This window comes from Arthrobacter sp. TJ-263 (genome assembly GCF_058269155.1).
Genome location: NZ_JBZCNE010000001.1, coordinates 229,943 through 458,503 on the forward strand (window position 1 = coordinate 229,943; position 228,561 = coordinate 458,503).

At 68.6% G+C, this 228,561-nt stretch carries 211 protein-coding genes, 1 tRNA gene, 2 pseudogenes and 1 riboswitch (2 of these 215 only partly in view); of the genes and pseudogenes, 132 read left to right on the forward strand and 82 right to left on the reverse strand.

All coding sequences use genetic code 11. The features are described 5' to 3' along the window. Nucleotides 1-217 carry the 5' portion of a GAF and ANTAR domain-containing protein gene (locus AC4D2F_RS01070; RefSeq protein ID WP_490909172.1) on the reverse strand. The gene continues 533 nt to the left of window position 1, outside the view, so 217 of the gene's 750 nt are visible here — the first part of the coding sequence; the start codon lies at nt 215-217; its stop codon lies beyond the left edge, outside the window. Nucleotides 218-692: 475 nt separating this feature from the next. Next, nucleotides 693-1,421, reverse strand: coding sequence for an ANTAR domain-containing protein (locus AC4D2F_RS01075; protein WP_490909173.1), 729 nt, complete (start codon nt 1,419-1,421; stop codon nt 693-695). A gap of 364 nt (nt 1,422-1,785) precedes the next feature. On the opposite strand from AC4D2F_RS01075, the gene AC4D2F_RS01080 reads away from it, so the two are divergent. The 3 genes from AC4D2F_RS01080 to AC4D2F_RS01090 all read left to right on the forward strand — a co-directional run bounded on the left by AC4D2F_RS01080 (nt 1,786) and on the right by AC4D2F_RS01090 (nt 3,720). Then, a complete protein-coding gene (locus tag AC4D2F_RS01080; RefSeq protein ID WP_490909174.1) occupies nt 1,786-2,469 on the forward strand; it encodes a GAF and ANTAR domain-containing protein in 684 nt (227 codons plus the stop codon). Nucleotides 2,470-2,492: 23 nt separating this feature from the next. After that, nucleotides 2,493-3,206 carry a GAF and ANTAR domain-containing protein gene (locus AC4D2F_RS01085; RefSeq protein ID WP_490909175.1) on the forward strand — a complete coding sequence of 238 codons (714 nt, stop codon included), beginning with the start codon at nt 2,493-2,495 and terminating at the stop codon, nt 3,204-3,206. Nucleotides 3,207-3,480: 274 nt separating this feature from the next. After that, nucleotides 3,481-3,720, forward strand: coding sequence for a hypothetical protein (locus AC4D2F_RS01090; RefSeq protein ID WP_490909176.1), 240 nt, complete (start codon nt 3,481-3,483; stop codon nt 3,718-3,720). A 183-nt stretch (nt 3,721-3,903) separates the two neighbouring features. Here AC4D2F_RS01090 and AC4D2F_RS01095 read toward each other — a convergent pair whose 3' ends face one another. The 6 genes and pseudogenes from AC4D2F_RS01095 to AC4D2F_RS01120 all read right to left on the reverse strand — a co-directional run bounded on the left by AC4D2F_RS01095 (nt 3,904) and on the right by AC4D2F_RS01120 (nt 8,346). Continuing rightward, nucleotides 3,904-4,029, reverse strand: coding sequence for a hypothetical protein (locus AC4D2F_RS01095; RefSeq protein WP_490909177.1), 126 nt, complete (start codon nt 4,027-4,029; stop codon nt 3,904-3,906). Between the two features lie 354 nt (nt 4,030-4,383). After that, the gene (locus AC4D2F_RS01100) at nt 4,384-4,725 is read right to left on the reverse strand and encodes a hypothetical protein (RefSeq protein WP_490909178.1); all 342 of its coding nucleotides are present in this window, start codon (nt 4,723-4,725) and stop codon (nt 4,384-4,386) included. A gap of 71 nt (nt 4,726-4,796) precedes the next feature. Then, nucleotides 4,797-5,498: pseudogene (locus tag AC4D2F_RS01105) on the reverse strand (DNA/RNA non-specific endonuclease); the annotation flags it as partial. Nucleotides 5,499-5,720: 222 nt separating this feature from the next. After that, nucleotides 5,721-6,128, reverse strand: coding sequence for a RidA family protein (locus AC4D2F_RS01110; RefSeq protein ID WP_490909179.1), 408 nt, complete (start codon nt 6,126-6,128; stop codon nt 5,721-5,723). Nucleotides 6,129-6,721: 593 nt separating this feature from the next. Continuing rightward, on the reverse strand, nt 6,722-6,976 hold the full coding sequence (locus tag AC4D2F_RS01115) for a hypothetical protein (protein WP_490909180.1): 255 nt from the start codon (nt 6,974-6,976) through the stop codon (nt 6,722-6,724). 596 nt (nt 6,977-7,572) lie between these two features. Beyond that, nucleotides 7,573-8,346: a hypothetical protein gene (locus AC4D2F_RS01120; protein WP_490909181.1), complete on the reverse strand. Its 774-nt coding sequence runs from the start codon at nt 8,344-8,346 to the stop codon at nt 7,573-7,575. Nucleotides 8,347-9,428: 1,082 nt separating this feature from the next. On the opposite strand from AC4D2F_RS01120, the gene AC4D2F_RS01125 reads away from it, so the two are divergent. Together AC4D2F_RS01125 and AC4D2F_RS01130 are read left to right on the forward strand one after the other, a co-directional pair. Beyond that, the gene (locus AC4D2F_RS01125) at nt 9,429-9,758 is read left to right on the forward strand and encodes a hypothetical protein (protein WP_490909182.1); all 330 of its coding nucleotides are present in this window, start codon (nt 9,429-9,431) and stop codon (nt 9,756-9,758) included. Between the two features lie 522 nt (nt 9,759-10,280). Continuing rightward, a complete protein-coding gene (locus AC4D2F_RS01130; RefSeq protein ID WP_490909183.1) occupies nt 10,281-11,042 on the forward strand; it encodes a DUF6994 family protein in 762 nt (253 codons plus the stop codon). Nucleotides 11,043-11,438: 396 nt separating this feature from the next. Here AC4D2F_RS01130 and AC4D2F_RS01135 read toward each other — a convergent pair whose 3' ends face one another. Further along, nucleotides 11,439-11,969, reverse strand: coding sequence for a hypothetical protein (locus AC4D2F_RS01135; RefSeq protein WP_490909184.1), 531 nt, complete (start codon nt 11,967-11,969; stop codon nt 11,439-11,441). Between the two features lie 649 nt (nt 11,970-12,618). Between AC4D2F_RS01135 and AC4D2F_RS01140 the strand changes: the two genes are divergently transcribed. The 9 genes from AC4D2F_RS01140 to AC4D2F_RS01180 all read left to right on the forward strand — a co-directional run bounded on the left by AC4D2F_RS01140 (nt 12,619) and on the right by AC4D2F_RS01180 (nt 22,629). After that, nucleotides 12,619-13,245: a TnsA-like heteromeric transposase endonuclease subunit gene (locus AC4D2F_RS01140; protein WP_490909185.1), complete on the forward strand. Its 627-nt coding sequence runs from the start codon at nt 12,619-12,621 to the stop codon at nt 13,243-13,245. Next, nucleotides 13,245-15,266: a TnsB C-terminal domain-containing protein gene (locus tag AC4D2F_RS01145; RefSeq protein ID WP_490909186.1), complete on the forward strand. Its 2,022-nt coding sequence runs from the start codon at nt 13,245-13,247 to the stop codon at nt 15,264-15,266. The genes AC4D2F_RS01140 and AC4D2F_RS01145 overlap by 1 nt, the downstream gene beginning before the upstream one ends. Continuing rightward, nucleotides 15,263-16,348: an ATP-binding protein gene (locus AC4D2F_RS01150; protein ID WP_490909187.1), complete on the forward strand. Its 1,086-nt coding sequence runs from the start codon at nt 15,263-15,265 to the stop codon at nt 16,346-16,348. Before AC4D2F_RS01145 ends, AC4D2F_RS01150 begins: the two co-directional genes overlap by 4 nt. An 838-nt stretch (nt 16,349-17,186) precedes the next feature. Further along, nucleotides 17,187-18,278 carry a zinc-ribbon domain-containing protein gene (locus AC4D2F_RS01155; protein ID WP_490910498.1) on the forward strand — a complete coding sequence of 364 codons (1,092 nt, stop codon included), beginning with the start codon at nt 17,187-17,189 and terminating at the stop codon, nt 18,276-18,278. Nucleotides 18,279-18,421: 143 nt separating this feature from the next. After that, entirely contained in the window at nt 18,422-18,622 is a 201-nt protein-coding gene (locus tag AC4D2F_RS01160) for a hypothetical protein (protein WP_490909188.1), read from the forward strand. Between the two features lie 99 nt (nt 18,623-18,721). Further along, nucleotides 18,722-19,057 carry a hypothetical protein gene (locus tag AC4D2F_RS01165; RefSeq protein ID WP_490909189.1) on the forward strand — a complete coding sequence of 112 codons (336 nt, stop codon included), beginning with the start codon at nt 18,722-18,724 and terminating at the stop codon, nt 19,055-19,057. A 1,252-nt stretch (nt 19,058-20,309) separates the two neighbouring features. Further along, a complete protein-coding gene (locus AC4D2F_RS01170; protein WP_490909190.1) occupies nt 20,310-20,534 on the forward strand; it encodes a YegP family protein in 225 nt (74 codons plus the stop codon). A 31-nt stretch (nt 20,535-20,565) separates the two neighbouring features. Further along, the gene (locus AC4D2F_RS01175) at nt 20,566-21,048 is read left to right on the forward strand and encodes a hypothetical protein (RefSeq protein WP_490909191.1); all 483 of its coding nucleotides are present in this window, start codon (nt 20,566-20,568) and stop codon (nt 21,046-21,048) included. A 471-nt stretch (nt 21,049-21,519) separates the two neighbouring features. Next, nucleotides 21,520-22,629, forward strand: coding sequence for an AfsR/SARP family transcriptional regulator (locus AC4D2F_RS01180; protein WP_490909192.1), 1,110 nt, complete (start codon nt 21,520-21,522; stop codon nt 22,627-22,629). A 17-nt stretch (nt 22,630-22,646) separates the two neighbouring features. On the opposite strand, the gene dacB is transcribed toward AC4D2F_RS01180, so the two are convergent. The 3 genes from dacB to AC4D2F_RS01195 all read right to left on the reverse strand — a co-directional run bounded on the left by dacB (nt 22,647) and on the right by AC4D2F_RS01195 (nt 26,703). Further along, entirely contained in the window at nt 22,647-24,227 is a 1,581-nt protein-coding gene (gene dacB / locus AC4D2F_RS01185; RefSeq protein WP_490909193.1) for a D-alanyl-D-alanine carboxypeptidase/D-alanyl-D-alanine endopeptidase, read from the reverse strand. Beyond that, entirely contained in the window at nt 24,224-25,486 is a 1,263-nt protein-coding gene (locus AC4D2F_RS01190; protein ID WP_490909194.1) for a serine hydrolase domain-containing protein, read from the reverse strand. The genes dacB and AC4D2F_RS01190 overlap by 4 nt, the downstream gene beginning before the upstream one ends. Nucleotides 25,487-25,656: 170 nt before the next feature. Beyond that, nucleotides 25,657-26,703 (reverse strand): AAA family ATPase, encoded by a 1,047-nt coding sequence (locus AC4D2F_RS01195; protein WP_490909195.1) that lies wholly within the window; start codon nt 26,701-26,703, stop codon nt 25,657-25,659. A gap of 237 nt (nt 26,704-26,940) precedes the next feature. On the opposite strand from AC4D2F_RS01195, the gene AC4D2F_RS01200 reads away from it, so the two are divergent. The 5 genes from AC4D2F_RS01200 to AC4D2F_RS01220 all read left to right on the forward strand — a co-directional run bounded on the left by AC4D2F_RS01200 (nt 26,941) and on the right by AC4D2F_RS01220 (nt 33,575). Then, nucleotides 26,941-27,771 (forward strand): SRPBCC family protein, encoded by an 831-nt coding sequence (locus AC4D2F_RS01200; protein WP_490909196.1) that lies wholly within the window; start codon nt 26,941-26,943, stop codon nt 27,769-27,771. A 151-nt stretch (nt 27,772-27,922) separates the two neighbouring features. After that, nucleotides 27,923-28,981: an ion channel gene (locus AC4D2F_RS01205; RefSeq protein ID WP_490909197.1), complete on the forward strand. Its 1,059-nt coding sequence runs from the start codon at nt 27,923-27,925 to the stop codon at nt 28,979-28,981. Between the two features lie 114 nt (nt 28,982-29,095). Continuing rightward, nucleotides 29,096-30,112: a DUF808 domain-containing protein gene (locus tag AC4D2F_RS01210; RefSeq protein WP_104164510.1), complete on the forward strand. Its 1,017-nt coding sequence runs from the start codon at nt 29,096-29,098 to the stop codon at nt 30,110-30,112. 749 nt (nt 30,113-30,861) lie between these two features. Continuing rightward, nucleotides 30,862-31,635, forward strand: coding sequence for a hypothetical protein (locus AC4D2F_RS01215; RefSeq protein ID WP_490909198.1), 774 nt, complete (start codon nt 30,862-30,864; stop codon nt 31,633-31,635). A gap of 206 nt (nt 31,636-31,841) precedes the next feature. Further along, the gene (locus AC4D2F_RS01220; RefSeq protein WP_490909199.1) at nt 31,842-33,575 is read left to right on the forward strand and encodes an ABC-F family ATP-binding cassette domain-containing protein; all 1,734 of its coding nucleotides are present in this window, start codon (nt 31,842-31,844) and stop codon (nt 33,573-33,575) included. Nucleotides 33,576-33,587: 12 nt separating this feature from the next. Here AC4D2F_RS01220 and AC4D2F_RS01225 read toward each other — a convergent pair whose 3' ends face one another. Genes AC4D2F_RS01225 through AC4D2F_RS01235 form a run of 3 tightly spaced genes read right to left on the reverse strand, consistent with a single transcriptional unit; the run spans nt 33,588 to nt 36,377 of the window. Then, entirely contained in the window at nt 33,588-34,469 is an 882-nt protein-coding gene (locus tag AC4D2F_RS01225) for a ribonuclease Z (protein ID WP_490909200.1), read from the reverse strand. Nucleotides 34,470-34,511: 42 nt separating this feature from the next. Further along, nucleotides 34,512-35,177, reverse strand: coding sequence for a GAP family protein (locus tag AC4D2F_RS01230; protein ID WP_490909201.1), 666 nt, complete (start codon nt 35,175-35,177; stop codon nt 34,512-34,514). A gap of 39 nt (nt 35,178-35,216) precedes the next feature. Then, nucleotides 35,217-36,377: an AI-2E family transporter gene (locus AC4D2F_RS01235; RefSeq protein WP_490909202.1), complete on the reverse strand. Its 1,161-nt coding sequence runs from the start codon at nt 36,375-36,377 to the stop codon at nt 35,217-35,219. A 303-nt stretch (nt 36,378-36,680) separates the two neighbouring features. Here AC4D2F_RS01235 and AC4D2F_RS01240 point away from each other — a divergent pair, with 303 nt between their 5' ends. Next, nucleotides 36,681-37,508, forward strand: a complete 828-nt coding sequence (locus tag AC4D2F_RS01240; protein ID WP_490910499.1) for a CPBP family intramembrane glutamic endopeptidase — start codon at nt 36,681-36,683, stop codon at nt 37,506-37,508. Here the strand turns inward: AC4D2F_RS01240 and AC4D2F_RS01245 are convergent. Beyond that, nucleotides 37,502-38,461, reverse strand: a complete 960-nt coding sequence (locus AC4D2F_RS01245) for a formylglycine-generating enzyme family protein (RefSeq protein WP_490909203.1) — start codon at nt 38,459-38,461, stop codon at nt 37,502-37,504. The genes AC4D2F_RS01240 and AC4D2F_RS01245 overlap by 7 nt on opposite strands. 228 nt (nt 38,462-38,689) lie before the next feature. Here AC4D2F_RS01245 and AC4D2F_RS01250 point away from each other — a divergent pair, with 228 nt between their 5' ends. The 7 genes from AC4D2F_RS01250 (at nt 38,690) to AC4D2F_RS01280 (ending at nt 45,555) form a co-directional block, all read left to right on the forward strand. Beyond that, nucleotides 38,690-41,050, forward strand: coding sequence for a sulfatase-like hydrolase/transferase (locus tag AC4D2F_RS01250; protein WP_490909204.1), 2,361 nt, complete (start codon nt 38,690-38,692; stop codon nt 41,048-41,050). 62 nt (nt 41,051-41,112) lie between these two features. Then, on the forward strand, nt 41,113-41,403 hold the full coding sequence (locus tag AC4D2F_RS01255) for an FmdB family zinc ribbon protein (protein WP_490909205.1): 291 nt from the start codon (nt 41,113-41,115) through the stop codon (nt 41,401-41,403). Nucleotides 41,404-41,439: 36 nt separating this feature from the next. Then, nucleotides 41,440-42,696 (forward strand): formamidase, encoded by a 1,257-nt coding sequence (gene fmdA / locus AC4D2F_RS01260; protein ID WP_490909206.1) that lies wholly within the window; start codon nt 41,440-41,442, stop codon nt 42,694-42,696. A gap of 189 nt (nt 42,697-42,885) precedes the next feature. After that, a complete protein-coding gene (locus AC4D2F_RS01265; RefSeq protein WP_490909207.1) occupies nt 42,886-43,254 on the forward strand; it encodes a GntR family transcriptional regulator in 369 nt (122 codons plus the stop codon). Between the two features lie 23 nt (nt 43,255-43,277). After that, complete coding sequence (locus tag AC4D2F_RS01270) at nt 43,278-44,198, forward strand: ABC transporter ATP-binding protein (protein ID WP_104164528.1); 921 nt, start codon at nt 43,278-43,280, stop codon at nt 44,196-44,198. Beyond that, nucleotides 44,195-44,935 (forward strand): hypothetical protein, encoded by a 741-nt coding sequence (locus tag AC4D2F_RS01275; RefSeq protein ID WP_104164530.1) that lies wholly within the window; start codon nt 44,195-44,197, stop codon nt 44,933-44,935. The genes AC4D2F_RS01270 and AC4D2F_RS01275 overlap by 4 nt, the downstream gene beginning before the upstream one ends. Further along, nucleotides 44,935-45,555, forward strand: a complete 621-nt coding sequence (locus tag AC4D2F_RS01280; RefSeq protein WP_490909208.1) for a DNA alkylation repair protein — start codon at nt 44,935-44,937, stop codon at nt 45,553-45,555. The genes AC4D2F_RS01275 and AC4D2F_RS01280 overlap by 1 nt, the downstream gene beginning before the upstream one ends. A gap of 12 nt (nt 45,556-45,567) precedes the next feature. On the opposite strand, the gene AC4D2F_RS01285 is transcribed toward AC4D2F_RS01280, so the two are convergent. The 3 genes from AC4D2F_RS01285 to AC4D2F_RS01295 form a co-directional block, all read right to left on the reverse strand. Beyond that, complete coding sequence (locus tag AC4D2F_RS01285) at nt 45,568-46,461, reverse strand: glycosyltransferase family 2 protein (RefSeq protein WP_490909209.1); 894 nt, start codon at nt 46,459-46,461, stop codon at nt 45,568-45,570. Between the two features lie 63 nt (nt 46,462-46,524). Then, the gene (locus AC4D2F_RS01290; RefSeq protein WP_490909210.1) at nt 46,525-47,313 is read right to left on the reverse strand and encodes an SGNH/GDSL hydrolase family protein; all 789 of its coding nucleotides are present in this window, start codon (nt 47,311-47,313) and stop codon (nt 46,525-46,527) included. Between the two features lie 110 nt (nt 47,314-47,423). Then, nucleotides 47,424-48,959 (reverse strand): MDR family MFS transporter, encoded by a 1,536-nt coding sequence (locus AC4D2F_RS01295; RefSeq protein ID WP_490909211.1) that lies wholly within the window; start codon nt 48,957-48,959, stop codon nt 47,424-47,426. A gap of 103 nt (nt 48,960-49,062) precedes the next feature. On the opposite strand from AC4D2F_RS01295, the gene AC4D2F_RS01300 reads away from it, so the two are divergent. From AC4D2F_RS01300 to AC4D2F_RS01310, 3 genes are all read left to right on the forward strand, one after another. Further along, a complete protein-coding gene (locus tag AC4D2F_RS01300) occupies nt 49,063-49,845 on the forward strand; it encodes a thioesterase family protein (protein ID WP_490909212.1) in 783 nt (260 codons plus the stop codon). Between the two features lie 115 nt (nt 49,846-49,960). Continuing rightward, nucleotides 49,961-50,992, forward strand: a complete 1,032-nt coding sequence (locus tag AC4D2F_RS01305; RefSeq protein ID WP_490909213.1) for an aldo/keto reductase — start codon at nt 49,961-49,963, stop codon at nt 50,990-50,992. Between the two features lie 51 nt (nt 50,993-51,043). Then, nucleotides 51,044-51,844: a lipoate--protein ligase family protein gene (locus AC4D2F_RS01310; RefSeq protein WP_490909214.1), complete on the forward strand. Its 801-nt coding sequence runs from the start codon at nt 51,044-51,046 to the stop codon at nt 51,842-51,844. Nucleotides 51,845-51,862: 18 nt separating this feature from the next. On the opposite strand, the gene AC4D2F_RS01315 is transcribed toward AC4D2F_RS01310, so the two are convergent. The 3 genes from AC4D2F_RS01315 to AC4D2F_RS01325 all read right to left on the reverse strand — a co-directional run bounded on the left by AC4D2F_RS01315 (nt 51,863) and on the right by AC4D2F_RS01325 (nt 53,930). Next, nucleotides 51,863-52,492 (reverse strand): MBL fold metallo-hydrolase, encoded by a 630-nt coding sequence (locus AC4D2F_RS01315; RefSeq protein ID WP_104164546.1) that lies wholly within the window; start codon nt 52,490-52,492, stop codon nt 51,863-51,865. Then, the gene (locus tag AC4D2F_RS01320) at nt 52,492-53,577 is read right to left on the reverse strand and encodes an S-(hydroxymethyl)mycothiol dehydrogenase (RefSeq protein WP_104164548.1); all 1,086 of its coding nucleotides are present in this window, start codon (nt 53,575-53,577) and stop codon (nt 52,492-52,494) included. Before AC4D2F_RS01320 ends, AC4D2F_RS01315 begins: the two co-directional genes overlap by 1 nt. A 95-nt stretch (nt 53,578-53,672) precedes the next feature. Next, nucleotides 53,673-53,930, reverse strand: coding sequence for a mycoredoxin (locus AC4D2F_RS01325; RefSeq protein WP_104164550.1), 258 nt, complete (start codon nt 53,928-53,930; stop codon nt 53,673-53,675). Between the two features lie 176 nt (nt 53,931-54,106). Here AC4D2F_RS01325 and AC4D2F_RS01330 point away from each other — a divergent pair, with 176 nt between their 5' ends. The 4 genes from AC4D2F_RS01330 (at nt 54,107) to pgsA (ending at nt 57,822) form a co-directional block, all read left to right on the forward strand. Continuing rightward, the gene (locus AC4D2F_RS01330) at nt 54,107-54,409 is read left to right on the forward strand and encodes a chorismate mutase (protein WP_104164552.1); all 303 of its coding nucleotides are present in this window, start codon (nt 54,107-54,109) and stop codon (nt 54,407-54,409) included. A 172-nt stretch (nt 54,410-54,581) separates the two neighbouring features. Next, nucleotides 54,582-56,576, forward strand: a complete 1,995-nt coding sequence (gene thrS / locus AC4D2F_RS01335; RefSeq protein WP_490910500.1) for a threonine--tRNA ligase — start codon at nt 54,582-54,584, stop codon at nt 56,574-56,576. Next, nucleotides 56,576-57,202: an HIT family protein gene (locus AC4D2F_RS01340; RefSeq protein WP_490909215.1), complete on the forward strand. Its 627-nt coding sequence runs from the start codon at nt 56,576-56,578 to the stop codon at nt 57,200-57,202. The genes thrS and AC4D2F_RS01340 overlap by 1 nt, the downstream gene beginning before the upstream one ends. Continuing rightward, nucleotides 57,202-57,822: a phosphatidylinositol phosphate synthase gene (pgsA, locus tag AC4D2F_RS01345; protein ID WP_490910501.1), complete on the forward strand. Its 621-nt coding sequence runs from the start codon at nt 57,202-57,204 to the stop codon at nt 57,820-57,822. Before AC4D2F_RS01340 ends, pgsA begins: the two co-directional genes overlap by 1 nt. A gap of 131 nt (nt 57,823-57,953) precedes the next feature. Here pgsA and AC4D2F_RS01350 read toward each other — a convergent pair whose 3' ends face one another. Continuing rightward, a complete protein-coding gene (locus AC4D2F_RS01350; RefSeq protein ID WP_490909216.1) occupies nt 57,954-58,778 on the reverse strand; it encodes a sigma-70 family RNA polymerase sigma factor in 825 nt (274 codons plus the stop codon). 255 nt (nt 58,779-59,033) lie between these two features. Between AC4D2F_RS01350 and AC4D2F_RS01355 the strand changes: the two genes are divergently transcribed. After that, the gene (locus AC4D2F_RS01355) at nt 59,034-59,261 is read left to right on the forward strand and encodes a hypothetical protein (RefSeq protein WP_104164560.1); all 228 of its coding nucleotides are present in this window, start codon (nt 59,034-59,036) and stop codon (nt 59,259-59,261) included. A 35-nt stretch (nt 59,262-59,296) separates the two neighbouring features. Further along, entirely contained in the window at nt 59,297-60,211 is a 915-nt protein-coding gene (pdxS, locus tag AC4D2F_RS01360) for a pyridoxal 5'-phosphate synthase lyase subunit PdxS (protein ID WP_104164562.1), read from the forward strand. Nucleotides 60,212-60,288: 77 nt separating this feature from the next. On the opposite strand, the gene AC4D2F_RS01365 is transcribed toward pdxS, so the two are convergent. From AC4D2F_RS01365 to AC4D2F_RS01385, 5 genes are all read right to left on the reverse strand, one after another. Then, on the reverse strand, nt 60,289-61,077 hold the full coding sequence (locus AC4D2F_RS01365; protein ID WP_490909217.1) for a GNAT family N-acetyltransferase: 789 nt from the start codon (nt 61,075-61,077) through the stop codon (nt 60,289-60,291). Further along, nucleotides 61,031-63,040 (reverse strand): M3 family metallopeptidase, encoded by a 2,010-nt coding sequence (locus tag AC4D2F_RS01370; protein WP_490909218.1) that lies wholly within the window; start codon nt 63,038-63,040, stop codon nt 61,031-61,033. Before AC4D2F_RS01370 ends, AC4D2F_RS01365 begins: the two co-directional genes overlap by 47 nt. 138 nt (nt 63,041-63,178) lie before the next feature. Beyond that, a complete protein-coding gene (locus tag AC4D2F_RS01375; protein ID WP_104164566.1) occupies nt 63,179-63,541 on the reverse strand; it encodes a VOC family protein in 363 nt (120 codons plus the stop codon). Between the two features lie 140 nt (nt 63,542-63,681). Further along, the gene (locus AC4D2F_RS01380; protein ID WP_104164568.1) at nt 63,682-64,452 is read right to left on the reverse strand and encodes a type 1 glutamine amidotransferase; all 771 of its coding nucleotides are present in this window, start codon (nt 64,450-64,452) and stop codon (nt 63,682-63,684) included. Beyond that, a complete protein-coding gene (locus AC4D2F_RS01385; protein ID WP_490909219.1) occupies nt 64,452-65,723 on the reverse strand; it encodes a MurT ligase domain-containing protein in 1,272 nt (423 codons plus the stop codon). Before AC4D2F_RS01385 ends, AC4D2F_RS01380 begins: the two co-directional genes overlap by 1 nt. A 101-nt stretch (nt 65,724-65,824) precedes the next feature. On the opposite strand from AC4D2F_RS01385, the gene pdxT reads away from it, so the two are divergent. Genes pdxT through ruvC form a run of 3 tightly spaced genes read left to right on the forward strand, consistent with a single transcriptional unit; the run spans nt 65,825 to nt 67,920 of the window. Continuing rightward, nucleotides 65,825-66,553, forward strand: a complete 729-nt coding sequence (gene pdxT, locus AC4D2F_RS01390; RefSeq protein ID WP_490909220.1) for a pyridoxal 5'-phosphate synthase glutaminase subunit PdxT — start codon at nt 65,825-65,827, stop codon at nt 66,551-66,553. Nucleotides 66,554-66,555: 2 nt separating this feature from the next. Then, complete coding sequence (locus AC4D2F_RS01395; protein ID WP_490909221.1) at nt 66,556-67,314, forward strand: YebC/PmpR family DNA-binding transcriptional regulator; 759 nt, start codon at nt 66,556-66,558, stop codon at nt 67,312-67,314. Between the two features lie 36 nt (nt 67,315-67,350). Further along, entirely contained in the window at nt 67,351-67,920 is a 570-nt protein-coding gene (gene ruvC, locus AC4D2F_RS01400) for a crossover junction endodeoxyribonuclease RuvC (protein ID WP_104164576.1), read from the forward strand. 91 nt (nt 67,921-68,011) lie between these two features. Here the strand turns inward: ruvC and AC4D2F_RS01405 are convergent, their stop codons facing one another. After that, the gene (locus tag AC4D2F_RS01405) at nt 68,012-68,587 is read right to left on the reverse strand and encodes a TetR/AcrR family transcriptional regulator (protein ID WP_490909222.1); all 576 of its coding nucleotides are present in this window, start codon (nt 68,585-68,587) and stop codon (nt 68,012-68,014) included. 51 nt (nt 68,588-68,638) lie between these two features. Between AC4D2F_RS01405 and AC4D2F_RS01410 the strand changes: the two genes are divergently transcribed. The 7 genes from AC4D2F_RS01410 (at nt 68,639) to AC4D2F_RS01440 (ending at nt 77,744) form a co-directional block, all read left to right on the forward strand. After that, a complete protein-coding gene (locus AC4D2F_RS01410) occupies nt 68,639-69,628 on the forward strand; it encodes an SDR family NAD(P)-dependent oxidoreductase (RefSeq protein ID WP_490909223.1) in 990 nt (329 codons plus the stop codon). A 302-nt stretch (nt 69,629-69,930) separates the two neighbouring features. After that, nucleotides 69,931-70,560 carry a Holliday junction branch migration protein RuvA gene (ruvA, locus tag AC4D2F_RS01415; protein ID WP_490909224.1) on the forward strand — a complete coding sequence of 210 codons (630 nt, stop codon included), beginning with the start codon at nt 69,931-69,933 and terminating at the stop codon, nt 70,558-70,560. Beyond that, a complete protein-coding gene (ruvB, locus tag AC4D2F_RS01420) occupies nt 70,557-71,672 on the forward strand; it encodes a Holliday junction branch migration DNA helicase RuvB (protein ID WP_104164583.1) in 1,116 nt (371 codons plus the stop codon). The genes ruvA and ruvB overlap by 4 nt, the downstream gene beginning before the upstream one ends. A gap of 99 nt (nt 71,673-71,771) precedes the next feature. After that, entirely contained in the window at nt 71,772-72,344 is a 573-nt protein-coding gene (gene yajC, locus AC4D2F_RS01425; protein WP_490909225.1) for a preprotein translocase subunit YajC, read from the forward strand. Nucleotides 72,345-72,429: 85 nt separating this feature from the next. Further along, nucleotides 72,430-74,175 carry a protein translocase subunit SecD gene (secD, locus tag AC4D2F_RS01430; protein WP_104164587.1) on the forward strand — a complete coding sequence of 582 codons (1,746 nt, stop codon included), beginning with the start codon at nt 72,430-72,432 and terminating at the stop codon, nt 74,173-74,175. Then, nucleotides 74,172-75,170, forward strand: a complete 999-nt coding sequence (gene secF, locus AC4D2F_RS01435; RefSeq protein WP_104164589.1) for a protein translocase subunit SecF — start codon at nt 74,172-74,174, stop codon at nt 75,168-75,170. Before secD ends, secF begins: the two co-directional genes overlap by 4 nt. A gap of 156 nt (nt 75,171-75,326) precedes the next feature. Beyond that, complete coding sequence (locus AC4D2F_RS01440) at nt 75,327-77,744, forward strand: RelA/SpoT family protein (RefSeq protein WP_258069646.1); 2,418 nt, start codon at nt 75,327-75,329, stop codon at nt 77,742-77,744. A 79-nt stretch (nt 77,745-77,823) separates the two neighbouring features. Here AC4D2F_RS01440 and AC4D2F_RS01445 read toward each other — a convergent pair whose 3' ends face one another. Beyond that, the gene (locus AC4D2F_RS01445; RefSeq protein WP_490909226.1) at nt 77,824-78,477 is read right to left on the reverse strand and encodes a type IV toxin-antitoxin system AbiEi family antitoxin; all 654 of its coding nucleotides are present in this window, start codon (nt 78,475-78,477) and stop codon (nt 77,824-77,826) included. A 93-nt stretch (nt 78,478-78,570) separates the two neighbouring features. Next, complete coding sequence (locus AC4D2F_RS01450) at nt 78,571-80,307, reverse strand: DUF349 domain-containing protein (protein ID WP_490909227.1); 1,737 nt, start codon at nt 80,305-80,307, stop codon at nt 78,571-78,573. Between the two features lie 356 nt (nt 80,308-80,663). Between AC4D2F_RS01450 and hisS the strand changes: the two genes are divergently transcribed. After that, nucleotides 80,664-81,992 (forward strand): histidine--tRNA ligase, encoded by a 1,329-nt coding sequence (gene hisS / locus AC4D2F_RS01455; protein ID WP_490909228.1) that lies wholly within the window; start codon nt 80,664-80,666, stop codon nt 81,990-81,992. An 80-nt stretch (nt 81,993-82,072) separates the two neighbouring features. Here hisS and AC4D2F_RS01460 read toward each other — a convergent pair whose 3' ends face one another. Further along, entirely contained in the window at nt 82,073-83,338 is a 1,266-nt protein-coding gene (locus AC4D2F_RS01460) for an APC family permease (protein WP_490909229.1), read from the reverse strand. Between the two features lie 183 nt (nt 83,339-83,521). Here AC4D2F_RS01460 and aspS point away from each other — a divergent pair, with 183 nt between their 5' ends. The 9 genes from aspS to hisF all read left to right on the forward strand — a co-directional run bounded on the left by aspS (nt 83,522) and on the right by hisF (nt 91,356). Further along, nucleotides 83,522-85,294 carry an aspartate--tRNA ligase gene (aspS, locus tag AC4D2F_RS01465; protein WP_490909230.1) on the forward strand — a complete coding sequence of 591 codons (1,773 nt, stop codon included), beginning with the start codon at nt 83,522-83,524 and terminating at the stop codon, nt 85,292-85,294. Nucleotides 85,295-85,407: 113 nt separating this feature from the next. Then, nucleotides 85,408-85,549: riboswitch (FMN riboswitch) on the forward strand. 120 nt (nt 85,550-85,669) lie between these two features. Beyond that, complete coding sequence (gene pnuC, locus AC4D2F_RS01470) at nt 85,670-86,353, forward strand: nicotinamide riboside transporter PnuC (protein WP_490909231.1); 684 nt, start codon at nt 85,670-85,672, stop codon at nt 86,351-86,353. Continuing rightward, entirely contained in the window at nt 86,350-87,438 is a 1,089-nt protein-coding gene (gene ribD, locus AC4D2F_RS01475; protein ID WP_490909232.1) for a bifunctional diaminohydroxyphosphoribosylaminopyrimidine deaminase/5-amino-6-(5-phosphoribosylamino)uracil reductase RibD, read from the forward strand. Before pnuC ends, ribD begins: the two co-directional genes overlap by 4 nt. Nucleotides 87,439-87,472: 34 nt before the next feature. Then, the gene (locus AC4D2F_RS01480; RefSeq protein ID WP_104164605.1) at nt 87,473-88,126 is read left to right on the forward strand and encodes a riboflavin synthase; all 654 of its coding nucleotides are present in this window, start codon (nt 87,473-87,475) and stop codon (nt 88,124-88,126) included. Beyond that, nucleotides 88,123-88,770 carry a 3,4-dihydroxy-2-butanone-4-phosphate synthase gene (gene ribB / locus AC4D2F_RS01485; RefSeq protein ID WP_490909233.1) on the forward strand — a complete coding sequence of 216 codons (648 nt, stop codon included), beginning with the start codon at nt 88,123-88,125 and terminating at the stop codon, nt 88,768-88,770. Before AC4D2F_RS01480 ends, ribB begins: the two co-directional genes overlap by 4 nt. Before the next feature lie 60 nt (nt 88,771-88,830). Beyond that, nucleotides 88,831-89,316 (forward strand): 6,7-dimethyl-8-ribityllumazine synthase, encoded by a 486-nt coding sequence (ribH, locus tag AC4D2F_RS01490; protein WP_490909234.1) that lies wholly within the window; start codon nt 88,831-88,833, stop codon nt 89,314-89,316. 71 nt (nt 89,317-89,387) lie between these two features. Beyond that, the gene (locus tag AC4D2F_RS01495) at nt 89,388-89,651 is read left to right on the forward strand and encodes a phosphoribosyl-ATP diphosphatase (protein WP_104164611.1); all 264 of its coding nucleotides are present in this window, start codon (nt 89,388-89,390) and stop codon (nt 89,649-89,651) included. A gap of 75 nt (nt 89,652-89,726) precedes the next feature. Beyond that, nucleotides 89,727-90,572: an ATP phosphoribosyltransferase gene (hisG, locus tag AC4D2F_RS01500; RefSeq protein WP_490909235.1), complete on the forward strand. Its 846-nt coding sequence runs from the start codon at nt 89,727-89,729 to the stop codon at nt 90,570-90,572. A gap of 13 nt (nt 90,573-90,585) precedes the next feature. Further along, complete coding sequence (gene hisF / locus AC4D2F_RS01505; RefSeq protein WP_104164615.1) at nt 90,586-91,356, forward strand: imidazole glycerol phosphate synthase subunit HisF; 771 nt, start codon at nt 90,586-90,588, stop codon at nt 91,354-91,356. Nucleotides 91,357-91,402: 46 nt separating this feature from the next. Here hisF and AC4D2F_RS01510 read toward each other — a convergent pair whose 3' ends face one another. Next, nucleotides 91,403-92,044: a TIGR03085 family metal-binding protein gene (locus AC4D2F_RS01510; RefSeq protein ID WP_490909236.1), complete on the reverse strand. Its 642-nt coding sequence runs from the start codon at nt 92,042-92,044 to the stop codon at nt 91,403-91,405. A gap of 83 nt (nt 92,045-92,127) precedes the next feature. Here AC4D2F_RS01510 and hisI point away from each other — a divergent pair, with 83 nt between their 5' ends. From hisI to pyk, 11 genes are all read left to right on the forward strand, one after another. Next, complete coding sequence (gene hisI / locus AC4D2F_RS01515) at nt 92,128-92,568, forward strand: phosphoribosyl-AMP cyclohydrolase (protein WP_490909237.1); 441 nt, start codon at nt 92,128-92,130, stop codon at nt 92,566-92,568. Between the two features lie 3 nt (nt 92,569-92,571). After that, entirely contained in the window at nt 92,572-94,125 is a 1,554-nt protein-coding gene (locus tag AC4D2F_RS01520) for an anthranilate synthase component I (RefSeq protein WP_490909238.1), read from the forward strand. Further along, nucleotides 94,122-94,967, forward strand: a complete 846-nt coding sequence (locus tag AC4D2F_RS01525) for a Trp biosynthesis-associated membrane protein (protein ID WP_490909239.1) — start codon at nt 94,122-94,124, stop codon at nt 94,965-94,967. Before AC4D2F_RS01520 ends, AC4D2F_RS01525 begins: the two co-directional genes overlap by 4 nt. A 164-nt stretch (nt 94,968-95,131) precedes the next feature. After that, nucleotides 95,132-95,380: an HGxxPAAW family protein gene (locus AC4D2F_RS01530; protein WP_490910502.1), complete on the forward strand. Its 249-nt coding sequence runs from the start codon at nt 95,132-95,134 to the stop codon at nt 95,378-95,380. After that, nucleotides 95,381-96,208 carry an indole-3-glycerol phosphate synthase TrpC gene (gene trpC, locus AC4D2F_RS01535; protein ID WP_490909240.1) on the forward strand — a complete coding sequence of 276 codons (828 nt, stop codon included), beginning with the start codon at nt 95,381-95,383 and terminating at the stop codon, nt 96,206-96,208. It abuts the gene before it with no gap. A gap of 129 nt (nt 96,209-96,337) precedes the next feature. Further along, on the forward strand, nt 96,338-97,693 hold the full coding sequence (gene trpB / locus AC4D2F_RS01540) for a tryptophan synthase subunit beta (protein WP_490910503.1): 1,356 nt from the start codon (nt 96,338-96,340) through the stop codon (nt 97,691-97,693). Next, nucleotides 97,690-98,526, forward strand: a complete 837-nt coding sequence (gene trpA, locus AC4D2F_RS01545) for a tryptophan synthase subunit alpha (RefSeq protein WP_490909241.1) — start codon at nt 97,690-97,692, stop codon at nt 98,524-98,526. Before trpB ends, trpA begins: the two co-directional genes overlap by 4 nt. Next, nucleotides 98,523-99,629: a prolipoprotein diacylglyceryl transferase gene (gene lgt, locus AC4D2F_RS01550; protein WP_490909242.1), complete on the forward strand. Its 1,107-nt coding sequence runs from the start codon at nt 98,523-98,525 to the stop codon at nt 99,627-99,629. The genes trpA and lgt overlap by 4 nt, the downstream gene beginning before the upstream one ends. A gap of 334 nt (nt 99,630-99,963) precedes the next feature. Then, nucleotides 99,964-104,598 carry a glutamate synthase large subunit gene (gene gltB / locus AC4D2F_RS01555; RefSeq protein ID WP_490909243.1) on the forward strand — a complete coding sequence of 1,545 codons (4,635 nt, stop codon included), beginning with the start codon at nt 99,964-99,966 and terminating at the stop codon, nt 104,596-104,598. Beyond that, on the forward strand, nt 104,591-106,048 hold the full coding sequence (locus tag AC4D2F_RS01560) for a glutamate synthase subunit beta (RefSeq protein ID WP_490909244.1): 1,458 nt from the start codon (nt 104,591-104,593) through the stop codon (nt 106,046-106,048). Before gltB ends, AC4D2F_RS01560 begins: the two co-directional genes overlap by 8 nt. 47 nt (nt 106,049-106,095) lie before the next feature. Beyond that, nucleotides 106,096-107,586: a pyruvate kinase gene (pyk, locus tag AC4D2F_RS01565; RefSeq protein ID WP_104164636.1), complete on the forward strand. Its 1,491-nt coding sequence runs from the start codon at nt 106,096-106,098 to the stop codon at nt 107,584-107,586. Nucleotides 107,587-107,665: 79 nt separating this feature from the next. Here the strand turns inward: pyk and AC4D2F_RS01570 are convergent, their stop codons facing one another. Then, nucleotides 107,666-108,268, reverse strand: a complete 603-nt coding sequence (locus AC4D2F_RS01570; protein ID WP_043445123.1) for an ANTAR domain-containing response regulator — start codon at nt 108,266-108,268, stop codon at nt 107,666-107,668. Nucleotides 108,269-108,409: 141 nt separating this feature from the next. Between AC4D2F_RS01570 and AC4D2F_RS01575 the strand changes: the two genes are divergently transcribed. From AC4D2F_RS01575 to AC4D2F_RS01590, 4 genes are all read left to right on the forward strand, one after another. Next, a tRNA-Leu gene (locus AC4D2F_RS01575) sits at nt 108,410-108,491 on the forward strand. 306 nt (nt 108,492-108,797) lie between these two features. Continuing rightward, the gene (locus tag AC4D2F_RS01580) at nt 108,798-109,241 is read left to right on the forward strand and encodes a hypothetical protein (protein WP_490909245.1); all 444 of its coding nucleotides are present in this window, start codon (nt 108,798-108,800) and stop codon (nt 109,239-109,241) included. 235 nt (nt 109,242-109,476) lie between these two features. Next, entirely contained in the window at nt 109,477-110,499 is a 1,023-nt protein-coding gene (gene ligD / locus AC4D2F_RS01585; protein WP_104164772.1) for a non-homologous end-joining DNA ligase, read from the forward strand. Between the two features lie 85 nt (nt 110,500-110,584). Further along, nucleotides 110,585-110,968, forward strand: a complete 384-nt coding sequence (locus AC4D2F_RS01590; protein ID WP_104164774.1) for a response regulator transcription factor — start codon at nt 110,585-110,587, stop codon at nt 110,966-110,968. Between the two features lie 16 nt (nt 110,969-110,984). Here the strand turns inward: AC4D2F_RS01590 and AC4D2F_RS01595 are convergent, their stop codons facing one another. Further along, nucleotides 110,985-111,473, reverse strand: a complete 489-nt coding sequence (locus AC4D2F_RS01595; protein WP_490909246.1) for a hypothetical protein — start codon at nt 111,471-111,473, stop codon at nt 110,985-110,987. Nucleotides 111,474-111,721: 248 nt separating this feature from the next. Then, nucleotides 111,722-112,210 carry a hotdog fold thioesterase gene (locus AC4D2F_RS01600; protein WP_490909247.1) on the reverse strand — a complete coding sequence of 163 codons (489 nt, stop codon included), beginning with the start codon at nt 112,208-112,210 and terminating at the stop codon, nt 111,722-111,724. A gap of 181 nt (nt 112,211-112,391) precedes the next feature. Here AC4D2F_RS01600 and polA point away from each other — a divergent pair, with 181 nt between their 5' ends. From polA to rpsA, 3 genes are all read left to right on the forward strand, one after another. Continuing rightward, the gene (gene polA / locus AC4D2F_RS01605) at nt 112,392-115,040 is read left to right on the forward strand and encodes a DNA polymerase I (RefSeq protein WP_490910504.1); all 2,649 of its coding nucleotides are present in this window, start codon (nt 112,392-112,394) and stop codon (nt 115,038-115,040) included. 85 nt (nt 115,041-115,125) lie between these two features. Further along, nucleotides 115,126-116,442 (forward strand): GNAT family N-acetyltransferase, encoded by a 1,317-nt coding sequence (locus AC4D2F_RS01610; protein WP_490909248.1) that lies wholly within the window; start codon nt 115,126-115,128, stop codon nt 116,440-116,442. Between the two features lie 286 nt (nt 116,443-116,728). Then, nucleotides 116,729-118,207, forward strand: a complete 1,479-nt coding sequence (gene rpsA / locus AC4D2F_RS01615; RefSeq protein ID WP_104164781.1) for a 30S ribosomal protein S1 — start codon at nt 116,729-116,731, stop codon at nt 118,205-118,207. Nucleotides 118,208-118,385: 178 nt separating this feature from the next. On the opposite strand, the gene AC4D2F_RS01620 is transcribed toward rpsA, so the two are convergent. Together AC4D2F_RS01620 and AC4D2F_RS01625 are read right to left on the reverse strand one after the other, a co-directional pair. Then, nucleotides 118,386-119,531, reverse strand: a complete 1,146-nt coding sequence (locus AC4D2F_RS01620; protein WP_490909249.1) for a class I SAM-dependent methyltransferase — start codon at nt 119,529-119,531, stop codon at nt 118,386-118,388. A 67-nt stretch (nt 119,532-119,598) separates the two neighbouring features. After that, entirely contained in the window at nt 119,599-121,266 is a 1,668-nt protein-coding gene (locus AC4D2F_RS01625) for a RecQ family ATP-dependent DNA helicase (RefSeq protein WP_490909250.1), read from the reverse strand. A 123-nt stretch (nt 121,267-121,389) separates the two neighbouring features. Between AC4D2F_RS01625 and coaE the strand changes: the two genes are divergently transcribed. The 6 genes from coaE (at nt 121,390) to AC4D2F_RS01655 (ending at nt 127,426) form a co-directional block, all read left to right on the forward strand. Then, entirely contained in the window at nt 121,390-122,364 is a 975-nt protein-coding gene (coaE, locus tag AC4D2F_RS01630) for a dephospho-CoA kinase (protein ID WP_490909251.1), read from the forward strand. 82 nt (nt 122,365-122,446) lie between these two features. After that, on the forward strand, nt 122,447-124,522 hold the full coding sequence (uvrB, locus tag AC4D2F_RS01635; protein ID WP_490909252.1) for an excinuclease ABC subunit UvrB: 2,076 nt from the start codon (nt 122,447-122,449) through the stop codon (nt 124,520-124,522). 257 nt (nt 124,523-124,779) lie between these two features. Beyond that, nucleotides 124,780-125,868: a TerC family protein gene (locus tag AC4D2F_RS01640; protein WP_490909253.1), complete on the forward strand. Its 1,089-nt coding sequence runs from the start codon at nt 124,780-124,782 to the stop codon at nt 125,866-125,868. Between the two features lie 160 nt (nt 125,869-126,028). Further along, entirely contained in the window at nt 126,029-126,229 is a 201-nt protein-coding gene (locus AC4D2F_RS01645; protein ID WP_490909254.1) for a hypothetical protein, read from the forward strand. A gap of 9 nt (nt 126,230-126,238) precedes the next feature. Continuing rightward, a complete protein-coding gene (locus AC4D2F_RS01650; RefSeq protein WP_490909255.1) occupies nt 126,239-127,123 on the forward strand; it encodes a YhjD/YihY/BrkB family envelope integrity protein in 885 nt (294 codons plus the stop codon). A 27-nt stretch (nt 127,124-127,150) separates the two neighbouring features. Next, entirely contained in the window at nt 127,151-127,426 is a 276-nt protein-coding gene (locus AC4D2F_RS01655) for a hypothetical protein (protein ID WP_490909256.1), read from the forward strand. A 77-nt stretch (nt 127,427-127,503) separates the two neighbouring features. On the opposite strand, the gene AC4D2F_RS01660 is transcribed toward AC4D2F_RS01655, so the two are convergent. From AC4D2F_RS01660 to AC4D2F_RS01670, 3 genes are all read right to left on the reverse strand, one after another. After that, entirely contained in the window at nt 127,504-128,769 is a 1,266-nt protein-coding gene (locus AC4D2F_RS01660; RefSeq protein ID WP_490910505.1) for an alpha/beta fold hydrolase, read from the reverse strand. An 83-nt stretch (nt 128,770-128,852) separates the two neighbouring features. Continuing rightward, complete coding sequence (locus AC4D2F_RS01665; protein WP_490909257.1) at nt 128,853-129,329, reverse strand: GNAT family N-acetyltransferase; 477 nt, start codon at nt 129,327-129,329, stop codon at nt 128,853-128,855. Between the two features lie 57 nt (nt 129,330-129,386). Then, nucleotides 129,387-131,930, reverse strand: coding sequence for a DEAD/DEAH box helicase (locus AC4D2F_RS01670; RefSeq protein ID WP_104164799.1), 2,544 nt, complete (start codon nt 131,928-131,930; stop codon nt 129,387-129,389). A gap of 49 nt (nt 131,931-131,979) precedes the next feature. Here AC4D2F_RS01670 and AC4D2F_RS01675 point away from each other — a divergent pair, with 49 nt between their 5' ends. After that, nucleotides 131,980-132,753: a trans-aconitate 2-methyltransferase gene (locus AC4D2F_RS01675; protein WP_490909258.1), complete on the forward strand. Its 774-nt coding sequence runs from the start codon at nt 131,980-131,982 to the stop codon at nt 132,751-132,753. Between the two features lie 13 nt (nt 132,754-132,766). Here the strand turns inward: AC4D2F_RS01675 and AC4D2F_RS01680 are convergent, their stop codons facing one another. Then, a complete protein-coding gene (locus AC4D2F_RS01680; protein WP_490909259.1) occupies nt 132,767-133,417 on the reverse strand; it encodes an MBL fold metallo-hydrolase in 651 nt (216 codons plus the stop codon). Between the two features lie 127 nt (nt 133,418-133,544). On the opposite strand from AC4D2F_RS01680, the gene AC4D2F_RS01685 reads away from it, so the two are divergent. The 13 genes from AC4D2F_RS01685 to secG all read left to right on the forward strand — a co-directional run bounded on the left by AC4D2F_RS01685 (nt 133,545) and on the right by secG (nt 148,035). Continuing rightward, the gene (locus AC4D2F_RS01685; protein ID WP_490909260.1) at nt 133,545-133,922 is read left to right on the forward strand and encodes a GntR family transcriptional regulator; all 378 of its coding nucleotides are present in this window, start codon (nt 133,545-133,547) and stop codon (nt 133,920-133,922) included. Nucleotides 133,923-134,007: 85 nt separating this feature from the next. Beyond that, on the forward strand, nt 134,008-136,920 hold the full coding sequence (gene uvrA, locus AC4D2F_RS01690) for an excinuclease ABC subunit UvrA (RefSeq protein ID WP_104164803.1): 2,913 nt from the start codon (nt 134,008-134,010) through the stop codon (nt 136,918-136,920). 75 nt (nt 136,921-136,995) lie between these two features. Then, entirely contained in the window at nt 136,996-137,670 is a 675-nt protein-coding gene (locus tag AC4D2F_RS01695; protein WP_490909261.1) for an HAD hydrolase-like protein, read from the forward strand. Continuing rightward, nucleotides 137,657-138,325 (forward strand): lysophospholipid acyltransferase family protein, encoded by a 669-nt coding sequence (locus tag AC4D2F_RS01700; protein WP_490909262.1) that lies wholly within the window; start codon nt 137,657-137,659, stop codon nt 138,323-138,325. The genes AC4D2F_RS01695 and AC4D2F_RS01700 overlap by 14 nt, the downstream gene beginning before the upstream one ends. A 93-nt stretch (nt 138,326-138,418) precedes the next feature. Further along, entirely contained in the window at nt 138,419-140,467 is a 2,049-nt protein-coding gene (gene uvrC, locus AC4D2F_RS01705) for an excinuclease ABC subunit UvrC (RefSeq protein WP_490909263.1), read from the forward strand. Nucleotides 140,468-140,575: 108 nt separating this feature from the next. Next, on the forward strand, nt 140,576-141,475 hold the full coding sequence (gene rapZ / locus AC4D2F_RS01710) for an RNase adapter RapZ (RefSeq protein ID WP_104164807.1): 900 nt from the start codon (nt 140,576-140,578) through the stop codon (nt 141,473-141,475). Then, nucleotides 141,475-142,500 carry a gluconeogenesis factor YvcK family protein gene (locus tag AC4D2F_RS01715; protein WP_490909264.1) on the forward strand — a complete coding sequence of 342 codons (1,026 nt, stop codon included), beginning with the start codon at nt 141,475-141,477 and terminating at the stop codon, nt 142,498-142,500. The genes rapZ and AC4D2F_RS01715 overlap by 1 nt, the downstream gene beginning before the upstream one ends. 10 nt (nt 142,501-142,510) lie before the next feature. Beyond that, nucleotides 142,511-143,491, forward strand: coding sequence for a DNA-binding protein WhiA (gene whiA / locus AC4D2F_RS01720; protein WP_104164811.1), 981 nt, complete (start codon nt 142,511-142,513; stop codon nt 143,489-143,491). A gap of 114 nt (nt 143,492-143,605) precedes the next feature. Further along, complete coding sequence (locus AC4D2F_RS01725; RefSeq protein ID WP_104120802.1) at nt 143,606-144,235, forward strand: superoxide dismutase; 630 nt, start codon at nt 143,606-143,608, stop codon at nt 144,233-144,235. A gap of 273 nt (nt 144,236-144,508) precedes the next feature. Beyond that, a complete protein-coding gene (gene gap, locus AC4D2F_RS01730; RefSeq protein WP_104164813.1) occupies nt 144,509-145,519 on the forward strand; it encodes a type I glyceraldehyde-3-phosphate dehydrogenase in 1,011 nt (336 codons plus the stop codon). 12 nt (nt 145,520-145,531) lie between these two features. Continuing rightward, a complete protein-coding gene (locus AC4D2F_RS01735) occupies nt 145,532-146,782 on the forward strand; it encodes a phosphoglycerate kinase (protein ID WP_490909265.1) in 1,251 nt (416 codons plus the stop codon). A gap of 132 nt (nt 146,783-146,914) precedes the next feature. Next, a complete protein-coding gene (gene tpiA / locus AC4D2F_RS01740; protein WP_104164818.1) occupies nt 146,915-147,730 on the forward strand; it encodes a triose-phosphate isomerase in 816 nt (271 codons plus the stop codon). Between the two features lie 53 nt (nt 147,731-147,783). Further along, a complete protein-coding gene (gene secG, locus AC4D2F_RS01745) occupies nt 147,784-148,035 on the forward strand; it encodes a preprotein translocase subunit SecG (RefSeq protein WP_043445180.1) in 252 nt (83 codons plus the stop codon). A 92-nt stretch (nt 148,036-148,127) separates the two neighbouring features. On the opposite strand, the gene pgl is transcribed toward secG, so the two are convergent. The 6 genes from pgl to tkt form a co-directional block, all read right to left on the reverse strand. Continuing rightward, nucleotides 148,128-148,946, reverse strand: a complete 819-nt coding sequence (pgl, locus tag AC4D2F_RS01750; protein WP_104164820.1) for a 6-phosphogluconolactonase — start codon at nt 148,944-148,946, stop codon at nt 148,128-148,130. Then, the gene (locus tag AC4D2F_RS01755) at nt 148,936-149,880 is read right to left on the reverse strand and encodes a glucose-6-phosphate dehydrogenase assembly protein OpcA (RefSeq protein WP_490909266.1); all 945 of its coding nucleotides are present in this window, start codon (nt 149,878-149,880) and stop codon (nt 148,936-148,938) included. Before AC4D2F_RS01755 ends, pgl begins: the two co-directional genes overlap by 11 nt. Continuing rightward, nucleotides 149,877-151,421, reverse strand: coding sequence for a glucose-6-phosphate dehydrogenase (gene zwf, locus AC4D2F_RS01760; protein ID WP_490909267.1), 1,545 nt, complete (start codon nt 151,419-151,421; stop codon nt 149,877-149,879). The genes AC4D2F_RS01755 and zwf overlap by 4 nt, the downstream gene beginning before the upstream one ends. Before the next feature lie 2 nt (nt 151,422-151,423). Continuing rightward, nucleotides 151,424-153,073 (reverse strand): phosphoglucose isomerase-related protein, encoded by a 1,650-nt coding sequence (locus AC4D2F_RS01765; RefSeq protein ID WP_490909268.1) that lies wholly within the window; start codon nt 153,071-153,073, stop codon nt 151,424-151,426. Nucleotides 153,074-153,078: 5 nt separating this feature from the next. After that, nucleotides 153,079-154,188: a transaldolase gene (tal, locus tag AC4D2F_RS01770; RefSeq protein WP_490909269.1), complete on the reverse strand. Its 1,110-nt coding sequence runs from the start codon at nt 154,186-154,188 to the stop codon at nt 153,079-153,081. A gap of 64 nt (nt 154,189-154,252) precedes the next feature. Continuing rightward, nucleotides 154,253-156,439, reverse strand: a complete 2,187-nt coding sequence (gene tkt, locus AC4D2F_RS01775) for a transketolase (RefSeq protein WP_490909270.1) — start codon at nt 156,437-156,439, stop codon at nt 154,253-154,255. A 341-nt stretch (nt 156,440-156,780) separates the two neighbouring features. Here tkt and AC4D2F_RS01780 point away from each other — a divergent pair, with 341 nt between their 5' ends. After that, nucleotides 156,781-157,725: a heme o synthase gene (locus tag AC4D2F_RS01780; RefSeq protein ID WP_104164833.1), complete on the forward strand. Its 945-nt coding sequence runs from the start codon at nt 156,781-156,783 to the stop codon at nt 157,723-157,725. 92 nt (nt 157,726-157,817) lie between these two features. After that, nucleotides 157,818-158,717 carry a dihydrodipicolinate synthase family protein gene (locus AC4D2F_RS01785; RefSeq protein ID WP_490909271.1) on the forward strand — a complete coding sequence of 300 codons (900 nt, stop codon included), beginning with the start codon at nt 157,818-157,820 and terminating at the stop codon, nt 158,715-158,717. Nucleotides 158,718-158,743: 26 nt separating this feature from the next. Here AC4D2F_RS01785 and AC4D2F_RS01790 read toward each other — a convergent pair whose 3' ends face one another. Genes AC4D2F_RS01790 through AC4D2F_RS01800 form a run of 3 tightly spaced genes read right to left on the reverse strand, consistent with a single transcriptional unit; the run spans nt 158,744 to nt 161,446 of the window. Beyond that, complete coding sequence (locus AC4D2F_RS01790) at nt 158,744-159,715, reverse strand: COX15/CtaA family protein (protein ID WP_490909272.1); 972 nt, start codon at nt 159,713-159,715, stop codon at nt 158,744-158,746. 4 nt (nt 159,716-159,719) lie between these two features. Then, entirely contained in the window at nt 159,720-160,505 is a 786-nt protein-coding gene (locus AC4D2F_RS01795; protein ID WP_490909273.1) for an ABC transporter permease, read from the reverse strand. Further along, entirely contained in the window at nt 160,502-161,446 is a 945-nt protein-coding gene (locus AC4D2F_RS01800; RefSeq protein ID WP_490909274.1) for an ABC transporter ATP-binding protein, read from the reverse strand. Before AC4D2F_RS01800 ends, AC4D2F_RS01795 begins: the two co-directional genes overlap by 4 nt. A gap of 128 nt (nt 161,447-161,574) precedes the next feature. Between AC4D2F_RS01800 and AC4D2F_RS01805 the strand changes: the two genes are divergently transcribed. The 6 genes from AC4D2F_RS01805 (at nt 161,575) to AC4D2F_RS01830 (ending at nt 166,869) form a co-directional block, all read left to right on the forward strand. Further along, entirely contained in the window at nt 161,575-162,471 is an 897-nt protein-coding gene (locus AC4D2F_RS01805; protein WP_490909275.1) for a helix-turn-helix transcriptional regulator, read from the forward strand. Further along, nucleotides 162,471-163,943 (forward strand): Fe-S cluster assembly protein SufB, encoded by a 1,473-nt coding sequence (gene sufB, locus AC4D2F_RS01810; protein WP_104164841.1) that lies wholly within the window; start codon nt 162,471-162,473, stop codon nt 163,941-163,943. The genes AC4D2F_RS01805 and sufB overlap by 1 nt, the downstream gene beginning before the upstream one ends. A gap of 2 nt (nt 163,944-163,945) precedes the next feature. Next, complete coding sequence (sufD, locus tag AC4D2F_RS01815) at nt 163,946-165,283, forward strand: Fe-S cluster assembly protein SufD (protein WP_490909276.1); 1,338 nt, start codon at nt 163,946-163,948, stop codon at nt 165,281-165,283. Next, nucleotides 165,283-165,642: a non-heme iron oxygenase ferredoxin subunit gene (locus tag AC4D2F_RS01820; protein WP_104164845.1), complete on the forward strand. Its 360-nt coding sequence runs from the start codon at nt 165,283-165,285 to the stop codon at nt 165,640-165,642. The genes sufD and AC4D2F_RS01820 overlap by 1 nt, the downstream gene beginning before the upstream one ends. Nucleotides 165,643-165,710: 68 nt before the next feature. After that, nucleotides 165,711-166,472: a Fe-S cluster assembly ATPase SufC gene (gene sufC / locus AC4D2F_RS01825; RefSeq protein ID WP_104164847.1), complete on the forward strand. Its 762-nt coding sequence runs from the start codon at nt 165,711-165,713 to the stop codon at nt 166,470-166,472. A 67-nt stretch (nt 166,473-166,539) separates the two neighbouring features. Next, the gene (locus tag AC4D2F_RS01830; protein WP_104120512.1) at nt 166,540-166,869 is read left to right on the forward strand and encodes a metal-sulfur cluster assembly factor; all 330 of its coding nucleotides are present in this window, start codon (nt 166,540-166,542) and stop codon (nt 166,867-166,869) included. Between the two features lie 158 nt (nt 166,870-167,027). Here the strand turns inward: AC4D2F_RS01830 and AC4D2F_RS01835 are convergent, their stop codons facing one another. From AC4D2F_RS01835 to AC4D2F_RS01845, 3 genes are read right to left on the reverse strand one after another with little or no spacing between them, the layout of a single operon-like run. Further along, nucleotides 167,028-167,720 carry an energy-coupling factor transporter transmembrane component T family protein gene (locus AC4D2F_RS01835; RefSeq protein ID WP_490909277.1) on the reverse strand — a complete coding sequence of 231 codons (693 nt, stop codon included), beginning with the start codon at nt 167,718-167,720 and terminating at the stop codon, nt 167,028-167,030. Then, nucleotides 167,717-168,409, reverse strand: a complete 693-nt coding sequence (locus AC4D2F_RS01840; RefSeq protein WP_490909278.1) for an energy-coupling factor ABC transporter ATP-binding protein — start codon at nt 168,407-168,409, stop codon at nt 167,717-167,719. The genes AC4D2F_RS01835 and AC4D2F_RS01840 overlap by 4 nt, the downstream gene beginning before the upstream one ends. Continuing rightward, a complete protein-coding gene (locus AC4D2F_RS01845) occupies nt 168,402-169,043 on the reverse strand; it encodes a biotin transporter BioY (protein ID WP_490909279.1) in 642 nt (213 codons plus the stop codon). The genes AC4D2F_RS01840 and AC4D2F_RS01845 overlap by 8 nt, the downstream gene beginning before the upstream one ends. 167 nt (nt 169,044-169,210) lie before the next feature. Here AC4D2F_RS01845 and AC4D2F_RS01850 point away from each other — a divergent pair, with 167 nt between their 5' ends. From AC4D2F_RS01850 to AC4D2F_RS01875, 6 genes are all read left to right on the forward strand, one after another. Beyond that, nucleotides 169,211-170,809, forward strand: a complete 1,599-nt coding sequence (locus AC4D2F_RS01850) for an ABC-F family ATP-binding cassette domain-containing protein (RefSeq protein WP_104164855.1) — start codon at nt 169,211-169,213, stop codon at nt 170,807-170,809. 774 nt (nt 170,810-171,583) lie between these two features. Next, entirely contained in the window at nt 171,584-172,126 is a 543-nt protein-coding gene (locus tag AC4D2F_RS01855; protein WP_490909280.1) for a hypothetical protein, read from the forward strand. A gap of 2 nt (nt 172,127-172,128) precedes the next feature. Continuing rightward, nucleotides 172,129-173,469, forward strand: a complete 1,341-nt coding sequence (locus tag AC4D2F_RS01860; RefSeq protein ID WP_104164859.1) for a glycosyltransferase family 2 protein — start codon at nt 172,129-172,131, stop codon at nt 173,467-173,469. Further along, nucleotides 173,459-175,333, forward strand: coding sequence for a polysaccharide deacetylase family protein (locus AC4D2F_RS01865; protein WP_490909281.1), 1,875 nt, complete (start codon nt 173,459-173,461; stop codon nt 175,331-175,333). The genes AC4D2F_RS01860 and AC4D2F_RS01865 overlap by 11 nt, the downstream gene beginning before the upstream one ends. An 80-nt stretch (nt 175,334-175,413) precedes the next feature. Beyond that, complete coding sequence (locus tag AC4D2F_RS01870) at nt 175,414-177,180, forward strand: polysaccharide deacetylase family protein (RefSeq protein WP_490909282.1); 1,767 nt, start codon at nt 175,414-175,416, stop codon at nt 177,178-177,180. Next, entirely contained in the window at nt 177,168-178,871 is a 1,704-nt protein-coding gene (locus tag AC4D2F_RS01875; RefSeq protein ID WP_490909283.1) for an endo-1,4-beta-xylanase, read from the forward strand. Before AC4D2F_RS01870 ends, AC4D2F_RS01875 begins: the two co-directional genes overlap by 13 nt. Nucleotides 178,872-178,949: 78 nt before the next feature. Here the strand turns inward: AC4D2F_RS01875 and AC4D2F_RS01880 are convergent, their stop codons facing one another. The 4 genes from AC4D2F_RS01880 to AC4D2F_RS01895 all read right to left on the reverse strand — a co-directional run bounded on the left by AC4D2F_RS01880 (nt 178,950) and on the right by AC4D2F_RS01895 (nt 181,818). Beyond that, nucleotides 178,950-179,963 (reverse strand): NAD-dependent epimerase/dehydratase family protein, encoded by a 1,014-nt coding sequence (locus AC4D2F_RS01880; RefSeq protein ID WP_490909284.1) that lies wholly within the window; start codon nt 179,961-179,963, stop codon nt 178,950-178,952. A gap of 309 nt (nt 179,964-180,272) precedes the next feature. Then, a complete protein-coding gene (locus AC4D2F_RS01885) occupies nt 180,273-181,100 on the reverse strand; it encodes an SURF1 family cytochrome oxidase biogenesis protein (protein ID WP_490909285.1) in 828 nt (275 codons plus the stop codon). After that, nucleotides 181,101-181,340, reverse strand: a complete 240-nt coding sequence (locus AC4D2F_RS01890; RefSeq protein WP_490910506.1) for a hypothetical protein — start codon at nt 181,338-181,340, stop codon at nt 181,101-181,103. It lies immediately after the preceding gene. Nucleotides 181,341-181,392: 52 nt separating this feature from the next. After that, nucleotides 181,393-181,818 carry a DUF3099 domain-containing protein gene (locus tag AC4D2F_RS01895; RefSeq protein WP_490909286.1) on the reverse strand — a complete coding sequence of 142 codons (426 nt, stop codon included), beginning with the start codon at nt 181,816-181,818 and terminating at the stop codon, nt 181,393-181,395. 167 nt (nt 181,819-181,985) lie between these two features. Here AC4D2F_RS01895 and AC4D2F_RS01900 point away from each other — a divergent pair, with 167 nt between their 5' ends. Continuing rightward, nucleotides 181,986-182,762, forward strand: coding sequence for a beta-ketoacyl-ACP reductase (locus AC4D2F_RS01900; RefSeq protein ID WP_490909287.1), 777 nt, complete (start codon nt 181,986-181,988; stop codon nt 182,760-182,762). A gap of 42 nt (nt 182,763-182,804) precedes the next feature. Then, nucleotides 182,805-183,554 (forward strand): SDR family oxidoreductase, encoded by a 750-nt coding sequence (locus AC4D2F_RS01905; protein ID WP_490909288.1) that lies wholly within the window; start codon nt 182,805-182,807, stop codon nt 183,552-183,554. 25 nt (nt 183,555-183,579) lie between these two features. Here AC4D2F_RS01905 and serB read toward each other — a convergent pair whose 3' ends face one another. Beyond that, a complete protein-coding gene (serB, locus tag AC4D2F_RS01910; RefSeq protein WP_490909289.1) occupies nt 183,580-184,464 on the reverse strand; it encodes a phosphoserine phosphatase SerB in 885 nt (294 codons plus the stop codon). 202 nt (nt 184,465-184,666) lie between these two features. On the opposite strand from serB, the gene AC4D2F_RS01915 reads away from it, so the two are divergent. The 4 genes from AC4D2F_RS01915 (at nt 184,667) to lplAB (ending at nt 187,863) form a co-directional block, all read left to right on the forward strand. Then, nucleotides 184,667-185,452: an ABC transporter ATP-binding protein gene (locus AC4D2F_RS01915; protein WP_490909290.1), complete on the forward strand. Its 786-nt coding sequence runs from the start codon at nt 184,667-184,669 to the stop codon at nt 185,450-185,452. Between the two features lie 37 nt (nt 185,453-185,489). Further along, nucleotides 185,490-186,320, forward strand: a complete 831-nt coding sequence (locus tag AC4D2F_RS01920) for a TrmH family RNA methyltransferase (protein WP_490909291.1) — start codon at nt 185,490-185,492, stop codon at nt 186,318-186,320. Nucleotides 186,321-186,421: 101 nt separating this feature from the next. Beyond that, nucleotides 186,422-186,679: a type B 50S ribosomal protein L31 gene (locus tag AC4D2F_RS01925; RefSeq protein ID WP_104164883.1), complete on the forward strand. Its 258-nt coding sequence runs from the start codon at nt 186,422-186,424 to the stop codon at nt 186,677-186,679. 95 nt (nt 186,680-186,774) lie between these two features. Further along, entirely contained in the window at nt 186,775-187,863 is a 1,089-nt protein-coding gene (lplAB, locus tag AC4D2F_RS01930; RefSeq protein ID WP_490909292.1) for a lipoate-protein ligase LplAB, read from the forward strand. On the opposite strand, the gene pepN is transcribed toward lplAB, so the two are convergent. Continuing rightward, nucleotides 187,848-190,460 (reverse strand): aminopeptidase N, encoded by a 2,613-nt coding sequence (gene pepN / locus AC4D2F_RS01935; protein ID WP_490909293.1) that lies wholly within the window; start codon nt 190,458-190,460, stop codon nt 187,848-187,850. The genes lplAB and pepN overlap by 16 nt on opposite strands. Before the next feature lie 139 nt (nt 190,461-190,599). Further along, the gene (gene glgC, locus AC4D2F_RS01940) at nt 190,600-191,844 is read right to left on the reverse strand and encodes a glucose-1-phosphate adenylyltransferase (protein ID WP_104164889.1); all 1,245 of its coding nucleotides are present in this window, start codon (nt 191,842-191,844) and stop codon (nt 190,600-190,602) included. Between the two features lie 134 nt (nt 191,845-191,978). On the opposite strand from glgC, the gene glgA reads away from it, so the two are divergent. Next, nucleotides 191,979-193,172, forward strand: a complete 1,194-nt coding sequence (gene glgA / locus AC4D2F_RS01945; RefSeq protein ID WP_490909294.1) for a glycogen synthase — start codon at nt 191,979-191,981, stop codon at nt 193,170-193,172. 523 nt (nt 193,173-193,695) lie between these two features. On the opposite strand, the gene AC4D2F_RS01950 is transcribed toward glgA, so the two are convergent. Beyond that, a complete protein-coding gene (locus AC4D2F_RS01950; protein ID WP_490909295.1) occupies nt 193,696-194,442 on the reverse strand; it encodes a hypothetical protein in 747 nt (248 codons plus the stop codon). Nucleotides 194,443-194,838: 396 nt separating this feature from the next. Here AC4D2F_RS01950 and AC4D2F_RS01955 point away from each other — a divergent pair, with 396 nt between their 5' ends. Next, nucleotides 194,839-195,051 carry a hypothetical protein gene (locus AC4D2F_RS01955; RefSeq protein ID WP_490909296.1) on the forward strand — a complete coding sequence of 71 codons (213 nt, stop codon included), beginning with the start codon at nt 194,839-194,841 and terminating at the stop codon, nt 195,049-195,051. Between the two features lie 26 nt (nt 195,052-195,077). On the opposite strand, the gene AC4D2F_RS01960 is transcribed toward AC4D2F_RS01955, so the two are convergent. From AC4D2F_RS01960 to AC4D2F_RS01975, 4 genes are all read right to left on the reverse strand, one after another. Continuing rightward, on the reverse strand, nt 195,078-195,353 hold the full coding sequence (locus AC4D2F_RS01960) for a hypothetical protein (RefSeq protein ID WP_490909297.1): 276 nt from the start codon (nt 195,351-195,353) through the stop codon (nt 195,078-195,080). 227 nt (nt 195,354-195,580) lie between these two features. Beyond that, nucleotides 195,581-195,961: a hypothetical protein gene (locus tag AC4D2F_RS01965; RefSeq protein WP_490909298.1), complete on the reverse strand. Its 381-nt coding sequence runs from the start codon at nt 195,959-195,961 to the stop codon at nt 195,581-195,583. A 519-nt stretch (nt 195,962-196,480) separates the two neighbouring features. Further along, complete coding sequence (locus AC4D2F_RS01970; RefSeq protein WP_490909299.1) at nt 196,481-196,660, reverse strand: hypothetical protein; 180 nt, start codon at nt 196,658-196,660, stop codon at nt 196,481-196,483. Between the two features lie 73 nt (nt 196,661-196,733). Beyond that, nucleotides 196,734-197,576, reverse strand: a complete 843-nt coding sequence (locus tag AC4D2F_RS01975; protein WP_490909300.1) for a GAF and ANTAR domain-containing protein — start codon at nt 197,574-197,576, stop codon at nt 196,734-196,736. A 999-nt stretch (nt 197,577-198,575) separates the two neighbouring features. Here AC4D2F_RS01975 and AC4D2F_RS01980 point away from each other — a divergent pair. Both AC4D2F_RS01980 and AC4D2F_RS01985 read left to right on the forward strand, forming a co-directional pair. Beyond that, nucleotides 198,576-199,766: a carboxylate-amine ligase gene (locus AC4D2F_RS01980; RefSeq protein ID WP_490909301.1), complete on the forward strand. Its 1,191-nt coding sequence runs from the start codon at nt 198,576-198,578 to the stop codon at nt 199,764-199,766. A gap of 288 nt (nt 199,767-200,054) precedes the next feature. Then, nucleotides 200,055-201,170, forward strand: coding sequence for a M20/M25/M40 family metallo-hydrolase (locus AC4D2F_RS01985; RefSeq protein WP_490909302.1), 1,116 nt, complete (start codon nt 200,055-200,057; stop codon nt 201,168-201,170). Between the two features lie 396 nt (nt 201,171-201,566). Here the strand turns inward: AC4D2F_RS01985 and AC4D2F_RS01990 are convergent, their stop codons facing one another. After that, complete coding sequence (locus AC4D2F_RS01990) at nt 201,567-201,818, reverse strand: hypothetical protein (RefSeq protein ID WP_490909303.1); 252 nt, start codon at nt 201,816-201,818, stop codon at nt 201,567-201,569. A 358-nt stretch (nt 201,819-202,176) separates the two neighbouring features. Here AC4D2F_RS01990 and AC4D2F_RS01995 point away from each other — a divergent pair, with 358 nt between their 5' ends. Then, nucleotides 202,177-203,502 (forward strand): ATP-grasp domain-containing protein, encoded by a 1,326-nt coding sequence (locus AC4D2F_RS01995; protein WP_490909304.1) that lies wholly within the window; start codon nt 202,177-202,179, stop codon nt 203,500-203,502. A 231-nt stretch (nt 203,503-203,733) separates the two neighbouring features. On the opposite strand, the gene AC4D2F_RS02000 is transcribed toward AC4D2F_RS01995, so the two are convergent. From AC4D2F_RS02000 to AC4D2F_RS02020, 5 genes are all read right to left on the reverse strand, one after another. Next, nucleotides 203,734-203,955 carry a winged helix DNA-binding protein gene (locus AC4D2F_RS02000; protein WP_490910507.1) on the reverse strand — a complete coding sequence of 74 codons (222 nt, stop codon included), beginning with the start codon at nt 203,953-203,955 and terminating at the stop codon, nt 203,734-203,736. 198 nt (nt 203,956-204,153) lie between these two features. Beyond that, nucleotides 204,154-205,077 carry a DUF1963 domain-containing protein gene (locus tag AC4D2F_RS02005; protein ID WP_490909305.1) on the reverse strand — a complete coding sequence of 308 codons (924 nt, stop codon included), beginning with the start codon at nt 205,075-205,077 and terminating at the stop codon, nt 204,154-204,156. Nucleotides 205,078-205,490: 413 nt separating this feature from the next. Then, a complete protein-coding gene (locus AC4D2F_RS02010) occupies nt 205,491-206,537 on the reverse strand; it encodes an SRPBCC family protein (RefSeq protein ID WP_490909306.1) in 1,047 nt (348 codons plus the stop codon). After that, a complete protein-coding gene (locus AC4D2F_RS02015; protein ID WP_490909307.1) occupies nt 206,534-206,779 on the reverse strand; it encodes a hypothetical protein in 246 nt (81 codons plus the stop codon). Before AC4D2F_RS02015 ends, AC4D2F_RS02010 begins: the two co-directional genes overlap by 4 nt. A gap of 155 nt (nt 206,780-206,934) precedes the next feature. Beyond that, complete coding sequence (locus AC4D2F_RS02020; RefSeq protein ID WP_490909308.1) at nt 206,935-207,219, reverse strand: hypothetical protein; 285 nt, start codon at nt 207,217-207,219, stop codon at nt 206,935-206,937. Between the two features lie 153 nt (nt 207,220-207,372). On the opposite strand from AC4D2F_RS02020, the gene AC4D2F_RS02025 reads away from it, so the two are divergent. The 3 genes and pseudogenes from AC4D2F_RS02025 to AC4D2F_RS02035 form a co-directional block, all read left to right on the forward strand. Further along, nucleotides 207,373-207,573, forward strand: coding sequence for a hypothetical protein (locus AC4D2F_RS02025; protein ID WP_146067361.1), 201 nt, complete (start codon nt 207,373-207,375; stop codon nt 207,571-207,573). A gap of 694 nt (nt 207,574-208,267) precedes the next feature. After that, the gene (locus AC4D2F_RS02030; RefSeq protein WP_490909309.1) at nt 208,268-209,020 is read left to right on the forward strand and encodes a DUF72 domain-containing protein; all 753 of its coding nucleotides are present in this window, start codon (nt 208,268-208,270) and stop codon (nt 209,018-209,020) included. A 482-nt stretch (nt 209,021-209,502) separates the two neighbouring features. Continuing rightward, nucleotides 209,503-209,718: pseudogene (locus tag AC4D2F_RS02035) on the forward strand (RidA family protein); the annotation flags it as partial. Between the two features lie 361 nt (nt 209,719-210,079). Here AC4D2F_RS02035 and AC4D2F_RS02040 read toward each other — a convergent pair. Continuing rightward, a complete protein-coding gene (locus tag AC4D2F_RS02040; RefSeq protein WP_490909310.1) occupies nt 210,080-211,309 on the reverse strand; it encodes a GGDEF domain-containing protein in 1,230 nt (409 codons plus the stop codon). Nucleotides 211,310-211,688: 379 nt separating this feature from the next. Between AC4D2F_RS02040 and AC4D2F_RS02045 the strand changes: the two genes are divergently transcribed. The 5 genes from AC4D2F_RS02045 (at nt 211,689) to AC4D2F_RS02065 (ending at nt 214,053) form a co-directional block, all read left to right on the forward strand. Further along, a complete protein-coding gene (locus tag AC4D2F_RS02045; protein ID WP_490909311.1) occupies nt 211,689-212,060 on the forward strand; it encodes a DUF6226 family protein in 372 nt (123 codons plus the stop codon). A gap of 85 nt (nt 212,061-212,145) precedes the next feature. Further along, nucleotides 212,146-212,523, forward strand: a complete 378-nt coding sequence (locus tag AC4D2F_RS02050; protein ID WP_490909312.1) for a hypothetical protein — start codon at nt 212,146-212,148, stop codon at nt 212,521-212,523. A 342-nt stretch (nt 212,524-212,865) separates the two neighbouring features. Beyond that, nucleotides 212,866-212,994, forward strand: coding sequence for a hypothetical protein (locus AC4D2F_RS02055; protein WP_258069807.1), 129 nt, complete (start codon nt 212,866-212,868; stop codon nt 212,992-212,994). After that, the gene (locus AC4D2F_RS02060) at nt 212,945-213,700 is read left to right on the forward strand and encodes a GAF and ANTAR domain-containing protein (RefSeq protein WP_490909313.1); all 756 of its coding nucleotides are present in this window, start codon (nt 212,945-212,947) and stop codon (nt 213,698-213,700) included. Before AC4D2F_RS02055 ends, AC4D2F_RS02060 begins: the two co-directional genes overlap by 50 nt. Nucleotides 213,701-213,768: 68 nt before the next feature. Further along, on the forward strand, nt 213,769-214,053 hold the full coding sequence (locus tag AC4D2F_RS02065) for a hypothetical protein (protein ID WP_490909314.1): 285 nt from the start codon (nt 213,769-213,771) through the stop codon (nt 214,051-214,053). A 363-nt stretch (nt 214,054-214,416) separates the two neighbouring features. On the opposite strand, the gene AC4D2F_RS02070 is transcribed toward AC4D2F_RS02065, so the two are convergent. The 4 genes from AC4D2F_RS02070 to AC4D2F_RS02085 are packed head-to-tail and all read right to left on the reverse strand — an operon-like array spanning nt 214,417 to nt 218,328. After that, nucleotides 214,417-215,181, reverse strand: a complete 765-nt coding sequence (locus AC4D2F_RS02070; protein WP_104164926.1) for an SDR family NAD(P)-dependent oxidoreductase — start codon at nt 215,179-215,181, stop codon at nt 214,417-214,419. Beyond that, entirely contained in the window at nt 215,165-215,899 is a 735-nt protein-coding gene (locus tag AC4D2F_RS02075) for a FadR/GntR family transcriptional regulator (RefSeq protein WP_490909315.1), read from the reverse strand. Before AC4D2F_RS02075 ends, AC4D2F_RS02070 begins: the two co-directional genes overlap by 17 nt. Further along, entirely contained in the window at nt 215,877-216,857 is a 981-nt protein-coding gene (locus tag AC4D2F_RS02080; protein ID WP_490910508.1) for an NAD(P)-dependent oxidoreductase, read from the reverse strand. Before AC4D2F_RS02080 ends, AC4D2F_RS02075 begins: the two co-directional genes overlap by 23 nt. Next, nucleotides 216,850-218,328: a four-carbon acid sugar kinase family protein gene (locus tag AC4D2F_RS02085; RefSeq protein ID WP_490909316.1), complete on the reverse strand. Its 1,479-nt coding sequence runs from the start codon at nt 218,326-218,328 to the stop codon at nt 216,850-216,852. The genes AC4D2F_RS02080 and AC4D2F_RS02085 overlap by 8 nt, the downstream gene beginning before the upstream one ends. Before the next feature lie 147 nt (nt 218,329-218,475). Here AC4D2F_RS02085 and AC4D2F_RS02090 point away from each other — a divergent pair, with 147 nt between their 5' ends. Further along, on the forward strand, nt 218,476-219,981 hold the full coding sequence (locus AC4D2F_RS02090) for a GntP family permease (protein WP_490909317.1): 1,506 nt from the start codon (nt 218,476-218,478) through the stop codon (nt 219,979-219,981). A 406-nt stretch (nt 219,982-220,387) separates the two neighbouring features. On the opposite strand, the gene AC4D2F_RS02095 is transcribed toward AC4D2F_RS02090, so the two are convergent. Beyond that, on the reverse strand, nt 220,388-220,726 hold the full coding sequence (locus AC4D2F_RS02095; protein ID WP_104164933.1) for a histone-like nucleoid-structuring protein Lsr2: 339 nt from the start codon (nt 220,724-220,726) through the stop codon (nt 220,388-220,390). Between the two features lie 405 nt (nt 220,727-221,131). Between AC4D2F_RS02095 and AC4D2F_RS02100 the strand changes: the two genes are divergently transcribed. Further along, a complete protein-coding gene (locus AC4D2F_RS02100) occupies nt 221,132-221,527 on the forward strand; it encodes a phage holin family protein (protein ID WP_490909318.1) in 396 nt (131 codons plus the stop codon). Nucleotides 221,528-221,572: 45 nt separating this feature from the next. Beyond that, nucleotides 221,573-222,673 carry a hypothetical protein gene (locus tag AC4D2F_RS02105; RefSeq protein ID WP_490909319.1) on the forward strand — a complete coding sequence of 367 codons (1,101 nt, stop codon included), beginning with the start codon at nt 221,573-221,575 and terminating at the stop codon, nt 222,671-222,673. Between the two features lie 174 nt (nt 222,674-222,847). On the opposite strand, the gene AC4D2F_RS02110 is transcribed toward AC4D2F_RS02105, so the two are convergent. Further along, nucleotides 222,848-223,576, reverse strand: a complete 729-nt coding sequence (locus AC4D2F_RS02110) for a hypothetical protein (protein WP_490909320.1) — start codon at nt 223,574-223,576, stop codon at nt 222,848-222,850. Between the two features lie 883 nt (nt 223,577-224,459). Between AC4D2F_RS02110 and AC4D2F_RS02115 the strand changes: the two genes are divergently transcribed. Beyond that, a complete protein-coding gene (locus AC4D2F_RS02115) occupies nt 224,460-225,938 on the forward strand; it encodes a glutamine synthetase beta-grasp domain-containing protein (protein ID WP_490909321.1) in 1,479 nt (492 codons plus the stop codon). A 156-nt stretch (nt 225,939-226,094) separates the two neighbouring features. Here the strand turns inward: AC4D2F_RS02115 and AC4D2F_RS02120 are convergent, their stop codons facing one another. Both AC4D2F_RS02120 and AC4D2F_RS02125 read right to left on the reverse strand, forming a co-directional pair. After that, entirely contained in the window at nt 226,095-226,382 is a 288-nt protein-coding gene (locus AC4D2F_RS02120; protein ID WP_490909322.1) for a hypothetical protein, read from the reverse strand. Nucleotides 226,383-226,786: 404 nt separating this feature from the next. Next, nucleotides 226,787-227,335 carry a TetR/AcrR family transcriptional regulator gene (locus AC4D2F_RS02125; protein ID WP_490909323.1) on the reverse strand — a complete coding sequence of 183 codons (549 nt, stop codon included), beginning with the start codon at nt 227,333-227,335 and terminating at the stop codon, nt 226,787-226,789. Between the two features lie 57 nt (nt 227,336-227,392). Between AC4D2F_RS02125 and AC4D2F_RS02130 the strand changes: the two genes are divergently transcribed. Further along, the gene (locus tag AC4D2F_RS02130; protein ID WP_490909324.1) at nt 227,393-228,244 is read left to right on the forward strand and encodes an SDR family NAD(P)-dependent oxidoreductase; all 852 of its coding nucleotides are present in this window, start codon (nt 227,393-227,395) and stop codon (nt 228,242-228,244) included. Here AC4D2F_RS02130 and AC4D2F_RS02135 read toward each other — a convergent pair. Beyond that, on the reverse strand, nt 228,223-228,561 hold the 3' portion of the coding sequence (locus AC4D2F_RS02135; RefSeq protein ID WP_490909325.1) for a response regulator. Its footprint extends 309 nt past the window's final position; the window shows 339 of its 648 coding nt (coding positions 310-648); the start codon falls outside the window, past its right edge; it ends in the stop codon at nt 228,223-228,225. The genes AC4D2F_RS02130 and AC4D2F_RS02135 overlap by 22 nt on opposite strands.

Genomic DNA, 228,561 nt, shown 5'->3' on the forward strand with positions numbered 1-228,561 from the left:
TCTTCCGCCCGGTGACGACGCTCACGGAGCCTTCGTCGACCCCTGGGATCAGGTCGATCGCCGCGTGGACGAACCCGGCGACGACCAAATCCGAGTCCGGTTTCTGCTGCAGCGACCGGGCGAGCTCGGCCAGTTCCGTGGCGAGATCACGGACCCGTTCACGACCGCCGTGGTGCGACGACGGCATACCCCTGCCCACCCCGGATCCCTCGCTCATCATGCACGCCTTTCGGAAGTAGGATCACGGTGTGTTCGAGCCGCGGTGCGCCCACCGTAGGGTTCGTCATCGCGCACTAAGACCCGCAGAAGCACGCGACGGAACGGGTGAAGGCACCAGAATTACAGCGTTTACATTAAAGCATCGTTGCCCAGAGGCAACTCTCATCGGAGGCAACTTTCACCAGGCGCGACGTGCGGCCGAACGGCGTAGGCACGTGCTCAAAGAGACGCGGTAGCTCACCGACATTTGCTACTCCGCCACACGATGGTTACCGCCGATCTCGGCGTCGGCGTTCGGGCGGGATTGGGTGCGGTCAGCGCGGACGGTGTCGCCCTAGAGGGCGTCTCGGCGGGTGATGACCGTCGAACATGAAGGCCTGCGCACCACTCGTCCCGGTGGCGGGCGATCCCGTGGGTCCGTCCGTTTTCCGTCCCGGGTCCCTTCAGGGTGGACGGTGTCAGAAGGTTTCTAGTTACTTCGTGTAGGCGGCCTCTTCGCCTGAGTAGATCAGGTCGTGGGCGACGTCCACGAGCTTGCGGTGGCTGAGGCTGCTTTTCTCTCGCAGCATCACGAAAGCGGCGTCCGCGCTAATCTTGTGCCTTTCCATGAGGATGCCCTTGGCCTGTCCGATGGTGTCGCGACTGCCGACCGCCTGATGGAGCTGCCGCACGGTGTCGCGTTCCTGGTCCAGTTGCGCGCGTGTAGCTGCCAGTTCGAGAGAGAAGGAGGCAACCGGGGCAAGGTCCTCATCGTGGGCCTGGGAGGCTTCGGCGGCATCGAGGGCCACCAACGAGTTCAACGGGTCGTCGCCCCCGGTGAACCCGAGAGACTCAGGGAACTCTGGGGATCTAGTGGACTCGGAGGTTTCGGGCTGGTCGGATCGTGCAGCTAACAGAGTCCTCTCGTAGTGCGCTGCGATGACCTCGTAGGTCAGGTCTTCAACACGTGAGAGGCGCAGGGTGCGTATCGCCTGATGCAGGTGACCCTCCACTGTTCGCAGCGGAAGCCGCAACTCACCCGCGATGTCCCGACAGGTCACCCCCTTCGTGATCATGACCGCGATAACAACCTGGCGATCACTGAGTCCACGCGCCCCGGGCGGGTAAGGCACTTTCGTCTGCCCAACACGATCACCATGAGCATCGGTACGAGACTCGCTCTGGCGAGTGCTGCGGACGAGGTGATGGATCGTCTGCGTCATGGTGGCCCCTAGTCAGCACGGCAATGGATACACGATGCCGGGGTCCGGGGCAATAACCTAAGCCTGCTGCCGTTCTGGAGAAGTGTCAAGAGTGCCGGACCGCCTGAGGCGGTCAGTGCCGCCCCCGGGCCCGAGCCTCGCGATCTGCGCTCGTGCGAACCGGGCAAAGGAACGGTGATCCTGTGGTCCTTGGCCCCTGTCATTATGCTGATGGGGACCTAAACTTGGGGCAGTACGCTGGCGAACCCAAACACCGGAAAGCGGCGTAGCTCATAAGACGACTGAGCGCGTTGCTCCATAAAAGGGTGAGGGAGATGCTGCACCGGTCCGACTTTCCTGTTCCCCCTCTTCGGGTGGTGTCCTGATGAGCAAGGGCGAGGTATCCGGTCTGGATGAGTTGTGCTCGCGTCTTTGCGCATCGTTCATCGACGCGCTGCCGGTGACGGGTGCGGCATTGTCGGCGTTCAGCGGCTCCTCCCGGGAGACCACGCTGTGCGCGAGCGACGATCTTGCGGCGAGGTTAGATGAGTTGCAGTTCGACCTCGGCGAAGGCCCCCGGTGGGAAGCCGCCCGATCGCGCCGTCCCGTCCTTCTCCCGTATGTGCGCTCGATGGAACACGAGACGTGGCCGGTCTTCGGCAAAGCCCTCCTCGACACAGACGCCGAAGCCCTCTTCGTCTTCCCGCTGGTCGTTGGTGCCATGGATATTGGCGTCGCGGAGCTCTACAGCCTGACCCCGGGATCCTTGAGCGACGCCGACCTGGTGACCGCCCGCGCCCTGGCGGACGGGACTGCGTGGAGCTTGCTACGGCGCATCCTCGTCCCGGAATCCGAGCAGGATTCTCACGGGTCTGGCTTGTCCCCGTCCCGCCGGGAGATCCATCAGGCAACCGGCATGGTGATCGCCCAGACCGGAGAAACCGCCGCGGACGCACTGCTCTTGCTGCGGGGTCATGCCTTCGCCAACGGGCAATCGGTGCACGAAACCTCCACCGAGGTGCTGGAGCGGCGGCTGGACTTTACCTCTCGGCAGACCGATGAACGATGAGGGAGGGCTCTACAGTGGGATCCATGGAAGCCATCACCCGGGCAAGCCGGGTCAGTGCAGCATTCGTGAGAATCGCGGACACGCTCGTCGATGACTACGACGTCCTGGACCTGCTGCACACCCTCGTGGAGGAAAGCGTCGGCTTGCTCGACGCGACCGCGGCTGGGCTGATGCTGGCCGACCCGGACGGCGCCCTGCAGGTGCTGGCGTCCACCAGTGAGGAAAGCCACCTGATCGAAGTCCTGCAGCAGGAGACCGGGGCGGGTCCCTGCGTCGAGTGCTACGTCACCGGTGCCCCCCTGACGATCCGCGACATCGCCGGCACCGAGGACCGTTGGCCCCAGTTCAAGGACGCGGCCGCCGCGCAGGGATTCCGGTCCGTGCACGCCTTCCCGATGCGTGTCCGTGGCAGGACCATCGGCGCGATGAACCTCTTCCGCACCGACACGGGTGAGCTGAGCGAAGAGGACATCGCGATCGGGCAAGCCCTGGCGGACGTTGCAACGATCAGCATCATGCAGGAACGCACCCTCCGCGAATCAGCTGTCGTCAACGAACAGCTGCAGTACGCCCTGAACAGCCGGATCCTCATCGAGCAGGCCAAGGGCGTCATCTCCCATGTTTCGAAGGTCGACGTCAACGAGGCCTTCCAGCGGCTCCGCGCCTACGCCCGATCCCACAACACCAGCTTGAGCGACACCGCAGAAGCCGTCCTCAACCGCACCCTCACCCTCTGAACCCCGAAGGGTTCGCTTCACGAGGTGAAGACGATCAACTCGCTGCAGGCTGCGTTTGCGGGTCCCGCGTTTACTGACACGGCCACCGTCGCCTGCACCGTGGTCCTGATCCACTCGTACGACTGCCTATTCGTGGTGCCCGCAGATTCTCCTTGAGGACAGCAAGTGCCTGCCAGGGCCTAGGCGGCAGAAACGATCATTGCGTCCTACTGTTAGCTCGTGTGTTCTGCGCTTCGGCAGGGCGCTGAAGCCTCAAAACGGAAGAGACTGATTCATGGACGATGACCTGCGCCGTATTCGCGTAGCTGCTGCCGACAAGGAGTCCGTCGAGTTCGAACTCGACAGCGCCGCGCTCGTGCTGGAGGAAGCCATCACCGAAGCCGTCGACCACGGCCAGGACATCACCGACATCGCGGCCGTGGCCGAGCTGCCCATCGAAGAAGTCATCGACATCGTCGAACACTCCGCCTCATCAGCAGAAACGATAGCGGAGCGGTTCACCACGGGCGGGTAATGGATTCTCGACGGTCCGCCGACCCACGAGAGGTCACCGCTGCCGAGAGTCTTCCCGCTAAGCCTTAACCCCGTGAACCGCCTTCGCTCCAGCGGGGGAGCTAAGACTCAGTGACGAGCGGCAAGAGGAGCACACGAGGAGGCCGGTCAGTGAAGCACTGACCGGCCTCTTCCGTGTGGCGGTTTACTTCTGATCCCCGTCTTTGCCACCGAGAGTGTCCTTGGCCTTGTCTTTGGCCTGATCCACCTTGTCCGGGTTGTCCTGTGCTGCGTCCTTGGCCTTATCGGCCATGCCGCCAAGATCTGCCATGAAGTGCACTCCTTGCGTTAACAAGCTCCACGGCGGGGAGGCCGCCGTTCTGACCCCACCATCGTGCATCCTGCCTCCCCACGATGGCCAGCAGCAGGCAACCCAGGAAACTGACTGGACAGCTTCCTGCCGATGATCGATGCAAAGGATCCTCACACAGGCCTGCTTTGCAAGTCCTCACGGACGCTACGAGGGAACCGCGGACTGGCCCTGCGTGGACGTGACCGAAGCTTTGCCACTAAGCGCGTGAAACTCCGCCATTACGTGAGAACCTCACATGCTTGAGAGCCCGAAGCGGTGGCATAAGGCGTGCGGAACCGCACCAGGGGATTCGGGGCGCTGGCACGGGTGCCTCTAGTTCTTGAGGTCGAAGTCCAGGTCGAGGCTCTCTCGGCTGGTGAGTTCCCGCCACGTCGAGGTGATCCGGGCGGCGGGAAGTGCTGCGGTCGGCATTCGGTCGACGGCGATCAGCTGGGCCATATCCAGGCCGGTGAGCGTCGCGATGTCCCGGATGGGGACCTGGAAGGTGCGGAACGGGCCGAGCGGGGGAGCGTCCCCGTCCTCCACGGCTCCCGGCCGCGGCACGACGGGGAGGTCCTGCAGCTGTGGGGTCTGGTCCACCACGTAGCCTGTCGCGGCCAGTGCCCCGCTTTCGAGGAACACCGCGACCTTGAAGAAGCGCAGCGGGATCTCCACCCCCGGTACACGGGGTCGACGTCGCTGAAGACGGGTCCGGTGAACACGATCAGGCGCCGGCCATTGTCCGCAGCGTTCTCCAGCAAATACGTCTCCAGACCCAGCCATAACTCGAGGCCCTGGTTGAATTTCGCCGCCTGCGGTGCGGCGTTCGTGTAGTGGAAGGTGTCCTCGTTCGCCTGCGCTGCCTCGGCCCGGGTGTCACCCCAGACAGCGGATGCCCGGCGCACGAGGTGCCCGCGGTCAATGTCGTTGCGGGCGTACACCCGCTCCCCGGTCTGCTGGTCCTCCGGCAGGCGCGGATCCAGCCGCCAAGCGATGCCGGACCGGTCGAGGTCCATGAGCTTCGCCCCGTCGATCCCGAGCGCCGTGATGGCCGCCAAGCGCTTATCCGGGCGCATCAGGATGGAGAAGTGTGTGTAGGGCAGCAGGACCGTGTCGACATCGTCCAGGGACGGGATCGGCACGGTCCGACAAGCCCCCGATCGTTGCAGCGGTAGCGCTAACGGCAGCTGCAGTGGTGATGTTGCGAGGTTCGGGCACGGCGGCATCCATCGGCCGACGATACCAGCGGCAAGGGACAAGTGGATCAACGGGCCCTCCGGGTCCATGCCGATGCTCGACGGGCGCCATCTCCGACCAAGGCGCGTCACTGCTCGGGGGATCGCTCCGCATGGCCTGATGCCACAGGGGATCGAGGCCCACGTAGCACCTCGATGCCGGCCAGGGGGACTGAGCAATGTCGCCGTCCCCCTTGACGTTCCCCTCCCCATCCATGATCAACTAGTCAGTAGGCTTACTAGTTGGTCAAGAAGCCGGCCAAAGCCTAAGCCTCTCGGGCAGGAGTCGGGATCGTTGGAGTATCAGTCCGACTCCTGCCCCCGCTCCTCGCCCCCGACCCTTCCCGCCGGCGGGCCGGATCGACCGATCGTGCGGGTGCGTCGGTATCTTCCCCTGGAGCGAAAGCAGATCCGTAGACGAAACGCCGCTGTGCGTCAGTCGCGGACAGCAGCGACAGCCTCGATTTCCACGAGCTGGTTCTCGTAACCAAGAACCGTCACCCCTACCAGGGTGCTGGGCACGTCATGGGCACCGAACACTGCCCGCACAACATCCCACGCCCTTACGAGGTCAGCCCGATCGGTGGACGCCACCAGGACACGCGTACCGATCACGTCCTCCAGGGTCGCGCCCGCGTCATCGAGCGCGACCAGCATGTTGTCGAGGCACTGCGCCGCCTGCACCGCATAGTCGCCCACACCCACCGTGGCTCCAGCCTCGTCAAGGGGACACGATCCTGCGAGGAACACCAGCCGCGCATCGGCCGGCGCAGTCGCCGCATAGGCGTACTGCACCGTGTCAGGAAGAGCGGGAGAGCGGATCAGAGTTACAGCGGAAGCCATCGAGCTCACTTTCTCGTGGTGATAAGCCCCAAGTCTCCCACTTCGTCCCGGGTCATCGACTGGCTACGTGGGGGCCCGGCCGGCGGGTGTTCGGTGATGGTTGCCCGGTACCAGTAGATGGTGAAGCCGCTGCCGGTGAGGTCGACGCGCGGTGTGGTCGACGCGCTGCCCCCGGTAGTCGTGGATCCCGTGCGTCTCAACGCCCCACACCTCCACCCCGAGGACGTACTCGGTCCCCTGGAGATGTTCCTGTTGCACTTCGCGCTGAGCGGCGCGCAACATGTCCGCGGCTTCAAGGTAGCCGGCGTTGGATCGACGGAGGAAAGGAACCATTTCGTGCCGGGGATAGGTCCTCATGGCAGGAGGATACGGCCTGACGATGCCGACCCGCAGCCCAGCTTTTCGCCCGAAGGAGGCATCAGTTTGGGTCGGAGGAGTGGTGCCGTGGATGCCCGGAAAGGGTTGCCGACTGGATGGCCCGAAGGCCGCCACACATGCCCTTGAGCGGATCAGCGCGAGGTGCTGCTCGTGCGGTGAAGGCCGGCCACCGAGAATTCGTTGGCGGCCCGGATCGCAATCGATGGCTGGTCTGCTCAGAGCGCTTGCGCTCTGGTCCTCCCGCGCAGGTACTCCAGAACGGGCCGCAATTCGCTTTGGCGCAAGTCTCGGAGCGATGCCACCGGCCGGCCGGCGCATGCGGTAATGACCTCGCGTCGTTCCTCAGGAGTGAGGACGTTGGCGTTGTGCAGACCTTGCCGCACCATCAGAATCTGTCGTTCCCGCAGCGGGGCCTGTGCCGATTCAACAGCCAACGCGTGTACTTTCTCCAGACCCGTACTGATCGTCATGGGCCGATCGTAGCCAGCAAGCCTGTCCCTGCGGTGTAGTGAAAGTGACAGCGGTATGAACGGCAACGCTTAGGACAGTTCCTCGATCCGGGATGGGTGCGGATGGGACCGGTGTGACCGAGTGCGGTGAGGATTCCCGCAGCAAGGTCTTGAGCTCCGTGTTCACGCATCCGATGCTCGCCGCCGGATCCCGATGGCCAAGTCGATCACGGTAGCCCATCGTCGTCTGACGGTTGCGGGCTTCCTCGCCGAGCTTGGTGATGCGAACGGCAAGGCGCAGCGACGTGTGGCATCACGCGCGAAACCTTCAGCGACCGCGATGCCCTTATCGTCGACGATGTGCGGCTCGGCGGAATAGAAGTCACCTCCGGCGCTAGCTCCTGCAGCGAGCTTGGTGCCGGTGTTGGTGTCGGCTAGGAGTGAGCAGCCGGTGAGGAGTCACAGAGCGACCGCCGCGGATACCAGGTGGTGGTGTCTGCGGCGGTCGCTGGGGTGAGCTGATCTTAAGGTGTCTTCCGTGGTCCGATCAGTTCGTACTGCTGGCACTGTTGTTATGTGCTGCTATCCATCACGGGGCCGATGGATGGTGCTGGTGGTTAGGCGTTGTTGCGGCGGACCATGTAGGTACCGCCGGCTGCTGCGGCCAGGACGAGGCCGCCACCGAGGGCGAGGACGCCGGTATTGGAGCCGGTCTCCTGGGCAACGCCGGTGTCGGCGCCACCGTCAGGCATGGCGCCCATCTGGGTTTCTACCAGGGTGCCGCAGAGTGCGGGCGAGGTCGCGCCGAGGGGGAGATCGGGGGCGATCTCCGAGGGGCTGCCGAAGACCTCTTCGGAGACGCCGGCCGTCGCGGGGTCCAGGCCGTGCACGACGACGACGGCGGTGCCGGCTTCCAGGGAGGCCTTGGTTGCGGCGTCGAGGGTGATCTCACGCTCAACAGAGTAGGTGCCACCCTGGCCGCCGAGGGCGAGGTTCAGGCCCTCGGCCGGGGTGGTGGCGCCCGAGGTGGTGAGGGTGGTGAGAATGTCGCCGTATCCGGGGGCGCCCTCCGCCACGTTGACGATCCCGTTGCCGTCAGCGTCGTCGGCCGTCGTCGGGCAGACGCCCTTGGCTCCACCGTGGATGTGCTGGACGTGGGGGTACGGGGCGTCCATGAAGGTCTCGGCGAGGCCCGACACCTGCAGGTTGACCATGGCCTTGTCACCCTTGACGTCGAGGGTGATGGAGCCGGAGCCGGTGGTGCCATTGAGCTGGCCGAGGGTCGAGGAGTAGGAGTGATCTCCATCGTGCGCCATAGCGGGAGAGCCTGCCATCGTGACGGCGCCGAGGGCGAGGGCCGGTACCGCGAGAAGACGCATCTTCTTATTCATGGGATCAATATCCTTCACTGTGCGATGAGAGCGGGTCCGGATCCGGACCCGCACTGACTGTGATTCGGAGCACTGCGCCGCTTGGATTGCTTCCCCCACAGAACCGGCACTTACCGAAATGTTCGGCGCGTCGTTGTGCTTTCCACCAACCGCAAACCGAAATCACCCTAGAGAGCGAACCACAAGGCTTCCCTCTTCTCGCGGGAGTGACCCGACGCAGGTTGGCGTTCACACGGCTAGGGCCAATAGGCGCTGACTATGTCACCCCCAATCACGCCATGCTGGATAGGAGGGCATGTGGGCCCTCCTGGGATTGGAGAAATCATGAGCACAAGCTCGGGTTTCGCCGGGATCGTGGCCGTCATTGCGGTGGGTGGCAGTGATCTTCGCGTGGTTGCTGGTGGGGGGATTTTGAACCTCGCAGTTGAGAGCAGTGTCTGCTACAGCTCACAGCTGCTGGGATAGCTCGCAAGGGGACGTGAGCGGAGGGCACCGGGCGTCTCTTTGGATCCGCGCGAACAACTCCACTCCCGACTCCATCCAGACCTACTCTCCGCTGAATCACGAAGTAGGGCCAGACATAACCGTCCTACCCGGGCCATCCAAACCTGTCGCAGTCACGCCTAACCACCCTGTCGCAAGGGCTTCTGTCAGATGGCTTTCCTCACTGGCGGACGCCAGGACCTGCAAGACACTGTCTGGCCCGGCCAGCATCAGGCCGGCCACGGTCGCGTCGACCGCCTCACCTGTTGACGGGACCCGTCCTGACGTTTGGCAATATCGACCCGAATCCGGTTCGGTGCATGGTAGCCGCCAGCCCGAGCCACCCGTCGTTGTCATTCGCGTCTTCCGCACCGGGACTTACATGAGCGAAGCTGACCCCAATTGCCCGCCTGTTCCATCCTGCCGGTGCTGCCTAGGTCACTGCCGATAGGCCGGCCCCGACACGGGGCCGAGTCGGGCCGTCGATCTTCATCTTCCTGTCCCCAGCGCCAGCCCGTCACGGCTGATTGCCTGAATCTACATCGTGGTCAGGGCCATTCTCATCGTCGATACTGCCACCTCCCGGTAGGCTGCGGGGCATGAGCCGCCTCTCCGACCTGCTCAACGACTCGAATACCGAGCAGCTCTCCGCCCGCCGCATTCAGGCCGTCGCCGAGGTGCGGGGTGTGAAGGTCACCAATACCTCCATCTCGAAGTACCTGCGTGGGGAGCCGGAGACCCCGTCGGAAAAGGTGCTGTACGCGTTCTCGCTCGCCCTGAACATTCCCATGACCCGGCTCCGGGTGGCGGCCGGGGTGCCCGCCGGCGAGCACGCACCGTTCGTGCTGCCCGAGAGCGCAAACCGGCTCACCGCCCGCCAGCGCGAGCTGGTCCTTCACACCATCCGGGTCCTCCTCAACGAGGAGTAGGCGACGCTGCGCGGGTCTTCCGGATGAGCAGCTTCATCGAACCAGGTCGGCACGGCTGAAGCCGCGGGAGCGCATGTCCTCGAGGATGGCGTCCGGGTCGATCAGCCCGCCCTGCCGCAGGCCGGCGAGGACCTTACGGACCCGGGCTTCGGAGTCGTCGTCACGCTAGCCGCGCTGGCCTAGGTTTTCTATCAGATCGAGTTCGCGCTGCGATGAAGCCATTCCTCCAATGTATCCGGGCCCTTCAGCGGCGGTTTGGAGGAGCCCGGCGCGGCCGCACACTTGTGGCGGGAAAGGGATGAGGTGACCGCGCCATGGGCGGGTCCTGTGGGGCTACCCATCCGGGGGCGGGTAGACGGAGGATGACGACTCAGGAAACCCGGAGTGCTAAGGGCCTCGGGGCGGTGGCCGAGGTGGATGGCCGGAATGACAGGATAACGCCAAGGACCCAGCTTCAGCGCGTTCTCGGGGTTATCACGCGCGCCGTCGGCCTGCTCGCTGACCTGCGCATACAGTTCCCCCATGCGAGTCTTCGACACCTCATTCGACTACAAGTCCGACAATCCCGGCCGGGCCAACTTCGACGCTGACAGGGACAGCGAGCTGCTCAAGTCGGATCATGAGCTGCTGTGGACGAAGGAACTGCCGTCGGGCGTCCTGTTCGAACCGAGAGCACCCACTGAGCCGGGAAAACGCAGGAACAACTACCTGCTATTCGATGGAGGTTCCCTGGGACGGCATGTGTACGGCAGCGACGCCATCACGAACTCCTACTCCGACTGGGTGATACCGCATGCGCTGGCCGGCGCCATTGCCTTGCTGGACGAGGACGAGAAGTCTCGCTTCCTGCGTCAGCCGTACACCATTGGCAGCGCGATGATCTGGCCCGTCCGGAAAGCGCACCCACACACTATGAACAGGGCGCGGAGAAGCAACGTCGGTGACCGCATGGACCTCACCTTGGAGTGCATCCGGCGTCACTATGTAGGAGAACAAGGGAACCCCCTCGCCAAGGTCACCGACGCGTACGCAGACTTCTTCGACCTGTTCGAGGACTTTCCAAACTTCGTGGACTTCTTCCACTTTCAAGACCTGGCGACGGCCGACTACAAGGAGGTCCGGTTTTTCCTGCCGCTGGACAACTTTGATCGCTCCGCGACCCCAGCCACCAAAGAGGAATACGTGGAGTACCGAGAGAACGTGCTCGCGTTCATCCAAAGCCGGAACCGCCGGATGGCCGACTGGGTCACGAAGCACCACCCCGATATTGAGGTCCGCGCGTAGCGCCTGAAGGATCCGTCGACGGGCCCGTCTGGCTCAGATACCCATGTCGTCGTGGACTCCGACGGTGGCGAACATGACCCTGCCGTCGGCGCCGGGCCAGAAGTGCATCCGCCGGGCCGCCGCCGCCCCAATCTGCAGGGCTACCCGCCGGGCGGTGCCGTATTCGGTGTGTTCGATTAGGCCAGTACCCCTTTGGGTTTACCGCGGATCCGGTGCATGTCCCGGCCGGAAGAAGTGTCAGCGATGCCGGTGAGGACCTCCACGGCGACCGCGACAATCTTGGACCTGTCCACTCCCTGGATTTTCTCGGCGCTGGTCAACAAACCTTCGATGAAGCCTAACCCGCCAGAAATATCTCCGCCTTGAGGCTGCCGGGATGCGGGTCGCCCACTCCAGTTAGATCTCGTGGCGGAACTGTGCGGCGGGATCGGTGAACAGGAGACCGGTATCGGCGGCCGCGGTGATCTCCCGGGAGAGCTGACGGGCGCGGGCAGCACGGGTTTGCTCGGTATGGACACTCTCGCGTAGGCGTTCGTTCTCATGGGCCAAGGCGGTGTTCTCAGCAGCCAGAGAGTCCGCATCACCAAGCGCCCGGGTCAGGTCGCCAACGAGTTCAATCCGCTCCCGGGTCAGCAGGGCAACCTGCCGCTGAACCTGATCCAGGGCGGCGCCACCGGCGCCGCGGGAGGGCCCGGGGATGGCCGGCTTCTGGTTTGAAACCGTCAGACGCAACCCGGTGGCCTCGGCCTCAAGTCGGCGGTTCGTTTCGCTGAGATCGTCCAGCGTCGTCCGGATCAACTCCAGGGCGGAGGCAACATCGGTATGCGCAGCAGCGGAGGGCGCAGATGCAGACCGCGGCTGGTGCGTTGTCTTGACTTGGGGCAGAATCTTCCCCTGCTGGACCTGGTTGCGGATCTGCAGGCTCAAGGGACTCGGCGGTCTCCACAGGCTGTGCGGGCCGAGAGCTCCAGACGATCCAGGGTTCGGCGCCGATGCAGAACGGCAGAGCCGGTGTGATTGACCCCAGTTCACAGTCCTCTGCGGTGGAGAACTGCCGCTGCGTGGTGACTCCATCCTCGCCCGTCACCGGCCGACAGTCTATGTTGTCCGAACTTCTAGAAGGCCGGCGCTTCCTGCGGTTTGTGGAGGCGTCACATTCGGCACAAGGCGCTTAATATCTTCCAAAGGCGCCGAGGACAACCGACAAGTATCACAGTCCGCCCATAAATGAGCAGACCGAAGCCGGTAAGAATCGGACTTCGCTGGCAGGGCAACTCTGTTCATAGGTGGCCAGCTTTCCTCGTTTGTACCCAAACATGGATGGTTGACCGGTCCACGGTTCGGACCGTGGGGTTCGCTCCGTACCGACGCCAGGGCCCTAGACACCGCCATGCTGCGGAGGCATCCTGCAACAGACTCGTGTGGCTGGTCTGGAAGGTACGCGGTGAAGCAACGCATACGCGACTCGAATCCGTTCCGAGGTGCTGTCTGTGCGCCGGGCGGTGTACATGTGCTGTGGACGGACGCGTCCGGCATCAATAGGGACCACGTACTAACCGGGCCGACAGATCTTGGCTTGGAACACGCACAGATAAGCCGCAAGGGATACCAGTACCAACACCGACGGAATTACGAGGGGGAGTACTACTGCGCCGGGTCCGACCAGATGATCTGGTTTGAGTCCATGACGGAGTACTCGGCGCTGCTTCACCTGGACCACACAAACAGCCTTGCCGCGGTGTCTGCCCAGCCGTGCTGTCTGGTTTTCGACGACAACACTCGGCACTATCCCGACTTCTATATGGTGACACGGGAGGGGGCAAGGAGTCTCCTTGATGTGCGGCCCGTGAACCGGATCCGAGACGAAGACCGCCAAGTGTTTGCCCGTACCGGCCGAATGTGCGAACTGGCCGGCTGGGGCTACGAGGTGCTGCATGGGGTCACCGGATGGGAACTGCAGAACTTGGAGTTCTTGTCCGCATACCGGATCGGGCCCGCGGCCCCGACGCAGGAGACGCGAGACCGCATGCATTCCCTCCTCAGGGATGGCCCCGAACCCTTGGGGGAATTCTGTCGCAACCTTGACTGCTATGAGCCGTGGAAGTTCCTTCCTGCCACCTATCACCTCATGTTCATACGTGATTTGTCGTATGACGAGTCACGCCCGTTCACCATGGCAACTCGCGTCTGGTGGGACCAGTGATGGACTGGGAGTTCAAGGTCGGCAGCACCATTTCCTTGGACGACGGGGCCTACATCTTCGTCGGTGTGCATGGTGGCATCTTGCTGCTCAGAAGCAGCGCGGACGGCAGCCTGCTGAACCTGCACGTCTCCGAAGTCCACCGCCGGATGGCCGAACCGGTCCCACGACTTGGCGAAGGTTTGGCGACCCACCAACACCTCACGGACCTCTCCCAGGAACAGCGCAAAGAGGTCCAAACAAGGCTCAGGCACGTGCAGGAGGTCATCAACGGAAAAAGCGATGACGCCACCGGCTACCGGCCGGGCTTCGACCCATCCATTACTACCCAGACGCAGCGGCTGGAGCACAAGGTGGAGGAGTTGGCAGCCGCCGGCATCGGTGTTCCGAAGGCCACCCTGAGGAACTGGATGTTTTCCTACAAGAAGGACGGTGTTGTCGCCCTCGTGGACAAACGCTGGCTGCGCCGGTCGGCGGCACTGCCCCACGTTGACCCGAGGGTCTTCGAGGCGGCTGTCTCCGTCATCGCCGCGGCGGCCGGCCCGTCATCAGTGACGGGTTCGGCGCTACTGATCAAAATCAGGGAGCACGTGAAACGGAACCATCCGGGCCAAGAGGTCGCGATGCCCGGGGACAGAACCCTTCGGGACCTGGTTAAGGGACTGTCAGCAGGGAGATTTACGACCGGCAGTGCTAAGAACCGCCGGACTGCCGCGAACGCGCCGCAACGAATGTTTGATCCGCGTCCGGCGTGGTTCCCTGGCCAGGAGGTCCAGATGGACACATCTCCCTTTGACGTGCGGGTCCGCGGCTCGGACGGGATGCCAACGACGGTGAAACTTGCCATCGCTGTCGATAAGGCGACGCGCAGCATCGTTGCCAACACTGTCGGATACAACATTGACGGCGAGGTACTCGCGTACATGCTGGCGGAGATGTCCACGCCCCGTTCCTCACGTGCCGGTTCGGCCCTTGCATTCAACGAACTGGAACTCGATCAGTTGGAATTTGCGCGCGGTTTGAAAATCGACACCGCTTTGGCGGCCGCCCAAGTGCGACCGATGATCAGGCCGGTGCGGATCATCACCGACAACGGTACCGACTACCTATCGGAAACGGTGCGGAACGCTTGCCACCGATTGGGGATTTCCGTCGTGCGCGCGGCCGTTTTCACGCCGACCGACAAGGCCATCGTGGAACGTGACTTCAAAACCATCAAGACGATGTTCGTTCACCATCTGCCCGGGAACACCGGGGGATCCGTCGAGAACCGCGGCCGCGACATCGATTCCGAGGACCTCATCGGTGTCGAGACTCTGGCGCTGCTCTTCGACCGGTGGGTGGATGTGGTGTGGCAGAACCTGCCGACCGAGGCGCTGCGCGACCCGGAGTTCCCGCAGGTCCTACACAGCCCAAATTCGATGTACGAGTCTATGTTCCGATTCATCGGGACGGTTCCGGTTCCCTTAGATGAGACGGACTACATATCGTTGCTACCGTCCGTGCTGCTGACCATCCAACGAGACGGCATCACGTTCAATCGCCGGCGCTACGATTCCCCGGCTCTCAACCCGTTCCGCAAACGCGATAGCACGCGGAAGGCACCGCAATACCGCGTTCACTACCGGCGCCATCACCCGAACCAGTTGTGGGTGTTTATTCCGGAAACAGGCGAGCATATTCCCTGTCCCTGGCGGAATCAGGACGCCTTCGCTCACCCGTACTCGCGGGCGATCAGGGAGATGGCTGTAGCGACGGACGCCGGTGCTGTGAGCACTTCGGATGACCGGCACGCCACCTCTGCCGCCCTCATAAAGGGCGTCCTAGCCGCGGCGCAGCGTGAGGAAAAGAAGGACAGGGCCGATGCTGACGAGCGGCAACTAGCGGACGCCCAAGGCCGGAAACCGCGCAATCGAGCCACGGCCTTGAGCAGTCCACCCCAACGTGCGCCACGGCAGCTGCCGAACACGGTCGCTGATAAATACTTCCCGACTATCGGCTCGGCAACGGAGGAGGACCGGTGAGATTCACCGACCCGGACCGCAAAATGCCCACCCGTTGGGACGGACTGTGCCAGCGAATGGAGAGCCAGCACAACGCCTTTGAGCGGATCGACTTGAACGACTACCTCGCGCTCGGGGCGGAGGACCGCCAAGCCTACGACCATGCCCGTATCGATTTCATCTCCGGGGGAATCGTCCTTCGTATCCCGACCATCGATAATGCAATCAAAGCGGTGAAGGTTGCCATGGACCAGAACTCGTCGTCTGGGCGTGACGATCATCTGGGCGTGATCATCAGTGCCCCGGGTTCCCACGGAAAAACGACAGCGTGCATGGTGCTGTTGGGACACGTGTACGACGCTTACAAGGCCCGCTTCGGCAGTATTCCCCGCGGTGTAGTGCCGGTCGCATTCGTCTCCGTCCCCGCTGTGGCGACCCAGAAGAGCCTGGTCATGGCCCTGGCTGACTTTTATGGGTTGCCCTACGCGGGGCGCATTTCCCAACCACAACTGGCCCGGATGGTGTGCGAGGCGATCCATCAGAGCCACACCCAGCTCATCGTATTGGACGAGCTACAGAACATAGCCGGCATCGGGCCACACAAATCAGAATCGCTGGCGACCCTGAAGCAATTTTCGAACCAAGTGGCGGCTACCTTCGTGTATTCCGGTGTTGATCTGCTGGGAACCAACATGCTGGCCGGCACGGCAGGAGCCCAGCTTACCCGTCGCGCCTCACTTGTGGAGGTCACGACCTTTGAGAAGACAAGCGCCGAAGGCCGACAATACTGGGACACCTTCATTCGCTCCCTGGGCCGCGCAATGCCGTTATTCGGAACAAGCCCAGACAACCTAGTGGCCATGTCCAATCTGCTGTACGAACGGACCGGCGGCAACATCGGCTCGTTGCGCAACCTGCTCTCTCAAACCGCCATCAAGGTCATCGAAGACGGCGACCCCAGGCACGAAAGCCTCGACGAAAACCTCATCCAGCAAGCTGTCCTTGACGCCGCGGCCGAACAGGAACTTGATTTCACAGAGTGGGCCCCCCTGCCGGGCGCACGCAGCCGACGGAGGACGTTGAGAAGCAATGTCGATGACTGAGCGGACCCGGCTGGTGCCATCCTTGTACCCGGTCCCCGTGCAGGCAGAAAGGATCTCGAGCCTCGCCCTGCGCACTGAAGAGCGAATGGCCGCGCCGCCAGGACTGCTGTGGTCAATGGCCGTTGGGCGGGCCCGCATCATCCATGGCCGCGCTGCCACCAGGGCGCAAGTCAGAGATCAACTGGTGGAATTGCTGGCGTCCCTGCTTGGCTCAGAACATGTTCCTGCTGACATCCCACATCGGCGGGAGGAGTGGATACAGCACGCCTGCCCTGAATGTGCTGGCGGCCAAAGGGCGGAACTGTCTGGTCCTGGCCCGGCTGTTTGCTTCACTCATCAGCTCTGGACCGGTCCCGTTCGGCGCAGCGGGCCGAGGCGACCGGACCGACTTTTCCCGCCGCACCCGGCCCACGGGCAACCTGTTAGCACTGAGATTTCGGCCGCATGGGAAAATGTCGAACGACTCTTAGAAGGGAGGATTCTGTCGTACGAGGATATTTACTATGTTTATGGCCTGATTGGTATTTGGCGCCGAGGAGCGCCGGGTGGCGGACCGGAACCGGCCGATCTGCTGGCTGCCGCCGCTATGGGGGAAGTGCTGCACGATGGTGAACTCCAAAGGCAGTGGATGGACCCGGGTATCCCTGCGCAGTGGGCATACAGGAGCCTTTCGGAACTCCTGGCCGAGCGCATAAGCGGAGCGGACAAGCGGCTCATTGATGTAGCTTGGTTGGCCGCACGCCCCACTGTTGCCCACCTGCGCGGAACTTTCCTGAAGGAACCCGGTTGCGGGCAGGCTAACCCACAAATTTTGGCACGGTTTACTCCAGAAGCGGCTATGCGGCCGCTCGAACCATTCAGCCGCTACCTAGACGCCGTGGATGAATCCGCCTTTGATCGGGAAATCCTGTTTCCACGTACCCCAGCGGGGATCCTATGCCGCTTTGGACACACAGGAAAAATCTGGTATGGCACGGGCAACGAACCGATCTGTCCGGTGTGCACTGGCGGCCGTGTTACTCCGAGGTTGAACTCCATCGTAGAAACTCACCCGGCGATCGCAGCCCAATGGGTGCGGCCTCTCAATGGACAAGCCCTGACACCGGAAACAACCGGTGCTGGGTCCAATCAGCGGGTGCTGTGGGTTTGCCCGAATGGCCACGAATTTCCCGCCATCGTGGTGAACCGCACCGAACATGGTAGCGGTTGCCCAATTTGTGCTGGCCGAAAGGTGATGCCGGGAGTCAACGACCTTGCCTCTACTCACCCGGACATCGCAGCCATGCTCCTTGGCGTCGACCCGACTACTTTCCGGCCAGGCTCGGGCAGCAAACAGACCTGGCGATGTTCTAACGGGCGTCACACTTTCGAACGTTCCGTCAACAGCATGGTACGTCAGGGTGGATCCTGCGCCTTTTGTACTGGTCGCCGAATCCAAGCTGGAGAGAACGACCTCGCCACTTGTTATCCGAACATAAGCGCTGAATGGCATCCCTACCGCAACGGAGACCTGACCCCAGAGGAAGTGGGACCGGGTTCCAAATGCCTCGTGTGGTGGTTGTGCCCCCGTGGCCACGACTACCAGACGCTAATCCGAAGACGAACCGGCCCCGACAAGGCAGGATGCACAACTTGTTCAGGACGCAAGCTAGTCTCCGGCGTCAACGACTTGGCTACCCGCTACGCTGCAATCGCCCGGGATTGGGACGTTAGGCGTAATGGTATGGCTGCCTCTCGAGTTCTCCCGGGAAATCAGCTTCGTTGGTGGACCTGCTTATGCGGACATACCCAGCACCAATTTTTTATAAATCGCTTAAGGTCCGGCGGTTGCACATTGTGCGAGCCAGTGGAGCGGGTGGCGGGTGGCAGGCGGAAGGGCACCCGAGCTAGAAACGGATGGGGCAAACGGAAGAGATCGCTGATGTCCTGAACTATTTGGAGATACGGGGCGGGGACTAAGCTTTCACCGGGCTCCTCGTTATGCGGTGCTTGCGATATTCGCGCTTCCGGGTCCATGGACCACCCGTCGGCATCGGACGATCATGGAATCAGTCAGGATATGGGAGGTTATGGATGACTGGACTCAGGGAGAACGGCCCGACGCGCAAGGAACAGCTGTTCAGGCAGCTACGACGTGAAATCCTCGCCGCACGCCTCAAGGTGACCCTGGACGAGCAACTGGGCCGGGAAACCTCCCCGGTGGTGGAGAGCCTGGCCGGCATGGACCTGCCACAGATCGCCATGAGACACCGAATCGATACCGAGACGGTTTAGAGACTTCCGGCGGTGCGAAGTTTGGCTGGTATGAAATTGCCGCCGTTGATCAGACCTTAGCGTCGCGGCCGTGAATTGACTGAAGGCAGAGGTTGACACATGGCGACCAAAGACGAGTTGGTCAGGGCCCTGCGCCGCGAGATTTTGGCTGCTGAGATGAAGGTTCGTCTCGACAATGAGTTGGGGCCTGAGACCTCCTCGATTGTGAAGCGTCTGGCCGCGATCAAGTTGCCGCCCCTCGTGGGGTCGTGCCGCCCATCCAGTAAAGCGACCGAGAAGAGGACCTATGGACTGACGCGCGAGGAACAGCTGTTCAGGACGCTGCACCGCGAGATCTTCGCCGCTGAGATGAAGGTTGCTCTTGATAAGGAGCTGGGGCGTGAGACGTCTCCTGCCGTGCGGAGGCTGGCTGGGATGAAGCTGCCACCGATCTAAAGACGGTTTGACTGCGCCGGTGACGCCTAGACCGAAGCAGGAGGGCCACGGCGTCCCCCCAGCAGGAGCAGGCGGGTTGTGGTTGAAGTCGTGACGATCAGCGCGAAGGCAAATGGCTGATCCATCACCAGGAAGTCCTCAAATGAGTACGCACTCGGGGCAAGACACCTAGCAGCAAATGTTCATCATTCGCCTACGTAGCGGCGGGCGCGCGTTATGCGAACCGATGGACCGGGTTGCATGGCGGACGTGCGACGAAGTCGATGACGATGGAACAGCATGAAGAAACCTGCTGAGTCAACAGCACCGAACGCCTCGGCGTAAGGACGCATAGGGCATCGGCTGCACATTAATGAGGAAGGGCCGCGGCCGCGCGGCTGAGCCCGAAAAGTAGCAAGTGTTCTTGCAACGTTCGGCCTTCCTCGCAGAGAAGATGCGCGGAACTGCGCAGGTGTCTACATGCGACTGAATCCCAGATATATGTTCGAGTCACAGTCTCTGTGAGATTCCGACCTGACGGAGCAAGGTCTGGAAGCTAGAGCAGGAATGGATTCGTCGCCGGGCATTGCCCAGGTGTGAGCGGGGACCGGCGTGGAGCAGCGCGGACGCGGCTCGAAGAAGCAGACAGCCGCATTGGAATTCTTCCAATGCGGCTGTCTGCTTTCGCATGCAGGGAACCGTTGACCGGGTTGGGGACGGATGCTCCGCCGGCCTCGGTGCCGATCCTTCTCAGGCAAGTTCACCAGCGCCCCGTCGGGGGCGTCGCTCTTCAGTGATGGTGCGTCACCCTTGCCTGTGCATGTCGAACGGCCTCCACGGCTGTGCGACCTTTCGCGCGGGCGCCGGCGGTGATGGCCGATGTGTCGGAGATGACCTACAGGTCTGGCAGGGAGCGAACGACGTTCCCTCCGCCGCGCAGTAGGTTCACCGTGTTCAGGACGCGATGAGCGATCGGCCCAGTCGGCCGACGCGCCATACGACGAGGGTGTCGCCCTCCCCGCTTCAGGTGAGGAAGAAACAGGGTGCCAGCACACGGCGGTAGCAGGTACGCATCCTGAGTGGTGTGGCGTCTAGACCCTCAGCAGTGGTTACTCGCGAGTACCGGAGGAGACCTTTACCATATAGAACGTGTGGCTGGGGTCACATTTGGGGGCTTGTCCCGTTGCCGTACCGACTGGTATGCACCGGGACACTCCGAATCAAATGACGAGCCCGAGCGGTCCTTCTGCCCGGGCGACCACAGGAGGCAGCCATGGCCGGAACGTTCGAGCTCTTTCAGGACGAAGGCACTTCCTTCGTGTTCAGGTTGAAGGCTCCCGACGGGGAAGTCGTAGCCGTATCCGGGCAGTTCTCCGACAAGGCGTCCGCCGTCGAGGGGATCCGTGCCATCCGTGAGTGCGCCGGAACGGGTTTGATCACGGACCTTTGCCCATCGACTCCTCATGATGCGGTGGTGGAGAAGCCCGGCGCCGCCTGAAATCTGTCCTTCGGGCACCATCGGCCCACCTGTGGATGATCCGTCAACCATCGAGGCTCGGACCTTCCCTGCTGCCGCCCCTGAGCATCTCAAGAGTTGTGGTGATCACGAGCAGAGTCAGCAGCGGATACCGGGTCCAGGCGAATTACTGATAGCGAAAAAAGGGATCATGAAAACATCAGGACAGTTCCATTTCCGTGAGGTCGAACTTTCCTTGGCCCATATCGAGGACGATGTGGGCGAGGACATTCCTGCCGACCTCCCGGCGTCCCGGCGAGACGTGGTGTCATTGGAGTACGAACGGATCACGCTGGCCCAAACGGTTCAATACGCGCTCCGGAACCTTGAAACGGAGTCCTACAATCAGGACGATGCTCGACGGATGCTCTCGGCCGCCGTACTGGACCTGGACAGACTCGACCGACTACTGTCCCGGACGCGCACCACTCGGGCAGCACTCGAAAACCCTGCGGCGCACCAAGGGCTCGATCACTGCGAGCTCTCCAACGCCTGAGCCCCGTCGGGTTGGCGGGAGGGACATGACGCGATGCTACGATCCCGGGAAATTCCGGGAACGGCGTGCATCCCACCGGCCTCTTCGAGTTTCGCCTCCGTGTCCCGTGCCCGGGCGGGGGAGGGGGGGCGAACGCGGCCTCGGTGTTGAGCAGGGCGATCACATCAGGTCCACCAGGCCCGTAGGCCCGGCGAGTTCGGCTGGGGCTCCCGCGAGTGTTATCGCTTCGGGCATCGAGCGGCTACTCGCCTGGGCACCGGATTGCTACCTACCGACCACTCGCTATTACTCCAATGAAAGCCGCGGGACCCGCAAATCGATGGTCCGGTAAAAGTCGAGTAGTGGCTTCATTGTTCGGGGCAATTAGCGGATGCCACAGTGGGCGTGGCAGCAAGGGGAGCGTCTTTGGACGGTGAATTCTCCATTCTTGAGCGTTTGCGTGCGACGCGATAGTCGATACCGGAGTATGGCATGGAACCGACCGCTGGGGTCACACCGATCGTATCTGTTCGACTATTCGGCAATTTCGAGTTGCGGCGCGACGATATTGTCCTCACGTCGACCGATATGGGTGGGTGCACGCCACGGCACATCCTGGAGATACTGCTGCTGAACATCGGCGTCGAGATGTCGAACGACCGGCTGATCGACTTCCTCTGGGGCGACCAGGCGCCGGACGGTGCTCTGCAAACGCTCGAACGCTACGTCTTTCAGCTGCGACGGCTCGTCCAGCCCGACCGGACCAGAACCGGGCCGCTGCGGACCATGAACGGTAGCTATGTCCTTGATCCTGCGCTCATCGATTCCGATCTCGACCTGTTCCACCACCTGGTCCGCGAAGCCGGTTCTGCACCCCCGGCGGTCGCCTATCCGCTCCTGCGCCGCGCACTGGACCTGTCGGCGGCCCCGCTGCTCGGCGACGAGACGGTTTCGCAGTGGGCGATCGAGGCACGGCGACAGATCGCCGCGCAGCGTGGTGAGCTGCAGACCCGGGTGGCCGAAATCGCCAGTGCCCTCAATCTTCCGTCAGAGGCCATCGGGTGGGCGCAGGCAGCTCCTGGCGCGGACGAACGGGTCGGGCTCTGCGCCGAAGCGTTGACGGCGGACGACCGATGTCGGCGAACCTTCCACCGGGAGTCCGCCCGCAGCCTTGGTTCGGCCCCGCGGGCTCTCCATGTCTGGCTCTTCCGCCACACTGCGGCAGCGGATGATGACCTGCCCGAGGCTTCCGAGATGCTCATCTGTCGGAGTCGCCCGCTCCGCGGAACCGTTTCTCCCGTATGGACGGCAGGCGCGGGCCTCAACGTCGAAGGCACCCCAATGGGTTCTCGGCTTCTTCCTCCGCCGCACCCGACAAACGGCCTGATAACGACTTTGAAAATCGCCCAGGTCCTGATGCTCCTCGCAGCGCTCGTCATCGGCGCGACAGCGCCCGTTCCTAACGGACAGACAATGCTCTCCTTCACGATGCTCGGGTGCGTCCTCCTCATCGGCCGCTACGGCCATCCTCGCGTCGATGCCGAGGTCGCCCTGGGACCATGCCTGCAACACCGACAAGGCGCTGACCAACCCGGGCACTGAGCTCGGCGCGCGCCCGATCAGAACCCCTGCTGGACGGCCGCCGCCACCGCCCCGACGTCGTCGTTCGCCTTGAACACCCCGTCGATGTCGTCCGCGAACCCCTGGTTCATGATGATCGTGAAGGCGACGGTCCGGCCACTCTCGGTCTCCATCACGCCCCCGAGCGTCTTGGTACCGAGCCGGAGGCGTCCGTTGAAGGAGTCGCCACCGGCCAGGGTGCCCGTCTTGGCAAAAACCTTTCCCGCGGCGGGACTGTCGGCCTGCACGGTCGAGAGCGAGCCGTCCACGCCCAGGATCGGGAGGGTATCCCGCCAGCGCTCGGCATCCGGACGGTCCGCCATGATCGTCTGGATCTGGACGGCATTCTCGGCCGTGATGTAGTTGCCGTCGAGCCCCGAGCCGTCGATCAGGGAGGCACCGGTGATGTCGAGGCCGGCGTCCTTCCAGATCCGGCCGGCCTCGCTCATGCCGGTGCTGCAGTCGTCCTTGCCGGTCTCCACGGCCAGGAGGCAGACGAAGGTCTGGGCACCGCGGTTGTAGCTGATCTTCATGACATACGTCGCTTCCTCCGCGAGCGGCAGCGACTCGAGCTCCGCAACGGACGGAAGCGCGTCGATGTCGGCCTGCGGTGCGAGAGTCGCGGCCGAGTTCACGGCGGTCGGGTCGCCGTCCACCGACACACCGGACCGCCCGAGTGCCTCGATGAACGCCGTGCGGGCGAAGGTCGCGGGGTCCTCCAGCACGAGCACCTTCAACTGTGGGTCGCTGTCGGCGGCGATCGTGCCGCTGATCACGATCTCACCGCCCCCTGCCGATTCCGGATTCGTCACCTCCGCCTGTTCGCCGGCAGCAACTGTCCGGATGTCGCTCACCACGCGCCACGGTTCGACGGCAGGAGTCAGCTCCACCGTCGCCGATTTTCCGACCTCTCCCGGCGTGATCTGGAGATCGAGGATGTTCTGGTTGATGATGATCGGGGTGATCGGTTCTCCAGCCAGCTCACCCGCGAAGAGTCGATCGTCGACGACGACCTCCCCGCTGACCGAGTCGATTCCGGAGGCCTTGACCTGCGTAGCGAGCTCGTTCAATCCCGTCAGCGGGTCCTCCGGCGTGAGCGTGGCCCCGGGAAGCGGATTGGCATCGTTGTGATCGAGATTCGTGAAGTCGACGGTGCCGTCGGGCTTCGTCCGCCCGCCCATCGTGAGGTCTCCCTTGCCGACGAGGACGAGGTCGCCCTGGAGTGCCCCGTCGACGACCTCGCCGACCCGTTTCACCGGGGTGGTGAGCGTGTGATCCGGCCCCCAGGTCAGCCATGCCGCACCCACACTGTAGGTCTTCACGAACGAGCCCGGCTCGGCCATCTTGGCCCCGTCGAGGTCGATCAGCACCTCACCCGTCTCGATGTCCGTGGCCGTGATCTGCCAGCGACCGTTCGCGTACTCCTGCTGGTTCATGACCTCCAGCGCGGCATCCGGTACCTGCGACACGGGTCTCGTGTCGCCGGCGGGGGCGGGTCCGGCGGTGCACGCCGTCGCCCCTGCAGCGACAAGCATCAGCGCAGCCGCCGCTGCTGTTGTTCTCCGAAGGCGTCGGATCATGGCGTTGCTCCAATCTCGATGACCGCCGCGAGGCGACGGAAGAGCTGGTCGGCGGGATGGGCGCCGGATTCCTCGTTGGACAGGTTCATGAAGACCACGACGGATGCGCCGGTGTCCGGCTGATGGAAGAGGGCAGCGGTGAAGCCGAAGCCCTCACCGTTGTGACCCCACCAGCCCCCGGTCTTCCCGATGCCGAGCGCATAGAGGTCGTAGGGAGGGCCGGCGTCCAGGGGCGCTCCTACGAGGCGTTCCGCCTGGGTCGATGCCTCGAGCAACGCGCCGGTCGCGAGCGTCTCCGCCCAGGCGCGCCCGTCGTCGAGGGTGGAGACCATCGATCCTGCCGGACCGAAGACGGACAGGTTGGGTGCCTGCGGCTCGGGCCCGTCGGCGGTGGGCGCATAGCCCACCGGGTGGGCGGTGTCCCACGTCGATGCGTCGACGATGTACTCCGTGCCGGCCTGGTCGAGCGGCTCGAGGATGAGGTCATCCAGCACGGCATCGAACGGCTGTCCTGTCGCCTGCTCGACGACGGCGCCTAGCAGGTTGGTGTTCGCGTTGGTGTAGACCTTCTCGGTACCCGGTGCGAACCGGGCGGGCTTGCCCAGCATGAATCCGTTGAGGTCCTCGAGGGTGAAGATGCGCTCCGGATCCTCGGAGAACGCGGCGACGAAGTCCTCGTTGGTGTAGTCGGCGTTGCCGCTGCTCATACCGGCGAGCTCGCGCAGGGTGATCCGGTCACCGTCGGTCACACCCTCGACGTACTCGTCGATCGTGTCGTCGAGCGAGATCACGCCCTCGCCGGCGAGCTGCAGGACGAGCGTCACGGTGTAGGACTTGGTGATGCTGCGCAACGGCCACTGCATCCCGGGATCGACGGCTACGCCCATCTCGAGGTCGGCACTACCGAAGACCGAGGTCCACGTGCCCTGGCCGGGGATCCAGACGCCCACGGCAGCGCCGGGCACCCCGTACTCGGCCATCGTGCGTTCGACGGTCTCCTGGAGGTCGGAGCGCAGTCCCCCCGGTAGTTCTCCTTCCGGCGCGACCGGGCGTTCCGCAGCCGTGGAGGACGCTGCGGAGGACGCTGTGGAGGACGCTGCAGAGGACCCGGTGGAGGAGGACGTGGAGGAAGGATCGGGAGAGGCGGCGGGCGATGCCCCGACGCATCCGGAGAGCAGGATCGCTGCGGTGAGGCTGGTGGCCACACCGGCGCCGAACGCCCGTGCGTGGCGACCGGACAATGCGATGCTTCTCGTCACGAGCAGCTCCCTACCTCGTCAGCACCGCGGAACTGTCCAGCAGCGCGAGAAGGATCGCGACACGGTGTGATCGGTTCACATGCAATCCCCGCAACCTAGTCCTGTCCCGGCGGGGGCCACCAGTGACCTAAGTCCATGTTTTGCGGCACCTCGCTGCCGCGATCCCGCCCCTACGGCCAGGTCCGCCAGTTCCACCAGTGCGATGACTCGGGCTCCACCTGGGGCTGCGCCTCCGGCTCGGGTTCCTCACCCAGCGCCTCCGCGGCCTCGACGAGGTCTGCGCTCGTGAGCGTCATGACGTCGTCGCGGCCGAGGGTATCGAGACTCCGGCCGGCGTCGAGCGACAGCCTCAGCGCCTGGCGATTGAGGGCCTGCTCGAACAGGGTGCGGGCGAAGCGGGCATTGCCGGAGTCCTCACCGGCGTGGATGTTGGCGAGGATGCGGCGCAGCATCTCGTCGGCCCCGGGCTCCAGGGTGTACTCGTGCTGGGTCAGCATCTGCTTGAAGATCGTCTCGAGAGCATCGACGGAGTAGTCGGGGAAGGTGATCTCCCGCGCGAACCGGGAGCGCAGGCCGGGGTTGGAGAGCAGGAACGACTCCATCAGCCGCGGGTAACCGGCCACGATCACCACCATGCGGTGACGGTGGTCCTCCATCCGCTTGAGCAGCACCTCGATGGCCTCGGGGCCGAAGTCCATCCGGCCGTCCTCCGGGGTCAGGGCGTAGGCCTCGTCGATGAACAGGACGCCGTCCAGCGCCCGGCGGATGACCCGGTCCGTCTTCATCGCCGTCGCGCCGACGTACTGCCCCACCAGGGCCGACCGGTCGACCTCCACCAGATGGCCCTTCTGCAGCAACCCCACCGCTCGGTACATCTCGGCCAGGAGGCGCGCAACGGTCGTCTTGCCTGTGCCGGGATTCCCGAGGAACACCAGGTGCTGCGACGTGGCGACCTCCGGCAGGCCGTGTGCCTTCCGGCGGGCCTGGACCTGGAGCAGCGCGACGAGCGCCCGCACCTGTTCCTTGACGCTTTCCAGCCCGACCAGGGCGTCGAGCTCGGCCTGCACCTCGGCGAGCGGCCGGGCGGGTCCGGGCCGTGCACTGAAGAGTTCACCGACCCGGTCATCGCCGCGCTCCGAACCCGGAAGCTTGATCTGATCGGCCAGGTTGCTGATCGTCTCGCGCAACTCGTCGAGTGGATTGCGGCTGGCTGCCATGAGTGTCTCCTGGGGCTATGTGGACTGCGGGACGGGATCCACGGGGTCGGACCGTGGGGCTGATCGGCACGGAGTCCTGGAAGTGCCACTCAACTGTAATCCTGCAGAAAAACCCCTGATTCGGCCGGACGACCTGCCACAGAGACCCGACCTGCGTTATACTAAGCTAGCTGATCAATTGCTTCAGTTGGTCGTGCACCGCTAGTTCGTACCTTGTCCCAACCCGAAGGAGACGCCATGAGCACGAAGGTTGAAAAGAGCATTCTCGTCAACGTCCCGGTGAGCACCGTCTACAACCAGTGGACCCAGTTCGAAGAATTCCCCCACTTCATGGGTGGCGTCAAGAAGGTCACCCAGCTCGACAACCAGCGGCTCAACTGGGTCGTCGAAATCGGTGGGATCCGTCGTCAGTGGGACGCGACCATCCTGGAGCAGGTGCCCGACAAGAAGGTGTCCTGGGCCGCGACCGAAGGTGCCACGAACGCCGGCTCGGTCTCCTTCGACGACGTCGGAGGCGGACAGACCCAGGTCCACCTCGTCCTCGAGTACGAGGCCGAGGGCCTCGTCGAAAAGATCGGCGACAAGCTCAACGTCGTCGAGAACCAGGCCGAGGGAGACCTCAAGCGCTTCAAGGCATTCATCGAAGACGAGGGCTATGCCACGGGAGCGTGGCGTGGAACGGTCGGAACCGGCGTCCGTACCGGCGAGCCCGGCGTCGAGGATGCCGCCGAGTCCCGCGGTGACAGCGGAAAGGCAGGAGTCTCCGGCAAGGTAGCCGCCGGTATCGGCCTCGCCGCTGCCGCTGCAGCTGTCGGCGTCGCCGCCAGCAAGAAGAAGGACGACGACGACACCGTCGTGGAGGAAGACGTCACGCTCACGCCCGTGACCGACGCTGCCCCCGAGGTGTACACGACCGACGACGCCGTACTCTCGCGCAGCACCGAGGACGTGCTCCTGCCCGTCGAGGACGTCGATCCGGCATCGAGCGGGACGCAGACCGGTACCGCGAAGGACCCGCTGGCCGATCCGCTGCTGAACAAGGACCGCCCCACCGGTGGAGCGCTCTGATCACTGAGTGACACTCACCCTGCAGGGGGTGGGACCCAGGTTGCGTCAGCCACCCACTCCACCAGGAGTGGGTGGCTGACGGCTTTTCTGTGGTCGAATGCCAGGAGGACTTCGACCGGTACCGACTCGTCAGGATGAAGGGGAACACCGAGTGCCATTCGTATTGGTCCGTCTGATCCGGGGCCTCGGGAGGTCACGTGTGTGGGTCCTGCCGGCAAGCATCATTCTCGTGGTGTTCCTCACCAGTTGGCCCCTCATGGCCTGGGCGGAGCCATCCAGCAACCCCCTCACGTCCGTGGCGAACTACTGGTGGTGGTTCCTGGTCACGGCGGCCACTGTCGGATACGGCGACTTCTTCCCGACCTCGGTCGGCGGTCGCCTCGTCGGGGCGTATGTCATCGTTGGTGGCATCGTCACCCTGACCACCCTGTTCACACGGATCGCATCGGCGATCGAGAATGCAAAGGGGCACCGCATGAAGGGCCATCTCAGCTCGGATATGTCGAATCACCTCGTGATCGTGGGCTACACGCCGGGACGCACGGAACGGCTGATCCGCGAGATCATCGCTGATGACGATCACCCGATCACCCTCTGCGCCTGGGAGGAGACACCCGAGAATCCGATGCCCGAGCAATCCCATCTCGGTTTCGTCCGCGGAGATCTTGCGGAGGAGAGTGTGCTGAGACGTGCCGGGGTGCATCAGGCCGCGCGCCTGCTCATCGACGTCCGCGACGACAACGAGGCACTCGCGGTCACCGTCGCTGTCACGCATGTGAATCCCGAGGCGCACACAGTCGTCGCGCTGCGCGATATGAGCCGGGCACACAACTTCTCCTACATCGCCGCCGATGTCCGCTGTGTCCAGTGGCACTCGCCGCGCCTCGCCATCGAAGAGCTGCAGGATCCGGGCATCGCGATCGTCTACGCCGACCTCATGAGCCACGGGGGCCGAAACACCTACAGCACACGCCTGCCCGAAGCGCTCCAACAGATGAACTTCGGACAGGTGCAGGAAGTCCTGGGACGACACTTCACCACCACCGTGCTCGCAGTCCAGCACGAAGGGGCCGTGATCAACCCCGCCTGGGACACGCGACTACCCGGAGACGCTGTCGTGTACTACGTGGGAGAGCGCAGGCTCACCTCCGAGGAGATTGTCGACGCCGTTTCACGGTCCTCCAGGCAACGCGCCACCGCCGTGGACTGAATTCTGCTGCCGCCGAGGGCAGGGGCCGCCCTATACTCTGAGGATGCCGATCACACATCTCGCCCGGGGCCCCTATGTTCAACCGTCCGCCGTCGAGCGGGTCGGGGACGCCCTGTGAGCGGCGGTCTCGTAGCCCTTCTCGACGACGTCGCAGCGATCGCCCGCATCGCGGCCGCCTCCGTGGACGACGTCGCCGCCGGCGCGGCCAAGGCGGGAACGAAGGCCGCGGGCGTGGTCATCGACGACGCCGCCGTCACCCCGCAGTACGTCTCCGGGTCCGAACCGTCCCGTGAGCTGCCGATGATCAAGCGGATCTTCTGGGGCTCGCTCCGGAACAAGCTGCTCATCATCCTGCCGGCGCTGCTGCTCATCAGTACCTTCATCCCCGCGGTGATCCCGTTCATCCTCATGCTGGGCGGCACCTACCTGTGCTACGAAGGTGCCGAGAAGGTCTGGCACAAGCTCCGCGGCCATGCGGCCGAGAAGGCGCCGGCCTCCGCACGCGGGCCGGAGGCGGAGGCGAAGGTCACCAAGGGCGCCATCACCACCGACTTCATCCTGTCCTGCGAGATCATGGTCATCTCGCTGAACGAGGTGTCCAGCGAGTCCATCTGGGCGCGCGCGACGATCCTGGTCGTGGTCGCCATTGCGATCACCGTCCTCGTGTACGGCGCCGTCGCGCTCATCGTGAAGATGGACGACATCGGCCTGCATCTGACCACTAAGGATTCCCCGGGCGCCCAGCGCTTCGGCGAGATGCTCGTCAAGGGGATGCCCGCCGTCCTGGCCGGCATCACCTTCATCGGGACGATCGCCATGCTGTGGGTGGGCGGCCACATCATGCTGCAGGGAGTCTACGATCTCGGGTGGCACCTGCCCTACGACCTCGTCCATGTCCTCGAGTCCCCGTTTGTCGGCATCCCTGTTGCGGGCGGCTTCCTCGCCTGGCTCGTGAACACCCTGTGCTCGGCCATCCTCGGACTCGCGTGGGGGCTCATCGTCATGGCCGTCGTGCACCCGCTGCTCAAGGCGCTGCCGTTCGGCAAGAAGGGCGAGCACGAGGAGGGCACCATCCGCGCCGCCGTCGCCGGGTATCGCCCGGAGAAGAAGAACGCCGACCACACCTCCTAGCCCGGCAGCCTCCGGCCCTCCGAACGCGACCGCGTTCGGAGGGCCGCTGTCGTTAACCGGCTCCAGAACGTCCAAGAAGCCTGCCGTAAATCCTGCGGATCGTGCATGATGAAGCGCAGCTACAGGACGAATGACACGGCGATCCTCGGCGTCGCACCCGGCACGCTGGACGTCAGGCGCGTCCGCGAGTTCCTCCTCTCGGATGCGCCAGACGTCCTGGGGAGCTCCTCGGCCTGCTGGACACCCTCGTGCCGCTGAACGCGGACACCAGGGAACTGGTGGCACCGCGTATGCGCATCATCAGCGAGAGCCCGCCCTGGTGCAGAAGGAGATGGGGGGCTCTCGGGCGTCCACGAGGAGGTCCTGTACCTCAGAATGCGCCGCGCCGACGGACGAGCCGGCCGAGGACACGCGCCGACAGAGCGCGCTGATCGCGCAGCTCGTGCTCGGGATCCTCAGGTACACGCTCGAGCAGGGGGTGCGAGGCCGCCCCCGGCGCCCTCGCACCAATTGGGCGGCCGCCCTCCACGGAACCTGCACAAAGCGCGTTTGTAAAGGTCGAATCGAGATTGCGGTGGGTTCTTCCGTGGGTGCGGGGGCGGGTGGAGGATGAGCCACGTGGGCGCTCCGCGCAGCAGGCTCAGGATTCGCAGACTGCGGTTATTCGACGCTACGGGGTGCTCGCAGCCAGATCGATGCGGATCCGGATCCGGGTCCGTTCCAATCGCACCGTGAAGGATACGAATCCCATGAACAAGATGCGCTTGCTTGCAGTCCCCGCCCTCGCCCTCAGCGCCGTCGCTATGGCAGGGGCACCCGCAATGGCGGCCGATGGAAGCTACTCGTCGACCCTCGGCCAGGTCAACGGCACCACCGGCACCGGCACCGTCACCCTGGACGTCGTCGGTGACCAGGCCACCATCGACCTGCAGGTGTCAGGTCTCGCCGAGACCTTCCAGGGTGCGCCCTACCCCCACGTGCAGCACATTCACGGCGGCGCCGCCGGCGTCTGCCCCACACCGGCGAACGACACCAACGGTGACGGCATCATCAGCGTCACCGAGAGCGCGCCCGGCTACGGTGGCATCCTGGCGACAGTGACGACGTCAGGGCCCACGACTCCTGCCGAAGCCCTGAACCTGCAACTTGCCGGACAGGGCGGTACCTACACCGTCCAGCGCACCTTCACGATCGACGCCGCGACCATGGCGGCACTCGAGAACGGCACGGCGGTCTTCAACGTCCACGGCCTGGACCCGGCCACGACGCCGTCGACCCCGGAGGCGTTCAGCGCTCCCAGCGATCTGGACCCGGCCCTCCCGGCCGGCGCGACCGCGCCCGCGCTGTGCGGGACACTCGTACCGGCCCAGATGGGCTCCATGCCCTCGGGCGGGGCCGACACGGGTGCCGCCGTGGAGTCCACGTCCACCTCCGCCGGGCTGATCGCCCTCGGTGGCGGCGTCCTCCTCGCCGGCGCTGTCGGCGGGACCTACGCGGTGCGCCGCAGCATGGCGAAGGCCTGATCGTCCGCGCCTGAACCGGTGACCGTCGCGGCCTCCTACGGGAGGTCGCGACGGTCACCGGACGGGGGACGCCCGCTGGAGAACCGCGGCCTTGCGCCTCCGGAGCCCTGCGTGCCTATAGTGGTGCCGTGCTCCCCTAGATCCTCGCTCCCTCCTGCGCCCGTGGCTGATGCCCGGCAGGACACCGGCCGACCCCGAGGATCTCCATGACCACTTCCTCCCCGTCCCCGCAGACGACGGCCCACCTCCGCGTGGACGGCGTCTCCAAGAGCTTCGCGGCGCGCCGCGTCCTGACCGATGTGTCCTTCACCGTCGCCGGGGGCCGCACCGGCCTCATCGGCGAGAACGGGTCCGGCAAGACGACCCTGCTGCGCATCATCGCCGGCCTCCTCACGCCCGACGGCGGTACCGTGACCGCGGTACTCCCCGGAGAAGTGCGGCCACGCATCGGCCTGCTGCACCAGGAACCGCCGTTCCCCCCGTTTGTCACGGTCGCGGAGGCGCTCGAGTCCGCCGTCGCCCCCGTGCGCGCCGTGGCGCATGCCGTCTCGACCGCAGGCCTCGCCCTGGCCGGCGCGCCCGAGGATCGGGCGGTCGCCACCGCGTACGCAGCGGCCCTCGAGGCGGCGGAACGCGTCGGCGCGTGGGACATCGACGCGCGGATCGCCGCCGTCGTCGCCGGCCTCGGACTGTCCGCCCTGGCGCCGCACCGGCCGACGGGTGAGCTCTCGGGCGGGGAGCGCTCCCGCCTGTCCCTGGCCTGGCTGCTCCTTAGTACGCCCGATGTGCTGCTTCTGGACGAGCCGACCAACCATCTCGACGATGACGCCGCGTCCTATCTGACGACCCTCCTCGAGGACTGGCGGGGTCCGGTGCTCATCGCGAGCCACGATCGGGCGTTCCTGGACGACGTGGTGACGACCCTCATCGACCTCGACCCCGCCCCACTGCCGCAGGCGGTCGCCGGACCCCTCGTGGCCGACGGCGACGGCACCGGTATCGGCGTCGTCCGGTTCACCGGCACCTACACCGACTACGTGCACGCCCGGCTCGACGCCCGGGAGCGGTGGGAACGTCGCTACCGGGACGAGCAGGCGGAACTGAAACGGCTCCGTGCCACCGTGTCGGACAGCCACCTGGTGGGCCACGAGGACTGGAAGCCGCGCTCCGAAGGACGCGCCAGCGCCAAGTTCTATTCCGACCGCAATGCGAAGGCCGTGTCCCGCAGGGTCGACGACGCCACGTCCCGGCTCGTGTCCCTCGAGGGTCGGCAGATCCGCAGGCCGCCCGAGGAGTTGCGGTTCCAGGGGCTCACCGCGGCCGGTGCACCCGCGACACCGGAAGGAGCGCCGCCCGTCCTCACCACGACGGAGGCCGCCGTGCACGGTCGCCTCGCCGCCACGTCCCTGGTACTCGGCGCGGGGGAGAAGTGGCTCGTCACGGGACCCAACGGGTCCGGGAAGTCCACCCTCCTCCGCCTCCTGGCCCGCGACCTCCCCCCGACCTCCGGGACGGTGAGTACGGCGCCGGCGCTGCGCATCGGCCTGCTCGCCCAGGACGTCGACCTCCCCGACCCCCACAACCGCGGACCCGGGCGCACTGCGCTGCAGACCTACGACGACGCCGTCGGGCCGGTCGGCGAGCAGATCCCGCTGCGGACCTTCGGGCTCGTCCACCCGCGGGACGAGGACCGGCCTGTCGCCGTGCTGAGCGTCGGCCAGCAGCGCCGGCTTGCCCTCGCGATCATCCTGGCCGGCCCTCCTGACATCCTGCTCCTCGACGAGCCCACCAACCACTTCTCCCTGCTGCTGGCCACCAAGTTCGAGGCCCTGATCCCCGGCTATCCGGGCGCGGTCGTCGTCGCCTCGCACGACCGGTGGCTCCGGCGCACCTGGCGGGGCAGGCGCCTTCAGCTCACCGCCCCCGAAGCAGTGCGCTGACCACGACCCCCGTCAGTGGCGCACCGGGAACGGGACGCGGTCGAGGTCCGACGCCGCGATCACCGTCGCCGTGCCGGCCGTGGCTCGCGCCTGAGCGGCCAGCAGCCCGACGTCGTCGTACCGGGAGGAGAAGTGCGTCAGCACCAGCGTGACCGCGCCGCCGGAACCGGCGAGGGAACCCGCCTGCCCTGCGGTGAGGTGCAGGTACCGCGCGGCGAGCGGGGCGTCGTCGTCGCTGAAGGTGCTCTCGGTGACCAGGAGATCGGCGCCGTCGGCGAGCGCGGACGCGCCGTCGCACAGCGCGGTGTCCATGACGAAGGCGAAGCGGCGCCCGGGCCGGTGCACGCTGACGTCGTCCAGCCTCACGGCGCCGAGGCGTCCCTCGCGCTGCAGGCGCCCGACGTCGGGCCCGGCGATGCCGGCGGCCGCGAGCCGGTCCGTCAGGAACGTCCGCCCGTCCGGCTCGGTGGCGCGGTAGCCGTACGCCTCGACGCGGTGACGCAGCGTCTCGACCGCCAGCCCGGGGGCGATCTCCCCGGCCGCACCGTGGGGGTGCAGGCGCAGGTCGATGCCCGGCGTGGCGAGGAGGACCAGGGCGCGCACCACGTCCTCACCGGACGCCGGGTAGTGGAGGTGCACCGGGTGGTCGACGCCGTCCAGCACCATGCGCGAGAGGACACCGGGCAGCCCGAAGCAGTGGTCCCCGTGGACATGGGTGATGCAGATGCGGTCGATCCTCGACGCCGCCAGGCCGGCATGGATCAGTTGCCGCTGCGTGCCCTCACCGGGATCGAAGAGGATCCCCTCCTGCTCCCACTGCAGGAAGTAGCCGTTGTGGTTGCGGGTCCGGGTGGGCGCCTGGGAGGACGTACCTAGGACGACGAGCTCTCGCATGCCCTCAGTCTCGCACCGGGACGGTGGACGGGGGCAGGAGCGTCAGAGCCGCGCGATCCCCAGGCCTGCGATGAACACCCCGGCGACCAGGAGCGTGATGCCCGTGATCGTCTGGCTGTGGTGCTGCAGCCACAGGTCCAGGCGGGTCAGTAACGCGTCCGCACGCTCGGGCCGTCGCATCCGCAGGACGATCGGGACGACGATCTCCGACTGGGCGATCAGGACGTACGCGAGGACGACCAACGTGCCGGCGAGCGGCCCGAGGCCCTGGAGGCCGATGAGTGTGCCTGCGGTCAGGGACAGGAGTATCGCCTTGGGGCGCAGATTCAGGGCCAACCCCAGGACGAGGAACTCCCAGGGACGGGCCGAACCGACCCGGGTCCGCATCCTGCCCCGGGCCGCGCTGTCGGTTCTGCGGGTGTGTGCGAGGAGATAGATGCCGTAGCCGATCAAGGCGGCCGCCACGACCAGGCCGACCAGTGCCACCTTCACATTCTGGTCAGGGCCCTCCCGGACCGGCAGGAATCGCAGGCCGACCGCAGCACCGCCTACCAGCAGGAGGGCTCCGGCGAAGCTCCCGATGAGGAAGGACCACGCACCGCGAAGGGCGTTGGACGAGAGGAGGATGATGATGGTGACACTGGCTGGCACTGTGCTCATCGTCCCCGCGAAGGCGACGGGCAGCAGGCTGATCAGGAGGCTCAGCATCCGGGGCTCACGGGGCATCCGGGCCGGAGCCGGGGGATGTCATGCCTGCTCCTCGCGTGGGGCGGAGGGCCTCGTCCTCCGCTGGGTCCGCTGGGCCCGCCGGGTGCGCGTCTCGCTGTCTTCGTTCTCGAGGATCTCCTTCAGATCGGATCTGTCTCCGGTCAGAGCCCTTCGCCATGCCATCGACGGGTCCGCGTCGATGAGGACCGCCCGGACCAGCAGGGTCAGCGGTACGGCCAGAATGGCACCCATCGGGCCCAGGACCACGGCCCAGAAGAGGACGGAGACGAAGGTCAGGGTCTCGCTGAGGGACACCACATCACCGATGTACTTGGGCTGGATGATGGACTGGATGGCCCCGTTGATGACGCCGTAGACGATGATGACGCCGATGACGGTCGGCCAGCCCCCACTGAGGAATCCGAAGAACAGTGGAGGGATGATGGCGATGAAGTAGCCGACGTTGGGGATGAAGCTGCAGATGAAGGAGAGCAGGCCCCACAGGACGGCGCCCGGGACCTGGAGGAGGACGAGCGCCAGCCAGTTGAATGCACCCTGGGCAACACCGAGCACCGTCGTCGCGACCATGTATCGGCGCGCGCCGGCCGCGAATCCCACGAGCGCGGAGACCAGCGCCGGGCGGTGGGGGGTCAGGTAGGTGAGGAGCGCCGGCACCCGGGACCCGTCGAACGCCATGAGGATCAGCAGGGTCAGGAGCACCACGAGACCGCTCACCACGCTCGTGATGCCGCCCAGCAGGCCGCTGACGAACCCGATGATGCGCTCCGGCGTGAACCCCTCCTCGCCTGCGTCCGCCTGGTCCGCACCGAATCCCGCCGACGCCAGCAGCTCGGAGACGGCGACTCCCACCTGCTCCAGTTGCGCCGCGTACCGGGGCAGGAGGGCGGAGAACTGTACGAGGGCCAGGACCAGGACCACCGCGAAGGCGAGGACGAGGGCAAGGACGGCAGCGATCGACGCGGCAGTGGCGATTCCCCGCGGGTATCCCCGCCGGCTCATCCTGCTACGGAGCGGGTGGACGCACAGCGTGAGGACGAACGCCAGGAACGCCGGGACGAAGACATCCCTCATGGCGGCGATCCCGAACGCGGCCGCGGTCGCTCCGCCGAGGGCGAGCAGGACGGTGGTGCTGCGCGGGAGGCCTGATCGTGGATCGGCAGCGGGCGGGTCCGGCACCATGGGATCTCTTTCTCCTGAAGGGATGCGGTGGGTCTGGCCTTCATTGTGGGCGCGGGAGAAGGCGGGGGGTCTCACCTCCCATGGATGAGACAGGGAATCGGCCATTGACATGGCGCCCGGATCGGCGGGGCTGTGCCTCCGGCGGGCCCGGCTCTGGACCGACCGGCGGACCCGGGAAAGAATGGGGATCGTGTCCGCACACGCGCCGGCAGGACGTCGGCGGGCTCACCGACCGGGCACGACGTCGAAGGAGTGCCCATCGTGGAGTACGCAGCAGCACCGGACGCGCCTCCGCCCGGCGCCATGCTCACGGCGACCCGCTCGTGGAAGCAGGGCTCGTGGCACACCCCCTCCCGGGCCCTGCTCCCGGCCGCCCTGGTGTCCCTCGCCGGCTTCGTCCTGCTCGTGCTCCACCAGCCACTGGCCGGGTACGGGCTGCTGGCCGCGGCGCTCGCGGTGGCCGCCGCCGTCGACCGCGCCCTGTTCCGGGACCTGGCGCTCATCGCCTTCGGTATCACCGTGATGACCTTCGTGCCCATCACCACGGACATCAGCATGGGGCACATGGTGGTCATGGGTTCGGCGATGATCCTCGCCGTCGGCGTGCCCTATACCGTCTCGCGCTTCGTGTACCGCGATCATGCGGTCACCTTCCCCTTGCGGACCGGCGAGCCCTGGACCCGCACGGAGAAGTGGTACCTGCCCGTCGTCGTCGTGATGGGCTATGCCCTGCTGCCCTTCTACATGATCAGCACCGGCGTCTACACGAACTGGCCGGCGGCGTCGGAACCGGCGGAGATCGCCCGCCTGTTCGTCGGCACCAACGGGCTCGGGATCTGGGACGAGCTGTTCTTCATCTGCACGGTCTTCGCGCTCCTGCGCCGGCACCTGCCCATGGTGCAGGCCAACGTGCTGCAGGCGGTCCTCTTCACCTCGTTCCTGTGGGAGCTGGGCTTCAGGGCGTGGGCGCCGCTGTTCATCGTCCCGTTCGCGCTCCTGCAGGCCTTCATCTTCACCCGGACGCGCTCGCTGTCCTACATCATCTGTGTGCACCTCCTGTTCGACTTCGTGCTGTTCCTCGTCCTCCTCCACGCGCACAACCGGGCGTGGTTCGACATCTTCGTCTACTGAGGGTGGGTCGCGGAGTCTCCGAGCGACCGTGCGCACCGGAAGCCGATGTGCGAGGTCGCCGTGTCCTCGGTCTGGGGGGAGCGGGCGGCCGGGCGGTAGCGCAGGCAGTATTCCGGAGCGCAGAGGTGTGAGCCTCCCTTGAGGACGCGGCGTGGGGTGCCGGACCCGGGCTCCGCGCTTTCGGCGGCCCGGTCCCGGTGCGGAGTACACGCGCAGCCGCTGACCTGGTGGGTCGCTGCCGCCTCCACCGTGTCGTGGCGGGCCGAGTAGTAGGTGCTGGTCCATTCCCAGACGTTCCCGATCATGTCGAGGAGCCCGTACCCGTTCGCGGGGAACGTCCCGACGGGGGAGGTTCCCCTCCACCCGTTCGCTCCCGTCCGAAGGTACGGGAACCGTCCCTGCCACGTGTTGGCCATCAGCACACCGTCCGGCCTGACCTCGTTCCCCCACGCATAGGTGAACGCGTCGGACAGTCCGCCCCGGGCGGCGAACTCCCATTCCGCTTCCTCCGGGAGCCGTTTGCCGGCCCAGGCCGCATAGGCGCCGGCGTCGGTGAAGGACACCTGCACGACCGGGTGGTCCTCCTTGCCGTCGATGGAGGATCCGGGCCCCAGCGGCCGCTGCCAGCACGCACCCGGGACCCAGCGCCACCACTGTCTCCAGTCGCCCAGGTCCACCGGGCCGGGTGACGGGGTGAAGACCAACCCGCCCGGGGCCAGGTCACGGGGGGAGAGGCCGGGGAACTCGACCGGGTCCAGCGGCCGCTCGGCCACGGTCACGTACCCCGTTGCCGCAACGAACTCGGCGAATTCCGCGGTGGTCACGGGACGTTCATCCAGCTCGAAGGGTGGCACGCGGACCCGGTGTGCGGGGCCCTCGTCGGCGTAGAACTCCTCCGATCCCATGCGGAACTCGCCGGCCGGAATGTGCAGCATCGTCGGAGTCACAGGCATACCGGGCGTCATCCTTCCCGTTCCGCAGGGGCCGGCCGCTCCGTCAGGTGGGGACCGGATGCTCGTCACTGGCCATGGCGGGACCGATGCTACCCGCTGTCGCACCATCCCTCCAGAGGCCGTCCGACGCCCACGGTCGAGGGTTCATTCCTTTGGGGTGAGGCGGAGGCCGGCCGGTCGGGGCAGGGTGAGTGAGCGAGCCCGCAGACCACCACCCCGAGGAGTCCCATGTCCATCACGGAGTACAACCCAGGCGACCGCTTCCCGGGCGTGATCGGGCGGACCATCGAGGAGTCGAAGCAGGCCTGGCCCGCTCCTCAACGGGCTCCCGAAGGAGCGCCGAATGTGTTGCTCGTCGTCCTCGACGACGTCGGCTATGGGCAGATCTCCTGCTTCGGCGGGCTGGTGGAGACACCGAACATCGACCGCGTGGCGGCGAACGGTCTGCGGTACGCAAATATGCACACCACGGCACTGTGTTCACCGAGTCGGTCGTGCATCCTGACCGGCCGCAACCATCATTCCAATGGAGTTGCCAGCATCATGGAGCTGGCCACCGGCTTCCCCGGCTACGACGGCCGGATGCCGTTCGAGAACGGCATGCTGCCGGAGATGTTGATCGACCACGGCTACAACACGTTCTGCGTGGGAAAGTGGCATCTGTCGCCGTCGGAGGACAATTCCCCGGCCGGGCCGTTCCACCGCCGGCCTCTCGGGCGGGGATTCGAGCGCTATTACGGGTTCCTCGGCGGTGAGACCAACCAGTGGTATCCGGATCTCACGCAGGACAACGCGTCGGTCCAGCAGCCGCGGCTGCCCGAGGACGGTTACCACTTGAGCGAGGACCTGGCGGACCAGGCGATCAGGATGATCCTGGACAGCGAGGCCAACGCGCCGGACAAGCCGTTCTTCATGTATTACGCCCCCGGTGCGGGCCACGCCCCGCACCACGTGCCGAAGGACTGGGCGGACCGGTACCGCGGCCGGTTCGACGAGGGGTGGGACGCGTACCGGGAAACGGTGTTCGCCCGCCAGAAGGAGATCGGCCTGTTCCCGGCCGACGCCGAACTGTCCCCCCGTGACCCTGATGTCCCGGAGTGGAACTCGCTGAACGACGACGAGCGTCGGTTGTACGCCCGGATGATGGAGGTCTACGCCGGTTTCGTCTCGCATGCGGACCACCACTTCGGACGCGTGCTGGACACTCTCCAGCAGATCGGCGAGCTCGAGAACACGCTGGTCATGGTCATCTCGGACAACGGTGCCTCGGCCGAAGGCGGCGTGACAGGCTCCTTCAACGAGATGCTGTTCTTCAACCAGGTCCCCGAGAACTTCGAGGACAACCTTGCGATGATCGACGAACTGGGCGGCACCCGGGCCTACAACCACTATCCGTGGGGATGGACGTGGGCGGGCAACACGCCGTTCCGCCGCTGGAAGCGGGAGACGTACCGTGGTGGGGCGACCGACCCGTTCGTCGTCGCCTGGCCGGCGAGGATCGCGGCACGCGGCGAAGTCCGCAGCCAGTACGCCCACGCGATCGACCTGGTCCCCACGGTCCTCGACGCCCTGCGTTTCGAGCCGCCGGCCGCCGTGCGCGGAGTTCCCCAGGCCCCGATCGAGGGGGTCAGCTTCGCCCGTTCCTTCGACACGGCGGATGCGCCGACCGGCCACACCACGCAGTACTTCGAGATGTTCGGCCACCGGGCGATCTATCACGACGGGTGGCGGGCCGTGTGTCCCTGGCCGGGACCGAATTACACGGAGGCCGCAGCCGCGGGACGCCGGATGGGCGGGCTGATCACCCCGGAGGTCCTCGAGCAGCTCGACGCGAGCGGATGGGAGCTCTACGACATCACGGAGGATCCCACCGAGTCGTCCAACATCGCTGCCGAGCACCCGGACCGACTGCGACACCTGATTGCCCTGTGGTGGGAGGAAGCCGAGAAGTACAAGGTCCTGCCTCTGGACGGCTCGCTCCAGGAACGCCTGACGACCGAGCGTCCGCAGACATCGAGGCCCCGCAGCCGCTTCACCTATCACCCGCACACCTCGCTGGTCCCTGCTTTCGCGGCCCCGCCGGTCCTCAACCGACCCCATTCCATCGAGGCCGACGTCGACATCCCCACCGATGGCACCAGCGGCGTCCTCATCGCCCAGGGTGGGGATGCCGGTGGGTACACCTTCTTCATGGACGACGGACGCCTGCGGTACGTGTACAACTACGTCGGCCGCGAACGGTTCGAGGTGTCCTCCTCCGAGCCGCTGTCCCCGGGACGGCATGTCCTCCGCTACGAGTTCGAGCCCACGGGCCGGCCCGACTTCACGGTGGGCAAAGGAACACCCGGACGCGCCCAGCTCTACATCGACGGCACTCTGGTCGGGAACGCGGACTTCCCCTACACCACGCCGCTCCTCTTCGAACTCGAAGGCCTCAGTTGCGGGTACGACTTCGGCGCCCCGGCAGCCAAGCACTATTCGCCACCGTTCAGCTTCACGGGCGCGATCCACTCGGTCACGATCGAGGTCTCCGGCGAGCTGATCCGTGACAACGACGCCGACATAGCCCGGCTGATGGCGCAGCAATGAGACAGGAGTGCAGGCTCGCGCCCGGCGAGAGCACGTCCTGCGGACCCGGGACGGTGCACTGAATGCCGATCTACGAGTACCGCTGCCCTCGATGTGAGGTGTACGAGGTCATCCGCGGCATGGGGGAGGCTCCTGCGGAGGATGCCTGCCCGACCTGCGGGCAGCAGGCCCGGCGGAAGATCAGTGCACCCCATGTCTCCAGGACGGGAACTCCGGCCTTCCAGCTGATCGACTCGACCATGCGCAGTGCGTCGGATCCCCGGGTGGTCTCCAAGGCGCTCCCGTCCACGGGCACGAACGCCGGCCCCGCCTACTCGTCGAATCCGCTGCACCAGAAATTGCCGCGCCCCTAGTCATGGAGCGCGGCGCGACTCATCAAAGGAGATGAAATGCCTGACGTGATATTCCCCCTCGATTCGAGCAGGAAGTTCGAGGACCAGGAGAAGATCGGACACAACCGGTGGCACCCCGAGATTCCCCCGGTGGCCACGGTGAAGCCGGGAGACTCCTTCAGGGTCCATTGCCGGGAATGGTTCGACGGCGCCATCGTCAACGACGATTCCGCCGACGACATCCTGAACGCGCCGCTGCTCACCGTCCACAAACTCAGCGGCCCCTTCGCCGTGGAAGGGGCGAAGCCCGGGGACCTCCTCGTCGTCGACATCCAGGATGTCGGGCCGATCCCGCAGGAGGATTCGGGGCCACTGGCAGGGCAGGGGTGGGGGTATACCGGCATCTTCTCGCGGAACAACGGCGGCGGGTTCCTGACCGAGCAGTTCCCGGACGCCTACAAGGCCATCTGGGACTTCACCGGGCAGGTGGCGACCTCGCGCCATGTGCCGGAGGTGTCCTACGTCGGGCTCATCCACCCGGGCCTGATGGGAACCGCGCCCTCCGCCGAGCTGCTGGCCAAATGGAACAAGCGCGAAGGGGACCTGATCGCCACGGACCCCACTCGGGTTCCCCCGCTGGCGTTGCCACCTGAGCCACGGGAGGCCCTGCTCGGGAGCCTGCCGGCGGCGGACTTCGACCGGGTGGCGGGGGAGGCCGCCCGCACGGCGCCGCCCCGGGAGAACGGCGGCAACCAGGACATCAAGAACCTGTCGAAGGGCTCCCGGATCTTCTACCCCGTGTTCGTGGACGGCGCGAACCTGTCCCTGGGCGATCTCCACTTCTCGCAGGGCGATGGTGAGATCACCTTCTGCGGTGCGATCGAGATGGGCGGCTTCATCGACCTCCGGGTCGACATCATCAGGGGCGGCATGGACACCTACGGCGTGAGCGAGAACGCCATCTTCATGCCCGGCATCGTCGACCCCCGGTACAGCGAATGGATCGCCTTCTCGGGCACGTCCGTGACCCTCGACGGCAGGCAGCACTACCTCGATTCGCACCTGTCCTACCAGCGGGCCTGCCTGCACGCGATCGACTACCTGACGAAGTTCGGCTACAGCCCCGAGCAGGCCTACCTGCTGCTGGGATCGGCGCCGATCGAGGGCCGACTGTCGGGCGTGGTGGACATCCCGAACTCCTGCTCCACCGTGTACATCCCGATGGCGATCTTCGACTTCGACGTTCGACCCTCCGCCGCCGGCCCGCACAGGATCGACGCCGGTATGGGCGCGCCGAGATCGACCAACACCTAGGCCCGTCATCTCCCGCCTGCGCCGGTGGGGCCGTCCGGGTCGGCCTCACCGGTGCAGGCGCGCGCCCTCGCGTGCTTCCCTGCATCGATCCGGCCTGTTGCGCAGGGTCCCAGCACCATCGACCCTTGACGTCGGCCGACCGTTACGGTTAACTAGTTAAGTAACTAACCAGCTGACCCGGAGGCCGCGGTGATCGAGGAAGGCAAACCGCTGTTCGTGCAGATCGCCGAGCAGGTCGGGGATTCGATCGTGGACGGGAGCATCGCCGAGGAGGCGCAGGCCCCGTCGACGAACGAACTCGCCGCCTTCTACCGCATCAATCCGGCGACCGCGGCGAAGGGGGTGAACATGCTCGTGGACAAGGGAGTGCTCTACAAGCGCCGGGGGATCGGCATGTTCGTCGCCGCCGGTGCCCGCGACCTGCTGCTCAGGGAGCGCCGCAACGACTTCGCCCTGCGGTACGTCCAACCCCTCCTTGCCGAGGCGCGCAGGATCGGGCTCGAACCCGACAACGTCGTGAGCCTCATCCGAGCCGGCGCAGAGCCGGCGACCCCGTAAGGGCAATCGAATCGAAGGACATCATGGACTCTGTCATCGAGGTCCGGAACCTCACGAAACGCTACAAGGACGTCCTCGCCCTCGACGACGTCGGCTTCGACATCCGGAAGGACACCATCTACGGCTTCCTGGGCCGCAACGGCGCCGGCAAGACCACCGCGATGTCGATTCTCACGGCGCAGAACCTCCCGTCGAGCGGACAGGTCCGCGTCTTCGGTGAGGATCCCTACGAGAACGCACGGGTGCTCAGCCGCATGTGCTTCGTGCGTGAGAGCCAGAAGTACCCGGACGACGCCACATCCCGGCACGCCCTCGCCTCCGCCCGCCTGTTCTTCCCGCGGTGGGACCAGGAGCTCGCCGACGACCTGGTGGAGGAGTTCCAGCTGCCGCTCAAGCGCACCATCAAGAAGCTCTCGCGCGGGCAGCTCTCGGCCGTCGGCGTCATCATCGGCCTGGCGTCCCGCGCGGAGATCACCTTCTTCGACGAGCCGTACCTCGGTCTCGACGCCGTCGCCCGCCAGATCTTCTACGACCGCCTGCTCACGGACTACGCCGAGCATCCGCGGACCGTGGTCCTGTCCAGCCACCTCATCGACGAGGTCTCGAACCTCATCGAACGCGTGCTCGTGATCGATGGCGGGCGCATCATCATGGACGAGTCCACGGAAGATGCCCGCGCGCTGGCCACGAACGTCGTCGGCGATGCCGCCACCGTCGAGAGGGCTCTCCACGGCCGCGAGGTCATCCACCGCGAGAGCCTCGGCCGCGTGGCCTCCGTGACGTTCCTCGGACGGCTCGACGCCGCCGAGCGCGACGCGCTCGCCTCCGCGGGCATCGACCTCGCGCCCGTCTCCCTCCAGCAGCTCATCGTCCGCCTCACCCAGCAGAGAACCCCTGGCCGCGACGCATTCGCCGCGGCTGCGCAGGAAGGAAGCCTCCGATGACCACCCTCGAGTCCGGCAGCGCCACCCGCCCTGCCGTCCTGCGCAACCGCACGCGCAACGTGGTCCGCCTGCAGTTCGTCAACACGCAGACGTTCCTCTGGGTGCCGGCCCTCGTCCTGGGCGGTGCTTGGGTCCTGACGATGCTCATCTACTGGATCCTCCAGAACGCGGGGGTCACCGGGGTCAAGACCGGCGGGGGTTCTCAGGCCCCGCTGTGGTATTTCCTCGTGGTCGGCATCCAGGCCATGACCATGACCTTCCCCTTCTCGCAGGCGATGAGCCTGACGCGCCGGGAGTTCTACGTCGGCTCCCTCGCGGCGGCTGCGGTCAGCGGACTGGGGATGTCGCTGGTGTTCGTGCTGCTCGGTCTGGTCGAACGGGCCACGGAGGGCTACGGCATGAACGGCTACTTCGCCTACCTGGACTGGCTGTGGGAGGGGGGACCGCTCGCGGCGGGCCTGACGTACTTCGTGCTGACCATGCTGTTCTTCATCGTCGGCTTCTGGTCCGCCACCATCTACAAGCGGTACGGCACAGCAGTGCTCACGACCGTCCTGATCGGTATCGGCCTCGCGCTCGTGGGTGTGGTGGCCCTCGTGACGTGGCAGCAGGCCTGGCCGGCGGTGGGGCAGTGGGTCCTCGACACCGGATCGCTCGGACTGACCCTGTGGGCGATCGCCGTGTGTGTGCTGCTCGCCGCCGGGTCCTACCTCACGCTGCGCAGGATGCCCGCCTGATGAGTACGCCCTCCGACGCCGCCGCCTTCATCGACGACACCCTCCAGTACGAGAGTTCATGGGAGCGCGCCGAGGACTACGAGCGGCGCTTCGGGGCGGGCCTGGAGTACTACGGGGCCTCCATCGGCGCAGTCCGCGGAACCGTCCGCAGCGCGGAACGTCGGTATCCGGATCTCGGGCACGACGGCCTCACCGCCCTCGCCTCCGACCTCTGGTCCCGCCCCGTGTTCGAGCGCCGCCTGGCAGCCGTGGTCCTGCTGCAATCGGCGGTCCGGCTGCTACGCCACTCCGACCTCACGCGGATCGAGGGCTTCCTCCGCTCGGCGTCGCTGCCCGATCTCGCGGACCCGCTCGCGGTGGACGTCGTCGGACCGATGCTCGTGCGGCTGAGCGGACCGGACGCCGTCCGGGCCGCGTCCGTCCTGGACCGGTGGGCGGCCGGGCAGGATGCCGCCCTGCGCCGGGCCGCGGTCCTCGCCCATCTGCCGGCGTTCCGGGCGGGCCAGGGCGACGACGCCTCGTTCCGCCGGACGGTCCGCCTCGTCTCCGGCGCCGGGCAGGGCCGCGTGCCCGCAGTGGAGGACGCCATCGATCTGGTGCGGGGCAGCGGCGCGGTCTGAGGGTTGCGGGCGTCAGCGGATGTCGATGGTCCGGACGATCTTGCCGCGGAGCGCCGGCAGAAGGTGATGGATGCCCATCAGGCCGAGACCGTACCGGCGGACGCGTCGCATCGACGTCGCCACCCGCAGCCGCGGGTCGATCCGCACCGCGCCGAGGCCGAGCCGACGCGAGATCCTGACGGAGAAGTCGATGTCCTCATCGCGTTCGTCGATGGAGGTCCGCCCGATCCCGCCGGTCGCCAGATAGGCCGAGGAACGCACCGCCATGTTGTGGCCGGCGACGAAGCGCAAGTAGGCGGGGTCCAGGTGCTGCACGGCCATCATGACCCGCAGCGTCGCCAGCGCACCCGGCATGAGGAGGTCGTCGCCCCACCGGAAGTGCCCGTCCCGCAGCGGGACGCTCGTGCCGCCGACCAGCTGCACCTCCGGGTGGTGCGCGAACAGGACCCGGATGTGGCTCGTCCAGTCCGCCTCGGGCTCGCTGTCGCCGTCCGTGCGGGCCACGAGCGTGAATCCGTCCGCGATCGCGGCACGGAACCCGGTGTCGCACGCGGCGCCCGTGCCCTTCTGGCGCTCCACCAGGATCCGGACGTCGAGGCCGGGTTCGGCGGCCGCGAAGCGTTCGACGCGCTGCACGGTGTCATCGGTGGAGCCGTTGTCCACGACGTAGACCCGCAGGTCCGCGGCGTCGCGCTGCGCGCGGAGGGCGTCGAGCGTGCGGGCGATGCCGGGTTCGTTGAACACGGGGACGACGACGGCGAGGCGGTCGGTCACGAATGGGTCCTTCGGGGAAGCAGGGGTGTCGAGGATGAGTCCATCGCCGCCGGCCACGGCCGCACCGCGCCCTCGTCCCCGCCGGTCGCTGACACGCGAGGGGTCGAGTCGGACGTCGTCGTTGAAGCTCATGATCCAACCATAAGCCGACTTACCGTTGGCCGGGTCGCGGCCCGCCGGGTCCTAGCCGGCCGGCTAGGACCCGGCGGGCGGCGGCGTCCGTGCGCCGAGTACGTCTGCGGCACCCAACCGGAGGGCTCGAAGCTCATCCTCGAGGATCACCGCGGCGCGCCGATGGCCGTCAGCGGCCAGATGCACCTCGTCGGCGAGGTAGGCCTCGAGACCGTGGGTCGTCAGCCAGTCGCCCGCCGAGACGAACGGGACGCCGCGCGTCCTCGCGACGTCACTCAGAAGGGCGTCGACCTCGGTGCGCCTCCCGCCGCCGTCCTCGGCGCTGCGGCTGAGGGTGCCCACCATGACCAGCCGCGACGACGGATACGTGCGCTGGAGATCGATGATCAGGGCGTTCGCGCTTCGGAGGATGTCGCCGTCGGACACCCCCTGCGTGGCATCGTTGCCGCCACCGCCGACGACGACGAGCGCGGGATCACCGTGCGGCAGCACCCACCGGTTGCTCGTGAGGGAGTCGTGGTAGTTGGGGACGCGGGTGTACCGGGTCGAGGCGACGAAGCCCGTGCCGTTCGCCCCGGCGAACCTCACCGAGTAGCCGAGGCTGCGCAGGGCGATCTGGGGCCAGCTCCCGCGCCCTGAGGACTGGGAATCTCCGATGAGGACGGCGGTGCGCCCGATATCCGGTACAACGATCTCGCGCCGACCGGTGAAGGGATTCTTCGCGATGCTGCCGACCGCGGACGGTGTGTCGGGCGTGCTCATGACGGCCGGAGGAACCGGTCCGAGGAGGAACCCGAGTGCCACGACGAGCGACACGACGGCTGCGCGGGAAGGAAAGGTGGTTCCGCCCATCGAGCCCCCCGATCCTCGTCCTCACCGCACCTGCGGTGTCCGCGGCCCAGCCTATCGCCGGGGACCGTCGTGGTACACGGTCCCCGGCGAACCGTGGGCGATGCCGCGATCTAGTGCAGCGGAGCCGGGGCGTCGTCGGCGGTCTCGGGCTTGCGGACGAAGAACGAGGCGACGACGGCGAGCAGGAAGATGGCCGCACCGTACAGGAAGGCCGCCCGGATCCCCCCGGCGAGAGCGACGTCGGTGGCGGCACCGCTCTCCGCCAGCGACGTGCTCCGGAGTGTCATGACCGAGATGAACAGGGCGGTGCCGGCGGCACCCGCCAGTTGCTGGACCGTGCCGAAGACCGCGCTGCCGTGGGAGTAGAGCCGTGGCCGCACCGAGCCGAGGGCCGAGGTCAGGAGCGGCGTGAACATGAGCGCCAGGCCGATGCTGAGCAGGACGTGCGCGACGAGGACGAGGGGCACGGGCGTCGTCTCCGTCACCTGGGTCATGGCCCAGAAGACGGCGCTCACCAGGAACGCACCCGGGACCAGGAGGATACGGGGTCCGCGGCGGTCGTAGACGCGCCCGACGACCGGTCCGAGCAGCCCCATGGCCAGTCCGCCCGGGAGCAGGAGCAGCCCGGACTGGAAGGGGGTCAGGCCGAGGACGGACTGCGCGTAGATGGGGATCAGGATGATGGTGCCGAACAGGGCCATCATGCTGACCGCGATGGCGACGATGGAGATGGAGAAGTTCTTCGAGGTGAACACCCGCAGGTCCAGCAGGGCGGCGTCACGCCGTTGCAGGACGAGCTGGCGGGTGACGAACACCGCGAGGCCGGCCAAACCGACGACGAGGGGGACCCAGGCGGGGATCGCGCTGCCCGTGGACGCCTCACCGAGCTGGCTCAGCCCGTAGATGATGCCGCCGAAGGCGACGGCGGAGAGGACGACCGAGGGGACGTCGATGGAGGACCGCCGGGGCGTGGTCACGTTCTGCATCTTGGCCGAGCCGACGGCCAGTGCCGCGAGCGAGATCGGCAGGACCAGCCAGAACAGCCAGCGCCACTCGAGCGCGCTGAGGATGGCGCCGGAGATGGTGGGGCCGAGCGCGGGCGCGACGGAGATGACGATCGAGATGTTGCCCATCACCTTGCCCCGGGAGGCCGGCGGGACGAGCGTCATGACCGTGGTCATGAGCAGCGGCATCATGATCGCGGTGCCGCTGGCCTGCACCACCCGTCCCACCACGAGGATCTCGAAGCCCGGGGCCATGGCCGCGATGAACGTGCCGAGGCTGAACAGGCTCATCGCCGCCATGAAGACGGGTCGGGTGTTGAAGCGCTGCAGGAGGAAGCCGGTGATCGGGATGACCACGGCCATGGTGAGCATGAACGCCGTGGTCAGCCACTGGCCCGCACCCACCGTGATGCCGAGGTCGGTGACGAGGCGGGGGATCGCGACGCCCATGATCGTCTCGTTGAGGATCACCACGAACGCCGAGATGAGCAGGAGCGTGATGACCAGCTTGTCGCGGGCGGGGAGGGCGTCTGCGACGACCGCCGGTCCGTCCGGTCGGGAGGTCGGGCTGACGGCATCGGTGCGCGATGCGTCCTGGCCGGGATCGGCGTCGGTGACGCGGGACGGGGGGCTTTGGGGCATGGAAATCCTTGATGGTTGATCCGGTCAATCATCTGAACCACGACCGATCGGACTCTATTCCGGCGTGTGCCCGCTCGGGGGAGCGGACCCGTCGTCGCCTAGCATGGAGCGGGTGAATGCTTTCTACCGCGATCTCGGCAGCGGAAAATTCGAGTCGACCGTCCATGCCCAGGGCGCCTGGAACCCGCAGGAGCAGCACATGGCTCCGATCTCGGGCCTGCTCACGCAGTGCCTGCTCGAGTGCGAACCGCGCGAGGGGATGCAGCTCAGCCGGGTGAGCTTCGACATCCTCGGGATGATCCCGGGCGGCGAGTTCTACGTGACCACCGCCGTCGTCCGTCCCGGGCGGACCATCGAACTGGTCGAGGCCCGCATGGAGGCGGCGGGTCGGACGGCGATCGTCGCCCGGGCCTGGCGGCTCGGTACCCAGGACACGGCCGACGTCGCGGGCACGGAGGACCCCCGGATACCCGGCCCCGACGACGCCGGACCCCACGAGGGCATGACCGCGTGGCCGGGCGGCTTCATCAGGTCGCTCGAGGTCCGCGTGGTCCCCGGGCACCGGCCCGGGAGGGGACAGGTCTGGATGCGCAATCCCCACGCCATGGTGGAGGGCCGCCAGACCTCCGACGTCGTCCGCCTCGTCGGGATGATGGACGCCGCGAACGGGATCGCCTCCCGCGTGGCGCCGGGAGGGGACAGCTGGATCTTCCCCAATGTCGATCTGCAGATCCACCTCAACCGCATGCCGCGGGGCGAGTGGCTGGGCCTGGACACCCGCGTGACCTTCGGCGGGCACGGCGTCGGCCTGACCTCCAGCGTGGTGCACGACCTCGAGGGACCGTTCGGCCGCCTCGAGCAGATCCTCACGGTGCGCCGGCTCTGACGCGCCGGATCCGGCCCGCCGGAACGCCCCGGCCCGGCTCGGAGCTGCGGAGACCATCCGCGAGTACCCCCCCACCGACGACGGCGCCGACCGGCGCCCTGACGAAGGAGCACCCATGCAGTATCGGACACTCGGCAACAGCGGCACCTCGGTGTCGCACCTCGCCCTCGGCACGATGACCTTCGGCGCGGAAGCGGACGAGGCGACCTCCCACGCCATCCTGTCGGACTACGCCGCCGCAGGCGGCAATCTCATCGACACCGCGGACGTCTACACCGCCGGGGCGTCGGAGGAGATCATCGGGCGGTGGCTCGCGAAGAACCCCGCGGAGCGGGACCGCATGGTCCTCGCGTCCAAGGGACGGTTCCCGATGGGTGAGGACGTCAACGACCTCGGCCTGTCCCGGCGCCACCTCCGCAAGGCCCTGGACGCATCGCTGACCCGCCTCGGCGTCGACCACATCGACCTCTACCAGGTCCACTCGTGGGATCCGCTGACACCGCTCGAGGAGACCCTCGGTTTCCTCGACGAGGCCGTGGTCCAGGGCAGGATCGGCTACTACGGGTTCTCCAACTACACCGGGTGGCAGCTGACGAAGGCCGTGATGATCGCCCGGCAGCGCGGCTACTCCCTCCCCGTCACCCTGCAGCCCCAGTACTCGCTGCTCGTGCGTGAGATCGAAGCGGAGATCGTGCCGGCCGTGCTCGACGCCGGCATGGGGATGCTGCCGTGGTCACCGCTCGGCGGCGGCTGGCTGACGGGCAAGTACACGCGCGACACCGAGCCGACGGGCGCGACGCGGCTGGGCGAGAACCCGCAGCGCGGCATGGAGGCCTGGGAGCAGCGCAACGCCCAGGAGCGCACCTGGCGGATCATCGACACCGTGACCGGCATCGCCACCGAGCGCGGCGTCAGCGCCTCGCACGTAGCGCTCGCCTGGGTCGCCGCGAAGCCCGCCGTGACGTCCGTGATCCTCGGCGCCCGGACACAGGAGCAGCTGGCCGACAACCTCGCCTCCGCCGACCTCGCCCTGACGGCGGAGGAACTCGGCCGCCTGGACGAGGTCAGCGCACCCACCTTCTCCGACTACCCGTACGGCGCACCCGGCGTCGAGCAGCGCAGCCGGGCGATCGGCGGCGGCCGCTAGACCCGGCGGGCGACGGCGCGGGTCGGGGCGCCGACTGCCTACGATGGACGGATGAGCAATCCGTGGCACGGTGCAGCCGGGCTCGCACTGGTCCTCGATCCCGTGTCCGACGACGCCGCCGCCGAACTCGACCGGGGGATCGGCCTCCTCCGCGAGGTCGCCGCCGGGGACCGGCCGCCCACCCTGCGCCTCTACCGTCCGAGCCCCACCGTCGCCTTCGGGCAGCGGGACGCCCGGCTTCCGGGGTTCGGGGAGGCCGCGACCGCCGTCGCCCGGCAGGGCTTCGCGCCGCTGGTCCGGCGTGCCGGCGGGCGCGCCGCCGCCTACCACCGGGGGTGCCTCGTGGTCGACCACCTCGAACCGGCGCCCGACGCCGTGGCCGGCACCCGGGCGCGTTTCGCCGCGTTCGGCGACTTCTTCGCGGAGGTGCTCGCCGACGTCGGGCTCGACGCGCGCGTGGGCGAGGTGCCGGGGGAGTACTGCCCGGGCGAGTTCAGCGTGCACGGACGGCGGGACGGCGTCCCGGCGATCAAGCTCGTCGGGACCGCCCAGCGGGTGGTCGCGGGAGCCTGGCTCTTCTCGTCGGTGATCGTCGTCCAGGATGCGGCACCCCTGCGGGCGGTCCTGACCGACGCCTACGCCGCCCTGGGGCTCCCGTGGCTGCCGTCCACCGCGGGCGCGGCCGAGGACCTCGCCCCCGGGGTGACCGTCGATGCCGTCGAGGGTTCGCTGCTCGCCGCGTACGCCGGCGTCGTCAGCCTCGACACCCCCGGGCTCGACACTCCCGCGCTCGACACTCCCGCGCTCGACACCCCCGCGCTCAACACCCCCTCCGCGTCCGGCCCGTCCTGAAGCCGGACGCCGCGGGCGTCAGGAGCCGCGCCGGATCCACTCCTCGAGGTGCGGGGCCTCGTCGCCGATCGTGGTGCTGTCGCCGTGCCCGGTCCGGGCGATGGTCTCCGGCGGCAGGGTGAGCAGCTTCGTCCGGATGGACTCGATGATCGTCGGGAAGTCGCTGTAGGAGCGGCCCGTGGCGCCGGGCCCGCCCTGGAACAGCGTGTCGCCGGTGAAGACGGTGCCCGCCTCCTCCAGGTAGTAGCACACCGAGCCCGGGGAATGGCCCGGCGTGTGCAGCGCCCTCAGGGTCACCCCGGCCACCTCGATCGTGTCGCCGTCGCCGATCGACTGGTCGGGGCTGAGCTCGGGGAACACCATGTCCCACAGCACGCGATCGCCGTCGTGCAGGTGGATCGGCGCGTGCACGGCGTCGAACAGGTCGCCGACCGCGCGGATGTGGTCGTCGTGCGCGTGGGTGAGGAGGATGGCCCGGACCGTGCGGCCGTTGATCTGCTCCACGATCGCCGAGGCGTCGTGCGGTGCGTCGATGACCACGCACTCGTCGTCGTCCCCGACGATCCAGACGTTGTTGTCGACGTCCCAGGTGCCGCCGTCGAGCGAGAAGGTGCCCGAGGTGACGAGGTGTTCGACCCGCGCGGCCATCAGAGCTCCACCACCGAGCGGAGCACGGTGCCACCGTGCATCTTGTCGAAGGCCTCTTCCACCTGGTCGAGCCGGATGCGCTCCGTGACGAAGGCGTCCAGGTCGAGGTTGCCCTGCAGATAGTGGCTGACGAGCATGGGGAAGTCCCGGCTCGGCAGGCAGTCCCCGTACCAGGAGGACTTGAGGGCGCCGCCGCGGCCGAAGACGTCGAGGAGCGGCAGTTCGACGGTCATCTCGGGGGTGGGGACCCCGACGAGCACCACGGTCCCGGCGAGGTCGCGGGCGTAGAACGCCTGCTTGTACGTCTCGGGGCGTCCGACGGCGTCGATCACGACGTCCGCGCCGTTGCCGCCGGTCAGAGCACGGATGGCCTCCACGGGGTCCTCGTCCTTCGAGTTCAGGACGTGCGTGGCGCCGAGGCCCTTCGCGAGCTCGAGCTTCCGATCGTCGATGTCGACGGCGATGATCGTGGTGGCCCCGGCGAGCTTCGCTCCGGCGACGGCGGCGATGCCCACACCGCCGCAGCCGATGACGGCGACGGAGTCGCCGCGGGAGACGCTGCCCGTGTTGATGGCCGCACCGATCCCGGCCATGACGCCGCAGCCCAGCAGGCCCACGGCGGCGGCGTCGGCGTCCGGGTCCACCTTGGTGCACTGGCCGGCGGCGACGAGGGTCTTCTCGGCGAACGCGCCGATGCCGAGGGCCGCGGAGAGCACGGTCCCGTCCTCCAGGGTCATCTTCTGGGTCGCGTTGTGCGTGTCGAAGCAGTACTGCGGCTCACCCCGGCGGCACGCCCGGCACTCGCCGCAGACGGCACGCCAGTTCAGGATCACGCGGTCGCCCGGGGCGACGGTCGTGACGTCGTCGCCGACCGCGCTCACGACACCCGTGGCCTCGTGTCCGAGGAGGAACGGGAACTCGTCGTTGATGGCACCCTGCTTGTAGTGCAGGTCCGTGTGGCAGACGCCGCAGGTGATGATGTCGACGAGAGCCTCGCCGGGCCCGGGATCGGGGACGAGGATGGTCTCGATGGTGGCGGGGGCGTCCTTCGCCCGCACCACGACCCCCTGAACTGTGTGCACCATGTGTTGCTGTCCTTCCGCTGGTGGGCGGCGGCCGGGTGACCGACCTGCCGCTCCCAGCATATGGCGGACGGCGCGGGGGCGCGGGGGCCGCAGACCTAGGCGGAGATCCTTGCCCTGACCTCGGCGACCGACGGGTTGGTGGCAGTGCTGCCGTCGGGGAAGATCACCGTCGGTACGGTCTGGTTGCCGCCGTTCAGGGACGCCACGAGGTCGGCGGTCCCCTCGACCTCCTCGATGTTGATCTCGGTGTAGCCGATACCCTGCGCGGCGAGCTGCGACTTCAGGCGACGGCAGTACCCGCACCACGTGGTGGAGAACATGGTGATGGATCCTGCTTCGGGCGTGTAGTCCACGGTGCTCCTCGTCTGTGCGAGCGGATCTCCCGCGCGCAGGTGGTGGGTGGGTGCGGGCCCGGTTGCTCCCGCACCGTCGTCAACGCGTGATCGTGCCTGCCCATTCCTGCTGCTCGTTCCTCCCGGCAGGGCTCCCGGCCCATTGCCGCCGGAGCCCGCGCGGGTAGGCTTCCGGCATGGCTGAAACAGAGGAAGAACCGAGCGTGAAGCAACTGGCCGCCGTCCGCGTGGCCATCAACGAGGTGGACGAGCAGATCGTGTCCCTCATCTCCCGCCGTGAGCGGCTCGTCCGGCGGGCCGGTGCCCTCAAGCGGGACGACGCCTCCGTCCGCGCGCCGGCCCGGGTGGAACAGGTCATCACGAACGTGCGCGGCTACGCGTCGAAGCAGGGCGTCGACCCGGCCGTCGTCGAACAGACGTACCGCGCCATGATCGAGGCGTTCATCGACTACGAGCTGCGGGTGCGGCGGGAGCAGTAGCGCACGCCCGGGTGACGCTCCCGCCGTCGTCCCGCGCGGGCTGGTTGGTCGGCCCTCCGCCCACCCGATACGATCAGCACGGCGGTCCCGGGGCTCACCGGGTGCCGTCACGCCCTGTCGGGCGCCCCCGTTCCCTGCACCAAGGAGACCCTCCGTGTCAGCGCCCCAGCCCATGAAACTCGTCGTCGACGGCGAAGAGAAGCAGGCGACGACGGGCACCACCGGCACGGAGCTGTTCTCCGAGCGGCGCGACGTCGTCGTCATGCGGGTCGACGGCGCCCTGATGGACCTCGACCAGGAACTGCCCGACGGCGCCGCCGTGGAAGGCGTGACGCTCGAGGACCCCGCGGGGCTCGAGGTACTCCGCCATTCCGCCGCGCACGTCATGGCGCAGGCGGTGCAGCAGCTTCGCCCCGGGGCCACACTGGGCATCGGCCCGCACATCACGGACGGCTTCTACTTCGACTTCGACGTCGAGGAGCCGTTCACGCCCGACGAGCTCAAGCAGCTCGAGAAGATGATGCTGAAGATCGTCAACGCCAACCAGCGCTTCGTCCGGCGGGTCGTGTCCGAGGACGAGGCCCGTGAGGCGATGAAGGACGAGCCGTACAAGCTCGAGCTGATCGGGCTGAAGGGCGGCGCCACGGACGAGGACGGCGCCTCCGTGGAGGTCGGCGCCGGCGAGCTGACCGTCTACGACAACGTGGACCGCAAGTCCGGCGACGTGGTGTGGAAGGACCTGTGCCGCGGTCCGCACCTGCCCAACACGAAACTCATCTCCAACGCGTACTCGCTCACCCGGTCGGCGGCCGCCTACTGGCGCGGCAGCGAGAAGAACAAGCAGCTGCAGCGGATCTACGGCACCGCGTGGCCCACCAAGGACGCCCTCAAGGCCTACCAGGAACGGCTGGCCGAAGCCGAGCGGCGCGACCACCGGCGTCTCGGCACGGAGCTCGACCTGTTCTCCTTCCCGGACGAGCTGGGCTCCGGCCTGCCCGTGTTCCACCCCAAGGGCGGCATCATCCGCAAGGCGATGGAGGACTACTCCCGCCAGCGCCACACCGACGCCGGATACGAGTTCGTCTACACGCCCCACATCACGAAGGGCCACCTCTACGAGGTCTCCGGGCACCTCGACTGGTACCGGGACGGCATGTTCCCGGCCATGCACGTCGACGAGGAGCTGAACGAGGACGGCACGGTGCGCAAGCCCGGCCAGGACTACTACCTCAAGCCGATGAACTGCCCCATGCACAACCTGGTCTTCCGGTCCCGCGGGCGCTCCTACCGCGAACTGCCGCTGCGGCTGTTCGAATTCGGCTCGGTGTACCGCTACGAGAAGTCCGGCGTGGTGCACGGCCTGACGCGCGTGCGGGGCATGACCCAGGACGACGCGCACATCTACTGCACGCGCGAGCAGATGAAGGACGAGCTCACCGGGACGCTGAACTTCGTGCTGGGCCTGCTCAAGGACTACGGCCTGGACGACTTCTACCTGGAGCTCTCCACGCGCAACCCCGAGAAGTCGGTCGGCTCGGAGGAGATCTGGGACGAGGCCACCCGCACCCTCGCCGAGGTCGCCGAGGCATCGGGCCTGGAGCTCGTCCCCGATCCCGGGGGAGCGGCGTTCTACGGCCCGAAGATCTCCGTCCAGGCGCGCGACGCCATCGGCCGGACCTGGCAGATGTCCACCATCCAGCTGGACTTCAACCTGCCCGAGCGCTTCGAGCTCGAGTACCAGGCGGCGGACGGCTCCAGACAGCGCCCCGTCATGATCCACCGGGCCCTGTTCGGCTCGATCGAGCGTTTCATGGGCGTGCTCACCGAGCACTACGCCGGAGCGTTCCCCGCCTGGCTGGCACCGGTGCAGGTGCTCGCCGTCCCCGTGGCGGAAGCGTTCAACGACTACCTGTTCGACGTCGTCGACAAGCTCAGGGCCGAGGGGATCCGCGCGCAGGTGGACGCCGGCTCCGACCGCTTCCCGAAGAAGATCCGGACGGCGAGCAAGGAGAAGGTGCCGTTCGTCCTCATCGCGGGAGGCGAGGACCAGGAGGCGAACGCGGTCTCCTTCCGCTTCCGCGACGGGAGCCAGGACAACCAGGTGCCGGTCGACGAGGCCGTCCGCCGGATCGTGGAGGCGGTTCGCAGCAGGGAGGCGACGGTCTGATGGCCGACGCCGACAGTCCGGACACGTCCTCCCTCGGACAGCCGGCGGCTGGCTACCCGGGTGACCGGGAGGTCACCGACGGGTTCGAACTCGCCGGCGTGCCCGACGCCTTCCAGCGGCTGTGGACCCCGCACCGCCTCGCCTACATCAAGGGCGGGCAGGAGCAGGTGACGACGGAGGAGTCGTGTCCGTTCTGCCGTGCACCGCACCTGGGCGACGAGGACGCCCTGATCGTCCATCGCGGCACGCACGCCTTCGTGCTGCTGAACCTCTTCCCCTACAACGCCGGGCACCTCCTGGTCTGCCCGTACCGGCACGTGCCCGACTACACGGACATCGACGACGCCGAGACCGCGGAGATCGCCGCCCTCACCCAGACGGCCATGCGCGTGCTGCGCCGGGTCTCCAACCCCTCCGGCTTCAACCTCGGCATGAACCAGGGCGTCACGGGCGGTGCCGGGATCGCCGCCCACCTGCACCAGCATGTGGTGCCGCGCTGGGGCGGGGACGGCAACTTCCTGCCGATCATCGCGCAGACCAAGGCCATCACGCAGACGCTCGGCGACGTGCGCGAGCAGGTCGCCGCGGCGTGGGCCGCAGGCGACCCCGCCGGATCGGCCTCCTGATGCTCAACAAGTACGCGCGGGGGTTCTTCACCCGGCTCTTCACGCCCCTGGCGCGGCTGCTCCTGAAGTGGGGAGTGACGCCCGACGCCGTGACCATCGCGGGGACCATCGGCGTGGCCGGCGGCGCGCTGGTGTTCTACCCGCTCGGACAGCTGTTCTGGGGCACGGTCTTCATCACGCTGTTCGTGTTCTCCGACGTGATCGACGGCATCATGGCCAGGATCAAGGGCCATGGCGGCCTCTGGGGCAACTTCCTCGACTCCACCCTCGACCGCATCGCCGACGGCGCACTCTTCGCCGGCGTCGCCATCTGGTTCTTCACCGGCGGACAGAACACGGCCATCGCGATCGCGGCCCTCGCCTGCCTCGTGCTCGGCATGATCGTCTCCTACGCGCGGGCCAAGGCGGAATCGCTCGGGTTCACCGCGAACGTCGGACTGGCCGAGCGCGCCGAGCGCCTCGTCTCCGTCCTCGTGGTCACCGGGCTCACGGGGCTCGGACTGCCCGAGGGTTTCCTGCTCGCGGTGCTCGTGATCCTCGCCGCAGCGAGCCTCGTCACGATCTACCAGCGGGTCAGCACCGTCCGGCGGCAGTCCCGCGAGGCCCGGCCGGCCTCCTGAGCGTGGTCGCTCGCCGGTGAGGCGGGTCCGGCGGCGTCCTTCGTCCACGTGCGGCGGGTCCCGGTCGCCAGGACCCACCACACCTGCACCATCGGGCCACCCGAGCGGGCCGGGTCGGCGCCGCTCCCGCCTCAGGACGCGGAGGCGAGGGCCGGCCGCGCCCCGGTGAACGCGACCGCGTGATCGCGCAGGGGCGTCAACGCCGTGCCCAGGGCCGAGAGGTATTCGGCGCGCCGCTTCGGGGCCACCCTGGAGGTCGGGACGGGGGCCGCGCCCGGGGTGTCGGAGTAGTGCGTCGCGAGCCCGTCGTGCAGCAGCCGGAGCGCCTCGGACTTCTGCTGCGACACGGCCGAGTGCGTGGTGCCGAGTTCGGCTGCGACGTCGGTCACCGAACGGCCCTCGAAGAAGACCTGCTCAATGATGTGCCGCATGCGCACGGGAAGGTGGACCACGGCGGCACGCAGGTGGCGGATCTGCTCGTCGGCGAGGAGCGAGGCCTCGGGAAGCTGGTCGAGCGACGGGACGAGGTCGAGCACCGTCTCGTCGAGCACGTGCACGGAGCGGGAGGCGTCGTCGAGCGCCGAGAGGACCTCCTGGCGGCTGACGCCGAGCGTCATGGCGAGCTCGTCGGTCGTCGGCCTGCGCCCGAGGGAGGCCGCGAGGGCGTCCTGCGCGCCCAGGGTGTCGCCGATCCGCCGTCGGACGGACCGTGGCGCCCAGTCGTTGGACCGCATCTCGTCCGCGAAGGCGCCGGTGATGCGGCGCCGGGCGTAGGCCCCGAACGGCACACCGAGCGTGGGATCGAAGGAGTCCGCCGAGGTGATGAGCGCGATCGCGCCGACGGACGCCAGGTCCTCCCGCGAGAGATGCGTGGCGCGGGCGCACAAGGAAGAGACGAGATACCCGACCAGAGGCAGGTTGTCGACGATGAGTTTTTCACGGTCCCGTGAATGCATGAGCAAGCTCCCCAGCTGCTTAGTCGCATTGCTGCCCGTAGCGGCAGGTGTCGTGATGAAGCTATCAGCGGCCTCCCGGGCGCATGGGGCCCTTAGGCCAATCCTGCTCAAAGGCTGAGCTTTGCCTGCTTACATCGGCAAAACTGCGGGCCGCGGTCGTGGGTCCCGGCCGCCGGCCGCGATGATTCGGCGACGTCGGACCCGTCTAAGGAGCAACCGAGAGCACCACGGCGCACCATGAGGGAAGGACACCCGATGCCGCACATCCCGGCATTCCTGCCGCCCGATCTGCACATCGTCTCGCAGGCGGAGCTGCTCCTCCTCGAGCGGGGAGCCACGGCCCGGGAAGGACGGTCGCCCGGCGGGGGCGCCGGGCCGTCCTCGCCGTGGCCGGAGGAGCCCCTCGACCGTCTGCTGGACGAACTCGAGCGTCGTGACCTGGTGGCGGGCGGCCGAGTGGCAGGTGCAGGACGCGTATCATGAAGTGTCAGCTTTTATCTACCTTTTAGGGGCAAGTTGTGTCCACCGTTGAAGGAAACTCGGCACCCGCAGCACAGACCGGTGGAAACCGGGTGAAGCGCGGCATGGCCGAAATGCTCAAGGGCGGCGTCATCATGGATGTCGTCACCGCCGAGCAGGCCCGCATCGCCGAGGATGCCGGTGCCGTCGCGGTCATGGCGCTCGAGCGGGTGCCCGCGGACATCCGCGCCCAGGGCGGCGTCTCCCGCATGAGCGACCCCGACATGATCGACAGCATCATCGCGGCCGTCTCCATCCCGGTCATGGCCAAGGCGAGGATCGGCCACTTCGTCGAGGCGCAGGTCCTGCAGTCCCTCGGCGTCGACTACATCGACGAGTCCGAAGTCCTGACGCCCGCCGACTTCACCAACCACATCGACAAGTGGAAGTTCACGATCCCCTTCGTGTGCGGTGCCACCAACCTCGGCGAGGCGCTGCGGCGAATCAACGAGGGCGCTGCCATGATCCGGTCGAAGGGCGAGGCCGGCACCGGCGACGTCTCGAACGCCACGATGCACATGCGCAAGATCCGCTCCGAGATCAACCGCCTGTCCTCGATGGCCGAGGACGAGCTGTACGTGGCCGCGAAGGAGCTGCAGGCCCCGTACGAGCTCGTGAAGGACGTCGCCGCCGCAGGCCGCCTGCCGGTCGTGCTCTTCACCGCGGGCGGCATCGCGACCCCCGCGGACGCTGCCATGATGATGCAGCTCGGCGCGGACGGCGTCTTCGTGGGCTCCGGCATCTTCAAGTCGGGCAACCCCGCCGAGCGCGCCAACGCCATCGTCCAGGCGACGACGTTCCACGATGACCCCGACATGATCGCCAAGGTCTCCCGTGGCCTCGGCGAAGCCATGGTGGGTATCAACGTCGACGAGATCCCCCAGCCGCACCGCCTGGCGGAACGCGGCTGGTAGTCCCAGCCGGGTGACAGGGAGGGTCGCAGCCACGGCTGCGGCCCTTCCGTGTTCCCGGGCGATCCGGCCGCGCCGGGTCAGAGCCCCAGGACGTAGGTCTTCCCCCGACCGAGCAGCGTAAATCCCCGCCGCGAGAAGAACTCGTAGCCCGGCGGCGTCGCGTTGACGGCGAGGTCCACCGCCCCGGCCTCGCCCGCGGCGCGGGCCACGGCGCTGAGCAACGCCGTGGCAACCCCCCGCCGCTGGTAGGCGGGGAGGACCTCGAGCTGGTGGATGCCACCGAGACCGTTCAGCCCGGCGACCCCGGCCGGGTAGAACGCGTACGCGGCCCCCGAGATGTTCCCGTGCTCACGATCGCGCGTCACGGCGTGCCAGGCCTGGCGGGGCTGGGCGCCGACCACCCGCAGTTCCTGCTGCAGCGGCCCCGAGTAGTCGGGCACCTCGGTGGTGAGGGCCGCGGCGTCGTCCCCGGGGGCGACGACGGCGGCGACGGGCGCCGTCATCCACCACGGCTGCCAGCTCGGGCTGAATCCGAGGCCGCCGAGCTCGGCGCCGTCCACCGCGCCGTTGAGCCAGACCCGCACGGAGGACGCGCCGAGCCGGGTGCCCTCGGCCAGGGCGGGCCGGACGGCGTGGGCGCGGACCGTCCCGGGGAACATCATCATGAGCTCCCGCCGCGCCGGCAGCCACACCCAGGTGGCACCGTGCGTGGAGAACGTCCTGCCGCCCGTCGCCGTCGCGAGCGCCGCGTACCAGGCGGACTGCAGCCGCTGGCACGCGGCGATGCTCACCACGCCCGACCGCCGGCGGGAGGTCGCCTCATGCGAGGCCGCGGCGGACGAGCAGGGGCTGGAGGTCCGCGTCACGCCCCCGGAACCTGCGGAACGCCTCCAGCGGGTCGATGCTGTTGCCCCGCGCAAGGAGTTCACGCCGGAAGTGGTCGCCGTTCTCCCGGGTGAGGCCGCCCGAGGACTTGAACCACTCCACGGTGTCGGCGTCGAGCATCTCGCTCCAGATGTACGCGTAGTAGGACGCCGCATACCCGCCGGCGAAGATGTGCTTGAAGTAGGAGGTGCGGTACCGGGGCGGGACCGGGGCGAAGTCGATGCCGGCGTCCGCGAGCGCCGACGCCTCGAAGGCCAGCGGATCCTCGATCACCGTGCCGGCCGGGAGGGAGTGCCACGCGAGGTCCAGCAGCGTCGCGCCGAGGTACGCGGTGGTCTCGAAGCCCTCGCCCCAGGCGCCGGCCGCGTGGATGCGGTCGATGACCTCCTGGGGAAGTGCCTCGCCCGTCTCGTGGTGACGCGCGTAGTGCGCGACGATCTCGGGCCACAGGATCCACATCTCGTTGACCTGGGACGGGTACTCGACGAAGTCGCGCGGCACGGACGTCCCGGCGAAGAGCGGGTAGGTGACGTCCGAGAACAGGCCGTGCAGGGCGTGGCCGAACTCGTGGAAGGTGGTGACCACCTGGTCGTAGGAGAGCAGCGTGGGCTCACCGGCGCCCGGCGTCGAGATGTTCAGGTTGTTGATGACCACCGCCTGCGTGCCCTCGAGCCGTGACTGGTCCATGAAGGAGTTCATCCAGGCGCCGCCGCTCTTGGTGTCGCGCGTGTAGAAGTCGCCGAGGAACAGTCCGAGCCCGGACCCGTCCTCGTTGAAGACCTCCCATACGCGCACGTCGGGGTGGTAGCCCAGGAGGTCGGGGCGCTCCGTGAACGTCAGGCCGTAGAGGCGGTTCGCCGCGTAGAAGACGCCGTCGTGCAGCACGCGCTCGAGTTCGAAGTAGGGGCGCAGGGCGTCCAGGTCGACGTCGAACTTCGCCTTCCGCACCTTCGCGGCGTAGTAGGCCCAGTCCCACGGCTCGATGCCGTGGCCGGCCTCCGCCTCGAGTTCCGCGGCCTCGGCGCGGGCGTTGCGGACCGCCGGCGCCGCGAGTTCCCGCATGCGGTCGAGGATCGCCTCCAGCGACGGCGCCGTCTGGCTATCGGTCGCCGCGGCGGCGTGCGTGTCGAAGCCGAGGAGGGCGGCGCGCTCGGCGCGGAGCGCGGCCATGCGCGTGGCGACGTCGAGGGTGTCCGCCTCGTTGCCGCGGGCTCCCCGGGTCACGGAGGCCTCGTGCAGGCGACGGCGTACCTCGCGGTTCGTGAGCTGCTCCAACGCGGGCTGCGCGGTGGGCAGGATGAGGGTCAGGAGGTATTTCCCCTCGTGGCCGGCGTCCGCCGCCGCGGTCGCCGCAGCGGAGATCGCGTCGGGGGAGAGCCCGTCGAGTTCCTCGGCGGTATCGAGCAGCAGCGCGGAGTCGTTCGTGTCCTTGAGCAGCTTCTGCGAGAACTCGGTGCTCAGCGCCGACAGCTCCGCGTTCAGCCGGCGCAGCGTGGCCTGCGCGTCGTCGTCGAGCTCCGCTCCCGCACGCACGAAACCGCGGAGGTACTCCTCCACGAGGCGCGCCGACTCGGGGTCGAGGCCGTCGACGGGCACCTGCCGGATGCGCTCGAACAGGGCGCGGTTGAGCTTGATGTTGTCCTCGTGCTCCGCGAGTCGGGGGGCGATCTGCTGCTCGAGTTCCTGGACGGCCTTGGTGGCGTGGCTGACGGAGTTGCTGAAGAAGACCCGCGAGACGCGGTCCAGGGTGCTGCCCGCGCGCTCGAGGGCGATGAGCGTGTTCTCGAAGGAGGCCGGCTCCCCGGAGCCCGTGATGCGATCGATCTCGGCGAGGTGCTCGGCGAAACCGGCGTCGAAGGCCGGCAGGTAGTGCTCGTCCCGGATGGCCGCGAACGGTGGCAGCTGGTAGTCGAGGGTACTGGGCTCAAGGAAAGGGTTGCTCATGGGAACCAACTTTGGCACGTTGTTGCACGTGCGCGCACCACCCCCGACCTCGTGGCACGTGCCTGACCGCGATCCCGCCGGTGCGGGGCCCCTCGCCTCGATCGCCGCATCCGCGCCGGTACTGGTCCGGCGCTGCGCTCAGCCTCCGACCGGGGGAGAGTAGAGCTGGAGGTCGTTGCCCTCGCTGTCCTTGAACGGCAGGATCCGCCCCCAGGGGTACTCGCTGATCTCACCCTCGATGGACGCGCCACCCTGCGACGAGATGCGCTCCAGCTCGTCCTCGATGGAGCCCTCGGGCTCGAAGCTGATGACGGCGCCGCCGCCGCGCCCGCCGTGGGTGTTCTCGCGGGCGTTGAGGCCGATCGTCAGCCCGCCGGCGTCCACCGTCGACCAGTCCGCCTGCTCCATGGTGACGCTCAGTCCCAGGGTGTCCCGGTAGAAGGCGAGGGCCCTCCCCATGTCCTCGACGGGCACCCAGACGGTTGCTACTCCCTTAGCCATGACGCTCCTTCCGCGGACCCGTGCGGGATCCGGTGGGGTGGCGGGCCCCGGCCGGGACCCGTCCCTGAGAACGCTACCGGTAGGACTCCCCGGCCGGCCGGGATGCCGGCGCCTCTTGACGCACCGGCCGGTGTGCTGTCCTACCGGGGCCGGGCGCCGGCGTGCTGCCGGGCGAGGTCCGCGAGGGAGTCGTCGAGCCCGGCGTCGTCGAACGCACCGAACTTCCGCTCGGCTGCGGTCCGCAGGAGGAAGTCGGCGATCATCGGGTTCTTGGGCAGCAGTGACCCGTGCAGGTAGCTCGCGACGATGTTCCGGTAGCGGGCGCCCTCGTGCTTCTCCTCGGCGTTGTTGCCGGAGCCCTTGACCACGGTCGCCAGGGGCCTCAACCCGCTGCCGAGGAACGTCTGCCCGCTGTGGTTTTCGTAGCCGTGGATCTCGCCGAACTCCTCGCTCGTGGCCACGACGTTCCCGATCAGCCGCTCGGAGCCGCCGCGGGTCTCGAGGTCGAGCACCCCGATGCCGGGGATGACGGTGCCCTCGTACGTCCGGAAGCTGTTGCCGAAGAGCTGGTAGAGCCCGCAGATGAGGAGCATCGGTGTGCCGTCCTCGGCGAGCTCCCGCAGCCGGGGAGCGATGGCCTGGAGGTCCTCCTGGATGACCACCTGGCCGCTGTCCTGGCCGCCGCCGCCGACGATGATGTCGACGTCGTCCGGGAACGGGTCGCCCGCGTTGTGCTCGAGGATCTCGGCGCCGTAGCCGCGCCAGGCCAGGCGCTGCTTCAGGACGAGGACGTTGCCGTAGTCGCCGTAGATGTTCATCTCGCGCGGGTACAGCTGCAGGACGCGCAGCGATCCCTTCTGCGGATCGGTGGGCGCCCCGGTGAGGGCGGCAGCGGATGGGGCGTCACTCATCAGGAGACCACCTCGACCTTCGTGATCTTGGACAGCTCGCGGCGCACCGCGAGCATGGCGGTATAGGTGCAGAAGATGCGCTTCGGACGCCCCGCGGAGCCCCGGATGAACTGCCGGAGCGCCTCGGTGGTGTCGGGCTCGACGGCGCCGACGCGGACGTCGTCGTACTTCAGGCGCAGCGCCATGTCGAAGGCGCGGACGCCGCTGACGACGTCCACCCCGCCGAGGCCCAGCGAGTCGAAGTCGACGTCCCACAGCCAGGACATGTCGCGTCCGTCGGCGTAGTTGTCGTTGATGGCGATCATCGTCGCGCAGCCGGCGGGGTCGAAGGACTTCAGGCCCAGGCGGAATCCGCTCGGGTTCTTGACCAGCACCAGTTCGAGGGCCTGGCCGTCGACGACGAGGCTCTCGCCCCGGCCGAACGCCGGTTCGACGGCGGCGAGGGAGGAGAACAGCCGGTCGCCGTCTGCACGGCCGCCGAGGACCGCGCGGGCCGCCGCGAGGGCCGCCGCGGCGTTGAAGATGTTGTAGACGCCGCGGAGCCGCAGGTCGGTGTGCGTCGTCGTGCCCTCCACCTCGAAGCCCGCCGCGTTGCCGTCCACGGACGCGAGGACGACGTCGGCGGGGAGGGCCGCGGCCGGCGCGGTCCCCGCGGCGCCGCGCAGTTCGTCGTCGTTCGGGAAGGTGCTCCTGAGCGAGGCGTCGAGGCCGAAGTAGACGACGTCGGCCGCCGTGATCGACGACGCCAGGCCGGCGACGCGCGGATCCTCGCGGTTCAGCACGACCGTCTCCGTGGTGGCGAGTGCGATCCGCTCGAGCAGGCGCGTGGTCGCATCGATCTCCCCGAACCGGTCGAGCTGGTCGCGGAGGACGTTCAGCAGCAGGGAGTACCGCGGCGGGACGAGCTTCACGAAGTGGACGGCGTGGGCCTCGTCCAGCTCCAGGACGGCGACGTCGGCCCTGAGGCGTCCGCGCCAGTCGACCTCGCCGAGCAGGGCCGCCGCGACGCCGCGCGTGAAGTTGCTGCCCGTGCGGTTGGTGAACACCTTCAGGCCCTGGCCCTCGAGCAGTTCCACCACCATCTTGGTGGTGGTCGTCTTGCCGTTCGTGCCGCTGACGACGACGACGCCGCGGGGGAGGGTGGACAGGGCGCGGCCCATGAAGCCGGGATCGAGGCGCTCGACCACGAGGCCGGGGAAGGCGGAGCCGCCGCCGCGCAGGCGGGAGGCGAAGCGCGCAGCCTTACCCACGAGGACTGGAAGGGGATTCATGCCTCCAAATTATCGCAGGCCCGCCCGCCTTCCCGGGACGCGGCGGGGAGGCGCTCCTCACGCCCGGCGGGAGCGGGGGCCGGAGAACCTAGAATTGGGGGATGACCTCCCCGTCCCTTCCGGCTCCCATGCCCCCGTCCGGCGTCGTGGTCGGCGTCCTCGCCGTCCAGGGCGATGTCCGCGAGCACATCGCGACCATCGAGTCCCTGGGCGGGCGCGCGGTGCCCGTCCGGCGGGCCGCGGAACTGGCCGGTGTCGACGGCCTGATCATCCCCGGCGGGGAGTCGACCACGATGGACAAGCTCACGCGCACCTTCGGGCTCGCCGGACCGCTGCGCGAGAGGATCGCCGACGGGATGCCCGTCTACGGGTCCTGCGCCGGGATGATCATGCTCTCCGACGTCCTCGCGGATCCGTCCACCGACCGCCTCGGCAACCCCCAGCAGACGCTCGGCGGCCTCGACATGGTGGTGCGGCGCAACGCGTTCGGGCGGCAGCGGGAGTCCTTCGAGACCGATCTCGCCTTCGGGGGGCTCGCCACGACCGGGAGTGCCGGCGGCACCGATCCGGTGCGTGCGGTGTTCATCCGTGCGCCGTGGGTGGAGAAGGTGGGCGAGGGCGTCGAGGTGCTGGCGCAGGTGCCCGCGTCGGAGACGCCGCAGCCCGGGCCCGCCCCGGACGGGGGCGGTGCCGGTACGGACTTGGAACCGGTCGCTAGAATTGTCGCAGTGCGTTCAGGGAACCTGCTGGCCACGAGCTTCCATCCGGAGGTCACCGGGGAGCGGCGGGTCCACGAACTGTTTATTCGGATGATCAGAGGAGAAGCGTAGGCATGTCGGGGCACTCCAAGTGGGCAACAACGAAGCACAAGAAGGCCGCGATCGACGCCAAGCGCGCGAAGTCCTTCGCCAAGCTGATCAAGAACATCGAGGTCGCGGCGCGGGCCGGCGGCGCCGACGTCGCGGGTAACCCGGGGCTCGAACTGGCCGTCTCCAAGGCCAAGAAGACCTCCGTCCCCATCGACAACATCAACCGGGCGGTCAAGCGCGGGGCAGGGCTGCTCGGCGAGGCCGTCGACTACCAGACCATCATGTACGAGGCCCGCGGACCCCAGGGCTCGGCCCTGCTGATCGAGTGCCTCACGGACAACAAGAACCGCGCGGCCTCCGAGGTGCGCCTCGGTATCTCCCGCAACGGCGGCACGATCGCCGATCCGGGCTCCGTGGCCTACCTGTTCGCGCGCAAGGGCGTCGTCACCCTGCCGAAGAAGGACCTCACCGAGGACGAACTGCTCCTGTCCGTCCTCGACGCCGGCGCGGACGAGGTCAAGGAGTCCGCCGAGACGTTCGAGATCGTCTCCGAGCCCCAGGACCTCCGGGCGGTGGTCGCCGCGCTCGACGAGAGCAGTATCGAGTACGAGACCGACGACGTCGAGTTCGTCCCGTCCATGCAGGTGGACCTGGACGCCGACGGCGCCCGGAAGTTCCTCAAGCTCGTGGACGCCCTGGAGGAGCTCGACGACGTCCAGAACGTCTACTCGAACGCCCACCTCCCGCACGAGGTCCTGGCCGAGCTCGAGAACGACGACTGACATCGTCCCTCCCGGCCCCGGACGGCGGACAGCCCCGTGACCTTCCGCGTGATGGGCGTCGATCCCGGGCTGACCCGCTGCGGGCTCGCCGTCGTCGACATCGAACCCAACAGGCGCTCCACCCTCGTGGCCGTCGGCGTGGTCGGCACCGACGCCGGGCAGAGCCTCGACCAACGGCTCCTGGTCATCGCGGAGGCCGTCGACACCTGGCTGGACCTGCACCAGCCGCAGGCACTCGCCGTCGAGCGCGTTTTCAGCGGCACCAACATCAGCACCGTCATGGGCACCGCGCAGGCGTCCGGCGTCGTCATCGTGTCCGCGGCGCGCCGCGGCATCCCGGTGGCCCTCCACACGCCCACCGAGGTGAAGGCCGCGGTCACCGGCAACGGGCAGGCGGACAAGGTGGCCGTCACGAAGATGGTGACGAAGATCCTCCGGCTCGACACGCCGCCCCGGCCCGCGGACGCCGCCGACGCCCTGGCCCTCGCCATCACGCACGCATGGCGCAGGGGAGTGGGGACGCAGGGCGCAGCCGCCGCCGGCGGACTGGTCACGCCCGCGCAGCGCATGTGGGCCGAGGCGGAGGCCCGGGCCCGACGCCGCTGAGTGCGGCCGTGCGGTCCGACCCCGGGCCTCTGCGGCTGCCCGGCGGAGGGCTCGGCAGCTACTGATCGACGACGCCCGTGTCGTCGCCCGCTCAGCGCGAGCTGCGGACGTCCAGAACGGACCGCACCCCGGACAGTGCGTCGCCCACCCGCGCCTCCAGGCCCGGCCCCCCGTCGTCCGCGAGCCAGGCGTGCAGGCACTGCCGGAACAGCGCGAACCCGATGGCTGCCAGGATCTCGGACTGCTCCGGTGGGAACCCGCGGCCGATCAGGGCCGTCGTCACGTCCTTCTGCCACCGGGCCTGCTTGGCGAGTTCCCGTCCCGACAGCGCGATGTGCGAGTCGATGACGCGCTGGCGCCGCTTCAGCAGATCACGCCGGGACTCGACCGCCGCCGCGAGCGTCCCGAGCGCCTTCCTCATCTGCACGTCGGCGCGGACGGGGCCGGTGTCCTCGGCGATGACACCGATCAGCAGCGGCAGGAGGTCGTCGTCGTCGGCGAAGAGCACTTCCTCCTTGTCGGCGAAATAGCGGAAGAACGTCCTCGGGGTGACCCCGGCCGCGAGCGCGATGTTCTCGACGGTCGACTCCGCGTAGCCGCGGTCGACGAACTGGCTGATCGCCGCGTCCACGAGGCGACGGCGGGAGTCTTCGGGCCAACGGGGCATTCCCCGATCCTACCCTTGTGTCACTTTGTGACATCAACTATAGTCTTCGCCATGACACAAACTGTCGTCACGTCACCCACGATCCTGCTCACCGGCTTCACGAGCGGCATCGGCGCACGGATGCTCGAAGAGCTTCTCGGGCATCCCTCACGGCCGAGCCTCGTCCTCCTCGCCCGGGATGCTGCGGGCCTCGAGAACACGCTCGAGCGCGTGCGTGCAGCCGGGCTCGTCGCCACGGGTGCAGGCGCCGATCTCGGTGACCTCGGCTCCGTTCGCGCGGCGCTCGAACAGGTCCACGCGGCGCAGGGACGGGGCGCGGTGCACCCCGTCGACGTCGTGCTCCTCAACGCCGGCGCACAGTTCACGAGCAGGCGGCGTGCCGGAGCGCAGGGCCACGAGCTGACCTTCACCGTCAACGTGATCGCGCAGCACCTGCTCCTGCGAGGGCTGGAACCGCTCCTCGCCCCGCGCGCCCATGCGGTCCTCCTGGGCTCCTCCACCCATCGGGGCAAGCAGGCGAGCTTCAACCTCGTCCCGGACCCGCAGTGGCGGGATCCCGAAGACCTCGCCCGGGCGGACCCTCCGGCGGACGGCCCGACGCGGTTCGCCGACGAACGCGAGCAAGGGGGCGTCGCCTACGCCTCGAGCAAGCTCGCGCTGGTGACCCTGGCCCACGAATGGGCGGAGCGCCTCGCCGCGTCCGGGCGTCGGCTGAACACGTACGACCCCGGGCTGGTCGCCGGGACGGGGCTGGGCCGGGACATGCCGGTCTCCATGTACTGGGTCTGGAAGTACCTGATGCCGACGATGAGCGTCCTCCCGGGAGCCTCGACCCCGCGGGCCACCGCCCGTCACGCGGTCCAGCTCGCTCTCGGGGACGCGCACGGGTCGCTGAACGGCGGCTATGTGGAGGTCGGTCGGGTCACCCGAGCGGAATCGGTCACGTTCGCGACGGATCGGCGTGAGCGGCTGTGGACCTGGCTCGAGGACGCGGTCGAGGAGTACCTGCCGACCTATGCCGCTGCCGGCGGGTCCCCGTGATCCTCGTCGGGCCGGGCCGAACGTGTCCGTCCTCGCCGACCCGGCACCCGCCGTCCTGCCTGCGCCCACCGTCGTGGGGATCTTGCCGGCCCTCCTGTGATCGCCGGTGCGCGGGCAGTCGCCGCCCGGATCGAGGCGTGGGGTAGGGGCAGGCCGGGGCTGGGCGGGCCCCGCCCGGCGGCGGACCCGGTGTGGCGGCTCGATCGCGGGCCGTTTCGCCGGTACCGTAGTGCATTAGAACGTATGTTCGACGTCGGGTGGACGCCCGGCGGTCCCGCCCGCAAGTGCCCCTGGAGCCCTTCATGATCAGTTCCCTGCGCGGAACAGTGACCCACGTGGGCCTGCACTCCGCCGTCCTCGACGTCAACGGCTTCGGCATGCAGGTCCAGGCGACCCCCCAGACCCTCGCCGGGCTCCGCGTGGGGGAGCAGGCAAGCGTCGCCACGGCCATGATCGTCCGCGAGGACTCGATGACGCTGTTCGGCTTCGAAGACGCCGACCAGCGCGAGGTCTTCGAGACACTCCTGGCCGTCAGCGGCGTCGGGCCCCGCCTGGCACTCGCCGTCCTCGCCGTCCACACGCCCGAGGCCATCCGTATCGCCGCGGCCTCGGGCGACGACAAGGCGTTCAGCAAGGTGTCCGGGATCGGACCCAAGGGCGCCCGCCGGATCGTCCTCGAGCTCGCCGGCAAGCTGGTCCCGCTCGACACCAAGCCCGGGGTGCCCAAGCAGACCTGGCAGGGCCAGGTCCTCACCGCCATGATGGGCCTCGGCTGGTCGGAGAAGGACGCCGGTGCGGCGATCGACGCCGCCGTCGACGAGGCGCCCGAGGTCGCCGCGACCGGTGACGTGGGCCAGATCCTGAAACTCACGCTGCGTCGGCTCGGCCAGGACGGCGCCCGCAGCTCGGCACGGACGAAGGTGGGCACATGACGGACAAGCAGCAGGAGGAGGCGCCGCTCGTCGCGCCCGCCGCTGACCCCGAGGACCGCGCCGTCGAGGCGGCACTCCGGCCGAAGAACCTCGACGACTTCGTGGGCCAGAAGCGCGTGCGCCGGCAGCTCTCGCTCGTCCTGGAGGCGTCCCGCCTGCGCGGGCGCAGCGCGGACCACGTGCTCCTCTCCGGCCCGCCCGGCCTCGGCAAGACGACGCTCGCGATGATCATCGCGGCCGAGATGAACGCGCCGCTGCGCATCACGTCCGGGCCGGCGATCCAGCATGCCGGCGACCTCGCCGCGATCCTCTCCTCCCTCACGGAGGGCGAGGTCCTCTTCCTCGACGAGATCCACCGCATGTCCCGGCCCGCCGAGGAGATGCTCTACATGGCCATGGAGGACTTCCGCGTCGACATCATCGTCGGCAAGGGGCCCGGCGCCACCGCGATCCCGCTGGAGCTGCCGCCCTTCACCCTCGTCGGCGCCACGACGCGCGCGGGGCTCCTGCCCGGACCGCTCCGCGACCGCTTCGGTTTCACCGGGCACCTCGAGTTCTACTCCACCGATGAACTCGAGCTCGTACTCCGCCGCTCCGCCATGCTCATGGACATGAAGGTCAACTCGGCCGCGTTCGCGGAGATCGCCGGCCGGTCCCGTGGCACGCCGCGTATCTCCAACCGCCTCCTCCGGCGTGTCCGGGACTGGGCGCTGGTCCACGGCGTCGACCTCATCGACGCCCGGTCCGCCAGTGCGGCACTGGACATGTACGAGGTGGACGCCCGAGGACTCGACCGGCTGGACCGCTCGGTGCTCACGGCGCTCATCACCAAGTTCAACGGGGGACCCGTGGGCCTGTCGACGCTGGCGATCGCCGTGGGCGAGGAACCGGAGACGGTCGAGACCGTCGCCGAACCCTACCTGGTCCGCGAGGGCATGCTCGGGCGCACGCCGCGCGGCCGGATCGCGACGGCCGCCGCGTGGCGGCACCTGGGGATCGAGATGCCCGCGAACGTCGCGGCCGCGATGCCCGAGGACCTGTTCTCCGTCACGCCCGAGGACCTGATGGCCACGGAGGCGACCGTCGACAGCTGGGCCCAGCCGGACTCCTGACGCGGGGACGCCCAGCAAACGGCTCTACACTGGTGTCTCACGATGTGTGCCGTGGCACAGTCCTGCCACTCACACCCCAGCCCCAGGAACGGATCTCCAGTGCTTGCACATGTAGTCGCCCAACCCACGACCGGACAGACCGGCGGATTCGACATCTTCAGTCTGCTGCTCCCGCTGGCCCTGGCCTTCCTCATCTTCACCATGTTCCGCAGGCAGCGGAAGGCGCAGCAGCAGGTCAAGGACATGCGCACCCAGATGGAACCCGGCACCGAGGTCATGACCCAGTTCGGTCTCTTCGGGACCATCGCCTCGATCGACCAGGAGAACAACAAGGCCGTCCTCGAGCTGTCCCCGGGCACCTTCGCCACGGTCCACACGCAGGCGCTCTCCAAGGTGGTCCAGCAGGAACCGGCGGTCGCTGCCCAGGACGCGACGGTCGCGGATCCGGCCGATCGCAGCGGGTACGACGCCACCGCGGTGCCCGACGATGTGTCCTCGATCGACGGCGTCGACCGCACCCCGGCCGGCGGTTCCACCGCTGCGGGGACCCCGGGGTCCACGTCCGGCGTCGAGAGCCCCGAGGAGACGCTGGAGCGCCTGAACCGGGACCCGCAGCGGGAAAACCGCGACGCGCGCGACGCCCGCGACCCCAAAGCGAATCCTGACAACTAGCATTTCGTAGGGCCCCGGTACCCGTACCGGGGCCGTCACGATCACCCGGCGCAGCCGACGCGCCACTGCATAAGGACATCCCACCATGCCTCGTACCGGTACCGGGACGGCAGCCAAGCGGACACTAGTCTGGCTGGGCGTACTGACAGCACTGCTCGCAACCCTGCTGGGAGCGGGCGCCCACTGGAGCACCGCGAGCTGGAGCCCGCGCCTGGCCCTCGACCTCGAGGGCGGAACCCAGATGATCCTGGCCCCCCGGGTCCAGGACGGCAGCGAGATCACGCCCGAACAGCTCGACCAGGCGGTGGAGATCATCCGCCAGCGCGTCGACGGGTCCGGTGTCGCGGAAGCCGAGATCAGCACGCAGTCCGGCCAGAACGTGATCGTCTCGCTGCCGGGCACACCCGACGCACAGACACGCGACCTCATCCAGGCCTCCGCCCAGATGGAGTTCCGGCCGGTCCTCGCCGGTGGTCCCGGCCAGGCCCCGGCCGCCGAGACACCCACCCCGGAGGACCAGCTCCCGACGCCGGCCGCCGAGCCGCAGAACGCGAGCGATCCCAACTGGATCACCCCCGAGCTGTACCAGGAGTTCGAGGCCCTCAACTGCCTCGACCCGGCAGCACTGGAGCCGGCGGAAGAGCCCGCGCCCGCCGACGAGCCCATGGTGGCGTGCGAGCCCGATACCCAGGGCAAGTACATCCTCGGCCCCGTCGAAGTACCGGGAACCGACATCACGACGGCGAGCTACGGACTGGAGCGCAGCCAGGGAGGCCAGACGCTCAACAGCTGGGCCGTGAACATCGACTTCAACGACGAGGGCACCGAGACCTTCCGCGAGGTCACCGAGCGCCTCTACGCGATCGGGCAGGGCGACCCCCGCAACCAGTTCGCGATCGTCCTCGACGGCCGGATCGTGTCCGCGCCCACCACCAACGCCGTCATCCCCGACGGCAACCCCTCGATCAGCGGCAACTTCACCGAGGAATCCGCGGCGGCCCTGGCGGAGCAGCTCAAGTACGGTGCGCTGCCCATCAGCTTCGAGATCCAGAGCGAGCAGCAGATCTCGGCCACCCTGGGCGCCGACCAGCTGCGCCTCGGGCTCATCGCCGGCCTGATCGGCCTCCTGCTCGTCGCCGCCTACTCGATGTTCCAGTACCGGCTCCTCGGCCTGGTCACCATCGCCTCACTGGTCGTCGCGGGCGTCCTGACCTACCTGGCCATCTGCATCCTCGGCTGGACGGAGAACTACCGTCTCTCCCTCGCCGGCGTCGCGGGCCTCATCGTCGCCATCGGCCAGACCGCCGACTCGTTCATCGTCTACTTCGAGCGCATCCGCGACGAGCTGCGGGAGGGACGCGGACTCGTCTCCGCCGTCGAGAACGGGTGGCGGCGCGCGAAGCGCACCGTCCTCGCCTCGAAGGCGGTGAACCTGCTGGCCGCGCTCGTTCTCTTCTTCGTCGCCGTCGGCAACGTCCGTGGCTTCGCGTTCACCCTCGGCCTCACCGCGATCGCCGACCTCATTGTGGTCTTCCTCTTCACCCACCCGGTCCTCCGGCTCCTCGCGAGGACGAAGTTCTTCGGCGAGGGCCACCCGTGGTCCGGCCTGGACCCGAGCCGCCTCGGAGGCATCCCCCTGTATCGCGGTGCCGGCCGCCTCCGCCAGCCGGGAGAGGGCACCGTGAAGCCGGTCGTCGTCGCCCGGACCAAGAACAAGGGCGCATCGGCCGAGGCCGAGCGGCGCCTGACGATCGCCGAGCGTCGGCGTGCGGAACAGCAGAAGGCCCTCGCGGGCCGCACCGGTTCTTCCCAGAAAGAGACCAACGAATGAGCCGCACGAACTTCGCCACCTTCGGCAACGAGCTGTACTCGGGGAAGCGCTCCTACCCCTTCGTCGCGAAGCGGAACCTCTGGTTCCTGATCGCCGGGATCGCCCTCCTGATCTCGATCATCATCCCGGTGGTCAAGGGCGGCTTCAACCTGGGCATCGACTTCCGGGGAGGCTCGGAGTTCACGGTGTCCTCCACCCAGGACACGGATCCCGCGATCGGCGAACAGGCCGTGACGGACGTCGTCCCCGAGGCCGTGCCGCGCGTCACCAACATCGCCGGCGACACCATGCGCGTCCAGACGGAGCGCCTCTCGGACGACGAGACGCTGAGCGTCCGGGGCAACCTCGCCGACGGGTACGGTGTGGGCGAGGACCAGGTCACCTCCAGCTACGTGGGGCCCACCTGGGGTGAGGACGTCAGCCGGCAGGCCCTGATCGGGTTCGGGGTGTTCGTCCTCCTGGCCGCGATCCTCATGGCGCTCTATTTCCGCACCTGGAAGATGGCACTCGCCGCGATGGCCGCCCTGGTCGTCGTCATGGTCCTCACCGCCGGGCTCTACTCGCTGAGCGACTTCGAGGTCACACCCTCGGCGATCATCGGCTTCCTGACGATCCTGAGCTATGCCCTGTACGACACGGTGGTGGTGTTCGACAAGATCCGGGAGAACACCGCGGACATGAAGACGTCCACCGAGCGCACCTTCGCCGAACAGGTCAACCTCGCGGTGAACCAGACGCTCGTCCGGTCCATCAACACGTCCGTCGTCGCGATCCTCCCGGTCGCCTCGATCCTCTTCATCGGGGCCTTCCTGCTCGGCGCCGGTACCCTCCAGGACCTGTCGCTGGCCCTGTTCATCGGCATCATCCTCGGCACGCTCGGCACCATCTTCATCGCCGCGCCGCTCTACGCCGCGCTCCGGCTCAACGAACCGGAGCTGAAGAAGCAGGAGGAGAAGGTCCTCGCCCGGCGGTCCCTGGCGGCAGCCTCGACCTGAGCCGCCGACCGCGCCGGCACCGTCGTCGGCCGCAGGAGACCCGTCCGGGCCGCCTGCGGCCGACGACGTTCCGGGCCCGGCTAGAATTGGACCGTCGCATGACCGGTGGCATCGCGGGTCCTCCCCGGGCCCGGGATCGAGATTGAGGGATGGCACATGGCTGAAGCGGTGAACCCTACGGGAGGGTCCGACGGCGGCGCGGGCACCCCCACAGCAGGGGGACAGGGCCCGATCGCCACGGACGTCGCGCGCCCGGGAGCGCCCCGGGGCCTCGTGCAGCCCGAATCGCCGACCTCCGCGCCGTCCGCCGCGAGCGCCGACCAGGTGGCCCCCGGCAGGCGTGGACGGACCCGCGCGCGCATCGCGCGGCTCACCGGCCGCGGCTCCTCCGGCTATTCGCCCGTCCTCGAGCCGCTCCTGCGCACCGTCCGGGCCAACAATCCCAAGGAAGACCTCGACCTCATCCAGCGGGCCTACCTCGTCGCCGAGCGCAGCCACGAGGGTCAGACGCGCAAGAGCGGCGACCCGTACATCACCCACCCCGTCGCGGTCGCCACGATCCTGGCCGAGCTGGGCATGACCGGCACCACGCTGGCCGCGGCCCTGCTGCACGACACCGTCGAGGACACCTCGTACACCCTCGAGGAGCTCAAGCGCGATTTCGGGCCCGAGGTGGCCATGCTCGTGGACGGCGTGACCAAGCTCGACAAGGTGTCCTTCGGGGACGCCGCGCAGGCCGAGACGGTACGCAAGATGGTCGTCGCCATGGCGAAGGACATCCGGGTCCTCGTCATCAAGCTCGCCGACCGGCTGCACAACGCCCGCACGTGGCGCTTCGTCTCGCCCGCCTCCTCCGCCAAGAAGGCCCGGGAGACCCTCGAGATCTTCGCGCCGCTCGCGCACCGGCTGGGCATGAACACCATCAAGTGGGAGCTCGAGGACCTCTCCTTCGCGGCCCTGCACCCGAAGGTGTACGAGGAGATCGTCCGCATGGTGGGGGACAGGACCCCCGAGCGGGAGAAGCACCTCAGCCTCGTCCGGAACCAGATCGAGGAGGACCTGCGCACCGTCAAGATCAAGGCGACGATCACGGGGCGGCCCAAGCACTACTACTCCATCTACCAGAAGATGATCGTCCGCGGTAAGGACTTCGACGACATCCACGACCTGATGGGCGTGCGCGTCCTGGTGGACAGCGTGCGCGACTGCTATGCGACCCTCGGCTCGCTGCATTCCCGCTGGAACCCGCTGCCCGGGCGGTTCAAGGACTACATCGCCATGCCGAAGTTCAACATGTACCAGTCGCTGCACACCACCGTGATCGGTCCGGGCGGCAAGCCCGTCGAGATCCAGATCCGGACCCACGACATGCACCGCCGTGCCGAGTACGGCGTCGCCGCGCACTGGAAGTACAAGAGCGGCGGCCGGCAGCTCGAGGCGCAGGACGGCGGGGACATGGGGTGGCTGCGCAGCCTCGTCGACTGGCAGCAGGAGACCTCGGACCCGAACGAGTTCCTCGATTCCCTGCGGTTCGAGATCAACGCCCGGGAGGTCTTCGTCTTCACCCCGAAGGGCGAGGTCATGGCGCTGCCGGCCGGATCGACGCCGGTGGACTTCGCCTACGCGGTGCACACCGAGGTGGGCCACCGGACCATCGGGGCGAGGGTGAACGGGAAGCTCGTCCCGCTCAACAGCGAGCTCAACCACGGCGACTCGGTGGAGATCTTCACCTCGAAGGCCGAGGGGGCGGGGCCGAGCCAGGACTGGCAGGGTTTCGTCAAGAGTCCGCGCGCCCGGAACAAGATCCGGCAGTGGTTCACCAAGGAGCGGCGCGAGGAGGCCGTGGACAAGGGCAAGGACCTGCTGACGCGCGCCATGCGCAAGCAGAACCTGCCCCTGCAGCGCATGATGACGCACACCGCCCTGATGACCGTGGCCGAGGAGCTCCACCACCAGGACATCTCGGCGCTGTACGCGGCTGTCGGCGACGGGCACACCTCCGCCCAGAACGTCATCGAGCACCTCGTGGCGCTCATGGGCGGGCACGAGGGGGCCGAGGAGACCATCGCCGAGACCGTGGTCCCGGCGCAGCCCCGCCGGCCGAAGTTCTCCGACTCGGGCGTGACCGTCCGCGGCGTCGGCGACGTCTGGGTGAAGCTCGCCCGCTGCTGCACCCCCGTCCCGCCGGATCCCATCATCGGGTTCGTCACCCGCGGCTCGGGCGTCTCGGTGCACCGGACCGACTGCCGCAACGTGCAGGAGCTGCGCGATCAACCCGACCGGATCGTGCCCGTGGACTGGGCTCCCACGCAGTCGAGCGTGTTCCTGGTCGAGATCCAGGTCGAGGCCCTCGACCGCAAGAGCCTGCTCTCCGACGTCACGAGCGTGCTCGCCGAGAACCACGTGAACATCCTCGCGGCCAACGTGAACACGTCCTCGGACCGCGTAGCGATGTCCCGCTTCGCGTTCGAGATGGGCGACCCCAAGTACCTCAACCACATCCTCAGCGCCGTCCGGCGCATCGACGGTGTGTTCGACGTCTACCGGACCACAGGCTCCCAGCGCAGGCCCTGACGGCGGCAGGACGCGCGGTCACCGTTCGCGTCCGGTGCGGGCGAACGGCCGGGCCCGCACGGGTTCGCTCCGTGCCCGCTCATCCTGTGGCGTCCGCCGGTCGCCGGGCTGCCCGCACCCTCGACAGGGCGCGCGTCTTCCCGGGCACCCTGTAGGCGCTCAGGAGCGCGGCCTCCACGAGGCGGAGCGGGCAGTCCAGGGTCCGGTCCCGGCCGATCGCCCGCAGGATGTCCACCGCGTCGCGGTCCTCGCCGTGCACCGCGATGTCCAGGGCGGTGCGTAGCGGAGTGGTCACAGGCACCCCGCCCACCGTGTTCACGTCGAACGGTCCGAGCGCCACCTGATGCATCACGGCGGAGCTGAAGGGCGGCAACGCCGTGGTGCGACGCCGGTGATCCGTCACGAGGCTGATCACGGCCGGAGGAGGGGCGCACCCGTAGATCCAAGCCGCGCAGGAGCGTCCCAGCGCCACACGGGCCCGCACCGGCTGCGGAATGCTCCGCGCGGCGGCCTGCGACCTGACGGTGGGATCCTCCCGGAAGTCGCTGCGAAGGTAGGACCCGCCGATCACGGGGCGCACCAGGCCCTCCAGGCGCATGGCCTGCAACTCCGCCGCGGTGAAGATCTCTCCCGCGTGGAAGAGCGCGCCCCCCGTCGAGGTGACCGGAGGGTGCGCCGCTCCCGGGTAGCGTTCGGGAGGTACCGCGGCGGAGGGGCCGTGCAGGGGAGCCATCACCTCAGCATGGGGACTGCCCCGCCCACGCGAAAGCCCTCCCGCACCGATGTGGACAAGGGTGCGGGAGGGCCTTCGCGGGGGGGGGGGGGGCTAGGAGAAGTCCTGCGCCGACCTCTGCAGCATGTCGAGCCACTGCTCCCGTGCGGCCAGCGCCTCCCGGGCCGAGGCGATCTTCTTGGCATCCCCGGCGCGTTCCGCGCCGGCCAGATCGTCCTTCAGCTGGGCGATGGTCGCCTCGAGCTGGCTCAGGGCGCTGTTGGTGCGCGCCTTCGTCTCGGGGTTCGTCTTCGTCCAGTGCTCGTCGTCGGCGGCCTTGACGGCGTCCTCCACCTTGCGGAGGCCCGCGTCGATGCGCCCCATGTCGGCGCGCGGGACCTTGCCTGCCTCGTCCCATCGGTCGCGGACCGACTGCAGCGCCTTCTTCGCGGCGGCGAGGTCCCTGATCGGCAGGATCTGCTGGGCTTCCCGCAGCAGGGCCTCCTTCGCCTCGAGGTTCCCCGCGTACTCCTCGTCGACGGCTTCGTTCGCGGCCTTCCGGGCCTCGAAGAAGCGGTCCTGGGCAGCACGGAAGCGGGCCCACAGGGCGTCGTCGTCCTTGCGGCTCGCGCGCTTGGACGCCTTCCACTCGTCCATCAGATGGCGGTACTCGGCCGCGGTCTGGCCCCAGTCCGTCGACCCGGACAGCTGTTCGGCGCGCTTGATGAGCGCCTCCTTGGCCTGCTTGGCCTCGGCGTTGTCGCTGTCCAGCTGCGAGAAGTAGGCGCGACGGTGACGGTCGAAGACGGTGCGGGCGGACCGGAAGCGCTTCCACAGCGAATCCTCCGTGCCGCGTCCGAGCCTCGGCCCGTTCTTCTGGGCGGCCTTCCAGAGCTCGAACAGTTCGTTCATCCGGGTGCTGCTGGCCTTCCACTGCACGGTGGAGGGATCGCGGCCGGCGAGGTCCTCCGCCTCCGCCACGATCGCCTCGCGAGCCGCGAGTTCCTTGGCCTTCAGCTCGTCCTGGATGGCGCGCTCGGCCTTCTCCAGACCCGCGATCGCCTCGAGCAGGGCGTCGATGCGCGCCTCGAGCGCGAGGACATCACCGACCACCTTGCGTTCGCCGACCTGCGCGCGCAGATGCTTGGCCGTCTTGGCCATGTCCGACGCCGGCGCCTTGGCCTGCACCCGCTGCTCGAGGAGTGCCACCTGGCTCACGATGTCGTCGTACTTGCGCACGAAATAGGCGAGGGCTTCCTCGCGGGTCGCATCCGGGTACTGGCCGACCGGGTACTCCTCGCCGTCGACGAGCAGGAAGACGTGGCCGTCCTCCTCGACGCGCGCGAACCTGGCGGCCTCGGCAAGCGGCGTGCTGTGGGCGACGGGCGCCGCCACCGGCGTCGCGGCCTTCTTGAGCGGCCTCGGCGCCATCTTCGTGGGAAGCGGTGGGCGGGGACCGGACGGCTGCGGTGACGGGGTGCTGAGTGGCGCTGCCTCGGCGGCGGAGGGCGCAGCGGCGGCGGGCACGCCCTCGGCGGCTGCCTCGTCCGCCGGGGTGGGTGTTTCCTCGGCGGGTGCCTCGTCCGCCACGGCCTCCGGAGCGGCAGGCTCCCCGGCGGGGGCCTCCTCGGCGGGCGCGGCTGCTTCCTCCGCAGTCGTCCCGGACACCGCGGCGTCCGAGGGGACTGCGGGTTCGGCCGGCTCCTGTGCCACCGATGCCGCTGCTGGTTCCTCTGCTGCCGCACCCGGCCCTGCCGCTACGGATGCTGCACTGGTACCGTCGCCTGCCGCAGCGTCCTGCTGCGGGTCCTGGCCGATGGTCGTGTCGTCGGATTGCTGACTGTCTGTCACCGCTAGAAGTCTTTCGCTCGTCGGATGGCCGTGAACCGCGCCAGGGCCATTGCATGCAGGGTCCAGGAGTCCGTCGGTCATGGTGGCCGGGGTCCGGCGGCAAGGGCCTTCCGGCCGACCTCGCTGCGCACCCCGCCCTGACCTGACCTCCGGGAACCTGCCCTGAGGCTACTTTACCCACTGGCCCCCATTCCGCGGCATGGCGGGAGGAGGCCGCCCCGGCTGGACGAGCCGCCCCGACGCGGCCCGGGCTTTTCCCGCGGAGGGTGCCCGGCACCTAGGATTGAGGCCGCAGAACCGGATCCTCCCGTCGTCGGGCGAGGACCGGAAACCCCGTGCAGGAGGAGATCCCCCCAATGGCCCGCAAGGCATCACTGTCAGGCTTTCCCGAGTGGCTCCCCGAGGAGCGCCTGATCGAGCTCCACGTGCTGGAGGTGCTGCAGCGCACGTTCGAGCTGCACGGGTTCTCCAGCATCGAGACCCGCGCCGTCGAGACCGTGGACCACCTCCTCCGCAAGGGCGAGATCGACAAGGAGGTCTACGCGGTCTCCCGCCTGCAGGCCGAGGAGGCGTCCGCCTCGGAGAGCGGACTGGCGCTCCACTACGACCTCACCGTGCCATTCGCGCGCTACGTCGTCGAGAACGCCGGCCACCTCGCCTTCCCGTTCCGCAGGTTCCAGATCCAGAAGTGCTGGCGCGGCGAGCGGCCGCAGGAGGGCCGCGCCCGCGAGTTCACGCAGGCGGACATCGACGTCGTCGGCGACGGCGTCCTGCCGTTCCGGTACGACGTCGAGCTCGCTCTCGCCGTCGTCGAGGCGCTCGGCGCCCTCCCGATCCCCGACTTCACCCTCCGGGTCAACAACCGGAAGCTGGCCGAGGGGTTCTACCGGGCGATCGGGCTCGAGGACACGGCGGCGGTCCTGCGCAGCATCGACAAGCTCGAGAAGATCGGCCCCGACAAAGTGGGCGCGCTGCTGCGCGACGAGATCGGAGCGGACGACGAGCAGGTGCGTCTGGCGCTGGAGCTCGCGGGCATCCGCACCGCGGACACGTCCTTCGTGGCGCGCGTCCGTGAGCTCGGCGTCACGAACGAGCTCCTCGAGGAAGGACTCGAGGAGCTCCGGCAGGTCGTGGGCGAGGCGTCGCGCCGCGCGCCGGGCCGGGTGGTCGCGGACCTCAGCATCGCCCGCGGACTCGACTACTACACCGGGACCGTCTACGAGACGGTGCTCGACGGGCACGAGGGTCTCGGGTCCATCTGTTCGGGCGGCCGCTACGACGCGCTCGCCCGTAAGGGCAACCGCACCTTCCCCGGCGTCGGGCTGTCCATCGGCGTCACCCGGATCGTGTCGCGCATCCTCAGCCAGGGCTTCGCCACGGTCTCCCGGGCGGTCCCCACGGCGGTCCTGGTGACCCTCGCGGACGACGACGCCTGGTCGCAGGCCCAGGATGTCGCAACAGCGCTCCGGAGCCGCGGGATCTCCGCCGAGGTGGCCGCGACCGCCGAGAAGTTCGGGAAGCAGATCAAGTTCGCCGACCGCCGCGGCATCCCGTTCGTGTGGTTCACCTCCCCGGACGGCTCCCACGAGGTGAAGGACATCCGGTCCGGCGACCAGGTGGCGGCGGACCCGTCCTCGTGGACGCCACCTGCGGCGGACCTGCTTCCCGTCGTCGCGCGGGCCTGAGGCGCCCGGCCCGGCGGGGTGACCGCCAGCGGGGCCGCCGCGCCGGGCGCACGGCGGCGGCGGGGGGCCCGTCGCGCCCGTCAGGGCCGGCGGCGACGCCGTGCCAGGACCGCGGCGCGCACGGCGACTCCGACGGCGAGCACCGCGAGCATGGTCAGCACCGACGTCGCCGGCAGCGTGAACGCGAGCACGAGGCAGGCCGCCGCCCCGACGACGTTGAGCCAGCGCGGGGCGTACCACTGCCGGTCGGGAAGCGTGAAGGCGGCGATGTTCGCGATCGCGTAGTACACGAGCACCCCGAAGCTGGAGAACCCGACGACGGTCAGTACGTCCGTGGCGAGCAGCAGGACCACGACGACGACGGCGGTCGCGACATCCGCCGGCCAGGGCACCGCGAAGCGCGTCGAGATGCGGGAGAGTACCGACGGCAGGTCCCTGTTGCGGCCCATGGCGAGGCTGGTGCGGCCGACGCCGGCGATCAGGGCGAGCAGCGCACCGAGGCTCGCGAGTGCTGCCGCCAGGACGACCACCGTGTCGAGCACGCCGGCAGAACCTCCGGGCGGCGACCCCGCGTCGACGACGTCGCGCAGCGGCGCCGTCGAGCCGGCGAGGGCCTCCGGGCCGAGGGCATGCAGCAGCGAGAGCGCCAGGAGCAGGTACAGCACGAGGGTGAAGCCGAGCGCGCCGAAGATCGCCCTCGGGATGTTCCGGCGCGGTTCCCGCACCTCCTCACCCATGGTCGCGATGCGCGCATAGCCTGCGAACGCGAAGAACAGCAGGGCCGCGGCCTGCAGTACGCCGCCCACGCCGCCCGTCCCCCCGGAGCCGGCAGCGGAGCCGGCCGCAGGGGCGGTGAACGCCACGACGACGACGAAGGCCAGCACGGGCACCACGAGGGAGACGATGACGCGCGTCGCGAGGGCCGTGCGCGTGACCCCGAGGAGGTTCACCGCCGTCAGGCCGACGACGGCGGCCACGGCGGCGGCCTTCTCCGCTCCCGGCGCCGCGTACAGGCCGAAGGTGAGGGCCATGGCCGCGCAGGAGGCCAGCTTCCCGGTGACGAAGCCCCACCCGGCCAGGAACCCGGGCCAGGGCCCCAGCTGCTCCCTGCCGTACACGTAGGTCCCTCCGCTGGAGGGATAACGGACGGCGAGCGAGGCCGTCGCCGCCGCGTTGCAGTACGCGACGAAGCCGGCGATGACGACGGCGAGGGGCAGCTGCGTCCCCGCCGCGGCGCCGGCGGGGGAGAAGACGACGAACGCGCCGGCGCCGATCATCGCACCGACGCCGACCGTCGTCGCGTCGAAGCCGCCCATGGCACGGCGCAGTCCCGGTGGCTGGGTCACGGTCCTCCTCGGTGGTTGCGGAATGCAGTGGTTGCGGAGCGCGGTGGTTGCGGAAGGCGGTGGTTCCGGAACGGGCTGTCCGCCGGTCCGGACCGGACCGGTAAAGTTGGACCGGTTTGAACCAACTCTAGGCAGGCGAGGCTCGCCTGCGACTCATCGAACGTATCTGTGGGAAGGAATGCTGTGCTCCGCACGCATGAACTCGGCTCGCTTCGGCCCGAGCACGTAGGACAAACGGTCACCCTGGCGGGATGGGTCGCCCGTCGCCGGGATCACGGCGGCGTCGCGTTCCTCGATCTCCGGGACGCCTCCGGCGTCGCGCAGGTCGTCGTCCGCGAGGAGGACGTGTTCTCGTCGCTCCGCAACGAGTACGTCCTGCAGATCGTCGGCGAGGTGCAGCAGCGCCCCGAGGGCAACGAGAACCCCGCCCTCCCCACCGGCGCGATCGAGGTCATCGCGGACACCGTGACCATCCTCAACACCTCGGACCCCCTGCCGTTCCAGATCGACGAGCACGTCGAGGTGGGCGAGGAGGCGCGCCTGCGCCACCGCTACCTCGACCTCCGGCGTCCCGGCCCCCAGGCCAACCTGCGCCTCCGGTCCGAGGCCAGCCGGATCGCCCGCGAGCTGCTGCACGCGGACGGGTTCGTGGAGATCGAGACCCCCACGCTCACGCGCTCCACCCCGGAGGGCGCCCGCGACTTCCTGGTGCCTGCGCGCCTCGCGCCCGGCTCCTGGTACGCGCTCCCGCAGTCCCCGCAGCTGTTCAAGCAGCTCCTGCAGGTCGGCGGGTTCGAGAAGTACTACCAGCTCGCGCGCTGCTACCGCGACGAGGACTTCCGCGCGGACCGCCAGCCCGAGTTCACCCAGCTCGACATCGAGGCGAGCTTCGTGGAGGAGGACGACATCATCGCCCTCGGCGAGCAGCTCGTCGCCGCGCTCTGGAAGCTGATCGACGTCGAGATCCCCCTCCCGATCCGCCGCATGACCTACGCCGAGGCGATGGCGAAATACGGCTCGGACAAGCCGGACCTCCGCTTCGGGCTCGAGCTGACCGAGCTGACCGAGTTCTTCAAGGACACCGGCTTCGGCGTCTTCAAGGCCCCCTACGTGGGCGCCGTCGTCATGCCCGGCGGCGCGTCCCAGCCGCGGCGGCAGCTCGACGCCTGGCAGGAATGGGCCAAGCAGCGCGGCGCCAAGGGCCTCGCCTACGTCCTGATCGACGACGACGGCAGCCTCCGCGGCCCCGTCGCGAAGAACCTCACCGACGCCGAGCGCGAAGGCCTGGCCGGCGCGACCGGGGCCAACCCGGGCGACTGCATCTTCTTCGCGGCCGGCGACCGGTCGTCGTCGCGCGCCATCCTCGGTGCCGCCCGCGTCGAGATCGGCCGCCGCACGGGGCTCATCAGGGAGGGCGACTGGGCCTTCGTGTGGGTCGTCGACGCCCCCATGTTCGAGCCCGCCTCCGCCGCCGTCGCCGCGGGGGACGTCGCCGTCGGAGGCGGTGCGTGGACGGCCGTCCACCACGCCTTCACGTCCCCGAAGCCCGAGTTCCTCGACACGTTCGACACCGATCCGGAGAACGCCGTCGCCTACGCCTACGACATCGTCTGCAACGGCAACGAGCTCGGCGGCGGATCCATCCGTATCCACCAGCGCGATGTGCAGGAGCGCGTGTTCGCGGTCATGGGCCTCGGCAAGGAGGAAGCGCAGGAGAAGTTCGGCTTCCTGCTCGAGGGCTTCAAGTACGGCGCGCCCCCGCACGGCGGCATCGCCCTGGGCTGGGACCGCGTGGTCTCGCTCCTGGCGGGGACCGACTCCATCCGCGACGTCATCGCGTTCCCGAAGTCCGGCGGCGGGTTCGATCCGCTCACCGCGGCGCCCGCACCGATCACGGCGCAGCAGCGCAAGGAGGCCGGCGTGGACGCCCGGCCGAAGGCCGCCGTCGAGGGCTGATCCGCGGAGCTGCTCCGGAAGCCCCTGGGGCAGGCACCCGCGGTCCTTCGCTGTCGGACGAATTGTGACCGTCGGGCGGTGCGCGCCGACGGGCTGTGAAATAATCGGGTGAGTACGTGCTCCGGGGTCGGTGTAAGTCCGAACCGGCGGTGATAGTCCGCGACCCGCTCAACGTCCCGCACCCGCGGGGTGGCGGCGGTTGAGCCGGTGGAATTCCGGGACCGACAGTCAAAGTCTGGATGGGAGAAGCACGAACAGCAGGGACTCACCGCTGCCCGTCGCCGGGTCGCGGTGCCTGTCGTGGCACCAGCCGTGGCAGGACGCCCCCTGTCGTGCCGCCGTTGCCCGGAGCCGTGGACTCGGTGAAGGATCGGCATGGACTTTCTGCAGTGGCTCTTCGAAGCCCGCATCCCCGTAGGCAACGGTTCCCTCCTGCTGCGCGAAGTGGTGGGCAACGTCTTCGGTCTCCTCAGCGCCTTCGGCGGCATGCGCCGGCGCGTCTGGGCCTGGCCGGTCGGGATCATCGGGAACGTGCTGCTCCTCACCGTCTTCCTCGGGTCCCTCTTCGGCGCCGCGAGCGCCGCCAACCTGCTGGGGCAGGCCGGCCGGCAGGTCATGTTCATCGCCGTCGCGATCTACGGGTGGCGCCGGTGGCGGGCCAGCCGCGACCACGGCGGCCAGGCCGTGGAGCCCCGCTGGGCCGGGACCAGGGCGCGCATCGGCATGGTCTCGTACATGATCGTCGGCACCTTCGCGCTGACCCCCCTGTTCCGCGTGCTCGGTTCGTACGAGCCGGTCTGGGCCGACGCCTGGACCTTCGTCGGGTCCCTGCTCGCCACCTACGGGATGGCCAAGGGCTGGGTGGAGTTCTGGCTCGTGTGGGTCGCGGTCGACATCGTGGGGGTTCCCCTGCTCTTCAGCGCGGGCTACTACGCCAGCGCCTTCATGTACGTGTTCTACGGGGCCTTCACCCTCGTCGGGTTCGTCGTGTGGGCCCGCGCCCAGCGCACCGGGAAGCCGAGCGTCGAGACACTCCTCCCGGATCCGATGCTGCGATGAGCACGACGCCCGGCCCCCGGACCACCGCCGCGGAGACGGCCGCGATGCTGCGTGCCCTGGACCTCGCCGGCCGCGGGGTGCGCGGCGCCAACCCCCTGGTGGGCGCCGTCCTGCTCTCCGCCGACGGCACCGTCCTCGGGGAGGGCCATCACCGCGGGGCGGGCACGCCGCACGCGGAGCCCTCCGCCCTCGCCGACGCCCGCCGGCGCGGCAACGACCCGCGGGGCGCCACCATGGTCGTGACCCTCGAGCCGTGCAACCACACCGGCCGGACCGGCCCGTGCAGCGAGGCACTCATCGACACCGGCGTCGCCCGCGTCGTGTACGCGGCCGACGACGTCCACGGTGCCGCCGCCGGTGGGGCCCGGCGGCTGCGCGACGCCGGCGTCGACTGCGTCAGCGGCCTCGAGGCCACCCGCTCACGGCACCTCAACCAGCGCTGGACGGCCTCCGTCCTCGCGCGACGCCCCTTCGTCACCCTGAAATCAGCGCAGTCCCTCGACGGGCGCGTGGCGGCCCGCGACGGCTCCAGCCAGTGGATCACGGGCGAGGACGCACGCGCCGACGGCCACCGGATCCGTGCCCTGGCCGACGCCGTCCTCGTCGGCACCGGGACCGTCCTCGCGGACGATCCGCGCCTCACGGCCCGCGCCGGTGCCGCGCAGGGCACGCAGGACGACGCCGGGGACGCACCACCGGTGCGGGACGCCGGCCTGCGGGTGGTCCTCGGACGCACCCCGGTGCCGGACGACGCCGCGGTGCGCGGCGAGGGCTTCCTCCACCTGGCCACCCGGGACGTCGACGCGGCCCTCGGCGAGCTCCATGCCCGGGGGGTCCGGCACGTCCTCGTCGAGGGAGGCCCGCGGATCGCCTCGGCTTTCCTCCGGGCAGGGGTGGTGGACGAGCTGTTCAGCTACGTCGCGCCCCTGATCCTCGGCGACGGGGCGCCCGCCTTCCCGGACCTCGGCGTGGGCACCCTCACCGACGCCGTCCGCTGGGCGCTGGACGACGCCGGCGGCCCCGCCGTCCTGCAGTTCGGCCCCGACGTGCGCCTGCATCTCGGACCCCCACCGCCCGCCCCCTGACCCGCCCCGCCCACCCATCGCGAAGGAAGTACCAGTGTTCACAGGAATCGTCTCCGAGCAGGGCAGCGTGGTCTCCCTGGAGCTCACGCCCGACGGCGAGAGCGCACTCCTCGTCTTCGAGGCGCCCGGAACAGGCCGGGACCTCGCGCCCGGCGCCTCGATCGCCGTCAACGGGGTCTGCCTGACCGCCGTCACGCTCGACGGCGGCCGCGTGGGCGTCGACGTCATGGGGGAGACCCTGCGCCGCACCACCACGGGCGGCCTGCAGCCCGGCGCGCCGGTCAACCTCGAGCGGTGCGTCCCCGCGGGCGGCCGCCTCGACGGCCACGTCGTGCAGGGCCACGTCGACGGTATCGGCGTGCTGCTGGAGCGCGAGGACCTCGGTGCCTGGCACCGGCTCCGCTTCGGGTTGCCCACCGACCTGGGACGCTACGCCGCCGAGAAGGGGTCCGTCGCGATCGACGGCGTCTCCCTGACCGTCACCGCGGTGAGTCCTCCCGAGGACACCGGGCAGTGGTTCGAGGTGGGCCTCATCCCGACCACCCTCCGGGAGACCGGCCTCGGCGCGAAGGCCATCGGCGACCCGGTGAACCTCGAGATGGACGTGCTCGCGAAGTACGCCGAACGCCTCCTCGGCTTCGCCGCCGCGGACGCCGTCCGGGGCCGGACCACCGGGGGCACACCGTGACGGGTACCGAGCCGGTGCGCCTCGATCCCATCGAGGACGCCATCGCCGCCATCGCCGCGGGCCGCGCCGTCGTCGTGGTGGACGACGAGGACCGCGAGAACGAAGGCGACATCGTCTTCGCCGCGGAGGACGCCACGCCGGCCCTCGTCGGCTGGACGGTGCGCTGGACGTCGGGTGTACTCTGCGTGCCGCTGCGGGCCGACGACGCCGACCGGCTGCTCCTGCCGCCCATGACGGCGGTCAACGAGGACTCGAAGGGCACGGCCTACACGGTCTCGTGCGACGCCGCCACGGGCGTGAGCACCGGCATCAGCGCCGCTGACCGCGCCCGTACGGCGCGCGTGCTGGCCGATCCGGCCAGCGGTCCCCTGGACCTCACCCGGCCGGGCCACGTCTTCCCCCTGCGGGCGGCCTCCGGGGGCGTTCGCGAACGGCCCGGGCACACCGAGGCCGGTGTGGAACTCAGCGTCCTGGCCGGCAAGCGCCCGGCGGCCGTCATCGCCGAGCTCGTCCACGACGACGGCGACATGATGCGCCTGCCCGCCCTGCGCCGCTTCGCCGACGAGCACCGGCTCCCGCTGGTCTCGATCGAGGACCTCGTGGCCCACGTCCGGGCCGGCGAGGAGCGCGGCGACAGCGCCTGACCCCGCAGTACACCCCGCACCACCCCAGCATCCCTGCAGTAGACGAACCGAAGGAGAACCATGAGCGGCCACGGAGCACCCAGCATCGACGTCAGCGCGCTGACCACCCAGGACGGCACGCCCCTGCGCATCGCGATCATCGCGGCGAGCTGGCACACGCAGATCATGGACGGGCTGCTCGACGGCGCCCGCCGGGCCGCGGCCGAGGCCGGCGCCGAGGTCACCGAGGTCCGGGTGCCCGGCAGCTTCGAACTGCCCGTCGCCGCCGCGCGCCTCGCGCCCCGGTTCGACGCCGTCGCAGCCCTCGGCGTCGTCATCCGCGGCGGCACGCCGCACTTCGAGTACGTGTGCCAGGCGGCGACGTCGGGCCTCACCGACGTTAGCGTCCGCACCGGCGTGCCGGTGGGTTTCGGGGTCCTGACCTGTGACACCGAGCAGCAGGGACTGGACCGCGCCGGACTGCCGGGCTCCTCCGAGGACAAGGGGCACGAGGCCGTCACGGCCGCCCTCGCGACGGCCGCCGTCCTCCGAGCCTCGGAGCGATGAGCACGGAGGCGTCCGTCACAGGACCCGGCCCACGTGCCGCGGCGGCTGTGCGAGCCGATAACCTAGGGGGTGTGAAAACCTTTGATTCCCTGTTCGAGGAACTCAGCGCGAAGGCGGTCGAGCGCCCCACGGGCTCCCGGACCGTGGCGGAGCTCGACTCGGGCGTGCACGGCATCGGCAAGAAGGTCGTCGAAGAGGCCGCCGAAGTGTGGATGGCGGCCGAGTACGAGTCCACCGAGGACGCCGCGGAGGAGATCTCCCAGTTGCTCTACCACCTGCAGGTCCTCATGATCGCCAAGGGACTCACGCTGGAGGACGTCTACAAGCATCTGTAGCCGCACAGGGCGCCCACGCACCCCATCGCGGCTCCTGCCCGTCTCGTCCCCCGTCTCCACCAGCGAAAGATCCCCATGCTCCGTGTCGCAGTCCCCAACAAGGGCGCCCTCTCCGAGGCCGCCTCGTCCATGCTCGCCGAGGCCGGCTACCGCCAGCGCCGCGACTCCCGCGAGCTGGTGCTCGTCGACCCCGAGAACGAGATCGAGTTCTTCTTCCTGCGACCACGGGACATCGCCGTGTACGTGGGTTCGGGGACGCTCGACGTCGGCATCACCGGCCGCGACCTCTTCCTCGACGCCCAGGTGGAGGCCGAGGAGCTCATGCAGCTCGGCTTCGGCGCCTCCACCTTCCGGTTCGCCGGCCCCGTCGGCGACTTCACCTCGCTGGAACAGCTCGAGGGCCGGCGCCTGGCGACCAGCTACGAGGGCCTCCTGAACGACTACCTCGCCGCGCGCGGCATCACCGCGTCGGTGGTCCGGCTCGACGGCGCCGTCGAGTCCTCCGTGCGCCTCGGCGTGGCCGACGCCATCGCCGACGTCGTCGAGACTGGCAGCACGCTCCGGGCCGCCGGCATGGAGATCTTTGGCGAGCCCATCCTGCAGAGCGAAGCCGTGCTGATCGGCCGGGCCGGTGCCGAGGCGCCCGCGGGCCTCGACGTACTGCTGCGGCGCCTGCAGGGCGTCCTCGTGGCACGCCAGTACGTGATGATGGACTACGACATCCGGAAGCACCTCGTGGACGAGGCCGCGGCCCTCACGCCCGGGCTGGAATCCCCGACCGTCTCGCCGCTGCGCGACACCGAGTGGGTCGCCGTCCGCTCCATGGTCAAGCGCCACCAGACCAACCGGGTCATGGACGAGCTGTACGAGCTCGGCGCGCGCGCCATCCTCGTCAGCACCATCCACGCCTGCCGGATCTAGGGGAGGGGCAGCCGTGACCGTCGCAGTCCGCGTCATCCCCTGCCTCGACGTCGACGCCGGACGCGTGGTGAAGGGTATCAACTTCGAGGACCTGCGGGACGCCGGTGATCCCGTGGAGCTCGCGCACCGCTACGACCGCGCCGGCGCCGACGAACTCACCTTCCTCGACGTCACCGCCTCCTCGGGCAACCGTGAGACCACGTTCGACGTCGTCGCCCGCACCGCGGAGGAGGTCTTCATCCCGCTCACCGTGGGCGGAGGCGTCCGCGAGATCTCCGACGTCGACCGCCTCCTGCGCTTCGGTGCGGACAAGGCGTCGATCAACACCGCCGCCGTCGCCCGGCCCGCCGTGATCGACGAGATCACCGGGCACTTCGGCGCGCAGGTCCTCGTGCTCTCCCTCGACGCCCGGCGGACGCGGGACGCGCGCACGCCGTCCGGCTTCGAGGTCACCACCTACGGCGGACGCAAGGGCACCGGGATCGACGCCGTGGCCTGGGCGAAGGAGGCCGCGGACCGCGGGGTCGGGGAGATCCTGCTCAACTCGATCGACGCCGACGGCACCAAGGAGGGCTTCGACCTCGAGCTCATCCGCGCCGTGCGGGCCGCCGTCGGGGTGCCCCTGATCGCCTCGGGCGGCGCGGGCAAGCCCGAGCACTTCCCGCCGGCGGTGGCGGCCGGCGCCGACGCGGTGCTCGCGGCCTCGGTCTTCCACTTCGGTCCGGTGGACGCGATCGCCCAGGTCAAGGCGGCCATCCGCGAGGCAGGGTTCCCGGTCCGCTAGTTCTCCGTCCCGGCCGAGGCGCAGCCGGCGCGGCCCGCAAAACGGATCAGATGCCGACGTCGGCGCTCTGCAGCAGGGCGACGGCGTCGGGCTGGCCCTCGAAGGTGACCAGTGCCTGCGCGCGCCCGTGCGCGTGCAGGAGCAGTTCGCCGGGGTCGCCGACAATCGCCACGGACACCGGCGCGCGTCTGGCCACGTGCCGGGGCCCGTCGGGGCACACCAGGACGATCCCCAGGTCCACGCCCCGGTAGAGGAACGCCGCACGCTTGACGAGTTCCTCCCAGAGGGCGTTCGCGTACTCCACGTCGAGGGCCCGCGGCGCCCAGCGCGTCGTCGCCCGGCGGACGTCCTCGGTGTGCACGAAGTACTCGATGAGGTTGGCGCTCCTGTCGATCACGCCGATGCGCATCGGCGAGAGGGCGGGCGGACCCGCCAGGAACCGGTTCACGAGGGCCTCGTAGGCCGCGGGCGACGCCGCCCGTCCCGCCGTCTCCCGCATGGCACGCTCGGTCGTAGGGGAGAGTTTCGGGATCACCATGCCCAACCCCAGGGCGGGCCTGTGCTCCCGGAGGTAGAGGTGTGCGGCGAGGTCGCGGGTCTGCCACCCCTCACACAGGGTGGGGGCGTCGGGGCCGGCGGCAAGAAGCGTCTCGGCCAGGACCTCGCGGGACGGGGTTACGTAGCGCATCACTGCTGAAACTAGCATGGCGGGCCGGGTCGGGGGCAGGCCCCGCCCACGCTCCCGCATAGCCCGCACTAGAATCAGGTCTGATGCTCTCCTCCACCCCCTCCCCGAACCACACCGCCCCTTCCTCCGAGTCCCGCTCCGAGAGGGACGGCCCCGTCCTCGATCCGGCGATCGCCGCCGCCCTCAAGAAGGACGACGCCGGGCTCGTCGCCGCCGTCGTCCAGCAGTACGACACGCTCGAGGTCCTGATGCTCGGCTGGATGGACGAGGAGGCGCTGCGGCGGACCCTGAGCACGGGGCGCGTGACGTTCTACTCGCGGTCCCGCGCGGAGTACTGGCGCAAGGGCGATACCTCGGGGCACCGGCAGTGGGTCAAGGGCGTGGCCCTCGACTGCGACGGCGACGCCCTGCTCGTGACGGTGGACCAGGAGGGCGCGGCCTGCCACACCGGCACCCGCACGTGCTTCGACGGCCGGGCCCTGCCCGCCGAGACCGCCTCCCGGCCCGACCCCGAAGGACTCTGACCCATGCAGCACCTGGGCACGATCAGCCCCACCCTCGAGGAGTTCCGCGCCCTGGCCCGGGCCCGCCGCGTGGTCCCCGTCCACCTGACGGTCCTCGCGGACGCGCACACGCCGATCGGCGTCTACCGCAAACTCGCCGCCGGGCAGCCCGGCACGTTCCTCATGGAATCCGCCGCCGTCGGCGGTGTCTGGTCGCGGTACTCCTTCATCGGCTCGCACTCGCGCGCCACGCTGACCTCCCGGGACGGGCAGGCGCACTGGCTGGGCGAACCCCCGGCCGGCGTCCCCGTGGACGGGAACCCCGTCGAGGCGCTGCGCCTCACGGTCGAGGCCCTGCGCACCGAGCGGTTCGAGGACCTGCCCCCGTTCACGTCCGGGATGGTCGGTTTCGTGGGGTGGGAGGCGGTCCGGCACTGGGAGCGTCTCACCAGCCCCCCGGAGGACGATCTCCTCCTGCCCGAGCTGGCGATGTGCCTGGTGTCCGACCTCGCCATCCACGACAACTCCGCGGGTTCCCTCACCCTCGTCGCCAACGCGATCAACTTCGACAACACCGACGAGCGCGTCGACGAGGCCTGGCACGACGCCGTCGCCCGTGTCCAGGGCATGCTCGCGAAGCTCGTCTCGCCCGCGGAGCTCGCCGTCTCCGTGATGGCGGCCGACGCACCGGGCACCGAGGCGTCGATGGACCGCGTCCGCGAATCGTGGTTCGAACCCGACTACCTGGCGGCGATCGAGCGCGGCAAGCGGGCGATCGTCGACGGCGACGTCTTCCAGGTGGTCATCAGCCGACGCTTCGAGATCGAGTGCGACGCCTCCGCCCTGGACGTCTACCGGATCCTGCGCACCACGAACCCCAGTCCCTACATGTACCTGTTCAGCCTCGAGGACGCCGACGGGCGGGGCTACTCGATCGTGGGCAGCTCGCCCGAGGCCCTCGTCACGGTGACCGGGGACGAGGTCATCACCCACCCCATCGCCGGATCGCGGCCCCGGGGCAGGACCACGGAGGAGGACCGCGACCTCGCCGTCGAACTCCGCGCCGACACCAAGGAGATGGCCGAGCACCTCATGCTCGTCGACCTCGCCCGCAACGACCTCTCCAAGGTGTGCACCCCGGGCAGCGTCGACGTCACGCAGTTCATGGAGGTGGAGAAATTCAGCCACATCATGCACCTCGTGTCCACCGTGGTGGGACGGCTCGCGCCGTCGAAGAGCGCCTACGACGTCCTGGCGGCGACCTTCCCGGCCGGCACGCTCTCGGGAGCACCGAAGCCGCGGGCCCTGCGCCTCATCGACGAGGTGGAGCCGCACCGGCGCGGGATCTACGGCGGGGTGGTCGGCTACCTGGACTTCGCGGGCGACATGGACATGGCCATCGCCATCCGGTCGGCGCTGCTCCGCGACGGCAGGGCGTACGTGCAGGCCGGCGGCGGCATCGTCGCCGACTCCGTGCTCGAGGCGGAAGCACTCGAGACGGTCAACAAGGCGGCGGCCCCGCTCCGGGCGGCGCTGACCGCGGCCGCCCTGCGCCCGGCGACGGCGGACCTCCCGTGAGCGCCGCCGCACGCCCCGGCGCGGGTCGCTTCATGCGCCGCGGCGTCGTGGTGCTGGGCATCGTGGTGCTCGCGCTGCTCGCCTTCGGCACGACGACGCAGACCTGGCTCACGGTGCGCCTGCCCCAGGACGCCGTCCAGACCCCGGACCTGGCCATCGCCGGCAGCGACGCGGCGACGCCCGTGACGGCATTCGCCCTCGTGGCACTGGCCGCGGCCCTCGCCGTCTCGATCGCGGGACGCGTCGCCCGGTGGATCATCGCCGTCATCCTCGTGCTCTCCGGGGTCGGGATCACGACGTCCAGCGCCGGTGTCGCTCTCGATCCCTCCTCCGCGGCCGAACCGGCCATCGGGGCGGCGATCGGCGTCAGCGGCCTCGCCGGAGCCGAGGCAGCCGCTACGGCCATGCCCTGGGTCGCCGCCGCGGCCGGGCTCCTCCTGGTGCTCGCGGCGGCCTGGGTGGTGCTCGCCGGACGGACCTGGGGCATCAACCGGCGGTACGACGCCGGGGCGTCCCGCACGGTCCACGCCGCCCAGGGAAGTCCGCAGCCCGGAGCGCCCGCACCTTCGACGGGCGACGTGCCGCCCGGCGTCGTGCCCGGCGGCGAGGATGCCGCCCAGGACGTCGTCGCCGACCCGGACCCCGCACCCGACGCCGCTCCGGGGTCCTCGACGGAGCGCTCGCCCGACCGCTCGACCGAGCCCCTGACCGGCCCCTCGCCCGACGAGCCGGGCCCGGGCCAGGGCGGGGAGCCACGGACGCCCCCGCAGCGGGGGAGTGCCCACGCCGACGAGATCGACAGCTGGGACGAACTCTCGCGCGGCAACGACCCGACGCGCTGACCACGACCGCATGCCCACCCCACCGGCCCTGCTGGAGGCCGCCCCGTGCCGCCGCGCCGTCCCATCAATGGCAGAATGGGACAAGACCCGTTCGAAGGAGATTACCCATGGCATCCGAGACCCGCGCCAGCGCCACCCGCAACACCCCGGCCAGCCACGCCCAGATGGGTGACGAGACGATCGGCCACGGCAACAGCCCCGCCGCGTGGACCTGCGTGCTGATCATGCTGGCCGGCGCCGCCATCGCCTCCTTCGCCTACATCCTCGCGAGCACCGAGGGCAACCACGACTTCGGGACCCTTCTGTTCTGGGTCGGGATCGGCATCATGTTCGTCGGCCTGATCGTCGGCTTCATCATGCGCAAGATCGGCTACGGCGTGGGTGGATCGAAGCTCAAGAACAACGGCCACTAGATGACGGTCCTCGACGACATCATCGACGGCGTCCGCGAGGACCTCGCGGAACGCCGGCGCACACTGCCCCTCGACGCCGTGCGAGCGGCCGCCCTCGCAGCCCCTGCGCCGCTCGATGCATTCGAGGCCCTCGGTGCCGGACAGGGCGGAGCCATGGCGGTCATCGCCGAGGTGAAGCGCAGCAGCCCGTCCAAGGGCGCCCTCGCGGACATCGCCGACCCGGCCGCCCTGGCAGCCCGGTACGAGCAGGGTGGCGCTGCCGTCATCTCCGTGCTCACCGAGCAGCGACGTTTCGGCGGATCACTCGCGGATCTCGACGCCGTCCGTGCGGCGGTGGCCCTCCCCGTGCTCCGCAAGGACTTCACGGTCGACGCGTACCAGATCTGGGAAGCACGCGCACACGGTGCCGACGTCGTCCTGCTCATCGTCGCCGCCCTCACCGACGAGGAGCTGGGCGCGTTCCTCACCCTCACCACCGACCTCGGGATGCACGCGATCGTCGAGACGCACACGGCCGACGAGGTGCGCCGGGCCGTGGCGGCCGGCGCCGCGATCATCGGCGTCAACGTGCGCAACCTGAAGACCCTGGACATCCACCGCGGGGTCTTCGCGGAACTGGCGCACCTCATCCCGTCGGGGACGGTCGTCATCGCCGAATCCGGCGTCCGCGACGCCTCCGACGTCGCCGACTACGCGGCCGGCGGCGCGCACGCCGTCCTGGTGGGCGAGGCGCTGGTCCGCCACAGCGATCCGGCGGCGACCATCGACGAGTTCAGGCGCGCCGGCTCGGACGCCCGGCAGAGCCTGGACACGCCCGCGCACGGCTGACGGATCCCGCCGCCCCCGGCGGGACAGCGAGCAGTACACGGACCGGCCACCCCGGTCCACCGGCGACCCGGGCGGCACCCACCGCCGAGTCAGGATCAACAGGACAGGAACGCTGAAGCCATGACCGACATGCACCAGGACACGGGCCACGACGGCACGGGCGACCGCGCAGAGGACGCCATCGACGCCGGGACGGCCGAGGCATTCCTCAGCCACGACGAGAGCCTCCGCCACGCACCCGGTCCCTACTTCGGCTCCTACGGCGGGCGATGGATGCCCGAGTCGCTCATCGCCGCGCTCGACGAGCTGCAGGACACCTTCGACAAGGCCAAGGCCGATCCCGAGTTCACGGCGCAGGTCGCCGAGCTCAACAGGAACTACGCCGGCCGTCCGTCCCTCCTGACCGAGGCGCAGCGCTTCGCCGAACACTGCGGCGGCGTGCGCATCTTCCTCAAGCGCGAGGACCTGAACCACACCGGGTCGCACAAGATCAACAACGTCCTGGGCCAGGCCCTGATCGCCAAGCGCATGGGCAAGACCCGCGTCATCGCCGAGACCGGGGCCGGCCAGCACGGCGTCGCCAGTGCGACGGCGGCAGCCCTCCTCGGCCTCGAGTGCGTCGTCTACATGGGCGCCGAGGACACGCGCCGCCAGGCGCTCAACGTCGCGCGCATGCAGCTGCTCGGCGCGACGGTCGTCCCCGTGACCAACGGCTCCCAGACGTTGAAGGACGCCATCAACGAGGCGCTGCGGGACTGGGTCGCCAATGTCGAGACCACGCACTACCTGCTCGGCACCGCGGCCGGCGCCCACCCCTTCCCGTCCATGGTCCGGTACTTCCACGAGGTCATCGGCGACGAAGCGCGGGAGCAGATCCTCGAGCAGACGGGCAAGCTCCCCGACGCCGTCTGCGCGTGCGTCGGCGGCGGATCGAACGCCATCGGCATGTTCCACGGCTTCCTCGACGACCGCGACGTGGCCCTGTACGGCTTCGAAGCCGGTGGCGACGGCGTCGAGACCGGCCGCCACGCGGCCACCATCACCCTGGGGCGCCCCGGCGTGCTGCACGGCGCGCGGTCCTACCTCATGCAGGACGAGGACGGTCAGACCATGGAGTCCCACTCCATCTCCGCGGGCCTCGACTACCCGGGCGTCGGCCCGGAACACGCCTACCTCGCCGACATCGGACGGGCGCACTACGAGGCCATCACCGACGCCGAGGCGATGGAGGCCTTCAAGATCCTCAGCCAGGCCGAGGGGATCATTCCGGCCATCGAGACCGCGCACGCCCTCGCCGGTGCCATGAAGGTGGGGCGGCGCCTCGCGGCGGACCTCGGACCGGGGGAGAAGGCGTCGGACAGGATCGTCGTCGTCAACCTCTCGGGCCGCGGCGACAAGGACGTGGCGACCGCCGCGGAATACTTCGACCTCCTCCCGGACGACAGTGCCGAGCAGGAAATCGCCCAGGAGGGTGAACAGCTGTGACCACGCATCCCGCCACTGCTCCCTCGACCGGTCCCGCCACCGGCTCCAAGGCCGCCGCCGCCATCGAGAAGGCACGCAGCGAAGGCCGCGCCGCCCTCATCGGCTACCTGCCCGCCGGCTTCCCCGACGTCCAGGCCACCATCGACGCCGGCATCGCCATGGCGGAGAACGGCGTGGACCTCATCGAGATCGGCATCCCGTACTCGGACCCGGTCATGGACGGGCACGTCATCCAGGAAGCGACGGTCGAGGCGCTGGCCAACGGCTTCACCGTCCCCCGGATCTTCGACGTCGTCGCCGGCATCACGAGCGCCACCGACGCCGCCGTCCTCGTCATGACCTACTGGAACCCGGTCATGCGCATGGGTGTCCGCGCGTTCGCCGAGCGCCTCGCCGCCGCGGGCGGCGCCGGGCTCATCACCCCGGACCTCATCCCCGACGAGGCTTCCGAATGGCTCGAGGCCTCCGACGCATTCGGCCTCGACCGCGTGTTCCTCGTGGCACCGTCCACCTCTCCGCAGCGCATGCAGGCCACCGTCGACGCCAGCAGGGGATTCGTCTACGCCGTGTCCGTCATGGGCGTGACCGGTGCGAGGACCTCGGTCGGTGCCGCCGCCCGGGCCGTCGTCGACGCGGCGCACGCCGCCGGAGCCGAGCGGGTCTGCGTGGGGCTCGGGGTCTCGTCCTCCGCCCAGGTGCGCGAGATCGGCGCGTACGCCGACGGCGTGATCGTGGGCACCGCCCTCGTCGCCGCCCTGCGCGACGGCGGAGTGGACGCCGTCGCCGAGCTCACGCGCGAACTGAGCACCGGCACGGGCAAGGCGTCCGCGTGATCGGGGCACGCCTCGCCGCGTCGATCCCCAGCCCGCCCGCGGAATGGGCGAGCTTCAGCCTCGGCCCCGTCACCCTCCACGCGTACGCCCTGTGCATCCTCGCCGGCATCCTCCTCGCGCTCCTCCTCACGCAGAAGCGGTTCGTCTCCTTCGGCGGCCACGCGGACGCGGTGTGGGACATCGCCATCTGGGCCATCCCGTTCGGCATCGTCGGCGGTCGGCTCTACCACGTGTTCTCCTCCCCGGACGCCTACTTCGGCCCGGACGGTGACCTCGCGCGCATCCCGCAGATCTGGCAGGGCGGCCTCGGGATCTGGGGCGCGATCGCCCTCGGCGCCGTCGGAGCCTGGATCGGCGCCCGGCGCGCGGGCGTCAAGCTCTCCGCCTTCGCCGACGCCGCCGCGCCCGGTGTGCTGCTCGCCCAGGCCGTCGGACGGCTCGGCAACTGGTTCAACCAGGAACTCTTCGGCGCACCCACCACGCTGCCGTGGGGCCTCGAGATCGACGCCGACAACGCGAACTTCCCGCCCGGCGCCGCCCCCGGCACGCTGTTCCACCCCACGTTCCTCTACGAGCTGCTCTGGAACCTCGCCGGCGTCGCCCTCCTGCTGCTGCTCTCGCGGAAAATCACCCTGCGCGGCGGCCGCATGTTCTGGCTCTACGCGGCCTACTACACGCTCGGACGCGTCTGGATCGAGGCGCTCCGTATCGACGACGCCGAGATGATCACGTTCTTCGGCGTCACCCAGCGCCTCAACGTGTGGACCAGCATCGCCGTCTTCCTCGTGTCCGTCGCCGTCCTCGTCTACCTCTCGGTCAAGCGGGACCGCGTCGAGGAGCTGGTGGTCTACCTGCCGGGCCGCGAACCGAAGCCGGCCGACGCCGTCGGTGACGACGGCGCAGCGGACGGCAGCGTGGACAGCGGGTCCGACGACAGCGCCGCGACAGCCGTGGGCAGTGCCTCGGGAACGGGCGACGGTGCGGGGACGACGTCGGAAAAAGGCGCCTCCCGTAACGCTTCAGCCACAGGTGGCCACGCCTCGGACACGGGGCAAAGCGGGCGGAATGACCGTGGTAACCTGTCCGAAACAGACGGTTCCTGAGTAGGCGATCCGCGTACTCGGGCCCCCGCGCAAGCGGAGCCGCGGGATTCGGTCCCCGACAGCAGTCCCCGGGCCACCGCCCCTCAAGGACGCAACACCACATCGTTGTGGACTCCAGGTGCGACGGCCGGATCACCCTCCGACCCCGCACCGACATCGCCGCCACGGGTGCCTGATGCCCGCAGCACCTGCCCGCCAACAGCGCCGGGCACCACCGGCAGAGGTGCCGGCACTCGAGATACACACGACGGCGACCGCTCCCAGACAGCGGCGCCCGCGGGGCCAAAGGCTGTCCCCTCCCGACGCTCCATCATGGGGGAAGGATCCTTATCTGATGACTGCTTTGACGCCAGGAACGCCCACCGAGGCCGCACCAGCGGCCACGACGCCCCCCACGGGCGACGACGCCGAGGCCGTGACCTCGCCCTTCACCCGGTTCGCCTCCGTGCCGGAGGCCTCGGGCCTCTACAACCCCGAGAACGAGAAGGACGCGTGCGGCCTCGCGGTCATCGCGACCCTGCGCGGCGAGCCCGGACACGACATCGTCGACGCGGCCCTCACCGCACTGCGCAACCTCGAGCACCGCGGTGCCGTCGGAGCGGACGAGGGCACCGGCGACGGCGCGGGCCTGCTGACGCAGATCCCCGACGAGTTCTTCCGCGCCGTCGTCGACTTCCGGCTGCCGCCCGCCGGCTCCTACGTGGTCGGCACCGCCTTCCTCCCGACCGAGGGGAAGGAGCAGGCCACCGCGCGCGCGGGCCTCGAATCGCTGGCGGAGGCCGAGGGGCTCGAGGTGCTCGGCTGGCGCGTCGTACCCGTGGTCGCGGACCTCGTCGGCGCCATGGCGCGTGCCTGCATGCCGCACTTCGTCCAGCTGTTCCTCGCGCCCCTGGACGGCGACCCCTCCGACCTCGACGCGAAGGCGTTCCGGGTGCGCAAACGGGCGCAGAACAAGTACGGCGTGTACTTCCCGTCGCTGTCCTCGAAGACCATCGTCTACAAGGGCATGCTGACCACCGCGCAGCTCGAGCCGTTCTACCCCGACCTCTCCGACGAGCGCTTCAAGACCTGCCTCGGGATCGTCCACTCGCGGTTCTCCACCAACACCTTCCCGTCGTGGCCGCTCGCCCAGCCGTTCCGCACCATCGCCCACAACGGCGAGATCAACACGGTGAAGGGCAACCGCAACTGGATGCGTGCACGGCAGTCGCAGCTGTCCAACCCGCTGCTGGGAGACGCGCCCGAAGAGCTCTACCCCATCTGCACCCCGGGCGCCTCCGACTCCGCGACCTTCGACGAGGTCGCCGAACTCCTGACCCTCTCGGGACGCCCGATCACGCACTCCATCATGATGATGATCCCGGAGGCGTGGGAGAACCACGCCACCATGGATCCTGCGCGCCGGGCCTTCTACCAGTACCACTCCATGCTCATGGAGCCCTGGGACGGCCCCGCCGCGGTGTCCTTCACGGACGGCCGCCTCGTCGGCGCCGTCCTCGACCGCAACGGCCTGCGCCCCGCGCGCTACTGGGTGACCGAGGACGGCCTCGTCATCCTGGCCTCCGAGGTGGGCGTGCTCGACGTCGAACCCTCCCGCGTGGTCCGCAAGGGCCGCGTCTCGCCGGGCAAGATGTTCCTCGTCGACACCGAGGCGGGCCGGCTCATCGAGGACCAGGAGATCAAGGCGGAGATCGCCGCCGCGAACCCGTGGGGCGAGTGGGTCAAGGAGAACCTGATCCAGCTCGAGGACCTCCCCGAGCGCGAGCACGTCATCCACACCAAGGCGTCCATCAACCGGCGCCAGCGCACCTTCGGCTACACGCAGGAGGAACTGCGCATCCTGCTCGGCCCGATGGCGAAGACCGGCGCGGAGCCCCTCGGCGCCATGGGCTCGGACACGCCCATCGCGGTGCTCTCCAAGCGCCCGCGCCTGCTCTTCGACTACTTCGTGCAGTCCTTCGCGCAGGTCACGAACCCGCCCCTCGACTCCATCCGCGAGGAACTCGTGACCTCCATGGGCGTCACGATCGGCCCCGACGGCAATCTGCTGTCCACGGGTCGCGTCCGCTCCAAGCAGATCGCCCTGAAGTTCCCCGTCATCACCAATGACGAGCTGGCGAAGATCGCCAACCTCGAGACCGACGACGGCGACCGGCTGACCGTCCGCGTCCGCGGACTGTACCGGCACGACGGCGGCGAGTCCGCCCTGCGCGCCCGGCTCGCGGAGATCTGCGAGCAGGTCTCGAGCGCGCTGAACCGCGGCGTCGAGTACGTGGTCCTCTCCGACCGCGACTCGAACGCGCAGTGGGCCCCCATCCCGTCCCTGCTCCTGACCAGCGCCGTCCACCACCACCTCCTCCGGAGCGCCACGCGCACCAAGACGTCCCTCGTGGTCGAGGCCGGCGACGTCCGTGAGGTCCACCATGTGGCGGTGCTGATCGGGTACGGCGCCTCCGCGGTGAACCCGTACCTGGCGATGGAGAGCTGCGAGGAACTGGTCCGTAACGGCGACATCACCGGCGTCACCGCCGAGACCGCCGTCGCGCACCTCATCAAGGGCCTCGGCAAGGGCGTCCTCAAGATCATGTCCAAGATGGGCATCTCCACCGTCAGCTCCTACTGCGGCGCCCAGACCTTCGAGGCGCTCGGGCTCTCGCAGGAGCTCGTGGACGAGTACTTCCACGGAACCCAGACCCAGCTCGGCGGCATCGGCCTCGACGTGGTCGCGGCCGAGACCGCGGCCCGGCACGACAGCGCCTATCCCGAGGACGGCATCGAGGACCCGCACCGCGGCCTCGACAACGGCGGCGAGTACCAGTGGCGCCGCGAGGGCCCGCCCCACCTGTTCAACCCGGAGACCGTATTCCGGCTGCAGCACGCCACCCGGGAGCGCCGCTACGACATCTTCAAGGCCTACACCCGGGGTGTGGACGACCAGTCCCGGGACCTCATGACGCTGCGCGGGCTGCTGCGGCTCCGCGGCGACGCCCGCGCGCCGATCAGCATCGACGAGGTGGAGCCCGTCTCGTCCATCGTCAAGCGGTTCTCCACCGGCGCCATGAGCTACGGGTCCATCTCGCAGGAGGCGCACGAGACGCTCGCCATCGCGATGAACCGCCTGGGCGCCAAGTCCAACACGGGCGAGGGCGGCGAGGACGTCGAACGCCTGCTGGACCCGGAGCGCCGCTCCGCCATCAAGCAGGTGGCCTCCGGCCGGTTCGGTGTCACGAGTCTCTACCTGACCAACGCGGACGACATCCAGATCAAGATGGCGCAGGGGGCCAAGCCCGGTGAGGGCGGGCAGCTCATGAGCCAGAAGGTCTACCCGTGGATCGCCCGCACACGGCACTCCACGCCCGGCGTGGCGCTGATCTCCCCGCCGCCGCACCACGACATCTACTCGATCGAGGACCTCGCCCAGCTCATCTACGACCTCAAGCGGTCCAACCCGAGCGCCCGCGTCCACGTGAAGCTCGTCTCCGAGGTCGGCATCGGTACGGTCGCGGCCGGCGTCACGAAGGCCAAGGCCGACGTCGTCCTGGTGTCCGGGCACGACGGCGGCACAGGCGCCAGCCCGCTCAACTCCCTGAAGCACGCCGGCATCCCCTGGGAGCTCGGCCTCGCCGAGACGCAGCAGACGCTGATGCTGAACGGCCTCCGCGACCGCGTGGTGGTCCAGGTGGACGGGCAGCTGAAGACGGGGCGCGACGTCGTCATCGCGGCCCTCCTGGGCGGCGAGGAGTTCGGGTTCGCCACGGCGCCGCTCGTGGTCTCCGGCTGCATCATGATGCGCGTGTGCCACCTGGACACCTGCCCGGTGGGTGTCGCGACGCAGAACCCCGAGCTCCGCAGTCGCTTCACGGGCAAGCCGGAGTTCGTGGTCAACTTCTTCGAGTTCATCGCCGAGGAGGTCCGCGAACTCCTCGCCGAGCTCGGCTTCCGGACCCTCGAGGACGCCATCGGCCACAGCGAGCTGCTCGACGCCCGGGAGGCGATCGAGCACTGGAAGGCCGACGGACTGGACCTCGACCCGATCCTCCGCGGCAACGAGTTCGGCCAGGGGGAGCCGATGCGGAACATGCTCAAGCAGAACCACGACCTGGACCAGCACTTCGACAACAAGCTCATCGAGATGAGCGCCGACGCGCTGCAGCACCGGGCGCCCGTGCGCATCTCGGTGGACGTCGTCAACACCGACCGTTCGGTGGGCACGATGCTCGGCCACGAGATCACCCGCACGTTCGGCCTCGACACCCTTCCCACCAACACCATCGACGTCACCCTCACGGGCCAGGCCGGGCAGTCGCTCGGCGGGTTCCTGCCCGCCGGCATCACCCTGCGGCTCCTCGGCGACTCCAACGACTACGTGGGCAAGGGGCTGTCCGGTGGGCGCATCATCGTCCGGCCGGACCGCGCCAACGTGTTCCGCGCGGACCACAACGTGATCGCCGGCAATGTGATCGGCTACGGAGCCACCAGCGGCGAGATGTTCCTGCGCGGGCAGGTGGGGGAGCGCTTCCTCGTCCGGAACTCCGGAGCCACCGCCGTCGCCGAGGGCATCGGTGACCACGGCTGCGAGTACATGACCGGCGGCCAGGCGCTGATCCTCGGCCGGACGGGCCGGAATTTCGGTGCCGGCATGTCCGGAGGGACGGCCTTCGTGCTGGACCTCGAGCGTGCCCGGGTCAACCGGCAGAGCCTCGAGAACGGTGAGCTGCTGCTCGTCGATCTCGACGCCGAGGACGTCGAGATCGTCCGGCAGCTGCTGATCCGGCACGTCGAGGAGACCGAGTCGACCCTCGCCGAGAGCCTCCTCGACTCGTTCGAGGACACCATTGCACGATTCACCAAGGTCCTGCCCCGCGACTACGCCGCGGTGCTGGACGCCCGCGCCACCGCCGTCGAGCAGGGTCTCGACCCTGACGGCGAAGAGGCGTGGACCAAGATCCTGGAGGTAACCGGTGGCTGACCCACGCGGATTTCTGAAGGTGCGCGAGCGCCAGACCCAGCCACGCCGGCCGGTCCCCGTCCGCATCATGGACTGGAAGGAAGTGTACGAAGCGCAGGAGAAGGGCGTCCTGAAGGCGCAGGCGGGACGCTGCATGGACTGCGGCATCCCGTTCTGCCACCAGGGCTGCCCGCTCGGCAACCTCATCCCCGAGTGGAACGACCTCACGTTCCGCGACAAGGGCCGCGAGGCGAGCGACCGCCTGCATGCGACGAACAACTTCCCCGAGTTCACGGGCAGGCTCTGCCCCGCGCCGTGCGAGTCGTCGTGCGTGCTGGGCATCAACCAGGAGCCGGTCACGATCAAGCAGGTCGAGGTGTCCATCGCCGACCAGGCGTTCGAGGAGGGCTGGGTGGAACCGCACCCGCCGGAGCGCCTCACGGGGCGCACCATCGCCGTCGTCGGGTCGGGACCCGCCGGCCTCGCCGCCGCGCAGCAGCTCACCCGCGCCGGGCACACCGTGGCGGTGTACGAGCGCGACGACCGCATCGGCGGCCTGCTGCGCTACGGCATCCCCGACTTCAAGATGGAGAAGATCCACCTCGAGCGGCGCCTGGACCAGATGAAGGCCGAGGGGACCCGCTTCCGCACCGGCGTCGCCGTCGGCAAGGACATCAGCTGGGGTCAGCTCAAGCGGCGCTACGACGCCGTGATCGTCGCCACCGGCGCCACCGTGCCGCGCGACCTGCCCATCCCCGGGCGGGAGCTGGCCGGCGTGCACTTCGCGATGGACTACCTCGTGCAGGCCAATCGCGTGGTCGCCGGCGAGCGGGTCGAGGAGCAGATCCACGCCGAGGGCAAGCATGTCGTCATCCTCGGTGGCGGTGACACCGGGGCGGACTGCCTCGGCACCGCGCACCGTCAGAAGGCCGCGTCCGTCACGACGCTCGCCATCGGCCAGCAGCCGTCCACCGAGCGGCGTCCGGACCAGCCGTGGCCCACGTTCCCCACGCTCTTCGACATCGCCAGCGCCCACGAGGAGGGCGGTGAGCGCCGCTTCCTGGCGTCCACCGTGGAGTTCGTCGGCGAGAACGGCGTGCTGCGCGGCATCAAGGTCGCGGAGACCGAGTTCGTGGACGGCCGCCGCGTCCCGAAGGCCGGCTCGGAGCGCGAGATCCCCGCGGACCTCGTGTTCCTCTCGCTCGGCTTCACGGGCGCCGAACCGGCCGGCATCACCGAGCAGGTCGAGGCGGAGTTCGACGATCGCGGGAACGTGGCGCGCGACGGCTACTACATGACCAACACCCCCGGCGTCTTCTCGGCGGGCGACGCCGGTCGCGGCCAGTCCCTGATCGTCTGGGCCATCGCCGAGGGTCGCGCCTGCGCCGCCGCGGTGGACCAGTGGCTCATGGGCTCCACCCGGCTGCCCGCGCCCGTCGCTCCGAGCGACCGTTCCATCGCCGTCCTCTGACCGGCTCCACCACTTTTCTCCCGACCAACACGACTAGGCTAGGTTCCATGAGACGCGCAAAAATCGTTGCAACATTCGGCCCCGCAATCGCCAGCTACGAGAACACGCTCGCCGTGCTCGAGGCGGGCGTCGACGTCGCCCGGATGAACATGAGCCACGGCGACTACGCCGTGCACCTCAGCACCTACGAGAACGTCCGCCGTGCCTCGGCGGAACTCGGCAAGCCCGTCGGCATCTTCGCCGACCTGCAGGGCCCGAAGATCCGCCTCGGCCGGTTCGTCGACGGCCCCCACGCGCTGACCCCAGGGGACGTCTTCACCATCACCGTCGAGGACGTCGAGGGCACCCAGGAGATCTGCTCCACGACGTTCAAGGGCCTGCCCCACGACGTCAACGTCGGCGACCTGCTGCTCATCGACGACGGCAAGGTCACCCTCCGCGCCACCGCGGTCGACGACGTCAAGGTGACCACCGAGGTCGTCGTCGGCGGCATGGTCTCGAACAACAAGGGCATCAACCTGCCCGGTGTGGCCGTCAACGTGCCCGCCCTCAGCGAGAAGGACGAGGACGATCTCCGCTGGGCCATCCAGACCGGCGTCGACATGGTCGCCCTGTCCTTCGTCCGCGACGCCGGTGACGTCAAGCGCGTCCACGAGATCATGGACGAGGAGGGCCGCCGCGTCCCCGTCATCGCGAAGATCGAGAAGCCCCAGGCCGTCGATGCCCTCGAGGAGATCATCGACGCCTTCGACGCCATCATGGTGGCCCGCGGAGACCTCGGCGTCGAACTGCCCCTGCAGGACGTGCCGATCGTGCAGAAGCGCGCCGTCGAACTCGCCCGTCGCTGGGCCAAGCCCGTCATCGTCGCCACGCAGGTCCTCGAATCCATGATCGACAACCCGCGCCCCACGCGCGCCGAGGCCTCCGACTGCGCCAACGCCGTGCTCGACGGCGCGGACGCCGTCATGCTCTCCGGCGAGACGAGCGTGGGCAAGTACCCGATGGAGACGGTCCGCACCATGGCCGACATCATCGAGTCCACCGAGCGCCACGGCCTCGAGCGGGTCCCGCCGCTCGGCAGCAAGCCGAAGACCCGCGGCGGCGCCATCACCCGCGCCGCCGTCGAGATCTCCGACCAGCTCGACGCCAAGTACATCTGCACGTTCACCCAGTCCGGGGACTCGGCCCGCCGCCTCTCCCGCCTGCGCCCCAAGAAGCCGGTCTTCGCCTTCACCCCGGTGCAGTCGACGCTGAACGCCATGTCGCTGATCTGGGGCGTCCAGCCCCGGCTCGTCCCGTTCGTGGAACACACGGACCAGATGACCGCCCAGGTGGACCGCATCCTCTTCGAGCAGGGCCTCGTCGAGGTGGACGACCTCGTCGTGATCGCCGCCGGGTCCCCTCCCGGACAGGCCGGCTCCACCAACTCCCTCAAGGTGCACCGTGTCGGTGACATCACCGACGCCGGTCAGCTCCCCGGCGACCACACGTCCTACATCAAGGAAGGCGTGGGCCCGTGGCCCGTCAAGAAGAAGTAGCCTGATCCGCAGGACGGACGAAAGGACCCCCTCCCGAATCGGGAGGGGGTCCTTTCGTCCGTGAGCCCGGATGCCGCGGTCAGTTGACCTGGTTGATGATCGTCTCGGCGACCTCGCGCATGCTCAGGCGGCGGTCCATCGACGTCTTCTGGATCCAGCGGAAGGCCTCGGGCTCGGTGAGGCCCATCTTCGTGGTCAGGAGGCTCTTGGCACGCTCGACGAGCTTGCGGGTGGCGAACTGCTCCTGCAGGTCGGTCACCTCCGCCTCGAGGGCCTTGATCTCCTCGTGGCGTGACATGGCGATCTCGATGGCCGGGATGAGGTCGGCCGGGGTGAACGGCTTGACCACGTAGGCCATGGCGCCGGCGTCGCGTGCCCGCTCGATGAGCTCCTTCTGGCTGAACGCGGTGAGCAGGACCACCGGCGCGATGCGCGCCTTGACGATCTGCTCCGCGGCGGTGATGCCGTCCATTACGGGCATCTTCACGTCCATGAGCACGAGGTCCGGCTTGTGCTCCTGGGCGAGCGCGACGGCCTTCTCGCCGTTGTCGGCCTCGGCCACGACCTCGTAGCCTTCCCCGCGCAGGATCTCGATGATGTCGAGCCGGATGAGCGTCTCGTCCTCGGCCACGATGACCCGGCGTGCGGGTCCGGCGGGCGTGGATTCGGTGGGTTCAGACACTGTTGCTCCTTGATGATGACGGCGTGCGAGGGGTTCGGGGGTTGTGTGCGTCCGTTCCCGGATCCAGCCTATCGGCATGTAGAGTGGATTCGCGCACCGGCCCTCGAGGAAGTCATCCCTCCCAGGAGCCGGGCAGGTACGGCCCGAATGGCGGAATTGGCAGACGCGCTGCACTCAAAATGCAGTATCGAGAGGTGTGTGGGTTCGAGTCCCACTTCGGGCACCTGATTCGGGTGGGCCGCCTCTTCTCTCATCGCCGACGGGGGCCTAGTATGGTCGGGCACCGCGAGACGGTGTCGGGGTGACCCTGCTGGGAAGCACAGTCCGAAAGTGAAGATCGCACCTGGGTGCAGCGGGGACAAGACTGTTCGGGCGAGAATGCTCGAAAGGACGCCCGAATCGGTTCTGGTTCGCGCGCATCTGCTGGGGGTACAAACGGGCGGCCTCGCCGGACGACCGTCCGAGGCGTGCCGAACACGACACACACCCCTCCCATAACCGGGCCCGGCATGCGTGGAGGAAATCCATCATGAAGAAGTCTCTTAGTTGGCGTCTGTTCGTTCTCGTCGCAGGAACGCTGTTCGGTCTGTTGGCAGGCTTGGGCCTCGCCGCACCAGCCGTTGCGGCACCGGTCCAAGTCGCAACCACTGGAAATTACCACGACCGTGGTGGGGATTTGACCCTCAGGGCGAACGGCGACGGCAGGCACGTCAGTCTGAAAGTTGTCGGCGACAATTACGATTCCAAGAAGGTCGACGTAAAGGTCGTCCAGGTGAGTCACCACGGCAGGCATCGGGTCGTCGACCACCGCACAGTGTGGACGGATCGCGGCGACGACTTCAAGTACGAGGTCAAGTACGTCGAGTGCGGTAAGTCCTACCAGGCTCACAGCTACAGCAAGAAGGACGGCTGGAACAGCAGCGAGAGAATCTGGATCAAGTGCGACAGGCATGGCCACTACAGCTACAAGTAATGCGCGCCCAATTTGATGGATCCGCTTGATGGATCCGCTTGATGGATCCGCTTGATGGATCCGCGAAGACGGGCCCGGAAGGAGGGGCCCACCTGCCCTGATGGGCATACTCGACCCGGCAGGGAACTGGCCGTAGACAGTGCAGGCCGTTCCCTGCCGGGTCACCTCGTTCAGCGGCCGAATTGCGGATCCCGGCCACCGTTGCAGCCCAGCGCCTCCGGGGTACATTGAGGCCATGGCCAGCGAAGCGATGATCCTCGACGTCGACGGGCCGGACGGCGTGCGGGCCGTCCGGGTGTCCAGCCCCTCCCGTGTCCTCTGGCCCCAGGCGGGGCTCACCAAGCTCGACCTCGCGCGGTACCTCGTGGACGTCGCGCCCGCGTTCCTCCGCGCGAACGGCGGGCGGCCGGTGTCGCTGCAGCGCTTCGGCGGCGACGTGGACGGCGACTTCTTCTTCAGCAAGAACCCGCCCAAGGGCGCCCCCGACTACGTGCGCAGCGTGGTGGTCACCTATCCCAGTGGACGCTCGCACCCGCAGCTCGTCCTCGACGAGCCCGCGTCCGCGGTCTGGGCGGCCCAGATGAACACCGTCGTCTTCCACCCCTGGGCCTCGCGGGCGGACACGCCGGACCTGCCCGACGAACTGCGCATCGACCTCGACCCGCAGCCGGGCACCACCTTCGCCGACGTCATCGCCGCCGCCCACGCGCTGCGGGCCGTCCTCGGCGAGGCGGGCCTGGACTGTTTCGTGAAGACCTCGGGCAACCGCGGCCTGCACGTCTTCGCCCCGATCGAACCGGTGCACGAATTCCTCGAGGTCCGCCAGGCCGTCATCGCCGCCGGACGCGAACTCGAGCGCCGCATGCCGGAGAAGGTGACGACGGCCTGGTGGAAGGAGGAGCGCGGGGCCCGCATCTTCGTGGACTACAACCAGGCGAACCGCGACCGCACCATGGCCGGCGCCTACAGCCCGCGGGCCCTGCCCCACGCCCCGGTGTCCTGCCCTGTGACGTGGGACGAACTGGACGGCGTCGACCCCGCGTCCTTCACGATCGCGACCGTGCCGGACCGCCTGAGGACGCTCGGCGACCCGTGGGAGGACCTGCACGCCCAGCCGGGCAGCATCGACGCACTCCGCGGCTGGTGGGACCGCGACGTCGAGAACGGCCTCGGCGAGCTGCCGTTCCCGCCCGACTTCCCGAAGATGCCCGGCGAGCCCATGAGGGTGCAGCCGAGCCGGGCGCGCACCCGCGACTGAGCACCCGTCGTCGGCCGCGTCGAGGAGCAGCCCGCGGGGTGCCGAGGGGCGGCCCTGGCGGCCCGCACCGGAGTAAACTCGGGGGATGACCACCACAGATTCCCCCCGCACCGCCGTGGTCATCGAGGACGACGACGACGTCCGGGATCTGCTGCACACCGTCCTGACTGGATCAGGTTTCCGCGTGCACACCGCACCCGCGGGACTGGCCGGCGTGGAGATGGTCCGTCGGCTCCGGCCCGACGTTGTCACCCTCGACGTCGGACTGCCGGACATCGACGGGTTCGAGGTAGCGGGACGGATCCGGCGCTTCTCGGCGACATTCATCGTCATGCTGACCGCGCGCGCCGATCCGTCCGACGAGAAGCGTGGCTACGAGGCGGGCGCCGACCGCTACCTGCGCAAACCCTTCCGCCCGGCCGAGCTGCGCCGGCACATCCAGGAGGGGCTCGCGGCGCAGGGGGCCTGAGCCCGCACGCCGTGGCTCAGTGGCTCCGCGCCCCCGCCGTACTCGTCAGGTCGGGCCGGTTCAGTGCATCGGAGGCGAGGCCTGTCACGGTGGCGAAGACGGCCTTGTGCAGATTGTCCACGACCTTCTCGCCGAAAGGCCACAGGGGCGGCGCGGCCCCCGCGCCCGTCGCGTTCTCGAGCGTCTGGTCGAAGGCGAGGCGTACCACCGTGTGGGCTGCCGTCGCCGGAGCACCCCGGATGCCCGTGACGGACCAGACGCCGCGCAGCGCGCCCAGCGTGGCGCCGGTCAACCAGTGCATGGCGTGGTTCCAGACCGGGTAGTGGGCGGTGTTGCTCGTCGGGCGGCCGCAGAGGATCCGCAGCGTGCGGGCGGGGATGTGGGAGTCGGGCCGGCCCGTGACGCGCTGCTCCACGAGTTCGCCGACGGTCATGGCTGCTGTGCCCAGGAGGCCGGCGGCCGCGCCGCGGAGGGCGGCCCGGGCGAGGGCGGGTCGGCGGCCCACTAGTCGTCGCCCCCTCGGGCGTCGTCGCCGAGGAAGAGGCTGCCGACGGCGAGGAGGGCGGCGGGAGTCTTCAGCGTCCTGTCGGCCATGGGGCCTCCGTTGGATCGGTCCGATCATCGGGCGGCCCGTTCGGTCGCCTACGCACCACGGTAGGGAGGGCTCCGCGCCACGGCAATGAACGGGTCGGGCCGGCGCGGGGGTTGCGCCCGTCGGGCAGGCCCTGTCCGGGGAGGACCGGCGAGGTCCGGTCAGCCGCGGTCGTCGCGGATCATGTTCGTGATGCGGGCCGTGGAGAGCCTCCGGCCCTGCTCGTCCGTCATCACCACCTCGTGCGTCGTCAGGGTCCTCCCGAGGTGGATGGCCGTGGCCGTGCCCGTGACGAGACCCGAGGTGATGCTGCGATGGTGGGTCGCGCCGACCTCGATCCCGACGGCGTGCCGGCCCGGGCCGGCATGGATCCCGGCCGCGAAGGAGCCCAGGGTCTCCGCGAGCACCACGTGGGCGCCACCGTGCAGGATGCCGGCCACCTGCTGGTTGCCCTCGACCGGCATCGTTGCGACCACGCGCTCGGCGCTCATCTCCGAGAAGACGATCCCCATCTTCACGGTGAGGGCACCGACCCCGTAACGGCCCAGCCACCCGTGCATCCCGGCGGGGATCCCGGCGGCGACCAGTTCGGCCAGGCGCTCCTCGGACGGTGGCTGGACGGCGTCGGGCCGGGTGCGGTTGTCTGTCATGGGAACTAGGCTGGCACCTGTGAGTGAAACGACCAAACCTGCTGCCACCCTGACCATCGCACCTCCCGTGGACCACGCCGCCGGGACATCCACGGCGGCACCCACGACGGCGGGCGCGCAGGCTCCGGAGCGCCGCAGCGACGGCTCACGCAACAGGCTCCTCGTCATCGACGGCCACTCCATGGCCTTCCGTGCCTTCTACGCCCTGCCGCCGGAGAACTTCTCCACCGATACCGGCCAGCACACCAACGCGGTGTACGGCTTCACGGCGATGCTCATCAACCTCATCAAGGACCAGCAGCCCAGCCACGTCGCGGTGGCCTTCGACCTCGACACCCCCACCTTCCGGTCGGAGGAGTACACGGAGTACAAGGGCGGCCGTTCCAAGACGCCCGAGGAGTTCCACGGGCAGGTGGACCTCATCATCAAGGTCATGGAGGCCATGCGCATCCCCACCATCTCGATGGACGGCTACGAGGCGGACGACATCCTCGCCACACTGGCCAGCCAGGCGGCGGCCGCCGACTGGGACGTCCAGGTGGTCAGCGGTGACCGCGACGCCTTCCAGCTCGTCAACGACCGAGTCACCGTGCTCTACCCCAAGCAGGGCGTCACCAACATCCCGCAGATGGACGCGCAGGCCATCGAGGAGAAGTACTTCGTCCCGCCGCACCAGTACTCGGACCTCGCCGCGCTGGTGGGGGAGAGCGCCGACAACCTGCCCGGCGTGCCGGGGGTGGGTCCGAAGACGGCGGCCAAGTGGATCAAGCTGTACGGCGGCCTCGAGGGCATCCTCGAGAACCTGGACAAGATCGGCGGCAAGGTCGGGGACTCGCTGCGGGCGAACATCGAGGACGTGAAGAGGAACCGGCGCCTGAACCGCCTCCTCACGGACCTCGACCTGCCGGTGGACCTGGCGGCCATGGTCTCGCAGCACCCGGACCGCTCCGCCGTGGAGGACCTCTTCGACTCGCTGCAGTTCAACACGCTGCGCAAGCGCCTGTTCGACCTCTTCGGTGAGGAGGAGAGCGAGGACGAGGCGGACGAGCAGCATGCACCCGCCCACGAGATGCTCCAGGACGCCGCCGGACTGACGCACTGGTTCAACGCCACCAACCAGGCGCAGGCGTCCCTCGCGCTGGCGACGGAGACGACGGCGGGCGCCACCGACGTCGTCGGGATCGCCGTCGTCACGAGCCTCCACGCCGCGTTCATCCCGCTCGAACAGCTCGACGCCGACGCCGAGACGGTGCTCGGGGCCTGGCTCTCGGACCGGGATGCGCCAAAGATCGTCCACGACTTCAAGACCGTGTTCAAGCTGCTCTCCGCCCGCGGGTTCCTGCTCGCGGGGGAGGTCGACGACACCGCGATCTCCGGGTACCTCATCCAGCCGGACCGCCGCAGCTACGACCTCGCGGATCTCGCCCAGTACCACCTGCGCCTGTCCATCACGGCGGCCGCCACCGACTCCTCGGGGCAGCAGGCCCTCGATCTCGGAGGCAACGACGTCGCATCGCCGGCCGTGGTGGCCGCCTACGCCGCCCTGCAGCTCAGCGAGCACTTCGCCGGGCAGCTCGTCGAGCGCGGCGCGAACCAGCTCCTCGGCGGGCTGGAACTGCCCCTCGCCGAAGTGCTGGCCCGCGTGGAACTCACGGGTGTCGCCGTCTCGGTCGAGGGGCTGGACCGGCTGTACGACGACTTCTCGACGACGATCAGCGCGGCGGGGGCGGAGGCCTACCGGATCATCGGCAAGGAGATCAACCTCGGCTCGCCGAAGCAGCTGCAGGCCGTCCTGTTCGACGAGCTCGGGCTGCCGAGGACCAAGAAGATCAAGACCGGGTTCTCCACCGACGCCGACGCCCTGACCGACCTCATCACCAAGACGGGCCACCCGTTCCTCGAGCAGCTCCTCGCGTACCGCGACGCCCTGAAGCTGCGCCAGACCGTGGAGGGCCTGCGGAAGGCGGTGGGGGACGACGGCCGCATCCACACCACCTACCTGCAGACCATCGCGGCGACCGGCCGGCTGTCCTCGACGAACCCGAACCTCCAGAACATCCCGGTACGCTCCGACGAGGGGCGTCGCATCCGCGAGGTGTTCGTCGTCGGGCAGGGCCGGAACGGCGAGAAGTACGAGAGCCTCATGACGGCCGACTACTCGCAGATCGAGATGCGGATCATGGCGCACCTCTCTGGCGACGAGGGGCTCATCTCCGCCTTCCAGGAGGGCGAGGACCTGCACCGCTTCGTCGGCTCCCACATCTTCGGCGTCGCGCCCGAGGAGGTCACCAACGCCATGCGCTCGAAGGTCAAGGCCATGTCCTACGGGCTGGTGTACGGGCTGAGCTCGTTCGGGCTCTCGAAGCAGCTCAACATCTCGGTGGACGAGGCGCGCACGCTCATGCGCGATTACTTCGAGCGGTTCGGCGCGGTGCGCGACTACCTGCGGGGGATCGTCGAGCAGGCCCGCAAGGACGGCTTCACCTCCACCATCGAGGGGCGGCGCCGCTACCTGCCGGACCTCTCCAGCGACAACCGCCAGCTGCGGGAGATGGCCGAACGCGCGGCGCTCAACGCACCCATCCAGGGATCCGCCGCGGACATCATCAAGAAGGCGATGCTCGGGGTCGACGACGCGCTGACGCAGCGCGGACTGGCGTCCCGCATGCTGCTGCAGGTGCACGATGAACTCGTCCTGGAGATCGCCGAAGGGGAACGGGACGAGGTCGAGGCGCTGGTCCGCGAGGAGATGGGCGCCGCCGCGGACCTCTCCGTCCCCCTGGACGTCTCGGTGGGGACCGGGGCGAGCTGGCACGACGCCGCGCACTGATCACCGGACCCGCGACAGGTCCCCCTCCGGTCCGCCCGGCGTCGTGCTGGTGCAGGCCGGAGGAGTCCGTCTAGGCTGGTGGACTGTGAGCCAGTACACAGCCCCTGCCCAGACCGCCCACCAGCCGGATCTCCGGACCGAGATCTTCACCGTCGGCGCCGACGAGGACGCCTCCACGGACGGCCGCTTCGCGAAGTGGCTCGACGGCGAGAGCATCGGCTTCCACGAGGGCACCCTCGATCCCGAGGACGTCCCGCACTACCTCGCGGCGTACCAGGCGGACCAGCGCGTGCTCTGGGGAGTGCATGACAACGCCCAGCCGGCCGAGGCCCTCGGCGCAGGCCACCCGGTCGCCACCTACGGCACCATGGTGCATGCGCTCAACGTCGGTGCCGCCCAGCTCGACGTCCACCAGATCACCGCGGTCACGGTCCGTCCCAGCCACCGGCGCAACGGGATCCTGCGGTCCATGATGACCCGCGACCTGCGCGAGGCGAAGGAGCGCGGACTCCCGCTGGCGATCCTGACCGCCTCCGAAGCAACCATCTACGGGCGCTTCGGCTTCGGCTGCGCCACGTTCACGCAGAGCATCGAGGTCGACGTGCGCGAGCGTTTCGAGGTCACGGCGCCGAGGACCGGCACGACGGCGCTCGTCGCCCGGGAACACGCCGTGAACCTCGCCGAGACGATCTTCGAGCGCTTCCAGGCCGTCACCTTCGGCTCCGTCGGCCGGCAGTACGCCGTCGCCCGGCGCATCTCGGGTGCCTGGGGCCGTGAGCGGCCCGTCGAGGACCGCGCCGTGCGGATGGCCGTGCACTACGACGCCGCAGGCGAACCCGCCGGATTCGTGAGCTACCGCTTCGCGGGCTGGGAGACCACACCGTACACGATGAAGGTCGTGGACCTCGTGGCCTCCACGCCGTCGGCCTACCTCGAACTGTGGCGCTACCTCGGATCGCTCGACCTCGTGGAGCGGATCACCTGGGACGGCGCGCGCCGCGACGACGCCCTGCCCTGGGCGCTGCGCGACCGGCGCTGCTACCAGGTCAAGGGCACCGACGACGTGCTGTGGGTCCGGCTGCTCGACGTACCGGCGGCCCTCGGGAAGCGGTCGTACCGGGGCAGCGGCAGGATCGTCCTCGAGGTGCTGGACGACCACGGCATCGCCGACGGCTCCTACGCGCTGACCGTCGTCGACGGAGCCGGGGACGTCGAGCGGGTCGAGGCCGCCCCGGACGTCACCGTGACCGTCAACGCGCTGGGGTCCCTGTACCTCGGCGGGGTGCCGGCCTCCACGCTCGCGGCGGCCGGAGGACTGACGGCCCACACGGACGACTCCGTCGACGTGCTCGACACCCTGTTCGGACGCGCGCAGGAGCCCTACTGCATCACGCACTTCTAGGGCCCGCCACGCGCCTGTGCACCGTGCCGACCCGCCACCTCCCGGGCTCTGCGCTGCTTTGACGGTGTTGGACCCCGAGGCTAGACTGGACAGGCGCGTGGTGCGCTCTGATAGTTGCCGGTGCTGAACCGGCGGGCCATGAGAACGCACCACCATTCCTGGATCTCACCGAGGTCCTTTCCCATTCGTCCACATCCGGACACAGGAACCCGCAGCCGGCGTTGCCGGCACCGCGGGGGCCGGCGTGACCGGAGCAAGTAATCATCCACAACGGAGCCCCAACTACATGACCATCACCACCACCGAGAAGCAAGGTGCCCCCGTAGTCGCGATCAACGACATCGGCACCGCTGAGGACTTCCTCGCAGCGATCGACGCGACCATCAAGTACTTCAACGACGGAGATCTCGTCGAGGGTACCGTCGTCAAGGTCGACCGCGACGAGGTCCTGCTCGACATCGGTTACAAGACCGAGGGTGTCATTCCTTCCCGCGAGCTTTCCATCAAGCACGACGTCGATCCCGGGGACGTCGTCTCCGTGGGCGATCAGGTCGAGGCTCTGGTTCTCACCAAGGAAGACAAAGAAGGCCGCCTGATCCTCTCCAAGAAGCGTGCTCAGTACGAGCGCGCCTGGGGCGACATCGAGAAGGTCAAGGAAGAGGACGGCGTCGTCACCGGCACCGTCATCGAGGTCGTCAAGGGTGGCCTCATCCTCGACATCGGCCTGCGCGGCTTCCTGCCCGCGTCCCTCGTCGAGATGCGTCGCGTCCGCGACCTGGCTCCGTACATCGGCCAGCAGATCGAAGCGAAGATCATCGAGCTCGACAAGAACCGCAACAACGTCGTGCTGTCGCGTCGTGCGTGGCTCGAGCAGACCCAGTCCGAGGTGCGTTCCACGTTCCTCAACAAGCTCGAGAAGGGCCAGGTCCGTCCGGGCGTCGTCTCCTCGATCGTCAACTTCGGTGCGTTCGTGGACCTCGGCGGCGTCGACGGTCTCGTGCACGTCTCGGAGCTGTCCTGGAAGCACATCGACCATCCCTCCGAGGTCGTCGAGGTGGGCCAGGAAGTCACCGTGGAGGTCCTCGAGGTCGATCTCGATCGCGAGCGCGTCTCCCTGTCGCTGAAGGCCACGCAGGAAGATCCTTGGCAGACCTTCGCCCGCACGCACGCCCTGGGCCAGGTCGTCCCCGGCAAGGTCACGAAGCTCGTCCCCTTCGGCGCGTTCGTCCGCGTCGAGGACGGCATCGAAGGCCTCGTGCACATCTCGGAGCTCGCCGTCCGCCACGTCGAGCTGGCCGAGCAGGTCGTCTCCGTGGGTGACGAGCTCTTCGTCAAGGTCATCGACATCGACCTGGAGCGCCGCCGCATCTCGCTCAGCCTCAAGCAGGCCAACGAGGGCGTCGACGCCGACAGCACCGAGTTCGATCCCGCGCTCTACGGCATGGCCGCCGAGTACGACGAAGAGGGCAACTACAAGTACCCCGAGGGCTTCGACCCCGAGTCGAACGAATGGCTCGAGGGCTACGAGAACCAGCGCGCTGCCTGGGAAGCCCAGTACGCCGAGGCACAGTCCCGCTGGGAGTCGCACAAGAAGCAGGTCGTCCAGCACGCGTCCGACGACGCCGCTGCGGCGAACGAGCCCGTCGAGTCGAACTCGACGAGCTACTCGTCCGAGCCCGTCGTCGCCGATGCCGGGTCCGGTTCCGGGACGCTCGCTTCCGACGAGGCGCTTGCCGCTCTCCGCGAGAAGCTGACCGGGGCGTAAGCTCCCGCGTCGACGCAGTACCGTCGAAGGCCCCCGTCCTCTGGATGGGGGCCTTCTCCGTGTGCGGGGTGCGCTCCACGGTGCCGGGTGTGCAGGTGTGGTGGGTCCGGGGCGCCACGACCCACCGGAGGCGCGCACTCGAGGCGGGCCCGGACGGATGCAGACGTCGCCGGCGACCCTAGCGGCGGGTCGACGCCGTGACGGTGAAGCGGGACGAGCGGTCGAGCTGCCGCGTGGTGCCGATGACCCGCTCGAGGACCGGCCGGTAGCGGAGATGGCTGTTCCACACCGTGATGAGCTCCCCTCCGGGTGCCAGGACGCGCGCGCACGCCTCGAAGAGCCGGTGGGCGACGCCGGCGTGCACCGTGCTGCCGAGGTGGAAGGGCGGGTTGAGGACGATCAGTCGCGCCGAGGCGTCCGGCAGCGCGGAGAGGGCGTCGTCCCTGCTCACGGTGACGCGGTCGGCCACACCGTTGGCAGCCGCCGTCGCAGCAGCGGACGCCGTCGCCGACGCGGACTGGTCCGTGGCGAGGACCCGGAGGTCCGGATGGGTCAGCGCCAGGAAGGCCGCGATGGCCCCGTTGCCGCAGCCCAGGTCGACGACGTCGGCCGTTCCCGCCGCGTGCGTCGGGAACGGCGGGAGCCGGCGCAGGTGGGGGAGCAGCAGGCGTGTGCCGGGATCGAGCGCCGGCCCGCCGAACGTGGCCCCGTAGGCGAGGAGCTCGAGCGGACGGGCGAGCCCGACGTCGTGCCGTGCGCGGCGTGGGAAGGAGGACGCGCCCACCGGACGGGGGGCCGACGCTGTGAGGACCCGCGCCTTCTGCCGGGCGAGGCCCGCCGTGACGTCGCCGAAATGGCGACCGAGGATCGCGTTCATCGAGAGGGACATGTGCTTGATGCGCCCTGCAGCCAGGACCACGACGTCCGGCCGGGCATGGGCGGCGATGGTCCAGGCGATCTCGTCGAGCTCGTCGAGGGAGCGCGGCAGGCGCAGGAGGACGGTCGACACGCCGTCGAGCAGTCCCGCGTCGAGGGCGAGGGACCGGTAGGTGCCCTGGAGCCCCTGGTCGGCTGCGTTCAGCGCCAGTGCCCGCTCGTGGACCACGCCGTCCTGGAAGGCGCGGATCCCGCTCCGGCCGGAGAGGTGCGCGGCGCCGAGCGTGAGCGCCCCGTAGGCGTCGTTGATGGTCGCGATGCCTCCGGGGATGCGGAGCCGTTCCGCGGAGGTGTCGAGGAGCAGGCGGTCCGCGGCATCCACGGCCACCAGCTCGGGGGTGTCCAGGTCGGGTCGGCGGCGCAGGCGGTCGAGGCTGAACGGGGTCACCGGATCAATCCTAGGTGCCGTCCCGGCCGGGGCCCACGCCGGGACGGGCCGGCCACGGTTCCGTGCCCTATGCCGTGGGGGCCACCGCGGTGAGGAGTTCCTTGTCCAGGACGAGGCCGACCGACAGCGTCTTGTAGCCCTCCGAGTCGAACAGGACGGTGATGACGCCGTCCTCGTAGCCCATGACGGTGCCGGTTCCCCAGTCGGGATGGTCCACCGGGCTGTCGATGTCGAAGGGGACGTCCTCGTCGTCGGGAGCCGGCGCCGCTGACGGCTCCGGGAGCCCGACGGCGTCCTCGCGCCGGGCGCAGTTCCCGCAGTTCCCACAGGCCTCGGCGAGGTCCTCCCCGAAGTAGCCGAGCAGGAACTGGCGGCGGCAGCCTCGCGTCTCGGCGTAGCGTCGGGCCATCTCGACGCGTGACTGGTCGATCCGCTCGCGGATCTCGGCCTGCTCCACGCCGCGCCTCACGGCGTCCTCAGCGGTCATCTTCCTCGCGCGGTACCCCTTCGCACCCTCCGCGATGCATTCGGACGCCTCGAGCAGGTTGAGGAGGCCGGTCAGCTTCCGGGGTGACAGGCCCGACAGCTCCTTCAGTTTCTTGATCCTGACCGGCCTGGCCTGGGCGGCGATGAGCAGGTACAGCTCACGCAGCTGCGTGCGGTTGACGGACCTCGCGGCGAAGAAGCGCCGCAGGGACAGGTCCTCCGGGCGGTAGTGCAGGATGGCCCGGGCCTCGCCTCCGTCGCGCCCTCCCCGGCCGATCTCCTGGTAGTAGCTGTCCAGTGAGTCCGAGATGTCCGCGTGGACGACGAAGCGCACGTCCGGTTTGTCGATGCCCATGCCGAACGCCGTGGTGGCCACCACGACGTCGACCGTGCCATCGAGGAACGCCTCGTGCACCGCCTCGCGCTCCTTCCTGAGCTTCCCGGCGTGGTACGAGTCCGCGCGCACCCCCTTCTCCTGCAGCTCGGACGAGAGCCTGTCGGCGGCCTTCTTCGTCGCGACGTAGACCAGGCCCGGCCCCGCGAGCCCGAGGACCTGGTCGCGCACGGCGCGGAGCTTGTCCTCCTCCTCCACGTGGTGCACGGCGTCGAGGAAGAGGTTCGGGCGGTCGAAGCCCTCCACGAGGACCACCGGGTCCACCAGGCGCAACCGATCGACGATCTCGTTCTGTACGGGGTGGGACGCCGTGGCCGTCAGGGCGATGACGGGGGCACCCAGGTCGCGGAGGAGGTGCCCGAGCTGCAGGTAGTCGGGGCGGAAATCATGCCCCCACGACGAGACGCAGTGCGCTTCGTCGACCACCACGAGGGAGATGTCGAGGGCCCGGAGCCGCGCGGCGACGTCGTCCCGCGCGATCTGCTCCGGTGCGAGGAACAGGAACTTCGCGCGCGTCGCCTCGCCGTCGGCCGCGGCGGACCAGGCGTCCTCCACCTCGCGCTTCGTCAGGCTCGAGTTGACCACCCGGGCGCGGGTGGTGCCGGTGCGTTCGTTGATCGACGCCGCCTGGTCGTGCTGGAGCGCGATCAGCGGGGAGACGACGAGGGTGACCCCGGGGAGCGCCATGGCGGGCACCTGGTAGATGGCCGACTTGCCGGAGCCGGTCGGCATGACGCAGAGGACGCTCCGGCCTGTGAGGACCGCGCTCATGGCCTGCTCCTGGCCGGGTCGCAGCCGGTCCCAGCCGAAAGTGGACGCGGCGGTCTCCTGAAGATCCTGCAGGGTGATGGTCACGATCCTCCTCGAACAATGTAAGTAGGCTTAGCGTAGGGGGATGCTCCGACATTTATCGCGGCGGGCAGCGTCGACGGGGGATGCCTTGACAGCACGCGGCGTGGCGCGGACTAGGGTTGGCTCATGCTGCGTATCGGACTCACAGGGGGCATCGCCGCGGGGAAGTCGGTGGTGGCCCGCCGGTTCGCCGAGCTGGGAGCCGTCCTGGTGGACGCGGACGTCCTGGCCCGTGCGGCGGTGGAGCCGGGGTCGGAGGGGCTCCGCGCCGTCGTGTCCGCGTTCGGGCCGGAGATCCTCGGCACCGACGGTGCGCTCGACCGGCCCGCGCTGGGGCGTCTCGTCTTCGCCGACGCGGCCGCCCGCGAGCGCCTCAACGCCATCGTGCACCCGCGCGTGCGGGCCGCGGCCGCGGCCCTCATCGACGGAGCGCCGGAGGACGCCGTGGTCGTCGAGGACATCCCGCTCCTGGTCGAGACCGGACAGGCCGCACGCTTCCACCTCGTCGTCGTCGTCGACGCTCCCGACGCCCTGCGGATCGAACGCATGGTGGAACGGCGCGGGATGGATCGGGGCGATGCCGAGCGGCGCATCGCGGCGCAGGCGCCCCGTGAGGACCGGCTCCGCGCGGCGGACGCCGTGATCGCCAACGATCGCGGCGTCGACCAGCTCCTCGCGGCGACGGACGGCCTGTGGCGGACGCGCATCGTGCCGTTCCGCGACAACCTGGCGGAGCGGAGGCCCGCGGACGGACGCGCGACGCGCCCGACGACGGGCCTCGCGGGGACCAGCGGACTCACCGACCGCGTCCGCGGGAAGCTGGACGCCGTCCTCCCGCCGGGTTGTTCAGTCGACCCGGACGAGGTCCCGGTCGACGTCCCGGACGAAGCGCGCGCCGTCGATGCGCAGGCGTCCCTTCGCGTCACCGTCCCGCGCGCCGGGGACGTCGGCGCGGCGTCGGACGCGGTGGCCGGGGCGGGATTCCCGAGGGACGAGCGCGCCGCCGGCCACGGAGGCGGACCGTCGACGGCGCTCCATCGGGCGGCCGATCCGGCGATCGACGTGACCGTGACGGTCGGCCCGGAGACGATCCCCGCCTGAGGTCCGTGCGAGGTGCCCGGGGGCTTTCAGCCGCGAGCAGATCGGCGGGGGAAGTGTCGGTGGCAGGGACTACCGTTGAGACATGAGTCTTGCGCAGGAAATCAAGCGTGTGGTCGCCCCGTTCGAGGTCATCAGCGAGTACACGCCGGCGGGCGACCAGCCCACGGCCATCAAGGAACTGGCGGAGCGCATCAACGCGGGGGAGAAGGACGTCGTCCTCCTCGGCGCCACCGGCACCGGCAAGAGCGCCACGACCGCCTGGCTGATCGAGCAGGTGCAGCGCCCCACCCTGGTCATGGTGCAGAACAAGACGCTCGCCGCGCAGCTCGCCAACGAGTTCCGGGAGCTGCTGCCCAACAACGCCGTCGAGTACTTCGTCTCGTACTACGACTACTACCAGCCCGAGGCCTACGTCCCGCAGACGGACACCTTCATCGAGAAGGACTCCTCCATCAACGAGGAGGTCGAGCGCCTCCGGCACTCCGCGACCAACGCGCTGCTCACGCGCCGCGACGTCATCGTCGTCGCCACGGTCTCCTGCATCTACGGCCTCGGCACGCCCGAGGAGTACATCAACAAGATGGTGACGCTGCGCCGCGGCGACCAGATGAACCGGGATGCACTGCTGCGGCAGTTCGTGGGCATGCAGTACACGCGGAACGACATGGACTTCCACCGCGGCACGTTCCGGGTGCGTGGTGACACCGTGGAGATCATCCCCATGTACGAGGAGCACGCGCTGCGGATCGAGTTCTTCGGGGACGAGGTGGAGAACATCTACACCCTCGACCCGCTGACCGGGAACGTGATCCGCGAGGAGGAGGAGATGTACGTCTTCCCCGCCTCCCACTACGTCGCGGGCGAGGACCGCATGACGCGGGCGATCAAGGACATCGAGGACGAACTGCAGCAGCGTCTGGCGGAACTCGAAGCGCAGAACAAGCTGGTCGAGGCGCAGCGCCTCCGCATGCGGGTGACGTACGACCTCGAGATGATGCAGCAGATGGGCTTCTGCAACGGCATCGAGAACTACTCACGGCACATCGACGGCCGCGACCCCGCCTCGGCGCCCCACTGCCTGCTCGACTACTTCCCCGACGACTTCCTGCTGGTCGTCGACGAATCGCATGTGACCATCCCGCAGATCGGTGCCATGTACGAGGGTGACTCCTCGCGGAAGCGGACCCTCGTGGACCACGGGTTCCGCCTGCCGTCCGCGATGGACAACCGCCCGCTGAAGTGGGACGAGTTCCAGGACCGCATCGGGCAGACGGTCTACCTGTCCGCCACCCCGGGCAAGTACGAGCTGGGCAAGGCCGACGGCTTCGTGCAGCAGATCATCCGCCCGACCGGCCTCGTCGATCCCGAGGTGGTCGTCAAGCCCACCAAGGGCCAGATCGACGACCTGCTGGACGAGATCCGGAAGCGCGTGGCGATCAACGAGCGCGTCCTGGTCACCACGCTCACCAAGCGCATGGCCGAGGACCTCACCGGGTACCTGCTCGAGCACGGGGTGAAGGTCGAGTACCTCCACTCCGACGTCGACACGCTGCGCCGGGTGGAGCTGCTGCGCGAACTGCGTATGGGGACCTTCGACGTCCTGGTGGGCATCAACCTGCTGCGCGAGGGGCTCGATCTGCCCGAGGTGTCGCTCGTCAGCATCCTCGACGCGGACAAGGAGGGCTTCCTCCGCAGCGCGACGTCCCTCATCCAGACGATCGGACGTGCAGCACGCAACGTGTCCGGGGAGGTCCACATGTACGCGGACCGCATCACGGACTCGATGGAGCGCGCGATCGACGAGACCAACCGGCGCCGGGAGATCCAGGTGGCCCACAACCTGAAGCACGGCATCGACCCCACGCCGCTCAGGAAGCGGATCGCCGACATCACCGACACGATCAACCGCGAGGACGCCGACACCCGCGCCCTGCTCGAGGAAGCCGGCAAGTCCCGGAAACCGAAGAAGGGCGCCGGGCGCCACGAGGGCCTGGCATCGGTTCCCGCCGAGGACCTCACGGACCTGATCCAGCAGCTCACGGACCAGATGCACGCGGCCGCCGCCGAGCTGCAGTTCGAGCTGGCCGGGCGCCTGCGCGACGAGGTGGGCGACCTGAAGAAGGAGCTGCGGCAGATGCAGTCCGCCGGGCACGCCTGAGTCCAGGCGGGCCGCTGGTCGCGGCCTGCAGGACCTCCAGCACCGTGTCAAGAAGGCCGGCGGAGGAGCACCCAGGGGGCTGGTTCGTCGGCCTTCCCGCTCGCCGGGTAGCATTATGCCGACGTGAGGGAGTATCCCTAAGCGCTACGGACGTCAGCACGCGGGGCACAACTGCCCCGCCGGGCGTAGCGGCCGGCCGGCTCGACCCGGCGGCGGAGAGACTCACGGCGATCCACAGCACCCCCGGAAGGTACTTCATGCCCGCATTGCCCGTAGCGTTCGAGGTCGGCACGTTCATCGTGCTCGGCCTGATCCTGCTGTTCGATCTGCTGCTCGTGGTCAAGCGCCCGCATGAGCCCTCGATGAAGGAAGCGGGACTCTGGGTCGCGTTCTACGTGGGCCTCGCCCTGGTGTTCGCCGCCCTGATGTTCGTCTTCACCGGGCCGGAGTACGGCGGCCAGTTCGTGGCCGGCTGGATCACCGAGTACAGCCTCAGCATCGACAACCTCTTCGTGTTCATCATCATCATGGCGCGCTTCTCGGTGCCCCGGAAGTACCAGCAGGAGGTGCTCATGGTGGGCATCATCATCGCCCTGGTACTGCGCGGGATCTTCATCGCCCTCGGTGCCGCCGTGATCGAGAACTTCAGCTGGATCTTCTTCATCTTCGGCGCTTTCCTCCTCTACACCGCCTACAAGCAGGCCACCGACGGGGGCGAGGACGAGGCGGACGCCGGTGACAACAAGCTCATCGCGAAGCTCCGCTCGGTCCTGCCGATGTCCGACTCCTACGACGGCAACAAGATCCGCACCGTGGTCGACGGCAAGAAGGTCTTCACGCCGATGCTGATCGTCTTCGTGACGATCGGTCTCACCGATCTCCTGTTCGCCGTCGACTCCATCCCCGCGATCTTCGGCCTCACGCAGAGCGCCTTCATCGTGTTCACGGCGAACATCTTCGCGCTCATGGGCCTTCGCCAGCTGTACTTCCTGCTCGGCGGCCTGATGACGCGCCTCATCTACCTCAAGCACGCGCTCTCCGTGATCCTCGCGTTCATCGGCATCAAGCTCATCCTGCACGCCATGCACGTCAATGAACTGCCGTTCATCAACGGTGGCGAGCACATCGAATGGGCCCCCGAAATCCCGACCTTCGTGTCACTGGCCGTGATCGTCGCCACCATCGTGGTCGCCGTGATCGCCAGCCTCATCCGCTCCAGGGTCACCGGCACGGCCACCGAGGAGACCACGAACGAGGCCACGCACGGCGCGTCGGACGCCCCCGCGGTCGACGACGGGCTCGCCGAGGCTGCCGACGAGGCCGAGGTGCAGGGGCCCCGCCGCTAGGCTCCACCCGCAATCCACGCGAGACGAAGGGACCCCGCACACCGCGTGCGGGGTCCCTTCTGTGTGCCGGCCGTCCCGGGGAGGAACGGCGGTGGCCTCGACAGCGGGACGGGCTTCTCACCCTGTCCACGTGATGCGGCGCCCACCGTGGGGTCGTCCAATGGTGATGATCACGGAGTCGTTCCCGTCCCACCGCTCGATGGCAGGACCGGAACCACCCCCCACGGACGACGCGGAGGACGATGTGGGCTCGAACCGCAGGAAGCAGATCGCAGCACTCATGGCGGGAGGCCCATCCGCCCCGCCCTTCGGCGAGCATGACCCGGCCCTCGGGACCGACGTCGAAGACATCGTGGAGTGAGGCGGGGCAGTGCCGATCCAGGTGCAGGCGAACAGGCTCATGCGGGCCGGCGTGCGCTCGACGGCGGGGCGCGTGGTGGTGCGTTCCCTCCGCGACCTCCGCGACCTCGAGCTCTTCGATCGGGCGATGACGCTCGCGGCCCAGGCCTTCACGTCCATCCTGCCGATCCTCATCGTGACCGGTTCGTTACGGGGAAGCGTGAACCCGGAGGCGGACTCGCTCTTCGCCGAGAGCCTCAGCCTCGACCAGGACACGGCCGAACTCGTGCAGCAGTCGATGCCGGACCCTGCCGAGGGAATCACCTTCACGCAGGTCGCCAGCGTGTTGCTGCTGCTCATCGCCGCGACCGCCTTCACCCGGGCACTCGAGCGCTGCTTCCGCAAGATCTGGAAAACACCGAAGGTGGGCCTCCGTTTCGCCTGGCGCTGGGTCGCTGCGATCATCGCCATCGTCATCGGGCTCCTGCTGATCATCACCACCCGCAGCGTCGTGCGTGGCACGGGCGCCATCTCGGTGCTCGGATTCACCCTGGAGGCAGCGATCTGGTGCCTGCTGTGGTGGATCGCCTCATGGCTCGTGGTCAACCGCACCGTCAGCCTGCAGGCACTCCTGCCGGGATCGATCCTCGCCGGACTGGGAATCGCCGGGGCCACGGCAGTCGGCCGCGTCTACCTTCCCCGGGTCTTCGCGGCCTCGGCCGACGAGTTCGGTGTCCTCGGCCTGGCCTTCTCGTACATCGGATGGCTGTTCGTGCTCATGGCCGTGCTCCTCGCCTCGCTGACCGTCGGGCGCGTCGTCCACCTCGCCATGATCGGGCGACTGTGGAGCCACTCGGGTGAGAGGGCTGCACCTCCCACGGCAGCGAACAGCCGCCACCGACATGGCTTGCGGTAGCTGGAATCGTGAAACGGTGCCTCCGCCGTGACTGATCCCGATCCGCGGGCAATGTCGCCGGCGAAGCGACGTGGCCTCATCGCACGGGGACTGCTCCGCGCTCTCGGATCGGCGGTCGTGTTCGTCGCGCTCTACTTCCTCCTGCCCCTCGACCTCGTCACCGATGCGCCAGTGGTCACGCTCGTCGTCACGGTCCAGATGCTCCTCAACCTGCTCGTGCTCGGCGCCGGGATCCAGGTCCTCCTGGTAGCGGTGCGGCGAGGACAGGAGGGACGGGCACCCGGTTCGGGCCCTGACTCCTAGGCCTCCCTGCCGAACGTCCGCGCGAACGGATCCGGGCGCTCGGACGGTGGCCCGGGCGCGGGCGGCGAGGTTCTCCGCTAGCTGCGCGCCATACCGAGCAGCCGCTCGAAGATCGCCTCGCCGTCGTCGGCGATGCCGTCGTGGTGGAACTCGTCCGTCTCCCAGACTGCCAGGTTCCGTACCGACGCCGCCGTCGCCAGCGACAGGCCCCTGTCGACGTAGATGTCGTGGCGGTACACGGCGGCCGCGGCCGGGACGGTGTTGGTCGCCAGGACGTCCGCGTCGTACAGCGGTCCCCAGTCGGTCTTCCCCGCGAGGACGTCGGCGACCGCCCGCAGCGGGCGGAGCGCCGGGTCCTCCTCGAAGTACCACGGGTAGACCATCTCTCCCGTGAGGAGGACCTCCCCGGCATCGTCCCTGAACCCGGGGTACTCCTCGAGGACCCGCGCGGCGGACCACGACGAGGCGAGCCCCTGGCAGTAGATCGACTCGTGCAGCAGCGCGTAGAGCGGCTGCGCCGCCCGGCTCACGACGGCGTGGACCTGCTCGAGGAACGACGCCGACAGGCGCGGCCCGTCCGCCGTCGTCGTGAATGCGTCCTCCAGCAGGTAGTGGAGGCCGTGGACGCGCGTGTTGCCGCCGAGAAAGGAGCCGACCATCTGGAACCGCCGCACCGTGAGCCGCTCACCGCTCGGGAGGAACTCCTCCACGCGGTCGAGGTGGCGGGCGATGCGCGTGACGCGGCCCCGATCCTCCGGGTACCACCCGAAGTACTCGGCGTTGCGTTCCGCGACGCGCGCGAACGTCGCCCGGTACACCTGGTCGGGCGAACCCGCCAGGGGTGCCAGCCCGCCGGTGATCAGCGCCCGTTCGGCGCCCTCCGGCGCCTTCGAGAGGTACGTGAGGGTGCAGAAGCCTCCGTAGCTCTGCCCGAAGACCGTCCAGGGTCCGCTGCCCAGCCGATCACGGATGAGTTCGGCATCGGCGACGATCGAGTCGGCGCGGAAGTGGGCGAGGTAGTCGGCCTGGGCCTGCGGGCTTCGCAGGACGCCGAGGGTCGCGGCGTCGGCCGGCGTCGAGAGCCCGGTGCCGCGCTGGTCGAGCATGAGGATCCGGAAGTCCCGGGCCGCGGCCTTCATCCAGCCCGAGAGCTGCGTGGTGCGCACGCCCCGGCCGCCCGGGCCGCCCTGCAGGAACAGGAGCCAGGGGAGCCCGGCCACGTCGTCGTCGGCGTGTTCGGTGGAGGAGTACTCGCGGGCGAACACCTCGATGCGGGGGGACGCCGGGTCCGCGTGGTCGAGCGGGACCCGGAACACGTGGCCGGTGGCGCGCAGGCCGCGCATGACGGCGGTCCTGCCGACGGCGTGCTCCGCGGTGTGATCGGGAGCGGTCCCATCCGGGGCGTCCCGCCCGGCGGCCGGCCCGGTCACAGGGCGGCGACGTCGGCGAGCGCATCGCCCGCTAGCCGGAACGTGCTCCACTCGGACTGCGCCGCCGCGCCGAGGCTCTCGTAGAAGCGGATGGACGGCTCGTTCCAGTTGAGCACCGACCATTCCACGCGGGCGTAACCGCGTTCGGTCGCGATCCGGGCGAGGTTCGCCAGGAGCGCCTTCCCGTACCCCGCTCCGCGTGCCTCGGGCCGCACGTAGAGGTCCTCGAGGTAGATGCCGTTGACGCCCTCCCAGGTGGAGTAGTTGAGGAACCAGAGCGCGAAGCCCTGGACCTCCCCGCGGACCTCCGCCACGTGGGCGTAGATCGTGGGCCGCTCACCGAACAGGGCCGCTTCGAGCGACGCAACGGTGTTCCGGACGGCGTCCGGCTCCCGCTCGTAGAGGGCCAGGTCATGGATGAGCTGGAGGATGACCGGAACGTCCGCCGGCCGTGCTTCCCGAATGGTAGTCATTCCTCCAGCCTAGCCAAGGTGCAGGGCCGGAGGCGGCGCGGCCGGTGCGGGGCCGGGTCAGCCGGCCGCCGGCCCCCCGACACCGAGGATCCTGACGACCGGGCTGCCGGCGTCGTCGGATGCTGCGAGGTCGATCTCGGCGTTGATTCCCCAGTCGTTGTTGCCCTCCGGGTCCTTCAGGATCTGCCGCACCTTCCACGCGGTGGGGGTCCTGGTGATGAGCAGGAGGTTCGGCCCGCGGGCGTCGGGGCCGTCGTCGATGTCCTCGTAGTCGCCGAAGTAGCCGTCCAGGGCCTCGGCCCAACGATCGGCGGTCCAGCCGGAGTCGGCGTCGAGCGCGCCGAGCGCGGCGTCCTGCTCGTCGGCGAAGAGCTTGACCCGCTGGAACATCTCGTTGCGCACCATCACGCGGAAGGCCCGTTCGTTGGACGTGACGGACGGCGGCTCGTCCGGCAGGTCGACGGCGTCCACCGCGGCGGACGGGGTGAGGCCGGCCGCCAGCTGCGTCCACTCGTCGAGCAGGCTGCTGTCGACCTGGCGGACCAGTTCCCCGAGCCACTCGAGGATGTCGCTGAGGTCCTCGCGCAACGCCTCGACGGGCACGGTGTGGCGCAGCGCCTTGTAGCAGTCGGCGAGGTAGCGCAGGAGGATCCCCTCGGACCGGGTGAGGGAGTAGAACGCCACGTACTCGCCGAAGCTCATGGCCCGCTCGTACATGTCCCGCACCACGGACTTCGGGGCCAGCTCGAAGTCGCCGAGCCACGGCGCGGACGCCCGGTAGACGTCGAACGCCTGCTGCAGCAGTTCCTCGAGGGGCTTGGGGTAGCTGACCTCCTCGAGGCGCGCCATCCGGGCGTCGTAGTCGATGCCCTCGGCCTTCATCGCGGCCACCGCCTCGCCGCGGGCCTTCTTCTCCTGCGCGTTGAGGACCTGGCGGGGCTTCTCGAGCGTGGCCTCGATGACCGAGACCACGTCGAGCGCGTAGCCCGGCGCCTCCGGGTCGAGCAGTTCCAGGCTCGCCATCGCGAAGGGGGAGAGCGGCTGGTTGAGGGCGAAGTTGGCCTGCAGGTGCACCTTGAGCCGTACGCGGCGGCCGTCCGGTTCGGGCTCGGGGAGCTTCTCGACGATGCCGGCGGTGACGAGTTCGCGGTAGATACCGATGGCCCGGCGCATGAGCGTGAGCTGGGACGCCCGTGTCTCGTGGTTCTCGGTCAGAAGCCGCTTGGTGGCCGTGAAGGGGTCGCCCGGCCGCTCGAGGAGGTTCAGCAGCATGGAATGGCTGACGGAGAACGACGACGCCAGGGGATCCGGAATGCTCTCCACGAGCCGCTCGTAGGTGGGCTTGCCCCAGGAGACGAAGCCCTGCTGGGGCTTCTTCCGCACCACCTGGCGCAGCTTCTTCTGGTCGTCGCCGAACTTCGACACCGCCTTCGCCATGGCCTTGGCGTTCTCCACGACGTGCTCGGGTGCCTGGACGACGACGGTGCCCGCGGTGTCGTAGCCCGCGCGGCCGGCGCGGCCCGAGATCTGGTGGAACTCCCGCGCGTTGAGCAGGCGCGTGCGGACGCCGTCGTACTTGCTGAGGGCGGTGAGTAGCACGGTGCGGATCGGCACGTTGATGCCCACGCCGAGGGTGTCGGTCCCGCAGATGACCTTGAGCAGGCCGGCCTGGGCGAGCTGCTCGACGAGCCGCCGGTACTTGGGCAGCATCCCGGCGTGGTGCACGCCGATGCCGTGGCGCACCAGCCGGTTGAGGGTCTTCCCGAAGCCGGCGGAGAACCGGAAGGTCGCGATCAGCTCCGCGATGCGGTCCTTCTCCTCGCGGGTGCAGACGTTGACGCTCATGAGGTTCTGCGCGCGTTCGATCGCCTCGGCCTGGCTGAAGTGCACCACGTAGACGGGAGCCTGCCGCGTGGACAGCAGTTCCTCGAGGGACTCCTGGATGGGCGTCTCGACGTAGTAGTAGTGGAGCGGGATGGGGCGCTCCACCGAGGTGACGGTCGCCGTCGCCCGGCCGGTGCGCTCGGTGAGGTCCTTCTCGAAGCGCGTGACGTCGCCGAGGGTCGCCGACATGAGGAGGAACTGGGCCTGCGGGAGTTCGAGGAGCGGCACCTGCCACGCCCAGCCGCGCTGAGGGTCCGAGTAGAAGTGGAACTCGTCCATGACCACGGTGTCGACGTCCGCCTGGGCGCCCTCCCGCAGCGCGATGTTGGCGAGGATCTCCGCGGTGCAGCAGATGATCGGGGCGTCCTGGTTCACGCCGGAGTCGCCCGTGATCATGCCGACGTTCTCCGGTCCGAAGATGTCGCACAGTGCGAAGAACTTCTCGGACACGAGGGCCTTGATCGGTGCCGTGTAGTAGCTGGTGCGGCCCTCGGCGAAGGACTTCAGGTGGGCGGCGATCGCGACGAGGGACTTCCCCGAGCCGGTGGGCGTCGCGAGGATGACGTTGTTGCCGGAGACCAGTTCCATCGCGGCCTCGTCCTGCGCCGGGTACAGGGTCAGGCCGCGGCCCGTCGCCCAGCCGGTGAAGGCCTCGTAGACCGCGTCCGCGGTGAGTCGGCCGTCGTCGTGCCGGGGGAGGTGCTCTTGGATCGTCATGATCCGTTCAGCCTACCGGTGCACGGTTCGGCGGAGGTTAGGGTGGGCCATGCGCTGGGATCCTGGACTGTACGCCCGCCACGCGGGACATCGTGGGCGGCCGTTCTTCGACCTCGTCGCGCGGGTGGGACATGATGCTCCACGGACCGTCGTGGATCTCGGGTGCGGCCCCGGCGATCTGACGGAGACGCTCGCCCACCGCTGGCCGGACGCGCAGGTGACCGGTCTCGACGCCAGTGTGGAGATGATCGACGCCGCGCGGCAGCGGCCGGCGCTGCCGAACCTGCGGTTCGAGGTCCGCGACCTGCGCGACTACACGCCGGGAGGCGACGACGTGATCGTCACGAATGCCGCGCTCCAGTGGGTGCCCGGTCACGCCGGCCTGCTCGGTCGATGGGCTCGGGCGCTCCCCGAGGACGGCTGGCTCGCGGTCCAGGTTCCCGGCAACTTCTCGGCACCATCGCACGCGCTGATGCGCGACCACGCGGCGAGCCCGCGGTGGGCCGCCCGGCTCGAGGGCGTCCTGCGCCACGACGATGCCGTGGGCGAGCCCTCCGACTACCTCGGGCTCCTGCTAGCCGCGGGACTGCAGGCGGATGTCTGGGAGACGACGTACGAGCAGGTGCTGCCGGGGGAGGACGCCGTCCTCGGCTGGGTACGCGGCACCGGCCTGCGGCCGATCCTGGACGCGCTGTCCGCGGACGAGGCCGAGGAGTTCGAGGCAGGCTACGGGGAACTGCTGCGCCGGGCATACCCCGCCGGGCAGCACGGCACCGTGTTCGGGTTCCGCCGCATCTTCGCCGTCGGGCACCGGTCCCCCTGACGGGTCGCCGCGGTCACCAGCCGCGCTGCCTCCACTCCAGGAGCGATCCGCGCTCCGCGCCGAGCGTGGTGCCCCGGCCGTGCCCCGGGTGCACCACGGTGTCGTCGGGCAGGTCGTCGAAGATCCGCGTCACCACGTCCTCGTACAGGGACGCGAAACGGTCGGCGTCGCCCTGGGTGTTGCCGAGGCCGCCGGGGAACAGCGAATCACCCGTGAAGAGGTGCGCAGGCCCGTGGGGGTCGCGATACAGGAGCGCGACGGACCCGGGGGTGTGGCCGCGGAGATGGATCGCCTCCAGCTCGAAGCCCTCGAAGGAGCCGACGTCGTGGTGCTTCAGCGGGACGTCCGTCGGCACGGCGATGTCCGCGACGTCGTCCTCGCCGGCCGCGGTGCGGGCCATCGTCGCCTCCCGGACCTCCGCCAGCGCCCTGACATGGTCCCAGTGCGAATGCGTGGTGACGATCAGCGCCACGCGGGCCTCGGCGTCGGTGTCCTCCTGCGCGTCGGCGAGGAGCCCGAGGATGGCGGGGGCGTCGTCCGCGGCGTCGATCAGCACCTGGGCGCCACTCGACTTCGAGGTGAGCAGGTACACGTTGTTGTCCATCTCCGACACGGAGATGCTGCGGATCGTCACGTCGCTGAGGTCGTGCAGGGGCTCGGTCATGAGCACAGTGTAGGCAGGGCACCTCGGGCACCGGGGGAACGACCCCGGGGTCGGGCCGCGGCGGCGGTAGGGTCTCAGGAGGACGGGCCGCCCAGGGCCCTCGGACCCGCGATGGAAGGGACAGGGCATGGAGCAGGACATCAAGTGGTGGTTGCGCATAGATGCTGCCAGCAAGACCCCGCCGTTCGAGCAGATCAAGCAGGCGATACTGGACGCTGCCAATTCCGGCGAGGCTCCCGTCGGCACGCGCCTGCCGCCCGTGCGCGGACTCGCCACCCACCTCGGAATCGCCGCGAACACCGTCGCCCGGGCCTACCGCGAGCTGGAGCAGGCCGGCGTCGTGGAGACCCGGGGCCGGGCCGGCACCGTCATCGCCGCAGGAGGCGATACCGCCCGCCGGCGCGTGGCCGACGCCGCCGACTCGTTCGCCGACGTCGTCCGCTCCGCCGGGGTGCCGGAGGCCGAGGCCGTCGCCATGGTGAGGGCGGCATTGCGCCGAGGGTGAACGGCACGCGCAGGGGCGCCGTACCAGCGCGGATCCGGGACTATTCGAATATGCTTTCGAACGGTTTTTCTCCTACAGTTATCTGGTGTCTATAGCAAATTCTCTTGAGCAGCACGCCCACAACCCGGAGCCCGCTCCCCAGGACCTGTCCCGGCTGATCGTCAAGGGTGCACGCGAACACAACCTGCGGAACGTCGACCTCGACCTCCCGCGTGACGCCATGATCGTCTTCACCGGCCTGTCCGGATCGGGCAAGTCCTCGCTCGCCTTCGACACCATCTTCGCGGAAGGGCAGCGGCGCTACGTCGAATCGCTGTCCGCCTACGCACGGCAGTTCCTCGGGCAGGTGGACAAGCCCGACGTCGACTTCATCGAGGGCCTCTCGCCCGCGGTCTCGATCGATCAGAAGTCCACCAGCAAGAACCCGCGCTCCACCGTGGGCACGATCACCGAGATCTACGACTACATGCGCCTGCTGTGGGCGCGCGTGGGACGCCCGCACTGCCCCGTCTGCGGCGAGCCGGTGGCGAAGCAGACCCCCCAGCAGATCGTGGACCAGCTCCTCGAACTCGAGGAGGGGACGCGCTTCCAGGTCCTCGCGCCGGTGGTCCGGGCACGCAAGGGCGAGTTCGTCGACCTCTTCCAGGAGCTCACGGCCAAGGGCTACTCGCGGGCCCGGGTGGACGGCAAGCTCATCCAGCTCAGCGACCCGCCCAAGCTGGGCAAGCAGTACAAGCACACCATCGAGGTCATCATCGACCGGCTCGTGGTGAAGAGCGGTATCCGGCAGCGCCTCACGGACTCCGTGGAGACGGCCCTCAAGCTCGCCGACGGCCGCGTCCTCGCCGAATTCGTGGACCTCCCCGAGGACGACGCCAAGCGCCTGCACGCCTTCTCCGAGCACCTGGCCTGCCCCAACGAGCACCCGCTGGCCATCGACGAGGTCGAGCCGCGTTCCTTCTCGTTCAACAACCCCTTCGGCGCCTGCCCCGCCTGCACGGGCATCGGGACCAAGCTCGAGGTCGACGAGGAACTCGTCGTCCCCAACCCCGACCTCAGCCTCGCCGAGGGCGCGATCGCGCCGTGGTCGCTCGGAACGGCGACCCTCGAGTACTGGACGCGGCTGCTCGAGGGCCTCGCGTCCGAGCTGAACTTCGACGTCAGGACGCCCTGGCGCAAGCTGCCGGACCGCGCCCGCGAAGCCGCGCTGTACGGCAAGGACCACAAGGTCGTCGTGCAGTACAGGAACCGGTTCGGCCGGGAGCGGAAGTACAGCACGGGCTTCGAGGGCGCCATCCAGTACATCCAGCGCAAGCACACGGAGACGGAGTCCGAGGCCTCGCGGGACCGGTACGAGGAGTACATGCGGGAGATCCCGTGCCCCACCTGCGGCGGTGCCCGGCTGAACCCGGCCTCGCTCTCGGTCCTGATCAACGGCCGGAACATCGCCGAGGTCTCCGCGATGCCGATGCGCGACTGCGCCGACTTCCTCGACAACCTCGTCCTGACCGGCCGTGAGGCGCAGATCGCCAACCAGGTGCTCAAGGAGATCCAGGCGCGCCTGACGTTCCTCCTCGACGTCGGCCTCGAATACCTCAACCTCGAGCGCGCCTCGGGCACCCTGTCCGGCGGCGAGGCCCAGCGCATCCGGCTCGCCACGCAGATCGGCTCCGGCCTCGTCGGCGTGCTCTACGTCCTCGACGAGCCGTCCATCGGCCTGCACCAGCGGGACAACCGCCGGCTGATCGAGACCCTGACGCGTCTGCGGAACCTCGGCAACACGCTCATCGTCGTCGAGCACGACGAGGACACCATCGCCGAGGCCGACTGGATCGTGGACATCGGCCCCGGCGCAGGCGAGCACGGCGGCGAGGTGGTGCACTCCGGCCTCCTCGAGGACCTGCTCACCAACGAGAGGTCACTGACCGGCGACTACCTCTCGGGGCGCCGGAAGATCGAGATCCCGGCGAAGCGCCGGAAGATCGACCGCTCGCGCCAGCTGAAGGTGGTCGGCGCGCGCGAGCACAACCTCGTGAACGTCGACGCCACGATCCCGCTCGGGGTGCTCACCGCCGTCACCGGCGTCAGCGGCTCGGGCAAGTCCACCCTCGTCAACGACATCCTCTACAAGGTGCTCGCCAACAAGCTCAACGGCGCGAAGCAGGTGGCCGGACGGCACAAGCGGATCGACGGGCTGGAGCACCTCGACAAGGTCATCCACGTGGACCAGAGCCCCATCGGCCGCACCCCGCGCTCCAACCCCGCCACCTACACGGGCGTCTTCGACAACATCCGGAAGCTCTTCGCCGAGACCACCGAGGCGAAGGTCCGCGGCTACCTGCCCGGGCGCTTCTCCTTCAACGTCAAGGGCGGCCGCTGCGAGGCGTGCTCCGGTGACGGCACGCTGAAGATCGAGATGAACTTCCTGCCCGACGTCTACGTCCCCTGCGAGGTGTGCCACGGGGCGCGGTACAACCGCGAGACGCTCGAGGTGCACTACAAGGGCAAGACCATCGCCGACGTCCTGGACATGCCGATCGAGGAGGGGGCCGAGTTCTTCGCGGCGTTCAGCCCCATCGCCCGGCACCTCAACACCCTCGTGGAGGTGGGCCTCGGCTATGTGAGGCTCGGTCAGCCCGCCACCACGCTCTCCGGCGGCGAGGCGCAGCGCGTGAAGCTCGCGAGCGAGCTGCAGAAGCGCTCCAACGGGCGGAGCATCTACGTCCTCGACGAGCCGACCACGGGCCTGCACTTCGAGGACATCCGCAAACTCCTCCTGGTGCTGCAGGGCCTCGTGGACAAGGGCAACACCGTCATCACGATCGAGCACAACCTCGACGTCATCAAGAGCGCGGACTGGGTCATCGACCTCGGGCCGGACGGCGGCTCCGGGGGCGGGCAGATCATCGCGACCGGCACCCCGGAGCAGGTCTCGAAGAACGAGCGCAGCTACACGGGCACCTTCCTCAAGGAGGTCTTCGCGAAGGCCGCCGGGTAGCGTCGCCCGGCGCCCGCTCTCCGCGGGAGGGCATGGGTGACGCCTGCCCTCCCGCTGCTATGGCAAGCTTGGCCGGTGGCAATTACGCGTTCCCTGATCCTCTTCGACCTCGACGGAACGCTCGTCGACCCCGCAGGAGCCATCACCGGAGGGATCAGTTCCGCCCTCGAGCACCACGGATTCCCCGTCCCGCCCGACGACGCCCTCCAGGCGATGGTCGGGCCGTCCCTCGTCCACTCGCTGACCGCGACCGCCGGGGTGCCCGCAGCGCGCGTTCCCGACGTCGTCGCCACCTACCGCGCCGGCTACCTGGCCACCGGGATGGCCCGGAGCCGCCCCTACCCGGGGATCGCGCGGTGCGTGGAAGCACTGCTCGACGGCGGCGCGACCGTCGCCGTCGCCACCCAGAAGCCCGAGTGGCTCGCCGAGGAACTCCTCGCCGTCCAGGGGCTCCGACACCTCTTCTCCTCCGTCCACGGCTCGCCGCGGGACGAGGCCACGACGGCCGGCGGCAAGACGCCCATCATCCGGGCCGCCCTCGAGCACCACGGGTACGACGCCGGGCACGCGCGCCGCGCCGTGATGGTGGGCGATCGCCGCCACGACGTGGAGGGCGCCGCCGCGAACGGCCTGGCCTGCATCGGGGTGACCTGGGGCTTCGCCGCGCCCGGCGAGCTGCAGGCCGCCGGCGCGGCCGCCGTCGTGGACTCCGCCGACGCCCTGCTGGAGGTGCTCCGTGGGCATCTATGACCTGACGCGCAGCACCACGCGCGGTCTCATCGCCGGCCTGTGCCGACCCACCGTCGAGGGGCTCCACAACGTGCCGGAGGACGGCCCGTTCATCGTCGCCCCGAACCACCTCTCCTTTCTGGACAGCGTGCTGGTGCAGGCCCTCACGCCCCGGCCGGTCGCGTTCTTCGCGAAGGCCGAGTACTTCACCGGGACCGGGGTGAAGGGCGCCCTCATGAAGGGGTTCTTCGAGGGTGTGGGGTCCATCCCCGTGGAACGCGGCCAGCAGGCCGCCAGTGTCCAGGCCCTCAGGACGCTGCTCGACCTCCTGGAACAGGGCGACGGCGTCGGCATCTACCCGGAGGGGACCCGCTCGCGGGACGGGCGGCTCTACCGGGGGCGGACCGGCGTCGGCTGGCTCGCGCTGACCACCGGAGCACCCGTGCTGCCCGTCGGCCTGATCGGCACCGAAGCGCTGCAGCCGGCGGGCGGGAAGGGCATCCGGCCCCAGCACTTCACCCTGCGGATCGGGGAGCCGCTCGTCTTCGCGAAGACCGGGCCGGGGCATCCACTGCCCGCGCGCCGGAGCGCGACCGACGCCATCATGGACGGCATCGCCGCACTCACGGGCCAGGAGCGCGTGGCCTCCTACAACCAGAGTCCCCCCGCCGAGTAGCTCGGCATTCTCCAACCGCTGCAGACCGCCCGAGCAGCGGTGAGCGGAGCACCGAGTGGGGCCGTGTCACCCCGCGGCCATAGGATGAAGGACGTGGCGAACCCAGTAACCTACCGGCCGAAGACAGGCGAGATCCCCCTCGACCCGGGCGTCTACCGCTTCCGGGACGAGCACGGCCGGGTCATCTACGTGGGCAAGGCCAAGAACCTCCGCTCGCGCCTGAACTCCTACTTCGCCAGCCCGCAGGGACTGCTGGCGAAGACGCGCCGCATGGTGTTCACCGCGGCGAGCGTCGAGTGGACCGTCGTCGGGAGCGAGCTTGAGGCGCTGCAGCTCGAGTACACGTGGATCAAGGAGTTCAATCCGCAGTTCAACGTGATGTTCCGCGACGACAAGTCCTACCCCTACCTCGCCGTGACCATGGGGGAGAAGTACCCCCGCGTGCAGGTCATGCGCGGTGACAAGAAGAAGGACACGCGGTACTTCGGGCCGTTCTACCCCGCGAAGGCCATCCGCGAGACCGTGGACACGATGCTCCGCGTCTTCCCGGTCCGCACCTGCAGCACCGGCGTGTTCAAGCGCGCGGAACGCACCGGCCGGCCCTGCCTCCTCGGGTACATCGACAAGTGCTCGGCGCCGTGCGTGGGACGCATCAGCCCGGAGGACCACAAGGCCCTCGCCGGCGAGTTCTGCGATTTCATGTCCGGGGAGGCGAAGAAGTTCATCGCCGGCCTCGAGCGGAAGATGGCCGAGGCGGTCGCCGAACTGGACTACGAGTCCGCCGCCCGCCTGCGCGACGACATCGCCGCCCTCCGCCGGGTGTTCGAGCGCAACACGGTCGTGCTCAGCGAGGACACCGACGCCGACATCTTCGCCCTCAAGGAGGACGACCTCGAGGCCGCGGCGCAGGTCTTCCACGTCCGGGGCGGCCGCATCAGGGGCCAGCGCGGCTGGGTCGTGGAGAAGGTCGAGGACATGGACACCGCGGACCTCGTGGAGCACCTGCTGCAGCAGGTGTACGGCGAGGGAAGCAGCAGCAACGAACAGATCCCCCGCGAGGTCCTCGTCCCGGTCCTGCCCAGCAACGAGGACCAGATGCTCGAGTGGCTGCGCGGCCTGCGGGGAGCCCGGGTGGAGGTGAGGGTGCCGCAGCGCGGTGACAAGGCCACCCTCATGGGCACCGTCGAGCAGAACGCCGCGGACGCCCTGCGCCTGCACAAGAGCCGGCGGGCCGGCGACATCACCACGCGCTCCGCCGCGCTGCAGGAGCTCCAGGAGGCGCTCGACCTGCCGCAGCCGCTCATGCGCATCGAGTGCTTCGACATCTCGCACGTGCAGGGCACCAACGTGGTGGCGTCCATGGTGGTCGTCGAGGACGGCCTGCCGCGGAAGTCCGAGTACCGCAAGTTCTCCATCACCGGGGACGCCGCACGGGACGACACCGCGTCCATGTACGACGTCGTCTACCGCCGCTTCCGGAACTATCTCGCGGGCAAGGACGGCGGGCCGCGTGACGCCGCCGCTCCCGACCCGGACGTCGACCCGGACGTCGACCCGGTCGACGACGACGCGTCGGTCCTCGAGCACCCCGACGTCGACGAGCAGGGTGTGCCCCTCAGGGACACGACGACGGCGATCACGCGCAACCGGTTCGCCTACCCGCCGAACCTCGTCGTCGTCGACGGCGGGCCGCCCCAGGTGGCCGCCGCGTCCCGCGCCCTGCAGGACCTCGGGATCGACGACGTCTTCGTGGTGGGTCTCGCGAAGCGCCTCGAGGAGGTCTGGGTCCCGGACAGCGAGTTCCCGGTCATCCTCCCGCGCGCGTCGGAGGGCCTGTTCCTGCTGCAGCGCATCCGCGACGAGGCACACCGCTTCGCGATCACGTTCCACCGCCAGAAGCGCGGGAAGTCCATGACGGCGTCGGCGCTCGACGACGTCGCGGGGCTGGGACCGGCCAAGCGCAAGGCCCTGCTGAAGCACTTCGGGTCGGTCAAGAAGATCCGCGCCGCCACCGTCGAGGAGCTCGTGGGCGTGCCGGGGGTGGGGCCCGCCCTCGCCCGGAGCATCCGCGCGTCGCTCACCACGGACGCGGCGGCCGCTCCGGCCGTGAACATGACCACGGGCGAGATCATCGAAGATTAGCTAGGCTGAGGAACGGCGGCCAGGTGCCGCCGGGAACGCACGCGGACATACACCCCAGGGAACGCCGGACCACCGGGAGCCCCGTCGAACCGGAACGGATCCATCACGATGACTGAGGCCATGAGCCTGACGCCGGTCAAACCCACCGAATCCGAGTTGCTGGTGGTGACCGGCATGTCGGGCGCCGGGCGCAGCACGGCCGCCAACGCGCTCGAGGACCACGGCTGGTACGTTGTCGAGAACCTCCCGCCCCAGATGCTCACCACGCTGACGGAGCTCGTGGCGCGCACCCCGCAGTCGATCCCGAAGCTGGCCGTCGTCGTCGACGTGCGCGGCAAGGAGCTCTTCAGCGACATCAAGGCGTCCCTGGACGCCCTCCGGGCCGCGGGCGTGCACCACCGCGTCCTCTTCCTGGACGCCGACGACAACGTGCTGGTGCGGCGCTTCGAGCAGGGCCGGCGGCCGCACCCCCTGCAGGGCGACGGCCGGATCCTGGACGGCATCGCCGCCGAGCGCGAGGTCCTGAAGGAGCTCAAGCACTCGTCCGACGTCGTGATCGACACGAGCCAGCTGAACGTGCACGCCCTCGCCACCGCGGTGACGGAGCTGTTCTCCGATGCCGGGCCCATCGTCCTGCGCCTCAACGTCATGAGTTTCGGATTCAAGTACGGACTCCCCGTGGACGCCAACTACGTGGCCGACGTGCGCTTCATCCCGAATCCGCACTGGGTGCCCGCACTGCGCCCGCAGACGGGGCTCGACGCCCCGGTCAGCGAGTACGTGCTCGGGGCGCAGGGCGCGGAGGATTTCATCGACCGCTACGTGAACGCCCTCGTCCCCGTCCTGGACGGGTACCGCCGCGAGAACAAGCACTACGCCACCATCGCCGTCGGCTGCACGGGCGGGAAGCACCGCTCGGTGGCCGTCACGGAGGAGATGGCGAAGCGGCTCGCGCAGCTGCCCGGTGTGCAGGTCTCGGCCCACCACCGCGACCTCGGGCGTGAGTAGTGGGGGTGGTCTCCGGAGCGCTGCCGCTCGTTCCGCCGGCCTCCCGCCGCTCGGGTGAGGGCCAGGGCGCCGGCCCGTCCGTCGTCGCCCTCGGGGGCGGCCACGGGCTGTCGGCGTCCCTGTCCGCGCTGCGTCTGCTGACGCAGGAGCTGACCGCGATCGTGACGGTGGCCGACGACGGCGGATCCTCCGGGCGACTCCGGCGCGAACTCGGGGTGCTGCCCCCGGGAGACCTCCGGATGGCGCTGGCGGCCCTGTGCGACGACACCGACTGGGGCCGCACCTGGCGGGATGTCATGCAGCACCGCTTCTCCTCCCGGAACGGCGCGGAGGGATCCCTCCACGACCACGCCATGGGGAACCTCCTCATCGTCACGCTGTGGGAGCTGCTCGGCGACCCCGTCGCCGGCCTGCAGTGGGCCGGCGCCCTCCTGGGTGCCCGCGGCCGGGTCCTGCCCATGGCGAGCGTTCCCCTGACGATCGAGGGGGACGTCCTCAGCGAGTCCGGCGGGTCACTGCACGTCACGACCGTCTCGGGGCAGGCGAAACTCGCGGTCGCGGCGGACACCGGCAACGTGAGCAACGTGCGGCTGGTCCCCGACGACGCCCCGGCGTGCCAGGACGCCCTGGAAGCCGTGGAACTGGCCGACTGGGTGATCCTCGGCCCCGGCTCCTGGTACACCTCCGTGCTGCCGCACCTGCTCCTGCCGGACCTCCGTGATGCGCTGTGCCGCACCTCCGCCCGGCGGTGCCTCACCATGAACCTCAGCAACGACACCCGGGAGACCCTGGGCATGAGCGCCATCGACCACCTCAGCGTGATCTCACGGTACGCGCCGGAGCTGACGGTCGACGTCGTTCTCGTGGACCCCTCGGTGGTGTCGGACCGGAGGGAGTTCGAGAGAGCCGTCGCCGGGATGGGCGGGCGCGCGGTCTTCGGTAGAGTGGGAGTTTCGACCGGCAAACCCGTGCATGATCCGCTGCGGCTGGCGACGTCCTACAACGACATGTTCGGGGAGATCTAGGAGTGTATCTGTGGCCCTGACCGCCGACGTCAAAGAGGAGCTGTCACACCTCGACGTCAAGAAGTCCTCGGTGCGCAAGGCCGAGGTGTCCGCACTGCTGAGATTCGCCGGCGGCCTCCACATCATCTCCGGCAGGATCGTCATCGAGGCCGAGGTGGACCTGGCGTCCACGGCCCGCCGACTGCGGGCCGCCATCGCCGAGGTGTACGGCCACAACAGCGAGATCATCGTGGTGACCGGCGGGGGCCTCAAGCGCGGCAACCGGTACGTGGTGCGCGTGGTCCGCGACGGGGAATCCCTCGCACGCCAGACCGGGCTGCTCGATAGCAGGGGCCGGCCCGTCCGCGGCCTGCCGTCCGCCGTCGTCAACGGGTCGACGGCGGATGCCGAGGCGGTGTGGCGTGGAGCGTTCCTGGCGCACGGCTCCCTCACCGAGCCCGGACGGTCCTCGTCCCTGGAGGTCACGTGCCCGGGCCCGGAGTCGGCCCTCGCCCTCGTCGGGGCGGCCCGCCGGCTCGACATCGCCGCGAAGGCCCGCGAGGTGCGGGGCGTCGACCGCGTGGTCATCCGCGACGGCGACACCATCGCAGCCCTCCTGACCCGCATGGGCGCGCACGACGCCCTCATGGTGTGGGAGGAGCGCCGCATGCGCAAGGAGGTCCGCGCCACCGCCAATCGCCTCGCGAACTTCGACGACGCCAATCTGCGCCGCTCGGCCCAGGCCGCCGTCGCCGCCGGCGCCCGCGTGGAGCGAGCCCTCGAGATCCTCGGGGAGGGCGTCCCCGAGCACCTGCGCTACGCGGGCGAGTTGCGCGTCGCCCACAAGCAGGCGAGCCTCGACGAACTCGGCCGGCTCGCGGACCCCCCGATGACGAAGGACGCGATCGCCGGGCGGATCCGTCGGCTGCTCGCGATGGCGGACAAGAAGGCCACGGACGTCGGGATCCCGGGGACCGATGCGAATGTGACCGCCGACATGCTCGACGAGTGACGCGAATGCATAGGATGGAACAGCAAGCCCGCTTCTGATCAGCGGGACGCCTGCCGTCCGGACCCATGGGTCCACCGACCGCGCGGGTACCGAGATCACTACATGGAGGACTACGTGAGCGAATACGTACTGCCGGATCTTGACTACGACTACGCCGCCCTGGAACCGCACATCTCCGGCCGGATCATGGAACTGCACCACTCCAAGCACCAGGCCACCTACGTCAAGGGCGCCAACGACGCCCTCGCGCAGCTCGCCGAGGCCCGCGAGAAGGGAGCGTACGGCACCATCCCGAAGCTCTCCAAGGACCTGGCGTTCCACGTCGGCGGTGTCATCAACCACAGCATCTTCTGGAAGAACATGTCCCCCGAGGGAGGCGACAAGCCCGAGGGCGAGCTCGCCGCGGCCCTGGACGACGCGTTCGGCTCCTTCGACGCGTTCCGCGCGCACTTCACCGCCGCGGCCACCTCGCTGCAGGGCTCCGGCTGGGCCGTCCTGGCCTACGAACCGCTGGGCAGGAACATCGTCATCGAGCAGCTCTACGACCAGCAGGGCAACGTGCCCGTGGGCACCATCCCGCTGCTGATGCTCGACATGTGGGAGCACGCCTTCTACCTGGACTACGTCAACGTGAAGCCCGACTACGTGAAGGCCTGGTGGAACCTCGTGAACTGGGCCGACGTCCAGACGCGCTTCCAGGCAGCACGCACCGGGGCATCCACCCTCATCACGCCGGGGGCGTGACCGCCCCGGCGTCCCGGTCGGTGGGCACCGCGCCCTCCGGTCGGGCCGCCGGCGTCACGAGTGCGTGCCGGGGGCCGCGCTGAGTAGAGTTGGAGCGGTGCAGGGCTTCGGTCCCGGCACCGCTCCGGCGCACGCCGCCTGTGCAGGACCCGCAGGACCAGCAGGACCCGAGAATTTCGGCACGAAGGTGTGCCCGGTACAGATTTATCCGTCGCCGGCATCGCCCGAGAGGGGTCAGCAAGGCGGCACCACCTATGAAGGAGATGGAAACCAGTGACTACTCGCGTTGGAATCAATGGCTTCGGCCGCATCGGCCGCAACTACTTCCGTGCGGCCCTCGAGCAGGGAGCGGACCTCGAGATCGTCGCGGTCAACGACCTCACCAGCCCCGAGGCCCTCGCGCACCTGCTGAAGTACGACTCCGTCACCGGACGCCTGAAGGCATCCGTCGAGGTCGACGGCGGCGACCTCGTCGTCGGCGGCAAGCGCGTGAAGGTCCTGGCCGAGCGCGATCCTGCGAACCTGCCCTGGAAGGACCTCGGCGTCGACATCGTCGTCGAGTCCACCGGGTTCTTCACCAAGGCCTCCGACGCGCAGAAGCACATCGACGCCGGGGCGAAGAAGGTCCTGATCTCCGCTCCCGCCTCCGACGAGGACCTCACCGTGGTGCTCGGCGTCAACGACGGCGACTACGACCCCGAGAACCACCACATCATCTCGAACGCGTCGTGCACCACCAACTGCCTCGGCCCCCTCGCCAAGGTCCTTAACGACTCCTTCGGGATCGAGCGCGGCCTCATGACGACGATCCACGCCTACACGGCCGACCAGAACCTGCAGGACGGCCCCCACAAGGACCTCCGCCGCGCCCGTGCCGCCGCGATCAACATGGTCCCCACCTCCACGGGTGCCGCCAAGGCCATCGGCCTCGTGCTCCCCGAACTGAAGGGCAAGCTCGACGGCTACGCCATCCGGGTCCCCGTGCCCACCGGCTCCGCGACCGACCTCACGGTCACGCTGGGCCGCGAGGTCACCGCCGAGGAGGTCAACGCCGCCTACAAGGCTGCCGCCGCCGACGGTTCGCTCAAGGGCTACCTCTCCTACACCGAGGACCCCATCGTGTCCTCGGACATCGTGACCGACCCGGCGTCCTGCATCTTCGACTCCGGTCTGACCAAGGTCCTCGGCAACCAGGTGAAGGTCGTCGGCTGGTACGACAACGAGTGGGGCTACTCGAACCGCCTGGTCGACCTGACCGAAATCGTCGCCGCCAAGCTCTCCTAGGCGGTTCCGCCCATGGCATACGCATCACTGGACGACCTCCTCGCCGAAGGGGTCCGGGGCCGCCGCGTCCTCGTCCGCTCCGACCTCAACGTCCCCCTGGAGGGCGGGGTGCCGGATCTGTCGGTCACCGACGACGGCCGCGTGCGCGCGTCCCTGCCCGTTCTGCGCAAGCTGAGCGAGGCCGGGGCCGCCGTCATCGTCATGGCCCACCTCGGCCGGCCCAAGGGTGCCCCCGAGCAGAAGTACTCGCTCGCGCCGGCCGCCGACGTCCTCCGGGACCTGGCGGACTTCCCGGTCACCCTCGCGCCCGACACCACGGGGGAGGGCGCCCGCAGTTCGGCCGCCGCCCTGTCCGAGGGGGAGGTGCTCCTGCTGGAGAACGTGCGCTTCGACGCCCGCGAGACCAGCAAGGACGACGCCGAGCGCGCAGCCTTCGCCCGGGAGCTCGCCGACCTGGCGGGACCTGACGGAGCCTACGTGGACGACGCCTTCGGTGCCGTGCACCGCCGGCACGCGAGCGTGTACGACATCGCGGCCCTGCTGCCCTCCTACCAGGGCGACCTCGTGAAGGCCGAACTCGTGGTCCTCGAGAAGCTGACGAAGGATCCCCAGCGGCCCTTCGTCGTCGTGCTCGGCGGGTCCAAGGTGTCCGACAAGCTCGCCGTGATCGAGAACCTGATCGGTACCGCCGACCGCATCCTCGTGGGCGGCGGCATGGTGTTCACGTTCCTCGCCGCCCAGGGCCACAAGGTCGGGGCGAGCCTCCTGGAGGAGGACCAGATCGACGTCGTGCGGGGCTACCTCGAGCGCGGAGCCCGGGACGGCACGCAGTTCGTGCTGCCCACGGACATCGTCGTGGCCGAGAAGTTCGCGGCCGACGCGCGGTCCGGCGTGGCCGCCGCGGACGCCATCGAGGCAGGCACCTTCGGGGCCTCCGGGATCGGGCTCGACATCGGGCCCGCGACGGGTGAGGACTTCGCCGCGAACATCGCCGAAGCGAGGACGGTGTTCTGGAACGGACCCATGGGGGTGTTCGAGTTCGACGCCTTCGCAGGCGGCACGCGCGCCGTCGCGCAGGCCCTCGTCGACGCCCAGGCGAACGGCGCCCTGACCGTGGTCGGCGGTGGCGATTCCGCCGCAGCCGTGCGCGGCCTCGGGTTCGCCGACGAGCAGTTCGGGCACATCTCCACCGGCGGCGGCGCCAGCCTCGAGTACCTCGAGGGCAAGGAGCTCCCCGGATTGACCGCCCTCGCCCGCGACTAGCGGGACGGTCCGGGTCGGGCCGGCAACGGCCGTGACCAGCCGCCCGTCCGCGGGCGTACAGGAATGGCGGGATCCGCACGGCGTCTGCTGCGCGGATCCCGCTGCCATGGAACGAACAGATGGAGTACCACGATGACCACCTCGACCAACGGCGTCTTCGACCGCCGCCCGCTCATCGCGGGCAACTGGAAGATGAACCTCGACCACATGCAGGGCATCACCTTCCTGCAGAAGCTGGCCTGGACCCTGACGGACGCCGGCCACGACTTCTCGCGCGTCGAGGTGTCGGTCTTCCCGCCGTTCACCGACCTGCGTGGCGTCCAGACCCTGGTGAAGGGTGACACCCTCGACGTCGTGTACGGCGGGCAGGACCTCTCGCCGGAGGACTCCGGTGCCTACACCGGTGACATCTCGGGGCAGTTCCTCGGCAAGCTCGACTGCACCTACGTGCTCGTCGGCCATTCCGAGCGCCGGACCATCCACTCCGAGTCGGACGAGCTGCTCAACCGCAAGGTGCACGCGGCCTACCGCCACGGGCTGGTCCCGGTGCTGTGCGTCGGCGAGGGACTCGAGGTCCGCCAGGCCGGGACGCACGTGGAGCACACCGTCGAGCAGCTCCGCCAGGGCGTCGCGGGACTGTCCGCCGAGCAGGCGGCAAGCCTCGTCGTCGCGTACGAGCCCGTCTGGGCGATCGGCACGGGAGAGGTGGCCGGTCCCGAGGACGCGCAGGAGATGTGCGCGGCCCTCCGCGCCGAACTCGGCTCGCTGTTCGACCCCGAGACCGCCGCGAAGACCCGCCTCCTGTACGGCGGATCCGTGAAGTCGGCCAACGTGGCGAGCATCCTGCGGGAGCGCGACGTGGACGGCGTCCTGGTGGGCGGTGCGAGCCTCGACGTATCCGAGTTTGCTAGTATTGTCAGGTTCGAACAGCATCTGGTGACAGACTAAGTTCCGTGCGCCGGCCGCTCCATCGAGCGGCTACCGAGCCTTGAAAGGGCCCCGTGGAAATCCTTCGTATCATCCTGCTCGTCCTGCTCGGGATCACCAGCCTCCTGCTGACCCTGCTGATCCTGCTCCACAAGGGGCGCGGCGGTGGCATGTCGGACATGTTCGGCGGCGGTATGACCTCGAGCATGGGATCCTCCGGAGTGGCCGAGCGGAACCTCAACCGCTTCACCGTGGCGCTCGGGCTGGCATGGGGCGTCGTCATCGTCGCCCTCGGCCTCATCCAGCGGTTCGCCGGCGAGTCCTAGGGACTCCCGCACTCCCCGTTCGACGACGAAGCCCCCGCTTCCAGCTGGAAGCGGGGGCTTCGTCGTCGGGGCGATCCTTCGGTCCCGTCGTCTCAGTCGGACGTCTCGTCGTCGTCGTGGTCGATGAGGCGACCGGGCAGTTTCTGGGCGGCGTCCTGGTCGATCAGCCACAGGGTCTTCTTCAGGCCCCGCGCTCCGGCGGCGGGAACCTGCACGTGTCCGGCCCCGGCCAATGCCAGGCCCACAGCGCCGGCCTTGTCGCTGCCGCTGACCGACAGCCACACCTCCTGCGCCGTGTTGATCGCCTCGAGGGTCAGCGAGACGCGCTGCGGCGGCGGCTTCGGCGCATCGGCGACACCCACCGTCGTCGCGCCGCGCGTGCGGATCCCGGCGAGCTCGGGGAAGAGGGACGCCACGTGCGCATCCGGACCGACGCCCAGCAGGAGCACGTCGAAGCGGGGCAGGCGGGGATCGGGCTGCACGAGGTCCTCGTCCGCGGCGCGTTCCGCCTGGGCAGCCGCTGCCAGCTGCTCGGCGTAGTCGACGGCGGCGCCGTCCTCGTCGGGGAACTCGTCCTTCGTGCCGAACTCGTGGATCTTCACGGGGTCGACGGCGATGCGGTCCAGCAGGGCCGTGCGCGCCTGGACGGCGTTGCGCTCGGGGTCCTCGGCCCGGAGGAAGCGCTCATCCCCCCACCAGAAGTGCACGTTGGCCCAGTCCACCGCGGTGTGCGCCGGCGACTCCGCGACGGCCTCGAGGGCAGCGGTGCCGATCGAGCCGCCGGTGAGCACCACCGTCGCTGTGCCCCGCTCGCTCTGCACGTCCACGAGGCGCGTGATCAGCCGGGCGGCGACGGCCGCAGCCAGGGAGCCCTGGGTGGGATGGATACTGACTTTCGGTTCAGCGCTCACTCGTTCGTACACTCCTCAGGTTGGTCCGGGCAAGGCCCTCGGTGATGACTTCGCCGAACACCTCGTCGGGGTCGAGGCGCCGCAGCTCCTCGGCCAGGCAGTCCCGCAGTCCGCGGCGCGGCAGGGAGATGCGCTGGACGGGCTGATGCGGCTGGTACAGCTCCGCGACGTCGTGGCCGGGGCGGTGCAGTTCGATGTCGCCGCCGCTCCGTGTCAGGCGCACGCGCTGGAGGCCGGTGCCCGTGGGTCCGGCGACGATGGTGACGGGGGCGTCGAGGGCCTTCGTGAGCCAGGCCGCCAGCAGCACGGTGCTGGGGGAGTCGCACGCTCCCTCGACGGTGACCGCGGTGACGGGCTGGTGGCCCTGCAGCTGGTCCAGGACGGCAGCGAGTTGGATGCGCCAGTTGGTCAGGCGGGTCCAGGCGAGGTCCGTGTCGCCCGCCGCATAGGTGCTGCTGATGTTGAACAGCGCCGCCGTCGGGTCCTTCTCGTTGGCCGAGTCGGTGATCCGGCGGTGCGCGATGCTGCCGATCGAGGTCTGCGACGCGGCGTCGGGCACCCCGTGGGGCCACCAGGCGACGATCGGCGCGTCGGGCAGGAGGAGGGCTGAGACGAGCGACTCGTTCTCCTCGGAGAGCTCGCCGTAGCCGCGCAGGACGACGACCTCCGACGCCCCGGCGTCGCCGCCGACCCTGATCTGGGCGTCGAGGCGCGTCGGCTCGTCGGGGGACTCCCCGGCGAGGACGATGATGCGGCAGGGATGCTCCCGGCTCGCCTGGTTGGCGGCGTCGATCGCCTCCTCCTCGTAGCCGGAGCGGGTGATGACCACCAGCGTCAGCACGCGCCCGAGCGCGACGACGCCCCCGCTGTCCCGCAGGGCCATCAGTTCCTTCGACACCTTCGAGGTGGTGGTGTCGGGCAGTTCCACGATCATGGCCTTCTCCAGGTTCGTCCATCGGCTGCGAGCAGCTCGTCGGCGGATGCGGGTCCCCAGCTGCCCGGCACGTAGGCCTCGGGCTGCGCGTCGAGCGAGGCCCAGTACTGCTCGAACGGGTCGAGGATCTTCCAGGACAGCTCCACCTCCTGCTGGCGCGGGAAGAGCGGAGGCTCGCCGAGCAGGACGTCGAGGATGAGGCGCTCGTAGGCCTCGGGGCTCGACTCCGTGAACGAGTGGCCGTAGCCGAAGTCCATGGTGACGTCGCGGACCTCGGTCTGCGTGCCCGGGACCTTCGAACCGAAGCGGATGGTCACGCCCTCGTCCGGCTGTACGCGGATGACGACGGCGTTCTGCCCGAAGTCCTCGTCGTGGTGGTCCTGGAACAGCAGGTTCGGTGCCCGCTTGAACACGACGGCGATCTCCGTGACCCTGCGGCCGAGCCGCTTGCCGGCCCGCAGGTAGAACGGCACCCCGGCCCAGCGGCGTGTGTGGATGTCCAGGCGCAGCGCGGCGAAGCTCTCGGTGGTCGAGTCGGCGGGGATGCCGTCCTCCTCGAGGAACCCGTTCACACGCTCCCCGCCCTGCCAGCCGGCCTCGTACTGGCCGCGGGCCGACCGTCCGGTGAGATCCGAGGGCAGGACGACGGCGGCGAGGACCTTCTCCTTCTCGGCGCGCAGGTGGTCCGCGTCGAAGGAGATCGGCTCCTCCATCGCCGTGAGCGCGAGGAGCTGGAGCAGGTGGTTCTGGATGACGTCGCGGGCCGCCCCGACGCCGTCGTAGTACCCGGCCCGGCTGCCGATCCCGATGTCCTCGGCCATGGTGATCTGCACGTGGTCGACGTAGTTCGCGTTCCACAGCGGCTCGAAGAGCTGGTTCGCGAAGCGCAGCGCGAGGATGTTCTGGACCGTCTCCTTGCCGAGGTAGTGGTCGATCCTGAACACGGAGTCCGGGGGGAACACCTCCTCGACGATGGCGTTCAGCTCGCGGGCGGACTCGAGGTCGTGGCCGAAGGGCTTCTCGATGACCACGCGGCGCCACTGTCCGTCGTCGGGCTGCGCCAGACCGTGCTCCGAGAGCTTCTGGCACACCGTCTCGAACGCGTTCGGGGGGATGGACAGGTAGAAGGCGTGGTTGCCGCGCGTCCCCCGGCTCTGTTCCAGCTCCTCGATGGTCTCCCGGAGGTTCTTGAACGCCTCGTCGTCGTCGAAGTTGCCCTGGACGAAGCGGATGCCCGCGGAGAGCTGCTCCCACACCGTCTCGTTGAACGGTGTCCGGGCGTACTGCGTCACGGACTCCCGCACCTGCTCCACGAACTCGTCGTTGGACCATTCGCGGCGGCCGAAGCCCACCAGGCCGAAGCTCGGCGGCAGGAGCCCCCGGTTGGCGAGGTCGTAGATGGCGGGCATCAGCTTCTTGCGGGCGAGGTCCCCCGTCACCCCGAACAGGACGAGGGACGAGGGACCGGCGATCCGGCTCAGCCGCCGGTCGCGCGGATCCCGCAGGGGGTTGGCGGCTCTCGCCGTGGTGCTGTCAGGCATGCTCACCCGTTCTCGTGGTGACCCTCGCCGGATCCGGTGAGGGTGGAAATGGCGTCCCGGAGCTGTGCGACACCCGCCGTGCGGTCCGTCAGATGGAGGCGGAGCACGGGGCGGCCGTGGTCCGCGAGCACCTGGGCGTCCCCGGCGGCCTGCGCCGTGATGAGCTCCCCGAACGTGAAGGGGCGCTCGGGGATCGCGAGGTCGGCGCCGGCCACGCCGGTCAGCTGCAGGTACACGCCGATCGGCGAACCGCCCTTGTGGTACTGGCCCGTCGAGTGCAGGAAGCGCGGGCCCCAGCCGAAGGTGACCGGCCTGCCCGTGACGGCGGCCAGCGGGGCGCGGACGCCTTCGAGGTCCGCCTGGCCGTGACGGTCCAGGTAGGCCTGCACGGAGAGGTAACCGTTCCCGGGCAGGGTGGCGAGCAGCGCCCGGAGCGCCTCGGCGACCGTTGTCGAGGAGCCGAGGAGCTCGGCGTCCCCCCGGACCTCGACCGCCCCGTCGACGAAGGCGGCCGGGGCCGGCTCCGGCTGGGCGTCCAGCAGGCCGCGCGCGGCCGTCTTGGCGGCCTCGACGTCGGGCTGGTCGAACGGGTTGATGCCCAGCAGACGGCCGGCGACGGCGACCGCGTACTCCCAGACGAACATCTGGCTTCCGAGGGCGCCGCTGACGGTGACGCGCGTGCCCTCGGCGAGCTCGTCGCCGGGGGCCTCGTCGATGGGGGCGAGGACCACGGGGAGGATGTCGTCCGCGACGTCCGCCAGTTCCGGGGCGTCGCCGGCGGCGACGACGGGGAGCAGGCCGGTGCCGAGCTTCCCGGTCGATTCGGCGATGAGCTGTTCGGCCCAGTCGGCGAAACCTGGCAGCCCCGAGCCGGCATCCGCGAAGACGATCTTGTCCCGCAGGGGGAGGGTCCCGCCCAGGACGGCGCCGAGCTGCAGACCCACGTTGTCCTCGACGTCGTCGCCCAGGAACTCCGCGCTGTCCTCCGCGTCGGTGAGCAGCGTCTCGATGTCGGCACCCGCCAGGCCGGACGGCACCAGGCCGAACGCGGTGAGGGCCGAGTAGCGGCCGCCGACCTCCGGGTCGGCGGTGAAGACCTTCCGGTAGCCGGCCTTCCTCGAGGCCTCGTCCAGGGGCGACCCCGGATCGGTGACGATGACGATCCGCGAGGCCGCGTCGATGCCGGCGTCCGTGAACGCCTGCTCGAACACCCGGCGCTGCGAGTCGGTCTCGACCGTGGAGCCGGACTTCGAGGACACGACGATCGCCGTGCGCTGCAGGTCCTCCTCGAGGGCTGCACGCACCTGATCGGGGTCGGTGGCGTCCAGGACCACGAGCGGGACGCCCGCTTCCTTCGTGATGACCTCCGGCGCGAGCGAGGATCCGCCCATGCCGCACAGCACGATCCGGTCGACGCCCTCGGCCGCGAGGTCGGCGCGGAGCGCCGTGATCTCCGGCAGGAGGGCGCGCGAGCCTTCGAACAGGTCGATCCACCCGAGGCGGACCGACGCCTCGGACTCGGCGTCGGTGCCCCACAGCGTCGCGTCCTTCGCCATCAGGCGGGAGGCGAAGCGGTCCTTCACGAGGGCCGGGACGGCGGTCTCCACGGCTGCGAGTGCGGCACCGGTGGCGGTGAGAGCGAAGGAGCCCATGGGGATCAGCCCTCCGCTGCGTCGAGGGCGGCCTGCACGGTCTCGAGGAGCTCGGTCCAGCTGGCCACGAACTTGTCGAGGCCCTCGGTCTCGAGCTGCTCGACGACCTCGTCGTAGGAGATGCCGATCGCGTCGAGCCGGTTCAGGGTCTCGTTGGACTCGTCGTAGGTGCCGGTGACCGTGTCGCCCTCGATGACACCGTGGTCCGCCGTGGCCTCGAGGGTCTTCTCGGGCATCGTGTTGACCACGTGAGGTGCGACGAGGCCGGTGACGTAGAGCGTGTCCGGGAGGTTCGGGTCCTTGACCCCCGTCGAGGCCCAGAGGGGGCGCTGCGCGTTCGCCCCTGCGGCCTCCAGGACCTGCCAGCGCTCCGAGGAGAACTGCTCCTGGAAGATCTGGTAGGCGAGCCGGGCGTTGGCGAGGCCGGCCTTGCCCTTGAGCGCCGTCGCCTCGTCCGTGCCGATCGCCTCGAGGCGGGCGTCGATCTCGGCGTCCACCCGCGAGACGAAGAAGGACGCGACCGAGGTGATCTTCGAGAGATCGTAGCCGTTCTCCCGGGCCTGCTCGAGGCCGACCATGAAGGCGTTGATGACGGCGCGGTAGCGCTCGAGGGAGAAGATCAGGGTGACGTTGACGCTGATGCCGGCGGCCAGGGTCGAGGAGATCGCCTCCAGGCCCTCGACGGTCGCCGGGATCTTGATCAGGACGTTGGTGCGCTGCACCTTGGCGTGGAGCCGCTTCGCCTCGGCCACGGTGCCCGCGGTGTCGCGGGAGAGCCGCGGGTCCACCTCGATGGACACGCGACCGTCGGCACCGTTGGTGCGCTTGGCCTCCGCGGCGAAGATGTCGCAGGCCTGGGCGACGTCGTGGGTGGTGATGTCGAAGACGGCCTGGTCGACGTCGGCTCCGGCTTCGGCGAGGGCGCCCACCTGGGAGGCGTAGGACTCGCCCTTCTTGAGGGCGGCCGCGAAGATGCTCGGGTTGGTGGTGACGCCGACGACGTTGCGGTCCTCGATGAGGTGCTTGAAGGCGCCCGAGTTGATGCGCTCCCGGGAGAGGTCGTCGAGCCAGATGGAGACGCCGGCGGCCGAGAGATCAGCTGTGGGGGTAGTCATGGTGTGTGCTCCTTGTCCGCTGCCGCGGAAGATGTGTGCTGGACGGTTGGAACGGGTGGGGTGGTTACTGCTGGTCGCCGGTCTCGGTGGCGCGGTGGCCCGACGGCAGGGCCGGGGAGCCGTTGGGCGCCAGGGGATCGGCGGCGACAGCCTCCAGGGAGTCCTTCGCCGCCGCCACGACGGCGTCGGCGGTGATGCCGAACTCGCGGTAGAGGGTCTTGTAGTCGGCCGAGGCACCGTAGTGCTCGAGGGACACGATGCGGCCGGCGTCGCCGACGATCCCGTGCCAGCTCTGCGCGACGCCCGCCTCGACGGACACGCGGGCCCGGACGGTGCGGGGCAGGACGCTCTCGCGGTAGCCGGCGTCCTGCGCGTTGAACCATTCGAGGCACGGCATGGAGACGACGCGTGCCGCGATGCCCTGCGCCTCGAGGGCCGTGCGGGCCTCCACGGCGAGCTGGACCTCGGAGCCCGTACCGATGAGGATGACGTCGGGGGAGCCGTTCGTCGCTTCGGCGAGCACGTAGCCGCCCTTCGCGACACCCTCGGCCGAGCCGAACGTCCCGCCCTCGGCGGCGCCCTCGCCCCGCTCGTAGGTGGGGATGTTCTGGCGTGTCAGGACGAGCCCTGCCGGGTTCTCCGTGTTCTCCAGGATGGTGCGCCAGGCGACGGCGACCTCGTTCGCGTCGCCCGGCCGGACGACGTCGAGCCCGGGGATGGCGCGCAGCGAGGAGAGCTGCTCGACGGGCTGGTGCGTGGGGCCGTCCTCGCCCAGGCCGATGGAGTCGTGGGTCCAGACGTAGATCGCCGGGACGCCCATGAGGGCGCCGAGGCGTACGGCGGGACGCTGGTAGTCGCTGAAGATGAGGAAGGTGCCGGAGAAGGCGCGGGTGCTGCTGTGCATCACGATGCCGTTGACGATCGCCGCGGCGGCGTGCTCGCGGATGCCGAAGTGCAGCACGCGGCCGTACTGGTTGCCGGACCAGGACTTGGTCTGGCGACTCTCGGGGATGAACGACGGCGATCCCTCGATCGTGGTGTTGTTCGACTCCGCGAGGTCGGCGCTGCCGCCCCACAGTTCGGGGAGCGCGGGGCCGATCGCGGTGAGGACCTTGCCGGACGCGGCACGGGTGGACATGTCCTTGCCCGCCTCGAACGTCGGCAGGGACGCCTCCCAGCCCTCGGGGAGCGTGCGGGCCTGGATGCGCTCGAGCAGAGCCGTCTCCTCGGGGTGCGCGGCCGTCCAGGCGTCGAAGCCCTCCTGCCAGGCGCTGTGCGCCTCGGAGCCGCGACGGACGACGCCGCGGGCGTGCTCGAGGACCTCGGGGTCGACGTCGAAGTGCTTCTCCGGGTCGAAGCCGAGGGCCTCCTTGAGGGCTGCGACCTCGTCCTTGCCGAGGGCCGAGCCGTGGATCTTGCCGGTGTTCTGCTTGTTCGGCGCCGGGTACCCGATGATGGTCCGCAGCGACACGATGCTCGGCCGGGAGGTCTCGTTCTTCGCCGCGACGAGCGCGGAGTACAGCTCCGCGACGTCCTCCACGTAGGCGCCGGTCTTCGTCCAGTCCACGCGCTGCGTGTGCCAGCCGTAGGCCTCGTAGCGCTTCAGGACGTCCTCGGTGAAGGAGATGTCGGTGTCGTCCTCGATGGAGATGTGGTTCTCGTCGTAGAGCACCACGAGGTTGCCGAGCTGCTGGTGGCCGGCGAGCGAGGACGCCTCGGACGTCACGCCCTCCTGCAGGTCGCCGTCGGAGGCGATGACCCAGATGGTGTGGTCGAAGGGGCTGGTGCCCGCGGGGGCGTCGGCGTCGAACATGCCGCGCTGGCGGCGCTGGCCGTAGGCGAAGCCGACGGACGTCGCAAGACCCTGGCCGAGCGGACCGGTGGTGATCTCCACGCCCTTGGTGTGGCGGTACTCGGGGTGGCCCGGGGTGAGGGAGCCCCACGTGCGCAGGGCCTTCAGGTCATCGAGCTCGAGGCCGTAGCCCGACAGGAAGAGCTGGATGTAGAGGGTGAGCGAGGTGTGGCCGGGGGAGAGGACGAAACGGTCGCGTCCCGTCCACTCGGGGTCCGAGGGATCGTGCCGCATGAGCTTCTGGAACAGGAGGTAGGCCGCCGGCGCGAGGCTCATGGCCGTTCCCGGGTGTCCGTTGCCCACCTTCTCGACGGCGTCCGCCGCCAGGATGCGGACCGTGTCGACCGCTTTCTGGTCGAGTTCGGTCCAGGTCAGTTCCTGCTCTTGCGTCTGCGGCACGTTTCCGGGCCCCTCTCAGTCCGGAACGGCCGGCGACGGGGACGTGCCTTCAGGCACGCCGTCGGGCTGGCCGTTCACCATTGAATGCTGCGATTGTCGAGCCCGTCGGGACAGCACTGCGCCGGGACCGCTTGTTCCGGGCACACTTCCGCAGCGGGCTTTCCAACCCACACTATCCCGTCCGGCCCGTCACGGGACGTGGGTGTCGAACAAAGTCGTCCAGCACGATCCGCGGTGGCGCGGAGGGCCTGATGGACGGGATCCCGCCGCCGATTTCTACAGGGCGTAAAAGGGTATGATGGACCTTGTCTTTTACCCCGGAAAAACGAAAGTGTTGCCTTGTGAACACCCAGCAGGCTCCTGCTCCGGCACGTTCCCCGCAGGCCCGTCAGGGTTTCGGTCGCAAAGCGAAGGCCTATCTGGCGCTGACGAAGCCTCGCGTGATCGAACTTCTCCTGGTGACCACCCTTCCCACCATGATCTTCGCGCAGGGCGGGTTCCCGCCGGTCGGCCTGATCCTGGCGACCATGATCGGCGGCGCCCTCGCGGCAGGGAGCGCCGGGGCGTTCAACTGCTACATCGACCGCGACATCGACAAGCTGATGCACCGCACGGAGAACCGACCCCTGGTCACCGGTGAGGTCACGCCGCGGGAGGCGCTCGTCTTCTCCTGGATCCTCGGCGTCGTCGCGATCGCCGTGCTCTGGTTCGGGGCCAACCCGCTCGCCGGCATGCTGGGCGTCGCGGCGATCTTCCTCTACGTGGTGGTCTACACGCTCGTCCTCAAGCGGCGCACGTCGCAGAACATCGTCTGGGGCGGAGCAGCGGGCTGCATGCCCGTCCTCATCGCCTGGGCCGCGGTCACCAACGCCGTCGAGTGGCCCGCCGTCGTGCTGTTCCTCATCATCTTTTTGTGGACGCCCCCGCACTACTGGCCCCTGTCCATGAAGTACAGCGACGACTACAACGCCGCCAACGTGCCGATGCTCGGGGCGATCGCCGGGGCCCGCGCGGTCTCCGTCCAGGTGGTCCTGTACGCCTGGGCCATGGCGGCCTGTTCGCTCCTGCTGGTCCCGGCCGGCGCAGGCTGGGTCTACACGGTCGCCGCGGTGGCGGGCGGCGCCTGGTTCATCCGGGAAGCCCACCGGCTGCACTCGCTCGCCCACCGCGGAGAGCTGCACCCGAAGGCCGCGATGAAGGTCTTCCACGGCTCGATCAGTTACCTCACGGTCCTCTTCCTCGCCCTCGCCATCGACCCCTTCGTCGGCCCGGCAGTCCTCGCCTGAGGCGGCACCGCCGACTCCCGGGTGCCGGTCACGGGGACCGGATCCCGGGGGTGCCGGCACGGATCGGCACTGCCGGCCCTAGGCTTGCACCCATGGACTTCACAGGCCTGATCGCCTACCCCCTCACCCCGTTCCTGCCGGACGGCTCCGTCTCCTACACGGACCTCCGCATCCTCGTCGACGGACTCTCCTCCTCCAGCGTCGACGCCCTCACAGTGCTCGGCTCCTCCGGGAGCTTCGCCTACCTCGACCGCGGCGAACGGGCCCGGGTGGCGCGCACCGCCATCGAGACCGTGGACGGCAGGCTCCCCGTGGCCGTGGGCATCAGCTCGGTCGGCACGCGCGAGGTGCTCGAGGCCGCGACGGACGCGCAGGCCGCCGGAGCGGCCGGCCTGGTGCTCTCACCGGTCTCCTACGTACCGCTCACCGACGACGAGGTCCTGGCGCAGGTCCGCGCGGTGGACGACGCGACGGATCTGCCGATCTGCCTCTACAACAACCCGGGCACCACGCAGTTCGACTACTCGCTGCAGGTGGTCGCCGAGCTGTCGTCGCTGCCGGACGTCGTCGCGTTCAAGGACACCGCCGCGGACGCCGGGACCTTCAATGCCCGGCACTCCGCACTGTCCCGGCTCGTCACGGCACCGTTCAGCCACGGCGTGAGCGGGGACCTCCTGATGATGACCGGCGAGGTGTCGGCCGATGCCTGGCACAGCGGGCCGGCGGCGCTGCTGCCGAACTACTACGCCCGCCTCCGGGCGGCCGTCGTCGCCGGTGACCGGGCGGAGACCGAGCGTGTCCGGCGCGTCCTCGCACCCCTCGTGGACCACGTCGCGGGACTGCGCAGGATCAGCGGCCTGCACCTCCTGGCCCGCGCCTGCGGCATCGCCGCGGGGGATCCCCGCCCGCCCCTGCTGCCGAGCCCGGGCTCCGAGCTGCGCGAACTGGGACGGCTCCTCGACGTCCTCGAGGCGGAGTTCGACGACGACTGACCCGGACGTGGGGTGCGGCGCTTCCGCTAGGAGACGGCCTGCGGCACCTTGGTCGCGGCCGCCGTGCCCGGCAGGGTCCGGGTCGTGGTCCCGGTGTACTGCGCGTGGACGGCCGCGGACATGAGCAGCGACGCGCCGAGCATGTGCAGCGCCACGAGGGCGATGGGCAGGTGCAGGAAGTGCTGGACGTACCCGATGGCGCCCTGCACCAGCACCACCGCGGCGAGCAGCACCACCGCCCTGCGCAGCTTCGCGTGGACGCCGGCCCGGTAGGCGACGACGACGGCGAGGGCCACCGTGGCGACCAGCAGGTACACCGGGAGGGCGTGCAGGCGCGTCATCAGGTCGGAGTCGAGGCCGTTGCGGGCGGCACCGTGGTCGCCGGCGTGCGGGCCGGATCCCGTCACGACGACGCCGAGCAGGATCGTGATCGACGTCAGCACGGTCGAGGTCAGGAGCAGCTGGCGCAGCAGCGGCGGCGCGGCGGGCGGGCGCCCGGTCCGATACTGCTCGGTGTCGATCCGCGCACGGTTGACGAGCACCGTCGCGACGGCCACGAGGATCATGGAGACCACGAAGTGGAGGCCCACCACCCAGGGGTTCAGGTCCGTCCACACCGTGATGCCGCCGATGACCGCCTGCGCGGGGATGCCGAGGAAGAGGCCGATCGACAGGCGGAACAGGTCCTTGCGCTGCCGCCGCATGCCGAGCACGGAGACGATCATGGCCACGGCGATGACGACGAGCACGAAGGTCAGGAGCCTGTTGCCGAACTCGATGACGCCGTGGAAGCCCATCTCCGGCGTGGTGACGATCGAGTCGGCCGTGCAGCGCGGCCACTCCGGGCAGCCGAGTCCGGACGCGGTGAGGCGTACGGCCCCGCCGGTCACGACGATCGCGATCTGCGAGACGAGGGAGGCGACGGCCAGCCGTCGCACCACAGGGGTGGTGGTGCGTGGGAGGGCGCCCGTGAGGCGGGAGAGCGCGGGGAGAGTCATGCTGTCAGCTCCATTTGAACCAGCGGATGGCCGCCAGGCTAGCGAGGGCGGCCCAGGCCAGGAGCACGAGGCACGCGATGGGATCGAACACGCCGTCCACCAGGGCGCTCCGGAGGCCGTCGCCCAGGGCGGCGGAGGGGAGCACCGAGATGAACGGTTCGGCAGCGTCGGGCAGGCTGGCCGCCGGGATGATCACGCCGCCCGCCGCCGCGAGCAGGATCCACACGAGGTTGGTGACCGCGAGCGTCGCCTCGGGGCGGAGCGTTCCGGCGACGAGGAGCCCGAGCGCGGTGAAGGCTGCCGAACCGAGGAGCAGCAGCAGGGCCGCGGGCAGGATCCCCGCCGGCTCCGGCGTCCAGCCCATCAGGGCTGCGGCACCGCCGATCACGACGAGCTGCACGGCGAGGACGACGGCGACCGCGACGGCCTTGCCGAGGATCAGCCCCGACCGGCCGAGCGGCGTCGTGGACAGGAAGCGCAGGACGCCGTAGCGGCGGTCGAATCCCGTGGCGATGCCCTGGCCCGTGAAGGCCGTGGACATCGTGCAGAGGGCGAGGACGCCCGGAGCGGCGACGTCGATCCGGTCCGCCCCGTAGGCGTCCAGCAGCGGCGTGATGACCAGCGCCGCGAGCGCCAGGAGCGGCAGCACGATCGCGAGGACCAGCTGCTCCCCGTTGCGGAGCATCGCCAGGGCCTCGTACGCGCCATGGCGCAGGACCCGGGTGGGCAGCGGGGCCGCGGCCCCGCGGGCCGCCGGGGTGCCGGCGGGGACCGGTGCGGAGAGGGTCATCGGATGCTCCGTCCGGAGATGTCGAGGAAGACGTCCTCGAGCGAGCGCGGTGCCATGGAGATGCCCGTGGGCATCACGCCGCAGGCGACCCACCACCCCGCCAGGCGGGCGACGTCGTCGGCCGTGAGCGGTCCGCGGAGGACGTACTGTCCCGGCTCCGTCTCACGCTGGAGCAGATGGGGGAGGAGATCGGGCGGGAACGACAGCCCGGGCACGGTCTCGAAGCGCAACTCGCGCGCGCCGTCGGCGTCGGCCGTGAGCTCGGCGACCGTGCCCTCGGCGACGGTGCGGCCGCCCTCGAGGATGTAGACGTAGTCGGCGAGTCTCTGCGCGTCGTCGAGCAGGTGTGTGGTGAGGATGACGGCCAGGCCGTCGGCACGGAGTTCCCTGATGAGATCGAACACGATGGTGCGGGACTGCGGGTCGAGGCCGGCGCTCGGTTCGTCGAGGAAGACCACTTCGGGGCGTCCCACGAGGGCGCAGGCGAGGGCGAGGCGCTGCTTCTGCCCGCCGGAGAGGCGCCGGATGGAGACGGCCCCGAACTCGTCGAGGCCCAGGCGCTCCGCCAGGGCGTCGACGGGCAGGGGATCGGCGTACATGGACGCGACGTGGCGCAGGAGGGCCAGCGGGCGCACCGACGGCGGGAGTCCGCCGTCCTGCAGCATCACCCCGACGCGCGCCCGCAGGTGCGGCGTGGCCCGGGAGGGATCGGCGCCGAGCAGGCTGACCCGGCCGCCGTCGGCGCGCTGCAGGCCCTGCGCGCATTCGAGGGTCGTCGTCTTGCCGGCGCCGTTGGCTCCCAGCAGGACGGTCACGGCGCCGTGCTCGGCCCGCAGACTCACGCCGTCGAGCACGCGGACCATCCGGCCGTCGAGGGCCCCGACCGGGCCGAAGTCCTTGACGAGACCATCGATCTCGAGGGCGGGGGAAGATGTCGGCACCCGATTATTCTACGGCAGGTAGTAGGCGGGACGGCGGGCCCGATGGGTAGCCTCGCCTAAGTGGTGGGGCGGAATACATTAGGTCATGCTTGTGTTGTGTATTTTGTCGCCGACGGAGGGAATGGACCGTGACCGCATCGCCCCGCGCCGCCGTTCCGGCGGCCGTCCCTCCTGACGTCCCCACGTCGGCGCGCACCGCCCAGATCGTCTCGCCGGACACCGACGAGCGTACGCGCGACCGGGTCCTGTCGGCCGTCCTCGAACGCGGCCCTGTCAGCGCGGCCGAGCTCGGCGACCGCCTCGGGTTCACGCCCGCCGCCATGCGGCGCCACCTCGACGCCCTCTCCTCCGACGGCCTCATCGAGGTCAAGCGCGTGCGTGGATCGACCACGGGCGCGGGACGCCCGGCCCGGCGCTATGTCCTCAGCCGGCGCGGCCAGGCCAAGATGGGCAACGACTACCTCGACATCGCCGTCGCTGCACTGGCGCAGCTCGGGGAGGCGGCGGGCCCGGAAGCCATCGAGGAGTTCGCCCGCACGCGGTTCGCCGGCATGGAGGAGCGCTACCGGCCGATCGTCGAGGCCGCGGGCCCCGACCTCGCCGCGCGGGCCCACGCCCTCGCCGGCGCCCTGACCACCGACGGCTTCGTCGGGTCCACCAAGACGGTGGGCCTGCCGCCGGCGGGCGCACCGCGGACCGTCCCGGCGGCGACCCGCCCCGTGATGCTCAGCGTGCAGCTCTGCCAGGGGCACTGCCCCATCCAGGGACTGGCCTCGGCCTTCCCGGCGTTCTGCGACCAGGAGACCGGCGTCTTCGCCCGCCTGCTCGGCGTCGACGTCCGGCGGCTCTCCACCCTGGCCGGCGGCGGGCACGTCTGCACCACCCACATTCCCCTGGGACGCACGACGGCGGCCCCGGCCGTGCCGGTCGGCCCGGACGCCCCCGGACCCGCGGAGGCGGATCCGGGGACCGCCCAGCCCAGCAACCCAGCAACGTTATCCATCCATCAGCAAGGAAGGCCGTGATGACGGATCAAGTAGACCGCAAGCCAGCTGCATCGGCAGTGCCGGAGTCGGTGATCAGCGACATCCTCGAGAAGAACCCGGAGCTCGAGGGCATCGGGACCTACCAGTACGGCTGGGCGGACAAGAACGAGGCGAGCGACAACGCGCGCCGCGGCCTCAGCGAGGAAGTCGTCCGTGACATCTCCGCGAAGAAGAACGAGCCACAATGGATGCTCGATCTCCGCCTCAAGGGCCTCAAGTACTTCGACCGCAAGCCCATGCCCGCCTGGGGCGCGGACCTCTCCGGCATCGACTTCGACAACATCAAGTACTTCGTGCGTTCCACCGAGAAGCAGGCGAACACGTGGGAGGACCTCCCCGAGGACATCCGCAACACGTACGAGAAGCTCGGCATCCCCGAAGCCGAGCGTGCGCGCCTGGTCTCCGGTGTCGCCGCCCAGTACGAGTCCGAGGTGGTCTACCACCAGCTGCGCGAGGACCTCGAGCGCCAGGGCGTCCTGTTCCTCGACACCGACACCGCGCTGCGGGAGCACCCCGAGATCTTCAGGGAGTACTTCGGCACGATCATCCCCGTGGGGGACAACAAGTTCGCGTCGCTGAACACGGCCGTCTGGTCGGGCGGTTCGTTCGTGTACGTGCCCAAGGGCGTCCACGTGGAGATCCCCCTGCAGGCCTACTTCCGCATCAACACGGAGAACATGGGCCAGTTCGAGCGGACGCTGATCATCGCGGACGAGGACTCCTACGTGCACTACATCGAGGGCTGCACCGCCCCGATCTACACCTCCGACTCCCTGCACTCGGCCGTCGTCGAGATCGTGGTCAAGAAGGGCGCCCGCGTCCGCTACACCACCATCCAGAACTGGTCGAACAACGTGTACAACCTGGTGACCAAGCGCGCCATCGCCCACGAGGGCGCCACCATGGAGTGGATCGACGGCAACATCGGTTCCAAGGTCACCATGAAGTACCCCGCCGTGTACCTCGTCGGAGAGCACGCCAAGGGGGAGACCCTCTCCATCGCCTTCGCCGGCGAGGGACAGCACCAGGACACCGGGTCGAAGATGGTCCACATCGCGCCCAACACCAAGTCCTCGATCATCTCGAAGTCCGTGGCCCGCGGCGGTGGTCGTGCCGCCTACCGGGGGCTCGTCCAGGTCCGCGAGGGCGCCAAGCACTCGGCCAACACGGTCCGCTGTGACGCGCTGCTCGTCGACACCATCTCGCGCTCGGACACCTACCCGTACGTGGACATCCGCGAGGACGACGTCACCATGGGCCATGAGGCCACCGTGTCGCGCGTCAGCGAGGAGCAGCTGTTCTACCTCATGTCCCGCGGGCTCCCCGAGGACGAGGCCATGGCCATGATCGTGCGCGGCTTCATCGAGCCGATCGCCCGGGAACTGCCCATGGAGTACGCGCTCGAACTGAACCGGCTGATCGAACTGCAGATGGAAGGGGCCGTGGGCTAGGAATGGCTGACACCACCCAGATTTCACCCGACACCACGTCCGAGGGAGAGCGGACCGAACTCGGACGGTCTGCCGACAAGGCACGCATAGGTGCTCCCTCCGGCACTGTGGACACCCGCGCCGTCATCGACGGCTTCACCGAGGAGGGCGAGAGCCTGCCCGGGGGCGACGACGGGGTCGAGCAGCTCGGCTTCAAGAAGCACAGCCACGGTAACGCGCCCGTGATCCCGGAGGCATCCCGCGGCGAGCGCCGCCGGTCCTTCGACCTCGCCGACTTCCCCGCCCTGACGGGCCTCGAGGAGGACTGGCGGTTCACACCGCTCCAGCGTCTGCGGGGCCTCCACACGGACGCCCTGACCGGCGCGGCCCCGGCCGTCGCCGTCACCGGTGCCGGCAACGTCACCGTGGAGACGGTGTCCCGCGATGACGCCCGCCTCGGCTCGACCGCCACGCCGGAGGACCGCGTCTCGGCCGCCGCCTGGAACTCCTTCACCGAAGCCACGGTCATCACCATCCCCCGGGAGACGGTGGCCGACGGCGAGGTGATGGTCGGCGTGACCGGGACCTCGCCCGCCGCCGCCGCGCAGCACGTCCTCATCCGTGCCGAGGCCTTCTCCAAGGCCGTCGTGGTCCTGGACCACACCGGGTCGGTGACGCTCGCCCAGAACGTCGAGATCATGGTGGGCGACGGCGCGGAACTCACGGTCGTCAGCGTCCAGGAATGGGACGACGACGCCGTGCACGTGTCCTCGCAGCAGGCGAAGGTGGGACGCGACGCACGCTACAAGCACGTCGTCGTCAGCCTCGGCGGCGACCTCGTGCGCCTCACGCCGTCGTCGATCTTCACCGCGCCCGGCGCCGAGGTCGAGATGTACGGCCTGTACTTCGCCGACGCCGGCCAGCACCTCGAGCAGCGGCTCCTGGTGGACCACGCCGTCCCGAACTGCAAGTCCCGCGTGACCTACAAGGGCGCCCTGCAGGGCCAGGACGCGCACACCGTCTGGGTCGGGGACGTCCTCATCCGCAAGGCGGCCGAGGGCACGGACACCTACGAGACCAACCGCAACCTGATCCTCACGGACGGCGCGCGCTCGGACTCGGTCCCCAACCTCGAGATCGAGACGGGCCTCATCGAGGGTGCCGGCCACGCCAGTGCCACGGGCCGGTTCGACGACGAGCACCTCTTCTACCTGATGGCGCGCGGCATCCCCGAGAAGGCCGCCCGCCGCCTCGTGGTGCGCGGCTTCCTCACCGAGGTCATCCAGCAGATCAAGGTCCCCGCGCTCGAGGAGCGGCTTTCCGAGTCGGTCGAACGCGAACTCGCTGCAGGCAACCTCTGATGGCCGAGGCACCCCGCGGTGAACTGATCTGCAGCGTCGACGACATCCAGGTCAAGCAGGCGCTGCGCGTCCTCATCGACGACTACCCCGTCGTCATCGTCCGCGACTCCGACGGCGAGATCCACGCCCTGGGCGACACCTGCTCGCACGCGGACATCTCGCTGTCCGAGGGCGACGTCGAGGGGTGCGCCATCGAGTGCTGGGGCCACGGCTCCCAGTTCGACCTCCGCAGCGGTGCCCCGCTGCAACTCCCGGCGTACGAGCCCGTCCCGGTCTTCGCGCTGGAGATCCATGACGGCGACGTCTACGTCGACGTCACGACGGTCACCAACGGAGCAGCCGCACCCCAGTTCGGCTAGCGGCCGCCGCACCTCCCACCTACTTCCTGCACACCTCCTGGACAGCCAGGCGAAGGAGAAAGAACACGATGTCCACACTTGAAATCAAGGACCTGCACGTCAGCATCGACACCGAGCAGGGCAACGTCCCGATCCTCAACGGCGTCACGCTGACCATCAACACCGGTGAGACCCACGCGATCATGGGCCCCAACGGCTCCGGCAAGTCGACCCTCGCGTCGACCATCGCCGGCCACCCCCGCTACAAGGTCGACAGCGGCACGATCACCCTCGACGGTGAGGACGTCCTGTCGATGAGCGTCGACGAGCGGGCCCGGGCCGGGCTGTTCCTCGCCATGCAGTACCCGGTCGAGGTGCCCGGTGTCACGATGACGAACTTCCTGCGGACCGCCAAGACGGCCCTCGACGGCGAAGCACCGAGCCTGCGCCACTGGACCAAGGACGTCAAGACCGCCATGGCGCAGCTGCGCATCGACGCGGACTTCGCCCAGCGCAACGTCAACGAGGGCTTCTCCGGTGGCGAGAAGAAGCGCGTGGAGATCCTCCAGCTCGAACTCTTCCGCCCCAAGTTCGCGATCCTCGACGAGACCGATTCCGGCCTCGACGTCGACGCCCTGAAGGTCGTCTCCGAGGGCGTCAACCGCGAGCACGCCAAGGGGGAGATGGGTACGCTGCTCATCACCCACTACACGCGGATCCTGCGCTACATCAAGCCGGACTTTGTGCACGTGTTCGTCGCCGGCCGGATCGCCGAACAGGGCGGGCCGGAACTCGCGGACCGCCTCGAGGACGAGGGCTACGATCGATTCACGGCCCAGGTCGAGGCCTAGGACCACAGCATGACCCGGCGCGTCCTGCGCGCCGACCGCAGAACACCAGCCCGAGAGGAAGAGTTCGATGAGTGATGTGCAGCAGGCGCAGACCGCGCTGGATGACATCGAGGAAGCGCTGCGGGACGTGATCGACCCGGAGCTCGGCGTGAACATCGTCGACCTCGGTCTCCTGTACGGCCTGAAGTACGCGGAGGACGGCGCCCTCCTGATCGACATGACGCTCACCACGGCGGCCTGCCCGCTGACCGACGTGCTCGAGGAGCAGGTCGGCCAGGCGCTCGACGGCGTCGTGGACGAGTGGCGCCTGAACTGGGTGTGGATGCCGCCATGGGGTCCCGAGAAGATCACCGAGGACGGCCGCGACCAGATGCGGGCCCTCGGCTTCAATATCTGAGCGGTTCGACGGCAGCACGGGAGGGCGGTTCCAGCATTGGCTGGGACCGCCCTCCCGTCGTCCGTCGGGGTGCTTCGCCCTGGTGCGCGGGGTCGTGCACCGCGGAGGCAGGTCCTGACCCGCCTCCCACCGAGGCAGCGGCCGCCGTCCGGTGGAGACTACATTCCCGGCGCGGGCGCGGGATCCTCGGCGGCCGGGTCGTCGTCGTCTCCATTGTCGTCGTCTCCGGCGTCGTGGTCCCCGAGGCCCCGTGCCGCGAGCGCCTCGCCCGTCCTGTGCGCGTACGCGACCGCGCCGATCACGAGGGGAGTCACCGCGACCCGCGGGTTGCGTTCGAGGCCGCGCGCCTTCGCCGCCTCGCGGACATCGACGAACAGCCCGGCCAGGTAGGGGATGCTGCGCAGCATGACGGACAGCGCGAGGGCGAAGCGCTCCGGCTGCGCGCCGACGACGCGGAAGGGGCGGGCCAGCCGGGCCGCGCCGTCGAGGATGTCCTGCGTGGGCGTCGTGAGGGTCAGGGCCCGCGCCGCGAGGAGGCAGGCGACGATCCCGCCCACCACGCCGAACGCGGCGGTCCACCCCTGCAGCCACCCCTGGTAGAGCGCGAGGACGACGAGGACCGGCGCCGCCGGCAGGAGCATCCTCAGGATCCGCACGGGGGACAGGCGTGCCCCGACCACCAGGGCGCCGACGGTCAGGACCAGCGCGACGGCGGTGACGAACGGCGAACGCCAGGCCAGGACGATGCCCGCACAGCCGAGGGACGCCGCGGCCTTGACGGGGAGCGGCGTGCGGTACAGGAAGCCACGGCCGGGCTCGTAGAGGCCGATCGTGCTGCCGAAACCCCTCACGCGCCGCGCACCGGCCGTCCGACCAGGGAGCGGTAGTACGCCACGGCCTCGGCAGGCACGCCGTCGAAGACGACGGCACCGCCGTCGACGACGAGGGTCCTCTCGGCCTCCAGGGCGAAGTCGAGGTTGTGGGTGGTGAAGACGACCTGCTGCTCCAGCCCGGCGATGATGTCCCGGACGAGGGCGTCGTTGCGCAGGTCCAGGAGCGTGGTCGGTTCGTCGGCCACGAGGATCCGCGGCTCCACGGCGAGCACGACGGCGAGCGCCAGGATCTGCCGTTCGCCGCCGGAGAGGTCGTAGATGCTGCGGTCGGCGAGGTGGTCCACGCCGAAGCGCCGCAGGACGTCCTCGGCCTGCCGGCGGCGCTCGGCCGAGGGGAGCTTCCGGGCACGCAGGGACAGCTCCACGTCCTCGCGGCCCGTGGGCATGACGAGCTGCGAGAGGGGATCGGTGAAGACGAAGCCGACGGTCCGGCGGACCGCGCGGCCCTCCGTCCGGGTGTCCCGGCCGAGGACGCCGACCGAACCGCTCGACGGGACGAGCAGGCCGTTGATGAGCCGCAGCAGGGTCGACTTGCCGGATCCGTTGGCGCCGATTACCGAGACCCGCCGCTCGCGCAGCGTCAGGCTCGCCTCGAGAATGGTCCGTCCGCCGTCCACGCGCACCTGCGCCCCCGCGAACTCAATCACGGGGTGCGCGCCCGGCGAGGAGCCGGGGGAAGGCGCGGTGCACCGACACGGCGATGACCGCGGCCAGGATGTTCTTGAGCACATCGCCCGGCAGGTAGGCGGCGTCGACGATCACGGCATCCCGCAGGGGCAGCCCCGCGTTGACCACGAGTCCCGCGATACCGAGCGGGTGGATGGTCACCAGGCTCGCGGCGAGGCACGCCAGGAAGAGGAGGGGTGCCCGGAACCGCTGCCGGCGCAGGACGACGACGGCGAGGAGACCCGCGACGAGAGCCGCGAGGGGGAAGGCCACGAGGTACCCCGCGGACGGGCCGGCCAGGACGCCGAAGCCTCCGCTGAACCCGCTGAAGACCGGCAGGCCGATCAGCCCGGCCACCAGGTAGAGCAGGACGGCGGCCGTTCCACGTGCCGGCCCGAGGACGATCCCTGCGAGCATGACGCCGAGGGTCTGGAGCGTGATGGGAACCCCGAGCGGCCCCACCGGGATACCGGGTAGGATTGCGAGGGCGGCAATGAGGGCGGCGAAGACCGCGACCAGCGAGAGATCGGTGGCATCCCACCGTCGCCCGGACCGTCGTCCGGGTGATGGACTGCTCCGGACCGGCTCGGCGGCGGTCTTCTCGGCTGGCTGCATGGCACACGCTCCTTCAGCGGACCGGAGTCGCACCGGCTGATCCGGTGATTTGTCGACTTCCTCCAGCCGTCACTGCTTCTGTACCGAGACTAGCGCCGGTCATCAGGGGATCCCTTGTGGGATTCCTACAACAAACGCCGTCTCCGGCACCATTGAAAGGCCTCACCGTGATTAGCGTATCCAAGCTGGAGCTGCGGGCGGGTGCCCGCCTGCTCATGGACGATGTCTCCTTCCGCGTGGACAAGGGCGACAAGATCGGCTTCGTCGGGCGCAACGGCGCCGGCAAGACGACCCTCACGAAGGTCCTGGCGGGCGAAGCACTCCCCGCCGGCGGCACGGTGACCCGTTCCGGCGAGATCGGCTACCTGCCCCAGGACCCGAGGACGCCGAACATGGAGCAGCTCGCGCGCGACCGCATCCTCTCGGCCCGCAACCTCGACGAGGTCGTCGGTGAGCTGCGCCAGGCGCACGAGGACATGGCCAGCGACAAGACGTCGGTGCGCAACAAGGCGATGGCGCGCTACGACCGCATCGAGTCCGCCTTCCTCGCGGGTGGCGGGTACGCAGCGGAGGCCGAGGCGGCGTCCATCTCGTCGAACCTGTCACTGCCCGAGCGGATCCTCAACCAGCCCCTCAAGACGCTCTCCGGCGGCCAGCGCCGGCGCGTCGAGCTCGCCCGCATCCTCTTCTCAGGTGCCGAGACCATGCTCCTCGACGAGCCCACCAACCACCTCGACGCCGACTCCATCGCCTGGCTCCGGGAGTTCCTGAAGAACCACCAGGGCGGCCTGATCGTCATCAGCCACGATGTCGAACTGCTCGAGGCGACCGTGAACAAGGTGTTCCAGCTGGACGCCAACCGGGCGACCATCGACATCTACAACATGGGCTGGAAGCGCTACCAGCTGCAGCGGGAGACCGACGAGCGCGCCCGGAAGCGCGAGCGCGCCAACGCCGAGAAGAAGGCGCACGTCCTTATGGACCAGGCCAACAAGATGCGGGCGAAGGCCTCGAAGGCCGTCGCCGCCCAGAACATGGCCAAACGCGCCGAACGGCTGCTCGGCAACCTCGACGCGGTCCGCACCTCGGACCGCGTGGCCGCGCTGCGCTTCCCCGACCCGTCCCCCTGCGGCAAGACGCCGATGACGGCGGAGGGTTTGAGCAAGTCCTACGGTTCGCTCGAGATCTTCACGGACGTGGACCTCGCGATCGACCGTGGCTCCAAGGTGGTGATCCTCGGGCTCAACGGTGCGGGGAAGACGACTCTCCTGCGGATGCTCGCCGGCGTCGACACCCCGGACACGGGCAAGGTCATCGCGGGCCACGGGCTCAAGGTCGGGTACTACGCGCAGGAGCACGAGACGCTGGATACGCAGCGCACCGTGCTCGAGAACATGAAGTCCTCGGCCCCGGACATGCAGGACGCCGAGGTGCGCGGCATCCTCGGGTCCTTCCTGTTCTCCGGGGACGACGTCGACAAGCCCGCGGGCGTGCTCTCGGGCGGCGAGAAGACCCGCCTCGCCCTGGCGACGATCGTGGCGTCCTCGGCGAACGTGCTCCTCCTGGACGAACCGACGAACAACCTCGACCCCGCAAGCCGCGCCGAGATCCTCGGGGCCCTCAAGAACTACAGCGGTGCCGTGGTCATGGTCAGCCACGACGAGGGCGCCGTCGACGCGCTCGACCCCGAGCGGGTCGTCCTGCTGCCGGACGGCGTCGAGGACCTCTGGAACGACGACTACCTGGAGCTCGTCACCCTCGCCTAGCCGTACCGGGACCAGCAACGTCCTCGCTGCGCACCCCGCGAGCGGCGGCCTCCCGCGAGCGGCGGTCTCCGGCCGGGCGGTGACGTCCCGCGCCCGTATCCCGGCACGGTCCGCGGCGCCCCTCCCGCCCGCCGTCGCGCCCGGGCGACCCCCGTCGGATGTGTCCTGACCGGCCCGGCCGGTGTCACGCCCGAGGGTCGGCGGGCCCCACCCGATCCTCGGGCGGGGGTCCCTTCGGACGTCCGCGAGCCACGTCTCGGGTGGGTCGGCCCATGCCTCGGAAACGCCCTCCCTCCGTGCAGCCGGGGGCAGTCGCCGCGCCCCTCCGCCGCGCCACGCCACGTCCCGCCCTCGAATTCGGCGACGCCTCGAGTCGCTGCCACCGCCCTCCGGGGGTCACAGCTACGGCCCGCGCGCGGCATTTCCCATAGGTACTCTCAGAAACCTTTTCGAGTATCGGCTACTCGTGTTTGGCCTTAAGGGGATACGTAACTTGGTCGTACCACCGGGCTGTGCAGCAGCTTTCCAAGGTCCAACTCTGAGGAGACTCTTCATGATCCCCCTCGATCGCAATGAAAACTCCGGGACGAACTCGGCGGGAGGCGCTGACACCGCCTACCTGCGCCGTCGTCCTGCGGTTTCGGAAAGCGGAGTGCCGTTCGCGCTCCCCACCCGCCAGCCGCCGGGAACCGTCGCTCCCTTCGCCGGCAGGACCGGCGCGCCGGGCCCGAGCGCTGCAAGGATGCACATGCTCGCAGCAGGGGAGGAAGACCGATGACAAGTGTCGCCAGCATAGGCGTGGCCGCACCCGGGACTTTCGGCCGGGACGGTGCGATGTTCGAGGGCCTGCTCGACTTCGTCGCGCAGTTGAGCCTCGTGTTGTGGACCGTCGTGGTCGTCACCGTGCTCATCCGTTTCGTCGGGATCCGCATCTACCGTCGTCGATACCGTCTGGCCGGTGCCGCGCCGGTGGACTCCGTCGCGGCGGAGCCCGCCGCGTCGCACCCCACGGCCGAGATCGACGCGATCCGGCCGACCGCCGGGCAGCAGGCCCAGACCGCACCGGTCGCCCACGGCCCGCTCACCGCGACCACCGCCGCGAAGGACGCAGCGCTCGTGCCGGCGGAGCCCGTCGAGAGCGGGCTGGTCGACGTCTCCTCGACCGGGGCGTTCACGGATGCCGTCGAGGTGGTCCTGCTGCCGGACAGCGTGCCGTCCAGGGTCACCCCGTCCGTCCAGATGCCACTCCACCCGCCCCGTAGCCGACACCCTGAACCGCGTTCCCCCGCGCTCGCGACCCACTCCGTCGAGGCCTGAGGATGGACATCGCGCTCGTCATCTTCTGGCTGTTCGCCGGCGTCAGCATCCTCTATGTGGTGCATTTCGGCCTCTATCTCGTGGGCGCGAATTTCTACGATATCTGGCAGCAGCGGCGGAAGGGCCTCAGCGGGGTCCAGGTACCGGTGGCGTACGAGCCCGAGTGCGCGGCGACCGCCATCTGGAACCGGCGTGCGGCACCCGAGGTGCCGGGCCTGGTCTCCGTCGTCATCGCCGCACACAACGAGGAGGCGGTGATCGTCCGGACGCTCGACTCCGTCCGGCGCAGCACCTACCGCTCGCTCGAGGTCATCGTCGCCGACGATGCATCCTCCGACCTCACCGGACGCCTGGTACGCGACTACCAGGTGCGGCATCCCGGGATGGACCTGCGCCTGATGCGGATGCGCAAGAACGTCGGAAAGGGCGCCGCGCTCAACGCGGCGCTCCGGCGGTACGCTCGCGGCCAGTTCGTCATGACGCTCGACGCCGATTCGATCATCCAGCCCGACGCCATCACGAACGCCCTCTCCTACTTCGACGACCCCTACGTCGCCGGCGTGGCCGCCAATGTCCAGATCCTGGAGGAGACGACCGCCCTCGGCATCCTGCAGCGGTTCGAGCACATGATCGGCTACCGCTCGAAGAAGCTGTACTCCCTGCTGAACTGCGAGTTCGTGGTCGGTGGGGTCGCCTCGACGTACCGGATGCGTGTCCTGCGCAAGGTCGACTTCTACGACACCGACACCCTGACCGAGGACATCGGCCTGAGCACGAAGATCACCAGCCTGGGCAATCGGCGCTTCCGCATGATCTTCGGAGCCGACGTGGTCGCGAAGACCGAGGGAGTACTGACGCTCCGTGCCCTCGCGAAGCAACGTTTCCGCTGGAAGTACGGCAGCCTGCAGAACCTGATCAAGTACCGGGGGATGATGCTCAACCCGCACCGCCGGTACACCCGCACGCTAACCTACTACCGCATGCCGATGGCGATGCTCAGCGAGTTCACACTGCTCGTCTCGCCCCTGGCATGGACGTATGCGGTCTACTGGTCGCTGGTCACCCAGACGCCCGCCCTGATCATCGGCGCCTACCTGACCATCACCGCCTACACGCTGCTGACGGTCTGGATGGACGAGAACCTGACGAGGCGCGAGCGCGCCCGCTTGTCCATCTACGCGCCCACGGCGTATTTCCTGTTCTACATCATGGATCTCGTGCAACTGACCGCAGCGGTCCGCTGCATCGCGCGCTCGCGCGGCCTGGTCAAGCGTCCCGAGATCAACACCTGGAAGTCCCCGCAGCGGGCCGGGAGCACGGCGGTGGTCGCTCGTGCCGCATAAGCGCCGGCGGTTCGTCCGCATACTGCTCAACCCCCTCGTCGTCGTCTCATTGGTCGTGGCGCTGATGACCGCGGGGTGGCTGGTGTACACGGGCGGGCAGAGCATGATCGCCCAGGCGCGTCCCGGGGCGAACCTGCTCCCGCCCCTGAGCCCGTCCGCCGAGGCCACCCCCGGGTCGTCGGGGACGCCGACGGCCACTTCCGCACCGTCACCCAATACGCTGTCCGCCCCCGACACCTCGTCGGCCACCGACACGCCGTCGGCTGTCGACGCGGTGGCAGGCTGGAGCGTCGGCCACAGCGCGGACGCCGCCGCCACCCTGAACCTCGTCGACGGGCAGGTGAGCGACCAGGCACTGAAGCTCGACGTCGGACGGTACGCCTCGGGCGACGTCACGCTGACGAGTCCGCGGGTGGAGGTCGATCCCGGGGAGACCTACCTGTTCAAGGCGTTCGTCTCCACCGACACGCATTTCACCCTGCTGGCGCGTCGGCATCACACCGACGGGAGCACGACTCTCAGGCAATTGCCGAGCGTCCTCGAGCGGCCGGGCAACGCCCCGTTCTCCGTGAGCGACGCGTTCGACAGCGGGGACACGGTGACGGCGGTGGAGTACGTCTTCCGCCTCGCATCCGAGGGCAGCGTCCGGGTCGAGGGTGCCTACCTCGAGGCGGCGGAGGACGTCGCTCTCCCGCCCAGCACGGCGGCCGCCCCCAACCTCATACCCAACCCCGAGCTCGTCAGTCCCACACCGGGGGTACCCGCGTCCTGGTCACCCTACGCATCCGGGCCGTCGACCGTGGAGTCCGGGCGCGGTGACGACGAGAACGGCCCGTTCCTCTGGACCCGCATCACGAACTACAAGAGCGGTGAGGCGAAGTGGCAGTACCAGCCGGTTCCTGTGGCACCCGACCGGCGGTTCGAGTTCGGCGCGACCTACCGGGCCGAGCGTGAGGTGGACGTGCTCGCCGAGTTCGAGCTCGAGGACGGCGGACGCGTGTTCCGCAACCTGGCGACGGTGCAGCCGGCGGGGGAGTGGACGACCATCGGGGAATCGTTCCAGGTCCCCGACAAGGCGAAGACGGTCATGGTCACCCTGGTGTCCCACGGCGACGGGACCACCGCAGTGCGCGACTACTCGCTGACCGACATCACCAAACCGGGACCCCTCCGGTGGGACAAGCCGATGGTCTCGATCACCTTCGACGACGGCTGGGAGTCGGTCTACGACCGTGCCCTCCCGCTCCTGGACAAGCACGGCTTCCGGTCCACCCAGTACGTCAACCCCACGTCCCTCGAGACACCGAACTTCATGACAGCCGCCGAGGTGCGCGGACTGCACGAGGCCGGACATGAGATCGCGGCACACAGCTACTCCCACGTCGATCTCACCTCTATCAATGCCGAGCGGCTGGAGGAGGAGATGCGAAGGAACGAGGAGGCGTTGAACGACGCCGGCCTCGGCACCGACAACCTCGCTCCCCCCTTCGGACGGTCCGACCCCCAGGTCGACTGGTATGCGAGCCAGTACTTCACGACCGTGCGGGGGACGGACGTGGGTATCAACACCCGGCAGAGCATCGATCCGTCCGATCTGAAGGTCTTCTACGTGACGGACGAGACCACGCCCGAACTGCTGCGCGAAGCGCTCGCGGAGACGGACCGCGTGAACGGCTGGCTCATCCTCGTCTATCACCAGATATCCACCCCCGAGTCGACCGGCACGCAGGACGACGACACCATCGTGGCGGACCAGAGCACCATCACCAGCGACGCCCTCGCTGCACAACTGCAGATCGTCGACGACAGCGGCATCGAGGTGCAGCCCGTCAGTCAGGCGTTCGACCAGTTACAGGACCAGTAGTTCCCGCTGGTGGGATCCACCGCCGTCGGCCCAAGAGAAGAACGGAGAAGTTCATGACTAGATCCAGATCTGGATCCTGCTTGGCGCGGGGGCGAGCCGGATTGCTGACCATCATGGTGGCCCTGGGGGCGATGGCTTCCACGCTGCTGACGCCCGGGGTGGCGAACGCGGTGGTGAACAACCCAGCGCCCTCGGCGCTGGTGTCGTTCACCTTCGACGACGGTTTCCGCAGCTCCATCACGGCGGCCGCGCCGACGCTCCAGAAGCATGGTCTCACCGGCACGAACTACGTGGTCACCGACTGCGTGGGCATGACGACCGTGCCGAACACCTGCCGCGCGGACGGCAGCGTGCCGTACATGACCTGGACGCAGATCAAGCAGCTGCAGACGCAGTACGGCTGGGAGATCGGATCGCACGGCAAGGACCACCAGTGCCTTGCCTCGACCGGCGACGTCTGCCAGGCCAACAAGCTGACCCCGGCCCAGATCGACGCGCAGATGGCGAACAGCAGGGCGGCCCTTGCCGCCCAGGGCATCACCGCGACCGCCTTCGCCCCACCGTACGGCGACTACGACCAGACGGTCCTGGCGAAGGTCGCCAAGTACTACTCGTCGATGCGCGGTTTCGCCGACGAAGGCGTGAACCTGTGGCCGCTCAGCGATTACCTCGTCCAGAACGTCGCGGTCGAGGAGGGCCTCGACACCGTGGCATCGCTCAAGGCGAAGGTCGATCAGGCCATCGCGGGCAAGACCTGGGTGGTGTTCACGTTCCACGACATCGTCCCGAACCCCAGCACCAATCCGGGCGACTACGAGTTCGGCACCGCCGAACTGGACGAGCTCGCCGCCTATGTGAAGACCAAGGTGGCGGCCGGACAGATCAAGAACGTCAACGTCTCCCAGGGCATCGTGACCGGCTCTCCGAACAAGATGCCGAATGCCAGCTTCAATGCCGGCATCGGCGAGGGCTGGCGGACGGACGCCCCGACGCGCGTCACGGCCGACGCCGGAGGCAACGGCAGCTATCCCGACCCCGCCCGGTCGGTGAAGCTGGTGTCGGGCACGGGCCCGACGCACCTGTTCTCCCCGCAGGTCGCCGTCACCCCGGGGACGAACTACCTGTACAAGACCTTCCTGAACGTCTCCGCGCTGACCTCGGGCGAGGTGGCGTTCTACGTCGACGAATACAACGCGGCCGGAGCCTGGGTTTCCGGGCAGTACCGTAAACGGGAGAACTCCCGATGGGTGGAGTCGCTCAACTTCACCTATACGCCGAGTTCGACGAACGTGGCGAAGGCCAGCCTCCAGGTGATCGTCGCAGGGACCGGCATCACGGCCTACCTGGACAACGTCGAGCTGCTGGAGCTCATCGGGGGCACCACACCGCCGCCGGTCACCAACCTCGTGGCCAACGGCACCTTCGACGCCGGCCTCGGCGGCGGGTGGAGGTCCGACTCCGCGACCGGTGTCGTGGCGGACAGTGCGGGCAACGGCGCCCCGGCCAACCCGGTGAACTCCGTGAAGTTGCAGGGCGGCACGACCAACAGGCACCTGTTCTCGCCGCAGGTCGACGTGACGCCGGGCAACTACAACATCTCCGCCTACCTCAACATCAAGACCCGCACCGCCGGTGAGGTCGGCTGGTACATCGACGAGTACGACGCCAACGGCAACTGGATCTCCGGGCAGTGGAAGCTCGCCAGTACCGCGATTGGCGTCTCCAATGTCGCCCTGACCTACTCGCCGAGCACGACGAACGTCGCCCGGGCGAGCGTGCAGGTGTACGTGACCAGCAACTCCGGGGTGCTCGCGTACGTCGACAACGTGCGCTGGTGGCGGCCCTGACACTCGGACGCCTGCCAGCACGGACAGTGCTGGCAGGCTGTCTTCTGCTCGCGCTCGCGGGCTGCACGCCCGACGACCCGGAACCGGAGCCCGACGTGATCGTTGACCTGATCGACGAGGACTGGCAGCACACGCCGGGAGTGGCGTCGGACAGCGGAGGGCTGCAGGTCACGGCCACGGCGCGAAGCATCGTCGATCAGGACGGTGGAGGAGGGCAGCCGAACCCGCCGCTCAATCTGGCCGGGACGCATCTGGTGGCGGACGGAGACTTCTCCCTCAGCGCGTCGCTCACCGACGTGATCGCCGACGCCTCGTGGACCGTCTTCGACAGTCCGCCGGTGATCGCCGACGAATTCCGGCTGGAGCCATCGGGCCTGCGGCTCACCCTCCTCGACGACGACCTCGAGATCGCCGTCTTCGACGGTTCCCCCCAGGAGGACGTCACCAGCCCCCGGCCGGCGCACGAGGAGCACGTGACGGTCCGGGATCCCGAAGCCACGCTGGTGGTACGCCGGTCCGGCGACACACTCGAGATCGAGAGCGGTGGAGAGACCGTCTCCTCCCTGCCCCTCGGAGCGGTGTTCGAATCAGGGAAGCTCTGGCTGGGACTCTCGAGCGAGGGCGGCTCCTTCCGCGTCGGTTCCTTCACCGCGACCGCTCTGGACGGCGGCACCCTCACGACCGCGGAGCCGGCCGTGGTCCAGGCCGAGCAGGAGCCGGACGGGCTGCAGGCCCTGGCCTCGCAGAAGAGGCCGGATTTCACGATCGGCGCCGCGGTGGCGCTCGGCCCGCTCGCCTCGGACCCGGACTACGCCAGGGAGTTCGTCGGCAACTTCGGCGCGCTCACGCCGGAGAACGCGATGAAGCCGCAGTTCCTCTCGCCGCAGCAGGCCGTGTACACGTTCGAGGAGGCCGATGCGATCATCGCGATCGCCGAGAGCAAGGGCCTGGCGGTGCACGGCCACACCATCGCCTTCACCGAGGCGATGCCCCGCTGGATGCAGGAGTTGCCCACCGGCACGGAGTGGGAGCGCCGAGCCAGCGCCGAGGCCCTGCTCGACTACATCACGACAGTAGTGACCCACTTCAAGGGCCGCATCGACTCGCTCGACGTCGTCAACGAACCGTTCGACGTGGACCAGGGCACCAGCTACCAGCAGAACATCTGGTACCGGGTCTTCGGGCCCGGCTACCCGGCGGTCGTCTCCCAGGCCGTCTACGAGGCGGATCCGGACGTCAAGCAGTTCATCAACGAGAACGGGGCCGACGTCCCGGGGTACCGCCAGGACGCCCTGCTGAAGCTCGCCCTCGACACCAACGCGCAGGGCGGGCACATCTACGGCGTCGGCCTCCAGGCCCACGTCTACGACCTCGAGACCGACGCCATCTCAGCCGAGGATCTCACGGAGACGCTCGAGAACTTCGGGGATGCCGGGCTGCGCGTCCGGATCTCGGAGAACGACGTCACCGACGGAGAGGGGGTGGACGCCCAGGCGGAGCAGTATGCCACGGTGCTGGAGACCTGCATGCGCTCGCCTACCTGCGTCTCCTACACCACGTGGGGCGTGGACAACCGCTACAACTGGTGGGTCGACGACGACGGTGAGCTGCAACAGGGCCGGGACTTCCTGTTCACGGACGGGGAGACGACCCCCGCGTACGACGCGATGAGGCGCGTGCTGGGCGGCTGAGCGTCGCGGTGGCGCCGCCGCCTTGACGCCGCCGCCCTGACGTCGACGGGATCCTGGGCGGTCGTCGGTGGGCCCGTCTCAGTGGACGGCCTCGGCGTGGTGCACGGCCTCGGCGTGGATCCCGTTGGAGGCGGTGGAGAGGATGTCCTTCGCCACCTTGAGGATGATGGTGTCGATGGACGCGGTCGGTCGGAACCGGATGAGGCGTGACGCGAGGGCGATGTCGGGGGAAGGGCGTCGAACGTCCTCGTGGCCGGGGCCGTAGACGTCGTCGTACGGAATGAAGGTGATCATGCTGCGGCTGCCCAGGAGCCTGATCGTCCGCTCGGCCAGCTCGATGATCGACACCTCCTGGGTGCTACCAAGGTCGATGGCGAGCCCTCGGGCGGCCGGCTGCTCGGCGATGCGCACGATCGCCGGGACGACGTCCCCCACATAGGAGAAGCAGCGAGTCTGCCGGCCGTCACCGTGGACGGTCAGCGGGTCACCCCGCAGCGCCTGCTTCACGAGCGTCGGCACCACGCCACCGGATCGGCCTCCCTGGCGGGGACCCGCCGTATCGAAGAGCCGGACCACGGACACCGCCAGACCGTATTCCCGCCCGTAGGCCTGGGCGAAGGCCTCTTCCGTCGCCTCCGCGGCGACACCCGCCCACCGGGGGGTCAGCGGCGAACCGAGGATGCACTCCGCATCCGCGGACAACCGGCCGGAGACGTGCCTTCCATGGATGTCGCCGCTGTACACCACGATCAACTCGGAACCCGCATCGAGGCAGGCGTCGAGGACCGTCTCGGTGCCATGGACGGTGGAGCGAAGGCCTGCGAGCGGGCGATCCGTGCACGCATGCGCCCCACCGGCGGGCGCCAGATGGAACACCCGGTCCACTCCGCGGATCGCCCTGCCGACCGCAGCCGTGTCCAGGGTGCTGCCCTCGTGGAACGTGAAGGTCTCATGGGCCCGGCACGCGGCCAGATTCTCGAGCCTGCCGCGGGAGAGATCATCGAGCACGGTGACGGCGTCCCCGGCGTCCAGAAGGTATTCGGCGAGGTGGCTGCCGATGAAACCAGCGCCACCGATCACGACGGTTCTCATGGCCCGTTCCCCTGAGTGATTCGGCGATTCCAGCAACGGAGCGGCGGACGATGGCGCGAATCGTAGGACCCGGACCACACACAGTGCCGCTCCGCACTGCTTCTCGGCAGCATCCTATGAACGGTCGTGCCCGGGGGCACGAGTGCGTTCCACTCGATTCCGGGTGGGGACTCCTGCACGAACCACCCGCCGTCCTGGGCCGACTACCCGGCCGTGCTCCGAGGACGGTCGATGACCTTCGTCCACGCAGTGCAGGAGCGGTGGTTCCTGCGACCCGACCACCGCGTCGAGGCCTTCGCCGGCGTGACCCTAGCGGATTCCCCGGGCGTCGAGGATGGCGTCCTCCTCCTCCTCCGAGGACGGGCGACGACGCCGGCGGGCCGGGCGATCCGGAGCGGTGCCGTCCCGTTCGGCGTCGCTCCTGCGCTGCTGCCGCGCCGCGTACCCGAGGCCCACGAAGGCGAGGACGCCGAAGGCGAACCACTGCAGGGAGTAGGAGAGATGCGGCCCTTCGTCGATGGACGGCTTGGGTGCGGCGATCGGGGTCTGGGCCGCTGCCGGCCGCTCCAGCGCGAGCAGGCCGTAGGCGGCGTCCTGCAGGGGGTACTCCACGCTCTCCGCGAGCGACGGAAGATGGACCGATGCGATCTGCCCCTCGGGTGCGCCCCGGTTCACCTCCGGCTCGCCCGGCCGAATCCGTGCGGTGACCTCGACCTCCCCCGCGGGCGGGGCCGGGACCACGTCCGGGCGTCCTGCTTCGGCGTTGCCGATGGGCAGCCAGCCGCGGTCGATGATGACGGCGGTCCCGTCCTCGAGCCGCAGGGGAGTGAGCACCTCATACCCCGGCTGACCGTTGAGCGGCCTGTTGCGCACCACGACCTGGTGTTCGACGTCATACGTCCCGGTGAAGGTCACCGGCGTCCATTCGCGGGCGGGATCGAAGGTGTCGAAGCCGTTCGCCCCCGGTACATAGCGCTGGGGCGGGGCATCGTAGTTCGCCTCGATGCGCTGGATGTCCTCCACGACGGCCTCCCGCCTGTCCAGCTGCCATCGTCCGAGCCCCACGCAGCCGGCGGCCACCACCATGACCATGGCCAGCCAGCCGAGCCAGCGGACGGAGAAGAAGTAGCGGAACACCTAGCGGGTCTCCATCGGTCGGTCGGCGGTCAGGGGGAGGGTCTCCTTCCAGAGCCCGCGATCCCGGAGGTACTCCTCGAACCACTCCACGTGGTCAGGGCACGACGCCCAGGCCTTCCGGCGCTCGGGGGTGTGGATGCGCGGATTGTTCCACAGCAGCTGCCACTCGGCGTCGTTCCGGCATCCTTTGCGTGAGCAGACGGGAGGCCCTCCCTCGGCCGGTCCCGGCGCCCCGAACAGACCGAGGCCCGCGGCCGGACGGGCGGCAACGGGCCGGGGAGTGGACGGCAGGTCAGCCACGGGCGTCGGGCCCGCCGTGGCCTGCATCCTGGGGCCCGCGACGTGCCGGGTCCGCGGGATCGTCGATGATCTCGCCACTGAGGACGTCCTCGCCGTCGTCAGGGCCGGCGTCGACGACCTTCGCCTCGATCTCCCGCACCGGGGCGCGGTCGATCAGGGCGTCGCTGTGGCGGATGTTGCTGGTGTCGCTGCCGCCGTTCGCGACGATCACGGCGAAGTACGGCAGGAACACCGCTCCCGCGATCATCACCCATTGCAGCCACACGTACGGGACCACGAAGACCAGGATGAAACACACGAGACGGATGCCCATCGACACCGAGTAGCGGATCATTCGCGTACGCATCTCGTCGCTGTGTGATTCCCGTGCGTCGGAGATGCTGTGGACGTCTGTGTTGTGCTTCGTTTGCTTACTCATCACACTCCAAAAAGACTCCCTCTATTGTCTCATTCCGGGCCCCGTTCCCGAAGTCGAGGGATGCGCCGTTAGGATCGTCGGGACAGTCTGACCGATGGCCACGGGGGAGGTCCGAGCGGGCTGGGACGCCCGTCCGGAGCGCTTGCGCGGTGGTCGGCAGGAACAACATGGACCCCTTCCGGCCCGCAGACAGAGGAGTTACCCCCTTGGCACCTGATGCAGACAGCAGTACGACGGCCTCCGGCCGCAGCGTCCTCATTACCGGAGGCAACCGCGGGATCGGCCTTGCCATCGCCAAGGTATTCGTAGCCAACGGCGACAAGGTTGCCATCACCTACCGAAGTGGTGAGGTTCCTGAAGGGATGTTCGGCGTGCGGGCCGATGTCACCAGCGAGGAACAGATCGACGCGGCGTTCACGCAGATCGAGGCCGAGCACGGACCGGTGGAGGTGCTCGTCGCGAATGCCGGCATCACACGCGACACCCTGCTCATGCGCATGACCGAGAGTGACTTCACGGACGTCATCGACACCAACCTGACCGGCGCGTTCCGCGTGGTCAGGCGGGCGTCGCGCGGCATGATCCGCCTGCGACGCGGCCGCGTCATCCTGATCTCGAGCGTCACGGGCCTGTACGGGGCGCCGGGCCAGATCAACTACTCCGCTTCCAAGGCCGGGCTGATCGGCATCGCCCGTTCCCTGACGCGCGAGCTCGGCTCGCGGGGCATCACGGCCAACGTCGTCGCCCCGGGGTTCATCGACACCGACATGACGGCGGAGCTGCCCGAGGACACGCGGAAGAGCTACCTCGCCACCATCCCCGCCGGCCGCTTCGCGTCGCCCGACGAAGTGGCGGGCGTCGTGTCCTTCCTGGCCGGCGATGCCGCCGGCTACATCTCGGGTGCCGTCATCCCCGTCGACGGCGGACTCGGCATGGGCCACTAGGCCACCCCCGCCCCCACCACCCAGCCCACCAGAAGGAGAACCATGGCCACCCTCGAGGGAACCACAGCAATCGTCACCGGATCGTCCCGCGGGATCGGCGCCGACGTCGCGCAGCAGCTCGCTGCGCGGGGCGCCGCCGTCGTCGTGAACTACCGTCAGAAGGCGCCGCGCGCCAACAAGGTGGTGGCGGGGATCGAGACGGCCGGCGGCCGGGCCGTCGCGGTCGGTGCGGACCTGACGACGCCGGAGGGTCCTGCGGCGCTGGTCGATACTGCAGTCTCGACCTTCGGTGGGCTGAACCTGCTGGTCCTCAACGCGTCCGGCGGCATGGAGACGGGCCTGGGGGAGGACTACGCGCTGAAGCTCAACCGTGACGCGCAGATCGCCATGCTCGAGGCCGCCACGGAGGTGATGCCCGCGGGCTCCCGCGTCGTCTTCATCACGAGCCACCAGGCGCACTTCATCGAGAAGGTCGAGACGATGGACGCCTACGAGCCGGTCGCGCGCAGCAAGCGGGCCGGCGAGGACGCCCTGCGCGCCCGCATCCCGCAGCTCGACGAGAAGGGGATCTCCCTCGTCGTCGTGTCCGGCGACATGATCGAGGGCACGGTCACGGCGACGCTGCTGGACCGCGCCACCCCCGGAGCCATCGAGGCGCGCCGCCAGGAGGCGGGCCGCCTGTACTCCGTCGCGGAGTTCGCGACCGAGATCGTCCGGATGGTCACGGCGGACGTCCCCACGGGCCACACGGAGTATGTGGGCGGCGCCGAGGACTTCCTCGCCAAGAGCTGACCCGCAGCCTCGTCCAGGGCCCGGGCTACAGCCCGGCGAAGTGGCGGACGACGTCCAGGTCCGGAAGGTCGAGGGCGACGTCCGCCGCTGCACGGACGGCAGGCTTCGCGTTGAACGCCACGCCGAGTCCCGCTGCGCCCAGCATGTCGAGGTCGTTCGCCCCGTCGCCGACGGCGATCACCGCCGCAGGCTGCACGCCCGCGCGCTCGGCTTCGGCGCGGAGCGTGCGCTCCTTCTCGCGGCGGTCGACGACGGCGCCCGCCACCCTGCCGGTCAGGGCGCCGTCGAGGATCTCGAGGTCGTTCGCCTTGGCGAAGGACAGGCGGAGGCGCTCGGCGAGGGGTGCGAGGACCTGCGAGAAGCCGCCGGAGACCACGCCGACGCGATGGCCCGCGCCGAGGTACGCGGCGACGAGGTTCTCCGCGCCGTCGCTCAGCTCGATGCGTTCCACGACCTCGCCGATCACGGTGGCAGGAAGCCCCTGCAGCGCGCGGACCCGGTGGTGGAGGGACTGGGCGAAGTCGAGCTCACCCCGCATGGCAGCCTCGGTCACCGCCGCCACCTCCGCCTCGCGGCCTGCATGCGCGGCGAGCAGCTCGATGACCTCCTGGCGGATCAGCGTCGAGTCGACGTCCATGATCAGCAGCTTCGGTCCGGGAGCGTACGTGGGGGCCGGGACGAGCGCGGCGCCGACGCCGGAGGCGGCCGTCCACCGTGCCAGCCCGGCACGCACCTCCGAGGCCCGCGCGGTGAGCTCGACGCCGAGGGTCAGCACCGTGTAGGTCGGGGTCGCCGCGGTCGCGGTGTCCGTGACCTCGGCGCCCAGGCCGCGCAGGGCGCCGAGCAGGTCCTCCCGGTGTCCGTCGTCGAGCCGCCTCGCATAGGCGACCACCCGTGCCGTGTCCCGCATGCTCCCGCTCCTGTCCACGCCGGTGCCGGCGTCCGTGTCTCGTGGGGTCCCGATCGTGGCGTCCTGCCCGCCGCCGGAGCCGGCAGCCGGGCCGGCAGTCGGGCCGGCAGGCGGGCCCCACGGGCCACCGGTGGTGCACAAGCGTCGTGGGCGGCCTGCCGGTTTCGCCACGGGGCCGCTCCTTAGCCTAGTGTCTAGGACCATGAGTGACGTTCTGGAACTGGCGGGAGTAAGCCTCGTCAGGGGTGGCAAGACCCTGCTCGATGAGATCGACTGGCAGGTCAACGAGGGCGAGCGCTGGGTGGTCATGGGCCCCAACGGAGCGGGCAAGACCACCCTGCTGCAGCTCGCCGGCGCGCGGCTCCACCCCACCAGGGGCGTCGTCGGGATCCTCGACGAGGTCATGGGTGCGGTCGACGTCTTCGACCTCCGGCCGCGCATCGGCCTCGCGTCGGCGGCCCTCGCCTCGCAGGTACCGGATCACGAGACCGTCCTGAACGTCGTCGTGACGGCTTCCTACGGTGTCACCGGACGGTGGCGCGAGCAGTACGAGCGACTCGACGAGCGCCGCGCCTTCCGTCTCCTCGACACCTGGGGCATGTCCCGCTTCATGAACCGCCCGTTCGGTTCCCTCAGCGAGGGGGAGCGCAAGCGCGTGCAGATCGCCCGGGCGCTCATGGCGGACCCCGAACTCCTGCTCCTCGACGAACCGGCAGCGGGCCTGGACCTCGCCGGACGCGAGGACCTCGTGCAGCGGCTGACCGAGCTCGCCCTCGACCCCGAAGCACCCGCCATGGTGCTGGTGACGCACCACCTCGAGGAGGTGCCGCCGGGCTTCACGCATGCCCTGCTGCTGCGCGACGGCGTGGTGGTGGCGGCAGGCCCCATCGCGGACGTGCTGACCGAGCAGAACCTGAGTGCCGCGTTCGACGTCGCCCTGAAGGTCAGCGAGGAGAACGGCCGCTACAGCGCCGTCGCCCGGGCGTGAGCAGCGCAGGCCGCCGCGCGCCCCGGCACGCTCCCTGATGCCCGTCATCACGCTCGATGCGGTCGACGACCCCCGGCTCTCGGACTACCGCGACCTCACCGACGTGCAGCTGCGCCTCGCCAGGGAACCCGCGGAAGGTCTCTACATCGCCGAGAGCTCGAAGGTGCTCCGGCGCGCCGTCGACGCCGGGCACGTCCCGCGGTCCTTCCTCCTGGCGCCGAAGTGGCTCCCCGACCTGGCCGACGTCGTCGCCCGCTTCCCGTCCGTGCCCGCGTTCGTGGCCCCCGAGGCCACGCTCGAGGCCATCACGGGTTTCCACCTGCATCGTGGCGCCCTCGCCGCGATGCACCGGCCGGCACCCCGGGCACTCGACGAAGTGCTGACCCCGGCCCGGCGCGTCGCGATCATCGAGGACATGGTGGACCACACCAACCTGGGTGCCGTGTTCCGGTCCGCCGCAGCGCTCGGCGTCGACGCCGTGCTGCTCAGCCCCCGCAGCGCCGATCCGCTCTACCGGAGGGCCGTGCGCGTCAGCATGGGCAGCGTCTTCCAGGTCCCGTGGGCCAGGCTGACCTCGTGGCCCGGGGATCTCGCCGCCGTGCGCGCCGCCGGCTTCACCCTCGGTGCCCTCGCGCTGGGTCCCGGGGCCGTCCCGCTCGGTGCGTTCCCGGCACGGGACCACGAGCGGCTCGCCCTCCTGCTGGGCACCGAGGGGGACGGCCTGAGCGACGGCGCACTGGCGGAGGCCGATGTCGCCCTGACCATCCCCATGCACGGCGGCGTGGATTCGCTGAACGTCGCCGCGGCGGCGGCCGTGGCGTTCTGGGAGTGCCGGTCCGACGGCGGCGGCGCGCGCCCCGCGCTTTAGCCTCGCGGATGCTCCTGCGCTAGTATGGATAGCTGGCGCTGTCGCCACCCTTTCAAGTTCCCGTGCCTGGCAAAATCCAGGCAACCAGAGAAGGTAGTCCCGTGAAGTCTGATATCCACCCCAAGTACCAGTCGGTCGTGTTCCGCGACCTGGCCTCCGACAAGGCGTTCCTGACCAAGTCGACGGTCGGCTCGCCCAAGACCATCGAGTGGGAAGACGGCAACACCTACCCCCTCATCGAGGTCGAGATCTCCTCGGAGTCCCACCCGTTCTACACGGGCAAGCAGCGCATCATGGACTCCGCCGGTCGCGTGGAGCGCTTCAACGCCCGCTTCAAGGGCTTCGGCGCCAAGAAGTAGTCCAGCTCCTCCCGAGCACCGGACCCACGGTCCCACGAGGAAGCCACGCCCATCCGGCGTGGCTTCCTCCCGTTAACGCACCACGGAAGGCACCCATGGAACAGGCACCGGAACAGGCACCCGGCGCGGAGCGCCTGCACGGAGAATTCAAGACCCCGGGCGGCAAGCTCACGGCCGTGGACCTCAGCGTGCAGGGCGGGCGCCTCACGGGCGTGTCGGTCAACGGGGACTTCTTCCTCGAGCCCGACGAGGCGCTGCTCGACATCAACGCCGCGCTGGAGGGGCTCCCCGCAGACACCGCGCCGGGGGAGCTGGCCGCGGCGATCACCCAGCGCCTCGACCCGTCGGCCGTGCTGTTCGGCTTCTCGCCGGAGGCCATCGCCACCGCTGTCCGCCGCGCCCTCGGACGGGCCTCGAGCTTCGCGGACCACCAGTGGGAGATCATCCCTCCCACGCCGCTGTCCACGACCATGCATGTCGCGATGGACGAGGTCCTCACGCGCGACGTCGGCGCGGGCTCCCGCAACCCGACCCTCCGTTTCTGGGAGTGGCAGGCGCCGTCGGTGGTGATCGGCAGCTTCCAGTCCATGCGCAACGAGGTGGATCCGGCGGGTGCGGACCGGCACGGGGTCACCGTGGTGCGCAGGATCAGCGGCGGCGGTGCCATGTTCATGGAGCACGGCAACGCCATCACCTACTCCATCTACGTGCCGCAGTCGCTCGTGGACTGCCTGAGCTTCGCCGACTCCTACCCGTTCCTCGACGCCTGGGTGATGGACGCCCTCCAGCGGCTCGGCATCCAGGCCTGGTACCAGCCCCTGAACGACATCGCCACGGAGGTCGGCAAGATCGGCGGCGCGGCGCAGAAGCGGCTCGCCAACGGCGGGATGCTGCACCACGTGACCATGAGCTACGACATCGACGCGGACAAGATGCTCGAGGTGCTGCGCATCGGTCGGGAGAAGATGTCCGACAAGGGGACGAAGAGCGCGAAGAAGCGTGTGGACCCCCTGCGCCGCCAGACGGGGCTGACCCGCGAGGAGATCATCGGCGTCATGATGGACACCTTCCGCGAGCGTTACGGCGCGGTGGAGGCATCACTCTCCGACGACGACCTCCGCCGCGCCGAGGACCTGGTGGAGCACAAGTTCGGGACCGAGGAGTGGCTCTACCGCGTGCCCTGAGCCTGCGCCCGCAGCGACCGCAGGAGATGGTCGCGTTCCTCCACGACGATGCGCCGCAGGGCCGCGGGTGCGTCGGGGTTCGCGTCCAGCCAGGCGTCGGTCCGCAGGACCACGGGGTGCCGTCCGGGCTCGCCGTCGAGGTCCTGGTGACCCGGGTACAGGCCCCGGACGATCCTGCTCGCCATCTCGATGCCGCGGGTGTCCCAGACCCCGCGGAGCGCCTCGAAGTAGGGCTCCCGGTACGGGTCCAGGAGTGCGTGCGAGCCGAGCATGAACCCCTCGATCGCCGCGCTGAGCAGCTCGTTGGACAGCCGGTCGCCGTGCACCGCTTCCGCCCACGTTGCCTTCTTGATGGCCGCATCGGGGATCGCGGCGGAGGCGAGGGTGAAGCCCACGCGGCCCGACGCCGTCGGGTCCGCCGTCCGCTCGGCCTCCAGTTCCCCGGGCCGGACACGCTGCTGCGCGGCGAGTCCCTGGAGGAGGAACCAGCGGAGTTCGGCGTCGAGGCCCAGTCCGTCGATCCGCTCGTCGCCGTCGAGCACGGCGCGCACGACGTCGACGGCCCGCCCGGCGCTGCGGGCGGCGGCCGCGAGCGCCCTGGCCCAGGCGAGCTGGAGGTCGGAACCCGGCTCCGCGGTGCGCAGGCCCTGCGCCAGGAAGTCGCTCAGCCGGTCCCGCAGCGCCGGGCGCTCTCCCGCGGGGGCGAAGCGTTCGATCGCGGTGCGGGCGTTGGCCAGTAGGACCTGCAGCATGCCCACCCCGCCCTCCACGGGCGCTGCGAGCATCACGGCGGACAGGTAGGAGCTCACCGGCAGGCGCGCGTCCCTCGTGGTGGACCACAGGGCGGTGAGGCACGTGGCCCGGGCCAGGGGGTCTTGCACGCGGTGGATCGAGGTCAGGAGGGTGGCGAGGGAGCGCTCGTCGAAGGACAGCTTCGCGTAGGTCAGGTCGTCGTCGTTGACCAGCAGGAGGTCCGGCTGGTCCGCCCCGGCGAGCGCCGGCACGGCGGTCCGGCCGGCCTCGACCGTCACGGGCTCCGCTCGCGTCCGCACGAGCCATCCCTCGGAGTCGAAGGAGTACAGGCCTACCCGGATACGGTGCGGCCGGGGCTCGTCCAGCCCGGTCACAGGGTCCACGGCATCCTGGACGATCGTGACCCCGGTGAGGACGCCGTCGTCGGCCGTGACCTCGGCGGCGAGTGCGGGGACACCGGAGGTCTGGAGCCAGGACCGCGACCACGCGGCGAGGTCCTGCCCCGTCGCGAGGGCCAGGACGTCGAGGAGGTCAGTGAGGTTGGTGTTGCCGTACTCGTGCTTGCGGAAATACTGCCGGGCGGCGGTCGTGAAGTCCTCGCGGCCCACGAAGGCCACGAGCTGCTTGAGCACGGAGGCGCCCTTCGCGTAGGTGATGCCGTCGAAGTTCTGCTTCGCGGCCTCGAGGTCCGGGATGTCCGCGACGATCGGGTGCGTCGTCGGGAGCTGATCCTGCACGTAGGCCCACGCCTTCCGGCGGTTCGCGAAGCTGACCCACGAGGTGCTCCAGCGCGTCGCCTCCGCCACGGCGAGGGCGCCCATGTAGTCGGCGAAGGACTCCTTGAGCCAGAGGTCGTCCCACCACGACATCGTCACGAGGTCACCGAACCACATGTGGGCCATCTCGTGCATGATCGTGTTGGCCCGGGCCTCGCGCTGCGCCTCCGTGGCCGCGGACTGGAACACGTAGTTCTCGGTGAAGGTCACGAGCCCGGGGTTCTCCATGGCGCCGAGGTTGTACTCCGGGACGAACGCCTGATCGTACTTGCCGAAGGGGTAGGCGTAGTCGAACAGGTCGTGGAAGAAATCCAGCCCGCGTCGGGTGGTGTCGAAGATCTCGGCGGCGTCGAAGGACGGGGCCAGGGAGCGGCGGCAGTACAGGGCCAGCGGCACCTCGAGGCCCTCACCGGCCGTGCCCGCCGCACCGGTCCAGGAGTCGGTCTCCCGATGGTAGGGGCCCGCCAGCACGGTGGTGATGTAGGTGGAGATACGCCGCGTGGGCGCGAAGGTCCAGCGGGCGGCCGTGGCGTCGGATGTGTCGTCGAGTGGCTGGACGCCGGTCTCGGCGCCGTTGGAGGCGACCGTCCAGTCGGCGGGCGCGACGACGCTGAACGTGAAGGTGGCCTTCAGATCCGGTTGCTCGAAGTTCGCGAAGACGCGGCGTGCGTCGGCGGGCTCGTACTGCGTGTACAGGTACGTCTCGCCGTCGGCGGGATCCACGAACCGGTGGAGTCCCTCGCCGCTGGTGCTGTAGCGGGCCTGGCCCGTGACGGTCACCGTGTTGTGCTCGGCGAGGTCGTCGAGCAGCACGCGGGCGCCGTCGGCGGCCGTGGCGGGGTCGAGTACCCGACCGTTCACCTCGAGAGCGGTGACCTCGCCGATGAAGTCGAGGAACGTGGACGCCCCCGGCTCGCGGCAGGAGAACACCACGGTCGTCGTCGTGGGGTAGGTCCCCTGGGCGGCATCCCTGGCCCGCGAGAGATCCAGGTGGACGGTGTAGCTCTCGGTCTCCAGCAGCGCCGAGCGGGCGGCGGCTTCGTCCCGGGTCAGGTTCTCGTTCTCCATCCGGTCATTCAATCACGCGTCCGCGCCCGGTCCCCGCGGACGATCGCCCCCCCCCCGGAACCCGGGAGATCGGGCCGGCCCCGACGTGACGAGGCCCCGGCGGTGCCGGGGCCTCGTCACGTCTCGGGGCAGCTACCGATCAGTCCGACGGGATGATCTGGCCCTTGCTGACGATCGTGAGGCCGGAGTTCGTGACGGCGAAGCCGCGGCGCCGGTCCAGGTCCGCGTCGACGCCGATCCTCACTCCGGCGGGGATCCGGACGTTCTTGTCGATGATGGCCCGGCGCACCACCGCCCCGGCTCCGACGTTGACCTTGTCGAGCAGGACGCTGCCCGTCACCTCGGCGGCTTCGTCGATGAACACGTCGGTCGCGAGGATGGAGGTGTTCACCGCGCCCCCGGAGACGACGACGCCGGCGGAGACGATCGAGTCGTGGGCCTCGCCGGATCGCCCGGAGGCGCTGCGCACGAACTTGGCCGGCGGCGACACGCTCTGCCGTGTGTAGATGGGCCACTGCAGGTTGTACAGATTGAACAGCGGCAGGGGCGAGATGAGGTCCATGTTGGCGTCGTAGTACGAGTCCATGGTGCCGACGTCGCGCCAGTACTGGCGGTCTCGGTCGGTGGAGCCGGGGATCTCGTTGGTCGTGAAGTCGTAGACGGCGGCGTCGTTGCGTTCCACGAAGTAGGGGATGATGTCCCCGCCCATGTCGTGCTTGGTGTCCAGGCGCGCGGCGTCGTCCTCGAGCGCCTTCAGCAGGGCGTCGGTGGTGAAGACGTAGTTGCCCATGGAGGCGAGGAAGCTGTTGGGGTCGTCCGGGAGGCCGGGCGTGCTCTTCGGCTTCTCGACGAACGCCGCGATGCGCCCTGGATCGTCCTGGTCCACCTCGATCACGCCGAACTGGTCCACGAGGTCCATCGGCTGGCGGACGGCCGCGACGCTGACCGACGCCCCGCTCTTCACGTGCGCGTCGACCATCTGCTCGAAGTCCATCCGGTACACGTGGTCCGCGCCGATCACGACGACGATGTCCGGCTGCGCGTCGTGGATCAGGTTCAGCGACTGGTAGATCGCGTTCGCACTGCCGAGGAACCAGCTCTTGCCCCGGCGCTGCTGCGCGGGAACCGAGGCGATGTACTGCTGGAGCTGCGTGGACATCCGCCACGTCTCCGAGATGTGCCGGTCCAGGCTGTGGGACTTGTACTGCGTCAGTACAACGATCTGGAGGTAGCCGGAATTGACGAGGTTCGACAGCGCGAAGTCGATGAGCCGGTAGCTGCCGGCGAACGGCACGGCCGGTTTCGCCCTGTCCGCCGTGAGCGGCATCAGGCGTTTGCCTTCGCCGCCCGCCAGAACCACGGCAAGTACTTTCTTCGGTGCCACTTCAGACCCCCCGCTCTTCGTTGAGTGTTCTGCCTGCTCGATAGGTGGTCGATCAGCGTTGGTACACACAGCCCGGAACCCTTCCGGTTTCTTCACACTAGAGGACAGGGGACGCACTGCACTACGTTGGGGGAGTGCGAGTAGACATTGTGACCAAGGAGTTCCCGCCCGAGATCTACGGTGGAGCGGGGGTACATGTCGCCGAGCTCAGCAGGGTCCTCGCCCCGCAGGTCGATCTCCGGGTCCACGCGTTCGGGGCGCCCCGGTCGGGGGAGTACCACGGCGCCTCCGTGCTCTCCTACGGCGTGCCGGAAGGCCTCGCCGGAGCCAATCCGGCCGTCCAGACCCTGGGCACGGACCTGCAGATGCTGGGCGCGCTGGCGGGTGCGGACCTCGTGCATTCCCACACCTGGTACGCCAACATGGCCGGGCACCTCGCCTCCCTCCTGCACGGCATCCCGCACGTCCTCAGCGCGCACAGCCTCGAGCCGCTGCGCCCCTGGAAGGCCGAGCAGCTCGGGGGCGGCTACGCGGTATCCTCCTGGGTGGAGAAGACGTCCTACGAGGCGGCGGCCGCCGTCATCGCCGTGTCCGCCGGCATGCGGGCGGACATCCTGCGCAGCTACCCCGACGTCGACCCCGACAAGGTCCACGTGGTCCACAACGGGATCGACGTCGCCCAGTGGTCCCGCGACGAGGACGACGACGCCCTGCGTGCGCACGGCATCGATCCCGACCGCCCGAGCGTGGTCTTCGTGGGCCGCAATACGCGGCAGAAGGGTGTCCCGTATCTGCTGCGTGCAGCGGCGCACCTGCCGGCGGACGTCCAGCTGGTCCTCTGCCTCGGAGCCGCGGACACGCCCGAACTGGCCGCCGAGACCGAGGTGCTCATCTCCGAGCTGCGGGAGAAACGGGGCTCGGTGGTACTCATCGAGAAGATGCTGCCGCGCCGGGAGGTCGTCCAGATCCTGAGCCACGCCACCGTCTTCGCGTGCCCCTCCATCTACGAGCCCCTCGGGATCGTCAACCTCGAGGCCATGGCGTGCGGCGCTGCCGTCGTCGCGTCGGCGACCGGCGGCATCCCCGAGGTGATCGACGACGGCGTGACCGGCACCCTCGTGCCCCTGGAACAGGTACAGGACGGCACCGGGACGCCCTTGGATCCGGAGCGGTTCGTCCAGGACTTCGCCGCCGCGCTGAATGCCCTCGTGGGCGATCCCGCGCGGGCGTCCGCGATGGGCGCCGCGGGTCGGCAGCGGGCGGAACGGCACTTCGACTGGGGATCGATCGCGGAGACGACCCTCGGGGTGTACCGCAGCGTCCTCTGATCCCGTCGACGTGGTGTTGCTGCCCGGTTCCGAGGAGGAGGCAGCCCCCTGCTCGTCGTCGAAGTTCACGCCCCGGTCCACGGGTCGGCAGACACGAACCGGATCGTCCGCATGTCCATCCAGTCCAGCCGCGACGGAAGCTGTGAACACAGGTATCCGCGGGCGACGAGCCGAGGCACCCGATGTGGAGTCTGCAGGTCTAGCCCGCCGCGAGGCCGAACGAGACGCGCTCCTGCATCAAGGAGGGGCTGGCCCAGGCGGCGCCGTGGTCCTGGAGAGACATCTCAGCGAAAGGATACTTTGACCGGGCGGGCGGCGAGGTCCGACGGCGGGTTCGCGAACCAACATCGGCTGTGGATCACAGCGCTGAACGGCCGGCTTTCCGCACCGCTACGTGGCGTGCCGGATGGGGCAACCCGCCTCGCATCCCCTGCGTATCGAGACACTGAGGCTATGAGACGCCCACGTGGGTTCGGAGAAGGAGCCGGAGCCCATGGGCGGGATCACCTATCGCATCAGCTGGTCACATGTCGGACCGGAACACGATCGAGTCGAAGACGGCGCGTGCCTCGCTCGTCAGCTCCGGATTGATCGATTCGTGGAATTGGGTCACCCAGATCACTGCGCGCTGGCCCTCCAGGTCGACCACCCGGTAGGTCTCGCGTTCATCCTGAGTCGAGTACCAGCGTGAGCATTCGTTCGAGAATCCTGAGTGGAGGCAGAACTTGTCGCGGTCACAGGCGGTGATGTCCACGTCGCCCTCGATGGAGTGGTCGAACTCGAAGCCGGAGTAATCGCCCACCACGACTTCGACGGGAGGGGTGCTGGCCGTCGACGTCTGCGCCGTCATGGCGTCGACGAAGGCTTCAGCGGACGGACCTACCTCGACGAGCGCGCCCACCCACGCGCATGAATCCGTCGGCACATAATCCGCGGGCCACCAAGCCACGACGACGGCCCCTTCATCCGGGTGGGCCGGGTCGTCCTTGGACAGGACGTCACCGCCGTCGCTCAACCAGCCGTCCGGGACGGTGATCTCGAAAGGCTCCGTGTAGCTGGTGACGAGGTATGTGCCGGCGTCGATGTCGCCGCTGTCCGGCAAGGGTGGGACCGCGCCGGCCTCCGTCGTCGGAGAACTGGTGGGCGGGAGGGAGGCGTCGTCGGGTGCAGACTCGCACCCGCCGAGGCATCCAATCAACGCGATAGCCACCAGGAGCAAGAGATGGCGCGACCGCTGAGCGGCCTTCTCGAGGGGTGTCAGGGAGCTCATCGATCCACCAGGCCGCTACAGGGTGCTGTGAGGCCCCGCAGCCGGATGACCCCGCGGGCGGCACGAGATGGGATGCCGTCGCCTCAAGTCTCCTCCGGCACAGAACCCGTGACAATAAGAGTCGGACGGAGATCAGTCTCGACTCATGCACTCCGCCGAAATGACAGGAGCGCCGTGAAGCAGTGTCGAGAAAACGCCGAATTCGAGGCGGCTTCTCACTGCCCTGATCCGACTAGCCCGAGAAATCTGGCGGTGGCCTACGGCTCGTAACCCGTGGGTTGCAACACACCAGGACGAGACACCACCAGCTCTGTGAGTCCCAGCGCTCAATGGCAGGATTGTCCCAGCGCTTTATGGTTGATCGCCTGATTCCGCGGACGATCCTTCATCGGGAAAGTGGGGCTGCTGGACGATTTCGAAGGCATCTTCGTCGAAGACAAGTTCCTTGCAGTCACCGTGCACTGGCGTCGTGCACCGGACCGGGATGGCGCCGTCAAGCTCGTCGCCCCGCTCATCCAAGAAGTGACTGACACGTACGCGCTGCGCCACGAGCCCGGCAAGTTCGTCGAGGAGCTTCGGGTCCCGACGCGCGAGCCCTTGCGCATGTGATGCGCGTTCGGCGTCGTTCCAGCCCGTCAGATGCCAATGAGGAGCAGCATGCAGGGAAGCATCGCGATCTGCATGGGAATACCCCTGCCGCTGCGGTCATATTCTCCGTCGTAGGGCATCCGGGTATCCCATGGAACATTGAGAAGAACGAAGCCAGCGATTGAAACACAGGCTACGAGAGCAATCGGGCTGAGGGCGCGAAGGAATTTGGTGGCCTTCTTGCCCAGCCGCAGGTCCTCCGTAGTGAATCCCTCTGGCGTGGACCCATCCCCGGCGCCAAGGTTCGCGACTTCGCTCACCATCTCCTCGTTCGAGCCCGGCGCAGGTTGTTTCCTTCGAGCTCAAGAGAGGATGGTAATGCTTACTGCTAGAAGTGGCTCCGGTGTGACGGATATACCTGGCCCCACTTCATGACGCGCCCCGACAGTACTACCGGCGAATCGACCACCCGATGAATGAACTCCGAGCGGTGGAGGATCGTCAGTCGCGTCGGATGGCCCACGGTATTTCTATGCCTGTTCGGGAGCAGCTACTCGGATGCAGCAGCGGAGACGCGGGTTTTCCTGCCAGCAGCTTCTACGGCGGCGGCGATACCGAGCATCATTGCCACGCCAATGGTGGTACCGAAAGCGAGAAGTACAGCTCCCACCATCCACAGCCCGGTCACGTCCGTCGCGGCGGCCGTCGTGATCCACGCGAACGTGAAGGACGCTGGAAGGACCAGGAGGGCGACGGCGACATGCAGGAGACGGTAGGCGAACCAGACCACCACGATGCTGCAGAGAAAAGCTCCGACGCCCTGCCACACTGCGTATGGGCCGCCCATTCTTCCGGTGGCCGCGTCGTACTGGTACTCGGTATCCCAGGCGAACCAGCCGAACCAAAGCCCGGCCGACAGAACGGCGATCAACGCTACTGATGCCCATTGCTGTGCAGCGGGCCGATCACGATTCCGAGTCAAGTGCATGCTTCACACTAAGCCGGGCACCGGGCGCTCACCGACAACCTCGAGTCGAGACTTATATTTATCCGCGACGGCCCTGATCAGCTCGCGGGCGGAGCCATAAGATCATGGCTCAAATTCCCTCCAGTGGAGGATCCGGTTTGCGGACCCCGTTCGATCAATCGAACCGTACGGGGGCTCTGGCGGGTCCTCCTCAGCCAGGTCAACCAGCGCCTCGCCATGATGGGCGGCCACGAGGGTCGAGGACCCCTCCAATGCTCGTTGAAGGTTGTCCGGGTCCTTCGTGGAGGCCAACCGCTCCACCGCACCGTACAACGTGAGAACTTCGCTGAGCGGCAGGTCCTCGGCCCTCACTACACCTATGGTCGTCATACTTCATCCGGACACGCAGCCCAATCGGCGAGAGAGCCGGCGCGTGCTCGCTCGCTGGACCATCGTTCACGGGGTGATGGCGGGCGTGCGGTGCTAGTTGTCGTTTCCTCGTGCGTCGTCGCCCTGGTCGGTATCGATGCCGTTGTTGTCGTCGTAATTGCCGGTGTCCGTACCGGGGTCGTCGCTATCGTTACTGCCGAGGTCGCATCCTCCGAGGAAGAGGCTGGAAGCCGCAAGGAATGCTGCGATCGTCGTGCTTTTCTTGGTGGCCATGAAGTTTCTCCATTCGGTGGTGAAGCAGTGGTTGATGGTGGTGTGATGCCCTCGAACTGTTGGTGCGGATTCTTCAGTCGAAGTGGGTGTCGGGTCCCTGATGGTTGATGGTGACGACGAGTTCATGGGCGAGGTCGCGGAGTTTGACCTGACGGTGGCTGGACGCTGACTTCATGATGGCGACCGCCGCGGTCTGGCTGCACTTGTTCTGGGCCATGATGATGCCGGCGGCGAGGTCGATGACGGTCCGGGACTGGAGCGCGGCGTTCAGATGCCCGGCCTTCTCCGCGAGCGTGGCGATCCGTACGGCCAGACGCAGGGAACGGGAGGCTTCTCGCGCGAAGAACCCCGCGGCGTGCCTAGCCTCGGCGGTGAACGTGTTCGACGCTGTGGAGTACAGGTTCAGTCCGCACTTCGCCTCACCATCGAGAGGGATCGGCACGCCGAGGATGGACGACGCGCCGTGGCGGGTCACCTCGGCCAGGTACTCCGGCCACCGCTGATCGGTCCTCGTGTCAGGGACATGGACCGGCTGGTCGGTCCGGGCCGCGGTCAGGCACGGCCCATCGCCGTAGGAGTACTGCAGCTCATCGAGCCGCCGGGCCTCGGGACTGCTACTGGCGATCGTCACATTGGTCCGTGGTCGAAGGAGCGTCACCCCGCAGAACACGTCGTGCCCGTGCCCGGCGAGGTGTTCGGTGGCGGCCCGGGCGAGGCTGTCGAGGAAGGTTTCGACGTCGGTGCTGTCCAGGACGAGGTCCTGCAGGTAGATCGCCGTGTGGGCAGGTGTTCCCGGCAGGAACTGCTCATATTCGTCCTCGAAGAAATCATCGAATTCGTGCTCCGCAAGTACGGGACGATCAACTGCGGCCGGTGCTGCGGACGGTGCTGCGGACGGTGCTACGGACGCTGTCACGGAGAGTGCCGCTGGGGGAGCCGGGAGGGGAGTCTCGGCTGGAGGCACGAAAAATTCGTTGTCGTTGATGATGCTTCCTCGGAGGCCGTTGACGGTGTACCCGCGCCAGGGAAGTCCGGGCGGGCCACCGATGGCGCACCGCTTACTGCTAAACGACTTTCCTACGCTACCGCCGGTCACAGTCATCAGCGGGGGCTGCCCGGACGAAGCAATCCATTAACTTCCGCCAGCACGTCGTGGCGGCGGGGTACCAACCAGTGGCCGTTCCACGAGGAGTAACCCGCACCAGCCCGACCGACACGACAGAAGCAGTAGTGAACCGCACACTGGTTGGCACCAACGCCGCCGGGACCGGGCGGGACGAGTAGCTACTGTCCCTACGGGACCAGCGCGAAGCCATCGAGGTCCAGGCACGGTGAAGGCCTACTCTTCGCCGGGATCGGACTTCGACGCCCGGCATCGGCGTCACGATCTGCTTCCGCACCTTCGCCGCGATAATGAGCCAGCACTTCGTAAGCGCAGTTCACCCGGTCCACTACGCTCCTGAATTTCGATCCACAACGAACGGGGGGGCTGCACCGACGATCTCGACCAGCGGAATGATCGTTCCTACGCCGCCCTAGCGGGCTGCTGGTGACTGTAGTGAGCCTCGTCCTGATGCTGGCAGCCGAATCCAGAGTGCCGATAACGGCTGTTGTCCAGGCCTTTCATGGAGGCGATGACATCGCCTCACGCCTGCACGGTGGCGGCAAGCACGGTCCGCCGGACGCGTTCACTCTTGTGCATGGAGAAGAACGATCCTGCCGTCAAGGAACAGCGTTACAGCGGGTACAGCTGGATCGCCCTTTCGGCGGCCCACTGCCGTGCGTACTCTGAGGACATCGAAGGCGTGGTTCCAGCGGGCTGGTGGTTGTGGGTTCTTGTAGGAAGCTTGTTCATGCTTCGATGGCGGCCGGTCCGCGCATCTTCGGGTCGGCGGCCTTCCTCAAAGGAATTGCCGTGAATTCATCAACGAGTAGGCAGGGTGTCCGTCCCGTTGGCAGCGGTCGAAGGACCTTCGGCGTCGAGGAGGAATTCCTGCTGGTCGACCCCGGGACGGGCCAGCCGGCACCTGTGGCAGAGCAGGCACTTCGGCGCAGGTCCAACCGTCAAGGGTTCGTCGCCGGCCCGGTCCTGACTCCGGAGGTCCAGCAGGAGCAACTTAAAGTTGTCAGCCCTGTCTGTACCACCTTGCAGGAGATGGCTGGAGCAATCAGGGAGGGCCGCGGTCTGGCCGATGAGGCCGCACGGTCGGTGGGCACCAGGGCGGTGGCGCTGGCGACCAGCCCGGTCGCGGTCACTCCGACACCGGTGCCGCAGCCCCGCTTCCTGGAGATGGCCGCCCGGTTCGGGCTGACTTTCCGGGAACAGCTCACGTGCGGCTTCCATGTCCACGTCGGCGTTGACTCCGGCGCGGAAGGCGTAGCGGTGCTGGACCGGATCCGTGTCTGGCTGCCGGTCCTGCTGGCCCTGAGCGCGAACTCCCCGTTCTGGCAGGGAGACAACAGCGGCTACGCGAGCTTCCGCTACCAGGCGTACGGCCGGTGGCCGACGTCGGGACCCTGCCGGCGGTTCGGATCCGAACGGGCGTACCGAAACCATGTCCAGTCATTGCTGGCTGCGGGCGTCCTTGTTGACGAGGGCATGGTGTACTTCGACGCCCGCCTCTCCCGCCATCATCCGACGGTCGAGGTGCGCATCGCCGACGTCTGCCTGGAACCCGAACACGCCACGACAATCGCCGCCCTCGTGCGGGCACTCACGGAACGAGCCGTCCAGGAATGGCGGGCCGGAACCCCTGCCCCGCATCGGTCAGACACGCACCTGCGTCTCGCGGCGTGGCACGCCAGCAGATCCGGAGTAGGAGGCAACCTCCTCCACCCGGTACTGAACACCCCGTGTCCGGCTGCCGAAGCGGTCGAGGCCCTCCTGGCTCATGTCCGCCCCGTCCTGGCCGGAAGCGGCGACGACGAGCAAGTGGCCCTGGGCATCTCGCAGATCCTCACCGCAGGCACGGGCTCATGCAGGCAACTCGAAACGATGGCGAACAGCCAGAGCTTGGCCGCGGTGGTGGCGGACGCCGTCGAACGCACCCAGGGCACCTCCACCGCCACGCAGTCCCGGTCCCCTCGCTGCAAGACACCTGACTGATTCGATTGGATCAACGATGAATGCTGACGGAAACGTTCGACACTACATCGACGCCCACACGCCGCTGCTCGTGGACAGACTCACGGAGTGGGTCCGCATCCCGTCCGTGGCGGGCGTCCCGGAGCGCAAACACCACCTCACCCGGTCCGCCAACTGGCTCGCGGGGGAGCTGCGGGGGGTGGGTTTCCGACCACGGAGATCTGGAAGGGGGCATAGGGTCCCGCGGTTTTCGCTGAATGGTCCGGCAACCCCGGGGCCCCGACCATCCTGATCTACGGCCACCATGACGTGCGCGCGGTCAAGGAGGAGAACTGGGACCAGACCACTCCGTTCGATCCGGTACTTCGCGACGGCAGGCTCTACGGCCGAGGAACTTCAGACGCCAAAGGACAGGTCATGGCTCACGTCTGGGGACTCCGGGCCCACCTCAGTGCCACGGGACGCACCACTCCGGCAGTGAACCTCAAGCTGATCGTCGAAGGGGAGGAAGAGGCCGGCTCTCCCGGCCTGGCAGAACTTCTTCAGGACCACCGCGCCGGCCTTGATGCGGACGCCGTGGTCGTCTCCGACACCCTGCTGTGGCACGCGGACCATCCCGCTATCTGCACCAGCATCCGCGGCATGCTCGGCGCACACATGGAGGTCTACGGGCCCCTCACCGACATTCACAGCGGTGCCGTGTCCGGGCCGGCCCCCAACCCGGCCCTTGAACTCAGCAGACTGCTCGGGCAGTTGCACGACGACAAGGGAAGGATCACCTTCCCGGGATTCTACGACGACGTCGAGGACATCACCCCCCGCCGCCGGGCTGAACTGGCCGCACTGCCTTTCGACCCGCAGGACTGGCTGAAGCGCTCACACACACGCAGTATCTCGGGGGAGTACGGATACTCGGTACTCGAACGGCTGTGGGAGCGCCCGTCGTTGGAAGTCATTGCACTGGCGGCCGGGGACCCCATCGGTGTGCAACGTGCGGCCATCCCGTCCATGGCGTCCGCAGACCTGAGAATCCGCACCGTCGCCGGGCAGAACATCCAGGACGTGGCAGGGCAGGTGCGGCGCTGGGTGGAGGAGAACATCAGTGCCGGCTACGCGTACGAGCTGTCTCTTGACCTCGAGAATGCGCAGGAACCGTACCGGACTCCGGATTGCCTGGTGCTGGAGACTCTCTCCACGGCAATGGCCCACGGTTTCCAGAAGGAGGAGGTGGGGCGGATGGGAAACGCCGGCGGCGGACCCGCGGAGATACTTTCCCGCGCACTGGATGTACCCGTGGTCTTCTTCGGTACCGGACTTGTGGAAGACAACTGGCACGACAGCGACGAGAGCGTCAGCATCGACATCCTGAAAGCCGGCGCCGCGACGCTGGCCTTCCTCTGGGAGGAACTCGGCCGACGGACCTGAACGTGGTGTCGGAGCTGGCGCGTAGCGATACAGACACCGGACCCGTCGGCGGGTTCACTCACACGCTGCTGCCTGGACGGTCAAGGCAATATGCGCGAGGACCCAAACACTTCTAGCTCTGGAGATCGAAGTCGAGGCGCCGCGATTCAGCCGGGGACCAAGCCCTCCACGAGCTCCCTGATGCCCCTGAGGCGAGACGCGATGATCGACGACGATCCTTTCGCCTGAGTCCATCCAGCCAATCGCCGCGACACTGCAGGGACTGGCCCTCAATTGCTCCAAGGAGCGCTGCGCAGAGGCATCGCTCAACGCACTCACCGACCCGGCGTGAGAGCCGACGAGGTGGCGTCAGGACCGGGGAAGAATCTTCGTGCACGGATTTCGCCCTGGTTCCGATCAACCGTCGTCGCCGTCGTCATCGCTCGTGTCGTCGCCATCGTCATCGCTCGTGTCATCGCTGTCACCGTCGTCACCGTCGTCACCGTCGTCGCCGCTGTTGTCTTGTTGGTTGTCTTGGTTCTGAGAATCGTCTTGTTGCTCCTGGTTGTTGGTAAAGCCCTCATCCTGGGGTGGGTTGTCACAGCTCGTGAGGGCAAGGGCGATCAGTGTGGCGAGAACAGCAAAAAGCTTTGGCAGGCGGGTTCTCATGGAGATTCCTCTTCGTTGTAGTGGTGAAGTCTTTGGCCAGTGAGGTCGTATCGCTACTGCTCGTCAGCGCTCCTGAACCGTGATTGCTGACTGGCAGGATCGAGATGGAGGTTCCCCTCGAGCCACGCTATGCACTGACCATGAGAAGGACATGAGACTTCCACCAGCTCCGTGATGTGAGTGGGGCACCAGCAGCGCCACTGCTCCCCGCGCAGCAGAGCCGGACTCGTGCGTGGCGTGGGGTTGTCGGTCGCTGATCCGAGTGCCTGCGTCCGACCTCTCTCATGCTCTCCTCATCTGCCGTTTGTAGGCTTCAGCAGTAGAGAAGCTGGTGAACGCGACGATGAAGGGGGTAGGGATGAGCGCCGTGGAACAGGAATCAGATCCCGGATTGGTGCGCGCGGCGGAAACGCGAAACGACCCGACGCTGGCGCGGGTTTTATCGACCTCGGGTCGATCGCCGGTTGAGGCTCCGCTGAGTGCCTTGATCGTGGGAACGGGCCGGGACCGGGGTGCTTTGGCTGCCGCCCGGTCACTGGCTGCTGCCGGATGGCGTGTGGGGCTCGGGACTCCGGAGGGCGGCGGCATGGCGGGAGCATCACGAGCCGTGATGGCGCGGCACACTGTTCCCCGTCCACGCGGAGACGGTGAGGCGTTCGTGCTCGGGGTCAGGGCTGCCGTGCGGGCCGGGCGCTACGCGGTGGTCTTCGGTTCCGGAGACGACTGGATGGCCGCCGTTTCCACCTATCAGCGCCTAATTCCGGCGCTCAATCCCCACCCTCCGGCGAGCGTCGTCTCGGATGCCTTGGACAAGGTCCGGCTCGCTGAGCATGCTGCCGCAGCGGGCTTATCCACTCCCGTGATTCGTGATGCCGACGAGGCGGGCGTCCAGTCCTGGCGCGGCCCGGTCGTCGTCAAGAGCCGTGCCCACTGGAACCCGGGACAAACCCGGCAGACCCGCATGGAAGCGAGAACTTATTCCACGATCAGCGCGGCCGAACCCCGGATTCGTGATCTGCAGGCGGCAGGTGCCCACCCCGTGCTTCAAACGCCGATCGTGGGGCGGTTGAGCGCTCTCATCGGGATTTTCGACCGGGGACGCCTCACCGCGCGGGTGCAGCAGGAAAGTACGAGGTTGTGGCCCACACCCAATGGGGTCTCGACGCGGGCAGTCACGGTGCCGATCGATGAGTCGCTTGTCTCCCGCGCGGAACAGCTTCTGCAAGGACTGGGCTGGCGGGGCCTAGTCGAACTCCAATTCCTCATCGACAGTGCCAACACCTATCACCTCATCGACCTCAACGGCCGCTTCTTCGGTTCCATGCGACTCGCGGAGGCCGCCAGACCCGGGCTGATCGATCTGTGGGGTCGCCTCACGCTAGGAACCGAACACCGGGGGCTCCCGGACGGAGTGCCCGGACTTCGTTACGCCTGGACGGCAGGAGATCTTCGCCGCGCCATAGTTGAGCGGCGCGGCGGGTACATCCGCGATGTCGCCGACACCCTCCACTGGGCCGCCACCTCACGGCACAGTGTGTGGGAGGTCTCCGACCTTGGCCCCACCATCGAGCTGATCAAAGCCCGCCTATCAAGACGCCAACACTCCGCTGACACCACTACTGGTTCGTTCGTGGGGGAGCGGGAAGTGTCGGGTTCGAGCGCAGAGCGAGACATGCGTGCGTGAAAAGAAATGCCTCCGCGGTGAGGTCCCGTAAGAAGCTGCGGTCAGTGGTGATGGCTGGCGCGTTGCCTGCCCGGAGTAGGTCTGAGATAACCCTGCCCGGAATCGGTCGAGGAACTTCAGGGCTTCCTCTGGTGAGTTGAGGTCGACCGCCAGCGCATAGACACCACTCAGGTCCAATACGGGCATCACGGAACCCGTCGTCTCCTGAGCTGCACAGTGCTGTACGGGGATCTACCGGGCCCGTGCAAGCGGTCCGGCGGCGTGCGCCGAGCACCTCGGTAGACTCACCAGCACGACCAGAGAATTCAGCTGCGGTCCCCTGTGCTGCTCTATGCTCTGGCCTCGGGCTGTGATCCGGACGCGTATCGAACGTCCATCCGAGGTGTCCCGGGCTCTCAAAACCAGCCCCTTGAGCTCGAGTCTCTTGAGTACATTGCCTATGGTCCGCGTCAGTCAAGCGGGCGGCAGTACTCAACAAGCGGATGGTCGTCCATTGTGCCGCATTCGTGTCCACCCTCTCTCTGTCCCTTATCCACCATTACCTTCACAGACTATGACAGGTTCAAGTGGCCCCACGCGGTCTTCGCTCAAGCTCCCATGGTCATTTGTCAGGCCCGGACCGAGGAGGGGGGTTCTCACGGGTCTTGGCCGTCAGTCGGTGCGGATGAGGCACCAGGCCCGTTCGAAGGCCCGTGCCTGGAGGTCGGATTCACGGACCCAGACTTCGAGGTTGCCCGCATCGCCGAACCATCCTGCGAGGGCCGTCCACGACTCGATGTCCAGGATCAGCCGGTACTCGTCCCCGGGCTCCAGCGGCAGGACGCCCGGGAGGATGTCGTCGACAGCGGTGATCCGGCCGCGGTGGCTGTGGCCGTAGGCATGACTGAACGGTATGGGTATCCCCTTCGGTGACCCGGTGCGCTGGGCGAGCCACCCCTTCTGCAGGTCGAGCTCCAGGGCTTCGATCAGTTCGAATCGGTCCTGAGGCCCGCCGGCGACATCCGCGGCGGAGGGCAGCGTGAAGCCCGGCATCGGCAGGCACAGCTGGCACACATCGGTGGGGGTGTCCAAGTCCTCCGGTGGGTCGATCAGCACCGAGCGGTCCGGAGTCTGCACCCAGCGGACCTGCCAACCGCGGGCAGCGCCGTCGGCGGGGTCGTAGCCGAAGGACTCGAGGTCGTGGAAGACCTCGAGTACGCCGTCGGTGGGGAGTCCCTCGCGCAGCTGTCCCGTGGGCCACGCCGCCTTGCCCACGGCGTCGGTGGTCGCACCCAGGTCGCCGAGGTGGATCGTGGCCACGTGGGCCAGTGCCTTGCCGTCGGTGCGACGGGGCCACTCCTCCAGGGGGCCGACCGCGGGCCCGCCCAGCCAGGACAGCCACCCGCCGTCGGGCCACAGCTCGCGGAGCTCGGCCTCACTCGGGCATCCGGGCTCGAAGGACTGCTCGCTGAAGACCGGAGAGAAGACGGCCTCCTGCAGCAGCTCGCCGGCGCCCTCGGCCTTCAACCACTTCTCCACCTGACCATAGGGTCCGTGGATCGGCCGTGTCGGGACTTTCTTGGTCATCCGGGTCATGGCTCCTATCCTTGCCCTTCCGTGGAAAAGGTGAAGCGGGGGCAGTGGCCCCGCTCCGCATTAGATCACTGTCGGATCAGAGGTTCACGCCACAACGGCGCAGGAGGTTCACGCCGAGGTAGCGCTGGGTGCTGAAGGACTATCGGTGGACCCACTAGCGCGTGGTCCGGTTGCTGGGGCGTTGGCCCCAGCGACTTCACGCGGATCATCCGACTGGTGATGCACTTCTGGTGGATCCGAGCTGGGATCTGGACATGGATCTGGTAGATCCTATGGCCTCAGCCTTCCTAACGCCCCTCTCGGCTCCGGTGAGGGTGATCTGCTCGGCGCTGTGGTGCCACCGCTACCCGGGTATTCCTGATCGAGTGGTTAAACCTTGAATATCGTTTCGGGTCGGGATCGTGCCGGGGTGATCAGGTTCGGCGGAAGGTGCGGCTGATGGAGCCGCTGATCTGGGAGAGTCTGACCCAGATCAGGAAGCGTTGGAGGGGTCGCAGCCCTGGGCTGAGGAGGAATCGCCAGCCCCGGCGTCGGGCCCAGGTCATTCCGGTGGTCAGTTGCGTTCCGCCCGTGGTGGGCGTGAGGTCGAAGGACGTGACGATCGGCAGGCTCGTCGTGGAGTCCGGGTGTGTGAATCGCCAGCTGATGTGTGTGTGCTGGTCCGCTCGGATGAGCTCGAGTGTCCTACGGCGGAACCTGTCGCTGACCTTGAGTGGTTTGCCGTTCGGGTGGGTTGTCTGCGCGTATGCCGTCCACACCCCGCCTACCTGCGCCCTCTGGTCGCCTGGTTCGGCGGTGGTGGTCGGTTCGGCAGCAGAGTCGGTGGTGTTGGTGGGACTTTCGACGGTACCGATGGCTGGTTCCCATTCGGGTATCCGAGCCGGGTCGGACAGGAGAGCCCAGACGTCCTCGACTGGTGCTGGTATGAAGGACTCGCTGACTCCGCTGAGCTTGCCTCGGTGAGGTGCACGGTCCTCTTCACCTGTCGTCACCATCGCCGGGTTGCGGGCGAGTTCAGTAAGGACCGCGGCCGGTGTCGTGTTGAGCCGCCGCAGCAGGTCCGCGATCAGCCCGCTGGGTTCATTCATCAGTTCGCGCAGAACTGCGGAAGCATCCGCGGTCCGGCCCTTCCTGCCGGCCCGACCAATGAGGTCCGAGGCGCGTTTGGACCACGCATACCCACCCGTCTCGTGGAAGACGATGTCCCCCGAGGGTGGCAGGTCGGCACTGATTCCAAGGGACGCGATCTGGTCCTTCTGATGTTCCTCCACGGCGGCGCGAGCAGTATGCACGGTGATGCCCAGTTCGCGAAGGACCTGGCCGGCGGGCTGGTCGTTGAGTACCAGGGCCAGGAACAGGTCCTCGAGGTCCGCTTCACGCAAGCCCCTCCGGGAGGCTTCCTCCATCGCGATCAACGAGAGGCTCTGGCTGGTCGTCGCATACCGGGTGAATCTACTCATGCTCGCCTCCTGGGGCCGAGGATCGAAGGATCAACGCGCCTGGCGTACTTTTTATGGACCGCCTGGCGGGTAACCCCGAGGGCATCCGAAATCACCTGCCAACTCATCCCGGCGCGCAGTGCGGCCTCTACCTGGCGAAGCTCCAGGGAGTCCGCCAGAACACGCAGGGATGCCACCGCCCGCAGACCAGCACGAGGATCAGAAGTATCCGCCGCGGTGACCGCAACGTGTGATGACTCCATGATGTCAACCTAAGTTGCTTCAACGAGCGTTGTCAACGCAGGTTGCGATCCTGGGCAATCATGAGTGCGGTGAGGACCGTTCACGGGGCGGTTCGGCTACGGTCCTCGAAGCGCCCGCCTTTGTTGCTCGCTATGCCCCGTTGTCGGGCTTAGCGTTAGCGGCGGTTCCGTGTCCGGGCGTACCGGCGGGCGATGTCGTTCAGGGCGAGGGTGGCGATGATGATCGATACCGCGACGGCGGCCAGGCCGATGTAGAGCCCGGTGAGCATTGCCATCGGCGAACGCGCGTCGGTCAGGATTCCGATCCCGCCGATCGCTCCGGCCACCCAGAACATGGCGACTGCGACGACCGCGATGATGGACGGCAGAGCGCCCCGGTTGTCCTTGAGCCAGTGTGCCGGCTGCCGGTGCCACTCAGACCTGTCACAGACACCGGTCATCACCACAAACAACCGGCAGAAGACTTTTTACAGGGCATCCACCGGCGAGTGCTGCGCCCATTCGTGCTACATCGCCGTCACGACCGGTGCAAGACCTTACGACGGCGCCCGCCGAGACTGCCGAAGGCGTTCGGAAGGGCCTACCCTCGGGACATGGAACCACCCTCCAAAGATCATCACCTGCAGGACCTGGGCAGCACCGACGGGACTGACCCGGCCGATTCCGGCCAGGTTCAGAACGATCCACCAGCCGACGCCGACCCGTCGCCCGAGACCCTGGCCGGGAACCTCGGGTTCGAGGGCTCGGCGGACAGCCCGACGGGTGATGACCGTTTTACAGGCGGCTCGCATTGACCTGAGACCGGGGCTGCGAGGGTATTCGGGCCAGAGTCACCGAGAATCTGGCGTTCGCGGAACCACGACCCACCCCGGGTGTCGGTGTGTGCGGTGAGGGATTCCGGTCCTCGCTCTCGGCTGTCTCCGCCGCACCGGTGGTTCCCACGACGGGACAGTTCGCTCCTGCCCCTTTGCGTCGAGGGGTACCTCGGAGACCAGTTCGATGAGCCCATTGAGGGTCCATGAGTGCTGTGCCACAGCGCTCAGGTGTCCCGTCGAATTGTCTCGCATCCCTACTGCTGTCATTTTGATGCCGCTCTCGTTCGCCGTGGCGATCGCCTTCACCTTCCCCGCTTCCTCGGGCTCCGCGAGGTCGTGCTTCTTGGCCGTCAGTCGCGAAAGGCACGACCATGACGGACGCTTCCGGCAGCCATCGCCCGCGCATCCTCGAGCAGAATCATGACGAAACTGTCAGCGGACGGCAACGCATCAGTTGCACTGGGTACACCGAACGCAACTGAGCAGATCGACTCGGGCGATGTTGCTCCAGGGTCCCTTACGGCTTTCGCAACAGAAGCGTTCGAGGGTCTACATACGATGCAATGTCGGGCCGCTGGCTCGTTCCTTTTGGGGATGTTGTCCGGGGCGTGGATGACGGCACCTGCTACGTCGCGATGGTGGGAGCGAAGGGCGCATCAGTAGTGTGGGGAAGGTGAGCGGCATCCGCATTGGCACCTCCGGCTGGAGTTATGACCACTGGAACGGCATCTGCTATCCGCAGGGAACCCCGCCGGCGAAGCGCTTGGACCATTACGCGGCACGCTTCGACACGGTGGAGCTGAACGCCAGTTTCTATCGCTGGCCGCGCGATACGACCTTCGCCGGGTGGCGGCGTCGCCTTCCCCCCGGGTTCGCGCTGTCCGTGAAGGCGCCCCGCGGGCTGACGCACGGGAAGAAATTGTACGCGCCGGAGGTCTGGATCGAGCGGGTCGCCCGCTGTTGGCATGAGCTGGGCGACCGTCGGGCCGTCCTGCTCGTCCAACTCCCGCCGGCGATGGAGCGCGATGACGCCCGCCTCGACTACTTCCTGTCCCGCGTGCCGGGGTGGATTCGTGTAGCGGTGGAGTTCCGCCATCCGAGCTGGGACGACGACGCCGTCTACGGCCTGCTCGGGCGCCACCAGGCCGCCTACTGCGTGATGAGCGGCGCCGGGCTGCCGTGCATCCTGAAGGCGACGGCGCCCTTCGTGTACGTACGGTTGCACGGACCGGACCATGAGCATCTCTATGCGGGTTCATACTCGGACGCGGACCTGCGCTGGTGGGCGGACCGGATCCTGGAGTGGCACGGCGACGGCCGGGACGCGTATGTGTACTTCAATAACGATGGCGGCGGCAACGCGGTGCGGAACGCGGAGACGCTACGGGCACTGGTCCGAGCAGGAGACCCGCCTACCGGCAGGTGACCCGCTCATCCAGTCGATTTCCCGTGCCACTCCGACGCAAGGATGACCTCAGGAATCCTCTCGCAGGCGTCCTCGTAGTGGCTTCTTGGAACAGATCCCGCTAACGAGCGTCGAAGAAGCTGATCCGACCGCTATCGGGGGCCACCTGCAGCTTCCCTTCGTCTCTCACCACTGGATAGGAAGCCTTTCTCACTCGGTCGAGCGGGAGATGGCAGCACCTTAGGCGACATCGGGGTGGGTGCAGACGGGCGCGGTGGATTTTTTTCGGCTTCCGCCTGGCCGGAGAGTCGTTGGCGCGAAAGGTAATGCACATGTCGGCGAGTTCGATGGGGATGCTCCTCCCCGTCAGCGGAGGCCATATTGGCTGCAGGTTCAGAACAAGCTCGACGAAGTGGGAGGCTAGGGGTCATCCACATGACAGAAAGTAAAGCTCGATGGCTTCCGCTGTAACCCTGATCCGCTCGACCGCCCTTTCTGACAGGGTGGCATTGGATGAGGCCGGCGCGACTCTCGAGGATGTGATCAGCACACGCGTCCTCGTGGCGACCACCGATCGCGCCGACCTGATGACCGCGTGGGGTGTTGTACGCGACAGGTTCGACGAACACGACGTGCCAAGCACGCTACTAGGCGTGACAGTTCTTGGGTACGAGCACCAGCTCGTAGAAATTGAAGCCGTAGCTGCCGTCCGTGACTGATGCATAGCGGCGCCCCTTGAAGCGATCCGCCGATGGGCACTCGGTCGGTGTCAGCTGATGGCTTGTTGAGCAAGGCGCAGAACATGGTCGGTCATGTCCGGGTCCGCGGGTTCGGCGGTGGAGAGAATCAGTGACGCCGCAAGAAGTCCGTTGACTGCTGTCACCCTCAGTGCACGCTGCCAGCGAGAGGACTGCGGCTACGATGACGCTCTTGTGCAGCCTGAAGGTCTCGACGCCACGAACACTGAGTTAGCCAGGGTGCGGCAACCCTACCAGTGCGGACCCAGAGTGCTTGGGTGAGCGGTGCAGCGGCCGACCTTGTTTCGTGTTGCTCATGTAGGCCCGCGAGTTTCTTCCCTTTTCAGGGCTGGTCGGGCGATGGAGTGTTCGTGTGGGGGCCGGTCGTGGACCTGTCATCGAGGGACTGGGGGCGTTGGGGTGACCGGGCGCGTTCGTGGTGGGCGGGATGGGCTTGGAGCGCACGATCGCGTCCGGCGGTTTTCGCTTCGTAGAGCGCAGTATCAGCGGCAGCGATGGCGGTCTGCAGTCGGTCGGGTCCGGGTGGGAGGGCTGCTATCCCGTAGCTGATGGTCGGCAGGGGGAAGTCGAAGGCGGGTTGCATGGAGCGCAGGGTCCGGCTGATCTGGCCACTGACCAGTTCTCCGGTGTCCGGGGTTGCACCGGGCAGCAGGAGGATGAATTCTTCTCCGCCGTAGCGGCCGACCAGATCTGTTGACCGGATGGCGCGGGTGCACGCTGCCGCTGCGGCCTGGAGGACGGCATCTCCTGCAGGATGTCCGTAGGTGTCGTTGATCTGTTTGAAGTGGTCCATGTCGGCCAGGATCAGGGTGCACGGTGTGTCTCTGGAATGCGGCCGCCGGATCTCGGCGGTGGCGAGGTCGAGGAACCCGCGCCGGTTCAGAATCTGGGTGAGGTCGTCGTGGCTGGCCTGGGCTCTGAGGTCACGGAGGGCTTGTTCGGTGCTGAGCGTGGCCATGGTGAAGGACACGATGAGCAGCAGCACGATGGTGAACATGGTTGTCGGTACCGTGCCGAAGTAGGTGGTGAACGCGTAGGAGTCGGGCCCTGCCACCAGGAAAGTGATCCACCGGCCGAAATAGTAGAAGCCGAGAAGGCCAGAGGCTACGCCCAGCGGGCGTTGGGTCGTGGTGATGTCCGGCTTCAGCCGCCAGGTCTCGACGGAGGCCAGCGCGATGTAGAAGGTCATGAAGCCGAGCAGGAACCCTCCTGCGGACCACGTGTTCGTCGAGGGACTGTCGAGGGCGGACGCGAGGATCGTGATGATCGGCGGTGCAAGGATCAGCCAGCGCCGTGGAGGCAGTGCCCGCAGCACTCTCGCCCCGCCCCACACGCAGGCGGCTCCTGCGACGAGGAGCGCGTTGCCCGTGGGATTGGCCCACACCTGATGGTGTGTCCCGTCGAGCAGGTAGAGGGCCGTCCCGGTGAGGAAGCAGGCAATGGCCGCACACCACCACTTGCTGTAGGTCGATTGTTGCTGGCGGACACTGACTCCGTAGAACAGCACCAGCAGGGTCAACGCGATCAGCCCGAACGCGACCTGGAGGGTCACCACATCCAGTCTCACCCGACCTCCCGTCCTGTCAGGTCCACCACGACCCCACGAAAGTGATCCGGCCAAGGATCAGACAGGTGATCAGCGGGGCGATCGGGTCGCTGGTCGGGCATGGCTTCGGTGTCCTTTCCCCACTGATGGTGGGCATCAGTATTCCACTAGCCAGTTACCAGGGGTCGTGTGGGGAGCGCAGGGTCCACGTCCCGCACGGTTACACCGACCTGCCGAGGAACAGGGTGAGATCTACGAGCCGACCATGCGGAAGTAGTGATCGGGGGCGGCCGATCGCTGACTCAGCGGCCGTGTCCCAGTCAGGATCATTACGGACTTGGAAGGGAGTGCTTCGATCGAGTCTCAGCGACGTTAGCGTATGGCGATGAGTGAGTATCGACGCCCTCAGTTCCCGGTCGCAACCTACCTCAGAGAGCAGGGCGACGTGATCGACTACGGCCATCGGTGGAAAGACCTTCCTCCGGATGAGGCGTATTCGCGAGCGGAGGAGGACATCCTCGACGCAATCCGTATCGTGCCGAACGGTTCGGACGAAGCGCCTCTCACTTCTGTCCTCACTCCGTTCCCCGGCGTGTTCCTCCATGCCGGTTCACTCCACGATTTCCACTTTCCTGACTGCGGATGCGATGCCTGCGATGAGGACGTGGAGGCGGTTGCCACAGAACTGGAGTGGACCGTACGCACGGTGGTCTCCGGCGGGTACTCAGAACGTTTCGACCCATGGCCCGCGCGCTGAATTGAAGGATCGCTCACTGCTCGATTCCAGCGATACGAGTACGGGAGGGGTGCCCATATCCAAGCGAGTCAGTACCCTCTCGGGTATGACCGCTTGCTCCGTATTGCGTTGTCTGGAGTCGGGATCGACCTCGGTGACTTTGGCGCCCTACTCGGGCCGCGAAGTGCCGGTCTGCGCCGCGCACAAGACGAAGCTGGACGACGGCGCCCCCTGGATGGCCAATCCCGGTACGCCGACGGGAGCTTTGAGGGAGGCGGCTGGTTCCGTTGACGTCACGATTCTGATGGGCCAGGACCTCCCGGACGAGCCACGGGTGAAGGACCTTGGTCTGAGTCCGACCATCGGCAGCGAGATCGGCTTCTCGGTGGGCCTGGTCATCGTTACACCGGAGGGTGAGCAGCAGGTCACCTTCTGGCTCACCGAGGACCAGGGTAGGTTGCTTGGATTTTGGCTCAGCGAGTAGCACTGCGGTTCCCGCGGGTGGATCGTCGCCGGGACGACCTTCAGGCGATGTTTCCCAGTCTGCCGAGGGAACCCGAGCCTCGATCGTTCTGTAGGCGTAGCCGTCCTGATCGACGACCTCCCACTCGAAGTCGACAGTCTCTATCCAGAACTGGAGTTGACGCCGCAGTCCTGCTCTTCATCGAACAGGAACTACCCACCACTTCGATATTCGAACCTTATCCTGCTGGTAGCGCACTCCTGGTAGGCAGCGCGGGGAACAGGCTCCGCGGGAAACTTCTCCCAGTGGTGCGGGTGCGGCTGTACAGTTCGTAGCAGATGTTGCGTGAGCGGGGATTTGTCCGTGAGCGGAACTATCGGGTTGAGCAGCCAGCCCCTTCCCGGCAGGGTGCGACCCCTGTGCAGGACAGTTGAGGCCCTCCATGAATACCTCCGCACCCTCCTCCTCATCGTCGTCCCCGCTCCCGCCTGAGTTGTTGGCGATTTTCGGGCGAACCAACGGTCACCTCCTCACAGAGCAGACCGCCCACAACGCGGTCGATGGCTTGGCCGAGATCGCCCGCGACATCATCGGCGCCGCCGAGGGCGCCGGCGTCAGCCTGATCAACACGGACGGCACCCGTATGAGCGTGGGCGCGACCGACCCGCGCGTGCTCGAAGCCGATGACCAGCAGTACGAGCTCGGCCAAGGACCCTGCATGAGCGCCTGGGTGTCGGGTGAGCCCGTGTACATCGCCGACACCCACACCGATCAGCGGTGGCAGGAGTGGACGACCGCGGTGGCACCCCTTGGTGTCCGCTCCTGCCTCAGCGTGCCCCTGCTGGACAAACCGACAGGCCTCGGGGCGATGAAGGTCTACTCGAACACCGTCGACGCGTTCTCGGGCAAGGACCGGCGGCTGCTGATCAACCTCGCCCGCTCCGCCGCGACCCTCCTCGACCATATCCAGGCCAGCGACACCCCCCAGCGGATCAGCAACGACGTCAAAGCGTCCCTGGCCGAACGGGACACCATCGGAGTCGCCCGCGGCATCCTGATGGAACGCCTTGGTGTGGACCGGCAGGCAGCCATGAACCACCTGATCGACCTCGCCACCGACGCGAACACCACCATCGGCTTCATGGCTGCCATCATCAGTGAACGTCAGGACGACACCGAGCCCACCCCTGATCCGTGATGTCCAAGCACACCCCTGAAGAACAACGACAGCGCACACTGCACGCCATCCACAGCAGTGGACTCGGGGTGCAGAGCGTATGGGTCCGCTACTTCTCCTTCACCGGGGACGTCGACGAGTTCGAGGTCAACGCCTACCTCAACGGGCTGATCACCCTGACACCCCTGGATCGGGACCTCGTGTCCCTTGCGGTCAACGAACTCATCGCCGAAAGACTCCCACCGACCGCCCCCTACAGCAACGACTCCGAGGACCCGGACGAACCGGATACTCTGGTCGCCCTGGATGTCCTCGATGACCGCGAGAACGGAAATGAGGACGGCGGAGGGCCGGGCGCATCGGGCAATACATAGAACGATACGCCGCGGTCGGCGTGAGGAATCGTTCCACCTCGCTTTGGCTACAGGGGCACCTCAGGGGTTCTGTCGCTATCGACTTCTCCCCTATGAACCAGCACGCGTTCGGTTCTCGCCCCGGGCCCTGGCAGAGAACCGCTCTTTGCCGTTCCACCAGGGGATTCCGTGCCATACACACCCAGTCACACCAATTCAGGCGTGCCTCGCCGACTTCCTGACAGGTCCTCGAACCTCGCACCGACGGGGCGAGAGAAGCACACCGCCGCGCCTGCCAGGATGACCACGGCAACCGAACCGATCGTCGGGTAGCCCGGAGCACCACGAGGCGACTGCTCACATCCGCGCCGCGTCGCCGGAGGCTCAGGAGATCTGCAGGCCACCGTTGATGTCGTAGGTGGCGGCGGTGATGTATCCGGCGTCGGGTCCCACCAGGAAGCAGATCAGAGCGGCGATGTCGTCGACGGTACCCACCCGGCCCATCAGGATGTCCCTGGACATGTCCTGCTTGCGTTCCTCGGTGAGGGTGCCGCCCATGATATCGGTGTCCACCGGTCCGGGAGCGACGGCGTTGACGGTGATGCCGTGTTCCCCCATCTCACGCGCCAGCGCACGGGTGAAGCCGATGATGCCGGCCTTCGAGGCGCTGTAGGCCACCTTCGAGTAGGTGCCGCCGCCCCGCTGCGCCGAAATGGAGGAGATGCTGACCACGCGGCCGAGCTTGCGTTCGATCATGCCGTGCAGGACACGCTGCGTGACCAGGAACGTCCCGGTCATGTTGACCGCGAACACGCGGTCCCAGGCTTTCTTGGTCTCCTGCATGAACTCGGTGGGAGAACTGATCCCGGCAAGGTTCACCAGCGCGACGATGGGCGGCACCGAGGCTTCGACGGTGGTCAGTGCTGCATCGACCGACGCCTCGTCGGAGACATCGGCTGCAACGCCGACCGTCTGCACGCCGTGTCGCTGTGCGATCTCCGACGCGGCCTCTTCGGCCGCTGTGCCGTCGATGTCGAGGATCGCGATGGACCAGCCGTCGCGGGCCAGCCGGTCGGCCGTCGCGCGGCCGATGCCGCGGGCCGAGGCCGCACCGGTGAGGACTGCTGTGCGTTCAGTCGGAAAAGTCACGTGAGCTCCTGGTGTTGTTCTTCTGGTGGATGAAGTGTTCGTAGTCGTCGTACGTCTGGTTGATGTGGTCCTGCATCGCCTTGCGCGCCACCTCCGGGTTCCGGGTACGGATCGCCTCCAGCACCAGCGCGTGATGGGCGATGGCGTGTTGCTGCACCTCACGGAAGGACGAGGTCTCCCGCCGCATCGTGTACAGCAACTGGCTGAGCGGTCCGAGGATCACCGGCAGGAACGGGTTTGCCGAGGCCCTGAAGATCGCCTCATGGAACGCGATGTCCGTCGCGGTGACAGCGTCGAGGTCGTTCGCCCCGTGGGCCGCCTGCAGCCCGGCATTCGCTGCCTCCATCACGGCCAGGTCCTCGTCGGTAGCATGCATCGCGGCCAGCTCGGCGGCACCGGTCTCCACCATCCGCCGGATCTCCAGCAGACGCAGCGCGACATCGGGGGAATCGGCGGTGGTCGACGCGTACCTGAGGATGGCCTTCACATCGGTCCACTGGGCAGCAGGATTCACGTAGGTCCCGAGGCCCCGCTTGATCTGCACCACGTGCTGCGCCTGGAGCTGCTTGAGCGCCTCGCGCACCGTCAGCCGGCTGACATCGAGGAAAGCCGCGAGGTCGTTCTCCGGGGGGAGTGTCGCGCCGGGAGGGTATGTGCCGTCGATGATCTGTCCGAGGATGTCATCGAACACCGATTCAGCGAGCGGTTTCCGTGCCATCGGTGTCCTCTCCATCGGCGCCCGTTCCGGTGGCGTGCATTTCGATGGCGTCCACTGCGGCGGAACGCCGCTGTGGCGCGACCACCCTGATCACCGACGAATCGTCGGCGTTGCCCAGGCCCTGCGTCTGCCCGAGCAGGAACAGCTGCTCGGCCGCCGCAGCGACCGGCGCGGCAAGTCCTGCCGTCCGGGCTGCCTTCCCGACAATGCCGAGGTCCTTGACGAAGATGTCCAGCCGGCTCAGTACGTCGGCGTCGCCGTCGTATCCCTGCACCATGCGCGGTCCGCGGTTGGAGAGCATGAACGACGCCGCTGCTCCCGTCTCCAGTGCAGCCAGGGCCTGCAGCTGGTCCAGCCCGAGCGCGTCGGCAAGAGCCAGGGCTTCGGCGGCCGCGGCGATGTGTACGCCGCAGAGCAACTGGTTCACCGTCTTCATGGCCTGGCCGTCGCCGGCCTTGCCGCCCACGACCATCAATGTCGAGGCGAGCCGCTCGAGCACCGGACGGGCGGTGTCCAGGGCCGACGGATCGGCACCCACCACGATGAGCAGATCGCCTTCGCCGGCCCGCGCCGGCCCGCCGGACAGCGGTGCGTCGACCAGCGCCACACCCAGGGCCCCGAGCCGCTCGGTCCAGGAAGCGACGGCGTCCATCCCCACGGTGCTGGTCATCACGACGACGGCGCCCGGTGCGAGGACGGGGGCCACCCCGTCGTCCCCGAAGAGGACACCCTCCACCTGGGCTGCGTCACGGACCGCAAGCAGGACGATCCCGGCGTCGACGACTGCGTCGGCGGCCGTCCTGGCGCAGGTCAGGCCGGTCTTCTCAGCCCTCTCCCGCGAGGACGGCATCGGGTCGTACCCGGTGACGGTGAACGCGCCGGCCAGCCGGGTCGCCATCGGCAGGCCCATCGCACCGAGGCCCAGGACGGCGACCTTCGTGTGTTCGGAATCAGACATCATGGGAGGCACCCGTCGTTGAGGCGGAACTCGTCGCGGGGGAGCGGAGGATCTCCACCACGTCGGCAAGGGAATCATCGGTGCCGACGTTGCCGGCGAAGACGACGAACGGGATGGAGCGCGCCGGGCCATCGGCCGGTTGCCAGAGGGACACGATGCCCGGCAGCATCGGCCCGCGCACCAGCGCACGGCGGATCGACAGCCCGTGCGCGGCGACGTCGGAGGAGGTGATGCCGCCCTTGGCGATGACGAAGCGCACAGGAGCCGTGGCGATGGTGGACCGGACGACGTCGACCACTGCCCGCGAGATGGTGCGGGCGAACTCGAGGCTCTGCTCCGGATCGTCGGACCGGACCAGACGGCGGCTGGTGTGCAGGACGACCTCGCTGGTGGAGAGGCCTTCGACGACGGCTCGCACCGCCTCAACCACCGCTGTGTCCCGCTCTGCGGGATCGAGGACGGCTTCGACGTCGAGCTCCACGAGTCGGGCCTCGGGCCGCCGCGCCACCAGTGCGTCCAACTGCCGGGTGGCCAGTCCCACGTGCGAGCCCACCACGACCAGTCCACCCGAAGCGGGGGCGTCGTGGCCGGCGAAGACGTCCGCGGCCGTCAGTGGTGCGCGCTCGCGCTGGCCGATCCGTGCACGGACGAACGGCGGGCCCACCCGATAGAGCAGCTTCTTACCGCGACGTTCCGATTCCTCGAGGCCCAGGGCGAGTGCCCGGAGGTCGTCCTCGGTGACGGCGTCGACCACGATGGGGACGGCATCGGCTGCCCGGGCCAGGGCGTCGGCGATGCCCTCCGCACCGGAGCGGATGATCGACAGGTCGAGCCGGATGACGGCGTCGGCCGAACCGCCGGTCTTCTCGGCCACGTAGTCGCCCAGGTCCGACGACACGAACCCGAAGGTGGCATCCCGGGCGAATTCGGTGTCGGCGACGGGAACGACGGCGCCGTCGTCGCCCCGCAGGTAGTGGACCCCGCCGATGGTGATGCGGCCGGCGTCGGGAAAGGCCGGCACCATCACGACGCCGTCGGTCCCGGTGCCCGCGAGCGCCAGTAGAGTGGCGCCGATGACGTCGGTCTCGAGCGGGAAGTGGCCGCGGAGGGTCGAGTCGCTGCGGCTGACGAACCCGATGGTGACTCCCGCAGCCGTGGCGGCGGTGAGGGAGTTCGTGACGATCTCCCGATTGCGCGACGCCGTGGTTTCCGGGTCGAGGCTGCGGGTGTTGGTGAGGACGTACACCGCCGGTGCCGGTGCACCGTCGATGCGCTGGTCGAAGGCCCACGCGAAGTCGCTCGGCGCCCAGGAGGTGAGGACCGGCAGGTCGGCGACGGACTGCGTGCCGGTCGGGTCGTCGTCGAGAACTACCAGGATCCGCCCGGAGGCCTTGACGGCGGCGGCGATCACCGCCGGTTCGATGGCGCGGACGGTCGGGTAGCCGCTGAGCAACTCTTCTTCGAGTATCACTGATTCGCACTTTCGTCACCGGGTATCCGCCACAGAACACTTGTCAGATGTCATATGTCCAGTGCTAGTGTGACATGCAGCACAGTGCCCGTCAAAGTGCCGAGCAGGTCAGTGCTACCCACCTGAGAGGGCAACGAGGCTTGCTCAGTGACCGAGGAGCAGTACGTGGATATACAACTTCTTTTGGCGCTCGTCCTGGGTATCGCCACCATCATCGTGTTGGTGCTGAAGACCCGGCTTGATGCGTTCGTAGCACTCTTGATCGCGGCCCTGGTGACCGGCATGGTGGCCGGCCAGGCGCCGCTGGATATCGTTTCGTCGATCACGACGGGCTTCGGCAACACCCTGGCGTCGATCGGTATCGTGATCGGCCTGGGCGTCGGGATCGGCAAGATCCTCGAGGTCTCGGGGGCCGCCAATTCGTTGGCCTTGGCCTTCCTGAAGCTCTTCGGCAAAGGCCGCGAGCCGTGGGCACTGGGCAGTGTGGGCGCTCTGGTGTCCATCCCGGTGTTCTGTGACTCCGGCTACGTCATCATGAACCCCTTGGCCCGTTCGATCGCCCGGGTCAAACGCGCCGGGTACATCACCCTCGCGCTGGCCCTCGGCTGCGGCATGACGCTGACCCACCACATGGTGCCACCGACGCCCGGCCCGCTGGCCGTCGCCGGCATCCTCGGGGCCGACCTCGGAGCGTTGATCCTTGCGGGTCTCGTCTTCACGGTCCTGCTGTTGCCCATCGTGGTTTTCTACGCCAAGTGGATGGGGCCGAAGATCGAGCCATCCATGAACGAATCGGTCCGTGAGGCCGTCTACGGCACGGCTCACGCCAGGACCGGAGGCCGCGGCGGGACTGCTGTTGCGGAGCACGACGGCGGCGCCGGCGCTGGTGACGATACTCCGTCGATGGACGTCGACAACACCGCCCTCGGTACACCTCCCACGGGCGCCAAGCCTCACCGGGTCGGCGCTTTCGTTGCATCGCTGCCGTTGCTGGTCCCGTTGCTCCTGATCATCCTCAACACGGTCAGTGGTGCGATCGACCAGTCCAACCAGGGCGTCGTCGGCACGGGGGAGTACACCCCGTCGTCCTGGGCAATTCCACTGGCGTTCATCGGCAATCCGGTGGTTGCGCTGATCATCGGCGTCATCCTCGCCGTCTACGTCCTGCTGCCACGCTGGACTCCGCGCGCAAAGGTGCAGGGCTGGTTCGCCGAGGCAGCTGCCTCGGCCGGCCTGATTCTTCTCATCACCGGTGCAGGTGGTGCACTCGGCCAGGTGCTGCGTAGCTCGGGTGTGGGCGATGCCCTCGCAGAGGCCATTGCCGGTACTCCACTGCCGGCGTTCCTGGTGCCGTTCCTCATCGCCACCCTGGTCCGCATCGCTCAGGGCTCGGGCACAGTGGCCATGATCACTGCCGCATCGGTGACGGCGCCGCTGGTAAGTTCGCTCGGCATCGACCCCATCGTCGCGGCCCTGGCATGCACGGCAGGTTCGATGGTGTTCAGCTACTTCAACGATTCCTACTTCTGGGTCGTGACCCGCTTTGCCGGCCTTGACGGCGTCGCAGCGCTCAAGGGTTGGTCAGGCATCACGACGGCGGTGTGGGCCGGTTCGATCCCACTCCTGTTCATTGCCAACGCGATCCTCGGCTGATCCAACGGGATCCACCGACGGTGGCCGGGCGGCTCGGGTATGTAACCGAGCCTTCCGGCCACTGCTGTTGGACGGGTCATCCGTCAGTACCCCGGCACCAACAGGGCGAACCGACTTCCACGAAGATCTCGCCACGCGACGAGAGGTCGATGCTGCACCCGTACCGGCTCCTCGATGACTGCCCTCGAGCTCTCCGACGACGAGGACCTGATCGGGCGCGGCCGGCCCGTCGAGTGCTGGCGGGATCTGCTGGAAGGCGACCAGGAGTAGCTGCAGCGCACCGAGCGGGAGATGGCGGCCGCCGTCGGACTCGTCCGCCACGAGGCGGATCCTGGCATGACTCGCATCCGCCCCATCGGCCGGGCCTCGCCGTTCATCGGACTACGTGGAGCCGCCGGTAGGGGGTCTAGTGCGCTTCGTTATAGGCGTCGAGAATGGACTGGGTGATACGTCCCCGGGTGCTGGGGTTGTAGCCGTTGTCCTGTGCCCACTGGCGGATCTGCTGGGTGTCCTCACGCTTGGACCGGTTCGTGGACGCCCTGGACGTCGAAGCTTTCTGGCCCTTCCGGCCGGTCGCCTTGCGCGCCTTGTCCACGTACTCGGTGAGGGTTGAGCGGAATCTCTCCGCGTTGTCCGTGGTCAGGTCGATTTCGTACTCCGTGCCATCGACCCCGAAACGGACGGTTTCCTGGGCGATCTCCCCGTTGAGGTCATCGACCAGTTCGACCTGTACGCGCTGTGCCATTTTTTGTTTCTCCTGAAATCATCGAGATGAATTAGTGAACCTTATTCATCGACTCTATCGCGGCGCGAATATGTGGCGCACATCCTTGAATTACCTGAAAATCATCTGTGACTACTCGGATACGCGCGAGAAGTCACAGCAGGTGCTTGACCAGAAGGCGGCCGAAAGCCCGGGATGTCTTATTGAGAGCGCTGACATGACAAGCACAAAGTTCCCTCGACCCGCGGTCAGCGGGGGGCCGTTGCAGTTCACCGCCCCACCGGTGGTCGCCACGTCCTGGCCCACCTGGTCCCGGTCGGTAGAACTGCCCACCCCGCTCGATCAGATTCACCCGGAGTGGGCGACGCGTGATCGCTCGAGAGTCTGGAGTCTGGGACGAAAAGCTCGACAAGATCGGACCTCGGAATGATTCGTTTCTTGATACACATTCTGATCAATCTCGTGACGGCAGCGATCGGGCTGCTCCTCGCGGGTTGGATCGTCCCCGGTGTGGAGCTGCAGCCGACCGGTTTCATCGTTGCTGTGGTCGTCTTCGCCCTCGCCCAGGGTGTGCTCGGACCGTTCGTGTTCAACGTCGCCCGGCAATACGCGTCGGCCATCCTTGGAGGAATTGGGCTGGTCACCACGCTGATCGCTCTGGCAATCGCGTCCTTGTTCGATGGCGGGCTTTCGATCAGCGGCTTCATGGCGTGGGTGGGCGCCACCCTCCTGGTCTGGATTGTGACTGCTCTCGGCGGGTGGATTCTGGGGTGGCTGTTCATCACCCGCCGCCTCGGAAAAAAGAGTGAGGCCGCCCAGTAGCCGAGCCGCACCACTCTCGTCCTCATTGTTCTCGCGTTGTTCTCCATGGCGCAGCTCGCCTGCGACACTTACCGTATGATGGATGAGCCCACAGGTTGGCAGGAAGTTCCTAGCCCGCAATGGCTCATCCGCGTCAATCTCACGGAACCGATCGCCGTCATCCGGCGAAGCGGCGAATCTGATAGGACGATTACCTGGCCCGATCTTCCCGTCGGGTTGCTCGGCCTTCATGTGAGGATCGTGCCCGCCCCTGACGGCGCCTGGGTCCTCTACATGCCCGTCGAGAAGGATGGATATGAAACATCGCACAACGGGGCGACGGCCCTCCACATCTCACCCGATGGGATTCTCACCCCTTTCTCCGACCTCGGACACGCCCATTGCCTCGGTACGACCCGGCACGGTTTGTGGCTCTCGGTCGGGCACTGGGACGCCGACGTAGACACGGAAGCAGATTGGCTCACCGACCGTGACCTCCTGGTCCTGGACGCGAACGGAGGAACTCACCGTTTGACCGCCGACCGGATGCCCGCTGCCGCCTTCGAGGATGATCAGTCAGCGCACCTGGTGGTCTATACGTCGGCCCCTGACGCGTCCCACGATGGGCACGGCGGCGCCTCGTACACCTACCGCTTCTCACAGATCGACCTGCCTGCCGGCGCCCTTCCCACGACGCTTCACATCACCGAGCACCAGGCCGTCCCCGTCGAGGACGACGACATGCCGGGGAGATCCAGAGACGAGGGGCCTGAAACGCATCCCATCACCATGGATGATCCTCGTGCCTCATGGACCCTGGTTGAGCTTCCATCCGAGCAGAAGAAGGCTGCGATCGAGGCGGCCTGCACGGAGTTCGCCCATCTCGACTCGTACTGGACAGCGCCCTCGGGAGCCAAGACCCCCCTGTCGGACGGCCTCAGCGGGACGCGTGTCGACGTCGTCGGTGCGTGGCCCGCCACCCGGGTCGAGGTGAGCTTCACTCACCCCCACTATCCGGACGGGCGACTACGGCGGGCCTACCGGGTCTTCGACGACGCGGGCCGCATCAAGCCAACAGAGTTCGCAGCGATCCACCTCATGGAGGACCTGGATACCCGGGATCTTCCCCCGGTCACGAACGCGCACAACACCATCCTGGACATCTGAGTCCGTCCCTACGGCAAGCAAACTACTCGACCCTGTCCCGAGGTCGCTCCGATGGCACAGCTCCGGAACCGTCCTGTGGATCACAACGACGACCGGCGTGTTCCTGGCAGCGCTGATTCGAGACCCAGGGAGCGGCGATGTGTCTGGCCTGCGTCCAATGGGCCTCTTGCCCCGTCACGGAAGGGAAGATCCATGCGAGGTATCACCTATTGATCCACGCCCATAGTCGCGCGCGGCTCCAGCTGCGGAGTCTCGACGGAAGGCGCTCCCTGCTATCCACGCTCCGGCTCCTGCTACGAGCAGAGCGCCGAGCGGCTGCGTGGGAAGCGTTGCACCGGTGGTCGCAAGCCCCAGAACGACCCCCAGGACGTAGAAGATGAGCGCGGACACGATCCACAGCCCGCCCGCCCCCTTCGGGAGAGTGCCGGAACGCCAGATAGCGACGCCGAGGAGTAGGTTGCCCACCAGCGCGAGCAGGAGGCCCAGGAGGAACGTCCCCGTCAAGGCATCGGGAAACTCCACCTGCATGACGTCGGGCATCCCCGACAGGTATGCCCGACCAAGGGCCGGTGTTGCGAACGTGGAGATCACTGCCGGCACCATCAACAACGCATGACCGAGGACGGTCACGACCATGGCGGGCAGGGCCAATCGGCCCGTACTTGCGGGAGCCAAATAGCAGCCCAGGGCGAATACGCCGAAGATGGCCAGTATTGTGCCGCCGGTGCTGCCGATGAGGTGACTGGCGAGGTAGGAGGGGGAGGTGACGAACTGCGCCCATGCCTCGGGATCGGTTGTCTGGTCGGGCTGGGCCTTGATGGAGGACCATGCGGTGAGCAGCCCGTAAGCGGGCAAGGTCACCAAACCGGCTTTCACCCACTTGACGCTCAGTCGGGATCGCATGAGGGGTACTTCCTTCCTTTCGGTTGTCGGTTGTTGTGATCGACACCCGCCGGGGACGAGGTTCCCGAGGACCGGCCCAACGCCGGCACTGCCGATCCCCGATGACACCGAGGCGAGGCGGCGTAGCCACCTTCTTCGATGAACTCGCTCACGCACCCGACACACCCGGCATCTTGGTGTCCGGTGGTGATGAACCAGGGGCTGGAGGTCATTCCCCTGACGGGGTAGGTGCTGTTCGCCATGATGGCGCTCTTCTCGATGATGGGAGCCGCCCCTCGATCAGCGGCGTGTGACGACGATACGCCCAGGGGAATGGCGGTGCGAGGACCCGCCGGGGTGAATCTGCGAGACCGGTGCATCCTGCGCGCGACCCGGCGATCCGACGTCAGAGCCCCGGTCGACATCTCCGACCTGGGCGCCGTCGCATCCAGGACTGACTCGCATGATTCGTTGCGGAAGCAGGTCGAGTAGAAGCCCGATTCCCCACAGTGGGAACGAGTAATTTCGCCTTCCCCTTGACCTTTCCCTCCCTATCCGTGATCAACTAGTCAGCAGGCTTACTAGTTGGTCAAGAAGCCGGCCAATGCTTGAGCCTCTCGGGCAGGAGTCGGGATCGTCTGGTGCATCAATCCGACTCCTGCCCCTGTTCCTACCCTCGACCCCTCCTGCCGGCGAGAAATCACCGGCGACCATGCGAAGGTCGAGCGTGCCAGGAACCTCGAAGCTGAAGACCACGCTTCGATCACGGGCGGCCGGCCATGCCAGGAGGACATGTGGTGTCACCGGCTCGACAAGCGGCCGGCGCTTCTCGCAGGTCCGACCGGTCACGGTAGCGCTTCTCTTGGCGCTGGTGGAACGCACCTTGGCGCTGGTAGTAAGGAGTATGACCATCGACGCGTTCGAACCTCACCCCATCGTCCGCCTGCTCGGCAAGCCCTCGGCCGACTTCACCGGCGGCGACCTCGTGCGGGCGATCGAACAGTTGGGGCTGCACCAGGTGAACCTGCGCTACGTCGGCGGCGACGGGCGCCTGAAGACTCTGGCCTTCCCCATCAATTCGCGCGAGCACCTCATCGAGGTGCTGACGCGGGGTGAGCGTGTGGACGGCTCGAGTGTCTTTGCCGGTACCGATACCGGTAGCAGTGACGTCTACATCGTTCCGCGTCACCGCACCGCCTTCGTCAATCCCTTTGGAGAGCGGCCCTCGCTCGACGTGTTGTGCTCCTTCTATGACGAGTTCGGGAAGCCGCTGCCCTACGCGCGCGAGCAGGTTGTGCGTCGTGCTGCCGAGGTGCTGACGCAGGAGACCGGCGTGACGCTCGAAGCCTTCGGCGAGTTGGAGTACTACCTCGTGGACGAGCCCGAGCGCATCTACCCCGTCGAGGAGGAGCGCGGCTATCAGGAATCGGGACCTTTCTCCAAAGGAGAGGAAATCCGAGAGCAGGTGCTGGGTCACCTCTGCGCCATGGGGGTCCCGTTGAAGTACGCCCACGGCGAAGTCGGCAACATCCTCGAGGACGACCGGCAGCTGGTCCAGCACGAGATCGAGCTCCAACCCGTGCCCTTGGAGCAGGCAGCCGACAACCTCGTCCTGGCGAAGTGGGTGGTGCGCGAGGTCGCCCATGCTCACGGTCTCGAGGTGACCTTCGCCCCGTCGGTGAGCGGCGAGGGTGCAGGGAACGGCCTGCACATCCACAGTCGGCTGGTGCGCGACGGTGCCAGCACCATCGTCGGCACGGAGGGGATCAACGACACGGGGCGTCGCCTGATCGCCGGCTACCTCTCGGCAGCCAGAGCACTGACCGCATTCGGTAACACGGTCCCCACGTCCTACCTGCGATTCACCGACGGTGGCGAGTCGCCCGAGGGCATCTGCTGGGGTGAGAGAGACCGCTCCGGTCTGGTCCGGGTCCCGCTCGCCTGGGGCGGGGATGTGCTGGCCGGGATGGTCGCCCACGCCAATCCTGGCAGCACCGAGCCCGTCCCCGAACCCGCCACGCACCCCCAGACCGTCGAGCTCCGGCTCGGCGACGGCTCCGCCGACGTTCATCTGCTGCTGGCCGGCATGGCCGTCGCGGCGAAGCGCGGGCTGGGTGATCCCGGGAGCCTGGAGCTGGCCGAGCGGCTCAGCACCGCCAACCACGACGACTTCGAGCAACTGCCGACCTCGTGCGCGGAGTCGGCCGACGTGCTCGAGGCCGAGCGCGAGATGTTCGAGGCCGACGGCGTCTTCCCCGAGGCGCTCATCGACGCCTTGCTCGTGGGCCTACGCGACGCCGACGACGCCACGCCGGACGGGGAGCTTGCGAAGGACGAGGCTGCTCGGGAGGAGCTCATTCGTCGTTACTGGCACGTCGGCTGAGCTCGCCTGGTTTCCTAGAGGCCCGCCCTGAGGCTCGGGCGACGGGACGGTGCCCTGCATCGACGGATCCGCGGTCTTGCTGCACGGCCGTTTCGACCCCCGGTGGAGCGGCCAAACCGGCTACCGTGCATCGCCGCGCAACGGACTGCTTGCACGTCAGCCCGAGCAGCGCTCCTGCAGCTGCCGGGCTTTGCGCACCACACTGATCAGTGATTCGTCGCCCTGCCGGAAGTTCTCTACGGCATCACGGAGCTCAGTGATCTGGCTGGAAAGCTCCGGCGGGGCTGTTCTGGCGATCTCATCGATCTCGAGCAGCAGTCCCAGCGGGTCTGTGCCTAGCTGTTCTGGTGCTGTGCGCACCATGTCGACGATGCGAGCACATGCGTCGTCGACGGTGTCGACGGCCGCGTCGGTGGCCGGCTCGCCGGAGGGTGCCGAACTCATCGGTGATTCTGCAGCGGGTTGCCGGGCATCGGGTGGTGGATCGGCGAACGAGCAGCTCGTGAGGACCAGCAGCACGGCGGTCGTGGACAGGGCACGGGCCACCCTGGATCGGGTAGCACGCAGCGTCGGCACGACGATTCTCCTGGTCGGATCAGTAACGCGGTCAGTCAACGCATCATGAGCGTGTCCCATCCTACTGTTGATCACCCCGAAACTGTCCCGCACCTGATCTCGGAGTCAGAGATTCGCCCCTGCAAGACCTGACGCATACTCGAAGATCTGCGTCTCCATCCACGGGCTCCCATGACGCGACACCCAGCTGTACCAGGTGAGCGGACGCTGATCCGCTCCGTGGGTACACTGCTCGCCATACCTGCTACGCCGAGCACACCTCGGCGCCAAGGTCAGCTCGTACTGAAGGCGCCCAGCACTCGGTCGACATGATCTTCTGCCCAGGAGTGGTCGAGGGCCCCGCTGCGTAACAGCCAGCGGTGAAGGAGGGGTCCGAGAAGGAGTTCCGCTGACTCATCGGCTCTCTTGACCCCACTGTGCCGGAGACGTTCGGCGACTGCCTGCATCTGGGGTTCGAGCAGTATCTCGCGGTATTGGGTCGCCAGAGTCATGTCGGTCTGGATCGCGGCCGTGACTGCACGTAGCAGCGGCTCCGCCACCGGATCGGAAAGCTCGGCAATCGTCTCCTGTACCAGCCGGATGAGGTCGTTCTCCAGATCGCCGCTGTCCGGCACAACGAGGATGCCGTCGGGGCTCTGGCTGCGCGCCAGGAGGGCGTCGAACAGGATCGCCCCTGTCGACGGCCAGCTGCGGTAGAGCGTCTGCTTGCCCACGCCAGCCCGTGAAGCCACACCTTCCATCGTGAGCCTGGCGAAGCCTTCATGCGAAGCGAGAGAGAGCACCGCTTCGTGGACGCGAGCACGCGTTCTTCTATTGGCCATCGACCCACCCTAGTTCAAGAACGAGACGGTTCGTCTCGTTTTGGGTATCCTGCGACCATGACAACCTCGCAGACCTGGATGATCACGGGAGCCGGACGCGGGCTCGGGCGCGCCATGACACTTGCCGCGTTGGAAGAAGGACATACGGTGATTGCCACCGTCAGAGGCGAGCACTCCCTGCCCGCGCACGACCGGCTGCGCGTCCACCGGCTCGACGTCCGCGACCGCTCCGCCGCGGCGGCCTCCGTCGACGTCGCTGTCGCGGAATCCGGGCGCCTGGACGTTCTGGTGAACAACGCCGGCTACGGTCTTGTCGGAGCGATCGAGGAAGCGTCCGAAGAGGAGGTCCGGGAGCTCCTCGACACAAATCTTCTCGGTCCCCTGTGGCTCTGCCAGGCTGCGCTTCCCGTGATGCGGAAGCAGAGGGGCGGCCATATCGTCCAGATCTCGACGGTCGGCGCCGTGGGGACGATGCCGACTCTCGGTCTCTACAACGCGGCGAAGTGGGGCCTCGAGGGATGGACCGAGGCGATGGCCGCCGAGGTCGCCGCCTTCGGGGTCCGGGTGACCATCGTCCAGCCCGGCTCGATCGACACCGATTGGGCCGGCAGCAGCATGCGGTTCGCGGAACCGATGCGCCCCTACGACGACCTCCGCAGGACTCTTTTCGGGACACCCGAGGTCCCGTGGCCGGTCGACGGTACCGCCGGAGGAACAGCGCCTGCCGACATCGCCGCAGCGGTCCTCGCCCACGTTGCCGATAACGACGCCGGTAGGCTCCGACTCCTTGCCGGTGACGACGCGCCCGGCCAGGTGCAGGCAGCGTTGGAAAGACGCCGACAGAACTACGCGCTCGACCCGCGCTGGGAACGGATCGAGCAGGGAGCTCAGGTGCGGCCGGTCTCATGAGCCCACATGGCGAGCTCGACCCGATTACGCGCGCCGAGCTTGCGCATCAGGCTGGCCAGATGAGTCTTGACGGTGCTGGGACTGATGTGGAGATCGGCGGCGATCTCACTGTTGGTTCGTCCCTGCGCCACGGTGAGGAGCACTTGCTCCTCACGGGACGTGAGCGGTTCCATCGGCTGCGCGGATGGTCCCTTCTGCGATCTGGTAAACGCCGCAAGGAGGCGGACGGTGACGCTGGGAGCGATCAGGGCATCACCATCGGCTGCAGCGTGGATCGCCTGGGTCAGCAGCGCAGGTCCGGCGTCCTTGAGCAGGAA

What these genes read in the sequence shown, in the direction of transcription:
- AC4D2F_RS01075 (WP_490909173.1), bottom strand. Translation starts at nt 1,421, where the DNA reads ATGACGCAGACGATCCATCACCTCGTCCGCAGCACTCGCCAGAGCGAG.
- AC4D2F_RS01080 (WP_490909174.1), top strand. Translation starts at nt 1,786, where the DNA reads ATGAGCAAGGGCGAGGTATCCGGTCTGGATGAGTTGTGCTCGCGTCTT.
- AC4D2F_RS01085 (WP_490909175.1), top strand. Translation starts at nt 2,493, where the DNA reads ATGGAAGCCATCACCCGGGCAAGCCGGGTCAGTGCAGCATTCGTGAGA.
- AC4D2F_RS01090 (WP_490909176.1), top strand. Translation starts at nt 3,481, where the DNA reads ATGGACGATGACCTGCGCCGTATTCGCGTAGCTGCTGCCGACAAGGAG.
- AC4D2F_RS01095 (WP_490909177.1), bottom strand. Translation starts at nt 4,029, where the DNA reads ATGGCAGATCTTGGCGGCATGGCCGATAAGGCCAAGGACGCAGCACAG.
- AC4D2F_RS01110 (WP_490909179.1), bottom strand. Translation starts at nt 6,128, where the DNA reads ATGGCTTCCGCTGTAACTCTGATCCGCTCTCCCGCTCTTCCTGACACG.
- AC4D2F_RS01115 (WP_490909180.1), bottom strand. Translation starts at nt 6,976, where the DNA reads ATGACGATCAGTACGGGTCTGGAGAAAGTACACGCGTTGGCTGTTGAA.
- AC4D2F_RS01120 (WP_490909181.1), bottom strand. Translation starts at nt 8,346, where the DNA reads ATGAATAAGAAGATGCGTCTTCTCGCGGTACCGGCCCTCGCCCTCGGC.
- AC4D2F_RS01125 (WP_490909182.1), top strand. Translation starts at nt 9,429, where the DNA reads ATGAGCCGCCTCTCCGACCTGCTCAACGACTCGAATACCGAGCAGCTC.
- AC4D2F_RS01130 (WP_490909183.1), top strand. Translation starts at nt 10,281, where the DNA reads ATGCGAGTCTTCGACACCTCATTCGACTACAAGTCCGACAATCCCGGC.
- AC4D2F_RS01145 (WP_490909186.1), top strand. Translation starts at nt 13,245, where the DNA reads ATGGACTGGGAGTTCAAGGTCGGCAGCACCATTTCCTTGGACGACGGG.
- AC4D2F_RS01155 (WP_490910498.1), top strand. Translation starts at nt 17,187, where the DNA reads ATGCGGCCGCTCGAACCATTCAGCCGCTACCTAGACGCCGTGGATGAA.
- AC4D2F_RS01160 (WP_490909188.1), top strand. Translation starts at nt 18,422, where the DNA reads ATGACTGGACTCAGGGAGAACGGCCCGACGCGCAAGGAACAGCTGTTC.
- AC4D2F_RS01165 (WP_490909189.1), top strand. Translation starts at nt 18,722, where the DNA reads ATGGCGACCAAAGACGAGTTGGTCAGGGCCCTGCGCCGCGAGATTTTG.
- AC4D2F_RS01170 (WP_490909190.1), top strand. Translation starts at nt 20,310, where the DNA reads ATGGCCGGAACGTTCGAGCTCTTTCAGGACGAAGGCACTTCCTTCGTG.
- AC4D2F_RS01180 (WP_490909192.1), top strand. Translation starts at nt 21,520, where the DNA reads ATGGAACCGACCGCTGGGGTCACACCGATCGTATCTGTTCGACTATTC.
- dacB (WP_490909193.1), bottom strand. Translation starts at nt 24,227, where the DNA reads ATGATCCGACGCCTTCGGAGAACAACAGCAGCGGCGGCTGCGCTGATG.
- AC4D2F_RS01195 (WP_490909195.1), bottom strand. Translation starts at nt 26,703, where the DNA reads ATGGCAGCCAGCCGCAATCCACTCGACGAGTTGCGCGAGACGATCAGC.
- AC4D2F_RS01200 (WP_490909196.1), top strand. Translation starts at nt 26,941, where the DNA reads ATGAGCACGAAGGTTGAAAAGAGCATTCTCGTCAACGTCCCGGTGAGC.
- AC4D2F_RS01215 (WP_490909198.1), top strand. Translation starts at nt 30,862, where the DNA reads ATGAACAAGATGCGCTTGCTTGCAGTCCCCGCCCTCGCCCTCAGCGCC.
- AC4D2F_RS01220 (WP_490909199.1), top strand. Translation starts at nt 31,842, where the DNA reads ATGACCACTTCCTCCCCGTCCCCGCAGACGACGGCCCACCTCCGCGTG.
- AC4D2F_RS01225 (WP_490909200.1), bottom strand. Translation starts at nt 34,469, where the DNA reads ATGCGAGAGCTCGTCGTCCTAGGTACGTCCTCCCAGGCGCCCACCCGG.
- AC4D2F_RS01230 (WP_490909201.1), bottom strand. Translation starts at nt 35,177, where the DNA reads ATGCTGAGCCTCCTGATCAGCCTGCTGCCCGTCGCCTTCGCGGGGACG.
- AC4D2F_RS01235 (WP_490909202.1), bottom strand. Translation starts at nt 36,377, where the DNA reads ATGGTGCCGGACCCGCCCGCTGCCGATCCACGATCAGGCCTCCCGCGC.
- AC4D2F_RS01240 (WP_490910499.1), top strand. Translation starts at nt 36,681, where the DNA reads ATGCTCACGGCGACCCGCTCGTGGAAGCAGGGCTCGTGGCACACCCCC.
- AC4D2F_RS01245 (WP_490909203.1), bottom strand. Translation starts at nt 38,461, where the DNA reads ATGCCTGTGACTCCGACGATGCTGCACATTCCGGCCGGCGAGTTCCGC.
- AC4D2F_RS01250 (WP_490909204.1), top strand. Translation starts at nt 38,690, where the DNA reads ATGTCCATCACGGAGTACAACCCAGGCGACCGCTTCCCGGGCGTGATC.
- AC4D2F_RS01255 (WP_490909205.1), top strand. Translation starts at nt 41,113, where the DNA reads ATGCCGATCTACGAGTACCGCTGCCCTCGATGTGAGGTGTACGAGGTC.
- fmdA (WP_490909206.1), top strand. Translation starts at nt 41,440, where the DNA reads ATGCCTGACGTGATATTCCCCCTCGATTCGAGCAGGAAGTTCGAGGAC.
- AC4D2F_RS01270 (WP_104164528.1), top strand. Translation starts at nt 43,278, where the DNA reads ATGGACTCTGTCATCGAGGTCCGGAACCTCACGAAACGCTACAAGGAC.
- AC4D2F_RS01275 (WP_104164530.1), top strand. Translation starts at nt 44,195, where the DNA reads ATGACCACCCTCGAGTCCGGCAGCGCCACCCGCCCTGCCGTCCTGCGC.
- AC4D2F_RS01280 (WP_490909208.1), top strand. Translation starts at nt 44,935, where the DNA reads ATGAGTACGCCCTCCGACGCCGCCGCCTTCATCGACGACACCCTCCAG.
- AC4D2F_RS01285 (WP_490909209.1), bottom strand. Translation starts at nt 46,461, where the DNA reads ATGAGCTTCAACGACGACGTCCGACTCGACCCCTCGCGTGTCAGCGAC.
- AC4D2F_RS01290 (WP_490909210.1), bottom strand. Translation starts at nt 47,313, where the DNA reads ATGGGCGGAACCACCTTTCCTTCCCGCGCAGCCGTCGTGTCGCTCGTC.
- AC4D2F_RS01295 (WP_490909211.1), bottom strand. Translation starts at nt 48,959, where the DNA reads ATGCCCCAAAGCCCCCCGTCCCGCGTCACCGACGCCGATCCCGGCCAG.
- AC4D2F_RS01300 (WP_490909212.1), top strand. Translation starts at nt 49,063, where the DNA reads ATGGAGCGGGTGAATGCTTTCTACCGCGATCTCGGCAGCGGAAAATTC.
- AC4D2F_RS01305 (WP_490909213.1), top strand. Translation starts at nt 49,961, where the DNA reads ATGCAGTATCGGACACTCGGCAACAGCGGCACCTCGGTGTCGCACCTC.
- AC4D2F_RS01310 (WP_490909214.1), top strand. Translation starts at nt 51,044, where the DNA reads ATGAGCAATCCGTGGCACGGTGCAGCCGGGCTCGCACTGGTCCTCGAT.
- AC4D2F_RS01315 (WP_104164546.1), bottom strand. Translation starts at nt 52,492, where the DNA reads ATGGCCGCGCGGGTCGAACACCTCGTCACCTCGGGCACCTTCTCGCTC.
- AC4D2F_RS01320 (WP_104164548.1), bottom strand. Translation starts at nt 53,577, where the DNA reads ATGGTGCACACAGTTCAGGGGGTCGTGGTGCGGGCGAAGGACGCCCCC.
- AC4D2F_RS01330 (WP_104164552.1), top strand. Translation starts at nt 54,107, where the DNA reads ATGGCTGAAACAGAGGAAGAACCGAGCGTGAAGCAACTGGCCGCCGTC.
- thrS (WP_490910500.1), top strand. Translation starts at nt 54,582, where the DNA reads ATGAAACTCGTCGTCGACGGCGAAGAGAAGCAGGCGACGACGGGCACC.
- AC4D2F_RS01340 (WP_490909215.1), top strand. Translation starts at nt 56,576, where the DNA reads ATGGCCGACGCCGACAGTCCGGACACGTCCTCCCTCGGACAGCCGGCG.
- pgsA (WP_490910501.1), top strand. Translation starts at nt 57,202, where the DNA reads ATGCTCAACAAGTACGCGCGGGGGTTCTTCACCCGGCTCTTCACGCCC.
- AC4D2F_RS01350 (WP_490909216.1), bottom strand. Translation starts at nt 58,778, where the DNA reads ATGCATTCACGGGACCGTGAAAAACTCATCGTCGACAACCTGCCTCTG.
- AC4D2F_RS01355 (WP_104164560.1), top strand. Translation starts at nt 59,034, where the DNA reads ATGCCGCACATCCCGGCATTCCTGCCGCCCGATCTGCACATCGTCTCG.
- AC4D2F_RS01370 (WP_490909218.1), bottom strand. Translation starts at nt 63,040, where the DNA reads ATGAGCAACCCTTTCCTTGAGCCCAGTACCCTCGACTACCAGCTGCCA.
- AC4D2F_RS01375 (WP_104164566.1), bottom strand. Translation starts at nt 63,541, where the DNA reads ATGGCTAAGGGAGTAGCAACCGTCTGGGTGCCCGTCGAGGACATGGGG.
- AC4D2F_RS01380 (WP_104164568.1), bottom strand. Translation starts at nt 64,452, where the DNA reads ATGAGTGACGCCCCATCCGCTGCCGCCCTCACCGGGGCGCCCACCGAT.
- AC4D2F_RS01385 (WP_490909219.1), bottom strand. Translation starts at nt 65,723, where the DNA reads ATGAATCCCCTTCCAGTCCTCGTGGGTAAGGCTGCGCGCTTCGCCTCC.
- pdxT (WP_490909220.1), top strand. Translation starts at nt 65,825, where the DNA reads ATGACCTCCCCGTCCCTTCCGGCTCCCATGCCCCCGTCCGGCGTCGTG.
- AC4D2F_RS01395 (WP_490909221.1), top strand. Translation starts at nt 66,556, where the DNA reads ATGTCGGGGCACTCCAAGTGGGCAACAACGAAGCACAAGAAGGCCGCG.
- AC4D2F_RS01405 (WP_490909222.1), bottom strand. Translation starts at nt 68,587, where the DNA reads ATGCCCCGTTGGCCCGAAGACTCCCGCCGTCGCCTCGTGGACGCGGCG.
- AC4D2F_RS01410 (WP_490909223.1), top strand. Translation starts at nt 68,639, where the DNA reads ATGACACAAACTGTCGTCACGTCACCCACGATCCTGCTCACCGGCTTC.
- ruvA (WP_490909224.1), top strand. Translation starts at nt 69,931, where the DNA reads ATGATCAGTTCCCTGCGCGGAACAGTGACCCACGTGGGCCTGCACTCC.
- ruvB (WP_104164583.1), top strand. Translation starts at nt 70,557, where the DNA reads ATGACGGACAAGCAGCAGGAGGAGGCGCCGCTCGTCGCGCCCGCCGCT.
- secD (WP_104164587.1), top strand. Translation starts at nt 72,430, where the DNA reads ATGCCTCGTACCGGTACCGGGACGGCAGCCAAGCGGACACTAGTCTGG.
- secF (WP_104164589.1), top strand. Translation starts at nt 74,172, where the DNA reads ATGAGCCGCACGAACTTCGCCACCTTCGGCAACGAGCTGTACTCGGGG.
- AC4D2F_RS01440 (WP_258069646.1), top strand. Translation starts at nt 75,327, where the DNA reads ATGGCTGAAGCGGTGAACCCTACGGGAGGGTCCGACGGCGGCGCGGGC.
- AC4D2F_RS01445 (WP_490909226.1), bottom strand. Translation starts at nt 78,477, where the DNA reads ATGGCTCCCCTGCACGGCCCCTCCGCCGCGGTACCTCCCGAACGCTAC.
- hisS (WP_490909228.1), top strand. Translation starts at nt 80,664, where the DNA reads ATGGCCCGCAAGGCATCACTGTCAGGCTTTCCCGAGTGGCTCCCCGAG.
- pnuC (WP_490909231.1), top strand. Translation starts at nt 85,670, where the DNA reads ATGGACTTTCTGCAGTGGCTCTTCGAAGCCCGCATCCCCGTAGGCAAC.
- ribD (WP_490909232.1), top strand. Translation starts at nt 86,350, where the DNA reads ATGAGCACGACGCCCGGCCCCCGGACCACCGCCGCGGAGACGGCCGCG.
- ribH (WP_490909234.1), top strand. Translation starts at nt 88,831, where the DNA reads ATGAGCGGCCACGGAGCACCCAGCATCGACGTCAGCGCGCTGACCACC.
- hisG (WP_490909235.1), top strand. Translation starts at nt 89,727, where the DNA reads ATGCTCCGTGTCGCAGTCCCCAACAAGGGCGCCCTCTCCGAGGCCGCC.
- AC4D2F_RS01510 (WP_490909236.1), bottom strand. Translation starts at nt 92,044, where the DNA reads ATGCGCTACGTAACCCCGTCCCGCGAGGTCCTGGCCGAGACGCTTCTT.
- hisI (WP_490909237.1), top strand. Translation starts at nt 92,128, where the DNA reads ATGCTCTCCTCCACCCCCTCCCCGAACCACACCGCCCCTTCCTCCGAG.
- AC4D2F_RS01520 (WP_490909238.1), top strand. Translation starts at nt 92,572, where the DNA reads ATGCAGCACCTGGGCACGATCAGCCCCACCCTCGAGGAGTTCCGCGCC.
- AC4D2F_RS01530 (WP_490910502.1), top strand. Translation starts at nt 95,132, where the DNA reads ATGGGTGACGAGACGATCGGCCACGGCAACAGCCCCGCCGCGTGGACC.
- trpC (WP_490909240.1), top strand. Translation starts at nt 95,381, where the DNA reads ATGACGGTCCTCGACGACATCATCGACGGCGTCCGCGAGGACCTCGCG.
- trpB (WP_490910503.1), top strand. Translation starts at nt 96,338, where the DNA reads ATGCACCAGGACACGGGCCACGACGGCACGGGCGACCGCGCAGAGGAC.
- gltB (WP_490909243.1), top strand. Translation starts at nt 99,964, where the DNA reads ATGACTGCTTTGACGCCAGGAACGCCCACCGAGGCCGCACCAGCGGCC.
- pyk (WP_104164636.1), top strand. Translation starts at nt 106,096, where the DNA reads ATGAGACGCGCAAAAATCGTTGCAACATTCGGCCCCGCAATCGCCAGC.
- AC4D2F_RS01580 (WP_490909245.1), top strand. Translation starts at nt 108,798, where the DNA reads ATGAAGAAGTCTCTTAGTTGGCGTCTGTTCGTTCTCGTCGCAGGAACG.
- ligD (WP_104164772.1), top strand. Translation starts at nt 109,477, where the DNA reads ATGGCCAGCGAAGCGATGATCCTCGACGTCGACGGGCCGGACGGCGTG.
- AC4D2F_RS01590 (WP_104164774.1), top strand. Translation starts at nt 110,585, where the DNA reads ATGACCACCACAGATTCCCCCCGCACCGCCGTGGTCATCGAGGACGAC.
- AC4D2F_RS01600 (WP_490909247.1), bottom strand. Translation starts at nt 112,210, where the DNA reads ATGACAGACAACCGCACCCGGCCCGACGCCGTCCAGCCACCGTCCGAG.
- polA (WP_490910504.1), top strand. Translation starts at nt 112,392, where the DNA reads ATGGCCTTCCGTGCCTTCTACGCCCTGCCGCCGGAGAACTTCTCCACC.
- rpsA (WP_104164781.1), top strand. Translation starts at nt 116,729, where the DNA reads ATGACCATCACCACCACCGAGAAGCAAGGTGCCCCCGTAGTCGCGATC.
- coaE (WP_490909251.1), top strand. Translation starts at nt 121,390, where the DNA reads ATGCTGCGTATCGGACTCACAGGGGGCATCGCCGCGGGGAAGTCGGTG.
- uvrB (WP_490909252.1), top strand. Translation starts at nt 122,447, where the DNA reads ATGAGTCTTGCGCAGGAAATCAAGCGTGTGGTCGCCCCGTTCGAGGTC.
- AC4D2F_RS01640 (WP_490909253.1), top strand. Translation starts at nt 124,780, where the DNA reads ATGCCCGCATTGCCCGTAGCGTTCGAGGTCGGCACGTTCATCGTGCTC.
- AC4D2F_RS01645 (WP_490909254.1), top strand. Translation starts at nt 126,029, where the DNA reads ATGGTGATGATCACGGAGTCGTTCCCGTCCCACCGCTCGATGGCAGGA.
- AC4D2F_RS01660 (WP_490910505.1), bottom strand. Translation starts at nt 128,769, where the DNA reads ATGCGCGGCCTGCGCGCCACCGGCCACGTGTTCCGGGTCCCGCTCGAC.
- AC4D2F_RS01665 (WP_490909257.1), bottom strand. Translation starts at nt 129,329, where the DNA reads ATGACTACCATTCGGGAAGCACGGCCGGCGGACGTTCCGGTCATCCTC.
- AC4D2F_RS01670 (WP_104164799.1), bottom strand. Translation starts at nt 131,930, where the DNA reads ATGACGATCCAAGAGCACCTCCCCCGGCACGACGACGGCCGACTCACC.
- AC4D2F_RS01675 (WP_490909258.1), top strand. Translation starts at nt 131,980, where the DNA reads ATGCGCTGGGATCCTGGACTGTACGCCCGCCACGCGGGACATCGTGGG.
- AC4D2F_RS01680 (WP_490909259.1), bottom strand. Translation starts at nt 133,417, where the DNA reads ATGACCGAGCCCCTGCACGACCTCAGCGACGTGACGATCCGCAGCATC.
- AC4D2F_RS01685 (WP_490909260.1), top strand. Translation starts at nt 133,545, where the DNA reads ATGGAGCAGGACATCAAGTGGTGGTTGCGCATAGATGCTGCCAGCAAG.
- rapZ (WP_104164807.1), top strand. Translation starts at nt 140,576, where the DNA reads ATGACTGAGGCCATGAGCCTGACGCCGGTCAAACCCACCGAATCCGAG.
- AC4D2F_RS01735 (WP_490909265.1), top strand. Translation starts at nt 145,532, where the DNA reads ATGGCATACGCATCACTGGACGACCTCCTCGCCGAAGGGGTCCGGGGC.
- tpiA (WP_104164818.1), top strand. Translation starts at nt 146,915, where the DNA reads ATGACCACCTCGACCAACGGCGTCTTCGACCGCCGCCCGCTCATCGCG.
- AC4D2F_RS01755 (WP_490909266.1), bottom strand. Translation starts at nt 149,880, where the DNA reads ATGATCGTGGAACTGCCCGACACCACCACCTCGAAGGTGTCGAAGGAA.
- zwf (WP_490909267.1), bottom strand. Translation starts at nt 151,421, where the DNA reads ATGCCTGACAGCACCACGGCGAGAGCCGCCAACCCCCTGCGGGATCCG.
- AC4D2F_RS01765 (WP_490909268.1), bottom strand. Translation starts at nt 153,073, where the DNA reads ATGGGCTCCTTCGCTCTCACCGCCACCGGTGCCGCACTCGCAGCCGTG.
- tal (WP_490909269.1), bottom strand. Translation starts at nt 154,188, where the DNA reads ATGACTACCCCCACAGCTGATCTCTCGGCCGCCGGCGTCTCCATCTGG.
- AC4D2F_RS01785 (WP_490909271.1), top strand. Translation starts at nt 157,818, where the DNA reads ATGGACTTCACAGGCCTGATCGCCTACCCCCTCACCCCGTTCCTGCCG.
- AC4D2F_RS01790 (WP_490909272.1), bottom strand. Translation starts at nt 159,715, where the DNA reads ATGACTCTCCCCGCGCTCTCCCGCCTCACGGGCGCCCTCCCACGCACC.
- AC4D2F_RS01795 (WP_490909273.1), bottom strand. Translation starts at nt 160,505, where the DNA reads ATGACCCTCTCCGCACCGGTCCCCGCCGGCACCCCGGCGGCCCGCGGG.
- sufB (WP_104164841.1), top strand. Translation starts at nt 162,471, where the DNA reads ATGACGGATCAAGTAGACCGCAAGCCAGCTGCATCGGCAGTGCCGGAG.
- sufD (WP_490909276.1), top strand. Translation starts at nt 163,946, where the DNA reads ATGGCTGACACCACCCAGATTTCACCCGACACCACGTCCGAGGGAGAG.
- AC4D2F_RS01820 (WP_104164845.1), top strand. Translation starts at nt 165,283, where the DNA reads ATGGCCGAGGCACCCCGCGGTGAACTGATCTGCAGCGTCGACGACATC.
- sufC (WP_104164847.1), top strand. Translation starts at nt 165,711, where the DNA reads ATGTCCACACTTGAAATCAAGGACCTGCACGTCAGCATCGACACCGAG.
- AC4D2F_RS01830 (WP_104120512.1), top strand. Translation starts at nt 166,540, where the DNA reads ATGAGTGATGTGCAGCAGGCGCAGACCGCGCTGGATGACATCGAGGAA.
- AC4D2F_RS01845 (WP_490909279.1), bottom strand. Translation starts at nt 169,043, where the DNA reads ATGCAGCCAGCCGAGAAGACCGCCGCCGAGCCGGTCCGGAGCAGTCCA.
- AC4D2F_RS01855 (WP_490909280.1), top strand. Translation starts at nt 171,584, where the DNA reads ATGACAAGTGTCGCCAGCATAGGCGTGGCCGCACCCGGGACTTTCGGC.
- AC4D2F_RS01860 (WP_104164859.1), top strand. Translation starts at nt 172,129, where the DNA reads ATGGACATCGCGCTCGTCATCTTCTGGCTGTTCGCCGGCGTCAGCATC.
- AC4D2F_RS01880 (WP_490909284.1), bottom strand. Translation starts at nt 179,963, where the DNA reads ATGAGAACCGTCGTGATCGGTGGCGCTGGTTTCATCGGCAGCCACCTC.
- AC4D2F_RS01895 (WP_490909286.1), bottom strand. Translation starts at nt 181,818, where the DNA reads ATGAGTAAGCAAACGAAGCACAACACAGACGTCCACAGCATCTCCGAC.
- AC4D2F_RS01900 (WP_490909287.1), top strand. Translation starts at nt 181,986, where the DNA reads ATGGACCCCTTCCGGCCCGCAGACAGAGGAGTTACCCCCTTGGCACCT.
- AC4D2F_RS01905 (WP_490909288.1), top strand. Translation starts at nt 182,805, where the DNA reads ATGGCCACCCTCGAGGGAACCACAGCAATCGTCACCGGATCGTCCCGC.
- serB (WP_490909289.1), bottom strand. Translation starts at nt 184,464, where the DNA reads ATGCGGGACACGGCACGGGTGGTCGCCTATGCGAGGCGGCTCGACGAC.
- AC4D2F_RS01915 (WP_490909290.1), top strand. Translation starts at nt 184,667, where the DNA reads ATGAGTGACGTTCTGGAACTGGCGGGAGTAAGCCTCGTCAGGGGTGGC.
- AC4D2F_RS01920 (WP_490909291.1), top strand. Translation starts at nt 185,490, where the DNA reads ATGCCCGTCATCACGCTCGATGCGGTCGACGACCCCCGGCTCTCGGAC.
- lplAB (WP_490909292.1), top strand. Translation starts at nt 186,775, where the DNA reads ATGGAACAGGCACCGGAACAGGCACCCGGCGCGGAGCGCCTGCACGGA.
- pepN (WP_490909293.1), bottom strand. Translation starts at nt 190,460, where the DNA reads ATGGAGAACGAGAACCTGACCCGGGACGAAGCCGCCGCCCGCTCGGCG.
- AC4D2F_RS01950 (WP_490909295.1), bottom strand. Translation starts at nt 194,442, where the DNA reads ATGAGCTCCCTGACACCCCTCGAGAAGGCCGCTCAGCGGTCGCGCCAT.
- AC4D2F_RS01960 (WP_490909297.1), bottom strand. Translation starts at nt 195,353, where the DNA reads ATGGTGAGCGAAGTCGCGAACCTTGGCGCCGGGGATGGGTCCACGCCA.
- AC4D2F_RS01970 (WP_490909299.1), bottom strand. Translation starts at nt 196,660, where the DNA reads ATGGCCACCAAGAAAAGCACGACGATCGCAGCATTCCTTGCGGCTTCC.
- AC4D2F_RS01990 (WP_490909303.1), bottom strand. Translation starts at nt 201,818, where the DNA reads ATGAGAACCCGCCTGCCAAAGCTTTTTGCTGTTCTCGCCACACTGATC.
- AC4D2F_RS01995 (WP_490909304.1), top strand. Translation starts at nt 202,177, where the DNA reads ATGAGCGCCGTGGAACAGGAATCAGATCCCGGATTGGTGCGCGCGGCG.
- AC4D2F_RS02005 (WP_490909305.1), bottom strand. Translation starts at nt 205,077, where the DNA reads ATGACCCGGATGACCAAGAAAGTCCCGACACGGCCGATCCACGGACCC.
- AC4D2F_RS02010 (WP_490909306.1), bottom strand. Translation starts at nt 206,537, where the DNA reads ATGAGTAGATTCACCCGGTATGCGACGACCAGCCAGAGCCTCTCGTTG.
- AC4D2F_RS02015 (WP_490909307.1), bottom strand. Translation starts at nt 206,779, where the DNA reads ATGGAGTCATCACACGTTGCGGTCACCGCGGCGGATACTTCTGATCCT.
- AC4D2F_RS02020 (WP_490909308.1), bottom strand. Translation starts at nt 207,219, where the DNA reads ATGACCGGTGTCTGTGACAGGTCTGAGTGGCACCGGCAGCCGGCACAC.
- AC4D2F_RS02025 (WP_146067361.1), top strand. Translation starts at nt 207,373, where the DNA reads ATGGAACCACCCTCCAAAGATCATCACCTGCAGGACCTGGGCAGCACC.
- AC4D2F_RS02045 (WP_490909311.1), top strand. Translation starts at nt 211,689, where the DNA reads ATGAGTGAGTATCGACGCCCTCAGTTCCCGGTCGCAACCTACCTCAGA.
- AC4D2F_RS02050 (WP_490909312.1), top strand. Translation starts at nt 212,146, where the DNA reads ATGACCGCTTGCTCCGTATTGCGTTGTCTGGAGTCGGGATCGACCTCG.
- AC4D2F_RS02060 (WP_490909313.1), top strand. Translation starts at nt 212,945, where the DNA reads ATGAATACCTCCGCACCCTCCTCCTCATCGTCGTCCCCGCTCCCGCCT.
- AC4D2F_RS02075 (WP_490909315.1), bottom strand. Translation starts at nt 215,899, where the DNA reads ATGGCACGGAAACCGCTCGCTGAATCGGTGTTCGATGACATCCTCGGA.
- AC4D2F_RS02080 (WP_490910508.1), bottom strand. Translation starts at nt 216,857, where the DNA reads ATGTCTGATTCCGAACACACGAAGGTCGCCGTCCTGGGCCTCGGTGCG.
- AC4D2F_RS02095 (WP_104164933.1), bottom strand. Translation starts at nt 220,726, where the DNA reads ATGGCACAGCGCGTACAGGTCGAACTGGTCGATGACCTCAACGGGGAG.
- AC4D2F_RS02100 (WP_490909318.1), top strand. Translation starts at nt 221,132, where the DNA reads ATGATTCGTTTCTTGATACACATTCTGATCAATCTCGTGACGGCAGCG.
- AC4D2F_RS02105 (WP_490909319.1), top strand. Translation starts at nt 221,573, where the DNA reads ATGGCGCAGCTCGCCTGCGACACTTACCGTATGATGGATGAGCCCACA.
- AC4D2F_RS02110 (WP_490909320.1), bottom strand. Translation starts at nt 223,576, where the DNA reads ATGCGATCCCGACTGAGCGTCAAGTGGGTGAAAGCCGGTTTGGTGACC.
- AC4D2F_RS02115 (WP_490909321.1), top strand. Translation starts at nt 224,460, where the DNA reads ATGACCATCGACGCGTTCGAACCTCACCCCATCGTCCGCCTGCTCGGC.
- AC4D2F_RS02120 (WP_490909322.1), bottom strand. Translation starts at nt 226,382, where the DNA reads ATGAGTTCGGCACCCTCCGGCGAGCCGGCCACCGACGCGGCCGTCGAC.
- AC4D2F_RS02125 (WP_490909323.1), bottom strand. Translation starts at nt 227,335, where the DNA reads ATGGCCAATAGAAGAACGCGTGCTCGCGTCCACGAAGCGGTGCTCTCT.
- AC4D2F_RS02130 (WP_490909324.1), top strand. Translation starts at nt 227,393, where the DNA reads ATGACAACCTCGCAGACCTGGATGATCACGGGAGCCGGACGCGGGCTC.